At 66.5% G+C, this 230686-nt stretch carries 199 protein-coding genes, 1 tRNA gene and 1 riboswitch (1 of these 201 cut by a window edge); of the genes, 111 read left to right on the top strand and 89 right to left on the bottom strand.

Annotated elements, in window-relative coordinates; translation table 11 throughout:
* From EGT50_RS08455 to EGT50_RS08425, 7 genes are all read left to right on the top strand, one after another.
* On the top strand, window positions 1–284 hold the 3' end of the coding sequence (locus EGT50_RS08455; RefSeq protein WP_127952909.1) for an HpcH/HpaI aldolase/citrate lyase family protein. It extends 679 nt beyond the left edge of the window; only the last 284 of its 963 coding nucleotides appear in the window; the start codon falls outside the window, past its left edge; the stop codon is at window positions 282–284.
* A 94-nt stretch (window positions 285–378) separates the two neighbouring features.
* On the top strand, window positions 379–867 hold the full coding sequence (locus EGT50_RS08450; protein ID WP_127952904.1) for a general stress protein: 489 nt from the start codon (window positions 379–381) through the stop codon (window positions 865–867).
* 142 nt (window positions 868–1009) lie between these two features.
* Window positions 1010–1597, top strand: coding sequence for a suppressor of fused domain protein (locus tag EGT50_RS08445; RefSeq protein ID WP_127952901.1), 588 nt, complete (start codon window positions 1010–1012; stop codon window positions 1595–1597).
* Between the two features lie 42 nt (window positions 1598–1639).
* The gene (locus EGT50_RS08440) at window positions 1640–2596 is read left to right on the top strand and encodes a PHP domain-containing protein (protein WP_127952898.1); all 957 of its coding nucleotides are present in this window, start codon (window positions 1640–1642) and stop codon (window positions 2594–2596) included.
* Entirely contained in the window at window positions 2574–2894 is a 321-nt protein-coding gene (locus tag EGT50_RS08435; protein ID WP_127952895.1) for a hypothetical protein, read from the top strand. The genes EGT50_RS08440 and EGT50_RS08435 overlap by 23 nt, the downstream gene beginning before the upstream one ends.
* Window positions 2895–3276: 382 nt before the next feature.
* Window positions 3277–4473, top strand: coding sequence for an NAD(P)-dependent malic enzyme (locus tag EGT50_RS08430; protein WP_127952890.1), 1197 nt, complete (start codon window positions 3277–3279; stop codon window positions 4471–4473).
* A 96-nt stretch (window positions 4474–4569) separates the two neighbouring features.
* The gene (locus tag EGT50_RS08425; RefSeq protein WP_235870654.1) at window positions 4570–5484 is read left to right on the top strand and encodes an ABC transporter substrate-binding protein; all 915 of its coding nucleotides are present in this window, start codon (window positions 4570–4572) and stop codon (window positions 5482–5484) included.
* Here the strand turns inward: EGT50_RS08425 and EGT50_RS08420 are convergent.
* The 3 genes from EGT50_RS08420 to EGT50_RS08410 are packed head-to-tail and all read right to left on the bottom strand — an operon-like array spanning window position 5479 to window position 8827.
* A complete protein-coding gene (locus EGT50_RS08420; protein WP_127952887.1) occupies window positions 5479–6378 on the bottom strand; it encodes an alpha/beta hydrolase in 900 nt (299 codons plus the stop codon). The genes EGT50_RS08425 and EGT50_RS08420 overlap by 6 nt on opposite strands.
* Entirely contained in the window at window positions 6375–7220 is an 846-nt protein-coding gene (locus tag EGT50_RS08415; RefSeq protein WP_127952885.1) for an SDR family NAD(P)-dependent oxidoreductase, read from the bottom strand. Before EGT50_RS08415 ends, EGT50_RS08420 begins: the two co-directional genes overlap by 4 nt.
* Window positions 7217–8827 (bottom strand): flavin-containing monooxygenase, encoded by a 1611-nt coding sequence (locus tag EGT50_RS08410; RefSeq protein ID WP_127952882.1) that lies wholly within the window; start codon window positions 8825–8827, stop codon window positions 7217–7219. Before EGT50_RS08410 ends, EGT50_RS08415 begins: the two co-directional genes overlap by 4 nt.
* 66 nt (window positions 8828–8893) lie before the next feature.
* Here EGT50_RS08410 and EGT50_RS08405 point away from each other — a divergent pair, with 66 nt between their 5' ends.
* Window positions 8894–9502: a TetR/AcrR family transcriptional regulator gene (locus EGT50_RS08405; protein WP_127952879.1), complete on the top strand. Its 609-nt coding sequence runs from the start codon at window positions 8894–8896 to the stop codon at window positions 9500–9502.
* 112 nt (window positions 9503–9614) lie between these two features.
* Here EGT50_RS08405 and EGT50_RS08400 read toward each other — a convergent pair whose 3' ends face one another.
* The 10 genes from EGT50_RS08400 to EGT50_RS08355 form a co-directional block, all read right to left on the bottom strand.
* Window positions 9615–13367, bottom strand: coding sequence for a multifunctional oxoglutarate decarboxylase/oxoglutarate dehydrogenase thiamine pyrophosphate-binding subunit/dihydrolipoyllysine-residue succinyltransferase subunit (locus EGT50_RS08400; protein ID WP_127952876.1), 3753 nt, complete (start codon window positions 13365–13367; stop codon window positions 9615–9617).
* Window positions 13368–13479: 112 nt separating this feature from the next.
* A complete protein-coding gene (locus tag EGT50_RS08395) occupies window positions 13480–17334 on the bottom strand; it encodes an ABC transporter ATP-binding protein (RefSeq protein ID WP_127952873.1) in 3855 nt (1284 codons plus the stop codon).
* A gap of 48 nt (window positions 17335–17382) precedes the next feature.
* The gene (locus EGT50_RS08390) at window positions 17383–18165 is read right to left on the bottom strand and encodes an ABC transporter permease (protein ID WP_235870653.1); all 783 of its coding nucleotides are present in this window, start codon (window positions 18163–18165) and stop codon (window positions 17383–17385) included.
* Complete coding sequence (locus EGT50_RS08385; protein WP_408014617.1) at window positions 18162–19031, bottom strand: ABC transporter ATP-binding protein; 870 nt, start codon at window positions 19029–19031, stop codon at window positions 18162–18164. Before EGT50_RS08385 ends, EGT50_RS08390 begins: the two co-directional genes overlap by 4 nt.
* A 133-nt stretch (window positions 19032–19164) precedes the next feature.
* Entirely contained in the window at window positions 19165–19794 is a 630-nt protein-coding gene (locus EGT50_RS08380) for a DUF305 domain-containing protein (RefSeq protein ID WP_127952867.1), read from the bottom strand.
* 143 nt (window positions 19795–19937) lie between these two features.
* Window positions 19938–20756, bottom strand: coding sequence for an alpha/beta fold hydrolase (locus EGT50_RS08375; RefSeq protein ID WP_235870652.1), 819 nt, complete (start codon window positions 20754–20756; stop codon window positions 19938–19940).
* 27 nt (window positions 20757–20783) lie between these two features.
* Window positions 20784–21524 carry a hypothetical protein gene (locus EGT50_RS08370; RefSeq protein ID WP_127952864.1) on the bottom strand — a complete coding sequence of 247 codons (741 nt, stop codon included), beginning with the start codon at window positions 21522–21524 and terminating at the stop codon, window positions 20784–20786.
* A 113-nt stretch (window positions 21525–21637) separates the two neighbouring features.
* Window positions 21638–22039 carry an AMIN-like domain-containing (lipo)protein gene (locus tag EGT50_RS08365; RefSeq protein WP_127952861.1) on the bottom strand — a complete coding sequence of 134 codons (402 nt, stop codon included), beginning with the start codon at window positions 22037–22039 and terminating at the stop codon, window positions 21638–21640.
* A gap of 253 nt (window positions 22040–22292) precedes the next feature.
* Window positions 22293–23354 carry a glutathione S-transferase family protein gene (locus EGT50_RS08360; RefSeq protein WP_127952858.1) on the bottom strand — a complete coding sequence of 354 codons (1062 nt, stop codon included), beginning with the start codon at window positions 23352–23354 and terminating at the stop codon, window positions 22293–22295.
* A gap of 28 nt (window positions 23355–23382) precedes the next feature.
* A complete protein-coding gene (locus tag EGT50_RS08355; RefSeq protein ID WP_235870651.1) occupies window positions 23383–24087 on the bottom strand; it encodes a GNAT family N-acetyltransferase in 705 nt (234 codons plus the stop codon).
* Between the two features lie 140 nt (window positions 24088–24227).
* Between EGT50_RS08355 and EGT50_RS08350 the strand changes: the two genes are divergently transcribed.
* The 7 genes from EGT50_RS08350 (at window position 24228) to EGT50_RS08320 (ending at window position 36001) form a co-directional block, all read left to right on the top strand.
* On the top strand, window positions 24228–26609 hold the full coding sequence (locus EGT50_RS08350; protein WP_127952852.1) for an ATP-binding protein: 2382 nt from the start codon (window positions 24228–24230) through the stop codon (window positions 26607–26609).
* A 105-nt stretch (window positions 26610–26714) separates the two neighbouring features.
* Window positions 26715–29081, top strand: a complete 2367-nt coding sequence (locus EGT50_RS08345) for an ATP-binding protein (RefSeq protein ID WP_127952849.1) — start codon at window positions 26715–26717, stop codon at window positions 29079–29081.
* A gap of 144 nt (window positions 29082–29225) precedes the next feature.
* A complete protein-coding gene (locus EGT50_RS08340) occupies window positions 29226–31592 on the top strand; it encodes an ATP-binding protein (protein WP_127952845.1) in 2367 nt (788 codons plus the stop codon).
* Between the two features lie 152 nt (window positions 31593–31744).
* Window positions 31745–32608, top strand: coding sequence for an alpha/beta fold hydrolase (locus EGT50_RS08335; RefSeq protein WP_127952842.1), 864 nt, complete (start codon window positions 31745–31747; stop codon window positions 32606–32608).
* 132 nt (window positions 32609–32740) lie between these two features.
* Entirely contained in the window at window positions 32741–34276 is a 1536-nt protein-coding gene (locus EGT50_RS08330) for a class I adenylate-forming enzyme family protein (protein ID WP_235870650.1), read from the top strand.
* Window positions 34266–35027, top strand: coding sequence for a crotonase/enoyl-CoA hydratase family protein (locus EGT50_RS08325; protein WP_127952839.1), 762 nt, complete (start codon window positions 34266–34268; stop codon window positions 35025–35027). The genes EGT50_RS08330 and EGT50_RS08325 overlap by 11 nt, the downstream gene beginning before the upstream one ends.
* A gap of 5 nt (window positions 35028–35032) precedes the next feature.
* Window positions 35033–36001 carry an adenosine deaminase gene (locus EGT50_RS08320; protein WP_127952836.1) on the top strand — a complete coding sequence of 323 codons (969 nt, stop codon included), beginning with the start codon at window positions 35033–35035 and terminating at the stop codon, window positions 35999–36001.
* Window positions 36002–36088: 87 nt separating this feature from the next.
* Here EGT50_RS08320 and EGT50_RS08315 read toward each other — a convergent pair whose 3' ends face one another.
* The 5 genes from EGT50_RS08315 to EGT50_RS08295 form a co-directional block, all read right to left on the bottom strand.
* Window positions 36089–37096 (bottom strand): zinc-dependent alcohol dehydrogenase family protein, encoded by a 1008-nt coding sequence (locus EGT50_RS08315; RefSeq protein ID WP_127952833.1) that lies wholly within the window; start codon window positions 37094–37096, stop codon window positions 36089–36091.
* Entirely contained in the window at window positions 37096–37866 is a 771-nt protein-coding gene (locus EGT50_RS08310; protein WP_127952829.1) for a glucose 1-dehydrogenase, read from the bottom strand. Before EGT50_RS08310 ends, EGT50_RS08315 begins: the two co-directional genes overlap by 1 nt.
* Before the next feature lie 39 nt (window positions 37867–37905).
* Entirely contained in the window at window positions 37906–39387 is a 1482-nt protein-coding gene (locus EGT50_RS08305; protein WP_127952827.1) for a class I adenylate-forming enzyme family protein, read from the bottom strand.
* 193 nt (window positions 39388–39580) lie between these two features.
* Window positions 39581–40702, bottom strand: a complete 1122-nt coding sequence (locus EGT50_RS08300; RefSeq protein WP_127952824.1) for a DUF5938 domain-containing protein — start codon at window positions 40700–40702, stop codon at window positions 39581–39583.
* A gap of 83 nt (window positions 40703–40785) precedes the next feature.
* Window positions 40786–41589, bottom strand: coding sequence for an SDR family NAD(P)-dependent oxidoreductase (locus EGT50_RS08295; RefSeq protein ID WP_127952822.1), 804 nt, complete (start codon window positions 41587–41589; stop codon window positions 40786–40788).
* Window positions 41590–41788: 199 nt separating this feature from the next.
* Between EGT50_RS08295 and EGT50_RS08290 the strand changes: the two genes are divergently transcribed.
* A complete protein-coding gene (locus tag EGT50_RS08290) occupies window positions 41789–42421 on the top strand; it encodes a TetR/AcrR family transcriptional regulator (RefSeq protein ID WP_206615782.1) in 633 nt (210 codons plus the stop codon).
* 193 nt (window positions 42422–42614) lie between these two features.
* Here EGT50_RS08290 and EGT50_RS08285 read toward each other — a convergent pair whose 3' ends face one another.
* The gene (locus tag EGT50_RS08285) at window positions 42615–43925 is read right to left on the bottom strand and encodes a D-arabinono-1,4-lactone oxidase (protein ID WP_127952815.1); all 1311 of its coding nucleotides are present in this window, start codon (window positions 43923–43925) and stop codon (window positions 42615–42617) included.
* Window positions 43926–44001: 76 nt separating this feature from the next.
* Between EGT50_RS08285 and EGT50_RS08280 the strand changes: the two genes are divergently transcribed.
* From EGT50_RS08280 to EGT50_RS08270, 3 genes are all read left to right on the top strand, one after another.
* Window positions 44002–44646 (top strand): TetR/AcrR family transcriptional regulator, encoded by a 645-nt coding sequence (locus tag EGT50_RS08280; protein WP_127952811.1) that lies wholly within the window; start codon window positions 44002–44004, stop codon window positions 44644–44646.
* Window positions 44647–44721: 75 nt separating this feature from the next.
* Window positions 44722–45900 (top strand): amino acid deaminase/aldolase, encoded by a 1179-nt coding sequence (locus tag EGT50_RS08275; protein ID WP_127952808.1) that lies wholly within the window; start codon window positions 44722–44724, stop codon window positions 45898–45900.
* 147 nt (window positions 45901–46047) lie between these two features.
* A complete protein-coding gene (locus EGT50_RS08270; protein WP_127952805.1) occupies window positions 46048–46803 on the top strand; it encodes a maleylpyruvate isomerase N-terminal domain-containing protein in 756 nt (251 codons plus the stop codon).
* Between the two features lie 153 nt (window positions 46804–46956).
* Here the strand turns inward: EGT50_RS08270 and EGT50_RS08265 are convergent, their stop codons facing one another.
* From EGT50_RS08265 to EGT50_RS08250, 4 genes are all read right to left on the bottom strand, one after another.
* Complete coding sequence (locus tag EGT50_RS08265; RefSeq protein ID WP_127952802.1) at window positions 46957–48744, bottom strand: AMP-dependent synthetase/ligase; 1788 nt, start codon at window positions 48742–48744, stop codon at window positions 46957–46959.
* A gap of 159 nt (window positions 48745–48903) precedes the next feature.
* Entirely contained in the window at window positions 48904–49620 is a 717-nt protein-coding gene (locus EGT50_RS08260) for a heme peroxidase (protein WP_127952799.1), read from the bottom strand.
* A gap of 67 nt (window positions 49621–49687) precedes the next feature.
* A complete protein-coding gene (locus EGT50_RS08255) occupies window positions 49688–50332 on the bottom strand; it encodes a phosphoribosyltransferase (protein ID WP_127952796.1) in 645 nt (214 codons plus the stop codon).
* A gap of 127 nt (window positions 50333–50459) precedes the next feature.
* Complete coding sequence (locus tag EGT50_RS08250) at window positions 50460–51779, bottom strand: TrpB-like pyridoxal phosphate-dependent enzyme (RefSeq protein ID WP_206615781.1); 1320 nt, start codon at window positions 51777–51779, stop codon at window positions 50460–50462.
* Window positions 51780–52421: 642 nt separating this feature from the next.
* On the opposite strand from EGT50_RS08250, the gene EGT50_RS08245 reads away from it, so the two are divergent.
* The gene (locus EGT50_RS08245; RefSeq protein ID WP_127952789.1) at window positions 52422–52802 is read left to right on the top strand and encodes an RNHCP domain-containing protein; all 381 of its coding nucleotides are present in this window, start codon (window positions 52422–52424) and stop codon (window positions 52800–52802) included.
* Window positions 52803–52858: 56 nt separating this feature from the next.
* Window positions 52859–53257 (top strand): RNHCP domain-containing protein, encoded by a 399-nt coding sequence (locus EGT50_RS08240; RefSeq protein ID WP_127953881.1) that lies wholly within the window; start codon window positions 52859–52861, stop codon window positions 53255–53257.
* Window positions 53258–53508: 251 nt separating this feature from the next.
* Here the strand turns inward: EGT50_RS08240 and EGT50_RS08235 are convergent, their stop codons facing one another.
* The 5 genes from EGT50_RS08235 to EGT50_RS08215 form a co-directional block, all read right to left on the bottom strand.
* Window positions 53509–54165, bottom strand: a complete 657-nt coding sequence (locus EGT50_RS08235; RefSeq protein ID WP_127952786.1) for a class I SAM-dependent methyltransferase — start codon at window positions 54163–54165, stop codon at window positions 53509–53511.
* A 259-nt stretch (window positions 54166–54424) separates the two neighbouring features.
* On the bottom strand, window positions 54425–55642 hold the full coding sequence (locus EGT50_RS08230) for a serine hydrolase domain-containing protein (protein ID WP_127952783.1): 1218 nt from the start codon (window positions 55640–55642) through the stop codon (window positions 54425–54427).
* A gap of 74 nt (window positions 55643–55716) precedes the next feature.
* Window positions 55717–57273, bottom strand: a complete 1557-nt coding sequence (locus EGT50_RS08225; RefSeq protein WP_127952780.1) for an MFS transporter — start codon at window positions 57271–57273, stop codon at window positions 55717–55719.
* Window positions 57274–57276: 3 nt separating this feature from the next.
* Window positions 57277–57774, bottom strand: a complete 498-nt coding sequence (locus EGT50_RS17230) for a hypothetical protein (protein ID WP_235870649.1) — start codon at window positions 57772–57774, stop codon at window positions 57277–57279.
* Between the two features lie 156 nt (window positions 57775–57930).
* On the bottom strand, window positions 57931–58110 hold the full coding sequence (locus tag EGT50_RS08215; RefSeq protein WP_127952777.1) for a hypothetical protein: 180 nt from the start codon (window positions 58108–58110) through the stop codon (window positions 57931–57933).
* Between the two features lie 110 nt (window positions 58111–58220).
* Between EGT50_RS08215 and EGT50_RS08210 the strand changes: the two genes are divergently transcribed.
* On the top strand, window positions 58221–59987 hold the full coding sequence (locus tag EGT50_RS08210) for a DEAD/DEAH box helicase (protein WP_127952775.1): 1767 nt from the start codon (window positions 58221–58223) through the stop codon (window positions 59985–59987).
* 251 nt (window positions 59988–60238) lie between these two features.
* Here EGT50_RS08210 and EGT50_RS08205 read toward each other — a convergent pair whose 3' ends face one another.
* Window positions 60239–60871 (bottom strand): AMIN-like domain-containing (lipo)protein, encoded by a 633-nt coding sequence (locus EGT50_RS08205; protein WP_127952771.1) that lies wholly within the window; start codon window positions 60869–60871, stop codon window positions 60239–60241.
* Window positions 60872–60954: 83 nt separating this feature from the next.
* Window positions 60955–61731 (bottom strand): deoxyribonuclease IV, encoded by a 777-nt coding sequence (locus EGT50_RS08200; protein ID WP_127952768.1) that lies wholly within the window; start codon window positions 61729–61731, stop codon window positions 60955–60957.
* A 127-nt stretch (window positions 61732–61858) separates the two neighbouring features.
* Between EGT50_RS08200 and EGT50_RS08195 the strand changes: the two genes are divergently transcribed.
* From EGT50_RS08195 to EGT50_RS08170, 6 genes are all read left to right on the top strand, one after another.
* Complete coding sequence (locus EGT50_RS08195) at window positions 61859–64210, top strand: arylsulfatase (RefSeq protein ID WP_127953878.1); 2352 nt, start codon at window positions 61859–61861, stop codon at window positions 64208–64210.
* 69 nt (window positions 64211–64279) lie between these two features.
* A complete protein-coding gene (locus EGT50_RS08190; RefSeq protein ID WP_127953874.1) occupies window positions 64280–65047 on the top strand; it encodes an ABC transporter ATP-binding protein in 768 nt (255 codons plus the stop codon).
* Window positions 65048–65057: 10 nt separating this feature from the next.
* Entirely contained in the window at window positions 65058–67595 is a 2538-nt protein-coding gene (locus tag EGT50_RS08185; protein ID WP_206615792.1) for an ABC transporter permease, read from the top strand.
* Window positions 67596–67782: 187 nt separating this feature from the next.
* Window positions 67783–68958, top strand: coding sequence for an acyl-CoA dehydrogenase family protein (locus EGT50_RS08180; RefSeq protein WP_127952762.1), 1176 nt, complete (start codon window positions 67783–67785; stop codon window positions 68956–68958).
* A gap of 8 nt (window positions 68959–68966) precedes the next feature.
* Complete coding sequence (locus EGT50_RS08175; RefSeq protein ID WP_127953871.1) at window positions 68967–70100, top strand: acyl-CoA dehydrogenase family protein; 1134 nt, start codon at window positions 68967–68969, stop codon at window positions 70098–70100.
* A 34-nt stretch (window positions 70101–70134) separates the two neighbouring features.
* A complete protein-coding gene (locus EGT50_RS08170) occupies window positions 70135–72999 on the top strand; it encodes an ATP-binding protein (protein ID WP_127952759.1) in 2865 nt (954 codons plus the stop codon).
* Between the two features lie 7 nt (window positions 73000–73006).
* Here EGT50_RS08170 and EGT50_RS08165 read toward each other — a convergent pair whose 3' ends face one another.
* Window positions 73007–73954, bottom strand: coding sequence for a hydroxymethylglutaryl-CoA lyase (locus tag EGT50_RS08165; RefSeq protein ID WP_127952756.1), 948 nt, complete (start codon window positions 73952–73954; stop codon window positions 73007–73009).
* Complete coding sequence (locus EGT50_RS08160; protein ID WP_127952753.1) at window positions 73954–75189, bottom strand: CaiB/BaiF CoA transferase family protein; 1236 nt, start codon at window positions 75187–75189, stop codon at window positions 73954–73956. Before EGT50_RS08160 ends, EGT50_RS08165 begins: the two co-directional genes overlap by 1 nt.
* Before the next feature lie 130 nt (window positions 75190–75319).
* On the opposite strand from EGT50_RS08160, the gene EGT50_RS08155 reads away from it, so the two are divergent.
* Window positions 75320–76195, top strand: coding sequence for an SDR family NAD(P)-dependent oxidoreductase (locus EGT50_RS08155; RefSeq protein ID WP_127952750.1), 876 nt, complete (start codon window positions 75320–75322; stop codon window positions 76193–76195).
* Window positions 76196–76271: 76 nt separating this feature from the next.
* The gene (locus tag EGT50_RS08150) at window positions 76272–77450 is read left to right on the top strand and encodes a hypothetical protein (protein ID WP_127952747.1); all 1179 of its coding nucleotides are present in this window, start codon (window positions 76272–76274) and stop codon (window positions 77448–77450) included.
* 56 nt (window positions 77451–77506) lie between these two features.
* Here EGT50_RS08150 and EGT50_RS08145 read toward each other — a convergent pair whose 3' ends face one another.
* Window positions 77507–78193, bottom strand: a complete 687-nt coding sequence (locus EGT50_RS08145) for an SDR family NAD(P)-dependent oxidoreductase (RefSeq protein ID WP_127952744.1) — start codon at window positions 78191–78193, stop codon at window positions 77507–77509.
* A gap of 315 nt (window positions 78194–78508) precedes the next feature.
* Between EGT50_RS08145 and atzF the strand changes: the two genes are divergently transcribed.
* Together atzF and EGT50_RS08135 are read left to right on the top strand one after the other, a co-directional pair.
* Complete coding sequence (gene atzF, locus EGT50_RS08140; RefSeq protein ID WP_235870648.1) at window positions 78509–80257, top strand: allophanate hydrolase; 1749 nt, start codon at window positions 78509–78511, stop codon at window positions 80255–80257.
* A gap of 102 nt (window positions 80258–80359) precedes the next feature.
* Complete coding sequence (locus tag EGT50_RS08135; RefSeq protein ID WP_127952738.1) at window positions 80360–81058, top strand: GntR family transcriptional regulator; 699 nt, start codon at window positions 80360–80362, stop codon at window positions 81056–81058.
* Between the two features lie 13 nt (window positions 81059–81071).
* On the opposite strand, the gene EGT50_RS08130 is transcribed toward EGT50_RS08135, so the two are convergent.
* A complete protein-coding gene (locus EGT50_RS08130) occupies window positions 81072–81344 on the bottom strand; it encodes a chorismate mutase family protein (RefSeq protein ID WP_127952735.1) in 273 nt (90 codons plus the stop codon).
* Window positions 81345–81587: 243 nt separating this feature from the next.
* The gene (locus tag EGT50_RS08125; RefSeq protein ID WP_127952730.1) at window positions 81588–82352 is read right to left on the bottom strand and encodes an SIR2 family NAD-dependent protein deacylase; all 765 of its coding nucleotides are present in this window, start codon (window positions 82350–82352) and stop codon (window positions 81588–81590) included.
* 103 nt (window positions 82353–82455) lie between these two features.
* On the opposite strand from EGT50_RS08125, the gene EGT50_RS08120 reads away from it, so the two are divergent.
* The 5 genes from EGT50_RS08120 (at window position 82456) to EGT50_RS08100 (ending at window position 87503) form a co-directional block, all read left to right on the top strand.
* Window positions 82456–83328, top strand: coding sequence for a uracil-DNA glycosylase (locus EGT50_RS08120; protein WP_127952727.1), 873 nt, complete (start codon window positions 82456–82458; stop codon window positions 83326–83328).
* Window positions 83329–83377: 49 nt separating this feature from the next.
* Window positions 83378–83896: a VOC family protein gene (locus EGT50_RS08115; RefSeq protein ID WP_127952723.1), complete on the top strand. Its 519-nt coding sequence runs from the start codon at window positions 83378–83380 to the stop codon at window positions 83894–83896.
* A gap of 282 nt (window positions 83897–84178) precedes the next feature.
* A complete protein-coding gene (locus EGT50_RS08110) occupies window positions 84179–85243 on the top strand; it encodes an alpha/beta hydrolase (RefSeq protein WP_127952720.1) in 1065 nt (354 codons plus the stop codon).
* 223 nt (window positions 85244–85466) lie between these two features.
* Complete coding sequence (locus EGT50_RS08105) at window positions 85467–86261, top strand: hypothetical protein (RefSeq protein ID WP_127952717.1); 795 nt, start codon at window positions 85467–85469, stop codon at window positions 86259–86261.
* Window positions 86262–86672: 411 nt separating this feature from the next.
* Window positions 86673–87503: a hypothetical protein gene (locus EGT50_RS08100; protein WP_127952714.1), complete on the top strand. Its 831-nt coding sequence runs from the start codon at window positions 86673–86675 to the stop codon at window positions 87501–87503.
* A gap of 98 nt (window positions 87504–87601) precedes the next feature.
* Here EGT50_RS08100 and EGT50_RS08095 read toward each other — a convergent pair whose 3' ends face one another.
* From EGT50_RS08095 to EGT50_RS08080, 4 genes are all read right to left on the bottom strand, one after another.
* The gene (locus EGT50_RS08095; protein ID WP_127952711.1) at window positions 87602–88375 is read right to left on the bottom strand and encodes an ABC transporter ATP-binding protein; all 774 of its coding nucleotides are present in this window, start codon (window positions 88373–88375) and stop codon (window positions 87602–87604) included.
* Window positions 88368–89183: an ABC transporter permease gene (locus EGT50_RS08090; RefSeq protein ID WP_127952706.1), complete on the bottom strand. Its 816-nt coding sequence runs from the start codon at window positions 89181–89183 to the stop codon at window positions 88368–88370. The genes EGT50_RS08095 and EGT50_RS08090 overlap by 8 nt, the downstream gene beginning before the upstream one ends.
* Window positions 89161–90180, bottom strand: a complete 1020-nt coding sequence (locus EGT50_RS08085; protein WP_164873364.1) for an ABC transporter substrate-binding protein — start codon at window positions 90178–90180, stop codon at window positions 89161–89163. Before EGT50_RS08085 ends, EGT50_RS08090 begins: the two co-directional genes overlap by 23 nt.
* Before the next feature lie 5 nt (window positions 90181–90185).
* Entirely contained in the window at window positions 90186–90914 is a 729-nt protein-coding gene (locus EGT50_RS08080) for a TenA family protein (RefSeq protein WP_127952701.1), read from the bottom strand.
* Window positions 90908–91004: riboswitch (TPP riboswitch) on the bottom strand. (Overlaps the previous gene by 7 nt.)
* A gap of 126 nt (window positions 91005–91130) precedes the next feature.
* On the opposite strand from EGT50_RS08080, the gene EGT50_RS08075 reads away from it, so the two are divergent.
* Window positions 91131–92684, top strand: a complete 1554-nt coding sequence (locus tag EGT50_RS08075; protein WP_408014628.1) for a carboxylesterase/lipase family protein — start codon at window positions 91131–91133, stop codon at window positions 92682–92684.
* Here EGT50_RS08075 and EGT50_RS08070 read toward each other — a convergent pair.
* From EGT50_RS08070 to EGT50_RS08060, 3 genes are all read right to left on the bottom strand, one after another.
* On the bottom strand, window positions 92677–93915 hold the full coding sequence (locus EGT50_RS08070) for an MFS transporter (protein WP_127952695.1): 1239 nt from the start codon (window positions 93913–93915) through the stop codon (window positions 92677–92679). The two genes, EGT50_RS08075 and EGT50_RS08070, sit on opposite strands and share 8 nt — an antisense overlap.
* 66 nt (window positions 93916–93981) lie before the next feature.
* Window positions 93982–96489, bottom strand: a complete 2508-nt coding sequence (locus EGT50_RS08065) for an ABC transporter permease (protein ID WP_235870646.1) — start codon at window positions 96487–96489, stop codon at window positions 93982–93984.
* A 2-nt stretch (window positions 96490–96491) separates the two neighbouring features.
* Complete coding sequence (locus EGT50_RS08060) at window positions 96492–97262, bottom strand: ABC transporter ATP-binding protein (protein WP_127952689.1); 771 nt, start codon at window positions 97260–97262, stop codon at window positions 96492–96494.
* 111 nt (window positions 97263–97373) lie between these two features.
* Between EGT50_RS08060 and EGT50_RS08055 the strand changes: the two genes are divergently transcribed.
* Window positions 97374–98648 (top strand): sensor histidine kinase, encoded by a 1275-nt coding sequence (locus EGT50_RS08055; protein WP_127952686.1) that lies wholly within the window; start codon window positions 97374–97376, stop codon window positions 98646–98648.
* Entirely contained in the window at window positions 98636–99280 is a 645-nt protein-coding gene (locus EGT50_RS08050; RefSeq protein WP_127952684.1) for a response regulator transcription factor, read from the top strand. The genes EGT50_RS08055 and EGT50_RS08050 overlap by 13 nt, the downstream gene beginning before the upstream one ends.
* Before the next feature lie 29 nt (window positions 99281–99309).
* On the opposite strand, the gene EGT50_RS08045 is transcribed toward EGT50_RS08050, so the two are convergent.
* The 4 genes from EGT50_RS08045 to EGT50_RS17430 form a co-directional block, all read right to left on the bottom strand.
* Window positions 99310–100137, bottom strand: a complete 828-nt coding sequence (locus EGT50_RS08045) for a class I SAM-dependent methyltransferase (protein WP_127952681.1) — start codon at window positions 100135–100137, stop codon at window positions 99310–99312.
* An 83-nt stretch (window positions 100138–100220) separates the two neighbouring features.
* Window positions 100221–100796 carry a dihydrofolate reductase family protein gene (locus EGT50_RS08040; RefSeq protein ID WP_127952678.1) on the bottom strand — a complete coding sequence of 192 codons (576 nt, stop codon included), beginning with the start codon at window positions 100794–100796 and terminating at the stop codon, window positions 100221–100223.
* A 122-nt stretch (window positions 100797–100918) separates the two neighbouring features.
* Window positions 100919–101203 carry a hypothetical protein gene (locus tag EGT50_RS08035; protein WP_127952674.1) on the bottom strand — a complete coding sequence of 95 codons (285 nt, stop codon included), beginning with the start codon at window positions 101201–101203 and terminating at the stop codon, window positions 100919–100921.
* Window positions 101200–105516 carry a cation-translocating P-type ATPase gene (locus EGT50_RS17430; protein ID WP_127952671.1) on the bottom strand — a complete coding sequence of 1439 codons (4317 nt, stop codon included), beginning with the start codon at window positions 105514–105516 and terminating at the stop codon, window positions 101200–101202. The genes EGT50_RS08035 and EGT50_RS17430 overlap by 4 nt, the downstream gene beginning before the upstream one ends.
* A 152-nt stretch (window positions 105517–105668) precedes the next feature.
* Here EGT50_RS17430 and EGT50_RS17145 point away from each other — a divergent pair, with 152 nt between their 5' ends.
* Window positions 105669–105893, top strand: a complete 225-nt coding sequence (locus tag EGT50_RS17145; protein ID WP_206615780.1) for a hypothetical protein — start codon at window positions 105669–105671, stop codon at window positions 105891–105893.
* Between the two features lie 562 nt (window positions 105894–106455).
* On the opposite strand, the gene EGT50_RS08020 is transcribed toward EGT50_RS17145, so the two are convergent.
* The 4 genes from EGT50_RS08020 to EGT50_RS08005 all read right to left on the bottom strand — a co-directional run bounded on the left by EGT50_RS08020 (window position 106456) and on the right by EGT50_RS08005 (window position 110728).
* A complete protein-coding gene (locus EGT50_RS08020; protein WP_127952665.1) occupies window positions 106456–106734 on the bottom strand; it encodes a GNAT family N-acetyltransferase in 279 nt (92 codons plus the stop codon).
* Window positions 106735–106900: 166 nt separating this feature from the next.
* Window positions 106901–108289, bottom strand: coding sequence for a hypothetical protein (locus EGT50_RS08015; protein ID WP_127952663.1), 1389 nt, complete (start codon window positions 108287–108289; stop codon window positions 106901–106903).
* A gap of 187 nt (window positions 108290–108476) precedes the next feature.
* Window positions 108477–110033, bottom strand: coding sequence for a T3SS (YopN, CesT) and YbjN peptide-binding chaperone 1 (locus EGT50_RS08010; protein ID WP_206615779.1), 1557 nt, complete (start codon window positions 110031–110033; stop codon window positions 108477–108479).
* Window positions 110030–110728, bottom strand: a complete 699-nt coding sequence (locus EGT50_RS08005; RefSeq protein ID WP_127952657.1) for an NUDIX hydrolase — start codon at window positions 110726–110728, stop codon at window positions 110030–110032. The genes EGT50_RS08010 and EGT50_RS08005 overlap by 4 nt, the downstream gene beginning before the upstream one ends.
* A gap of 63 nt (window positions 110729–110791) precedes the next feature.
* Between EGT50_RS08005 and EGT50_RS08000 the strand changes: the two genes are divergently transcribed.
* Together EGT50_RS08000 and EGT50_RS07995 are read left to right on the top strand one after the other, a co-directional pair.
* On the top strand, window positions 110792–111769 hold the full coding sequence (locus EGT50_RS08000; RefSeq protein ID WP_127952654.1) for an ADP-ribosylglycohydrolase family protein: 978 nt from the start codon (window positions 110792–110794) through the stop codon (window positions 111767–111769).
* A gap of 177 nt (window positions 111770–111946) precedes the next feature.
* On the top strand, window positions 111947–112456 hold the full coding sequence (locus EGT50_RS07995) for an O-acetyl-ADP-ribose deacetylase (protein ID WP_127952650.1): 510 nt from the start codon (window positions 111947–111949) through the stop codon (window positions 112454–112456).
* 135 nt (window positions 112457–112591) lie between these two features.
* On the opposite strand, the gene EGT50_RS07990 is transcribed toward EGT50_RS07995, so the two are convergent.
* Window positions 112592–113086, bottom strand: a complete 495-nt coding sequence (locus tag EGT50_RS07990; protein WP_127952646.1) for a pyridoxamine 5'-phosphate oxidase family protein — start codon at window positions 113084–113086, stop codon at window positions 112592–112594.
* Between the two features lie 64 nt (window positions 113087–113150).
* Between EGT50_RS07990 and EGT50_RS07985 the strand changes: the two genes are divergently transcribed.
* Window positions 113151–114107, top strand: a complete 957-nt coding sequence (locus tag EGT50_RS07985; protein WP_127952643.1) for a helix-turn-helix transcriptional regulator — start codon at window positions 113151–113153, stop codon at window positions 114105–114107.
* 19 nt (window positions 114108–114126) lie between these two features.
* On the opposite strand, the gene EGT50_RS07980 is transcribed toward EGT50_RS07985, so the two are convergent.
* The 3 genes from EGT50_RS07980 to EGT50_RS07970 are packed head-to-tail and all read right to left on the bottom strand — an operon-like array spanning window position 114127 to window position 116327.
* A complete protein-coding gene (locus tag EGT50_RS07980) occupies window positions 114127–115311 on the bottom strand; it encodes a thiolase family protein (RefSeq protein WP_127952640.1) in 1185 nt (394 codons plus the stop codon).
* Window positions 115312–115338: 27 nt separating this feature from the next.
* A complete protein-coding gene (locus EGT50_RS07975) occupies window positions 115339–116100 on the bottom strand; it encodes a thioesterase family protein (protein WP_127952636.1) in 762 nt (253 codons plus the stop codon).
* Complete coding sequence (locus tag EGT50_RS07970; protein WP_127952634.1) at window positions 116097–116327, bottom strand: hypothetical protein; 231 nt, start codon at window positions 116325–116327, stop codon at window positions 116097–116099. The genes EGT50_RS07975 and EGT50_RS07970 overlap by 4 nt, the downstream gene beginning before the upstream one ends.
* 285 nt (window positions 116328–116612) lie before the next feature.
* Here EGT50_RS07970 and EGT50_RS07965 point away from each other — a divergent pair, with 285 nt between their 5' ends.
* Entirely contained in the window at window positions 116613–117128 is a 516-nt protein-coding gene (locus EGT50_RS07965; protein WP_127952630.1) for a winged helix-turn-helix transcriptional regulator, read from the top strand.
* A gap of 222 nt (window positions 117129–117350) precedes the next feature.
* On the opposite strand, the gene EGT50_RS07960 is transcribed toward EGT50_RS07965, so the two are convergent.
* A complete protein-coding gene (locus EGT50_RS07960) occupies window positions 117351–117857 on the bottom strand; it encodes a GNAT family N-acetyltransferase (protein ID WP_127952628.1) in 507 nt (168 codons plus the stop codon).
* A 448-nt stretch (window positions 117858–118305) separates the two neighbouring features.
* Here EGT50_RS07960 and recC point away from each other — a divergent pair, with 448 nt between their 5' ends.
* From recC to EGT50_RS07920, 8 genes are all read left to right on the top strand, one after another.
* On the top strand, window positions 118306–121593 hold the full coding sequence (gene recC, locus EGT50_RS07955) for an exodeoxyribonuclease V subunit gamma (RefSeq protein ID WP_127952625.1): 3288 nt from the start codon (window positions 118306–118308) through the stop codon (window positions 121591–121593).
* On the top strand, window positions 121590–124922 hold the full coding sequence (locus EGT50_RS07950) for a UvrD-helicase domain-containing protein (RefSeq protein WP_127952623.1): 3333 nt from the start codon (window positions 121590–121592) through the stop codon (window positions 124920–124922). The genes recC and EGT50_RS07950 overlap by 4 nt, the downstream gene beginning before the upstream one ends.
* Window positions 124919–126772 carry an exodeoxyribonuclease V subunit alpha gene (gene recD / locus EGT50_RS07945; RefSeq protein ID WP_127952620.1) on the top strand — a complete coding sequence of 618 codons (1854 nt, stop codon included), beginning with the start codon at window positions 124919–124921 and terminating at the stop codon, window positions 126770–126772. Before EGT50_RS07950 ends, recD begins: the two co-directional genes overlap by 4 nt.
* Before the next feature lie 167 nt (window positions 126773–126939).
* Entirely contained in the window at window positions 126940–127989 is a 1050-nt protein-coding gene (locus EGT50_RS07940; protein WP_127952617.1) for a LacI family DNA-binding transcriptional regulator, read from the top strand.
* Between the two features lie 74 nt (window positions 127990–128063).
* Window positions 128064–129701 carry an acyl CoA:acetate/3-ketoacid CoA transferase gene (locus tag EGT50_RS07935; RefSeq protein WP_127952614.1) on the top strand — a complete coding sequence of 546 codons (1638 nt, stop codon included), beginning with the start codon at window positions 128064–128066 and terminating at the stop codon, window positions 129699–129701.
* A gap of 10 nt (window positions 129702–129711) precedes the next feature.
* On the top strand, window positions 129712–130515 hold the full coding sequence (locus EGT50_RS07930; RefSeq protein ID WP_127952611.1) for an enoyl-CoA hydratase/isomerase family protein: 804 nt from the start codon (window positions 129712–129714) through the stop codon (window positions 130513–130515).
* A gap of 44 nt (window positions 130516–130559) precedes the next feature.
* A complete protein-coding gene (locus EGT50_RS07925; protein WP_127952608.1) occupies window positions 130560–132008 on the top strand; it encodes an MFS transporter in 1449 nt (482 codons plus the stop codon).
* A 183-nt stretch (window positions 132009–132191) separates the two neighbouring features.
* Window positions 132192–133172 (top strand): LacI family DNA-binding transcriptional regulator, encoded by a 981-nt coding sequence (locus EGT50_RS07920; RefSeq protein WP_127952605.1) that lies wholly within the window; start codon window positions 132192–132194, stop codon window positions 133170–133172.
* A gap of 6 nt (window positions 133173–133178) precedes the next feature.
* Here EGT50_RS07920 and EGT50_RS07915 read toward each other — a convergent pair whose 3' ends face one another.
* Window positions 133179–133946, bottom strand: a complete 768-nt coding sequence (locus tag EGT50_RS07915; RefSeq protein WP_235870645.1) for a sugar phosphate isomerase/epimerase family protein — start codon at window positions 133944–133946, stop codon at window positions 133179–133181.
* Between the two features lie 37 nt (window positions 133947–133983).
* On the bottom strand, window positions 133984–135141 hold the full coding sequence (locus EGT50_RS07910) for a dihydrodipicolinate synthase family protein (RefSeq protein ID WP_127952599.1): 1158 nt from the start codon (window positions 135139–135141) through the stop codon (window positions 133984–133986).
* A 167-nt stretch (window positions 135142–135308) separates the two neighbouring features.
* On the opposite strand from EGT50_RS07910, the gene EGT50_RS07905 reads away from it, so the two are divergent.
* From EGT50_RS07905 to EGT50_RS07880, 6 genes are all read left to right on the top strand, one after another.
* Window positions 135309–136067, top strand: a complete 759-nt coding sequence (locus tag EGT50_RS07905) for an SDR family NAD(P)-dependent oxidoreductase (protein ID WP_127952596.1) — start codon at window positions 135309–135311, stop codon at window positions 136065–136067.
* A gap of 399 nt (window positions 136068–136466) precedes the next feature.
* Entirely contained in the window at window positions 136467–136934 is a 468-nt protein-coding gene (locus EGT50_RS07900; protein WP_127952593.1) for an NfeD family protein, read from the top strand.
* Complete coding sequence (locus EGT50_RS07895; protein ID WP_127952590.1) at window positions 136928–137812, top strand: slipin family protein; 885 nt, start codon at window positions 136928–136930, stop codon at window positions 137810–137812. The genes EGT50_RS07900 and EGT50_RS07895 overlap by 7 nt, the downstream gene beginning before the upstream one ends.
* 97 nt (window positions 137813–137909) lie before the next feature.
* On the top strand, window positions 137910–138401 hold the full coding sequence (locus EGT50_RS07890) for a DUF3558 domain-containing protein (protein ID WP_127953868.1): 492 nt from the start codon (window positions 137910–137912) through the stop codon (window positions 138399–138401).
* Window positions 138402–138421: 20 nt separating this feature from the next.
* Complete coding sequence (locus EGT50_RS07885; protein ID WP_235870644.1) at window positions 138422–138787, top strand: hypothetical protein; 366 nt, start codon at window positions 138422–138424, stop codon at window positions 138785–138787.
* 434 nt (window positions 138788–139221) lie between these two features.
* A complete protein-coding gene (locus EGT50_RS07880; protein ID WP_235870643.1) occupies window positions 139222–140142 on the top strand; it encodes an HNH endonuclease in 921 nt (306 codons plus the stop codon).
* Between the two features lie 193 nt (window positions 140143–140335).
* Here EGT50_RS07880 and EGT50_RS07875 read toward each other — a convergent pair whose 3' ends face one another.
* The gene (locus EGT50_RS07875) at window positions 140336–142426 is read right to left on the bottom strand and encodes a UvrD-helicase domain-containing protein (protein ID WP_127952587.1); all 2091 of its coding nucleotides are present in this window, start codon (window positions 142424–142426) and stop codon (window positions 140336–140338) included.
* A 249-nt stretch (window positions 142427–142675) separates the two neighbouring features.
* Here EGT50_RS07875 and EGT50_RS07870 point away from each other — a divergent pair, with 249 nt between their 5' ends.
* The 4 genes from EGT50_RS07870 to EGT50_RS07855 are packed head-to-tail and all read left to right on the top strand — an operon-like array spanning window position 142676 to window position 145230.
* Complete coding sequence (locus tag EGT50_RS07870) at window positions 142676–142966, top strand: SAV_915 family protein (RefSeq protein WP_235870642.1); 291 nt, start codon at window positions 142676–142678, stop codon at window positions 142964–142966.
* Complete coding sequence (locus EGT50_RS07865) at window positions 142963–143244, top strand: hypothetical protein (RefSeq protein WP_127952584.1); 282 nt, start codon at window positions 142963–142965, stop codon at window positions 143242–143244. Before EGT50_RS07870 ends, EGT50_RS07865 begins: the two co-directional genes overlap by 4 nt.
* Before the next feature lie 2 nt (window positions 143245–143246).
* The gene (locus tag EGT50_RS07860) at window positions 143247–144413 is read left to right on the top strand and encodes a WXG100 family type VII secretion target (RefSeq protein WP_127952581.1); all 1167 of its coding nucleotides are present in this window, start codon (window positions 143247–143249) and stop codon (window positions 144411–144413) included.
* A complete protein-coding gene (locus tag EGT50_RS07855; RefSeq protein ID WP_127952578.1) occupies window positions 144400–145230 on the top strand; it encodes a hypothetical protein in 831 nt (276 codons plus the stop codon). The genes EGT50_RS07860 and EGT50_RS07855 overlap by 14 nt, the downstream gene beginning before the upstream one ends.
* A 165-nt stretch (window positions 145231–145395) precedes the next feature.
* Here EGT50_RS07855 and EGT50_RS07850 read toward each other — a convergent pair whose 3' ends face one another.
* The gene (locus EGT50_RS07850; RefSeq protein ID WP_127952575.1) at window positions 145396–146850 is read right to left on the bottom strand and encodes an Ig-like domain-containing protein; all 1455 of its coding nucleotides are present in this window, start codon (window positions 146848–146850) and stop codon (window positions 145396–145398) included.
* 425 nt (window positions 146851–147275) lie between these two features.
* Here EGT50_RS07850 and EGT50_RS07845 point away from each other — a divergent pair, with 425 nt between their 5' ends.
* The gene (locus EGT50_RS07845; RefSeq protein ID WP_127952572.1) at window positions 147276–147992 is read left to right on the top strand and encodes a hypothetical protein; all 717 of its coding nucleotides are present in this window, start codon (window positions 147276–147278) and stop codon (window positions 147990–147992) included.
* Window positions 147993–148150: 158 nt separating this feature from the next.
* Here the strand turns inward: EGT50_RS07845 and EGT50_RS07840 are convergent, their stop codons facing one another.
* Window positions 148151–149530, bottom strand: a complete 1380-nt coding sequence (locus tag EGT50_RS07840) for an FAD-binding oxidoreductase (protein WP_127952569.1) — start codon at window positions 149528–149530, stop codon at window positions 148151–148153.
* 111 nt (window positions 149531–149641) lie between these two features.
* On the opposite strand from EGT50_RS07840, the gene EGT50_RS07835 reads away from it, so the two are divergent.
* Entirely contained in the window at window positions 149642–150382 is a 741-nt protein-coding gene (locus EGT50_RS07835; protein WP_127952566.1) for a DUF429 domain-containing protein, read from the top strand.
* A 217-nt stretch (window positions 150383–150599) separates the two neighbouring features.
* On the top strand, window positions 150600–151970 hold the full coding sequence (locus tag EGT50_RS07830; RefSeq protein ID WP_127952563.1) for a PPE domain-containing protein: 1371 nt from the start codon (window positions 150600–150602) through the stop codon (window positions 151968–151970).
* A gap of 4 nt (window positions 151971–151974) precedes the next feature.
* On the opposite strand, the gene EGT50_RS07825 is transcribed toward EGT50_RS07830, so the two are convergent.
* The 3 genes from EGT50_RS07825 to EGT50_RS07815 are packed head-to-tail and all read right to left on the bottom strand — an operon-like array spanning window position 151975 to window position 157207.
* On the bottom strand, window positions 151975–153414 hold the full coding sequence (locus EGT50_RS07825; RefSeq protein ID WP_127952560.1) for an HAD-IB family hydrolase: 1440 nt from the start codon (window positions 153412–153414) through the stop codon (window positions 151975–151977).
* The gene (locus EGT50_RS07820; protein WP_127952556.1) at window positions 153411–155720 is read right to left on the bottom strand and encodes a glycerol-3-phosphate 1-O-acyltransferase; all 2310 of its coding nucleotides are present in this window, start codon (window positions 155718–155720) and stop codon (window positions 153411–153413) included. The genes EGT50_RS07825 and EGT50_RS07820 overlap by 4 nt, the downstream gene beginning before the upstream one ends.
* On the bottom strand, window positions 155717–157207 hold the full coding sequence (locus EGT50_RS07815; RefSeq protein ID WP_127952553.1) for a wax ester/triacylglycerol synthase domain-containing protein: 1491 nt from the start codon (window positions 157205–157207) through the stop codon (window positions 155717–155719). Before EGT50_RS07815 ends, EGT50_RS07820 begins: the two co-directional genes overlap by 4 nt.
* 441 nt (window positions 157208–157648) lie before the next feature.
* Here EGT50_RS07815 and EGT50_RS07810 point away from each other — a divergent pair, with 441 nt between their 5' ends.
* The gene (locus EGT50_RS07810; RefSeq protein ID WP_206615778.1) at window positions 157649–158011 is read left to right on the top strand and encodes a hypothetical protein; all 363 of its coding nucleotides are present in this window, start codon (window positions 157649–157651) and stop codon (window positions 158009–158011) included.
* On the opposite strand, the gene EGT50_RS07805 is transcribed toward EGT50_RS07810, so the two are convergent.
* The 4 genes from EGT50_RS07805 to EGT50_RS07790 form a co-directional block, all read right to left on the bottom strand.
* A complete protein-coding gene (locus EGT50_RS07805) occupies window positions 157969–158628 on the bottom strand; it encodes a Type 1 glutamine amidotransferase-like domain-containing protein (protein ID WP_127952550.1) in 660 nt (219 codons plus the stop codon). The two genes, EGT50_RS07810 and EGT50_RS07805, sit on opposite strands and share 43 nt — an antisense overlap.
* 4 nt (window positions 158629–158632) lie before the next feature.
* Window positions 158633–159454, bottom strand: coding sequence for a maleylpyruvate isomerase family mycothiol-dependent enzyme (locus EGT50_RS07800; protein WP_127952547.1), 822 nt, complete (start codon window positions 159452–159454; stop codon window positions 158633–158635).
* A complete protein-coding gene (locus tag EGT50_RS07795; RefSeq protein WP_235870678.1) occupies window positions 159451–160149 on the bottom strand; it encodes a mycothiol-dependent nitroreductase Rv2466c family protein in 699 nt (232 codons plus the stop codon). Before EGT50_RS07795 ends, EGT50_RS07800 begins: the two co-directional genes overlap by 4 nt.
* 121 nt (window positions 160150–160270) lie before the next feature.
* Window positions 160271–160636, bottom strand: coding sequence for a DUF488 domain-containing protein (locus tag EGT50_RS07790; protein ID WP_127952542.1), 366 nt, complete (start codon window positions 160634–160636; stop codon window positions 160271–160273).
* A gap of 323 nt (window positions 160637–160959) precedes the next feature.
* On the opposite strand from EGT50_RS07790, the gene EGT50_RS07785 reads away from it, so the two are divergent.
* Genes EGT50_RS07785 through EGT50_RS07775 form a run of 3 tightly spaced genes read left to right on the top strand, consistent with a single transcriptional unit; the run spans window position 160960 to window position 163850 of the window.
* Window positions 160960–162075, top strand: a complete 1116-nt coding sequence (locus EGT50_RS07785) for a Re/Si-specific NAD(P)(+) transhydrogenase subunit alpha (protein ID WP_127952539.1) — start codon at window positions 160960–160962, stop codon at window positions 162073–162075.
* Entirely contained in the window at window positions 162076–162420 is a 345-nt protein-coding gene (locus EGT50_RS07780) for an NAD(P) transhydrogenase subunit alpha (protein WP_127952536.1), read from the top strand.
* A complete protein-coding gene (locus EGT50_RS07775) occupies window positions 162420–163850 on the top strand; it encodes an NAD(P)(+) transhydrogenase (Re/Si-specific) subunit beta (protein ID WP_127952534.1) in 1431 nt (476 codons plus the stop codon). Before EGT50_RS07780 ends, EGT50_RS07775 begins: the two co-directional genes overlap by 1 nt.
* Before the next feature lie 40 nt (window positions 163851–163890).
* Here EGT50_RS07775 and EGT50_RS07770 read toward each other — a convergent pair whose 3' ends face one another.
* From EGT50_RS07770 to pdhA, 3 genes are read right to left on the bottom strand one after another with little or no spacing between them, the layout of a single operon-like run.
* Entirely contained in the window at window positions 163891–165195 is a 1305-nt protein-coding gene (locus tag EGT50_RS07770) for a dihydrolipoamide acetyltransferase family protein (RefSeq protein WP_127952531.1), read from the bottom strand.
* 19 nt (window positions 165196–165214) lie between these two features.
* Complete coding sequence (locus tag EGT50_RS07765; protein ID WP_127952528.1) at window positions 165215–166225, bottom strand: alpha-ketoacid dehydrogenase subunit beta; 1011 nt, start codon at window positions 166223–166225, stop codon at window positions 165215–165217.
* Window positions 166222–167349: a pyruvate dehydrogenase (acetyl-transferring) E1 component subunit alpha gene (gene pdhA / locus EGT50_RS07760; RefSeq protein WP_127952525.1), complete on the bottom strand. Its 1128-nt coding sequence runs from the start codon at window positions 167347–167349 to the stop codon at window positions 166222–166224. The genes EGT50_RS07765 and pdhA overlap by 4 nt, the downstream gene beginning before the upstream one ends.
* A 164-nt stretch (window positions 167350–167513) precedes the next feature.
* Here pdhA and EGT50_RS07755 point away from each other — a divergent pair, with 164 nt between their 5' ends.
* A complete protein-coding gene (locus EGT50_RS07755; protein ID WP_127952522.1) occupies window positions 167514–167984 on the top strand; it encodes an Lrp/AsnC family transcriptional regulator in 471 nt (156 codons plus the stop codon).
* 152 nt (window positions 167985–168136) lie between these two features.
* A complete protein-coding gene (locus EGT50_RS07750) occupies window positions 168137–169165 on the top strand; it encodes a phosphotransferase family protein (protein WP_127952519.1) in 1029 nt (342 codons plus the stop codon).
* 11 nt (window positions 169166–169176) lie between these two features.
* Here the strand turns inward: EGT50_RS07750 and EGT50_RS07745 are convergent, their stop codons facing one another.
* On the bottom strand, window positions 169177–169635 hold the full coding sequence (locus EGT50_RS07745) for an acyl-CoA thioesterase (RefSeq protein WP_127952516.1): 459 nt from the start codon (window positions 169633–169635) through the stop codon (window positions 169177–169179).
* A 130-nt stretch (window positions 169636–169765) separates the two neighbouring features.
* Here EGT50_RS07745 and EGT50_RS07740 point away from each other — a divergent pair, with 130 nt between their 5' ends.
* The gene (locus EGT50_RS07740) at window positions 169766–170890 is read left to right on the top strand and encodes a lipase family protein (RefSeq protein WP_127952512.1); all 1125 of its coding nucleotides are present in this window, start codon (window positions 169766–169768) and stop codon (window positions 170888–170890) included.
* Window positions 170891–170972: 82 nt separating this feature from the next.
* Here EGT50_RS07740 and EGT50_RS07735 read toward each other — a convergent pair whose 3' ends face one another.
* The 4 genes from EGT50_RS07735 to EGT50_RS07720 all read right to left on the bottom strand — a co-directional run bounded on the left by EGT50_RS07735 (window position 170973) and on the right by EGT50_RS07720 (window position 173473).
* Window positions 170973–171485, bottom strand: a complete 513-nt coding sequence (locus EGT50_RS07735; protein WP_206615777.1) for a DUF6328 family protein — start codon at window positions 171483–171485, stop codon at window positions 170973–170975.
* Window positions 171486–172325, bottom strand: coding sequence for a shikimate 5-dehydrogenase (locus tag EGT50_RS07730; RefSeq protein ID WP_127952509.1), 840 nt, complete (start codon window positions 172323–172325; stop codon window positions 171486–171488). It lies immediately after the preceding gene.
* A gap of 44 nt (window positions 172326–172369) precedes the next feature.
* Entirely contained in the window at window positions 172370–173077 is a 708-nt protein-coding gene (locus EGT50_RS07725) for an HNH endonuclease family protein (protein WP_127952504.1), read from the bottom strand.
* Window positions 173078–173155: 78 nt separating this feature from the next.
* Window positions 173156–173473, bottom strand: coding sequence for a hypothetical protein (locus EGT50_RS07720; protein WP_127952500.1), 318 nt, complete (start codon window positions 173471–173473; stop codon window positions 173156–173158).
* Window positions 173474–173564: 91 nt separating this feature from the next.
* Between EGT50_RS07720 and EGT50_RS07715 the strand changes: the two genes are divergently transcribed.
* The 3 genes from EGT50_RS07715 (at window position 173565) to EGT50_RS07705 (ending at window position 178291) form a co-directional block, all read left to right on the top strand.
* A complete protein-coding gene (locus EGT50_RS07715) occupies window positions 173565–176357 on the top strand; it encodes a DEAD/DEAH box helicase (RefSeq protein WP_206615776.1) in 2793 nt (930 codons plus the stop codon).
* The gene (locus EGT50_RS07710) at window positions 176354–177166 is read left to right on the top strand and encodes an SWIM zinc finger family protein (RefSeq protein WP_127952493.1); all 813 of its coding nucleotides are present in this window, start codon (window positions 176354–176356) and stop codon (window positions 177164–177166) included. The genes EGT50_RS07715 and EGT50_RS07710 overlap by 4 nt, the downstream gene beginning before the upstream one ends.
* Window positions 177167–177352: 186 nt before the next feature.
* The gene (locus tag EGT50_RS07705; protein ID WP_164873363.1) at window positions 177353–178291 is read left to right on the top strand and encodes an SMI1/KNR4 family protein; all 939 of its coding nucleotides are present in this window, start codon (window positions 177353–177355) and stop codon (window positions 178289–178291) included.
* Window positions 178292–178307: 16 nt separating this feature from the next.
* Here EGT50_RS07705 and EGT50_RS17225 read toward each other — a convergent pair whose 3' ends face one another.
* The 3 genes from EGT50_RS17225 to EGT50_RS07690 form a co-directional block, all read right to left on the bottom strand.
* Window positions 178308–178679: an AMIN domain-containing protein gene (locus tag EGT50_RS17225; protein WP_235870641.1), complete on the bottom strand. Its 372-nt coding sequence runs from the start codon at window positions 178677–178679 to the stop codon at window positions 178308–178310.
* A gap of 380 nt (window positions 178680–179059) precedes the next feature.
* Window positions 179060–179434 (bottom strand): hypothetical protein, encoded by a 375-nt coding sequence (locus EGT50_RS07695; protein ID WP_127952484.1) that lies wholly within the window; start codon window positions 179432–179434, stop codon window positions 179060–179062.
* 390 nt (window positions 179435–179824) lie between these two features.
* Window positions 179825–180514 (bottom strand): cysteine hydrolase family protein, encoded by a 690-nt coding sequence (locus EGT50_RS07690; RefSeq protein WP_127952480.1) that lies wholly within the window; start codon window positions 180512–180514, stop codon window positions 179825–179827.
* Window positions 180515–180621: 107 nt separating this feature from the next.
* Between EGT50_RS07690 and EGT50_RS07685 the strand changes: the two genes are divergently transcribed.
* A complete protein-coding gene (locus EGT50_RS07685) occupies window positions 180622–180852 on the top strand; it encodes a hypothetical protein (RefSeq protein ID WP_127952477.1) in 231 nt (76 codons plus the stop codon).
* Window positions 180853–180917: 65 nt separating this feature from the next.
* On the opposite strand, the gene EGT50_RS07680 is transcribed toward EGT50_RS07685, so the two are convergent.
* Entirely contained in the window at window positions 180918–182585 is a 1668-nt protein-coding gene (locus EGT50_RS07680) for a sulfatase-like hydrolase/transferase (protein ID WP_127952474.1), read from the bottom strand.
* Window positions 182586–182826: 241 nt separating this feature from the next.
* Between EGT50_RS07680 and EGT50_RS07675 the strand changes: the two genes are divergently transcribed.
* The 5 genes from EGT50_RS07675 to EGT50_RS07655 are packed head-to-tail and all read left to right on the top strand — an operon-like array spanning window position 182827 to window position 188288.
* Entirely contained in the window at window positions 182827–184332 is a 1506-nt protein-coding gene (locus tag EGT50_RS07675) for a CoA-acylating methylmalonate-semialdehyde dehydrogenase (RefSeq protein ID WP_127952471.1), read from the top strand.
* 11 nt (window positions 184333–184343) lie between these two features.
* Window positions 184344–185492 (top strand): acyl-CoA dehydrogenase family protein, encoded by a 1149-nt coding sequence (locus EGT50_RS07670; RefSeq protein WP_127952468.1) that lies wholly within the window; start codon window positions 184344–184346, stop codon window positions 185490–185492.
* Window positions 185489–186601 carry an enoyl-CoA hydratase/isomerase family protein gene (locus tag EGT50_RS07665; RefSeq protein ID WP_127952465.1) on the top strand — a complete coding sequence of 371 codons (1113 nt, stop codon included), beginning with the start codon at window positions 185489–185491 and terminating at the stop codon, window positions 186599–186601. Before EGT50_RS07670 ends, EGT50_RS07665 begins: the two co-directional genes overlap by 4 nt.
* A gap of 2 nt (window positions 186602–186603) precedes the next feature.
* Window positions 186604–187515 (top strand): 3-hydroxyisobutyrate dehydrogenase, encoded by a 912-nt coding sequence (gene mmsB / locus EGT50_RS07660; RefSeq protein WP_127952462.1) that lies wholly within the window; start codon window positions 186604–186606, stop codon window positions 187513–187515.
* Window positions 187512–188288 carry an enoyl-CoA hydratase gene (locus EGT50_RS07655; protein WP_127952459.1) on the top strand — a complete coding sequence of 259 codons (777 nt, stop codon included), beginning with the start codon at window positions 187512–187514 and terminating at the stop codon, window positions 188286–188288. The genes mmsB and EGT50_RS07655 overlap by 4 nt, the downstream gene beginning before the upstream one ends.
* A 71-nt stretch (window positions 188289–188359) precedes the next feature.
* Here the strand turns inward: EGT50_RS07655 and EGT50_RS07650 are convergent, their stop codons facing one another.
* Window positions 188360–188896, bottom strand: a complete 537-nt coding sequence (locus EGT50_RS07650; RefSeq protein ID WP_127952456.1) for a MarR family winged helix-turn-helix transcriptional regulator — start codon at window positions 188894–188896, stop codon at window positions 188360–188362.
* 382 nt (window positions 188897–189278) lie between these two features.
* Here EGT50_RS07650 and EGT50_RS07645 point away from each other — a divergent pair, with 382 nt between their 5' ends.
* Window positions 189279–190124: an alpha/beta fold hydrolase gene (locus EGT50_RS07645; RefSeq protein WP_127952453.1), complete on the top strand. Its 846-nt coding sequence runs from the start codon at window positions 189279–189281 to the stop codon at window positions 190122–190124.
* A gap of 3 nt (window positions 190125–190127) precedes the next feature.
* On the opposite strand, the gene EGT50_RS07640 is transcribed toward EGT50_RS07645, so the two are convergent.
* Genes EGT50_RS07640 through EGT50_RS07630 form a run of 3 tightly spaced genes read right to left on the bottom strand, consistent with a single transcriptional unit; the run spans window position 190128 to window position 193266 of the window.
* Entirely contained in the window at window positions 190128–191291 is a 1164-nt protein-coding gene (locus tag EGT50_RS07640; protein ID WP_127952450.1) for a sulfotransferase family protein, read from the bottom strand.
* Window positions 191292–191312: 21 nt separating this feature from the next.
* Complete coding sequence (locus tag EGT50_RS07635; RefSeq protein WP_127952448.1) at window positions 191313–192095, bottom strand: SDR family oxidoreductase; 783 nt, start codon at window positions 192093–192095, stop codon at window positions 191313–191315.
* A 4-nt stretch (window positions 192096–192099) separates the two neighbouring features.
* Window positions 192100–193266: a hypothetical protein gene (locus EGT50_RS07630; protein ID WP_127952445.1), complete on the bottom strand. Its 1167-nt coding sequence runs from the start codon at window positions 193264–193266 to the stop codon at window positions 192100–192102.
* A 91-nt stretch (window positions 193267–193357) separates the two neighbouring features.
* Between EGT50_RS07630 and EGT50_RS07625 the strand changes: the two genes are divergently transcribed.
* The 4 genes from EGT50_RS07625 (at window position 193358) to EGT50_RS07610 (ending at window position 198334) form a co-directional block, all read left to right on the top strand.
* Window positions 193358–194293, top strand: a complete 936-nt coding sequence (locus EGT50_RS07625; RefSeq protein WP_127952442.1) for an IclR family transcriptional regulator — start codon at window positions 193358–193360, stop codon at window positions 194291–194293.
* 116 nt (window positions 194294–194409) lie between these two features.
* Window positions 194410–195366: a sulfate adenylyltransferase subunit CysD gene (cysD, locus tag EGT50_RS07620; RefSeq protein ID WP_127952439.1), complete on the top strand. Its 957-nt coding sequence runs from the start codon at window positions 194410–194412 to the stop codon at window positions 195364–195366.
* A complete protein-coding gene (gene cysC / locus EGT50_RS07615; protein WP_127952436.1) occupies window positions 195366–197219 on the top strand; it encodes an adenylyl-sulfate kinase in 1854 nt (617 codons plus the stop codon). Before cysD ends, cysC begins: the two co-directional genes overlap by 1 nt.
* Window positions 197216–198334 (top strand): 3'(2'),5'-bisphosphate nucleotidase CysQ, encoded by a 1119-nt coding sequence (locus EGT50_RS07610; protein WP_127952433.1) that lies wholly within the window; start codon window positions 197216–197218, stop codon window positions 198332–198334. The genes cysC and EGT50_RS07610 overlap by 4 nt, the downstream gene beginning before the upstream one ends.
* Before the next feature lie 23 nt (window positions 198335–198357).
* On the opposite strand, the gene EGT50_RS07605 is transcribed toward EGT50_RS07610, so the two are convergent.
* Window positions 198358–201651 carry an arabinosyltransferase domain-containing protein gene (locus EGT50_RS07605; RefSeq protein WP_127953846.1) on the bottom strand — a complete coding sequence of 1098 codons (3294 nt, stop codon included), beginning with the start codon at window positions 201649–201651 and terminating at the stop codon, window positions 198358–198360.
* Window positions 201652–201753: 102 nt separating this feature from the next.
* Between EGT50_RS07605 and EGT50_RS07600 the strand changes: the two genes are divergently transcribed.
* Together EGT50_RS07600 and EGT50_RS07595 are read left to right on the top strand one after the other, a co-directional pair.
* The gene (locus EGT50_RS07600; RefSeq protein ID WP_127952430.1) at window positions 201754–202779 is read left to right on the top strand and encodes a TIGR03617 family F420-dependent LLM class oxidoreductase; all 1026 of its coding nucleotides are present in this window, start codon (window positions 201754–201756) and stop codon (window positions 202777–202779) included.
* Between the two features lie 40 nt (window positions 202780–202819).
* The gene (locus EGT50_RS07595) at window positions 202820–204085 is read left to right on the top strand and encodes a hypothetical protein (protein WP_127952427.1); all 1266 of its coding nucleotides are present in this window, start codon (window positions 202820–202822) and stop codon (window positions 204083–204085) included.
* A gap of 70 nt (window positions 204086–204155) precedes the next feature.
* Here the strand turns inward: EGT50_RS07595 and EGT50_RS07590 are convergent.
* From EGT50_RS07590 to EGT50_RS07580, 3 genes are all read right to left on the bottom strand, one after another.
* Window positions 204156–204228, bottom strand: a tRNA-Arg gene (locus EGT50_RS07590).
* Window positions 204229–204490: 262 nt separating this feature from the next.
* Window positions 204491–205225: a DUF305 domain-containing protein gene (locus EGT50_RS07585; RefSeq protein WP_127952425.1), complete on the bottom strand. Its 735-nt coding sequence runs from the start codon at window positions 205223–205225 to the stop codon at window positions 204491–204493.
* Window positions 205226–205233: 8 nt separating this feature from the next.
* The gene (locus EGT50_RS07580) at window positions 205234–206106 is read right to left on the bottom strand and encodes a DUF3105 domain-containing protein (RefSeq protein ID WP_127952422.1); all 873 of its coding nucleotides are present in this window, start codon (window positions 206104–206106) and stop codon (window positions 205234–205236) included.
* Between the two features lie 179 nt (window positions 206107–206285).
* Here EGT50_RS07580 and argS point away from each other — a divergent pair, with 179 nt between their 5' ends.
* The 8 genes from argS (at window position 206286) to prfA (ending at window position 216716) form a co-directional block, all read left to right on the top strand.
* On the top strand, window positions 206286–207938 hold the full coding sequence (gene argS, locus EGT50_RS07575; RefSeq protein ID WP_127952419.1) for an arginine--tRNA ligase: 1653 nt from the start codon (window positions 206286–206288) through the stop codon (window positions 207936–207938).
* Entirely contained in the window at window positions 207935–209356 is a 1422-nt protein-coding gene (lysA, locus tag EGT50_RS07570; RefSeq protein WP_127952417.1) for a diaminopimelate decarboxylase, read from the top strand. Before argS ends, lysA begins: the two co-directional genes overlap by 4 nt.
* Window positions 209353–210666 (top strand): homoserine dehydrogenase, encoded by a 1314-nt coding sequence (locus EGT50_RS07565; protein WP_127952414.1) that lies wholly within the window; start codon window positions 209353–209355, stop codon window positions 210664–210666. Before lysA ends, EGT50_RS07565 begins: the two co-directional genes overlap by 4 nt.
* Entirely contained in the window at window positions 210663–211766 is a 1104-nt protein-coding gene (gene thrC, locus EGT50_RS07560) for a threonine synthase (protein WP_127952411.1), read from the top strand. The genes EGT50_RS07565 and thrC overlap by 4 nt, the downstream gene beginning before the upstream one ends.
* A 35-nt stretch (window positions 211767–211801) precedes the next feature.
* A complete protein-coding gene (gene thrB / locus EGT50_RS07555; RefSeq protein ID WP_127952408.1) occupies window positions 211802–212734 on the top strand; it encodes a homoserine kinase in 933 nt (310 codons plus the stop codon).
* A gap of 316 nt (window positions 212735–213050) precedes the next feature.
* Window positions 213051–215066, top strand: a complete 2016-nt coding sequence (gene rho, locus EGT50_RS07550; RefSeq protein ID WP_127952404.1) for a transcription termination factor Rho — start codon at window positions 213051–213053, stop codon at window positions 215064–215066.
* Window positions 215067–215243: 177 nt separating this feature from the next.
* The gene (rpmE, locus tag EGT50_RS07545) at window positions 215244–215474 is read left to right on the top strand and encodes a 50S ribosomal protein L31 (protein ID WP_127944216.1); all 231 of its coding nucleotides are present in this window, start codon (window positions 215244–215246) and stop codon (window positions 215472–215474) included.
* A gap of 162 nt (window positions 215475–215636) precedes the next feature.
* Window positions 215637–216716 carry a peptide chain release factor 1 gene (prfA, locus tag EGT50_RS07540; protein ID WP_127952401.1) on the top strand — a complete coding sequence of 360 codons (1080 nt, stop codon included), beginning with the start codon at window positions 215637–215639 and terminating at the stop codon, window positions 216714–216716.
* A 3-nt stretch (window positions 216717–216719) separates the two neighbouring features.
* Here prfA and EGT50_RS07535 read toward each other — a convergent pair whose 3' ends face one another.
* Complete coding sequence (locus EGT50_RS07535; RefSeq protein ID WP_127952398.1) at window positions 216720–217127, bottom strand: amidohydrolase; 408 nt, start codon at window positions 217125–217127, stop codon at window positions 216720–216722.
* A 145-nt stretch (window positions 217128–217272) separates the two neighbouring features.
* On the opposite strand from EGT50_RS07535, the gene prmC reads away from it, so the two are divergent.
* The 13 genes from prmC to EGT50_RS07470 all read left to right on the top strand — a co-directional run bounded on the left by prmC (window position 217273) and on the right by EGT50_RS07470 (window position 228536).
* On the top strand, window positions 217273–218166 hold the full coding sequence (gene prmC, locus EGT50_RS07530; protein ID WP_127952395.1) for a peptide chain release factor N(5)-glutamine methyltransferase: 894 nt from the start codon (window positions 217273–217275) through the stop codon (window positions 218164–218166).
* A gap of 50 nt (window positions 218167–218216) precedes the next feature.
* Window positions 218217–218879: an L-threonylcarbamoyladenylate synthase gene (locus tag EGT50_RS07525; RefSeq protein ID WP_127952392.1), complete on the top strand. Its 663-nt coding sequence runs from the start codon at window positions 218217–218219 to the stop codon at window positions 218877–218879.
* A 64-nt stretch (window positions 218880–218943) separates the two neighbouring features.
* Window positions 218944–220122, top strand: coding sequence for a glycosyltransferase family 4 protein (locus EGT50_RS07520; protein ID WP_127952389.1), 1179 nt, complete (start codon window positions 218944–218946; stop codon window positions 220120–220122).
* A gap of 37 nt (window positions 220123–220159) precedes the next feature.
* Window positions 220160–220618, top strand: coding sequence for a hypothetical protein (locus EGT50_RS07515; RefSeq protein ID WP_164873361.1), 459 nt, complete (start codon window positions 220160–220162; stop codon window positions 220616–220618).
* Window positions 220619–220932: 314 nt separating this feature from the next.
* Entirely contained in the window at window positions 220933–221781 is an 849-nt protein-coding gene (gene atpB, locus EGT50_RS07510) for a F0F1 ATP synthase subunit A (protein ID WP_127952387.1), read from the top strand.
* 74 nt (window positions 221782–221855) lie between these two features.
* Window positions 221856–222107: an ATP synthase F0 subunit C gene (locus EGT50_RS07505; protein ID WP_127952384.1), complete on the top strand. Its 252-nt coding sequence runs from the start codon at window positions 221856–221858 to the stop codon at window positions 222105–222107.
* 9 nt (window positions 222108–222116) lie between these two features.
* Window positions 222117–222674 (top strand): F0F1 ATP synthase subunit B, encoded by a 558-nt coding sequence (locus EGT50_RS07500; protein WP_127952381.1) that lies wholly within the window; start codon window positions 222117–222119, stop codon window positions 222672–222674.
* Between the two features lie 5 nt (window positions 222675–222679).
* Window positions 222680–223504 (top strand): F0F1 ATP synthase subunit delta, encoded by an 825-nt coding sequence (locus tag EGT50_RS07495; protein WP_127952378.1) that lies wholly within the window; start codon window positions 222680–222682, stop codon window positions 223502–223504.
* A 61-nt stretch (window positions 223505–223565) separates the two neighbouring features.
* Window positions 223566–225209, top strand: coding sequence for a F0F1 ATP synthase subunit alpha (gene atpA, locus EGT50_RS07490; protein ID WP_127952375.1), 1644 nt, complete (start codon window positions 223566–223568; stop codon window positions 225207–225209).
* A 48-nt stretch (window positions 225210–225257) separates the two neighbouring features.
* On the top strand, window positions 225258–226238 hold the full coding sequence (locus EGT50_RS07485; RefSeq protein ID WP_127952372.1) for a F0F1 ATP synthase subunit gamma: 981 nt from the start codon (window positions 225258–225260) through the stop codon (window positions 226236–226238).
* A 6-nt stretch (window positions 226239–226244) separates the two neighbouring features.
* Complete coding sequence (atpD, locus tag EGT50_RS07480) at window positions 226245–227693, top strand: F0F1 ATP synthase subunit beta (protein WP_127952369.1); 1449 nt, start codon at window positions 226245–226247, stop codon at window positions 227691–227693.
* Between the two features lie 6 nt (window positions 227694–227699).
* Window positions 227700–228068: a F0F1 ATP synthase subunit epsilon gene (locus tag EGT50_RS07475; protein ID WP_127952366.1), complete on the top strand. Its 369-nt coding sequence runs from the start codon at window positions 227700–227702 to the stop codon at window positions 228066–228068.
* Between the two features lie 48 nt (window positions 228069–228116).
* Window positions 228117–228536: a DUF2550 domain-containing protein gene (locus EGT50_RS07470; RefSeq protein WP_127953840.1), complete on the top strand. Its 420-nt coding sequence runs from the start codon at window positions 228117–228119 to the stop codon at window positions 228534–228536.
* Window positions 228537–228595: 59 nt separating this feature from the next.
* On the opposite strand, the gene EGT50_RS07465 is transcribed toward EGT50_RS07470, so the two are convergent.
* Window positions 228596–229174 (bottom strand): cob(I)yrinic acid a,c-diamide adenosyltransferase, encoded by a 579-nt coding sequence (locus EGT50_RS07465; protein ID WP_127952363.1) that lies wholly within the window; start codon window positions 229172–229174, stop codon window positions 228596–228598.
* 55 nt (window positions 229175–229229) lie between these two features.
* On the opposite strand from EGT50_RS07465, the gene murA reads away from it, so the two are divergent.
* Window positions 229230–230489, top strand: coding sequence for a UDP-N-acetylglucosamine 1-carboxyvinyltransferase (gene murA, locus EGT50_RS07460; protein ID WP_127952360.1), 1260 nt, complete (start codon window positions 229230–229232; stop codon window positions 230487–230489).
* The last annotated feature ends 197 nt before the right edge of the window (window positions 230490–230686 follow it).

Below are 230686 nucleotides of genomic sequence, written 5' to 3'. Positions count from 1 at the left end.
CCGCAGCGCTCGGGTTCGACGGCAAGTGGGTGCTCCATCCCACCCAGATCGATGCTGCCAATGAGGTATTCAGCCCTCGACAGGAGGACTTCGACCAGGCCGAGTTGATCCTCGACGCCTATGAGTTCCACACGTCCGCGGCCGGCGGCGCCCGCGGTGCCGTGATGCTCGGCGACGAGATGATCGACGAGGCGAGCCGCAAGATGGCCCTGGTCATCTCGGCGAAGGGTCGGGCTGCGGGAATGAGTCGAACCTCTCGTTTCACTCCTCCATCGAACGGGTAGGCGGGCACGACCAGGGGCGGGCACAATTGATAGCAGGACCGACGATCGATAGAACCGGACACATCACGCGCCGCGAGGAGGAGAGACGAAGACGATGACGAACCCACTCTCACAGCCGAATCGTGCCGGTCGGGGGCTTCCCACGCCGCCCACCGGCTGGCCCATCGGTTCGTACTCGACCTACGCCGAGGCCCAGCGGGCTGTCGACTACTTGTCCGACCAGGAGTTCTCGGTCCAGGATGTGACGATCGTCGGCGTCGACCTCATGCAGGTCGAACGCGTACTGGGGCGCTTGACTTGGGCCAAAGTCATTGGTGGCGGGATTGTTTCGGGCGCGTGGTTGGGCGTGTTCTTCGGTCTGCTGCTCGGCATCTTCACGGGCGGACTCCTTGGGCCGCTGCTCGTCGGCATCGTGGGCGGAATCGTCTTCGGGCTGATTTCTACGACGATCCCGTACGCGGCAACCCGTGGTACGCGGGACTTCTCGTCCACCATGCAACTGGTCGCCACCCGCTACGACGTGCTCTGCGATCCCAAGACGGCGGAGTCCGGCCGCGACATGCTGGCCCGACTCGCGCTCTGACGGGGACGGGGTCCGTGGAATTGCTTCGGGCGCTTGGTCGTTCGTTGGATCGTCAGCGGAGGCGTTTGGTCCGTCCGGGGTGGGTGGGTGTCCGCTCGGCCACCCCGAGGACCCGTCGCCGCGCCGGGTGTTAGATGGATGCGTGACTGACAGTGTTGTCCCCGCCGTACGCGCACACCTCGACCGGCATATCGGTGGGCCCGAGCCGACCGCGGCCTCGGTGACCTTCCTCGGCGTCGAACCTATCGACATCCTTCACTACCCCGGGGCAGGTGACACACCGGTGCGCTACGCGACCCTGGGCTGCTCGCGGAACCCGATGGGTGACCCGAGCGAGATGGTCGCCGACCCCACGCGCGGGCCCCGGGCCGAGCTGGTTCTGACCCTCACCGGGGGTGCGGGAGTCGCTTCCGGTGTGCACAAGACGCTCGCCGTTCTTGCGGCCGCGCCGTCGGTCGAGGGCGTGGTCCTGAAGCCGGACGGGTTGATGGACCTGGGTGAGCCGCTGTGGAAGGGGGTGCCGTTCACTGCGGTGCTGCTGGGCCCGAGCGAGATCCCCGACCTGGCCCTGCCCGAGCCGCTCGAGCCGGTGCAGTTCCTGGAGGTGGCGCCGTTGACCGGCACCGAGGCGGCCTGGGTGCGCCTGCGTGGCGCTGAAGCCCTCCGTGAGGCGTGGGCTGAGGCCGGGATCGACATCCGGGATCCGAACCGCGGCGCGGCGGCGCTCTGACAAGGCACGGCGCACCTCGCCGGGACCTGCCACACTGGACCGGTGCGTATCGATCTCCACACCCACTCGACCGCATCGGATGGCACCGATAGCCCCGCGGAGCTGGTGCGGGCAGCGGTCAGAGCCGGTATGGACGTGCTCGCGATCACCGACCACGACACCACCGCCGGCTGGGCGGAGGCGGCCGCCGCATTGCCCGGCGGCCTCCGGTTGGTCCGGGGCATGGAGATGTCGTGCGAGGGCAGGGATGAGGACGGACGCCCCGTCGCCGTGCACCTGCTGGCCTACCTGTTCGACCCGACCGCGCGCGAGTTCGCAAACGAGCGGGAGCGGTTGCGCGGTGAACGGGTGGTGCGGCTCCGTGCGATGGCGACGAAGATGGCCGCGGACGGGTTGCCCATCGACCTTGACGCGGTGATGGCCGACGCCGGGCAGGTGGTCGGGCGCCCGCATCTGGCGCGAGCGCTCGTGGAGGCCGGGGTCGTCTCGAGCGTGGACGAGGCATTCGCCGATCTGCTCTCCACGCGCAGCCCCTACTACGTCGAGAAAGAGGACACCCCCATCGAACGAGCGGTTGAGATGGTCACCGCGGCCGGCGGGGTCAGCGTCATCGCCCACGCCCGGGCGCGGTCACGCGGGCGACTCCTGGCACTCGACAACATTCGCGAACTCGCTGACCGTGGGCTCGCCGGTCTCGAGGTCGACCATCCGGACCACGACGGGCGCGACGTCGCGCTGCTGAGGTCGCTCGCGAGCGAGCTGGATCTGATCGTCACCGGGTCGTCGGACTACCACGGGACGAACAAGACGATCGAGCTCGGCCAGTACACCACGACTCCGGAGTCGTTCGACGCGATCGTGGCGCGCGCATCGGGCGTGCCCGTTCTGTCGGTCCCGCCAGGTGATGGGCCGCCAGGGCGCACGGCGACAGTGGGCGAGCCGACAGTCGAGGACGGGACGACACGGGAGGCGACCGGTGACCTACGACGGATACGGTGACGAGCCCCGTAATTGGCTGGACCCGTGGACAGTGCGCGCGCTTCGTGGACTGTCCGGGATCGCGGCCGGTGGAGTCCTGGCCGCGACAATCGCCGCCGTCTTCGTCGCGTATCTGGCGACCAGTCGGGACTTCCCGGGCCCGGGCGGCGACTTGATCACCGCTCACGTCGTCGCAAGCACCGTCGCGGTGGGTCTCCAGGTCGCTGCCGATCGCCTGCGCGGGGGTGCGTCCGTGCTCGCATCGATGGCTGTTCTCCTGGTTGCCGGCTTGCTGCTTTGGACGCAGTGGTGGACGTGACCAGCGGGTGTAACGGATCCAGCTCGATGGGGCGAGCCGCGCTGGGCATGCAGAGTGCATCCTCACAGGTAGGTAAGGGTTTTCGGTGAGGTCGAGACCGATCTGACGGATTTGATTCCGGTCCCCGGATGATGCAGAATTACTGCACTCTCGCGTGGGTGCTACCGCCCTTCGCGGGGGTTCCAGGTGGCAGAACCTGTGCCAGGGCCCACCCTGCCCGGCGCCGTCACACGCTCCGGCAGTAGTGCAGCCAATCGCGCGCCCCGGTAGCTGCAACCGAAGCAGTCCTGTGTTGGAAGTACCTGTCGATTTCACCCCGTCGACACGGTTACTTCTCAGTAACCAGGACCCGAGTGAGTCTGGCATCTAGAGGAGTGTCATCGTGTCCACTGTGTCTGAAGCTTCCGTTACGCCTAAGGTCGATATAACCGACGACGAGATTTTCGCGGGTCATATCGGTGGCAAGCTCTCTGTAGAGACCACCGCTCCCCTCGATTCCCAGCGTGCGTTGTCGATCGCGTACACCCCCGGCGTCGCGCAAGTCAGCCGAGCGATTCATGCGGACGACGCGCTCGCCGATCGCTACACGTGGACCAACCGCCTGGTCGTCGTCGTCAGTGACGGCTCGGCCGTCCTCGGGCTCGGCGACATCGGTGCCCGTGCCTCGCTGCCGGTGATGGAGGGCAAGTCGGCGCTGTTCAAGAACTTCGCTGACCTCAACTCCATCCCGCTCGTACTCGACACCAAGGATCCGGACGAGATCGTCGAGACGCTGGTGCGGCTGCGTCCGAGTTTCGGCGCAGTCAACCTCGAGGACATCTCGGCGCCGCGTTGCTTCGAGATCGAGCAGCGCGTCATCGAAGCGCTGGACTGCCCGGTCATGCACGACGACCAGCACGGCACCGCAATCGTCGCGCTCGCCGCATTGCGTGGTGCCGCCAAGGTTCGGGGGCGTGACATCGAGGGTCTGCGGGTGGTGATCTCCGGCGCCGGCGCCGCTGGCGTCGCATGCGCCAACATCCTGCTCGCTGCCGGGGTCTACGACGTGACCGTGCTCGACTCGAAGGGCATTCTGTCGTCGGATCGCAGCGACCTCAACGAGATCAAGGCGGACCTCGCTGCCCGGACCAACCCCGCAGCCCGCACGGGCGGGATCGTCGAGGCACTCGATGGCGCTGATGTGTTCCTGGGTGTGTCCGCAGGCACGGTGCCCGAAGAGATCATTGCAACCATGGCCTCCGACGCGATCATCTTCGCGATGTCCAACCCGGATCCGGAGATCCACCCGGACATCGCTCGCAAGTACGCGTCGATCGTCGCCACCGGCCGCAGTGACTTCCCGAACCAGATCAACAACGTGCTGGCGTTCCCGGGGGTCTTCAAGGGCGCACTGGACGCCGGTGCCCGCCGCATCACCGAAGGCATGAAGCTCGCGGCCGCCGACGCGATCCTGTCGGTCCTCGGCGACGAACTCGCAGCCGACAAGATCGTCCCGAGCCCGCTCGACCCGCGGGTCGCCCCAGCGGTCGCCGCGGCCGTTGCGCAGGCCGCGAAGGATGAGGGTGTCACCACGCCGTAGTGGGTAGTCCTCAGTCCTTGGGAAGTCAGTCCTTGGGTATTCAGAGCCCTTGGTAAGTTCCCTGGGACCGTTCGCGGGAAGATCGGAGGCGGGGGCGTGGCACCGAAGCGGGCTCGGTACGTAGGTGGGCTCGCGACACGCCTCACCGTCCTTCCGGTTCTGGCGATGCTCGCTGGGTGCGGTGTCGACACCAGCAGCAGCGTCAGCGAACCCGTGCAGCCGCCGCCCGTCGTGGTCGGTGCCTCCGCCACCGTCGAGAGCGAGCTCGTCGCCCGGCTCTACGCCGGCGCGCTCGAAGCGTCCGGGCGTAGTACCGAACTCGTTCTGGGGTTGGGGGACCGAGCCGACCGGCTGGCGGCGCTCGATTCGAACCGGGTGTCGCTGGTGCCGGACTACACCGGGCGGCTGCTGCATTGGTTCGATCCCGACGCCGACGTCACCGCTGCCGAGGACGTGTTCGAGATGCTCAACAGGGCGTTGCCCGGTGAACTCGCGGTCTCCGAGTACGCGCCCGCCGACGACCGGGCAGTGCTCGTGCTGCCCGGCGCAGAGGCCGACCGGCTCGGAGCCCGCGCGATCGGCGACATTGAGCCGGAATGCACGCGCCTGACGCTCTATGCCTCCGAAGGATTCGACGAGGACGAACTGGCGCTTTCGCGCCTGCGCTCGGAATACGGTTGCACATTCCGGGCGGTGGTCCCGGTGGGATCGACCGATGATGTTGTGCGGGAACTGATCGTCAGCCCGTCGCCGATCGGCGGTGCCACAGCCGCCGCACCGGGCGTGCAGGATGACGGCGTGGTCGTTCTCGATGCCCCCGAGGACACATTCACCGCGCAAAACGTCGTGCCGCTGTATCGCAGCAATGTGCTGCGCGCCGACGACGTCAACGGGCTGAGCGTGGTCCAGCAGCTCACCACTGCGGATTTGACCGACTTGGTGGTGCGAATCCGCAGTGGCGAGATCTCCTCAGCCGACGCCGCGAGTGGGTGGCTCGACGAGCACCTATGACGGGAATGCCGACCGCAGGAACGAGCCAAGGTCGGCCACCGCGTCGGCGGCCTCCCGCAACAGCGACGCCTGTAGGTGAGCGACATGCCACAGTCGCGGGTACTCCACGAAGTGCAGACGGTTTCCGCTGGCTTCGAGCTTCGTCACCAGGTCGACGATCTGGGGATACAGAACCTCACTGGTGCCCACGTGGACCACCGTCGCCGGCAGTCCGTCCAGACGGCCATGGAGTGGTGCGTAGCCGGGATCCGATGGATCACCGGTACCGAGGTACGCGGCCGCCGAGGCGAACGCCCACGCGGTGTTGACGACCAGATCACGGTCGAACGGGACAACACGGGAGCCGGGATCGGCCCACGGCGAGATCAACGCCATTGCCGCAGGCGACAGTTCATAGGTGTCGATCAGTCGTCGAGTGGTCGCGAGTGCCAGACCGCCGCCTGCCGAGTCGCCGGCGACCGCGACGCGTTCGGCCGTGTAACCGTGGTCGGTGGCGAGTTCGATGAACGCCGTGACGGCGTCCTCGAGTCCGGCCGGATACGGGTGCTCCGGCGCCAGCCGATAGTCGAGTGTGTAGACGACGCTGCCGGATTCGCGAGCCAGGTGGGCCGCGAGGGAGCGGTGCGTCGCCAGAGACCCGATCGTGAAGGCACCGCCGTGCAAGTACAGGACCGCGTTGGGCCGCTCGGTGGCACCGACGGTGATGCGCTCGGCGGGACGACCCGCGAGCGTGGTCTTGCGCACGACGGCCCCGTCGGGCAACCACTGGGTAGGCGCGGCCATGTCGAGCAGCGCGCGCTGCACCCGGAAAGGCAACCGGGCGTTGAGCGCGAGCCGGTAGAACGGCTTCAGGCTCGCTTCTACCAGTGGCAGCGGGAGCGATACCGCCCTCATCGGGTTACCTCCGTCGTCGGCTTGGGAAATGTACGCGCTGCGACTGCAGCGACCACCCGCTGGTAGCTCGGGCCGAGGATCCGCACGAACGCGTCGATGAGCTTTGCGTCGGCGCCGACCAGCACCCGCGCCTTGCCCTTACGTACCCCGTTCACGATGGTCCGTGCGGCGTCCTCGGGCGTCGTCCGCGCGAGTCGTTTGTCGAAGAACTCCGCGTACGCCGCCCGATCGTCACCCTCGGGTGCACCGGCGTTGCGCGCGATCGCGGTCTTGATACCACCCGGATGGACACACGTGACCTTGACCGGATGCTTCGCGACGAGCATCTCCTGTCGCAGTGCCTCGGTGAATCCACGCACCGCGAACTTCGCTGCGTTGTAGGCGCTCTGGCCCGGGACAGACCCCAGGCCGAAGACACTGGAGACGTTGACGACGTGCCCATCGCCCGATGCGATCAAATGCGGAAGAAAAGCCTTGGTGCCGTTCACCACACCCCAGAAGTCGACGTCGATGATGCGCTCGATATCAGCGAACTGCGAGCGTTCCACCTCGCCCTGGAAGCCGATGCCGGCGTTGTTGTAGACCTGGTGCACCTTGCCGAAGTGGGTGGCCACCGCGTCCGCGTACGAAAGAACCGCCTCGCGTTGGGCGACGTCGAGGTGGTCGGACTTGACCTCGGCGCCGAGCGCTTCGACCTGACGCACGGTGCTCGCTAGGCCCACCGAATCCTTGTCGGAGAGGGCAAGTTTCGCTCCTCGCCGGGCAAGATCGAGGGCCAGCGCCCGGCCGATGCCGGATGCAGCGCCCGTGACGACGCAGACCTTGCCCGCGAATTCACTCACTGTGCCGCGACCTTGTCATCGTCAAGATCTGTCGGCTCGGCGTCGGTGGTGCCCGAGGTGGCGGCCACCTGTCCCTGCGCAACGACTGCGGGGACGGGAAGGTCGCTCGTGGAGACGCTACGGTATGCGTCGAGGTCGAACTTCCTGGTGATGTCCCGGAACTGGAACGTGAAGCCCGGCCACTGCGTCGGGTTGTTGCCGTGCTTGTCGAGATACCAGCTGGCGCATCCGCCGGTGTTCCACACGCTCGCTGACAACTTGGCCTGCAGATCGCGGTTGTAGGCTTGCTGCACGTCCTTGCGGACCTCGATGGTGCCGATGTCGTAGCGTTCGATCGTCTCGAGCGCGTCGACGATGTAGTTGAGTTGGGACTCGATCATGTACACCATCGAGGAGTGGCCGAGTCCGGTGTTGGGCCCGAGCAGGAAGAACATGTTGGGGAAGTTGGCGACCGCAGCACCCTTGTAGCCCTGCATGCCGACCGCTTCGAACGTCTCGGCCAGCGAATTCCCGTCCTTTCCGAAAATGCTTGCGAAAGTGGGGGAGTCGGTGACGTGGAATCCTGTCGCGACGACGATCGCGTCGATCTCGCGTTCAGTGCCGTTGCGATCGACGATCGAGTCCTTACGGATCTCGGCGATGCCCTCGGTGACGAGGTCGACGTTGGGCTGCGTCAGCGTCGGATAGTAGTTGTTGGAGATCAGCATGCGCTTGCATCCGATCTGGAAGTTCGGGGTGACCTTGCGGCGCAGGTTCTCGTCCTTGATCTGCAGGCGCAGATGCTGCGCGGCCAGGAATTTCAGCGGCTCCATGAAGACAGGCGCCTTGGTGAGTCCGAAGACCTGCGCCTCGCGTGCCCAGTAGATGCCTGTGCGGCACAGCTTCTGGAATCCGGGAACGTACTTGAACGCGAGACGCTCGACGGTTGTGTACTCGCGGTCGAAGCGAGGCAGGACCCAGGGTGCCGTGCGCTGGTACACGTCGAGCTGTGCGGCAGTCTTCCCCAGCTCCGGCACGATCTGAATGGCAGACGCACCCGTTCCGATGACCGCAATTCGCTTGCCGTCCAGATCGACGTCGTGATTCCACTGGGCGGAGTGGAAGATCTCGCCCTCGAACTCCTCGATGCCCTTGATGTCGGGCAACGACGGCTCGCACAGCACGCCGACCGCCGAGATCACGATCTTCGCGACGAAGTCGCCCTTGGAGGTCTTCAGCTCCCATCGAGCGGTCTCATTGTTCCACCGCGCGGAATGAACCTCGCAGCCGAATATGTGCTTGTCAAGCACCTTGTATTTGCGAGCGACCGACGAGATGTACTTCCGGATCTCGGGCTGAGGCGAGAACGACCGAGTCCAGTCGGGGTTGAGAGCAAACGAGTACGAGTACAGATGGGAAGGCACGTCGCATGCGGCGCCGGGGTAGGTGTTGTCGCGCCAGGTGCCACCCACGTCATCGCCGCGGTCGAGCACGACGAAGTCGTGCTTACCCTCCTGGACCAGCTTGATAGCAGCGCCGAGACCCGAGAAGCCGCCGCCGATGATCAGTGTGCCGACCTGGCGCGGGGACGTGACCCGAGCGGAAGTATCTGTGACCGGAAGACTCATGTACGGGAGCGTAGAAGCTTATTGATCGACAGTCAATAGCTGGCCGCCGTTGAGTATGGTGGACCCATGGATGGCGTGAAACGCACGCGTCTGAGCCCCGAGGAGAGGCGGGCGCAGCTGATCGGCCTGGGCGTTCGCATGCTCGCCGATCGGCCGCTCGAGCAGATCTCGGTCGAGGACATAGCCGATCAGGCCGGTGTATCCGCCGGCCTGCTGTTCCACTACTTCGCGTCCAAACACGACTTCCACCTTGCCATCGTTCGCTACACGAGCGCGGAGATGCTCGCGCACACGGCTCCTAACCCCGACCTCGAACCCCTCGAGATCGTGCGCGATGCCATGGCGTCGTACGTGGACTATGTCTCGGAGAACCGCGGCACCTACCTCCCGCTGCTGCGAGGGACCACCAGCAGCGACCCCGACATGCGGGAGGTGTGCGAGGAGACTCGCGCAGAGATGGTCCGGCGGGTGGTCGAGCATCTCCCGTCGCTCGGTATCGAGCCCACGGCCCGCACGGAGCTGTCCGTCCGCGGTTGGATCGCGTTCGTCGAAGAGGCCACCATCTCGTGGCTGCGTCGCCCTCAGATCTCCCGGGACGACCTGATCGACCTGCAAGTTTCGGCCCTCACAGCGGTGACGCTCGGCGTCGAAGCCGCGGCAGTGTTGCCGGGATAGAGCGCCTGGGCAGTGCCGGCCGACAGTGGTCTCGGTCCGTCGATACGACAGCGGCCCGCCCACTCGTGTGAGTGGACGGGCCGGTGTTGTCGCTCAGTCGATCGGAGACCGACTACTTCCTCGGCGCGAACGCGGCGTCGATGATCTCCTGCTGCTCGACAGCGTGGACCTTGCTCGAGCCCGACGACGGCGCCGACATCGCACGCCGCGAGATGCGCTTGATGCCCGCGTACTTCTCGGGAAGCAGTTCCGGGAGCGCGAGACCGAGGAATGGCCACGCACCCTGGTTCGCCGGTTCCTCCTGGACCCAGAAGAACTCTGAGGCATTCGGGTAGCGGTCCAGCGTCTGCGCGATGCGGCGCCGCGGGATCGGGTACAGCTGCTCGATCCGAACGATCGCGACGTCGTCGCGGTTCTCCTTCTGCTTCTTCGCCAGCAACTCCCAGTAGAGCTTGCCGGACGTGAGTAGCACACGTTCGACCGTGGTGCGGGCACCGTCACCGCCAGGGGCCTCGTACGTGGGCTCCTCGAACACCGAGCGGAACTTGCCGGTCGTGAAGTCCTCGAGTTTGCTGACCGCAGCCTTGTTGCGCAGCATCGACTTCGGCGTGAACACCACGAGCGGGCGACGGATGCCGTCCAGGTGGTGACGACGCAGCAGGTGGAAGTAGCTCGCCGGCGTCGACGGCATCGCGACCGTCATCGAGCCCTCAGCACACAGCTGCAGGAAACGCTCGATGCGACCCGAGGTGTGGTCCGGGCCCTGGCCTTCGTGGCCGTGCGGCAGTAGAAGCACGACGTCGGACAGCTGGCCCCACTTGGCCTCACCGGAGCTGATGAACTCGTCGATGATGGTCTGCGCGCCGTTGACGAAGTCACCGAACTGCGCTTCCCACAGGACCAGCGCGTCCGGGTTGCCGACCGAGTAACCGTACTCGAATCCGAGGCCGGCGAACTCGGTGAGCGCCGAGTCGTAGACCATGAACTTGCCGCCGGAGCCGGAGGTCGCGGCCAACTCGGCGAGCGGGTTGTACTCGTCGCCGTTCTTGCGGTCGATCAGCACCGCGTGGCGCTGCGTGAACGTGCCGCGGCGCGAGTCCTGGCCGGCCAAACGCACCAGGGCGCCCTGCTCGGCAAGTGAACCGAACGCGAGGAGCTCGGCGAATGCCCAGTCGATATGGCCCTCGCGGGACATCTCCTTGCGCTTCTCGATGACCGGCTTGACGCGCGGGTGGACCGTGAAGCCTTCGGGGACGTTGACGAATGCGTCGCCGATACGCTCGAGCGCCGCTGTATCGACGGCCGTGGTCAGGCGCGCAGGTGGCGTCTGGTCGAGTTCCACGGACTCCGACGGCTCGGGGGTGAACTTCTCGAGCTCGCGGACCTCGTTGAACACCCGCTCCAGCTGGCCCTGGTAGTCGCGCAAGGCGTCTTCGGCTTCCTTGAGCGAGATGTCGCCGCGGCCGATCAGCGCCTCGGTGTAGCTCTTGCGGACGCTGCGCTTGGTGTCGATCAGGTCGTACATCGCCGGCTGCGTCATGGACGGGTCGTCGCCCTCGTTGTGGCCGCGGCGGCGGTAGCAGATCATGTCGATGACGACGTCCTTGCCGAACTTCTCACGGAAGTCGACGGCGAGCTGCGCGACCCAGACGCCGGCCTCCGGATCGTCGCCGTTCACGTGCAAGACCGGTGCGCCGATCATCTTGGCGATGTCGGTGCAGTACTCGGACGAGCGCGAATGCTCCGGCGCCGTGGTGAAGCCGACCTGGTTGTTGACGACCACGTGCACGGTGCCGCCGGTGCGGTAGCCGCGCAGCAGCGCCAGGTTGAGCGTCTCGGCGACGACACCCTGGCCCGCGAACGCCGCGTCGCCGTGGAGCATCAGCGGCATGACGGTGAACCCGCTCTCGCCCTTGTCCAGGATGTCCTGCTTTGCGCGGACCAGACCCTCGAGGACCGGGTCGACCGCTTCGAGGTGCGACGGGTTCGCCGTCAGCGACACCTTGATGTCGTTCTCGCCGAACATCTGGATGTAGGTGCCCTCGGCGCCGAGGTGGTACTTCACGTCGCCGGAGCCGTGCGCCGCCGCCGGGTTCATGTTGCCTTCGAACTCGGTGAAGATCTTCGAGTACGGCTTACCGACGATGTTCGCGAGCACGTTGAGGCGACCGCGGTGCGGCATCCCGATCACGACCTCGTCGAGCTGGTGCTCGGCCGCCTGATCGATGATCGCGTCCATCATCGGGATGACCGACTCGGCGCCCTCGAGCGAGAAGCGCTTCTGACCGACGTACTTGGTCTGCAGGAAGGTCTCGAACGCCTCGGCGGCGTTGAGCTTGCTCAAAATGTACTTCTGCTCGGCGACGGTCGGCTTGACGTGCTTGGCCTCGACCCGCTCCTGCAGCCATTCCTGCTGCTCGGGCTCGAGAATGTGCGTGTACTCGACGCCGATGTGACGGCAGTAGGCGTCCCGCAGGATCGACAGGACGTCGCGCAGCTTCATCCGGGTCTTGCCGTGGAAACCGCCGACGTTGAACTCGCGGTCGAGATCCCACAGGGTCAGGCCGTGAGTCGTGACGTCGAGGTCCGGGTGGCTGCGGAACTTGTCCTTGACGAACTGCAGCGGGTCGGTGTCGGCCATGAGGTGGCCGCGGTTGCGGTACGCCGCGATCAGTTCGAGCACGCGGGTGTTCTTGTCGACCGCACCCTCCGGCACGTCCTGGCGCCACCGGACCGGCTCGTAGGGAATGTGCAGCGAGAGAAAGACCTCGTCGTAGAACTCGTCGCTGATCAGCAGGTTGTGGATTGTGCGGAGGAAGTCGCCGGACTCGGCGCCCTGGATGATCCGGTGATCGTAGGTGGAGGTCAGCGTCATCAGCTTGCCGACGCCCATCTCTGCGATGCGCGCGTCGCTGGCACCCTGGAACTCGGCGGGGTACTCCATCGCGCCGGCGCCGATGATGGCGCCCTGGCCCTGCATCAGACGCGGCACCGAGTGCACGGTGCCGATGCCTCCCGGGTTGGTCAGCGAGATCGTGACACCCGAGAAGTCCTCGGTGGTGAGCTTGCCGTCGCGCGCACGTCGGACAATATCTTCGTATGCGCTGTGGAACTGGACGAAGTTCATCGACTCGCAGCCCTTGATCGCGGCGACGACCAGTGAGCGGCTTCCGTTGCGGCCCGGCAGGTCGATTGCCAGGCCCAGGTTGGTGTTCGCCGGGGTGACGACGTTCGGCTTGCCGTCGATCTCGGCGAAGTGCCGGTTCATGTTCGGGAACGACTTGACCGCCTGTACGATCGCGTAGCCGAGGATGTGGGTGAACGAGACCTTGCCGCCGCGGGTACGGGCGAGGTGGTTGTTGATGACGATTCGGTTGTCGAACATCAACTTTGCCGGGACGGCGCGAACACTGGTCGCCGTCGGGATCGTGAGCGAGGCCGACATGTTGCGGGCCACCGCGGCGGCAGCGCCACGCAGCACCTGGTTGGTGTCCTCGGTAGCGGTCGGGGTCGCTTCCGCCTTGGGGGCTTCCGCCTTGGGGGCGGCGGCTGGAGCGGGCGCAGGTGCGGGGGCCGGAGGTGCGGTCTCCGCCTTGGTTGTCGGTGCCGGGGCTGGTGCGGTTTCTTGTGCCGGTGCCGGGGCGGCCGCAGGAGCCTGAGCTGCTGCGTGGTTCACTGTCTTGGTGGCGACATCGCCGCCCAGCGCTTTACCGTTTCCGCCCGCATTCGCTGCGTCGGGCGAGTAATCCGTCAGAAATTCGTGCCAACTGGGGTCCACAGATGAGGGATCATCCTGGAAGCGTTGGTACATCTCGTCGACTAGCCACTGGTTCTGTCCGAACTGGGAAGTAGAGCTGCTGCTCACGGCAGGTGTTCGCCTCGTTTCTTTCTTCGGTACCCGATCAGAGCGCCTATACACATGAGGCTAGCTTCCATGCGTCGAACGCGGGTGTCCGGTCCGCAGCGTGTTGGCTGTCTCACATTGTTGCGATGGAGTCGATGGGGTCACCATCGACGACGGTTCTCGCGGACGAATTATTCCCCTGTCCTTTTTCCGCCACATCACAGAGTCGTGAATAATGGCCGCCGGCATGTCGAAGTGTGATGTGATCTCCGGTTTCGACGATTCGGCCGTTGTCGACAACCACTACGAGATCCGCTCTCGCGGCGGTCGCCAACCTGTGCGCGACCACTACGGACGTGCGCCGTCGAGTGACCATCCGGCTCGAGTCGAGAACCAGCCGCTCCGTGGCAGGGTCGAGTGTCGCGGTCGCCTCGTCGAGTAGCAGCAGATCAGGGTCCACCATCTCCGCACGTGCGAGTGCGATCAGTTGGCGCTGACCCGCGGACAGACCCTGGCCGCGTTCGCCGATCGGCTGATTCATGCCGCCACGGAGTGCGGCGATGACGGGCAGGGCTCCTACCGCCCGGGCCGCCGCCTCGATCTCCGACCTGGTCGCGTCGGGTCGCCCGTAGGCGATGTTGCTCGCGACGGTCCCGGTGAACAGGTGAGCTTCCTGCGGGACGACTCCGAGGCGTCGCCGGTACCGGTGGAGCGGATACCGGCGCAGGTTCTCGTCGTCGACAGCGACCGCTCCGGACGTCGGGTCATAGAAGCGGGCGAGAAGTTTGACGATCGTCGACTTGCCTGCACCTGTCCGTCCCACCAGCGCGACCGTGGAACCGGACGGGATGTGCAGGTCGACCTCACTGAGGGCGTCGGATTCGGCGCCCTGGTACCGGAAGCTCACGTCGTCGAACCGGACTCGACCGTGCAGGCGGCCCTCGATCGGGACGGTGTCCCTGGGCTCCGTGGTCTCGATCGAGCTGGTGGTCGCGAGTAGCTCGGCGATTCGGCGAAGGCCGACGTTGGCCTGCTGGTAACCGTCGAACACCTGTGACAGCTGCTGGATCGGCCCGAACAGCAGCCCCAGGTAGAGAACGAACGCGACGAGGGTGCCTGGGGTGGCCACACCGTCGGCGACGCGCTGAGCACCGGCGAACACGACGGCGGCGAGCGCTAGGTCGGAGAGGAACGTGATGAACGGGAAGTACACCGAGATTGCGCGCTGGGACCGCATGCGGCTGCGGCGGTATCGGTCCGCGCCCTCAGCGAACCGTTGCGCGGCGAACTCCTCGCGTCGGTACGCCTGGGCGGCGCGCAGACCCGCAATGTTCTCCTGGAAATCGGCGTTCACCAGCGAGATCCGTTCTCTGGACACGCTGTACGCGACGCTGGAGATACGCCGGAACACCAGCGTGGCGACAGTGAGCGGGATGAGCGCGGTCAGCGTGACGAGAGCGAGCGCCGCGTCGGTAACCAGCAATGCCACCGAGATGCCCAGCAATGTCAGCAGCGCGACGATCGAGGTCGACAGGCCGGTCTGGATGAACGACGACAACGCGTCGACGTCGGTCGTCATGCGGGTCATGATCCGGCCGGACAGTTCACGTTCGTAGTAGTCGAGTCCGAGTCGTTGCAGGTGAGCGTAGCTGCGGACCCGCAGCCCGAAGAGCACTCGCTCGCCCGCCCGTGCCGTGATGACCGTGAGGATCGCGACGACGAGCCACCCGACGAGGGCGAGCGTCGCGCCCACCGCGGTGGCCGCCCAGAGCGGACCGTAATCGCCGGGGACCACACCACGGTCGATCGCGAACCGGACGATTGACGGGAACGCTATGCCGATCAGTGAGTCCAGCGCCAGGCACAGCACGACGCCGGCCAGTAGCCAACGCACCGGGTGCAGGAGCCGGCTGAGCCGGAACTCCGACTCGTCCGCGCGCAATCGGTCGGTGTCGGTGTGCGGGTCCTCGTCCGCGGGCGGCAGAGCGTCGACGGCGCGTCGCAGTTCGGGAGTCGCGACCACGCCACCGAGGGCGCCGGCCACCCCGCCGCCACCGCCGTGGCCACCCGGAAGCCCCCGGTCGGCTCGGGTCCCGTCGCCGTCCTCCGGAACGATCTCCGGCCACAGTTGCGCCGCGGTCGGATCGTCCGCTGAGTCGACGACTGCGTCGATTCCGTCGCGCTTCGCCACGGTGTCGACTTCGTCGGATGACGTCTGCGACGGATCCGGCGTGGCTAGTAGGGTCCTGAACAGCGGGCAACGCTCATCGAGTTCGTCAACAGTCCCGATGTCGACGATCCGGCCACCGTCGAGCACGGCCACACGATCGGCGAGCGTGAGCGTCGAGCGGCGGTGGGCCAGGATCAGGGTCGTCCGGCGGCGGCCGGTCTTCAACGCCGCAAAGATCGCCGCCTCGGTGCCCGCGTCCACTGCGGACGTTGCATCGTCGAGGATCAACACACGCGGATCCACCAGCAGTGCCCGGGCCAGAGCCACGCGCTGACGCTGGCCACCCGACAGTGTCAGCCCGCGCTCTCCGACAACGGTGTCGTAGCCGTCGGACAGTGCGGAGATGAACTCATCGGCCTGCGCGAGCTGGGCGGCGGCGCGGATCTGCTCGTCGCTGGCGTGGGGCCGGCCGAGGGCGATGTTCGCGGCAATCGTGTCGGAGAACAGGAAGGGCTCGTCGAACACCAGGCCGACAGCCTCGCGCAGTTGTTCGGCTCGCAGGGCGGAGACGTCGTAGCTGTGGCCGCCACTGGTCAGGGACAGCGTTCCGGCATTGGGCGCGTAGAAGCGGGGCAGGAGCAACGACAGTGCGGTCTTGCCTGAACCGGCCGGCCCCACGACGGCCACCGACTCACCAGGCGCGATAGTCAGGTCGAGACCGTTGAGAACAGTGCTGCCTTCGTCGAACCCGAAGATGACGTCGTGCAGGTCCACCCCGAGCGGCCCGTCGGGTAGATCGGTCGGGTGTGGCGGGTCGGAGACGTCCGGCTTCGTGTCGATGACCTCGTAGACGCGTTCGACGGCGGCCCGTGAGAGTTGGGCCATGATCACGACCTGCGACATGGTGCGCGTGGCTGTGGTCATGGTGGCGATGTACGCCGCGAACGCCAGGAACGTGCCGACGGTGATGGACCCGTTCAGTGCGAGGTAGCCGCCGAGCGCGACCACACCGACCAGGCCGAGTTGGGGGAGGGTCGCCATTGACGGTGCGAACCGTGCGTTGATCCGGGCCGCACGGAGGCGCTCGGCGTAGAGCGTGCGGCCACGATCCTCGAGTTGGTCTACCGCGCGGGACTCCTGCCCGAACCCCTTGACGACCCGGACACCCGTGACGGTTTCCTCGACGTGCTGGGCCAGGTCGGCGGCGCGTTGCTGCGCCGACCACGTGGCCGCGAACAGCGTGGGCCGTATCAGGTACACCACGAAGGCCACCGCCGGCACCACCATCAGCGCGACGACCGTGAGCAGCGGAGACAGCCAGGTCATGATCGCCAGCGCCAGGACGAACTGAAGCACCACACCCGCCGACATCGGAACCATGGACAGCAGACTCTGGACGAGTTGTAGGTCGGTGATCGAGCGGGACACCACTTGGCCGGTCCGGATCTGGTCCTGGCCCCGGCCGTCGAGGCGTTGCAGCGAGCCGAGCAGACCCAGGCGCAGGTCGTGCTGGACGTCCAGCGAGAGCCGTCCGGCAAGCATCCGGCGCCCGTACTGGCAGGCGAAGCGGACGCAGGCGAGAACCGCGATGGTTGCGGTGATGTAGGCGATGACACTGGTTGCGCTCGCCTCGCCGCCCGTCGCCGCGTCCAGCGCGAACTTCGTCAGCAGCGGGAACAGGATGTCGATGACCGCTGCGATCACCGTCACGGAAAGTGCTCCGACGGCGGTGCGTCGGTGGTTCCAGCACTCCGCTCCGAGTCGTCGAATCCAGCCTTGCCGGCCCTCGGCCACCGTTGTCGCATCCTGTCCAGCCATCGTGATCAACCGTAGTCCGATGGGCAGACAACACCCGCCGCAGGAGACTCAGGTGAGGTCGCGGGCGCGGGTGGCCCACCAACCGAGCCCGCACGACAGCGTCGCCCACAGTGCCAGGGCTACGAGCGACAACGAGGTCGTGGGCTCCGAGGCGTCACCACCGAGGTCGCCTTGGACGATGCCGCGGAACGCCGAGACGGTGACCGAACCGGGAAGCCACCGGCCCGCGGCCTCCAGGTGGATGCCGTCGAGAATGGTTCCGACAACTCCTGGCTCGAGTACCAACCAGGCGATGATTCCGACTGCGCTCGCGGTCGAAGACGTGGTCAGCAATGCCAATCCGGCGCCGATCAGCGCCCACAGCGTGGATGCCACCACTGCGACGAAGAGAATCGCCGCCAGTGTCCCGTCGAAGCGGACACCGTCGGACCCGACGAGTAGGACCGTCGAGACCCCGACAATCGCGATGACCAGGCAGGAGAGGAATCCGAACGCGGCACTGACCAGAAGCTTGGCGGCCGCGACCGCGTCCCGGCTGCGCGCGATGAGCACCGTGGTCGTCATCGTGTCGTGCTGGTACTCGGTGCCGGCGTGGAGGGCGCCGAACAGGGCCGAGCACACGATCACGAGCGGGAGAGTGACCAGCAATCCGATGCTGTCCACCAAGGACGCCAACTCGTGGGCACTCGCGTCTCCGGTCAGTCCGGCGACCACTGGCACGCTGATCAGGCCCGAGAGCACACCGGCAAGCAGCGGTGCCAGACCCAAGGCCCACCAGAATCGCAATGTCGCGAACTTGCGGAACTCCGACAACAGCAGGTTCGTCGTCACTGTTCGACTCCGGACGGTCCGGGGTCGGCGCACTGTCCCGATGTCATCGCGACGAATACCCGCTCGAGATCCGTTTGTTCGGTTGCGGCTCCGAACACGGTGACGTCGGAGCTCGAGGCGATCCTGCCGACCGTCGTGGTATCCGATCCGGCGATGGCGACCTTGCCGTCGGCCTGATGCCGGACGTCGGTGATGCCGGCGGCAGCGAGCGCGGTCGCGAGTCGGACCGGGTCGGAACACGCGACAACGAGTCGGGCGCGATGGCGGGCGCGGAAGTGCTCCATGGAGCCTTGGTGGACGAGCACACCTTGGTTGACGACCACGAGGCGATCGATGATCGGCTCCACCTCGCGAAGCAGGTGACTCGAGATCAGCACCGTCCGGCCCGCTCGGGTGAAACCGGCGAGGAACTCGCGCAACCACGCGATGCCCGCGGGGTCGAGTCCGTCGAAGGGCTCGTCGAGTACGAGGACTCGCGGGTCGCCGAGTAGCGCCGTCGCGAGAACCAGGCGCCGGCGCATGCCCAGTGACAATGTGCCGGCTCTACGGTCTGCCGTGTCGGTGAGCCCCACGCGGTGCAGTACCTGCCGAGCCCGGTCGTCCGGCACTCCAATGGCAGACGCATACACCCGCAGATGGCTGCTTGCGGTTCGGTTGGGGTGGAGCCCGCGGGAGCCGAGCATCGCGCCGACGGCGCGCGCCGGGTCCGCAATCGCACCGAACGGGAGCCCGAGCACTGCAGACGTGCCCGCGTCCGGACGAACGAGGCCCAGCAGCATCCGCAGCGCTGTCGTCTTCCCGGAACCGTTGGGTCCCAGCAAGCCGGTGATCGAACCGTGAGGAACGCTGAAGCTCAGATTCGACACGGCCCGAACGGATTTGAATTGCTTCGACAGCCCGTGCGTCTCGATGGCCGCACGTGAAGTGGGGTGTGTGCCCGGGGCTCGCGTGGAAGGCATTCCCGAGATCACCGATCCCCTCGAGGCCGGCCGAGTCGACCTACCTGTTCAGAAGTTGCCGCATCTGAGCGATCTCGGCCTGTTGGCTTGCGATGATGTTCTGAGCCAGTTCCCGCACCTGCTCACTTTCACCGTCGCGCAGAATCTCTTCCGAGCTGGTGACGGCGCCCTCATGGTGTTCGATCATCATCTCCAGCCACATGCGATCGAACTCCATGCCGCTCGCACTCTCGAGTGCCCGCATCTGTTCCGGCGTCATCATGCCGTGCATGCCGTTTTCCATCTCGGGCATATTCGTCATCGGTTGGTGCTCCGGCTCGGGAACTCCCCACGCGGTCAACCACCCCTCCATCTGCTCGATCTCGGGCTCCTGGGCGTGTTCGATTTGCGTGGCGAGGGAGTTGACTTCGGGGCTGTCGGAGCGGCTCGGAACCAGTTCCGCCATCTCGATGGCTTGCTCGTGGTGCGGAATCATCATCCGCACGTAGGCGACATCGGCGTCATTGTGGGCGCCGGTCGGTTCGTTGGTACCGGGAGCACCAGCCGACGTCGTGGCCTCGGCGCCGGTTGGCGTGGCGTTGTTCGCGGCTTCGTTGTTCGAGCATCCGGCGACGAGGATGACGGCGGCCGCGGCGGCGCCGATCCCGACGAGCAGTCGTTTGGTATTCATGATCTGCGCCTTCTTCGCAAGTGGACTTGGTAGTGGTGGGAACGAAGGGGCTGCGTGATTTGCGCGTCGCGGCGGGCTGACTCCCGCCGTAATCGAGCTGGTGCTCGCGCATGGCTACAACACTACCGACCCGGACGCCGTTCTCATCGGCGCAGGAACGGGAGTACTTCCCCCAGGAACTCACTCGGGCAGTCGAGCTGCGGACAATGACCGCAGCTCGGTATGACCGCCACCTGACGATCCGCCGTGACTGCGATTCGCCGAGCCGCCCGGGCAGGTGTGAGCAGGTCGTTCGCACCCCACAGCAGCAGCGCGGGCACCTCGAGGTCGGCGATCATCCTCGGGATCGGCAGCTCTGCGATCTCCCGGATCACGACTCGGCCGAGAGCAAGGAGGTCGGCAACCTGACGCTTGGTCGCGTAGTGCTCGGTGTAGCCGGACCGCACCTTCGCGTCCGCGCGGCTCGGATGCCGAAGCGCCGCAAGCGCATACACCGCACCCATCATCCGTTGGACGTACCGGTCCGGCATCGGGCCTGCGAGGGCGCCCGCGAGCCCATCCATGCGTAGTTGGGCACCTCGGGTCCACGAGCGCGGGATCCGGACGACCCCGGGCATGTCGGACAGGACGACGTCGGCGATGAGGTCGGGCCGAGCGGAGGCCCACACGAGGGCGATCACGGCGCCGAGCGAGTTTCCGACGACGCTGACCTGGTCGGACTCATCATTGACCAGGTCACTGAGGATCTCGACGTATCCGTCGATGACCGGTTCTCGCCAGGTTCCCGCACTACGACCGAAACCGGGCAGATCGACGACGAGCACCCGATACTGCTCGGCGAGGGTGGGCACCACCTTCTGCCAGGTTCCGCCGTGGTCCGAGTAGCCGTGCAAGAGAACCACTGTCCGCTCGCCAGCCCCAGCGGTGAGGACGTGGAGACCGTCGGAACGCTCGGCGCGCACGATGTCGTCCTCTCGTCGGGATCGGCGTCAGGAGCAGACCTTGCGCTCCTGGTTCGGTGCCGGGCTGACCGGCAGTCGCGCGTCGGAATCGCGTGCGTCGACTCGATCACGCCAGGCCCGCGGGGCTGGCCCGAATGCCTCGCGGGCATTGTCGATGACACCCCGGCCGATCGCACGGTTTCCGGCCCCGCCGACTACCGCGCCGACGCCGGCCGGAAGCAGCTTGCCGAGGATGAGCGCGCTGCGCCTGGCCGCATACTTCGTCACGAACCTGCGCACCAGCGAACTGTTCATCGCCTTCATGGTCTGGGGCGGTATCCGTCCGGTGACCAGGTGCGCCCAGTTCGTGGCCGTCAGTCCGGTGGCCCGTTCGACGATCTCCATGCCGGACTCACCGAGTGCGACGGCAAGGACGAGGGTGCGACGTTGTTGATGGTCGTGTGGGGAGATTCCGTGCACCGAAGCGATTGCCAGCGTCAGTAGCGCGGAGGCCTCCAGAAAGAACGCAGTCTCGGCGCCCACGGCGGCGATGGACGCGGCTGTTCCGACCGCGGGGACAGCGGCGGTGGCGCCGACCGCACTCCCGCTGCTCGTCACCGCGGTCAGGAACATCTTCTCCATCCGCTCGACGATCTGCGCGGGCGTCTCATCGGGATGGGCGCGGCGCACTCGCTCGACGTACCTTGCCACAGCTGGCGCCTGCAGTCGGCTCGCATTGTCCAGCACTGTGGTGATGGTCGATTCGACTCGTCCCTGCCTGTCGGCCATCCCACTCCTCAATTCGTTCTCCCGGTCCGGCATTCCGGGTGGCGTGGTCACTCCCAATACGACTATACGGAATGGGGGGGTGGGTGCCGTCGAGCTCCTGGCCCGGTGCAGCCCTATGTGTGTTCTCCTTCTATCGTGACCACGAGCTGCGCGTGCTCTCCGTCCGTCCGGTGGTGTACCTCCACGTTGGAAGCGTTCTGGCGCAACCCGATAAAGGACTGCGCAACCGAACCGGACAATGGCATCTCGACGACCTCGACGACGTTCCCGAGCCCGGCATTCGCCAGACGCCGCGGCTCGTCGGCTTCGCGGTTTTCCGGAGACGGTCCGACTCCAGCCAGATCAACTTGAATGATGGTGCTTCCAGCTACATGTTGAACGCCGAGGCCGCCGTGTGCGATCGCCTCCGCCACCGGGCGCAGGGACCATGAGACCGCGCCCTGTCCCTGAAACGTGTACACGATCTCATCGCCACCGTTCACCTCCTCGAGCGTCACCTCGATCAGGGTCGGCATCTGTCTCTCCTCGGCGGACGGCTCGGATGTCGTGGATGGCTCGGATGTCGTGGATGGCGCTGTAGGTGGCAGTGGTGCACCAACCTCGAGGCTGCCGGTCTGCCAAAGGCCTGTGCAGCATTCGGCAGGAGCGGCGTACGACGTTGCTACGGGATTCGCGTCCGAGTTCTGTCCGCACGCGGCCAGCGCCATCGCCAAGACCAGGCATGCCACTATCGTCCGAAGTTTCACATTGGGAAGCTATCAGCCGACTTCAGTCCCGCTCGGTAGTCGCCCAATGTGAGAGCGGTACAACCTCTTCTGGAAGTGGCGGGTGCGGTGGAGTGCCGTCCCCGAATGGACGGCCACCGAGCGTTTCCCGGTTGTGTGGTTCGAGCCAATGCGACAGATCCGGCCCCTTCGGCACGATCTGTGTCGGGTTGATGTCCTTGTGAACGATGTAGTAGTGCTCCTTGATCTGGGCGAAATCGATCGTGTCCCCGAACCCAGGGGTTTGGAACAGATCCCGCGCGTAGTTCCACAGCACCGGCATCTCCGACAGTTTGCTCCGATTGCACTTGAAGTGCCCGTGGTACACCGCATCGAACCGGGCGAGGGTGGTGAACAGGCGCACGTCGGCCTCGGTGATGGTGTCGCCCACCAGGAATCGCTGGTCAGACAGTCGCTCGGTCAGCCAGTCGAGGCGCTCGAACAGTCGGTCGTACGCGCTCTCGTACGATTCTTGCGAACCGGCGAAGCCGCATCGGTACACGCCGTTGTTGACATCCCGGAACACGAGTTCGGCGACCTCGTCGATCTCGCTCCGCAGATCCTCGGGATACAGATCCGGCGCACCGTCGCGGTGGAACTCCTTCCACTCGGTGGACAGGTCCAGGGTGATGTTCGGGAAGTCGTTGGTGACCACCTGGCCAGTCGAAATCTCGACGATGGCCGGCACCGTGATGCCTCGTGGGTAGTCCGGGAAGCGGGCGAAGTACGCGTCCTGGAGTCGCGGGATCTTCAGGACCGGGTCGACGCCCTCGGGGTCGAGATCGAATGTCCAACTGCGTTCGTCGTGCGTGGGGCCGCAGATCCCCATGGACAGAACGTTTTCCAGTCCGAGCAGTCGGCGGACGATCATCGCCCGATTGGCCCACGGGCAGGCGCGCGCGACGATGAGCCGATATCTACCCGGTTCGACGGGGTAGCCGTCGCGGCCGTCGGCGGTGATGCGCGTCGTGATGTACCGCATGTCCCGGGTGAACTCCTTGCCCGGGTCCACGAAGCTGGCACCGCTCTCGGTGCCGGGCGAGCGCTGCGTACCGTCGTCGCTCATCGTGATCAACTCCATGTGTCGCGTTGATTCACACGGTACTGGGCGCCACGACGATCGACACGAATGTTCCCAGTTCCTCGTAGCCGAGGTTCGTGGCCAGCCGGCGCGAGGCGATGTTGTCCCGGTGTGCACGCCATTGCGGGATCAGGCCGGCATCGAGAGCGTCGTTGGTGGCGAGTTGTGTCGCGGTAGCACCGTACCCGCGCCGCCGGGCCGCCGGCGCCGTCAGTGTGCCCATGTCGGCGATGATGCCCTGCCATTCCAGGTATCCGGCTGATGCGAGCGGGTCGTGGTCGTCGTCCACGACGGTGAACCAGTTCGCCTTGGCGGTCAGCCTGGCCTCGGCGACATCGTCGGGCGGGCATACCGCCTCGAGGGCCAGAACATGTTCGAACTCATGCGAGACCAGGGGTTCCTCGACCGCGACAGCGCTCCCGAAGTCGGCAGCCCAACCCAGTTCTACGGGTCCGGATCCACGGCCCGAGTGGTCCTTCGCGAGCGCAAGCAGGCCACCGGAACGCGCGAGTTCGTCGTTGGAGCACGAACGCGAGCGTTCGACGGCCCACGTGGGCCCGACGAGTGCTGCGGCGCCGGCGATCGTCACGAAGCGGATCCGGTCCTCCAGGTCGTCAACCCTTACGTGGCGGGCGCCAGAGTCGTCCAGGGCGCGGTCGGGAAGGCCGAGTTCGCGCGCCCACGCGAGCCGGATGATGTCGATCTGATGGCCGTCCACGACGTCAACGGTAGTGCGGTGCCCGGACGGTTGTAGTAGGGATCTTCGTTCGTGGCTCTCGACTCGTCCACTCCTGGTATGGCGTTGTAGGGCGGTGGGCGTACCGTCGAATCTGCAGGGGCGAGGAAGAGAGACGGTCCATGTCGACGGTCCCCCAGAGGACGGCCCCCAATAGAAAGGTCGGGAATCTCCCGGCCACATTGACGACATTCGTAGGACGCCGTCGTGAGGTCTCTGCGTCCAAGCGTTTGCTCACCGAATCTCGCCTGGTGACGTTGACGGGTATAGGGGGCGTCGGGAAGACGCGGCTCGCTTTGCAGGTCGCGGGCGACGTGCAACGCGACTTCCGTGACGGCGCATGGCTGGTGGAACTCGCGGAGCTACGCGATCCGGAGTTGGTCCCGAACGCAGTTGCCGCGCGTTTCAGGCTGCAGGATCGGGGTGCGCGGTCGCCGACCGATCTCGTCGTGGACTTCCTCCATAGCAGGGATCTGCTCATCCTGCTCGACAACTGCGAGCATCTGGTCGGGGCGGCCTCCAAGCTGGTCGACCTGCTGCTGCGAAACTGTCCACGCCTTCGTGTGCTCGCCACGAGCCGGGAGCCCCTCGACGTCGGTGGCGAGGCCGTCCTACGAGTGCCGCCGCTGCCGGTTCCCGACCCGGACTCGCCGCCGACATTGCAGGCGATGCCGAGTTACGAGTCCGCGACCCTCTTCGTCGAGCGTGCCCAAGCCGCTGTCCCGGGTTTCGCCGTCACGGAGGGCAACCGGGCTGCGATCGCCCGAATATGTCATCGCCTGGAAGGCCTGCCTCTGGCGATCGAGCTGGCGGCCGCTCGTGTGCGGGTGCTGTCGCCGGAGCAGATTCTGCAACGGCTCACCGACCGGTACCGGCTGCTGACCGCCGGCAGCCGCGTGGCTCCGTCCCGACTGCAGACGCTGCGGCTGAGTGTCGATTGGAGCTACGAGCTGTGTACACCGGAGGAGCGCAGGCTGTGGAGTTGGTTGTCGGTCTTCGCGGGCGGATTCGAGCTGGACGCCGTCGAAGGCGTGTGCTCTGACGCTGTACCAGGGGACGTGCAGGCCCTGGTCGAGTCTTTGGTCGACAAGTCGATCCTGATCGCGGAGCGGTCCGGTTCGGTGGTTCGCTACCGGATGCTCGAGACGTTGCGGGACTACGGGCAGGACAACCTCGTCCAGGCAGCAGAATGGACGGAGTGCCGGCGCCGGCACCTGGACTGGTACGGCGCTCTCGCCGAGCGGGCCGAGGCGGACTGGGTCAGCCCGCGCCAGGTGGAGATCATTGTCCGGCTCACCCGGGAGACCGCGAATCTGCGTGAAGCCCTCGACTTCTGCGCGACGGGGTCCGGCGAGGCGGCGACCGGGGTGCAGATGGCGAAGTCGCTGTACTCGTTCTGGGACTGCAAGGGGATGCTCGACGAGGGGCGGCGCTGGTACAGCCGTGTCCTCGATGCCTCCGACGAGGTTCCCGATCCGATCCGCGTCGCCGCCCTCTGCTCTGCCAGCTCATTCGCGGGCTTTCAGGAAGACTTCGTCGCCGCATCCGGCCTGATTGCTCGGGCGCGATCCCTCGCCCGGGTTCTCGGGGATCCGTACGTCGATGCTCTCGTCCTGCACGCGGTCGGCCGGCAGGCGGTCTACCAGGGCAACTGCGCTCTTGCCATCGAGTCGTTCGAGCCTGCGCTGGGGCCGCTCCGAGCACGCCCGGACCTGCCACAGCTCATCCGGACTCTGTTGGGGCTGGGATTGGTGGAAGGTACGAGCGGGAACGCCGAACGTGGGACGGCCTACCACGAGGAAGCACTGTCGATCGCGCGGGCCCACGGCGCGAGTACCTATCAAGCCAGGGCAATGTTCATGCTCGGCCTCGCGTTGTGGCGGCGAGGCGAACGCGATCGCGGGTGCCGACTGTTCACCGAAGCGCTGCCACTCACGCGGGCGGTCGACGATCACTTCGCCTGCCAAGGGTGCCTCGAGGGAATGGCGTGGGCCGCCGCCGATGCGCGGCAGGGCGAACGGGGCACAATCCTGTCGGGTGCGGCCGAGGCGATGCGCCGGGAAATGGGCTTGCCGCCGGTGGCGATTCCGACGATGCTCGAGTACCACGAAAATTGCCTCAGACAGTGTCGGCGACTCGTCGGGGACCGGTCTTTCGAGGCGGCCTTCTCTCGGGGTGCGGCCCTGAGGGTTGGCGACGCCGTCGAGTTCGCGCTGGCGGCGGGAGAGGGTACCGGGCCGATGCGGGCCGAGAAGGAAGCGCCCACCACATCGACGCGGATCACGGACCCGATCGCTGCGCAAGCTGCGCTCACCCGTCGCGAACGTCAGGTCGCGGATCTCGTGGCACGCGGCCTGACCAACCGGGAGATCGCCGAGACGCTGGTGATCGCCCAGCGAACGGCAGAGGGTCACGTCGAGCGGGTTCTCAGCAAACTCGGGTTCGGATCGCGCACCCAGATTGCAGCGTGGGTCGCCGAACAGCACGACGACGCAACACACTGAACTGGGGTATCGGGCCTGGCGGACGAAGTCGTCCGGTCTCGCCTGGTCCCTCGATGGGGTTCGCGTACCGTCGAATCCGCAGGGGTGGAGGAAGAGAGACGGTCCATGGCTACGGCCACCCAGAGAAGGGTCGGAAATCTCCCAGCTGCGCTGACGACATTCGTCGGACGAAGGCGCGAATCCTCGGCGACAAAACGTCTGCTCAACAAGTCTCGCCTGGTGACGTTGTCGGGCATCGGGGGCGTCGGGAAGACGCGGCTCGCGTTGCAGGTCGCAGGTGAGGTGCAGCGCGACTTCCGTGACGGCGCATGGCTCGTCGAACTCGGGGCGCTACATGATCCGGACTTGGTCCCGAACGCGGTCGCCGAAGCGTTCAGGCTGCACGATCTTGCCTCGCGTTCGCCGACCGATCTGCTGGTGGACTTCCTCGGCAGCAGGGATCTGCTTGTCCTGCTGGACAACTGTGAGCACCTGCTGGGGGCTGCCTCCAAGTTGGTCGACTTGCTTCTGCGCAGCTGCCCAGGTCTGCGTGTTCTCGCGACGAGCCGGGAGTCTCTCGACGTGGGTGGTGAGGCGGTTCTGCGGGTGCCGCCGCTTCCGGTTCCCGACCCGGATTCGCCGCCGACCCTGCAGGCGATGCCGAGCTACGAGTCCGCGACGCTGTTCGTCAAGCGCGCCGAGGCCGCTGTCCCGGGTTTCGCCGTCACGGAGGGCAACCGGGCTGCGATCGCCCGGATCTGTCATCGCCTGCACGGTTTGCCTCTGGCGATCGAACTCGCGGCCGCTCGTGTGCGGGTGCTGTCGCCGGAGCAGATCCTCGAGCGGCTCACCGACCGGTACCGGTTGCTGACCGCGGGCAGCCGGGTGGCTCCGTCGCGATTGCAGACACTGCGGATGAGTGTCGATTGGAGCTACGAGCTGTGTACTCCGGACGAGCGCCGGCTGTGGAGTTGGTTGTCGGTCTTCTCGGGCGAGTTCGAGCTGGACGCCGTCGAAGGGGTGTCCGCCGACGTGGTGTCGGGGGACGTGCAAACTCTGGTGGGGTCTCTGGTCGACAAGTCGATCCTGGTTGCGGAGCGGTCCGATGCGGTGGTCCGCTATCGGATGCTCGAGATGTTGCGGGAGTACGGGCAGGAAAGGCTCGTCGAGGCGGGTGAGCGGACGGAGTGCGGTCGCCGACACCGCGACTGGTACGGCGCTCTGGTCCAGCGTGCGGAGGCAGACTGGGTCGGTCCACGTCAGGTGGAGATCATCGCCCGGCTCACCCGGGAGACCGCGAATCTGCGTGAAGCTTTCGACTTCTGTGTGACCGGGTCCGGGGAGGCGGCGATCGGGGTGCAGATGGCGAAGGCGCTGTTCCCGTTCTGGTTCTGCAAGGGGATGCTCGACGAGGGCAGACGCTGGTACGGACGTGTCCTCGATGCCTCCGATGAGGTTCCCGATCCGATCCGCGTCGCCGCCCTCTGCAATGCCAGCCTGCTCGCGAGCATGCAGGAAGACTTCGCCGCCGCGTCCGAGCTGATCGCACGGGGGCGGTCCCTCGCCCGGGTCCTCGGGGACCCGTACGTCGATGCTCTCGTCCTGCACGCGGCCGGCGCGCAGGCGCTGTATCAGGGTGAGTGCGCTCGTGCAGCCGAGTTGTTCGAGCCCACGCTCGGGCCGTTCCGAGCGCGTCCGGAGCTATCACTAGTCATCTGGACCCTCGGGGCGCTGGGCATGGTGGCCGGGATGTGCGGGGATCCCGAACGCGGGACGGCTTACTTCGAGGAACTGCTGTCGATTGCGCGGGCCCACGGCGCGACTTTCTATCAGGCCGGGGCAATGTTCGTGCTCGGGTTGACGTTGTGGCGGCAAGGTGAACGCGAGCGTGCCGCCCGGCTGTTCGCCGAAGCGCTGCCACTCACACCGGAGGTCGACGATCACTTCGCCGGCGCGGGGTGCCTCGAGGCGATGGCGTGGGCTGCTGCCGACGCGCGCCAGGGCCAACGGGGCGCAATCCTGTCGGGTGCGGCGGAAGCAATGCGCCGGGAGATGGGGGTGCCGCCGGTGGCGGTTCCGGGAATGCTCGAGTACCACGAGCAGTGCCGCAGACAGTGCCGGCAGATCCTCGGTGACCGGGCTTTCGAGACGGCCTTTTCTCGGGGTGAGGCCCTGGGGTTCGCCGACGCCGTCGAGTTCGCGCTCTCGCCGGGAGACGGCTCCGAGCCGATGCGGGCCGAGAAGGAAGCGCCCACCACATCGACGCGGATCGCGGACCCGATCGCTGTGACGGCTGCGCTCACCCGTCGCGAGCGTCAGGTCGCGGATCTCGTGGCACGTGGCTTGACGAACCGGGAGATCGCAGAGACGCTGGTGATCGCGCAGCGCACCGCTGAGGGCCACGTCGAGCGGGTCCTCACCAAACTCGGGTTCGGGTCGCGCACCCAGATCGCGGCGTGGGTCGCCGAACAACGCCACGAGTCGACGCCCTGAACTGGAATATCGACCTAGCGGAGGCACTCGCCCAGGAGGATCCTGTGGCGCAGAACACGTACGGGGATAGGTAGTTCTACCGTCGTGCCGATCGGGTGCGGACGACGAAGCTATTTGTCAGCGGGGGAGGAAGCGAGCCGGTTCATGTCGCCCGCCCCCGAGAGAAAGGTCGGGAATCTTCCAGCCCCGCTGACGACATTCGTCGGACGACGTCGCGAGGTCTCGGCGGCCAAGCGTTTGCTCGCCGAGTCTCGTCTGGTGACGTTGACGGGCATCGGGGGCGTCGGGAAGACACGGCTCGCGTTGCAGGCTGCCGGTGAGGTGCAACGGAACTTCCGCGACGGCGCATGGCTCGTCGAACTCTCGGCGCTGCACGATCCGGACTTGGTCCCGAACGCGGTTGCCACGTCGTTCAGGCTGCACGATCTTGCCGCGCGTTCGCCGACCGATCTGCTGGTGGACTTCCTCGGCGACGCGGATCTACTCGTCCTACTCGACAACTGTGAGCACCTGGTCGGGGCAGCCTCCGAGATGGTCGACCTGCTCCTGCGAAAGTGCCCGGGTCTTCGCGTGCTCGCGACGAGCCGGGAGTCTCTCGACGTGGGTGGTGAGGCGGTTCTGCGGGTGCCGCCGCTTCCGGTTCCCGACCCGGATTCGCCCCCGACTCTTCGGGCGATGCCAAGTTACGAGTCCGCGACGCTGTTCGTCGAGCGCGCCGAGGCCGCTGTTCCGGGTTTCGCCGTCACGGAGGGCAACCGGGCTGCGATCGCCCGGATCTGTCATCGTCTGGACGGTTTGCCTCTGGCGATCGAGCTGGCGGCTGCTCGTGTGCGGGTGTTGTCGCCGGAGCAGATCCTCGAGCGGCTCACCGACCGGTACCGGTTGCTGACCGCGGGCAGCCGGGTGGCTCCGTCCCGTCTGCAGACGCTGCGATTGAGTGTCGATTGGAGCTACGAGCTGTGTACTCCGGACGAGCGCCGGCTGTGGAGTTGGTTGTCGGTTTTCGCAGGCGAATTCGAGCTGGACGCCGTCGAAGGCGTATGCGTCCAAGCTGAATCGGGGGACACGCTGGGTTTGGTGGGGTCTCTGGTCGACAAGTCGATCCTGATCGCGGAGCGGTCCGGTTCGGTGGTTCGCTACCGGATGCTCGAGATGTTGCGTGAGTACGGGCAGGAGAAGCTCGAAGAGGCGGGAGAGCGGGCGCAGTGCCAGCGCCGGCACCTGAACTGGTACCACGCTCTCATCACGAACTCAGAGGCCGACTGGGTCGGACCTCGCCAGGTGGAGATCATTGCACGGCTCACCCGGGAGACCGCGAATCTGCGCGAGGTCCTGGACTTCTGCGCGACCGGGTCCGGGGAGGCAGCGACCGGGGTGCAGATGGCCAAGGCGCTGTTCCCGTTCTGGTTCTGCAAAGGGATGCTCGACGAGGGGCGGCGCTGGTTTGCGCGCGTCTTCGATGCCTCCGACGAGGTTCCCGATCCGATCCGCGTCGCGGCGCTCTGCGATGCCAGCCTGCTCGCGGGCATGCAGGAAGACTTCGCCGCGGCGTCTGGCCTGATTGCTCGAGCGCAACCCCTCGCCCGGGTCCTCGACGACCCGTACGTCGATGCCCTCGTCCTGCACGCGGCCGGCCGGCAGGCGCTCTACCAGGGCGAGTGCGTCCGTGCCGTCGAGTTGCTCGAGGGTGCGCTCGGGCCGTTCCGGGCGCATCCCGACCCGCAGCGACTCGTCTGCACCCTGGTGTCGCTGGGTCTGGCGGCCGGGATGGGCGGGGACACCGACCTCGGGACGGCTTACCACGAGGAAGTGCTGTCGATCACACGGTCCAACGGCGAGAGCAAGTACCAGGCCCAGGCCATTTACATACTCGGACTCGCGCTGTGGCGGCGAGGTGAACGCGAGCGTGGGGCCGGGCTGTTCGCCGAGGCGCTGTCACTCACGCGGCCTGTCGCCGATCATTTCGCCGGCGAAGGGTGCCTCGAAGGAATGGCGTGGGCCGCCGCTGATGCGCAGCAGGGCGAACGAAGCGCGATCCTCGCGGGCGCGGCGGAGGGGATGCGTCGCGCTATGGGCGTGCCGCTGGTGGCGATTCCAACGATGCTCGAATACCACGAGGAGTGCCGCAGTCAGTGCCGTCGGATCCTCGGTGACCGGGCTTTCGAGGCGGCCTTCTCTCGGGGTGCCGCCCTGGGGTTCGCCGAGGCCGTCGAGTTCGCGCTCGCGCGGCAAGACGGCACCGAACCCACCCGGGCCCAGAGTGATGTGCCCACCGCATCGATGCGAGTCGCGATTCCGACCGCTCCGACGTCTGTGCTTACCCCGCGCCAACGTGAGGTCGCGGAACTCGTCGCTCGTGGCCTGACCGATCGGGAGATCGCCGAGACGCTGATGATCGCGCTGCGCACCGCAGAGGGCCACGTCGAGCGGGTCCTCACCAAACTCGGGTTCGGGTCGCGCACCCAGATCGCGGCATGGGTCACCGAACAGCGCGACGAATCAACACCTTGAACTGGGGTATCGGCCTCGCGGACGAACGTGACCGTGAGGACCCTGTGGCGCGGAACACGTATATAAATACGTAATTCTACCGTGGTGCAAATGGGGTGCGGATAACGAAGCTATTACCAACCGACACCGATTGCACGAAGTGAGGCATCCCAATGCGCCGACAGCCGGAGTTCCATCCGACGATCGACCCCCGCGCCGACCTCGGACCGTCGTGGCGCGAAGTCGACGTCGACGGCTGCACGGTCCCCTACGGGGTTGCCGGGCGCGGGCGACCGGTGATCTTCCTTCACGGCTTCGGTCTCACCCACCGGACCTATGCGGGGGCGATCGACCGGCTCGCCGCTACGGGCGTGCGCGTGTACGCGCCGGCGTTACCGGGCTTCGGCGGTAATGCCGCACTGTCGGCGCAGCACCACGGTTTCGGTGGGTACGCCAAGTGGGTTGGGAGATTCCTCGATTCGCTCGGCATCGACGAACCCGTCACCGTCGTGGGGCACTCCTTCGGCGGCGGGGTGGCCCTCGCAACGGCGGATGACCTCGGCGATCGCGTATCGCGACTCGTGCTCGTGAACTCGGTCGGCGGTGGCGCATGGGCGCCGAACGGGAAGGTCCGCGACATCAGGCACCGGCCGTTGTGGCGGTGGGGGGTTTCCGCTGCTGTCGACGCGGTCCTGTCGGGTACACCCGTTTCGGCAATCGCGACGATCACCGGGGACGCGGTGCGCAACATGGTCCACAGCCCGTCTGCGTTGTGGCAGGTCGGGGAGCTGGCGCGAACCGCGGACCTGCGCGCCGAGGCCACCCGGATCGCCGACCGCGGTTTGAAGACCACGCTTCTGTGGAGCCGGGGCGACACCTTCATTCCGCAGGCCAGCTTCGAGTCCCTGCGCAGTGCGCTTCGCAACCCGCGCGTACACCGGGTGGCGGGCTGTCACGGTTGGCTGATCGGCGACCCCGACACCTTCGGTCGGGTGCTCACCGAGATCCTCGGCGCGGACGCCGAGCGAGCCGCCTGAGGGCCGGAGAGCACGCCTCGTCGGCGCCAGGCATCGGCCCCGAACCGCGCGATTACGTCACGCCGACCGTGCGGTTCGTCCGACACATCTGTGACCGGGGTCATATAGTCGTGGCCAACCCGACTCGTGGAGGTGGCTGTGGCGTCGCTGCTCGCGTATCCCGTCGAGACCGGTCGGTTGCATGATGACCGGATGGTGCGCTGCGCCGATGGTTTGCTGCACTTCACCGGCCTCACATCGTGCTTGACCGAACTACTCGACGTTGCCGCGCACCGGTACGCGGGGCGCGAGGCCGTCGTCGAGGCCGGTGGGGGTCCGCGGCTGACCTACGCGCAACTGTGGACCTCGGCGTCCCGGATCGCGGGTGGGATGCTCGAGCGGGGAGTCGGTATCGGCGATCGGGTCGCGATCAGGATGCCGAATGGGGTTCGGTGGGTGCAGGCCTTCCTCGGCGTGCTGCTCGCCGGCGGCGTGCCGGTGCCCGTGCATCCTGGCCTCACAGACGCGCAGTTACGTCGCATTCTCGCGGACAGCGGAAGCCTCCTCGTCCTCGACTCGGAACTGCCGACCGGAACACCCTTCATCGACGACGGTGCGGCGCTGGGCGATTCGGCGCTGCTGTTCTACACCAGCGGCACCACGGGCCAGCCCAAAGGGGTCGAGCTGAGCCACGAGAACGTGCTCTCCACAATCGAGGCGGTGATCCGATCCTGGGGTGGGCCGGAGAGTGTTGCCCCGGACGGCATGTGGCACGCCGTGGCACTGCCGCTCAGTTCCGCCACGGTGTGCGTGTCTCAACTTCTGCCCACCCTGGCCTCTGGTGGCACCGTGGTCCTGGCGCCCGAGTTCGATGCCCACAGTCTGCGCCACGCCTTCGACGTCGAAGGGATCGAACGCCTTTCGGCTCCCACCTATCTGTGTCGGCAGGCCCTGCGCACCTCGGGTGCTGCATTCGGATCATTGCGGGTTCTCACGCTCGACGACGAGATCGTGTCGCCTGCGCTGATGGAGCAGTTGTGCGATCGCTTTCCGGCAGCGCAGATCGTCTCGGGCTGGGGAATGACGGAAACCGGTGGTGCCGGGATGATCCTGCCGATGACCGCGGTCACCAGGCGGACCGAACTGCCTCATAGTGGAATGGAGTTCGCAGTCAAGGGATCTGCAGACGATGCCAGTGTCGGAGAGTTGTGGTGCCGCGGGCCGAGCGTGATGCGGGGGTACTGGGGTAACCCCGAGGGCACCGCGCGGACGACAGCGCGTGGGTGGCTGCGCACCGGCGACGTCGCGCGGATCGGGCATGGCGGTGGGTTCCGAATCGTAGGGCGCGTAACGGACGCGATCGAGGTGTCTCGCGGCGTGGTCTACAGCAGGGAGGTCGAAGACTCGCTGCTCGAGTGCCCCGGTGTGGACGAGGCTGTTGCGGTCGACGTGATGACGGCTGGCGGGCGGGACCTCGCCGTCATCGTGGTCCCGAAGGCAGGTGCGGACCTCGAACTCGACGCTGTCCGTGAGTTCCTCGACGCGGTTCTCGGCCACCGGCTTCCGCGACGGCTGTGCGCGAAAATCGATGTACTACCACGTAGTTCCATGGGACGAATCGACCGGCGCTCGGTGCGTGCGTGGTTCGAGGATCGTTCCACGACGAAGGGATGTGCCGATGTCGGATGAGGTTCTGGTCGAGCGCCGCGACCGTGTCTTGCTGATCACGATCAACCGCCCGGATGCACGTAACGCGATCAACGGTGCCGTGAGCCGCGGACTGGCGGCGGCTGTCGATGAGTTGGACAGCGACGATGGGCTCTCACTCGGAATCCTCACCGGTGCCGGCGGAAACTTCTGTGCGGGTATGGATCTCAAGGCGTTCGTGGCCGGCGAGAACATCGTGGCGCCGGGTAGGGGACTGGGATTCACCGAGGCGCTGCCGCGCAAGCCCCTCATAGCTGCGGTGGAGGGGTACGCGCTGGCCGGGGGCACCGAACTCGTGCTCGCCACGGACCTGGTAGTCGCGTCACGCGAGGCGAAGTTCGGGATCCCCGAGGTCAAGCGAGGCCTGGTCGCCGGCGCGGGCGGGCTGCTGCGCCTGCCCCAGCGAATCCCGTACCAGAAGGCGATGGAGTATGCGCTTACCGGTGATTCGTTCACGGCGGAGGAGGCCGCCGCATACGGGCTCGTCAACACGTTGACCCAGCCGGGCGCCGCGCTCGAGGGAGCGTTCGCACTCGCCGAACGTGTCACCGCCAACGGCCCGCTTGCGGTGGCCAAGACGAAGGAAGTGATCATCCGGTCCGGGGACTGGTCCTCCGATGAAGCTTTCGCACGCCAGCTCGAGACCATCGCCCCCGTGTTCGTCTCCGAGGATGCACGTGAGGGTGCCACCGCCTTCGCCGAGAAGCGGGCACCGATCTGGAAGGGGCGCTGACCGGCATGGCCGCGACGCCATATGCGGAACTGCACATGCACATCGAGGGTGCGCTCGGGCCGGAGTTGATCTTCGCGCTGGCCGAGCGCAATCGAATGCACCTTCCGTACAGCGGGCTCGCGGACCTGGAAGCCCGCTACGAGTTCGCCGACCTGCAGTCGTTCCTCGATCTGTACTTCGCGAACATGGCTGTGCTACGTACGGCCGAGGATTTCGCCGACCTCACACGCGACTACCTGCAGCGTGCCGCCGCAGCGGGGGTACGCCACGCGGAGATCTTCTTCGATCCGCAGGCGCACATCTCGCGTGGTGTGCCGTTGCAGGTGGTGCTTGACGGAATCTTCGACGCGCTCGCCGCAAGTGAGCGGGAGTTCGGCGTGAGCAGCGGACTGATCGCGGCGTTCCTGCGGGACGAGCCGGTGCACGACGCAGAGGAGGTGCTGGCGGAGCTACTACGGTTGCGGGCGCCGATCATCGGCGTCGGGCTCGATTCCGCGGAGGTCGGATACCCGCCGACTCTGTTCGAGGACGTCTTCGCCCGTGCCCGGGCGGAAGGCCTGCACGTCGTTGCACACGCCGGTGAGGAGGGGCCACCCGAGTACATCTGGCAGGCACTGGATCTGCTCGGTGCAGAACGGATCGACCATGGTGTCCGCTGCCTCGAGGACCCGGCGCTGGTCCAGCGACTGGTGGACGAAGAGATCCCGTTGACGGTGTGTCCACTTTCGAATGTATGCCTGCGGGTGGTGGATTCCCTCGAGGACCATCCGCTGCGGACCATGCTGCAGGCCGGTCTACGGGTAACCGTGAACTCCGACGACCCCGCCTACTTCGGTGGCGACATCGGCGCGAACTTCGCGCAGCTGCGCGACCGGCTGGGGCTGACCGAGGACGAGGAGAATCTGCTCGCCCGCAACTCGATCGAGGCTTCATTCGCATCCCCAGGCCGCAAGGCGGAGCTGCTCCGGTCCTGACGGCCGTCTCACGACCGGGCACAGGGCTGACTGGTATCCCACCCCGGGCTGTGCGGCACCCGTTGTGTCGCAGGCGAATCGCGATCGCTACGACGTGACCACGATCTTGCCGAAATGCCGGCCCGACCCCTGGTGGCGGAGCGCGTCGCTCAGGCTTTCGAGGGGGTACGTGGAGTCGATGACGGGATGGACCGCGAGGCCCTCGAGCCCAGCGACCATCTCCTCCTGGTGTTCCCTGCTTCCGACCAGCAGACCCTCGATCGTGATCTGCTTGGTCAGCAGCGGCGTGAAATCGACCGTCGACGACGCACCCGCCATGATGCCCAGCGCGCTGATCCGGCCGCCGACCTTCACCGCGGCGAGGGACTGATCCAACGTGGCCGGCCCTCCGATGTCGAGCACATGATCGACCCCGTGACCGGCCAGATCGAAAGCTTCTCGCCCCCACTGCGGGTTGTCGCGATAGTTGACCGCGGCGTCGACACCCAGATCGAGAAGCCTCGACATCTTCTCTGTCGACGAGGACGTGCCGATCACCCGGGCCCCGACCGCCTTGGCAAGTTGAATCGCGAACAGTGACACCGTGCTCGAACCGGGAACGAGCACGGTCTGTCCCGGTTCGAGCGGCGACGACGAGAACAGCGCCCGCCAGGCGGAAAGCCCCGCCGTCGGCAGGGTCGCGGCCTCGGCGTACGAGTAGTTCCACGGGATCGCGGTCAGCGCGGCGGCTTGGATCGTGACAAACCGGCGGGCGTATCCGTCGACGCCGTCGCCCGGCGAGTTCGCAAATCCATCGAAGGTGGGTCGCCCGCGGTGCCAGTGCGGCAGGTAGGTCGTCATCACCCGGTCGCCCAGGCCGAAACGCGACTCTCCCTCGCCCACCGCGACAACCTCACCCGCCGCGTCGGAGAGCAGGATTCGTGGTTCACCGGTCTCGATCGCGCCGCTCGCGACGAGAACGTCGTGGTGGTTCAGTGAGTTCGCATGCACCTCGATCGTGACTTCGCCCGGTTGCGGCTCGGGTGTGGCCACGTCCCGGGTGACGAGGTGGTCGAGGCCGCCGGGCGGTACAACGTATACGGCTGGGGAGAGCATCAGAGCAGGGAAGCTTTGAAGCCGCCGTCGAGGATCAGGCTACTGCCGTTGCACCAGGACGACTGGTCACTCGCGAAGAACACCGCCGCCGCAGCCACCTCTTCGGTTCGGCCGTAGCGCGTCTGTTTGGCCGCGATCAGATTGTCGAATCCTCCGGCTTCGAGACCGAGTGCCCGCTCGAGGTCCGGCTGGTGCGACTTGACCAGGTCGGTAGCGATGAATCCGGGCAGAAGCGCATTGGCGCGGATGTTTTGGAACCGGAGTTCGGCCGAGAGCGTCTCCGTCAGGTTCCGCACCGCGGCCTTCGCTGCGGAATAGCTGCCTATGAGGGCCGAACCGGTGGTGGACGCGATCGAGGAGATGTTCACGATCGACCCGCCCCCGGAGTCGAGCATCGCCGGTAGGCAATGACGGATGGTCAGGAACACCCCGTCGAGATTGACCGACATCACCTTTCGCCAGTCCTCTAGGGAAGTCTCCAGCAAGGGCTTGGTCGTGGCGATACCCGCGTTCGGAACCACCACGTGGAGGCCACCGAACTCGGCGACCGTTCGACGGACAAGTTCTACTACCTGTTCTTCGTCGGCGACGTCGGCTGTGACCGCGATGGACCCCTCGATGGACGAGGACACCTCCCTCGCCGCCTCACCGTTGATGTCGGAGACGACGACTCGCGCTCCCTCTGCGCCGTACGCGCGAGCGATCGCCGCGCCGATTCCGGCACCGGCCCCCGTGACGATCGCTACCTTGTCAGCAAGCAGACCAACCATCAGCTCCTCCTGCGGTGTGTGTGGACGTCAAAGCGCGCGTCAAGAATTCGCGGCCTGGCCATTCGCCCGCATTTGCGCCCTCAGTGCGGGCTTGTCGAGCTTGCCGACGGCGTTCTTCGGCAGGTTCTCCCGGGTAACGATCTCGACAGGAAGCTTGAACTTGGACAAGGACTTCCGGCAGACATCGAAGAGATCGTCGGTGTTGAGCGTGGATCCCGGTCGTAGGGCCACATACGCAACCGGGACCTCGCCGTAGATCGGGTCCGGTTGCCCGATCACAGCTGCTTCGAGCACGTCCGCGTGGCTGTAGAGGGCCGTCTCGATCTCCTTGGGGTAGAGGTTCTCCCCTCCGCGGATGATCATGTCCTTGATGCGGTCGACCAACACGAGGTACCCGTCCTCGTCGAGGTACCCGACGTCACCAGTGTGGAGGCGCCGGTTCGCCAACGTCTTTGCCGTTTCCTCGGGTTTTCCGAAGTAGCCGGCCATCACATTCGGACCACTGATGACCACCTCGCCGGTCTCTCCCTGTGGCCGCAGCGATCCGTCGGGCGCGACGATCTCGATGAGCTGGCCGGGCAGTGGAATCCCCACGGTGCCCGGCTTACGAGCTCCGCGCAGCGGGTTGATGGTCGATGCGCAGGTGCCTTCAGACAGGCCGTAGCCCTCGATGAGTGGGAAGCCGTACCGGGTCTCGATTCGTTCGATGAGTTCGGCCGGCATCGGGGCGGCGCCTCCGATGGCCAGTCGGATGGAAGACGTGTCGGGCTGGACCTCCTTTCCGAGCGCATCCAGCATTGCGTAGATGGTTGGAACCGCGGAGAAGTATGTGGGGCGATGCTTCTCGACCAGCTCGAAGAAGGTATCGATGGTGAACTTGACCGCGATGGTGGCGTGCGCTCCGACAAGTAGCGGTGTCAGCGTGCTCAGCACGATGGCGTTGGCGTGAAACAGCGGCAGCACCAGCAAGCAATGGTCGTCCGCGGTCATTTCGAGCGCTTCGATCACGCTCTCACACATGACCTGAAGATTGGCATGGGTGAGCATGACACCCTTCGGCGAGCCCGTCGTTCCGCTGGTGTATATCAGCAGCGCCAGGTCTCCGGGCGCCGGAAGGTATGTGTCGTCGCCGGTGTCCGCGTCAACATTCACGCCCAACTGCGCCACGTCGAGATACGCGCCGTCGAAAGCTGGCGCCGGCCGATCGTCGCCGATCAGTACTGCTGCACCGGCGTCCCTGAGTTGGTGGGCGGTCTCGAAATCGGTCAGATTCGGATTGACCGGGGTCGCGGCGGCGCCGACCCGCCATGCCGCGAAGAGGGCCACGATCAGCTCGACTCGATTCTGAAGTTGGACGGCCACCACCGATCCTGGCTTCACCCCGAGATCACTCAATTGTACTGCGGTGGAACGTACTCGCTCCGCAAACTCGCCGTTGGACAAAGCGATCCGCTGGTCGGCAATACATGCGCCTTCGCGATCGATCCGTGCGCGTTCGTCCGGCAATGCAGACCAGTTCATAGTGGAGACCTTCGATTCGAGCTCAACAGGAGTACAGGAGAACAGTAGGAAGCACGTACGACTTGCGCCATGTGCGGCGAGGACAGACTTTCGGACTTCACTTGCGTTCAGAGCACAAGGGCGACAATCGATATGTGCGCGATGCCGAGTGCTGAACTTCCGGCATTGCACGGGAGTCGACATCGGCTGCCCGTCAGGAATGAACTTCGACGATCGGATTGAGGACGAGCCCGAAGCTGCGCAGGACACCGAGGAGTTCACGGTGACCGAACGCCTGGCAGGCCGATGCCAAGCCGGCGCGGCGTGGTGGCTGCTGAAGCAACGAGTAGGCGGCGTATGCCTGCAGCAGACCGGTCTGCTTGTAGTTGCAGTTGCCGTGAATGATGCAGTGCGCCCGCGCGAGCGGGCCGGAGGCGTGGACCGAATCGATCGACTTGTTGATCCGCGGGTTCTCTCGCGGTGGCATCCCTGCCTGTACGGATCCGGCGATCGCGGACAGGGCCGCTTCCTGCTGTTCGGCTGGCAGCGGCTTGATCTTCTCTTCGATCATCTTCAGCGTCTCGATGACGCCTTCCATCACGGTCCGGTCGTAAACCCCGCCAATCGACCGGACGTTGGCGACACGCGGGTCGTCCTTGAACCAGACCGGGTGGGACATCCCGCCCCACGGCAGGGCCAGGCCGCGATCGTGCTGGCCAGGAACGTTTATCTCGAACTTCGAAGTCCGATCCCATTGGACGTACTGATTCTGCTGCAGCTGGTACCAGTCGGATTTGAGACTGTGGAAGATCGTCTGCGTCGACGCATAGGTCGGGAAGCCGTTGAACATCGACACGATGTCGAGTGAGTCGAGCCCGGGGGTTTCGAGACAGATGTTCGCCGCGATCTCGCTGGTGGTGTACATGTGAGCGATTCCCGGCGAGAGCAGCAAGCCCTTCTCCTTGTACTGCTCACCCCAGTTGGCCTGCGCATACATGACCCAGTCCTGCTCGCCGGTGGTGTCCATGTAGTGACAGCCGGCGGCGAGAGCGGCCTCGGCGGCCACCGGGCCGTACTTGATGAACGGACCAACCAAGTTGCAGACCACACTTGCCCCGGCGAACAATTCGGTCAGGGCCTCAACCTTGTGCTCGACCTCGACCACCTCATGCTCGACAGTCCCGACTCCGGGGACGGTCGCGAGTCCTTCCTCGATGCGTTTGCGGTCGCGACCAGCTGCGATGAACGGAACGTTGTACTCGCGCAGGTATTCACATGCGAGGCGCCCCGTATACCCGGAGGCACCATAGACAACAACAGGCTTCGTGTCGGTCATGTCATGTCCTTCTGTGTGTGTTGTCAGTGGAGAGGGGGAAGGGGTGGAAGGGAAGGCGCGCATCGTGCCAGCGTCCGGCACAGCTACATGCCCATACCGCCGTCGACGGGAATGCCCGCGCCGTTGATGAATTGGGCGTCGTCCGAGGCAAGGAACACGACGGCACTGGCCATATCGGAAACCTCACCGAGGCGTCCTGACGGCGTCTGTTCGACAACGGCACCGATCGCCTCGCCGAGATCGCTCACAAGTCCCAGGCTGACCAGGTCACCGGCTAGCTGGTTGCCCATGTCGGTTGCGACCAGGCCCGGGTAGAGGCAGTTCACCCGCACGCCGTACCCGAGCTTGCCGGACTCCTGCGCTGCAACCCGGGTGATCCGATCCACCGCCGACTTCGACGCCGAGTAGCCGGCGATACCGGGAAACGCAATGGTCGCGGCGACGGAGGCCACATTGATGACGACACCTCCCCGGCCTGCTGTGCCGCCCGGTGCCATCGCGGCAAAGGCGTACTTGAGACCCAGACCGGTGCCAATCACGTTGACGTCGAACATCCGTCGCCAGCCGTCCGGGTCGAAAGACGAGAGCAGGCCGGTGACCTCGATACCGGCGTTGTTCACCAGGATGTCGAGACCGCCGAGCAAGTCGACGGTGGCGGCGACCGCTGCGCGCCAGTCGCCTTCGGCAGTGACGTCGTGATGGACGAAGCCGACTCGGCGTCCGGTCTCGGCGAGGCGATCGGCGGCCTGCTTGCCCAGATCGTCCTGGATGTCGCTGATGACGACATCGGCACCTGCCTTGGCGAGGGCGAGGGCGAAGCCTTCGCCTAGACCTCGTGCACCGCCTGTGACCAGTGCCTTCTTGCCTGAGAGGTCGAACGTGCCCACTTCAGTGCTCCCTTGCCGAGGAGGTGGCGGAGACCGCCGCCCTTGCGACGCGCATCACACTACTTGTCGTTGGGCAACTGTCAAGAAAACACTAGACAACTGTCCAAACTTTGACGCGCGGGACGTGGTTTGCGCAGGTAGAGTCAAGTTCCCGTATAGTGCGTTGCGCTGTGAAGGCGCACGTGAGATGGAGGAGTTGATGACGAAGACGCTCGGGCGTTCGGCTGTCCGAACGCGCAAGCGACCCGCTGACAAGTTCGAAGATCGCCGTGAGCAGCTTGCCGCTGCAGCGCTGGCGACGCTTGCCGAGCAGGGGTACGCCCGTACCAGTCTTCGGGACATCGCCGACAAGTCCCAGTTCACGCACGGCGTCCTGCACTACTATTTTCAGGACAAGACGGAACTGATCACCTACTGTGTCCAGCACTACAAGACCCGCTGTATCGCGCGCTACGACAGCGTCGTCGGCGCCGCTACGTCCGCGGACGAGGTCCGCCAACGGTTCTGCGACGCGATGGTCGTGTCACTTGTCGATGACGCTCCGGTGCAACGACTCTGGTACGACTTGCGTAGTCAATCGATGTTCGATGTCGAGCTCGCTCAGAAGGTCGCCGAACTCGATCGTAACCTCGAGGCGATGATCTTCCGTGTCGTGGAACACTTCGCGGAACTCGACGGCCGGAAGGTCACGATGGCGTCCGCGATGATCTATGCGCTGTTCGACGGAATCTTCCAGCACGCCGTGCTCAATGAGCGCTCGGCTCCGACCGATGGTTCCGAACTACGAACTGCGATAGTCGAATTGCTCGAGTGCGTGGCTGTCGCGCGCTGATTCCCTCGGCTCCGGTGGTCACACCGGTTCGCGCGATCTGCGCGGTGACCGGGACCGGTACGGCCCCACCCAGCGCTGTGTCCAGAGGTGCCCCTGTAGGAGCGGAAGTTCGTCGTCGCGTGGGTGATTCGACCCGGTCGGCACATCGCACGTTGGCGATGTGCCGACCGGTATGAGGTCGGTTCCGCGTATATCAGGCGAGAACCTGTCGGAGGTAGTCGTTGTCGAAGACTCGTGACGGGTCGTACTTGTCGCGGACGGCGCAAAAGTCGTCGAACCGCGCGTACGTCGGCCGTAGATCGGCGGCGGTGCGACCGTGCATCTTGCCCCAGTGGGGCCGGCCGTCGACGGCTCGGGCGATCGCTTCGACAGCGTCGAAGTACTCGCGGTGGTCGCGACGGTAGTACTGGTGGACAGCGATGTAGGCGCTGTCCCTGCCGGTCGCGGTCGACAACCACAGATCATCGGCTGGGGCGAAACGCACCTCGACCGGAAACGCGATCCGGCAGTCGGATCGGTCGAGCCAGGCCGAGATCTCCCGCAGGGTGTCCTTGACCGTCTCCTGCGGCACCGCGTACTCCATCTCCCGGAAGCGAACCCGGCGCGGCGAGGCGAACACGCGATAGCTGCGGTCGGTGAACTCGCGGGCCGAGAGCGCACGGGCCGAAATCTGGTTGATCTGCGGAATGACCGATGGGAAAGCGGCGCTCACCCGGTTGACTCCGTCGAACACGGTGTTCGATAGCAGTTCGTCGTCGATGAAGCCGCGCACCCGGCTGACCCGTTGCAGCGGCGAATCGCCCGGAAGCCGGGTGTTGCGCTTCGTCAGTACCCGATTGGTGTGGGGGAACCAGTAGAACTCGAAGTGATCGACGTTCGCGAGGTCTTGCTCGAGCCCCTCGAGCGTCTCGTCGAGTCGGGCCGGGCTCTCGACCGCCCGCAGCGTGAAGGCCGGCTGCACTGCAAGGTCGAGCTTGGAGATGATTCCGATTGCGCCGAGGCCGATCTTCGCGGCCTGGTAGAGGTCGGGGTTCTCGGAGTCGGAGCAGTCGACGACCGAACCGTCGGCCAGGACGATCTGCAGCCCACGGATCACCGTCGCCAACCCACCGAACCGTGCTCCGGTCCCGTGGGTGCCTGTCGACAGCGCCCCGGCGATCGACTGCACGTCGATGTCGCCGAGGTTGATCATCGCGAGTCCTCGGTCCCAGAGTTGGTCGTTCAGGCTCCGTAGACGTGTACCCGCGAGCACGGTCGCGACCGGACCCTCGGGCGTGTTGCGTACGGACTCGATACCGGCGATGTTGTCGAGGCTCACCAACACGCCGTCGGTGACGGCGACTCCGGTGAACGAGTGGCCCGCCCCCACGGGCTTGACGTGCAATCCTTGCTCGGTCGCCTTCGCGACGAGCGTGCTGAGTTCTGCCACCGATCGGGGCGTCTCGAATCGGTGTGGTGTCGACGAGTGGGTACCCGCCCAGTTTCGCCACGTGTGCTGTGCCATGCCGTAACTATTCACTTGGACGAGTGTCCAAGCAAATAAGACACGCAAATAGGGCCTTTGGTCTTACGATCAGGGGATGTTGAATCGGCTCCCCGCGGAAGAACGCCGTGCCCAGCTCGTCGAGGCCGCTCTGTCCATCGCCGAACACGGCGGTATCGCTGCGGTGACGATCCGCGCTGTCGCCGAGGAAGCGGGTGTGTCTCTCGGCGTCGTCCATTACTGCTTCGAGAACAAGGAAGCCCTGGTCGCAGCCATGGCCGAGAGCCTGGTGTTGCAACTCAGTGGCGGTATCCACGAGGCATTCACGTCGGTGCTGGATTCCCAGGAACCGGTCGGGCTGCCAGGTCTGCGCGAAGTCCTGCACACGGGTCTTACCGGGATGTGGCAGGTAATCGAGGCCACCGCCGATCGTCAGTTGCTCACGTACGAGATCACCGCCTATGCGCTGCGGCACCGTGCAGCCGGCGCGTCCCTCGCCGGAAGTGTCGCCGACGAGCAGTACCAGGTCATGGACGTACAGGCCAGCGCGTTTCTCGAAGAGTGTGCTCGCCGTACGGGGTGCTCGTGGACCGAGCCGGTTGACGCGATCGCCCGCTTCGCGCTCGCCATCATCGATGGGATCGTGCTGCGCTGGCTCGTCGACCGCGACAGCAACGCCATCCTCACTGAGCTGGACGATCTGGCGCGAATTGTCGCGGGTAAGGCGGTCGAGGCGGATTAGGACCTGGACAATCGTTCAGGAGAGTGATCGACTAGTCCGGACGCCGGCCACTTTGGACTGACGAACGGAACTGATGTGACTGCCACGATCGACCGACTGACCGCTGCCACGGCCCAGCTCGACCCGCCGTTGGCCGCCCTGGACCTGACGACGCTGCGCACGAATGCGTCCGATCTGGTCCGGCGGGCGAACGGAACGCCGGTCCGGGTGGCCAGCAAGTCGGTGCGCTGCCGAGCCGTCCTCGAACAGGCGTTGGGGTCGTCACTCACCGCGTCGGGCGGCTTCCGCGGCATCATGTCCTACTCGCTGCGGGAGGCGATCTGGCTCGCGCAACAGGGCGCCGAGGATGTCTTGATGGGCTATCCCACCGTGGACCGCGCCGCTCTAGCCGAACTCGGCGCAGATCCCGCGCTGCTCGACCGGGTCACGCTGATGGTCGACGATGTCGCCCAGCTCGACGCTGCCCGCGCGGCGATGGGAACCGACCGTGTGCGCCCGCGCGTGTGCCTCGACGTAGATGCGTCTCTGCGGATCGGTCCGGCACACCTGGGCGTGCGACGCTCGCCGTTGCGCGAGCCCGGTGAGGTCGCCCGGCTCGCCAAGCTCGCGGCCGACCGAGGATTCGACGTCGTCGGCGTGATGTTCTACGAGGCCCAGATCGCGGGTCTGCAGGACACGAGTCTCGCGGTGCGGATGGTCAAGAAGGCGTCCGCGGCGGAGTTGTCCAAGCGCCGAACCGCTGTTGTCGACGCCGTCACCGCAGAGGTGGGCAAGCTCGAGATCGTCAACAGCGGCGGTACCGGCTCGCTCGAGTTGAGCTCGGCCGACTCCTCCGTCACCGAGGTCACCGCCGGTTCGGGCCTGTATGTGCCCACATTGTTCGACCGCTACCACTCGTTCACGCCGCGACCGGCGATGTTCTTCGCGCTGCCCGCGGTACGTAAGCCGACCACGCGGGTCACGACCTTGTTCGGCGGTGGCTACATAGCGTCGGGTCCGGCCGCCAAGAGCCGGATCCCGTCGCCGGTGTGGCCGTCAGGGTTGAAGCTGCTCCGCAACGAGGGCGCGGGCGAAGTGCAGACCCCGGTGACGGGAGCAGCGGCCGCGACGCTCGCGGTGGGCGACCGCGTCTGGTTCCGGCACGCGAAGGCCGGCGAGTTGTGCGAGCGCTTTTCCGACCTGTACCTGGTCGATGGCGACGGTAGGGCGACCGCCACACCCACCTACCGGGGCGAGGGGAAGTGCTTCGGCTGATCGCCGGCCCGCGTTCTTTCACAGATTCGTTCGCCCGCTGAATGAGCCTGCCCGATGTGGGCCGTTTCTCGACACGATGGAGTCGTGACGCTCTTTGGCGGTGACGAACGACCTCGCGGACTTCATGCTCGGCGTTACCGTTGGCTGATGGATCCCGCGAGTCTTCAGTCCGCGCTACGCGAGCAAGGCGAGATGCTTGCCGCGACCCCCGTTGCGGCTCTGTCCGAACCGGTGCCGATGGTCCCCGGGTGGACCGTCGAACATGTGGTGCGCCACACCGGCAAGGTGCATCAGTGGGTTGTCGCCGCGTTGGAGGCTTCCGCCGAGACCCCGCTATCGGCTATCCGTCGTAACGGAGACATGCCGCGAGGCGCGGATTGTCTTGCCGCCTACCGGGTGGCACTCGATTCGCTCCTCGATGCCTTCACTCGTATCGACATCGGAAAGCCCGCACCCACGATGGCTGGACCGGGCACGGTCGCATGGTGGTTGCGGAGGCAGACCCATGAGGTAGCGGTCCACCGGATAGATGTGGCCGACGCCTTGCGGGCCGCGGGCGGCCCGCCAGTTGCCGAACTTGATCCGCAGGTCGCGGCAGATGGCATCGACGAGTGGGCGCACGTGTTTCTGGTACGCCTCGCGCGAGGCGGACGGCTCCCGGACTCGCTCGAGGGGCACGCCATCCACTTGCACGGCACCGATACCGAGTCGGCAGAGTGGTACATCGCGTTCGGATCCGGTGCCGTCGAGGTCACTCGCGAACACCGAAAAGGCGACGTAGCGCTGCGCGGACCTGCGCAAGATCTGCTGCTGACGCTCTGGCGTCGGCGCCCCCTGGTCAACCTGGACGCCATCGGCGAGGTGGCTCTAGCCCGGGCGCTGTTCGGAGCGGCCGCGATTTAGATCTTCGCGCTAGAACTCGCTCTCGGCCGCTCTCCACAAGGCTGCGCAGGGCTCCGCAGGCCTCTGTAGTGCTCCGCAGGGCAGTGTGAATGTAAATCGGGCCCGGATGCCAGCGGCATCCGGGCCCGATTCTGCTTGTTGCGTTGTCGCGGCTCAGGCGTAGATCCGAGCGATGGTGTCGGCGTGTCGCTCGTGGATGACGTTGCGCTTGAGCTTCAGCGTGGGCGTCAGCTCACCCGTGTCGATGGTGAAGTCGACGTCGAGGATCCGGTACTTCTTGATCTGCTCCGGGTTGGACACCTTCTTGTTGCCCTCGGAGACAGCGGCGTCGATCTCGGCGACGAGGTCGGGATGCTTGACGATCTCCGAGATCGGGGTGTCGGCCGACACGCCGTGCCGCTCCTTCCAACCCGGCAGAGCCTCGGGATCGAGGGTGATGAGGGCGCCGATGAACGGCTTTGCGTCACCGACGACCAGGCACTGGCTGATCAGTGCATGTGCGCGTAGCGCGTCTTCGAGCACTGCAGGGGCGACGTTCTTGCCCCCGGCCGTCACGATGATCTCCTTCTTGCGGCCGGTGATCTTGACATAACCCTCGGTGTCGATCGTCCCCAGGTCGCCGGTGTGGAACCATCCGTCGCGGATCGAGTCGGCCGTGGCCGCCTCGTTGTGCCAATAGCCACCGAACACGACCGGGCCACGGACGAGGAGCTCGCCGTCCTCGGCGATCTGTGCGGCGTGGCCGTCGATCGGCTTGCCGACCGAACCGATCTTGATGTCCTTCGTGGTGTTGACGGTGATGGCCGCGCTGGTCTCGGTGAGGCCGTAGCCCTCGTAGACCGGGACGCCGATACCGCGGAAGAAGTGGCCGAGGCGGGCGCCGAGGGGTGCACCGCCCGACACGGCGCGCTCGCACTCGCCGCCAAGGGCCTCACGCAGCTTGCCGTAGACCAGCTTGTCGAAGACGAAATGACGCAGGCGCAGGCCCAGCCCGGGCCCGCCCTTGTCCTGTGCCTCGCTCCACGCGATGGCGGTCTCGGCGGCCTTGGCGAAGATCTTGCCCTTGCCACCGTCCTCGGCCTTCTGCTTCGCAGAGTTGTAGACCTTCTCGAATACGCGGGGGACCGAGAGGATGAAGTTCGGCTTCAACACGGCGAACTGATCGAGCAAGGTGGTCAGGTCGGCGGTGTGCGCAACCGTGACCTTCGCGTCGAACGCGCCGAACGAGATGGCCCGGGCGAACACGTGCGCGAGCGGCAAGAACAGGAGGGTGCGCTTGCCTTCCTTCATCGCATCGCTGATCGCGATCCGGACGGAAGCCGACTCGGCGAAGAAGTTCCCGTGCGTGAGCTGAACGCCCTTCGGGCGGCCCGTGGTGCCGGACGTGTAGATGAGGGTGGCCGGCGACGACGCGCTTACCTGCCGTCGGCGCTCGTGCACTTCGTCGTCGCTGATGCCGGCACCGCGAGTGACGAGTTCATCGATCGCGCCGGCATCGATCTGCAGCACCTCGCGCAATGCGGGCGCAGCCTCCGCGACGTCCTTGACCCGCTCGGCATGCGCGGACGTCTCCACGACGAGCAAGGATGTGGCCGAGTCCTCGAGGATCCACTTCGACTGATCGGCGGACGAGGTCTCGTAGATCGCAACCGTGCAGCCGCCCGCGGTCCAGATCGCGTAATCCAGGAGGACCCACTCGTAGCGCGTGGCCGCCAGGATCGCGACGCGGTCACCGAGCTCGATGCCGGATGCCATCAAGCCCTTCGCGACAGCCTTGACCTCTTTGGCGAACTGGGCCGCGGTTACATCGACCCAGTCGCCGCCGACAGGCTTCTTGAACGGGATGTGATTCGGGCATTCCTCTTCGTACCGGAAGACAGTGTCGGCCATCGACGCGCCGTCCGGGATGGTGAACGACTGTGGAACCGAATACTCACGCACTTTGACCCCTCCAAGAAATGTCATGTTGGATGTGCATTGCATCACATTCGAGGAGTCTTTGCACGGAGCTGGTCGCCCGATTTGCGTCGATCGGGTCCCGACCTGTGAAAACGACAGCGTCGCGAGTTCTGACGAACTCTTGCGCAGGGGTTCGATCCGTCAGGCGACGGGCAGGAAGTGTTCGTCGCAGGTGCATCGCCACCGCAGCACCGCGTATTCCAGCGCGGCTGGTGTGACGCCGAGCTCCTCGGCCGCTGCAGCGAGAACTTCCGATGCGGGCGCGCTCGCTGCGCTGGGTTCCGACGATCCGGTCAGCGCCTCTCGCACGAACTCCTCGACGGCGGCCGTATCGTCGGCGTTGGCTGCGCCGGCAAGCAGAAGTAGGTGTAGCCAGGTGGTGTTGTCGTGAGTTCCGCTGGACTCGTGCCATGCGGTGCGCACTTCGCTCGCGGTGTGGGAGTCATGGGTTGCGTCGACCAGATCTGCGACGGAGTCGATGTGCAGTGCGTGGAGGCGTTCGGCGGCTCGTTGGATCTCGCGAGCCCGCAGCGGAGCCGCTGACTCGGAGTAGCGGCGCTTGTAGTTGCCGATCTTGCCGGCCCATTGATCGGCACTGCCGACCTGTTCGAACGTGCTCAGCAGGGTGCGTGCGCCATCAGTGACCGGACCGGGGTCGTGGGCTCGTCGGTACGCGAGGTACCTGTCGACCACCGATCCGGCGTCGGCGAACCGGGCCCCGGCAGCCTGGACCGACTCGATGATGCATAGGGCCAGACTGCGCCGGTACGCGTCGGGCGACACCCATCCGGCCGGGTCGCCGAGGCGTGTGCGGCAAGCATCGACGACTTTGTGAATCTGTTTTTCCGAGACGGTCACGGATCCTCCCAGGCTTCGCTCTTCCCTGGTCCGTATATCGACGCGGGCATGGGGAGTGTTTCCTCGGTCACGTACTTTTTTCGTGGGAGCGTGCGAGCAAGTCTGTCACCTCGACGTCGTCGAGTTGATGGAAGTCGATGTACGCGCCACCGACGCCGCCGAGGTCCGCCGGAACGAATGGGCAAACGACCTCGTCGGCACACACCCTCATGCGGGACATGGCCTCCGGGGACGCCACGGGTACCGCGACCACGACACGACTCGCGCCCGCCGCCCGCGCGACCTGGCAGGCGACCGCGGCTGTCGCCCCGGTCGCCATCCCATCGTCGACGAGAATGGCGGTTCGGCCGGCCAATGGCGCGTGCGGATGGCGTCCGCGCAGCGCCTCGGCCCGCCGTTTCAGTTCCTGTCGTTCCTTTGTGCGAACCTCGTCCACCGCCTCACGCGGCAGGTTCGCGTGGCGTACAACGTCCTCGTTCAACACCTCGACGTCGCCCTCACCGATCGCCCCCATCGCCAGTTCGGGTTGCCATGGCACGCCGAGCTTGCGAACGAGGATGACGTCGAGAGGCGCGTCGAGTGCCTTCGCGACCTCGAATGCGACCGGGACGCCGCCGCGGGGAAGTCCGAGCACCACGGGGTCGGACCCGCGAAGGTGGCTCAGCGACTTGGCCAGCGTGCGACCTGCTCTCTCGCGCGTCGCATAGTGCATGCGCGTGCTCCGTTTCGCTCTCTACTCCGACGATACGCCCGAGCACCCGGCACCGGACGAGTGCCGGGATCACCCGATCGAGTGGTTGCCGCGGCGGAGCCTCTGCGCAGCTAGGTTGTCGAGGCAGCTAGGTCGTCGAGATCAGGGCCCCGTCGATGTGCGCCTGGTAGGCGGGGAGGTCGAGCATCCCGTGGCCGGAAAGGCCGATCACGAGGACCTCGGGCTCGGTCAGCTCGCGGGCGTACTCGGCGGCCGCGGCGATCGCGTGCGCCGACTCCGGCGCGGGGACGATGCCCTGCGTGCGCGCGAACAGCACACCTGCGGCGAAGGAGTCGGTCTGGTCGATGGCTTGGCCCGTGACGTAGCCGAGGTCGACGGTGTGGCTGAGCAGCGGCGCCATGCCGTGGTAGCGCAAGCCGCCGGCATGGATCGGATCCGGCACGAACTCCTGGCCGAGCGTGTGCATCTTCAGTAGCGGCGTCAGGCCGGCGACGTCACCGTGGTCGTAGCGGTACTCGCCCTGGGTGATCGACGGGCACGCGGCCGGTTCGGCGGCCACGATCCGGGTCTGCGCCCTGCCGTGCAGCACCTCTCGGATGAACGGGAAAGCCAGGCCGGCGAGGTTGGAGCCACCACCGGCGCAACCGAACACGACGTCGGCATCGGTCTCGCCGGTGGCCCGTAACTGCTCGACGGCCTCGAGACCGATCACGGTCTGGTGCAACACCACATGGTTGAGGACGCTGCCCAGCGCGTACCGTGCGTCGGGATCGTTCGCGGCGACCTCGACGGCCTCTGTGACCGCCATGCCCAGCGATCCTGGGGTGTCGGGGAACTCGGCCAGCATCTTGCGGCCCGACTCGGTCAGCTCGGACGGGCTCGGCCGTACGGTGCCGCCGTAGGTTTCCATCAGGTGTCGGCGATACGGCTTCGACTCGTATGACGCGCGCACCTGCCACACTTCGAGCGCGATAGCGAACTTGGCGCACGCGAACGACAGTGCGCTGCCCCACTGGCCGGCGCCGGTCTCGGTGGTGATCTTCTTTACGCCGTCCTCGGCGTTGTAGTACGCCTGCGCGACCGCGGTGTTGGTCTTGTGGCTGCCGACCGGGCTGACACCCTCGTATTTGACGTAGATCCGTGCCGGGGTGTCGAGGGCCTTCTCGAACTCACGCGCACGGATCAGCGGAGCGGGACGCCACGTCCGGTACGCCTCGCGGATGGGCTCGGGGATCTCGACGTACTGCTCGGTGGTGACTTCCTGCTCGATGAGGGCGCTCGGGAAGAGTGGAGCCAGGTCCTCGGCCGTGACGGGTTCCCGTGTGCCCGGGTGCAGGTGAGGCGGCGGGGCGACCGGCAGGTCCGCGACGATGTTGTACCAGTGGGTGGGGATGGGTGTCGTATCAGACACGGCTGGTTCCTTTCCAGGCGACGGGGTCGTCCACATTGTGATCCCTGTCATTCCGGGGGTGTGGGCCGGGTCGTCCCTGGGCAGGGTCCTTGGCGACGCATTGCACCGGTTCCTGTCGAGCCAGGCAACTCGGCCTTGTCGAGATCCGAGGTACTTTCCTCGCCGGCGTTGAAGAGCGCCGCACCCCAGAAGGTTTTCTTGTCGTCCAATCGGCGTACGTGGACAGGCGCCGGCCTCGGGCTTCGGGTGTCGATCATCGGCTTCCCGCCGATCGTGACGCACCGTCTTTCGATCGTGAGGGTGGAGTACTCATGGTCGACGTCGTCCACTGCACGGCGCACACTTCCCGATGAAGACAATATTTGCTTGCAGCACGACAAGCCTGTTGATAGGTTCGCGCAGCCACTGAAGACCTCGTCCGGGCCTGCCGCGCCCAAGAAATGAGCTTTATGCCCCAGCCCGCGCCGAGTGCGCCTCGCTGCATCGCCTAATCAGCCGTTGGAAACACGACACTGTCCTCGATGGGGACGGTGCCAGGACGTGCTGTAGCCGGTGCCTTGATTCAGCCACACCCTTGGATCGGCCGTCTTCTTGTGGCCTACGGGGTGGGCCAATTCGGCGAGGCCACTCGGCCCGCTCTTGCTGTCATCGCAGACCTCGTAGCAAGGAGCACATCGGGTGTCCAGCAACAAGTCTCATTCGAGCACACCTAGCAACGCCCTGAAGATCGGTACGTTCACCTGCACATGGTGCGGGCTGGCCGTGTCCACGGTCACCAGAGATGGCGTCCGACGAAACCACTGTCCTTCATGCCTGTACTCCCAGCATGTTCTCGACCACGTCGAGGGTGGCGGCAGCGACTGCCACGGCCGAATGCCACCCATCGCCATCGCCATGGATCGCACCGGTGCGTGGATGGTGATCCATCGATGTATGCGTTGCGATGAACTGACCTCGAACCACGTTTGTGCCGATGACAATCAGCTCATCTTGATGCGTACGGCGGTGCGGCCCTTGGCACAGCCACCGTTTCCGCTCGAATCCTTCAGCGACCTCTGAATAGCCAGGAAGGAGGTGACCTCGTGTCGAAACGCAACAAGAATTCACACGTCCGAATGAAGGCCAACCGGCGGCCGCAGCGGCACAAGGATGTCCTGCATGGTCAGGGTGGGCACCGAGCAAACGACTTCCGATGCGTCGGCTGCCGGCTTGACGTGTCCCTGGACGCGCCAGGCACCGCGCACCGCAATCACTGTCCGAACTGCCTGACCAGTCTGCATGTTGACCGCCGCGTCCCGGGCGACCGCGCAGCCACTTGCCGTGGCCGCATGGAGGCGCTGGGAATTTCGGTCCGGGACGCTGGTGAATGGACGATCATCCACCAGTGCTTGTCCTGCGGGGAGCTCAGCTCCAACCGCATCGCTGGGGACGACAACGCATTGGTGCTAGCGCGGTTGGCACTAAGGCCGCTGCGAGACAACAACATCGCCCATCGGATGCTGATCGTGTTGTGACCGATAACCCTGCCTGGTGCAGAGGGAGTAGGTGCCATGGCTCGTTCCGATCGAAACCTGAACGAGCCATAGCTATCTACGGGGTTCCCCTGCTGCCGATCTCGGGGTGAGATGTGAAGCTTCCTTGGATCGTCTCGAGGCGGGCGTTCAGGAATCAGGCTCGTGTGCATCGCAGACTCTTCACCAGTCCCCACAAGCTGGCCGGCTTGCGGGCGTACCGAGCCAGGCAGCCGTACCGAAGCAGGTGGTCGTCAGCGCCGACGAATGGCGTGCACCACTGTGTCACGGATTGTGGCCGGCTTCCCTTCGGGATTGAGCGCCTCGCGCGCCGGTTCCGCGCACATGACGATTTCCCAGTCGTCCGGATCTAGCTCGGCAGCAACCTGATCCGCCGTGAACAGTAGGTCTGGGAAATCGAATCTGCCGACGGAGGTTTGCAAGTCGGACGGATGGTGACCCACGATTAGGAGTCGCCCGCCGGGCCGCACGGCCGCTGCCATTCGACGGTGTAGCACTCGGCGGTCTGAAGCGGGCACATGAATGAAGTGTGCCGACACGAGATCGAACCGGTTGGCGGGGGGCTCCCAGGTTCGGAGGTCGGCCTGTTTCCACGACGTACGGTCCGCGATCTCGGAGCCCGCCTCCAGGGCCCGCGCGGCTGCACGGGCCAACGCGACCGGCGACACGTCCAGCCCGGTGACATCCCACCCGCGGGAGGCCAGCCAGATAGCATCGGCACCCTCTCCGCAGCCGACGTCGAGGGCGTTTCCGGGTGCGACATCGGTCACCTGTTCCACGAGGTGCGGATTGGGGTTCCCGCTCCACACCGCGGCAGTCGAGTCGTAGCGCGCGTCCCAGAACTCCTGGGTGCAGAGATCGGTCGCGTCCAGTGCATGATCGTGCGTCATGGCACCACTTTGAGTGACCAGCCCGATAATCCGATAGTCCTATTGCCGAAACGGCAAGAACCCGGGGGCTGTGGAATGTCACCGGATTGGACGTGTCGCCTGTCGCCCTGACCCGTGCGGCCGCCCGGGCCGACGACGCTGACGACGCTGACGACGCCGACCTGCCGTGGCTGGCCGCCTGGCTCGTTTAGCGTTTCATGTCAGTCGGTTAGCTCACGGGGCCCGGTGAGGGAGTCCGCGACACGGACGAGTCCGCCTCCTACGCGCCGGCACCGAGACGGAAGACGTTGTCCGGCGAGATGATCTCCGTGATCGCCTGGGCGAGCATCGCGCTGGGATCGTTTCCCTCGTAGGGGATGTCGCTGTTGACCATGATCACGAGAGTCGTCTCCCTCTCCGGGAGATACATAGATACGGTCTGGTAGCCGGGGATGCTGCCGTTGTGCCCGAGCCAGCCCCCGACGTCGAAGATCCCCAGCCCGTAGCTGATCTCGGACGGCGCACCCTCCACAGCCACCATCTCGAGCCGCTGCGCCTGAGTCTCCGGCTGCAGCAACGCTCCGGTAGCCAGGGCAGGAGTCCAGATGCGAAGGTCGTCGAGGGTCGAAATCATCGCTCCCGCCGCCCCTCCCCATGACGGATTCCAGTCCGTAGATACCGCTTCCTCGCCGTCAGCGGTCTGGTGGGTGTAGCCAGTCGGATGTGGTTCCGGAAACGCATTGGTGACAGGCAGACTCGTGTGGTCCATGTTCATCGGTTGGGTGATCTTCTGACTCAGATACTCTGGCAACGACATCCCACTGACCTTCTCGACGACAAGCCCGAGAAGAATCGTGTTCGTATTGGAATACTGCAATCCCTGTCCAGGCGGAAAAGCCGCGGGCTCGGCGAAAGCGTAATCAAGGAGTTGCTGCGGAGTGAAGGCTGCATGCGGATCCTTGAACAGCGCGTTTTGGAACTCCGCATTCGCTGTGTAATTGGGGAGCCCACTTTGCATCCCGGCAAGCTGCCGCAGGGTGATCTCATCGCCTGACGGCACGCCCTCGACGTACATCGAGATGGGATCGTCGAGAGCGACAAGCCCCTCGTCGACAAGCTGTAGAACCCCGGTTACGACAAATGTTTTGGTGACACTTCCGATTCTGCTGTAGAAATCGGTCTTCATCGGAGTGCTCAACGTCTTGTCGGCTACTCCCAACGCCCGTACGTAGTTGCCGTCCGGTCCCCAGACGCCAACGATCGCGCCGGGAATCGATGCTGTCGTCATCGTGTTCTCGATAGCCGCGTCGATGCGGTCGGCCATAGCGGAGTCAAGCTGTGTTCCCGCGTCAAGGCTCGTTTGCACCTCGGTGGCGGTTGCGGAGCCGTCCGTCGATGACGAGCCGCCCGAGCACGCCGCCCCGAGAACCAGCAGCAACGCGGTTGCGACCGCGGCCAGAGTTCGTCGTCGATTCGTCTTGATCACGGAAGGTGCCATTCTTGAAAAATTACTCCATGGTGTTTGGGTCGATCCGCCTCGGTACGTCAGGCGCCACAAGGCGCATCCGCCCATCACTTTGCGTATTCGGCCAACATCCGCTTCTCCTCGTCGCGATGCGGGAAGCAGAAGAACACCAACGTCGCTCCCGCACACACCACCAGGATCGCGGCAAGGTATGCGCGGTTGTCACCGGCGAGAAAAGCAGTACGTGCAGCAGCAATGATCTGGTCGGCGTACTGCGGATAACGTTCCGCGAGCACAACCGCGCTCGAGAACGACTTCGTCAGCGCGGCTTGAGTTTCCGGTGTTGTCTGACTCGCCTCCGGCGAAGCGGCAATCGCCGCCGACAACGACTTGGCGTAGCCGGCGGTGAGCACCGCGCCGAGGATCGATTGCATGATCGCACCACCGAGGTCGCGCTGTAGGTCGGACGTACCGGACGCCATACCCACCCGCGACACGGGCACCGAACCGGTGAGCGAGCGTGACGCCGGAGTCCCCGCGAACCCCACGCCGATGCCGACCAAGGTGTAGGCCGCAGCGACCTCGAGGTAGCTCGAATTCTCCTTCCACCAAAGCAACGCGACCAGCAATCCGAGGACGACGAACAGGTACCCGAGCAACAGGGTGAACCGGGAACCGTGCGACTCGACGAGTGTCGCTGACCGGGGCGCGACGAAGATCATCGCTACGGCAGCCGGGATGATCGCCGACCCAGCCGCGAGTGTCGAATAGCCGAGTACGTTCTGGAGGAACTGCTGCCCGATGAACATGGCGCCCATGAGCGAGCCGAACACCACCAAACCGGCAACCGCGGCCACCCAGAACGTCGGACGGGAGGCGACGTGTAGGTCGAACAGTGGGTGCTTCGCCCGGCGTTGCCGCAGAAAAAACGCTGCGCCCGCAGCCAGCGCAATTACGCCCAGCCCGATGGCGGTAGCCCCGGCACCGTCCACGGGTGCGAAATTGATCGCCAGAACGAGGGCGGCGATGAAGATCACCGAGATGATGCCGCCCAGGTTGTCGACGGGATCTGACGTCTCGTTGACGTGGGCGGGCACCCAGACGAGGGCACATACGAGCGCAAGGGCGGCGAGGGGAAGGGTCACGAGGAAGACCGAACCCCATGGGAACTGCTCGAGCAGCGCACCCGAGACGATCGGTCCGAGTGCGGAGATCGCCCCGCCCAGTGCCGACCACAGGGCGATCGCCTTAGTACGAGGCGGCCCCGACCACAGCGCGGTAATGAGCGCCAACGTCGTCGGGAAGGCCAATCCTGCTGCGACCCCGCCGAGAACGCGCCCGAGGAAGAGGATTTCGACGGTACCCGCGAAACCCGCGATCGCCGACGCCGGTAGCGACAGCGCCATGCCGAACACCAGCATTTGCTTGCGACCGTAGCGGTCGCCCAGGGCACCCAAATAGAGGACGGATGCCGCGAGCCCCAGCGAGTACCCCACAGCGACGAGGTTGAGCTGCGTCTGACTCGCGTCGAATGCTCGGCCGATGTCGGGCAGCGCGACGTTCGCGACCGCAAGGTTCAGGTTGGCGACGGCTGCGACGAGAATGAGAGTCGCCAGGACCACCACTGCCCTGGCCGGCGCTCGAGTGGGGTCGGTTCGGGTCACGTGTCAGCTCCTCGGTTTCTCCTTGTTGGCGGAATGGCTTTCCACCGCATCCGATTCCAGATTGAGAAGGCGATTCCCTGCCGAACCGATCGGCGATGCGCGGAGTGGGAACAGGAGAACCGTGATCGCCCCTGCCGCCACGAGGGCGGAGGCGTGCGCGGTCGTCATAGTTCCCGCACCGACCGCCACTCCCGCGACAGCCACGATTACCGGCAACCCCGTTCCCGCATACAAGGCCAACTGGGTGCGTTCTCGAACGGTGAAGGAAGGATCGGTGCCATTCGATCCGCGATCGAATCGCGCCGAGATGAAGACCGGGCCGGAACGCACCAGCAAGATCAGCAGCACGAACGCAACCAGCAGGCCCGGGTTTTCCGATCCGGCGATATCGAGGACGTGCGGACCGATGATGATCCCAGCGAGTAGAAGCAGTACGACCCCGGGCACCAACTTGCGGGGAAACAGGCCCGCGATCAGGGGCGCGACAACAGCGGACGCCACGATCCAAGAAAGCGAGGCGCCAATTGACGGCATGCGTCACCCCATCTCGAATGGCCGGACGAGCACTGGGCACGAGCCTCACAGAGACGCGGTCCGGGGTCATCATCCGTGACTCTTTATCCTTCTCCAGTGCTTCCGCAAGGCTTTGGCTGAAATTCAGAAGCCGATTCTGCCGAGCCAACTCGAGCGCAGTGTGGAACGCGCAGATGCGGCCTCGTGCTTGCTCACATCCTCGGCCGCGAACTCGTCGGTCGCGACCTCGGTGGCGCGTGCGAGAACCGTAGGAGACAGGGGAGCCGAATCCGTACTCGAACGCGTGTACGGACTCGACGACACGCACATTCCACGCATCCGAGCGTGCGTTCGGTGCAGGTCGCAGCGTTGGTGCACGTCGAGGGCGGTCGGGGCAAGGCCCCTACCACGCATCGACTAAACTCACTGGTCAAATGAGTGACACCGAGCGTGACCCGCAGTCCGACAGCAATCCCGCCACCTTCGCCGAACTCGACATCGACGAACGTGTGCTCCAAGCCCTCTCCGACGTCGGATATGAGTCGCCCTCACCGATCCAGGCCGCGACCATTCCTCCGCTGCTCGCCGGCAACGACGTCGTCGGTCTCGCGCAGACCGGCACCGGTAAGACCGCCGCGTTCGCGATCCCGATCCTCTCCCGCCTCGACGTCGACCGGAAGGTCCCGCAGGCCCTCATCCTGGCGCCGACGCGTGAGTTGGCGCTGCAGGTCGCGGAGGCGTTCGGGAAGTACTCCGCCCACATACCGGGCGTGCGTGTGCTGCCGATCTATGGCGGTCAGGCCTATGGGGTGCAACTGTCGGGTCTGCGCCGCGGCGCGCAGATCATTGTCGGCACCCCCGGTCGGGTGATCGACCACCTGGAGAAGGGCACACTCGACCTGTCGAACCTCGACTACCTCGTTCTGGACGAGGCCGACGAGATGCTCAAGATGGGCTTCCAGGACGACGTCGAGCGCATCCTCGAGGACACTCCCGAGTACAAGCAGGTCGCCCTGTTCTCGGCGACGATGCCGCCCGCGATCCGCAAGATTTCCAAGCAGTACCTGCACGATCCGATCGAGATCACAGTCAAGGCGAAGACCCAGACCGCCGCGAACATCTCCCAGCGGTGGGTGCAGGTGGCGCACCAGCGCAAGCTCGACGCGCTCACCCGGATCCTCGAGGTCGAACCGTTCGAGGCGATGATCATCTTCGTCCGAACCAAGCAGGCCACCGAGGACCTCGCGGAGCGCCTGCGGGCCCGCGGCTTCTCCGCCGCCGCGATCAACGGTGACATCGTGCAGGCCCAACGCGAGCGCACGATCGGCCAGCTCAAGGCCGGTGCTCTCGACATCCTCATCGCCACCGACGTCGCGGCTCGCGGCCTCGACGTCGACCGCATCTCGCACGTCGTCAACTACGACATACCGCACGACACCGAGTCGTACGTGCACCGCATCGGCCGTACCGGTCGCGCCGGACGCGCTGGCGACGCGTTGCTGTTCGTCGCACCGCGCGAACGCCACCTGCTCCGGGCTATCGAGCGGACCACCCGGCAGTCGCTCACCGAGATCCAGTTGCCGACGGTGGAGGACGTCAATACGCAGCGGGTCGCGAAGTTCGGTGATTCGATCACCGCCAGCCTGGCTTCGCCGAACCTGGCTCTGTTCCGCAGGCTGATCGAGGACTACGAGCGCGAGCACGACGTCCCGCTCGCCGATATCGCCGCGGCGCTGGCGGTGCAGTCCCGTGACGGTGAATCGTTCCTCATGGAGCCGGAGCCGCCGGCCCCGCCGCGCCGCGAGCCGCGTGAGCGCCCGGCCCGCCGGTTTGACGACGGTCCGCGGTTCGGCCGCGAGGGCCAGGAGTTCGCCACCTATCGCATCGCGGTCGGCAAGCGGCACAGGGTTGTGCCGGGGGCGATCGTCGGGGCCATCGCGAACGAGGGCGGTCTGCGCCGCAGCGACTTCGGGCACATCAGCATCCGGCCCGACCACAGCCTGGTCGAGCTGCCGGCGAATTTGTCCGGAGAGGCGGTGGAGGCGCTGCGCGCCACGCGAATCTCCGGAGTGCTGATCCAGCTACAGCTCGATCAGGGTCCCCCATCTGGGCGTCCTTCTCGCGGCGGTCGCAACGACAGGGCTGGCGGGAAGTTCGGCCGCAAGAGCGACAAGTTTGCCAGGCGTCGCCCACGCGACTGACCACTACAGTCACTACCTGGTCGAACGGCGACGGATTGGTCGCCATGCGGCTCGAATCCGGCCACGCTCCCCGCTGTTCGTTCAACTCGAACCTGTGACGGGAGTGATTTCTGCTCTGTAAGGCGTTCAACGCACACAGCGCCGGAGTCCCGATCGGGCTGACGCCGCTGTCCGATTTCCAGGTTCACAACATCCGTCGCTACTTCTGATCCACTCCCTCCACCTCAGGCTTGGGAAGGGGGAGTCGGACGTCAGTGCGCTACATCGACGACGAGTCGTGTCGGATCGCTGAGGCTATAGACATGGAACGATACGTCCGGCTTCGAAAGGCCTATCAGTGTCTGGGTGGTGCCCTCGAAGACACCGGCCTCTTGTACCTCTGTGACGACACCTGGGTTCTCGACCTCGAGAGGATTCGGGCCGGAGTACGGCTCGATACCAATCGTGGACGGAATCGACGAGCCGTCGATCAGGACCTGCAGTATTCCCTGGCCGTTCACTGTGATCGTGTGGCCGCTGCCCTGCTGAACGGCGGTTTCGACGATGTCGGCTCGCCACCCCGGCGTCCCGGTGCCGCCCAGTTCGTAGATCACACGGTCGAACCCGTCGTGGCTGGTCACGAGCATGTCCGTGACGGCGAGCGCGGCGTCCGGAGATGGAGCCTCGGACTGTGGTGCCGTTCCGGTCGGCACCGCAGTCATCGCGCCGTCGGACGCCTTGAATGCCTTCGCGTCGCTGTTCCTGTCTTCGGAGTCGGAAGCAGACGAAGTGAGCGGGGCCGATGCGGTTGGCTCGGACTCCGCGTTCGTACACCCGGCGAGGGCGAGGGCCGCGGCAGCGACGGAGGACATGGCGAGCTTGCGGTGGGACCGGAAATTCGTCATATCTCGGGATGGTAAGTGTCGATTCCGGATCGGTCCGGATTTGACGCGCCTCGTGTCCGATTCGGTATCTGGCGTTCGGCGTGTCAGCCAGCCGTGAGCGCATCGCGCAGGTAGGCGAGGTCGTCGGCGATCCCCTCGGCGGGTGTTTCGAGGATCAGCGGGGCCCCGGCCGCGGACGCGATGTCGGTGAGCATCGCAGGGTCGATCGTGCCCGTGGCCAAGTTCGCGTGGCGGTCACGGGCAGAGTTGAATTCGTCGCGTGAGTTGTTCAGATGAACCAGGTCGATCCGGCCGGTGATCCCCTTGATCCGCTCGACGATGCCGGGCAATTCCTCCCCTCCGGCCCACGCGTGGCACGTATCGAGGCAGAACCCAGCGCCGAATTCGCCCACCGCATCCCACAGACGGGCGATCGCGTCGAGATGCCGGGCCATCGCGAAGTCTCCGCCGGCAGTGTTCTCGATGAGAATCGGAACCGCGAAGCCGCCCTTGTCCTGTTGTCGTTCGAAAAGCTTGCGCCAGTTCGTGACTCCCGCAGCGGGGTCTTCGCCGTCTCGGACGTGGCCGCCGTGGACGACGAGTCCGAGCGCACCGATTTCGGCAGCGGCCGCGGCCTGATCGGCGACGGCCTTGCGGGACGGCATGCGGAGTCGGTTGTTGAGGCTGGCGACATTGATGACGTACGAGGAGTGCACTACGACGTCGATCGGGCTCCGCAGGATGCGCTCGGTCTGCGGGTGCGGTTCCGGCTTGTCCCATTTCTGCGGGTCGGTGAGGAAGAGTTGGACAATGTCGGCACCGAGACTCTCACCGATCCCGATAGGGTCGTCGTCCTGCCGTAGGTGGGCTCCGATCCGCATGGGTTCGAGAGTAGTGGGTTCAACGGTGGGTATCGCGGTGACGGCCGCGGATGTCGACGTCGAATCGGCCCGTGTCCTTCCCGTGCGTGTGATGATGGAGTTGCAGTCGCATGGGGAGGGCCCAGCCATGGCTGAGGAATTCACCGGCAAGGTATCGGTCGACATCCGGGAATCGACGCCCGACTGGGCGCCGTTCACCGAGTCCCGGGCGCCGGAGGGGGCGCCCAACATTCTGTATCTGGTGTGGGACGACATCGGCATAGGTACGTGGGACACGTACGGCGGATTGGTCGACATGCCCAATATGCGTCGTATCGCCGATCGTGGAATCACGTTGAGCCAGTTTCACACGACCGCACTGTGTTCACCGACGAGGGCGTCGCTGCTGACGGGCCGCAACGCGACGTCGGTGGGCATGGCGACGATCGTGGAGTTCACCGAAGGATTCACGAACTCGAGCGGGCGGATTCCTGCGGACTGTGCGCTCGTCTCCGAGGTCCTCGGTGAGCAGGGGTGGAACACGTACGCGGTTGGCAAGTGGCACATGACACCGCTCGAGGAGATGAATCTTGCTGCCACCAAACGCAATTGGCCACTCTCTCGGGGATTCGAGAGGTTCTACGGGTTCTTGGGCGGCGAGACCGACCAGTGGTACCCGAATCTCGTCTACGACAACCACCCCGTCGACCCGTCGTATGCGCCTGAAGACGGATACCACCTGTCGAAGGACTTGGCGGACAAGTCGATCGAGTTCATTCGGGACTCGAAGGTCATCGCGCCCGACAAGCCGTGGTTCCTCTACCTGTGTCCGGGTTGCGGTCATGCACCGCATCACGTAGCGAAGGAATGGGCCGACCGATACAAAGGTCGGTTCGACATGGGGTACGAGAAGTATCGGGAAATCGTCCTCGAGAACCAGAAGCGTCTCGGACTCGTTCCGGAGGACACGGAACTGTCGCCGATGAACCCATATGTGGACGAGGTCAGTGCGGACGGCACTCCGTGGCCGGAGCTCGACACCGTCCGCCCGTGGGATTCGCTCGGCGACGACGAGAAGCGGTTGTTCTGCCGGATGGCCGAGGTGTTCGCCGGCTACCTGAGCTACACCGATGCGCAGATCGGCCGTCTGCTCGACTATCTCGACGAGTCCGGACAACTCGACAACACGATCATCGTGGTGTTGTCGGACAACGGTGCGAGTGGGGAAGGCGGCCCCCACGGCTCGTTCAACGAGCACAGGTTCTTCAACGGCTACGCGGATCGGATCGAAGGCAATCTCGAGAAGATCGACGATTTGGGCGGTCCGGAGACATACAACCATTACTGCATCGGTTGGGCGATGGCGTTCAACACTCCATACAAGCTCTTCAAGCGGTACGCCTCACACGAGGGCGGTATCGCCGATCCGTGTCTGATCTCGTGGCCGGACGGCATCTCGGCGCGCAGCGAGGTTCGGGATCACTACATCAACGTCTGCGATATCACGCCTACGGTCTACGAGTTGCTCGGCCTCGACCCGCCGCTGACCGTCAAGGGGATCCCGCAAAGACCGCTCGAGGGGACCAGCTTCCGAACGATCCTCGAGGACGCGGACGCGGTGACCGGCAAGACGACACAGTTCTACTCGATGCTCGGGACCCGCGGGATCTGGCATCAGGGCTGGTTCGCCGACACCGTCCACGCAGCGACTCCGTCGGACTGGTCGCACTTCGACGAGGACCGGTGGGAACTGTTCCACATCGAGCAAGACCGCAGCCAGGTGGACGACCTCGCCACAGCACACCCTGACAAACTCGACGAGATGCGCGAGCTGTGGTTCGACGAGGCCGCCAAGTACGACGGGCTACCGCTCAACGATTTGGGCATGCTGTCGATCGCGGGGCGGAAGCGTCCCTACCTGACGGGCGACCGCACTTCGTCGGTCTACTACCCCGATGCCGCCGAGGTGGGCCCGGGCGCAGCGCTCGAGATCCGGGGCCGCACGTTCTCGTTGCTGGCGGAGGTCACCATCGAGTCCGACGACGCCGAAGGCGTGTTGTACGTGCATGGGGGCAGGCTCGGCGGGCACACGCTGTTCGTGCAGGACGGCCACCTGAAGTACGTGAACAACTTCCTCGGGGAAGAGGAGCAGATAGTCGTCTCCGCGGACCGCATCCCCCGGGACGCCCACGTTCTCGGGGTACGTTTCGAACGCACCGGTACCGCCGACGACGACTTCACCCCGGTGGGAAACACCACGCTGTACATCGACGAGCACGAGATGGGGACGCTCGAGGGGATGCGGCTCCAGCCGGCGACATTCTCCGCCGTGGGGGAGGGCATCCGGGTCGGCCGCGATACCGGCCAGTCCGTCACCCGCCTCTACAGCGCACCGTTCCGATTCAGCGGCGGCACTGTCGCAAGGGTCACAGCCGACGTCTCCGGTGAGCCGTACCTCGACATCGAGCGGGAAATCGCACGCGCTTTCTCCCACGACTGACCCGCTTCGGCTTCGGGGTCCAAGATCAGGGATGTCCCCGATGGTTTCCGGCACGGCCCGCGGGTGAAGATGTTGGGCATGCCAACGGAAACCGAGATGCCCACCGACACCACACTTGCCGCGCGAGCGGTCAACCTGACGAAGGTCTACGGCACGGGGGACACCCAGGTCCACGCACTCGCGGGGGTGTCCGCGGAGTTCGCGCGGGGGGAGTTCACCGCCATCATGGGGCCTTCCGGCTCCGGCAAGTCGACGTTCATGCACTGCCTCGCCGGCCTGGACGCAGCGACGTCGGGTTCGGTGCTGATCGGTGCGACCGATCTGACCGCACTGTCGGACAAGAAGATGACGCAGCTGCGCCGGGACCGGATCGGGTTCGTTTTCCAGGCGTTCAACCTGGTGCCGACCCTCACGGCGCTCGAGAACATCACGTTGCCGCTCGACATCGCCGGCCGGAAGGGCGACCAGCACTGGCTCGACACCGTGATCGACCGGTTGGGTCTGCGCGATCGCCTCGACCACCGTCCGGGGGAACTTTCCGGCGGCCAGCAACAGCGCGTCGCGTGCGCACGCGCCCTCGCCGGGCGGCCGGAAATCATCTTCGGTGACGAGCCGACCGGAAATCTCGATTCACGATCGTCGGGTGAGGTGCTGTCGATCCTGCGGGCCGCAGTCGACGAGTTCGACCAGACCGTCGTGATCGTCACGCACGATCCGCGGGCCGCGAGTTTCGCCGATCGCGTCGTGTTTCTCGCCGACGGGCAGATCGTCGACGAGCTGCGCGAACCCACGGCGGAGTCGGTCCTGGACCGCATGAAGAACCTCGAGACGGTCTGACGCCATGGCCATGTCCAGTTCCCCGATGCGCAAGGTGTCGTTGCGCAACCTCGCCGCGCACAAGGTGCGGCTCGCCCTGACCGTGTTGTCGGTGGTGCTCGGTACCGCGTTCGTCGCCGGATCCTTCGTGTTCACCGACACCTTGCAGAAGACGTTCGACAGCATCGTCGACAGCGAGGCCACGGGCGTCGACGTGCGTGTCAGCTCCGTCGAGCAGCACTCGAGCGGTGTCCCGGTCGCCGCCGTCGAGACGATCCGCGGCGTCGACGGGGTACGCGCCGTCGCACCTTACGCGGGCGGCCCGATCGTGGTCCTCAACTCGGCGGGCAAGCCGATGCAGAACGGCGGCGCACCGAGTTTCGGTTCTTCGTACTTGCCGCCGGACCAACAGCTCGGTGAACCGGCGGAGTTCGTGGTGGGCACACCGCCCGAGCAGGCCGGCCAGATAGCACTCAACGACGGTGCCGCGAACCGGGCGGGTCTCGCGGTGGGCGACCAGACGCAGGTGCTGACGAGGGACGGGCCGAACGACGTCACCGTCTCGGGCATCTACGCGCTCGAGAACGACGCCGGCGGCTACGTGGAAGCGCTGTTCACCGATGCACAGGCCCGCCAGCTGTTCACCGACGGCAACCATGTCGCATACATCGACGTCGCCGCCAGTGGGATCTCACCGAACGAGCTCCGCGACCGGGTCGCCCAAGCGCTACCCGACACCAAGGTGCAGACCGGCGCCGAGGTTCGCGAGGAGGCCAAGGACGAAATCACCGAGGCCCTCAGCTTCATCAACTACTTCCTGCTCGCGTTCGGCGCGATCGCGCTGCTGGTCGGCACCTTCATCATCTACAACACCTTCTCGATGATCGTTGCGCAGCGCCTGCGCGAGCTCGCGCTGCTGCGTGCGATCGGCGCCGGCCGTACCCAGATCGGCCGGTCTGTGGCCTTCGAGGCGCTCGTCATCGGCGTGATCGGCAGTGCACTGGGTCTCGCCGCCGGTGTCGGGCTCGCATACGGCCTGCGCAGCCTGCTCAACGCGTTCGATATCGGTCTGCCCGGCGGGGCGCTGCAGGTCGCGCCGCGAACGACCGTCGTCGCGCTCGTGCTGGGTGTGCTCGTCACCGTGGTCAGCGCCTACGCGCCGGCCCGCCGGGCTGCCAAGGTTCCGCCGGTCGCTGCGATGCGCGAGGAGTCCGTGTCCGCGGGTGACACCCTGAAGGTGCGCACCCTGATCGGTGTCGTCGCCGCCGCCGGCGGTGTGATCGCACTGGTCGCCGGGTCCAGGTCCACTGGTGGTGGCGCGGCGGCGACCGTCGGGCTGGGCGCCTTCGCGCTCGTTCTCGCTGTGCTCCTCGCCGCGCCCGCGCTGTCTCGCCCGGTCGTCGGCGCTCTCGGTGCGGTGTTCGCCAGGCCGTTCGGACCGGTGGGGCGACTGGCCCGCACCAACGCGATCCGCAACCCCAAGCGCACGGCAGCGACTGCATTCGCGCTGACGCTCGGCCTGATGCTGGTGTCGCTGATCGGCGTGCTCGGCGCGTCGGCGAAGTCGAGTGTCAACGCACTTGTGGACACGGGGGTCGAGGCCGACTTCGTGCTCACGCCATTTGAGGTGTCCGACCCTCACTGGGGGCTCGGCGTTCAAACCAAGGCTGCCGAAGCGGCGGAGGGGGTGGACGGCGTCGAGGAGGCGGTCCGGCTGCACCCGGTGATGGTGGCGATCGATGACGAGGACGCGACGGGCACCGCATTCAGCGGACCACCCGATGCCGTGCTCGAGTACGAGATGAAGGAGGGCTCGGCCTCCGTCACCGGTAGCAACATGCTCGTCGCTGAGTCCGAGGCCGCAAAACGCGGCTGGAACTTGGGTACCCCTGTCACCCTGGTCAGTCGGGACGGAGAGCCGGTGATGACCACGGTGACCGGGATCTACGCCGACAACCAGCTGCTCGGTTCGTGGGTCGTATCCGGCGATGTCTACCACGAGGTGACGCCGCAGAATATGGCCTTCATCGTGGGTGTGCTGATCAAGGCGACGCCCGGCGCAGATTTGGCCACGATGGCTGCCGATCTGGCGGCCGCGACAGACCCCTTCGGGGCGGTGCAGGTCCAGGACCGAGAGCAGTTCAAGGGCACCCAGGCGCAGCAGATCGACACTCTCCTCGCCGTGCTGTACGGGCTGCTGGCGCTCGCAGTGGTCATCGCGATCCTGGGCATCGTCAACACCCTGGCGCTCTCTGTGGTCGAACGACGACGTGAGATCGGGATGCTGCGGGCGGTCGGCATGCAGCGGGTCCAGGTCCGCCGCACCATCTATATCGAGTCGGTCCTGATCGCGGTGTTCGGGGCACTCGTGGGTGTGGTTCTCGGCGTGGTGTTCGGCTGGGGTTTCGTGAGGACGCTCGCTGACCAGGGTCTTGATCAGATCGCGGTCCCGTGGGGCCAGGTGCTGGCGATGCTGATCGGGTCCGGTGTGGTCGGTGTCCTCGCGGCATTGTGGCCGGCAGCCCGGGCGGCACGAACCAAGCCGCTCGAGGCCATCGCCGACGTGTAGGTAGGTATGACCGGCGGCGGTGCCTTCACGGTCTTCGGCCGTGAAGGCACCGCCGCTGTGTCCGATCTGTGGGTGGGGCAGCTACTCGGGACATGCTCGTCACCGGTGCAAAGCCTCCGTTCCACGCGCCCGAGAAGAGTAGCGTTCGCATCGAGGACCCGACCGATCCACGCGGAGGATATCGTCGATGAATTTGGCTTTGACCACCGAAGAACGAGCGTTCCGGGACGAGATGCGAACCTTCTTTCGGACCAAGATCCCCGAGGAGATCCGCGAGAAGGTGGCGTCAGGGGCGCCAATCGGTCGCGACGACTTCGTCACGTCACAACGAACGCTCAACGCGGCGGGTCTGGCGGTGCCGCACTGGCCGGTCCGGTGGGGTGGCCGCGACTGGTCGGAGGTACAACGTCACATCTGGCGCGATGAGATGCAGTTGGCCGCGGTTCCCGAACCGCTCGCGTTCAACGTGAACATGGTCGGCCCGGTGATCGCCAACTTCGGCTCCGAGGAACAAAAGGCGCGGTTCCTCCCGCCGACAGCGAATCTCGACATCTGGTGGTGTCAGGGGTTTTCCGAGCCCGGCGCCGGGTCCGACCTGGCGTCGCTGCAGACGCGTGCAGTCCGCGACGGCGAGCACTATGTCGTAAATGGGCAGAAGATGTGGACGACGCTGGCCCAGCACGCGGACTGGATCTTCTGCCTGGTCCGCACCGACCCGAACGCCCCGAAGAAGCAGGCCGGCATTTCGTTCCTGCTGATCGACCTCACCTCACCCGGCGTCACGGTGCGCCCGATCCAGTTGATCGATGGCAGCTACGAGGTCAACGAGGTCTTCTTCGACGAGGTCCGGGTTCCGGTCGAGAACCTGGTCGGCGAGGAGAACGCCGGTTGGAGCTATGCGAAGTTCCTGCTCGGCAACGAGCGGACCGGGGTCACGGGGGTGGGCCGCGCCAGGGTCAAGCTGGCGCGGGCGAAGGCGCACGCGGCCCGCACGCCGGCCGGGTCGGGCAGTCTGCTCGACGACCCGCTGTTCGCGGCCCGGGTGGCCGAGCTCGAGAACGAACTGCTCGCACTGGAGTTGACGCAGCTGCGGGTGGTCGCGAGCTCGGCACACGGCAAGCCGGATCCGGCGTCGTCGCTATTGAAACTGCGGGGCTCGGAGCTCCAGCAGGCGGCGACCGAACTCCTCGTCGACGTTGCCGGACCGGACTCGCTGCCTTTCGACGCCGGAACCGACATCGCAAGCCCGCTGTGGGCCCAACGAGCTGCCCCGGCGTACTTGAACTATCGCAAAATGTCGATCTACAGCGGGTCGAGCGAGGTGCAGCGCAGCATCATCGCCTCCTCGATCCTGGGATTGTGAGGCGGGGGATGGACTTCGAACTCGACGACGAACAGAAGCTGCTGCGGGACACCACGAAGGAGCTTCTCGACCGTAGCTACGACGCCGAGGCACTGGCCACGGTCAAGGCGACCCCGCGAGGGTGGAGCCTGGACGTGTGGCGGCGGCTGGCCGATACCGGACTCCTGGGGCTCGGGTTTGCCGAGGAGGACGGTGGATCGGGCGCCGGTGCGGTGGAGATCGGACTCGTGATGACGGAGCTGGGACGACGTCTTGCACCGGAGCCCGTCCTCGACGCGGTGACGTTGCCTGGCGGGTTGATCGCTGATGTGGGCAGTGAGGCGCAACGGCGGAAGATTCTGCCCGACGTGACGGGGGGCGGCACTCTGCTCGCGTTCGCTCACGCCGAGCCGGGATCCCGGTGGCCCGCCGTCGAAGTCGTCACCAGTGCTGTCCGGCAGGGGGATTCGTGGACGTTGTCGGGGACGAAGAACCCGGTGCTTCACGGCGACTGCTCGGACACGTTCGTCGTCTCGGCGGCACTGCCGGACGATGGAGTCGGGTTGTTCCTCGTGAACGCGGACGCGCCAGGCCTGGAACGGAAAACGTACGCAACCCACGACGGATTGCGCGCAGCACAAGTCGACTTCCGCAACGTCTACGCAGAACCGCTCGGTAGCGGTGGGGACGCCGTTGCCGCTATTCGGGCCGCGCACGTGCGGGCGCAGGCGGCGCTGTGCGCCGAGGCCGTCGGGGCGATGGAGGAGGTGCTGCGCCTCACCACCGAATACCTCCGGACCCGTCGGCAGTTCGGAGTGCCACTGGCCAAATTCCAGGCACTCACGCACCGTGCGGCGGACATGTACGTGTCGCTGGAACTGGCCCGCAGCATGAGCCTGTACGCCATGATGGCGCTCGCGGACGGCGTCGTAGACCCCGAAGTGGCCTCGCGCACCAAGCTGCGGATCGGACGGTCGGCCCGGCACATCGGGCAGGAAGCGATCCAAATGCACGGCGGAATCGGCATGACCGCCGAATACGCCGTGGGGCACTACGTGTCACGGCTGACGGCGATCGAACACACTCTCGGTGCAACAGAGGATCACTTGCGGGTGCTGGCCGCGGACGTCGCGGGGCACAGCATGGTGGACGCCACGGACTAACGGCGGGCGTGACGGGCGGTGAAGGGAGCGACTGGTGGCGAACAGAATCGAGTTCGCGGTGCTGGGTCCCGTCACGGCCCGGCGGGGGGGCAACCCGATCGGCCTCGATCAGCAGGAGCGGGCGCTGCTGGCCGCGCTTCTCGTGGCATTTCCGCATTCGGTGGACATCGAGCGCTTGCGCGCCCTGGTGCGGTCTACGCGGGCTGCGGAGGGGAACGGGCAGGTCGCTGACGGCCCGGACGCCCTGGAGCAGGCTCTCGAGCGACTCCGAAGCCGACTCGGCGCCGGCCCGGGTGGAGACGACGACGCTTTGGTCCGGGAGGGCACGCGCTACCAACTCGTCGTGCCTCGTGACGCCGTCGATTCGGCCCGATTCGTCGATGAGGTGCGTCGCGGTGACGCGATGCTCGAGCGGGCGCCGGACGCCGCGGCCGACGCCTATCGTGAGGGACTGCGACTGTGGCACGGCTCCGCGTTCGATGGCATTCCGACGTCGGCGTTCCTGGAGACCGAGTTCATCGAATCCGCGGTGGCGCGGCTGACCGCGCGCCGGTTCGAGGCCCGGATCGCGCTGGCCCGAGCGCAACTCGCCGCGGGCGAGCCGGCGTCGGCGGCGGTCGAGGGCGAGGCGCTGGTGGTGGATCACCCGCTCGACGAGCGCGCTTGGGAACTCCTGGTGCTCGGGCTGGCCCGATCCGGTCAGGAAGCGCACGCGCTCGCCGCGCTACGGCGCTGTCGCGCCGTCTACGACGATGGTCTCGGGTCCGAGATCGGCGTCGGGCTTCGTCGGATCGAGAAGGCGATCCTGGAGAAGGACGTCATCTACCTGGAGACCGCCGAGGTGTCGCCACCGCCGATTCTTCCCGGATCGAACCTGGTCCTGCCGGGGACCAGGTTGGTCGATCGCGAACGGGACGTAGCGCGTCTCGTGGAGTTACTGGAGGAGAGTCGACTCGTCACGCTGGTGGGGCCACCCGGGGTTGGAAAAACACGACTTGCTGTCGAGGTTTGCCGCCGCAACGAGATGCCGGACGGGCCTTGGATCGTCGACCTCGCAAAGGTCAGCGACGGGGCACTGATCCCTTCGACCATCGCGACGGTGCTCTCCTTACCGGGCGTCGGATCCGCAACACACTTGGCCGAAGTGATGGCCGCGAAGTCGAGCGTCCTCGTCCTCGACAACTGCGACCATGTCGTCGGCTACACGGCGGACACCGTGCGGGCAATCATCGAGCATTGCGAGGGCGTCCACGTGATCGTCACCGGCCAGAGTGCGCTCGGGGTCGCGGGCGAGGCCGTGCACGAGGTGACATCCCTGCCGGTGGACGGCAAGGCGCTCGAACTGTTCGCCGAGCGCGCGGCCGGTGTCGACGTCACATGGCGACTGGACGACAAGAACGAGCGGTCGGTGCGGACGGTCTGTACCCAGGTCGTGGGCATTCCGCTTGGCATCGAGTTGGCGGCGGCGCAGTTGCGCTACATGAACGAAGCCGAGATCGCCGACGGTCTCGCGAAACACATGACGCTGCTGCACGGAGTTCCGGACCCCCAGATCGGTCCACGTGGACGGATGTGGGACGTCGTGGACTGGGTCAACAGCTTGTTGTCGGACGCGGAGGCGATGCTACTGCGTCGGACCTCGGTGTTCGCGGGTTCGTTCGATGCCGACGGCGCAGCCGCGATGTACGAATTCGCCTCCGAGACCGACGTGTCGGCCGTGCTGACCGTGCTCGTACGCAGAGGCTTGCTGCGGGTGGTGCCGGGAACGTCACCTACTCGCTATCGGATGCTTGCATCAATCCGCCAGTTCGCGCGCGAACAGGCCGACGATGCCGAGTCGATTGCAATCCGGGCTGCTCACCGCACGTTCGTGATGGCGCGGGTCGAGAGCGCCGCCGGCATGCTGCGAAGTGCGCGCGCCGGGCATGCCCTCACAAGGCTCACCGAGGACCAAGCTGAACATCGGGCTGCCCTCGAGTCGGCGTTCGCGGCGGACGATGCTCACTACGCACTCGAACTGGCCGGCTACCTCTCGTGGTTCTGGTACCGGACCGGGAATGTCGGTGAGGGCCTGAAGTTCCTGCGGACCGCGCTCGACATGGTCGCGGGGGACTGGCGGCCGCCCGAGCCTCGTGTGATGGCGCGTGCTCTCGACGGTCTGTCGTCGTTGACCTACCTGACGGGTGACGCAGCGATAGCAGAGGACGCGGCCCGCCGGGCCGCACACCTGTGGTCGTCGATCGGCGACATCGGCGAGATGGCCCGGGACGAGGCGTGGCGAGCACTGTTCGTGGCGATGCAGGGGCAGCCGGAGGCGGCGGTCGAACCCGCCCGGAATGCCGTGAAAGTCGCGGCCGAACACGATTCTGTGTGGACGGAGACCGAGGCGCGGACCGTGTTGGGCCTGCTGTTGCGCACGATTGGATCGGTCGACGAAGCCCGCAAAGAACTGCGTGCGGCGATACGAGTCGGTGAGCGTTGCGGGCACCGATGGGCGGTGACGGCGTCGACGTGGGGGCTGATGAAGGCCGCGGCCGATGCCGGTGACGTCGAAGGCGCGCTCGCTACGATGCGGGTGCTTCGGGCGGAACTCGAGGAAGACGACGTTATCTCGTGGTTGGTGATGGTCCACTCGACAGCAGCGGTGCTGGCGTCCGCGGGGCGCCCCACGGATGGCGCCGTGCTGATGGGGGCGGCGGACGCGCTCGGTGCGCAGTCCGGATTCCTGCCGACATGGATCGACGTGGTGGACGGCCCAATCGAGGCAGCCGCCGTCCACGACGCACTCGACGACGAGGAGTACGAACAGTACGCCACGATGGGCGCCCACCTCACACGCGAGCAGGTCGATCGACTGGTCGGCGAATTGGTGGAGGGGCCGGTGACCGAACCGCGCTAGGGCCACGCTAGGACACTGGGCGCACCCACTCGAAAGCGTGTGCCTCGGAGCGGCTTCCCTCAGCAGTCCGGGACCGGTTGGGCTCGCCGAGTTCGGTGAGCATCGGCGTCGCGATGTCCACGAGGCCCGTCAAAGTCCGAGGCGTGAGCCACTCGGGGCGGGTCGCGAAAGCGATGTCTTCGGTCGAGGTGTTCCCACTCGCGCCCGGCGCGAACGGGCAGCCGCCGAGTCCGCCGAGGGAGCCGTCGACGACGGTCGCGCCCGACGCGATCGCAGCCAGGGTGTTCGCCACTCCGAGCCCCCACGTGTCGTGGCCGTGGAAGACGATGCGACGTTGGGGAGATTCGGTCCTCACTCGGGCGATGAGGGCTGCCACCTGTGCGGGGACGGCCTGTCCGAGGGTGTCGGCGAGCACGATGTCGTCGGCGCCGTCGGCTCGCGGGTCGTTCGCTATCGAGAGCACCCGGTCGGCCGGGACCTCGCCCTCGAACGGGCACGTGAACGACGTTGCGACACACAGTTGAATTCGCCCGCCGACCTCGCGGGTCAGCTCGATCGCGGCCGGCATCGCGGCGAGGCTGTCGTCCGTCGACCGGCCGATGTTGGCCCGGTTGTGCGACTCCGAGGCGGAGAAGCAGTACTGGAAGTTGCGGGCGCCCGCGGCCGCTGCCTTGTCGACGTGCCGTGGGGTCGCCACCCACACCCAACAGCGGTCCAGTTCCGCGGCGGTCAGCTCGGAAATCACCTCGAGCGTGTTCGCCATCGGCGGCACGAGGTCCGGTCGCGCCATCGAGCCGATCTCGAGTTCAGGAACCCCGAGGGCCAGCAGCCCGCGCGCGATCTCGACCTTGCGCTCGGTCGAGAGCGGTATTCCGGTCAGCTGCAGCCCGTCTCGTAGCGTGACGTCCCGCAGGATCGCCTGCGGGGTAAAGGAGTAGGTGTTGTCCGTGGTCATCACGCCTCCGTCTCCGCGATGATCCGGTCGATCTCGGCGCCGGACTTGCCGAGCACCGAAGCGAGGACCTCGCGGGTGTGCTCGCCCAGATCCGGTCCGACGTGGTTGATCGGCAGCGACTTCTCGCCGATCACCGGGACGATCCCCGGAAAGCCCACCGGCTGCGGCTTGCCGCCGCCGGTATCGACGTGGACCGTCTGAATCATGTTGCGTGCGTTGTATTGCTCGTCTTCGACGATGTCGGCGGCGGTGTAGATCGGACCGGACGGGACATTCGCCTCGTCGAGGATGCGCAGCGCCTCGTCGCGGGTGTGTCGAGACGTCCATGCGCCGATCGCGGCGTCGAGTTCGTCGCGGCGTGCCCAGCGCCCGGCGTTGGTCTGCAGTTCCCCGTCCGCTGCGAGATCGGGGCGTCCGATGGTCTCCATGTAGCGGTGGAAGATCGCGTCCCCGTTACCTGAGATGATGATGCTCGTGCCGTCGCTGCACGGGTACGCGTTGGACGGCGCGATGCCCTCCATGCGACCCCCCACCCGTTCACGTTTGACGCCGTATGCGAGGTAGTCGGGGACGAGCGATTCCATCATCGACATGATCGACTCGTTGAGAGCGACGTCGATGATCCTCTGCGGCAACGGGATCTGCTCGCCCGCGTTGGCGCCACGCCGATACAGGGCCATCACGGAACCGAATGCGGCGTACAGGCCCGCGATCGAGTCGCCGATCGACACACCCACCCGGACCGGGGGGCGGTCGGGGTCCCCGACGAGTTCCCGGAATCCACCGACTGCCTCGGCAACGGCGGCGAATCCCGGCCGCTGCGCGAGGGGGCCGGTCTGTCCGAACGCGGAGATCCGAGTGATCACCAGGTCCGGATTGGCCACGTTCAGTTGCTCTGGGCCGATGCCCCACTTCTCCAGCGTGCCGGGACGAAAGTTCTCGAGCAGGATGTCGCACTCGGCGGCGAGATCGAGCACGAGCGCTCGGCCCTCGTCGGAACGTAGATCCAGCACGATCGACTTCTTGTTCCGGTTGATCGTGCGGTACAACATCGACGTAGAGCCCGAATAGAGGCGCCAATTTCGCAGTTCGTCACCGGTGCGCGGCCGTTCGACCTTGATGACCTCGGCGCCGAAGTCTGCAAGCAGTCGGCCCGCGGTGGGGGCGGCGATGTAATTGCCGAGCTCGAGCACGCGGACGCCGTCGAGCGGCCGCGTCGGGATGTCGTGTGTCATTCCGCGATTCAAGCAGCTTCCGGCTCATCCTGTTTCAGGATCGCCGGGAGACGGCTTGTGCCACCTGTGCCACCTACGGTGTGCTCGGTGGGAAGCGGACCACACACCCTGTGGGGTCGCCCGACGACGGATGGAGTGCATGGTGGGGCTGAGATCGGATCGGATCGTTGTGGTCACCGGAGCGAGCCGCGGAGCCGGCAAGGGCATCGCGCTCGCCCTCGGCGCAACCGGCGCGAAGGTGTATGTGACGGGGCGGACCAAATGCGAGGGCGACGCGCCCCTGCCCGGCACCGTGTTCGCGACAGCCGAAGAGATCACGAGACGGGGGGGCGTCGGTGTGCCCGTGGTACTCGACCATAGCGACGACACCCAGGTCGAGGCGTTCTTCACCAGGCTGCGGGAGGAACACGGACGTTTGGACATCCTGGTCAACAACGCACTGGCCGTTCCGGACGCGCTGACGATGAAAGGACCGTTCTGGGAAAAGCCGCTGTCGCTGCTCGACCTGTTCGACGTCGGAATGCGTTCGAGCTATGTCTCGAGCTACTACGCCGCCCCGCTGCTCGTCGCCAACGGCGAGGGCCTCGTGGTGAACACGTCCTCGTTCGGTGGCACGTGCTACATGCACGGCCCCGCATACGGCGCGGGGAAGGCGGCGGTGGACAAGATGGCGCACGACATGGCTGTCGATTTCCGCCCGTTCGGCGTTGCTGTGGTCTCGATCTGGATGGGCCTGCTCAAGACCGAGCGCACGCTGGCCGCATTCGCCGCGAACCCCGGTGCGTACGACGGCCTGGCCGCGACCGCCGAGTCGCCGGACTTCACCGGCCGTGTCATCGACGCCCTCGCGAGGGACCCGGGGCTGATGAACCGCACTGGCCAGGTCCTCGTGGGCGCCGAGATCGCCCAGGAACTCGGCGTCACGGACATCGAAGGACAGCAGCCCCCATCGCACCGCCCGTTCCTCGGTAGCCCGCCTGTGTACAGCGACGCGGTCATCGACTGACGCTGCCGTAGAGGTCGCGACGGCTCCGCGAGATTTCTGGAACAGTGGTGAGCAGTAGGCCCCTCGAGGAGGCACCATGCCCGCACCCGATCCGTCCGACGACGCGACCCTGCGTCGGGAGCGCATCAACGAACAGGTTCGATGCTGGTGCGAGCGGGCACGTCTCGGCGGTCGGCATTCGCCGCTCTCGGACGCCGCGAGCGTCCTGATCGCGGCTGGACGTGTCGACGAATCCACACGCCAGATCCTTGCTGCCCGACGACGTGCCGGGCGCGCTCTCCCGTCGATCGGAGGATTCGGCGACCTGCGCCTGCTCGTCGACGAACATCGGCACATCGTGCGCAAGGTCGCCTCGCTGCGCTCGGGCCCCGTGCAGCTCGCCTACCGTTATCGGGCTGCGGATCTCCGCAAGCGACTCGACGGCCTGAAGTCCGCGATGACGATGTCCGGCATGCACTATGCAAGTGGTGTGCGGGCGATCCGCCGTGAGCGTCGCGACGGGCTACACCTCGACCCCGGTCAGCGCGACGCGCTGTTCGCTGCGTTGACGCGGACTCCGGCTCCGATGCCCGTACACCGCCGGCAGCTGCACGATCTGCGCAACGCGGTGCTCGAGGGAACGGCGTCACGGGTGGTGCGCGTGTCCGACAACACGCGGGTGCGAGAGGTGGGTCGCAGGGCCGCCGAGGTGCTCGAACGCGCGGTGGAATCAGACGATGACCGGTTCGTGGACCAATACGACACCCTGCTGTTCCTCGCCGGCACGTTGTACGACGGGATCGAGGGATCAGCGGCATGGCATTCGGAGCACTTTGCGGTGCAACGAGCTCAACTCGACCTCGCGGACGAGCTGACCCAGATCGCTGTCGACACCGTCGCGTTGCGGGGAATCTACGGCGAACTCGACGATGCGCTCGTCTCCACACCAGAGGCCCGGGAGCACGTGGCGTCCCGCCGTGACTCCCTCGTACCGGTGTGGGACCAGTTGGTCGAACGGGTCGCTGCCCTCGCACGGATCGGAGATCTGTTGTCACATGCCGAGACCCAGCTTCGAGCTGTGGCGTCCATGCGCTGGGCGACGAGTCTGGACACCCGGATCGACGAGCTGATCGCGCGCTCGGGCAGCCGGGAGTTGTCGGTGGAGAACACCCACCAGGTGGGTGACCAGCTCGGTGAAGTCGAGGGGCTGCTCCGCACCTTCCGGCACACACTGGGTGGTGACATCGCGGCACTGACGGCCCGCGGGCCACGGTAGCTCAGCGCACGGTAGCCCGGCCCCGGCTCAACGCTTCGAAGCCCTCCTCGGCGCCGTCACAATCCCAGCGGGATCGCGGCGCCCGTGATGGGTGCCGAGTCGTCCGAGAGAAAGAACGCGATCACCTTGGCGATTGCCGTTGGGTCGACCCAGCCCGACCTGTCGGACTTCGGCATGGCGGCACGGTTCGCGGGTGTGTCGATCACCCCGGGCAACAGGGCATTCGACCGGATGTGGTCCTTCTTGTACTCGACGGCGATCGACTCGGCCAGGGCGAGGACGGCGGCCTTGGATGTGCTGTAGGCGGTACCACCGGGGAACGGCTTGACGGCCGCGCCGGACGACATCGAGACCACCGAGCCGCCGCCGTTCGCGATGAGGTGCGGCAGTGTCGCGCGCAGCACAGCGTAGGTGGTGCGCACGTTCAGATTCAGTTGGCGGTCGATGGCCTCCAAATCAGCGTCGTGCGTGCGCGGCCCCGACTCGAAACCGCCGATGAGATTCACCAGTGCCGTCAGCGGAGCATCCGGATCGCCCGCGGCGACGTCGACGGCCGCGGTGAGTTCGGTGGGGGCGGCGACGTCGCACTGGACGAGCTCTAGTCGATCGTGGGTTTCGAGCCGGGCAGCCTTCGACGGCTCGGTGAACGGGGCTACTATTCGCCATCCAACCGACAGCAGATGATTGGTGACGTGAACGCCGAGTGCGCCCGTGCCCCCTGTGACAAATGCGGTTTCAGTCATCCTGAGCGTCCTCCACAGGTTTTGGCGCCGGCCGAGGGCCGGCGAGCGTTCCGAGGGAGCAGGTCACTTGCTGGGGTGGGGATCCGCGCGTGGTCGTAGGACGAGATCTCTTGTGGGTGCGGGTGTGTGGAGTCTAGAACACGGCTGACTCGGACGTATTGTGTGGAAGACCGCATGCGCGTCGGCGGGTTGCAGGTGGGCGCGCCGCCTCCCACCCGCCGACACGAGATCGTCACGTCGTGTAGCCCGCACGTAACACCAGGACACCTAGCGTATACGGCGACGTATACACGGTCGGGCCGACGTGCGGCCCGTATGAGAAAGCGGCCAACGATGACGACGACGCTCGACGCTACCCCTACCGAACGTGTGCGAACTGCCTTCGCCCGCGTCGCCGAGTGCGCTCGCCCAGAAGTGTGGATTCATCTGCGCCCGGAGTCCGACGTCCTTTCCGACGCGATGTCGGCAGAAGGCCGTGTCGCGGCAGGCGAGGAGTTGCCGCTGGCCGGGACCGTGTTCGCGGTCAAGGACAACATCGACGTCGCCGGGCTTCCGACCACCGCCGCCTGCCCGGAATTTGCCTACATCGCCGAGGCGACGTCGCCGGCTGTGACACGACTGCTGGACGCGGGCGCGGTCCTGCTCGGCAAGACGAACCTCGACCAGTTCGCCACGGGGCTCGTCGGCGCCCGCAGTCCCTACGGAATCGTTCGTGCCGCAGAGCATCCCGAGCGGGTCTCGGGAGGCTCGAGCTCCGGCTCGGCGGTGGCGGTCAGCCTGGGGTTGGTCGACTTCGCGCTCGGCACCGACACCGCCGGATCCGGCCGGGTACCTGCGGCGTTCAACCGCGTGGTCGGCATCAAGCCGACGCTCGGCCTGGTGCCGACGAGGGGCGTCGTTCCGGCGTGTGCCGACTTCGACAGCGTCACGGTCATGGCGCCGACTCTCGACCTGGCCGCGCATGCGATGTCGATCATGGTTGGACCGGACGCTGCCGACCCTCGGAGCCGGGTGTGGCCCAGGGATGTAGTGCTTGCCGCGCCGGGGCAGCCTCGTGTCGGGGTTCCGGTCGACGCACAGCTCGAGGTGCTCTCCGACAGCTACCGCCGTAGTTTCGCGGCGACCGTCGCATGCGTAGAGCAGGTTGGTATCGAAGTCGTGCGCGTGGACATCGCGCCACTCCTTGCGGCGGCGCGGCTGCTCTACGACGGCGCGCTCGTCGCCGAACGGTTCGACGCGGTAGGGGAGTTCGTGGTCGCGAACCCGTCCGCGGCTCTCGACCCCACCGTCGCCGACATCATTCGCCGCGCGGCAGACAAGCCGGCCCACGAATTCGTCCGTGACACTGGCTCCCTCATCGCCGCCAAGCACTACGCAGCTGAGCTGTTCGCCGACGTCGACGCGCTACTCCTGCCCACCACGACCGAGCATCCCTTCGTCGATGATGTCGTTGCCGACCCGCTCGAGATCAACCGCAGACTCGGCACCTTCACGAACTTCTGCAATCTGCTCGACATGGCGTCAGTTGCCGTGCCGGCGGCCGGTGAACCCGGGGAGTCGTTCGGTGTCATGACCGTTGCCCCCGCGTTCGGCGATCAGGTCGCGCTCGATGTCGCGGCTCGCGTCGCCGGAACCGACACTGCCGTCGTCGCACCGGACGAGGGAGTCCTGCTCGCGGTGTTCGGGGCGCACCTGCGTGGCCAACCGCTCCATCACCAACTGGAGGCGTTGGGAGCCCGGTTCGAGCGGGCCGCGGCGACAACGGACGACTACCTCATGGTCCGTCTGGACTCGGTGCCGCCCAAGCCGGGCCTGGTGCGGGTGCCCGAAGGTGGGGGACGGTCGCTGCCGGGGGAGTTGTACCGCATCTCGCAAGCGGGCCTGGGCGCCTTCCTGGCGGCGTTGCCGGAGCCTATGGCGCTCACCGCGATGACGCTCGCGGACGGCACGACCGCCGTCGGGTTCACGTGCACGCCGGCGGCGGCCGCGGCCGGCGTCGACATCACCGAGTTCGGGGGATGGCGTGCGTTCCTGGCCGGGGCCCCTGCGGGGACGGACGGGTAGCGTCGAATCATCAGGCGAGGGCATTCGGCAGCACCACGAACAGGAGACTCCCATGCCGCCTCTCTCGAACGCCGCGGCGCACCGAAGGACGGAGACCATGCGATGACCAGTCCAGGCGGACGCGCGGGGATCGGTCTGCGAGAGCAGGTCTATTTGGAACTGCGGGAGCAGATCATGACCGGACGGGTGGATCCGCACGCCCGGCTGGTGGAGGGACGGCTGTGTGAGTCGCTCGGGGTGTCGCGTACACCGCTACGAGAGGCGCTCGTGCGGCTGCATTCGGACGGCATCGTCATCCGGCGTGACGACGGGTATTACCCGATGTTTCCTGACCTCGACAGCATTCGGGACTTGTACGAGCTGCGGATCACGCTGGAGTTGCGGGGTATCGCGCGGCATATCGAGAACCCGGATCTCGAACTCGACCGGGCTCTGCTCGAGTCAGTTCGGCGACGGTGGCTCGACCTGAAGGCTGCCCCGCCGGAACCTTCCCCCGACATCGTCCAGCTGGACCAGCAGTATCACCTGGACCTGTCGACCGCGACCGGCAATCCGGCCCTGGCTCGCGCGCTGGCGAACGTCAACAGTCAGATCCGGCTCGTGAGGATGTACGACTACCAGACCCCGGAGCGGGTTGATGCGACGGTGACCGAACACCTCACCATCGTCGAACAGATCCTCGACGGTGAGTTGACGGCTGCGCTCGCGTCCCTGCGCGAGCACGTGGGTGAATCCCTGGAGGTCGTGGAGCAGCGAGCGGTTCAGGCGGTCACCGCGCACGCCCTCCACGGTCGACGCTGAGGCCGTCACGGCCTTACTGGGGGTCTTGCGTACCCAACCGGGCCAGCATGCGGTCCAGGGCGGACCCGTCGGTCCCGAGGTCCTCGAAGCGTGACGAGGCGTTCTCGGGCGCTTCCACTTCCACTTTCGCCAGGCTGCGGGCGATGTCGCTACGCCGGCGCACGGCAGCCAGGATCAAGGCATCAAGCTCGGCGATCTCCTGCTCGAGGCGGTCGAGCGTGGTCTCGTCGACGTCCCCCGAGGAGCCAGTGGCACGGACGGCGAGCGAATCGGTCTCAACGGACACAACGTCTCCTTAAGTCTCGGGCGGGCACGGCCAGCTGTGACCCAACTGTGACACTGTCTCACGGTTCGTCGCAGCGGTGGGCGATACGTTACAAATGTGTGCAATCCGCCAACTATTCATCGGTGGCGCCAGGCGCCCGATCCGATGGCCGTAGTGCACGTTCAGGTCACTCCGCGCGACCGCGAGTGACGCTACTCACGAGTACTCGCCGGTCGCGATTCACCTGTACTCGCCGGTAGCGACTCACCAGTACTCGCTGGTAGCGGCGACGAGGGCGGGAAGCCCGACGGCGGCCGTGGTGTGCCACGAGTGGTGGACGTGAGGGCTCAGGTTCGTCGCCTGCGGGTTGATCTCGACGACGGTGGCGCCCGACTCGATCGCGCGCAGCGGCAGAGTCGCCGCCGGATACACCACTCCGGACGTTCCGACAACGATCATCAGGTCGCACTCGTCGATCGCGTTCTCGGCCCGCTGCCAGTCCTCCTGCGGCATCGCCTCGCCGAACCAGACCGCGCCCGGGCGCACCTGTCCGCCGCAACTCGCACACTTCGGCGGCGGCACCGGGCCGGTGGGTTCGACGTCGAGACCGCCGTCCGACGGGTGCGCTGCGCCACACCTGCTGCAGCGTGGGGCGAACAGGCTGCCGTGCAGGTGCGCGGCAACCTCGCTGCCGGCGCGCTCGTGCAGGTCGTCGACGTTCTGGGTGACGATCGTCATCGGTACGTGCCGCGCCCACGCCGCCAGCGCGCGGTGGCCGTCGTTGGGTTGCACACGGCGCACCAAGCCCGTCCGCCACTGGTACCACGCCCACACCAGTCCGCTGTCGCGCCTCCACCCGTCCGGGCTGGCGAGTTGCTCCGCCTCGAACTTCTCCCAAAGGCCGGTCTGGGCGTCCCGGAAGGTCGGAATACCGCTCTCGGCGGACATCCCGGCGCCACTGAACACGACCACCCGGCGAGCGAGGCGGGCCGCCTCGACGAGTGCTGGATCGACGGTGTGCTGGTTCATGCCGTCGATTGTGCGGTCACGGCTCCTGTCATCGGCATCGGGGTGAACGGTGCGGAGAGCCGATCGGGTTGAATTGGCGCATGCCGACGCCAGTGTGGACCCGATGACCGGCGAGCTGCTGCCGCATCCCGGCACGGGTGAGCTGTTCGGATCCCCGGTACAGCCCGGTACCGGCTGGCCAGCCGATCCCGCGACCGCGGACACGCCCGTCGCGCGATGCGCCGAGGACGTGGTCGCTCAGGCTGCCGCCGCTGCAGACCTGGACGAGCTCGACGCCCGCGTGAGCGTGTGCCGGGCGTGTCCGCGGCTGGTGGACTGGCGCGAGCACGTCGCCGGCGTCAAACGCCGCGCGTTCGCCGACCAGCCCTATTGGGGGCGTCCACTCCCGGGTTTCGGTGACCCGCTGCCCAAATTGTTGATCATGGGCCTGGCACCCGCGGCGCACGGCGGGAACCGCACCGGACGGATGTTCACCGGTGATCAGTCCGGCGACTGGTTGTTCCGGGCCCTGCACCGCGCGGGCATCGCGAACAGCTCGATCGCCGAGCACGCCGCGGACGGACAGAAGCTGTTCGGCGCGCGGATGATCTCGGCCGTCCGCTGCGCGCCGCCGGACAACAAGCCGACCGTCGACGAACGGGACTGCTGCGCGGGTTGGTTGGACGCCGAACTCGCCGACCTGCTGCCGTGGGTGCGCGCCGTCCTCGCTCTGGGCTCCTTCGGCTGGGATGCGACGTTGAACGCAGTGCGTCGCGCCGGGGGGACCGTGCCCGCGCCCAAGCCGAAGTTCGGGCACGGGGAGATCGCCGTGCTGCACACCCCGGCCGGTAAGCCGCTCACCGTGATCGGTTGCTTTCACCCGAGTCAGCAGAACACCTTCACCGGCAAGCTCACGGAGGAGATGCTCGACGACGTGATGGGCCGCGCCAGGGATCTCGCCGGGCTCAGTTGGGGTTGCGGCGGCTCGGGACGATGACCGGACGCGGGTACCATCCCATCCACGTCGATCGTCGTTGGAGGTGCGCATGAGCCACGAGGTTCCGGAACCCGCAGTTCAGATGGGGTATGTCGTGGCGGACCTCGACGCAGCCGTCGACCACTGGATTACCGGCGCCCGCGTCGGTCCGTGGACCGTGTTCCGTGACGTGACCTTGCATGGGCGCTATGCCGGAGCCGACACCGTCGTGACCATGGACGTCGCGATGGGGTACACCGGCGCGCTTCAGATCGAACTCATGCAGATCACCTCGTCCACCCCTTCGCCGTACACGGACGGCGCGGGCGAACCGCTGCTCGGACCCCACCACATGGCGTGGATCACAGACGATCTCGACGAATCGCTCGCTTCCGCTCGCAGTCGCGGCCTCGAGGAACTGTTCGTTGCCGAGAGCCCCTTCACCCGGGTCGCGTATGTGTACTCACCGGCCCAGCCGGGGCTCGTCTTCGAGTACATCCAGAGCGCCGGGATGCGGGCGATGCTCGAATACGGGATCGAGCAGGCCCGCACCTGGGACGGGTCTGATCCCGTTCGAACGATCGGCTGAGGCCGTTGACCGGAAGAGGACACTCCGAGGCGAGCGGCTCGACCGCCCCGTAGCGCTGCGCTCGCCGCGCGATTCGGCGGTGGTTATGAGGCAAAGGGTTTGGGTGAACGAGAGCGTATCCGCTCGCATCACTCCACACCTGAACCTGAACTGGCGATGAACCTCGCTCAGGTGTCAAGGATCTGGACATCTACCGCCACGGGTCAGTATTGTGCTGTTCTGAAGTCGGTTGCGGGGGTTCCGATGCACGTATGGACGCGTGGGATCTTCATTGCGCGCAGCATGTTTCGAGGTTCAGGGGAGGACGTTCAAGTGACGAATTCGAAGGTTGGGCGCGCCCGCGCTCTGGCGGCTGCGGCGGTTCTGACTGCCGCGGCGCTGCTCGCAGCGCCGACGACGGCATTGGCACAAGTCGGTGCAGCCGCTGCGCCAAACGAGTCCGGGTCTTACCTGGCGAGATACACCCAGAGCTCCGACCGCAAAGTCAATATCTCGGTGTACTCGCCGTCGATGGACCGCAACATCCCTCTCGAGGTGATCCTGCCTGCGGACGCGAGTCAGCCACGGCCGACGCTGTATCTCCTCAACGGTGCCGGCGGGGGCGAGGACTCCGCGACATGGCAGCGAAAGTCCGACGTGATGGACTTCTTCAAGAACGAGAACGTCAACGTCGTGACTCCACTCGAGGGGGCATTCAGCTATTACACCGACTGGGAGAAGGACGACCCGAAGCTCGGCCGCCAGAAGTGGCAGACCTTCCTGCTCGAGGAACTACCGCCAGTAATCGACGAGCGGTTCGGCACCAACGGCATTCAGTCCATTGCCGCGATCTCGATGACCGCCACGTCGGTACTCAACCTCGCAATCGCCAAGCCCGGCTTCTACAAGAGCGTCGGCTCCTACAGTGGCTGTGCCGAGACGAGCACATGGGCAGGCCAGAGCGCGATCCAAACGGTCCTCGGCGTGCGTGGCGGTGTAGACGTCACCAACATGTGGGGTCCACTCGATGGCCCAGGTTGGGTGGCGAACGATCCGGTCATCAACGCTGAAAGACTGCGCGGAACCGAGCTGTACATCACGAGCGGCTCCGGTCTGCCCGGCCCCCACGAAACGCTGGACGGCCCCGGGATCAACGGCCAGGTTGGGACACTTGCCAACCAGGTCATCGTCGGCGGCGTCATCGAGGCCGCGACCAACTATTGCACCCACAATCTCGCCAGACGGCTCGCAGAGTTGAACATCCCTGCCGTCGTCGATTTCCGGCCCGGTGGCACCCATTCGTGGGGCTACTGGCAGGACGACCTACACAACTCCTGGCCGATGATCGCACGCTCGATGGGAATCTGAGGTCCTGAGCCCGCTTCACGAGGCGTCGTTCCCGTGGACCTAGGGAGGGGAGAACACGTTTCCCTGCTGGCGATTTCGGACAGGGTGCGGTCGGCTGTTGGTGACTTGCGACGGTCGAGAACTCGACGCAGGATTTCAGGCTCCCCCACTGTTGTGGTTTGTTGCAATACCGTGATCCCCGCCAGGCGCCCGTTCCGGGGGCCGTGATTGCGAGGAGGTATGCATGCGTGCTGCAAGAATCGGGATCGCAGGACTAGCTTCTTTGGCAATGTTGACGGGCGGTATCGCCCAGGCCAATCCGTTCGGTTCGGTCGGTGCGGCGGGTGGGTTCGGCGCGGTGGGTTCGTTCGGTTCGTCCGGAGGCGGGAGCTTGGGTGGGCCGACCATCCCCGGCACCGGCACCTTCGACGTCGGCGACGGGGAAGGCGAAGTCAAGCCCGGCATCTACCAGAACCCCGGCGTCGAGAACCAGATCTGTGGTTGGAACCGCCTTGCCCCCATCCTAATCGCCGCGGGCGGCACCGACCCAGGCAACGATCCCGATGAGATCGTGGCGTCCGCGGTGAGCATCGAGGAAACGGACACCGCGTTCGTCACGGACGGCTGCGCGGAGTGGAAGTGGGTGGCCCCGCTCGAGAACAGCACCGGATCGTTGGGTTCGACCGGGTCCCTGGGCTCGTCGGGGAGCCTGGGCAAGCCAACCATTCCCGGCACCGGCACCTTCGACGTCGGCGACGGGGAAGGCGAGGTCAAGCCCGGCATCTACCAGAACCCCGGCCTCGAGACTGATGTCTGTTTCTGGGCACGAACTGCCCCCGGCGTGATCGCCAATGGTGGCGCCAACACCAGCGTGGCGTCCGCGGTGATCATCGAGAAGTCAGACATGACCTTCGAAACCGACGGCTGCGCGGAGTGGAAGTGGGTGGCTCCCCTGCCGAACGACTCCGGGTCCTCCGGGTCCTCCGGGTCCGCCGGGGCTGCCGGGGCTGGTGGGCTCGTAGGGTCCGTCGGGTTGTAGGCCCGAATGACGTTGCCCCTGGACGGTTCCGGTGGTGAGGATGCCAACGTCCACCGCACGGGCCGTCCAGGGGCGCCGTGTTCCCTCAGCAATTGGGCGGTCTCGAGCCAGCAACCGCGATCTCGATGACCGCGGCCTCGGTCCCAGGATCAACGGCCAGGTCGGGGCACTGGCTGGCCAGAGCATCATCGGTGGGGCCATCGAGGCGGCGACCAACGTCCCTGGGGTACGTAGGGGGGAACGAACACGTTTCCGTGCAGGCGATTTCGGAGAGGGTGCGGGTGCGGCTATTGGTGGCTTGCAACGGTCGCGAACTTGACGCCGGATTTCCACCTCTGCGGTGGTTTGTTTCCAATACCGTGATCCGCGCCAGGCGTCCGCCCCGGGGGCCGTGATTGCGAGGAGGTATGCATGCGTGCTGCAAGAATCGGGATCGCAGGACTAGCTTCTTTGGCGATGTTGACGGGCGGTATCGCCCAGGCCAATCCGTTCGGATCGGTCGGTGCGGCGGGCGCGTTCGGTGCGGTGGGGTCGTTCGGTTCGTCCGGAAGCGGGAGCGTGGGTGGGCCGACCATCCCGGGCACCGGCGTCTTCGACGTCGGTGACGGGGAAGGCGAGGTCGCACCCGGCATCTACCAGAACCCCGGCGTCGAGAACCAGATCTGTACTTGGGCGCGCCTTGCCCCCTTCGCAATCGCCGCGGGCGGCACCGACCCAGGCAACGATCCCGATGACGATGTGGCGTCCGCGGTGATCGTCGAGGAAACGGACACCGGGTTCGTCACGGACGGCTGCGCGGAGTGGACGTGGGTGGCCCCGCTCGAGAACAGCACTGGGTCGTTGGGTTCGACCGGGTCGCTTGGCTCGTCGGGGAGCCTGGGTCAGCCGACCATCCCCGGCAGCGGCACCTTCGTTGTCGGTGACGGGGAAGGCGAGGTCAAGCCCGGCATCTACCGGAACCCGGGCCCCGAGCTAGGGAGTGATTTCTGTGTTTGGGAACGCACTGCCCCCGCCGGCCTGATCGCCGAAGGTGCCGCCGTGGACACCGTGGCATCCGCGGTGATCATCGAGAAGTCAGACACGACCTTCTTGACGAGCGACTGTACGGAGTGGAAGTGGGTGGCTCCCCTGCCGAACGACTCCGGGTCCACGGGGTCGGGCGCGGCTGCCGGGGCCGGCGGGTTCGTGGGATCCGTCGGGTCGTCGTCCCGAATGATGTTGCCCCTGAACGGATTCCGATAGCGAACACGCCGACGTGCACCGCACCGGCCGTCCGGGGGCGCTGTATTCCCTAGCAACCAGGCGGTCTCGAGCCAGCATCTGTGCCACCTGGGTCTTTGCTAGCGGGCAGACTCTTGCTCGGCCAGCGCCCGACGGGACTCCTCGTGCAGCACCTCGATGAGCTCGCGTTCGATCGCCACGAACTCGGGGGACGTGACCACCGAGAGTTCCCGTGGACGCGGCAGATCGACGACTACGTCGCGCCGTACGGTCGCCGGCCTGGCCGACAGGACGACCACGCGGTCGGACAGGAACACCGCCTCGCGGACGTCGTGGGTGATCATCAGTACCGTCCAACGGTACTGCTGCCACACGTCCTGCAACCACGTCTGCATCTCGGTGCGAGTCAGCGAGTCCAAGGCACCGAACGGCTCGTCGAGTAGCAGAACCGAGCGGTTCTGCACAACCGTGCGCAGCAAGGCTGCCCGCTGGCGCATTCCGCCCGAGAGTTGGTGGGGTCGAGCATTCTCGAAGCCTGCGAGCCCGAACCGTGGGAAGAGTTCGGCGGCGCGGGCGCGCGCCTGCTTACGGGGGACGCGCTGAACCTCGAGTCCGAGGGTGGTGTTGTCGAGGACCGTACGCCACGGGAACAGCAGATCCTTCTGGGGCATGTGGGCGCACGTAGGCGCAGACACGGTGCCGGAGTCTGGATCATCGAGACCCGCAACGATCCCGAAGATGGTGCTCTTGCCGCAACCACTCGGCCCGATCACGGACACGAACTCACCGGGTCGGACGCCGAGATCGACACCGTCGAGAACCCGTCGGTTACCGAAGGTCTTGGTGACGGAGAACAGGTCGACGATGGGCGTATCGGTCTGGATGTCAGTCATGGTGTCGGTCCCGGCTCGGTCGCATGGCCCAGGGTGCCACGACCCGTTCGATCGCGAAGGTACACAGATACAGTGCGACGCTGACCACCGCAGTGACCAGGACGGCCGCGAGCACCAGGTCGGTGCGGAACGAGTTCTTCTGGACGCTCATGTAGATGCCCAGTCCGGCACTCGCGCCGACGTACTCGGCGAACACCGCACCCACGACGGCATATGTCACGCCGATCCGCAGGGCGGTGAAGAACCGGGGGAGAGCCGACGGCAGTCGCACGTACCGGAACTGTTGCCAGCGCGTCGCGCCCATGCTGCGCAGCAGCGCGCCGGCATCCCGATCGGCTGCCGCGAAGCCCTCGATCAGGCCGATGGTCATCGGGAAGAAGGTCGCGAGGGCGATCACGAGGACCTTCGGCAGCAGACCGAAGCCGAACCAGATGATCATCAGCGGCGCGATCGCGATGATCGGTAGCGTCTGTGAGACGACGAACAGCGGGACGAAGGCGCGTCGGAGCCTGGGGGAGAAGTCGACGAGGATCGCGAGCGCCCAGGCTACGACGAGGGAGACCGCGAACCCCACGAGCGTGACCTGCACAGTGGCCCAAGCGTTGACGGCGATGTCGTCGCGGTGCATCCATCCCTGCTCGACCACCCGGGCGGGTGACGGCAGGACCTGTGGTCGGATCCCGCTCACCACGACATAGATCTGCCATGCCGCGACGAGCGCTATCACGACGACCGCGGCCGGCAGGAACCGGCGCACCGGTCCGTGTGCCGGTAGCGTTCCGCGACTAGGACGCTGCGAGGTACTCATCGGTGAAGTACGTCGACCAGTCCGGTTCGGTGGTCAGGGGATTGCCGTCGGGCCCGGCGAGCAGTCCGTTCTCGTACAGGAACCCGGAGTAGCCGGCCCACCGGTCCCGCGTCTGCGTGCCGACGCGGCCCGAGGTGTCCTTCATGTAGTCCGCGGCCAACATTCGCTGGCTTTCGTAGACCAGTGCCTCGTCGCTGAAGACACCTGGGTTGGCGTCGATCAAAGCTCGTGCGCCGCGGTCCGGATCGTCCGCCGCCACCTGGTAGCCGCGCTGAAGAGCTTCGACGAACTTGCGTGCCTGCTCGGGATGTTCGGCGAGCCAGGTCTCGTTCCCGTTGACCACGATCGCGTACGCGTCCGGGAAACCGAAGTCCGTGTAGTGGAAGTAGCGCATCGGGGTGCCACGGTGTTCCGCCTCGATGCCCTCCCACGCGAAGAACGACACCGTGAAGTCCGCCTGCCCGTCGTACACCGCCTCGTAGGCGGACGTCCCGAGCACGACGGTCTCGAAATCACCTGTACCGCCGTCATTCCGGATGACCTGGCGGAGAATCGCCTCCTCGCCGGGATCGCCGAAACCGGCGTAGATCTTGCCGTCGAGGTCCCTCGGCCGAGTGATGTCGGCCCGATCCGCCTTGACCCCGATACCGGTCGCCCAGTGTTGCAGCGGTGCGAGCACCGAGACGGTCTGTGCGCCCGCGGCCCGCGAGAACGTGGCCGCACCCTGGAAGCTGATCCCGAACTCGGCCCGCCCGGCGTCGACCAGGGTGTCCGGCGACGACTGGTTGTACGGCAGCACCTCGACGTCCAGCCCGGCGTCGCGGAAGAAGCCCTCCTCGAGCGCGAGGTACAACCCCGTGTGGTTCGTGTTCGGTGTCCAGTCCAGGGCGAACCTGATGGTGTCGGGCGAGTTGTCGGAACTGCCGCATGCGGTGAGGACGCCCAGCACCGACACCACGATCGCCGAAGTCGCCAGAGCGCGGCGCAGCCGCGACATGGTCCTCACGACGCCGGCCAGGACTGCTGGTTCAGGGAGGTGTCCCAGAACATGAACTCGTAGCGCGTCGCGATCACGAACGCGCGGATCATGGCCTCGCGCTGCTCGGCGGTTGCGGCGTCCGCGGCGGCGTCGACGAGGCTACGTGCCGACTCGACGGACTCGTGGAAGGCAGGATCGTCGTAGGTGGTCACCCACTGCGCGTACGGGTGCGACGGGTCGGCCGCGAGCACTTCGTGGGCGGTGGCGGCGAGGCGTCGCCCCACCACGGCGTAGATCCAGAAGCACGGCAGAACCGCGGCAGCCCCAACCGGGTACGGCTCAGTGGATGCGGTCGCGGTCAAGTACGACACGTACCCGAGGCACGCCGGTGAGTGCTCCGGAGCCTTCGTACTCTCGGGGAGCGCACCGCCGGCCAGGAGTTCGCCGTGCAGTTGACTTTCGACGACGGCGGCCGTCGCGGCCGACGTCGCCCAGAACGCCGCGGTCTGGGGATCCGGCGACTTGGTGGCCAACAGTGCGAGGGCTTTCGTGTACTCGGCCAAATACAGCGAGTCCTGCTCGATGTAGTGACGGAACACGTCGAGCGGAAGTGTGCCGTCACCGAGTCGGCGCAGGAACTCCATGTCGTCGATCAGGGCACGCAAATCGGCCGTGCGTTCCCACAGCAGATCGGTGAATCGAGCGCCTTCGGTGGCGGAATGGTCAGACGAGTCTTGGACAGGCGTTGCCATCGCCATGACATCCCTTCGTCAGCATTACCTGATGCAGGTTCCCGGGTGTGATCTCAGCCCCGCCCTTGCGGAGCACCCCGTGTCAGTGAACGTGCCGACCTTAGCACTGGAGGATTGGTACGTTTGAGGCGACGGTCCGTCGCGCAACGGACCCACCGGCAGTCGGCACCATCCCGTTCGGGAGGTCAGGAGGGTCGGGCTGTGGAGGTTGTCGAGGTGGGGGCGCTCAGGCAGCCCGATGCACTAGTTGTCGAGACACGGCTGGGCCCGGTCCGCGGGTATCCGGACGGCCCGGTCTTCTCGTGGAAGGGCATCCCCTACGCGATGCCGCCGACGGGAAAGTTGCGCTTCCGCAGCCCGGTAACGCCCGAGCCATGGAGCTTGGTGCTCGACGCCGGCGCATTCGGCGCGATGGCGCCACAGGGCCAGGACACCTCAGTCCCGCTCGATCCGTCGCTGCGGATCGATGAAGACTGCCTGACCATCAACGTGTGGGGCCCGCGTCCCGACGGCACGCCACGCCCGGTCATGGTCTGGGTCCACGGCGGCGCCTACTGCCTGGGGTCTTCCGCGCAGGCCGTTTACGACGGTCGACTGCTTGCCGAACGCGGCGATGTCGTGGTGGTCACCTTCAACTACCGGCTCGGGGCCCTGGGTTTCCTGGACTTGTCGTCGTTCTCGACAGCGGACCGTACGTTCGAGTCGAACCTGGGCCTGCGGGATCAGATCGCCGCCCTCGAGTGGGTGCGCGACAACATCGCCGCGTTCGGTGGTGATCCGACCGAAGTGACGCTGTTCGGTGAATCGTCGGGTGCCGGATCGATCACCACACTGATGACGGTGCCCAAGGCCGCCGGACTGTTCCATCGTGCGATCGCGCAGAGCCCGCCGGCTACGTCGGTGTACGGCGCCGAACGGGCTGCGACAGTTGCGCGACGGTTCCTGGAGATTCTGGAGCTGCCTGTGGGACGCGTGGCCGATCTCTTCGACATGCCTGCTGGGCAACTCGTCGAGGCCTGCGACATTCTCGTCAATGAGGTGCCGACACGGGTACCGGGAACGTTGGCCGTGGCCCCGGTCGTCGACCGTGACCTGGTCCCGAGGTACCCGGTCACTGCGTTCCAGCAGGGATATTCGCACCGGATCCCGCTGATCATCGGCTCCAACAAGGACGAGGCGTCGATTTTCAAGTTCACCGGCTCGTCGCTGATGCCGGTGAGTTCCGAGGCGGTCCAGCAGATGTTCGCGGGCCTGGCCGAGGACAATCCCGAGTTGTCTGCCGTACGCCTCGCCGAGATCGTCGCCGCGTATCCGGACTCGACCACATCACGAGGAGTACTGGCGATTTCGACCGATGCGGCCTTCCGGATGCCGGCCCTTTGGGTGGCCGACGCGCACAGTCGGCACTCGCCGACGTGGATGTATCGCTTCGACCACGCCACACCGATGCTCAAGGCAGCACGCATCGGAGCTGCACATGCAACCGAATTGCCCTATGTGTTCGGAACTTTCGGGACACTGAATCCGGATCCTACCTTCTGGCTCGGGGGTCGCAGGAGCGCGATCGAGGTAGCCGGGCGGGTGCAGCGGCGATGGCTCGCCTTCGCGCAGCACGCTGTCCCGGCCGCGCTCGATGGTTCCAAGCACTGGGCACCGTACACCCCGGAGACCCGGTTGACGCTCCTGATCGACCACCGCGACAGCCTCGTCGCCGACCCGGATCGCGAGATGCGCGTCGCGTGGGGGGACAAGGCGATGGGGTTCAGCTAGTTCTGTCCGTGTCGAGTTCGCGCAGCACCGGAAGCAACAGGCACAGTGCCGCGACAGCCACCACCGGAATCGCGAGCGTGAAGAACGTAGCGCCGATTCCGATTTGGTCTATGAGGGGACCTGCCAGCGCGAAGCCGAGCGGTCCTGCTGCATATGCGGTGGACGTCATGACGCCGACGACGCGCCCGCGCATGTGTTCGGAGCTGCGAGTCTGTATGGCCCAGTTGGTAATCGGCCCTACCGGTCCATACACGAGACCGATCACCACCCCCAGCCCGAGAAGCACCCACAGGGGCGGCAGGAACGCCATGCCGAGCATCGACAGGCCCAGGCCCGTCACTGCGACCAGCATCAAGGTCCGACGCCGCACGTGCGGGGCGAGTGCGCCGTAGGCCAGGGCGCCGATGAGTCCGCCGAGACTCATCGCCATCAGTACCCAGCCGAGCTGGGCGGGCTCGCCGAGGTCGGTGAAGTACTTGGGGAACAGCACCGACTCGATCGGCATGTACAACGCGACGATCACCATGTCCACCAGCGCCAGCGTGCGCAGCAGTCGATCCCGCCAGACGAACCGTAAACCGTCGAGCGTGCCCGACCAGATCGATCGCGGTCGAGTCGCGCGGTCGGGGCGGCCGGCGTGTTCGAGTCGTAGGAAGGCGATGGTCACGATCGAGAGCACGAAACACACCGCGGTGAGCCACAGCGTGCTCTCCGGACCGACAAGGGCAATCAGGACGCCCCCGGCCCCAGGGCCGATCAGGTACGCGACGTTGTAGTTGGCCTCGTAAAGGCTGTTGACGCGGTCGAGTCGCCACCCGGCGGCCTTCGTGGCCGCGGGCAGCATCGACTCTCGCGCCGAGATCCCGGCTGGATCGAACGTAGCGCCGAGTGCGGCGAGCACGGCGAGAATCGGCACCGACAGCCCCAGCGTGCCGCCGACGATGGGAATCGCGGACACCGACAGCGCCGAGAACCCGTCCGACACCAGCGAGGTGGCCCGGCGCCCGAACCGGTCGACGACCGTGCCCGAGAACAAGCTCGCGAACAACAGCGGGAGGGTCGCAGCGCCCGCGACGATGGCGGCATCAGTCGCTCGTCCAGTCTGTTCCAGCACCAGCCACGGCAGGGCGACGATCACGATGCCGTTGCCGGTCGCCGAGAACAGGGTGGCGACGTTGAGCAGGACCAGCGGCCCGAGGCGCCGGGCCGCGGTCACTTCGGGTGCGGTCACGGCACCTGCCTTCGGTCTGTACGGGCGTCGAAGCCGAAGCTAGCAGGGCGGCCACGTCGGTCGGGTCTATTCGCCGGTGCCGATAGCGGCCGCCGGGTCTCGGCGCAGCACGGTTCGTGTGCCGATCGCGATCGCGCCGGCTCCCAGAGCCGCGGCGACACCGAGGATGAGGCCGTAGACGTCGGGCGAGATGCTCGGGATCGGGCGCCCTGAGACCGCGGCCGCTATTCCGGCGAGCGGCGGGAGGGCGACCACCGAGCCGATGACCGCTGCGACGAGGACAACGATCGCCGACTCGGCACCCATCATGCGGCGGACCTGACCTTTGCTCGAGCCCACCAGTTGCAGCAGCGCGAACTCCCGGCTGCGTTCGACGGTGGCGAGCACGAGTGTGTTCACCACCGCGATCGCGAGATAGGCGAGCAGCACCGCGAGCGCGACGACGTTCACCCAAGCCTGCTCGCGGCGCTGCTCCTGTCCGGCGACGGCGAACTCCGTACGGTCCGAGACCGTGACCCCGCCCATCGCGGTGATCGCGGCGCGGGCGTCGTCGATCCGACCGGGCTGCGCCGACACGAGGACCATGTCGGCCAGCCCGGTCGTGGTGTGCGCCCGGACCTGCGATGCCGGGAGCGTGACATCGCCGAAGGCGAGGCCGCGGCTGTACGTCGCTACCACCGTCGGGGTGACGAGTGTCCCGTCCCCGAGCCGGAGCGGGACTGTGTCGCCGATGTCGGCGCCCATCGCGTACGCGGCGTCCGTGCTGAGCGCGACGGTGCCGTCGCCGAGCTGCCCGAGGCTGCCGTCTCGGACGTCGAGATTCATGGTCGACTCCGTCGCCGCGGGGTCGACGCCCTGCGCCGGGTACGGCTCGGTGTACGGAGCCTCTCCGCCAACCTCGTAGAGGACCTGCGTACGGGTGACCGGGTTGGCCTCGCGTACAGCGGGATTGGCTGCGATGGCGTCGACCAGCGCGGGCGCCAGCCCGGAGGGAGCGGTGACGACGAGGTCCGCGGTGGTGCCGTTGCGGGACTGCTGGTCGGCCGCGGCGGCGACGGTGTCCTGCCCGAAGAGCTGCACGGCACCGATGGCGACGACGAGCGCCAGCGGGGTGATCGCCGCCGCGAGACGCCGCGCCCCGGCCCCAGAGTTCGTGGCCGCGAGGACGAGCGTCGGGGACGAGCTGCGGCGCAGGGGACCGCCGAACCATCGGATCGCGCCGGAGACCAGGATAGGACCCAACAGCGCCGCCGCAATGACCAGCAGCACAGCGGAGGATCCCGCACCCGCGAGCGCCGCCTGCCCCGGCAGCATGGCCGGCAGGAGCGACAGGAAGAGGCCGCCGGCAGCGACGACGAGACCGCTGAGCAGACGGACAGGTCCGATCGACCCGGGTTCGACGGCGGATTCGCATAGGGCCTCAGTGGGATCGAGTCGGGCCGGGCGTCCAGCCGCAACTGCCGCGGCGATCCGAGCGGTGACGACTGCAAGAAGCGCCCCGACTAGGGCAGGCAGCGGACCGTACGCGAGCGTGAAGTCCGTCGGTAGCACACCGGCTGCTGCGAACTGGGCCCGAAGCAACTGTGCGAGCGCGTACCCGGGACCCACGCCGACAAGTGCAGCGGCGCCGGCAACCCGAAGAACTTCGCCGCCGACCAGCCGGTGCACCTGACCGGGAGTGGCACCCGTGGCCCGCAACAACGCGAACTCACGCCGACGCTGCTGAATTGACAGCGACAGCGTGCTCGCGACCACGAACATCGCGATCGCCACCGCCAGTCCGGCGAACGATCCGGACAGCAGGATCAGGTTGTTGCGCGCCGCACCAGCGTCGAGGTATTCCGCGTCGCCGCGGGCGTCGCCCGTGTAGGTGTGGACGTCGAGTCCGGTGAGTTCATCGCGGGCCGTGGCGGCCAGTGATGCCGCGTCGAATCCTTCGTCAGCGAACAACCCCACCACCGACACTGCATCACCGTGCGGCCACATCTCGCGGGCGTCGAGGTCGGACAGAAAGATGGATGCGGGGCGGTGCGACGGCTCGGGCGTAGGAGCCGTGGCAATCCCGACTACCGTGTAGTCGCTGCCGATCCCACCGTGCCGCAAGGTGATTCGATCTCCTACGCTGCCGGTTCCGGTCACGACGACCTCGCCGGGCGCCGCCGGTGCGCGGCCGGACGTGAGCCGGTAGGGCGCAAGGGCCGCCGACGCCCAGCCGTGCCCGTCGAACACGGTGCCGTCGTCGGTGGTCAACGGCACGCTGATGTCACCCACCGCGGCGCGAACACCCGGAAGACTGGACAGCTCGCCGACGACGGCGTCCGGCAGCAACGCGCGCTCGACGTACGGGGGGTCGATGTCCTCGCGGACGTCGAGCGACTGCGCCGCGCCGACCACGACGTCGGCTCCCGCATAGCGGTGCGGGGGGACGCCGCCGCGGATACCCGACTCGAACAGCACACCGAGCGCGCAGGTGAGCAGGGCGGCGCAGAAGACCGCGACGAACACCGCCGCGAACCCGCCCGGGCGTCTACGGATGTTGGCACGTGCGAGCACGCGCAGACGAGGCCGGCGCACGCTCACCACTCCCCGAGATGGGTCATGTGGTTGGTGACAGCCGCGACGGTGGGTGAATCCATGTGGCCGACGAGACGCCCGTCCGCGAGGAACAGGACCCTGTCAGCGTGCGCGGCTGCGACCGGATCGTGCGTGACCATGACGACGGTTTGCCCGAGTTCGGTGGTGGCGCGCCGCAGCAGGTCGAGGACCTGGCGCGCGGAGCGGCTGTCGAGGGCGCCGGTCGGCTCGTCGGCGAACACCGCATGGGGCTTCGTGATGAGCGCCCGCGCGATCGCCACCCGCTGCTGCTGACCGCCGGACAACTCGGCGGGACGACGGTCCCGCTTGTCAGCGAGGCCGACGGCGGCGAGGACGTACTCGAGACGAGTGCGGTCGGTGCGCCGTCGGGCCAGCAGGAGGGGGAGGGTCACGTTCTGCTCGACGGTCAGCGCCGCCATGAGGTTGTAGGCCTGGAAGACGAACCCGACATTGTCGCGCCGGAACACGCTGCGGGCCTTGGGCTTCAACGCGGTGATCTCGGTCTCGCCAAGCCATACCGAGCCACGTGTCGGCTGGTCGAGACCGGCGGCGCAGTGCAGGAGGGTGCTCTTGCCGCAGCCCGACGGTCCCATGATCGCGGTGAAGCTACCAGGAGTGAGCGTGACGCTGATGTGGTCGAGTGCGGTGACCCGAGTGCGCCCGGAACGGTACGTCTTGCGGACGTCGGTGAGGCGGACCGCCGAGCGCGGCGGACTCTGCACGATCGGTGATGCGGAGATGAAGGAGGACATGGTCCGAAACGCTATGGAGCGCGGGCAGCACCGAACATCCGGCGCACTACCCGATCGATGGTGTAGCCAGCTGTACCGACATCCTCCCGGCCGGTGGGGCATGCTGGGTCGATGGATCGGAACGAACGGCTTGCGGTGCGCCGACGCGCCCTCGGGTTCCTCGCGGTCGAGTCCGTGGCCGGTCTCGTATCCCTCGGCCTGTTCGTGGTCGGGATCGTCATCGCGTCATTGCTGATCCTCATCGTGGGCTGGCTCGCGGTTCCCGTGTACGTCCGGGTGCTGCGATGGTGGGCGGGGCAAGCGAGGGCCCGGGCCGGACGGTTCACAGGTACGCCCATCGTCGGACGGTACCCGCCGATTCCGCAGCGCCCCGGCCTCGACGACCTGCTCAGGCTGTTGACCGCGCCAACGACCCGGCGCGACTTCGCCTGGTTGGCGATTCATGCGATCGCGGCGCCTACAGCCGGGTTGTTCCTGGTCGCCCTGCCGGTGGGTGCGCTCAACTCCCTTGCGATCCCGTTCTACTGGTGGATGCTGCCGGCGGACGAGCCGGTGAGCAGCATCTACCCTGTGACGTCGTGGTGGGGCGCGGCACCGATGCCGCTGGTCGCGATCGGGTACGTGGTGCTGGGCTGGTGGTCGATCCCGCTCATCGCGCGCGGGGTGGCGGCGCTGGCGACGCGCCTCCTCGCGCCGCGGCGGGAAGTCGAACTGTCCGAACGAGTCTCGGCACTGACCGCGAGCCGGGCCGCGGCGCTCGACGCGCACGCGGCGGAGCTGCGCCGCATCGAACGCGACCTCCACGACGGCGCCCAGAACCGGTTGGTGGCAGTCGTGATGATGCTCGGGCTCGCCGAGCGCTCCCTCCGAGTGGCTCCCGAACAGGCCCTCCCGCAACTGCTCCGGGCGCAGGACGCCGCATCGGACGCACTCTCCGAACTGCGGACCCTCGTGCACGACATCTATCCACCGGTGCTCGACGAACTCGGACTCGGCGGTGCCGTCTCCGCGCTCGCCGGTCGCAGCCCGGTACCGTGCGTACTCGACGTCGAACGGCTACGGAGAGCCCCGGCGGCGGTCGAGGCCGCGGCCTACTTCGTCGTCGCCGAGGCGTTGACCAACGTCGCCAAGCACAGCGGCGCCAAGCACGTGCGGGTGACCATCGCGACGCGCGACGACGACACTATCGCGACGCGCGATGGCGACCAAGCGGCGTGGCTGGTGATCGACGTCCTCGACGACGGCATCGGTGGCGCGGTCGAGACCGCGGGGAGCGGTTTGGCGGGGATTCGCCGCAGGGTCTCGGCGTTCGAAGGAAGTTTGACGGTCGACAGCCCGGTCGACGGGCCGACACGACTCGAGGTGGAGTTGCCGTGCGGATTCTGATCGCGGAGGACGATGCGCTGCTGCGGGAGGGGCTCGCGCTCTTGCTCCGCAGCGTCGGGATCGAGGTGACAGCCGCCGTCGACGACGCCGAGAAGTTCCTGGAATCGTTCGCGCTGGATCCGCCCGACGGCGCCGTCCTGGACGTCCGGATGCCGCCGACGTTCACGAACGAGGGATTGAAGGCGGCGATCGAGGCCCGTCGTCGGCGCCCCGGCTTCCCAGTGCTCGTGTTGTCCGCATACGTCGAGGACCGGTATGCGAGTGAACTGTTGTCCGGCGGCGCGGGCGGTGTGGGCTACCTCCTCAAGGAGCGGGTCGGCAAGGTCGAGGAGTTCGTCGACGCGCTGCGCAGAGTGGTCGAGGGCGGAACCGTGATGGACCCCGAGGTGATCTCACAGCTGATGAGTCGGCGCCGCGCCGACGATCCGGTCCGCACGCTCACCCCGCGAGAATCCGAGGTGCTAGGGCTGATGGCCGAGGGCCTCGGCAACGGTGACATCGCCCGCAGACTGGTGGTCAGCGACACCGCGGTCAGCAAACACATCGGCAACATCTTCGCGAAGCTGGGACTGTCGGCGTCGGACAGCGGGCACCGGCGAGTGCTTGCGGTTCTCGCGCACCTGCGATCCTGACCCAGCTCAGGCGCCCGCTGCCGGAGACTTCAGCCCGCGAATCCGCACAGCGTGATCGTGGGCCGGACGTTGCGCAGCGGCGGCGCGTCAGCCAGCTTCCGTAGCAGTCGCGACCCCCACAGACCGCGCCCGAAGGGTAAGGAAACCTCACGGGCAGAGGAGATCTCGGGGATCCGCTCGGGCAGCGCCGCCGCCTCGGCGGCCGACAGGTGGAAGGGCATCGACGGAACGGTGTAGTTCTTGGAGAGCCGCAACCCCTTCATGGTTTTCCGACTCACCCACTTGGGGATCGAGTCGAAAATGAGCCGTCCGCCCGGGAACCGTCGCACACAGTCGGTGATCAGCTTCAGCGATTCCCCCGCCGGCAGGTACATCAGCAGACCCTCCGCAGTGACCATCACTCCGCGGCTCGGGTCCACGTGGTCCATCCACGCCCGATCGAGCGCAGACATGGCCAACGTCGTGACGTTCGGCTCGGCTGGCAGCAGCCGCTTGCGCAGCGCGGCGACGTCGGGAAGATCGACCGACAGCCACCGCACGTCAGGGTCACCGATGCGCCAGAAACTGGTCTGAAGTCCTTCACCGAGGGCGACGACGGTCCCGCCGGGGTGCTCTGCGAGGAAGGAGCGGACTTCGTCGTCGAAGGCACGGGCCCTCAGCGCGTGCGACTGATCCGGTCTCCCGAAGTTCTCGTAGGGATAGTCGATCGTCTCGTAGAGCTGCACGCTCAGCGGATCGTCAAACGTCCCGTCCGGACGGGACGCCTCGATGGCACGGTTACGCAGCGTCCACATCATCGTTGCGGACACGCCGCCGATGGCGGTGCCATCAACCTGCTTCCTCGCGTTGCCGGCCATGAAAAAATGGTAGCCAAGTTTGATGACGCTGGTCGAAAGCAGCAAGCCCGCCCGGCAGTGATGGCGACCGACGGGCCAGTCGATCACCTCGAACGTCTGAAGCTCGTGATGGATGCGCCGTCGTCGAGTGAGGTGTATTCGGTTCGGGTGAAGGCGGTCGGCTGGAAGGCACCATCGAACACCGGTCGTCCGGAACCGGCGACCACCGGATAGCTCTTGATGATCAACTCATCGATCTCCGGGAGGAGCGAGGCCGCCAGCTTTCCACCGCCGGCCAGCCAGATGTCGAGGCCGTCCACGGACTTGAGCTTGCGCACTGCGGTCAGGGGATCGTCCGCGATCGATTCGATTGCCGGGTCTGAGCTGGGTCCCAGCGTCGTGGACACCACGAGTTGCCGAAGGTGGGCATACGGGCTCGTGATACCAGCCGCGAGGGCGGGTTCGTACGTCCCGCGGCCCATCACGACCGTGTCGAACGATCGGTTGGGGGTATCGCCCAGTCCCAGTGACGGTCGCATGTGCGTCGGGATGGTCTCGGGGTAGCGATCGGTGATCCAGGCCGCGAGCGTGTCGGTGAATGGGAAGAAGTCGATCTCGTCGTCGGGCCCGGCGATGCAGCCGTCCAAGGTGACACCGACGTAGTACACGAGCTTTCGCATATGGCCACTCCGTTTGTCGGACTTTGGATGAAGTGGCCTGAAACCTAGCGTTGGGATGGAATGGTGTCACCTGGATTTCAACATCTCCAGGCGGTTGTCATGCATCACGATCTTGACCGAGGTCAGATGCTCTCGAGCGCCTCACCGACCTCCCGCAGGGTGCGGTGGCGGTGGTCCTCGGCGAGGACGTGCCCGGCAGCGATCGCGACCGCGACGGGCCAGTCGATCACCTCGAATGCCGCGAGCAGCCCCAGCGCCGCGAAGTAGGCCAACTGGTCGGGGTGCGGAACACCGACGTCACCGACGATCGGGAGTCGTATCGCGAACCTCGAGCCCTCCGCGATTCGTGCGAGTGCGGCGTCGTGCGAGTCCAGGGGAACCTGTCGGTCGAGCGTTGCTTCGGTCATCGTTCGCCTTGCCCATCCCAGTTGTTCACCCGGTGTACACCTAAGGTGGCCATCCTGTGACCTGTGACCGTCTCGTTATCGGCGCTCCCAGCGCTCTCCGCGTTCACGTCGTCCGTCCGCTCGCCTGGACCGGACCCGTTGACCGGTGTCGTGACGTCGGTGCTCGCCCCGCCGTTGCGCCACGCGTACGCCTTGCTGCTGAGGGCCGGGGTGCTGGTAGTCGACTGATCGGACTGCGCCCGGCGGTCGCCCCACCACGCGAGCGCTCGAGGGGCCACCGCCGCCACCGCCGTCGCGCCCGTCGCGGATCCGAGGGCCTGTGCCCAAGCCAGTGGTCCCAGCGGTGTGCAACCCAGGAACTGGCTGACCCCGGGGGTGGTGACGACGGCTCCGAGCACGCCGAGGGACCCAAGGGCGGTGGCCACGACCAGTGGGCTGTGCGAATCGATCAACGTCTGTCCTAACTGCGTTCCGACCAGAGCGACCAGGCCGACAGTCGAGGCGCGACGCGGGCGTCCTGTGACGCTCGCCAGTCCCCAGGCCACGCTGGCGCCGGCCGCGGTGGTGGCTCCACGGATCGCGACGGTCCGCCACAGCGCCGCCTTGTCGGGACCGCGTCCGTGGTGAGCGCGGTCCTGGTGAAGTGGGCTGACGGCGAGTGCGGCGGCGGGTAGGGCGTCGGTCAGCAGGTTCACGAGTAGCAACTGGCGTGCGCCCAGCGGGGCTCGCCCGCTGATCGCGCTCCCGATCAGCGCGAATGCCACTTCGCCGGCGTTGCCGCCGAGCAGCACCGATACTGCCGCCTGCACTCGCTGCCACAGCTGTCGTCCCTCGTCGATTGCATCGAGAATCGCGTCCACGTGCCCGTCGAGGAGCAGAAGGTCGGCAGCGCTGCGGGCCGGGTGGCTGCCGCGGGACGCGACGCCGATTCCGATGCTTGCGGCCCGGATCGCTGCGGCATCGTTTGCGCCGTCCCCGACCATCGCGCACACGTGCCCGGTGCGTTCGAGTGTCTGAACTATCTGCACCTTCTGCTCGGGCGTCATCCTGGCGAACACGGAGCTTTCTCGCACTGCGATCTCCTGCCCGCGGTGCGAGAGTGCCTCCCACTCCGAGCCGCTCACCACGTCGTCGGCCTCGAGTTCGAGTCCGAGGTTGCGCGCGATCGCTGCGGCGGTCACAGGATGGTCGCCGGTGATCAGCCGGACCGAGACGCCACGCTCCTCGAGTGACGGAAGCAGGTCAGCGGCTTCCGGGCGGATCGTGTCGGAAAGTCCCAGCAGCCCCAACGGTTCGAGGCCGTGTCCGCACAGCACCTCGACCTCGTCGGGATCGGCGACGGCGCGGGCGGCCTGTGCGGGAGTGACCACCCGGCGCGCCACCGCGATCACGCGCATCCCATGCTCCGCCATCGACGGGACTTCCGAAACGACCCCCTCGAGCTTGGACGGCGCAGCGCCGGTGCAGGCCGCGAGCACAACCTCGGGGGCGCCCTTGACCACGAGTTCAGTCCCTTTCAGCGCCGCAGCATAGGGGCGTCCCGAGCGGAACGGGAGGACCACGTCGTCGGGCTCGAGTGGACGGTCGCCGAGTGTCGCAGCCTCCGCGGCCTCGACGACGGCGCGATCGGTCGCGTGTGGGGCCGCGACGCCGTCGACGGTGACGGACGTGCGGGCGGCGGCGCGCAGGACCGTGTCGGGATGGTGGGAAGCAGCCGCGCGGACGGCCCTCACCCGCAGCCGGTCCTCGCTCAGCGTGCCGGTCTTGTCGAAGCACGCCACGTCGACACGGCCGAGTGCCTCCACCGAGCGGGGCGAACGGACCAGCGCGGACGCCCTGGTCAGCCGTTGCGCGGCCGCCTGCTGGGCGAGCGTGGCGACGAGGGGAAGCCCCTCGGGCACCGCCGCGACGGCGACCGCGACACCGCTGGTGATCGCCGACTGCAGGCCTCCGCCGCGAAGCATCGAGGTGAGGGTGACCAGCGCCCCGCTGGCGACGCTGACCGGCAGGACCTGGCCGGTCAGTTCGCGTAGTTGAGCCTGCAGGCCGACCCGGCCTACCCGTCTCGGTGAGAGCGCCGCCGCGCGTCCGGTCTCGGTGGCCGCGCCGACCGTCGTCACCACCGCGGTCGCGGTACCGGTCAGAACGGTGGTTCCGGCGTAGAGCATGCAGGTGCGGTCGGCGAGGGGGACGCCCGGCGTCGCCGCGATCTGCTTGTCGACCGGCAGTGACTCGCCCGTGAGCGATGACTCGTCGACCTCGACGGCGTCGGCGGTGAGTAGACGGCCGTCGGCGGGCACCACTTCGCCGGGGCGCACCTCGATCACCTCGCCGGGGTGGAGCAGTGCCGACGGGATGGACCGGTACCCGCCGTCGGCACTCAGGATCCGTGCCGGCGGATCCTGGACCGCGAGGAGCCGCCGCAGTAGACGCTCGGCGTGCAGGCGCTGTGCCGCCGACAACGCGGCATTTCCCACCAGTACCGACCCGACCAACACCGCGTCGACCGGCGAGCCGAGGACTGCGCTCGCCGCCGAGCCGGTTGCGAGAATGGGGGTCAGCGGGTCCGACAATTCGGTGCGCAACGACTGGCCGAAATCCCACAGGAACCCGGCAGGACGCTGCACCCACGACTTCAGCGACTCGAGCCGTCCCGGTCCTGACGGCGGCCCCTGTGGGGCGGGCGTAGCCAGCATGCGCCGGACCTGATCCGCCGGCATCGCGTGCCAGTCGTGCTGGGGGAGCGGAGTCGGGGCATCGGCGCGCAGCACTCCGTGGGCGAGGCTGTGCCCGGTCCACAGCGCGGCACCGGACCCCGCGCTGATCGGACCGGGGCCGCGTCCGTGAGTGCCTGGAAGCATCAGCAGCGAGCCGAGGAGTGAAGCACCAGTCGCGATCTCGATCCCTCGTCTGCTCGCGGTCCGGGCCGCGGGTAGCGCGCGAAGGACACGCCAGGCAGCCTCGAGGTCCGGTACCAGGAGGTCGCACTCGACCGGAGCCTCATCCGAGATTCCGATGCCGAGGTCGGCCTCGGTGAGGGCGTCCGGGCAGTGTGTGGCCAGAACGGCGACGGTGGCCCCGCCGTCGCGCAGCTCTCGCACGATGGCGGCCAGGTCGGAATCGGTGGTGGTCGAAGGCGTTCGAAGAACATCGAATGCCGACCGCAGCGACCCGAGGGCTTCGTCGTCGAGCGAATGCACCGTCACCTCGGCATGGCGGGTCTGCTCGAGGACGGCGGTGGCGAGCGGGTCGTGAACGCGGGAAACCAACACGGCGGGCTCCGCAGCGTCCGACGCGTCGGGGTCGGGTAGCTCGGCGAGGGCGTGCCAGCCTTCGGTGAGCTCGCCGGCTTCGACAGCGCTGCGCGCCGACTCCCACACCTCGGCCCGGCGCGCGTCGGAGACGCCGCGGATCCGGCTCACCCGCAGTTCAGCCGTCAGGAGTGCTCGTGGCTCGACGACGAGCGCGGTGATGGAGTCGAGCCGGCGGAGGGTGTGCGGTCCGCGAATGAGAATGTCGTTCGCGGCGAGGCCACGCCCGAGCGTGGCGGCGAACGACTCGCGGGCCGTGCGGGCCGCCTTGGGGGCGGCGACCAGCGCCGCAGTTCCCGCGGTGCGGACGCTGCCGGTGGCCACCCCGACGGCGGCGGCAGCTCCTAGTTGTGCCCATGCGGCACGCTCGAGATGACGCTCGACCGGACCGTGGTTGGGCCGGGGGTCGTCTCCGGCAAAGGGCGGAAGGGCACTGCGGTGCCACGCGGCCCGGTTGGCGATCACCTCACCGACGGTGGACGCGCGCAGCAGGGCCTCCACCGCGAGCGGAGTCGGGGCCTGCGCCGCCGCGTACGTCGCGGCGTTGGCCAGCGAGAGCATAGCGTCGGTACGTTGAGGTCCGATTGCCGATTCGAGGAGGCCCCGTAGCCGCGGCTGATAGTCGATGATCGTGGCCGGGGCTGCCGCCGCGAGCGGAAGCCTGGGAAGTCTGAGGACTCGACCGGCGAGCGCGAGCCCGAATCCGGCGGACTGCGCGGCAAGAGCCGCCGCCCGTGCCGCCAGGACCGCGTCCGACCATGCGGGAGGTTGGGGGAGGGTCGTCGACTCGCGGCGCGTCGCCTCGAGGTGCGTCGACTCGAGGTGCGCTCGCTCGGCGTGTGCCGCGTCGGCGTGTGTCGGGCGCCCGGACGTGAGGAGCGCGGTGAGCACGCCGGCAGTTGTCGCCGTACTCACGGTCACCGTCGTCACGGCAGCGGTCACGCCTCGCCCGGACAGGGTGCGTGCCTGCCCGAACAATGCCCCGACAACCGCGATCCTCACTTAGCGGTACGCCCCCGTGGGCGTGACACTGCGCTCTTGGCGGAGGCCTTCCTCTTCGTCTTCGCCGCCGTGGACGATCCGCTGCGGCGTGCCCTCGGAGTGGGCTCCTCCTTCGCCGGCTTTGCGTCTGCTTCGGGGGTTGCGCCGCGATCGTGGAGTTGCCTCAGTACGAGCGCGGCGCCCCCGACGGTGAGGACCACGGGCCATTCGACAATGCCGGCAGCCCCCGCAGCAGCCATCGTGAGGATTGCGGCCGGAGTGGAGCGGCTACCCACCTCGAGACCCCGTCGGGTGCCGTCGGCGACTCCGCCCACCGCTCCCCGGACCCCGCCGACGACGCTTCCAACGGCCGCGCCGCCGAGGGCTCCGATAGATGACGTGGTTACGTCTGCAATCCCCGATACGGTCCGCACCGCGCCGTCAGTGATCGATACTCGGCCGTTGCCGGATCTATGACCGTTGTGCGAGGTTTTCCCTGTTTGTTCCATCGAACGCCTATCCGTCCGGTCCGCGGTTGGGTCTCGCGTGTTTGCGCGGGATCGGGTGACCACTCATGGTTCTGACCGCTCACCAGCGAGTCTAAACCCGACCGCTTGTGATGTGAACCTTCTTGCGCTGGAATCACATGAGATGTCCTGTGTGTCAAGCGTTGTGTCTACCGCGGGTTCGAGGAATAACGGTTCGAGCGCGTGGGTTGGGTCCTATGGATCAACGGCCAGTCGGGTTCGCGTCCTTGGGACGGATCCGCTGGCATTTACATTCGATCCAGCTCGGTGGACGAGCGCGCACACTGGAACATGTTTGTGCCCAATGGGATTCGCCGTAGGGGAGGCCTGGCTTCGTCGGATTCATGCGACTATCAGGCGCCGCCGAGCAGCGATTGTCCCGCCGCGACCCGAGCTAGCGACGCCGTGAGGCCTGGATAGGTGGCGCTGCGAGTCAGGCAACCAGATCGGCGTAGTCGGGGTGGGACTCGACGTACTTCGCGACGTAGGAGCACGACGGCACGATCTTGAAGCCCTGTTCGCGGGATGTGTCGAGGGCAGCCTTGACCACCTGGCCGGCAAGTCCCCGGCCTCGGAAGTCCGGGTCGGTCACGGTGTGCCCGAAGTCCCGTACGCCGTTCGACTCGATGTACTCGGCGTAGCCGGCGAGCGCGCCGTCGACATAGATCTCGAAGCGGTTCTGGTCCGCGTTGTGCTCGATCCTGTTCGCCACGGTGGGTCTTCCTTTCGAGGTGCCTGCGGTCGGAACGCTACCGAGTACAGCGTCGGCGCCCACCGCGAGTATTCCGCTGGGAGCGCGCCGTCGGTGAACTCGCGCGCTCGCCGGGCGGCGGTGACGGGGGCCCGACGGTGGGCGCAACGCCGAAATCGGGTGCCGTTCAATCCTGCTCGACGCTAGGGGTCGCCTGCGTGGGCGTGCCAACCGCCGGCCGGATGATCACCTCCAGCGCCAGCAGGGCGAGCAGGGCCCCGAGAACGATCCACAAGACGACCATTCCGGTGGGGTAGCGCCAGAAGATCAGCAGCAGTGCCGCGGCGCCGACGATCGCACTTCGGAGCGGTATCCGCGCCTGCGCTGCCCACCGTTCCGCGGTGCTCGGCGGGCGGTCACTGGTGGGCCGTCGCACGAAATCGAGTGCCTGGCCGAATCCGCGGCGAATGACCCGCGCCGACGACGAGCCACCTGTCAGGTAGGCGCCGACCGCGACCACCACGCCGGCCACCGCAACTGCACGCAGACTCGTACGCAGGGGCACGAGCACGGTGTCGACGACCGCTGCCGCGGCGTCCGGAGACAGGACGTCGGGGGGTATGTCGGTGAGGTAGACCGCACGCGTGACGAGGATTCCGATCGCAAGAATGAGCATTCCGACCGCGATCGACAACCCGGCCAGGGACAGGGTGTGCTGGCGACGGCCGCCTGGGGACACCGCTACCGCGGCGGCCGCGCACGCAAGTGCCAACCACGGCAGCACGGCCGACGCCTTGTCGAGGGCGTTGACCACGCGCTGTGCCTGCACCAGGCCGGGGGACTGGAACAGGACGAACTGTCTGTCCACGCTCGGAATCGTCTCGGCGATGGTGAAGCCGCGGTCGACCAGTGCCGTTCGCACGTTGTCGATGATTGTCTCCAGCGAGATGCTGACCGTACCGCTCTGATCGACCTCTACAGCGCTCACCCCGTAGTTGCCTGTCACCACCGAGACAAGCGCGTTGTGGGCCCGGCGGTTCGCCTGTATCCACAGGTCCTTGAACTGCTGCGACTGAACGAACGCGGATACGGTGTCGCGGACGAAGCTCTTGGCCTGGCCGGCGAGCACGGGCGACAGTCCGACCACGAGTTGGTTTACACGGGGCGCTTCCTCGGCAAGGTTCGATACATCGGTGAGCGCAGTGAGCGCCTCTGTGGTGAGCGAGTCCAGATCGATCCGGGCGAGGATCTCGTCGGTGACGCGGTTGGTGATCTCGGCCTGGATCGCCGGATCATCTGCCAGCGGCGCGACGGTCGTGACGTAGCGTTCGGTGTCGAGTATCTGGCTCCGCACGAACCGCGACGTCACCGACACGATCGCCAGTGCGGCGACGAGCACGAGCAGAATCGTGACACCGGTCCACCGCAGCGTGTGCCGTGACGGCCCGGCAGCGGCTGCAGCGGCCGGACCGGATTCCGCGAGTCCGGCGCGGAGAGTCGCGACCTCGTCGCGCAACCGCTCGAGTTCGGCACGTTCGTCGCTGTCGAGCGGTTCCTTGCCGGTGCCATTCGTCATCGCTGGCGCCTCCGCGGGATTTCCCGAGATCCCTGACCGAGATCCCGAACGGTCGGTGCGAATCATTCTGCTCCGGCCGGACGGTTCGTGGTGCGGACTTCGCCGCCAAGGTCACGTCAGGGCGCCTGCGGCGTGCCTTGGGCGCCGCGGATGTCGTACTTGTCGAGGTTGCGCCTTCCCCACGCCCCTATTGCTGGGCGCCTTTCGCGGTGTGGTCCGGCGGTTCGGTGATGTTCGCTTCGAAGACTGTCTGTTCGGCCGCCTGTTCGGTCGGTTCGCCGAAGACTTCCGTCTGATCCGGCTTGGCCCCGGCCGACGTCGGACGCGTGGCGTCCGGAAGCGCGATCACCCGCAGCGCCGACCGCAGCGATTCGTGTGTCCGCGCCCAAGCTCGCGCCTCGCGGTCGCATGCGTCGGCTTCCCCCGAATCGCCTTCGCCACGAGCTGTTTCCGCGGACTCTCGCCAGCTGATCTCTTGTTCCTGCGTGATCTTCAGGTAATCGAGGACGGCGTCGCGGTCGTCGCCGCACACCGACGCGACCTCTTGCGCGCTGAGCGATCCGGACCCGCCCGGATCGAGGTGGATCAGTGTCATCAGGGCCGGCGGGAGGCCCCTGTCGTCCCCGTCGTCCTCGGTGCCGTCGTCGGTCGGTGCGCTCGATGCATCCCTCTCGCGGGGCAGGCCGTCGGCGAACCGGGAGCCGCCGAAACGCGCGGCGAACCGGGCGTCGACAGAGGGGGTGAAGGCGCTGAACTGGTCGAGCGCGTCGACCAGGTGGCGGGGAACGAACGGATTTCCGGAGACGTCGATCGACGCGTTGAGGCGGTCCTCGTCGAGGGTGAACCGGATGCCGGGCCAGCGCTTGGTGAGGTCGCAGGCGTTTTCGGCGGCGCGGGTGCGTCCGACGACTCCGTGGAGAAGCGGGACCCACACCCGTACGAGCGGTTGGTCGGGATGCGTGATTACCAGCACCGGCTGGTCGTCCATCTTCAGGACGACATCCCCGTCGTCGTCGATCTCGGGTTGAAAACCGAGAGCCTTTTCGACGGTGCAGGCGACGAGGTTCCTGAGCTGATCCGGGTCGCGCGGGGTCACGGCGGTGTCGTCGTCGATATGGGTGGGGTCGGGTGTTGATTCGGACTCGACGGTGTCGGCAGCGAGGTCGGAGCCTTCGAGCGTGCCGATGATCTCCGCGCGGATGAAGCTGGGGTGTGGAACGCTCCAAATTTCACGCAGCGTGCTCACGGTCATCGCCGCTAGCTGGTCGGCCCACCGCTGCTCCTTGTCGAGGAAGAACGCGGGCGATCCGTCGTCGGGTTCCCCTCGGGGGAGGCGTGTCGGACGGCTCCACCCCAACTCGCACAATCGCTTCTCGGTCTCCGGCGCCAGTGCGTACCGGGGTGCGAGGTACGAGTTCGACGACACCTCGCCGCGCACGTACTCGTCGTCCCACAGTAGGAACTGGACCCATGGGGTGAACCCGTCAACGGTGGTCTCCTCGATCCACTCGAGGATCAGGATGTCGTCGTTGCGCATCGCGGAAAGGTGGTCGGCGAGTTTGCGCTGGAACAGGCTCCACGAGCGGTCGACGGCGTCGTCGAAACTGGTGATCTCGAACATGCTGCCCCCTGTCTGTCGGGCCTCTGCGTCACGGTCGAGCGCTGCTGCACCAGTCGACCATGTCGGGTTCAACGTAGCTTGCCGGAGCGACAACTCCCGGCATGGCAGGCCGGTGTCGGTCAATCCGTGAGCATGCCCGCGGCTCCGGCGGGCAGGTAGGCGTCGCTCCTGCGCCGGAACAACTCGGCCGGACGCCCGGTTCCGCTGCTCGACGTCCGCCCGGTCGCCTCGATCGCGTCGATGACGAGTCGCCGGAACGAATCCTTGGGCAGTGACCGGCCGAAGACGGTCTCGTAGAGGCGCCGGAGTTCGAGGACGGTAAAGGCGTCGGCGAGCAATCCGGACGGGTCGACCCGGCGGGCGTAGCGGGCACGGAGGTCGTCGACGGCGCGCGACACCATCGCGGCGTGGTCGAAGGCCAATGACGCGGTCACCGTCCGACCGTCGATGCGTACCAGCGTGGCCTCGGGCGGCAGCTCGTCGCGGCGCAGGGTCGCGCCGTGCGCCATCGACAGCACCCAGCCGCGGCCGTCGCGGTCCGGTGCGTCGAACATCGCGAGTTGATGGAAGTCGGCGCCGACCAGTCCGGCCTTGCTGCCTAGCGCGCGTTCGGCCGCGTCGGCCAGCCGTTCGCCCGACCTCAGGAATGAACCAGGAAGTGCCAGCGCGCCATCGGGTCTTTCGACGACCAGGACGTGGAGTTGGCCGGTCTGCACGGTGAGGACCGCGACGTCGACGGCGACGGACGGCCGGGGGTAGTCGCTGAGCGCCTTGCCGTCAGCATCGCGCCACTCGGGTCGGCCTGTGTCCGGGGTCACCCTTGCAGATTAGCGCAATCATGCGCTAATGTTTAGCGCAAAAGTGCTCCAAGAGGGGTTGTGTTGAGGCTGTCCGAGGAACGTACCGACCGCGCCGCCGGCGTGCTCCTCGCGACCGCGACCGGTGATGCGCTCGGCGCGGGGTACGAGTTCACGACGCCGGGGCCCGACGTGGTGATCGACATGATCGGTGGCGGACTCGGCTCGTTCGCCCCGGGCGAGTGGACCGACGACACCTCGATGGCGCTCGCGATCGCCGAGGTCGCAGCGACCGGGGTCGACATTGCTGCTGGTCCGGGACTGGATGCCGTTGCGGCGCAGTTCGTCCGGTGGTACGAGTCCGGGCCGACCGGTATAGGGGTCCAAACGTCGGCGGTGTTGTCGAAGCGGCCCGCGTCGGCCGACGAGATGCGGCGGATCGCGGCGGTGATATCGGGGCGAAGGAGCGGTAACGGGTCGCTGATGCGGACTGCGCCGGTCGCGCTTGCCTATCTGGGCGACGCCGATGGATGTCTGCGGGCAGCGCGTGCGATCGGCCTTCTCACCCACCACGACGAGCGCGCCGTCGAGGCGTGCGAGATGTGGACCTACGCCATTCGTCACGCCGTTCTGAACGGCACGTTCGATGGCCTTCTGGAGTACCTCGAGGGGGCCTCGACGGGGGCGCGCGACTACTGGGCGCCGCTACTCGACCGGGCCGAGCGGGGCACGCCGGCGGACTTCCCGAACAACGGGTGGGTCGTCGATGCGCTGCTGACCGCATGGTGGGCGATCACCACCACGGACGCGACCGGTCCTGAGCATCTGCAGCGGGCGCTCGAGCAGGCGGTGCGTGCCGGTCATGACACCGATACCACCGCGGCGATCGCCGGGGGACTCCTCGGGGCGCGATGGGGTGCGTCCGCAGTCCCGGCCCGGTGGACTCGGATGCTGCACGGCTGGCCCGGCTACCGCGCGGCTGATCTGGAGCGACTGGCCGTGCGGACGGCGAGGGGAGGCGACGACCTCGAGGGGTGGTCGTCGTCTCCCATCGTCGATTAGGCGCACTACGACATCGCGCGCCCGGCGGCGCACCCGGACGACTGTTCGATTCGGGGTGGTCGTCATCCGGGGTGGCTGTGATTCGGGATGGTGCTGGACGACGCCGCCCGAACCGTGCTGCGATTGCGGCAGCAATAGATGGCGGTCGCGCTGTGCCACCACACCGAAGGAGTCCGCATGACTGGCATCGACATCGTTCATGGTGACATCACCACGCAGCGGGTGGACGCCATCGTCAACGCCGCCAATTCGTCGCTGCTCGGCGGCGGTGGGGTGGACGGCGCGATCCACCGGCGCGGGGGGCCGGCGATTCTCGAAGAGTGCCGGGTCCTTCGGGCCACGACATTGCCGGATGGGCTCGCCGAGGGAGCGGCCGTCGCTACGACGGCGGGAGAACTGCCCGCGGACTGGGTGATCCATACCGTCGGGCCAAGGTACTCGCGGCAGGAGGACCGCAGCGAGGTGCTGCAGTCGTGCTACCGACGTAGTCTCGCCGTCGCCGACGAACTCGGCGTCGAGACGGTCGCCTTCCCGCTCATCTCGTCGGGCGCGTACGGGTGGCCGCGGGGCGACGCCGTGACGCAGGCCGTCGCCGCCGTCCGAGCCACGCGCACGAACGTCCGGGTCGTGACGTTCGTCGCTTTCGATCCCGAGGTCGCCGACCTCCTCCGCCGAGCGGTCGGTTGAGGGTTTGTCCTTCGCCGCAATTCGCCTGGGCCGTAATCCGACTGGGCCGCTGTTTCGTTTACGAGAAAGTACGGCAGTGCTTGCAGTAGGCCCGCCGGAGCCGAGCAGGTGTTGGGCGCTGGCGGGCCATGTCGTTCATCTGGTGAACCGGGTGACACCGTTGCCGGGTCGCCAGAGGTCGATGTTCAGGTGCTCGCCCTCGACGGTGGTCAAAACGACTTCTTCGAGGTCGAGTTCGAATGCCTCGGCCTCGGCAGGTACCTCAGCCTCGGCAGGCTCGCTCGGGCTGCGATCGACGATCCAGTGATCGACGATCCGCCTCTTCCGCTCGCCGAGAATCTCCTGAGCGCGCCCGGTGATCTTGGCGTCACCGCCGTCCATCGAGTGGTGGCCCGGGTTGCTGTGGAGCGAGTACCGCGGATCCCGTTGCAGATCTTGCACTTTCCGGGCCCCCACCATCGACCCGAGCAGGAGTGAGCCGTCGTAGATCTCCACCTCCGTGCCGCTGACGCGTGGCGAGCCATCCCTTCGCAGCGTCGCCAGGACGTGATGTTTGTGGGCCTCGAGGCGGGCCTCGACAGCGCGGGCGAGGTCGGGGGCCTCCGTAGCGAACGTAGTCCAGTTGCTCATGGCGATCAGTGTGCATAGGTATTCCTGACAAAGTGTGTCAGTAATTTCTGACTAGGCTTCGGGTATGCGGTCGAGCCGGCTCGTGGAGATCATGCTGCGCCTCGAGGGCAGCCGGGGTATCACCGCGCAGCGCCTCGCAGACGAACTCGGTGTGTCGGTACGCACCGTGTACCGCGATGTCGCGGCGCTGTCGGCGGCGGGCGTCCCGGTGTGGACCGAGAGTGGCCCCGGTGGCGGGGTGCGCCTACTCGACGGCTGGCAGTCGAAGCTTGGCGCAATGACCGGAGACGAAACGTCGGCGCTGATGCTGCTCGGGGTGCCGTCGATTGCCGAGGATCTCGGGCTTCGCGATGTCGCTACCGCTGCGGAATCGAAGTTGTTGAGGGCGCTGCCCATCCCGTTGCGGGCGGGGGCACAGGTGTGGCGCGACCGCCTGTACGTGGACGCGCCCGGATGGTTCGACCGGCCTCGCGATGTCGGTCGTCTCCCTGACATCGCCGCCGCAGTGCTCGAGGGGCGGCGGCTGCGCGTGTCGTACCGCAAAGGAAGACGCACTGCGACGCGAACGGTCGATCCCCTCGGCCTGGTTGCGAAGGCCGGCGTGTGGTATCTCGTCGCGCGGCATCGCGGCCGCACGCTGTCGTACCGGGTGTCGAGGATCGCGGAGGCGGCCGTTCTGGACGCGCCGGCGACGCGGCCCGACACGTTCGATCTTCCGACATGGTGGGCGGACTCGGTCGCCGAGTTCGACCGCGCGCTGCTGCGATTCGACTGCCGCGTGCGCCTGTCCGCCGCGGCGTGGCGGCGGCTCCCACATGTGATCGGCGTCGAGGCGGCCCGCGTCGAACCCGGACCGCCCGACGACGACGGATGGTTCACCGTCCACCTCCGGCTCGAGGCGGAGGACGTCGCGCTCGATCAACTCACCTCGCTCGGATCCGACGTGGAGGTGCTCGAGCCGCAGTCGTTGCGGGACGCGTTGCGCGCCGTCGGCGCGGCGATGATGCACCGCAACCGCTGACGGGCCGCACTCTCGAGGGTCAGGCCAGCCGCTCGAGCACGGTCGCATTGGCGAGGCCGCCGGCCTCGCACATCGTTTGCAGACCGAACCGGGCGCCGCGCTGCTGCATCGCGTTGACCAGCGTGGTCATCAACCGCGCGCCGCTCGCTCCCAGCGGATGTCCGAGTGCGATCGCACCGCCGTGCACGTTGACGCGGTCCAGGTCGGCACCGGTGTCGGCCGCCCACGCCAGGACCACGGGCGCGAACGCCTCGTTCACCTCGAACAGGTCGATGTCCGAGATACCGAGGCCGCTGCGTTCGAGCACCTTTCGGGTGGCCGGGATGACCGCCGTCAACATGTACAGCGGGTCGTCGCCGACGACCGCGAAACTGTGCAGCCGGGCGAGGGGTCGCAATCCGAGGCGTGCCGCGATTTCACTGGTGGTGATCAGGAGGGCAGCGCTGCCGTCCGACAACGGGCTGCTGTTGCCCGCGGTGATCGACCAGTCGATCTGCGGAAACCGCCGCGCGTACTCGTCGCTACGAAATGCGGGACGCAGGCCCGCCAGTGCGTCGAGAGTCGTTCCGGGGCGGATGGCCTCGTCGACGCTCAACTCGGGGAGTGCCGCGAGTTCCTTCGCGAACCGGCCGCTGCTCGTCGCGGCCGCCGCCTTCTGGTGGCTGTGCAGGGAGAACTCGTCCAGTTGGGTCCTCGACAGTCCCCACCGGGCGGCGATGAGTTCGGCGCTGATGCCCTGTGGAACGAGACCGTCGGGATACCGACGCTCGAAGTGTTCGCCCAGGGTCTCCCGCCCGATGATGTTGGACCCCATGGGTACTCGGCCCATCGACTCGACGCCGACGGCGGCGACGATGTCGTAGGCGCCGGAGATCACGCCCTGCGCGGCGAAGTGGACCGCCTGCTGGCTGCTGCCGCATTGTCGGTCGACCGTGGTGCCGGGTACCGACTCGGGAAACCCCGCCGCCAGCAGTGCGCTCCGGGTGATGTTCTGGCCCTGCTCACCCACCTGGGTGACGGTGCCGCCGATGACGTCGTCGATGAGCGCCGGATCGAGACCGGCACGTTCGACGAGAGCGGACAGGCTGTGGGCGAGGAGGTCGACAGGGTGCATTCCGTGCAGGGCTCCACTGGACTTGGCTGCAGCGGACTTACCCCTGCCGATGGGTGTGCGCACGGCTTCGACGATCACTGCGTCTCTCATGATGATTCCTCTCGGGTCCGTTGGAGATCAGGGTGCGAGGATTCGGCGGAGTTGGCGCGCCTGTCCTGCGAGGCGGCCTGCCGAAGTGCGAAGTTCGGCTTCGTCAACACAGAGGTCATCGTTGGCCCAGGCCGTGCGGTGGCGAAGATGGTGCCACTGGTCGTCCATCGGTATGTGCATGTCCTCGGCGGGTGGGAAGTACGCACTGAGCTCGACGGTGGGGATGGCCACCACCGAGTCGAGTGTGGCCAACAACCCCGGCGGTGAGGCGTCGAGCAACACGGCCGCTCGTTCCTGCGTGCTGAACTCGATCGGCGAGAGAATCCGTATCCACATCTCGAATTCCGGGTCGGGGCCGCCAGCGAAGGGCCGCGCTGCGTTGATCGGTCGGATGTCGAGGTACCGGGAGAATGGTGCGACTTCGACCGGGAGTTCCAGCGGGGGAAGCTGTTCCGGATCCACGCTGCCGACGGGTGACGCGCCGACCGGCCATGAGCGTGTGTCGCCGCCGGTGTCTCGGGTGAGGCGTACCAGCGCACTGGCGGAGTCAGCGATCGACGCGCGGACGCTGGGTGTTCTCCCACCGCGCTCGACGTCAATCCGCACGTCCACTGGACCTGGCTCGACAGGCTTGTTGAGGTGAGCTGCCAGCGCGACCGGTGTCGCGGTGGTCTCAGCCGAGGCCGCGTGCAGCATCGAGGCGATGACGAGCCCACCGTGTAGGCCGCCGAATCCCAGCCAGCTGGAATCGAACTCGGAAGGGAAGATGGTTGTGGCAGAGGAAGTCATCGGAGTACCTCCGCGTTGTAAGGGTTGGGGGAACTCATTCCGAGGAACGTGACGGCCGCGGCGACCGCCACTGGGGCGATCAGCCACCAGACGATTACGAAGGCGGAAAGGGTGCCCTCGTAGCCAGCAGCTGTGCCGACCACCGCGACGAGCACGTTGGCGCCGAACAAGACAGCGAGGAGAGGGGCGAGTCGAACGGGGCGACTGACCTGACTTTGTAGTGCCATAGTCAGCAATCTACGTAGCTGACTATGGTTATGACAAGTCAGCATGCTGTGTGAGCCGCGCCACTTCTTTCGGTCAGGAATCGGCCGTGCTGCGGGGCGCCGCAGGCCGGCTTGCTCTGGGAAGTGCCCGTCTACCGCTCGCTCAGATAGTCGGGGGCGAGGCGATGAACCCTTTGGGGAGCAAGGGATTCGAGGGCGAACTACTCGACTTCAGCGGGCTCTCGTGCGTCTGCGGGGTTTGGCCAACCCTGGCTATGGATTGCTCAAGTCAAGTACTCTGACCTCATGAACACGGCACGACTGGAGGGCATCCTCGCGGACCGGGACGCCTGGCGTCCCACCCACTGCTCGATCGCCAAGGCGATGGACATCATCGGAACACGATCCGCGGTGCTGATTCTCCGGGAGGCGTACTGCGGGACCACCCGATTCGACGACTTCGCGCGTCGAGTCGGCATTACCGAGGCAGTCGCGGCCTCCAGGCTGCGGGAGTTGACCGCTGAGGGACTGTTCGAGCGACGGCCGTACAAGGAGCCGGGTCAGCGGACGCGGTACGAGTACGTGCTCACCGACAAGGGACGCGACCTACATCCCGCGGTGCTGGCCCTCATGCAGTGGGGCGACAAGTATCTGCAAGGCAAGCGAGGCGCGCCGATCGGGATGTCCGACGCCGCATCGGGTGAACCCGTGCGTGTGGAGGTGCGCAGCCCGGACCGGGAGGTCCCGCTGTCGGAACTGCGGCTCACCGCCAACTTCACCGCGGAGGATGTGCGGCGCCAGCGGGGCGAGGCGAGTCGCTAGCCCGGTACTCCACAGCGTCACAGGGCAACGCGTTCAAACGTTTACACCCTTCCATACGGCCCAGTCACGCGGCGGTTGAGACGTGGGTCGGGGACACAGACGTGAGATTCGTTCGAACGGGAGCACGACTGTCGTGGTGACGACCATGCTGTAGGGGGCGGTGACCGCGAGTTTCCAGAGGGGCCCGTAGCGCCGTGGGAACCGGCAGCCCTCTCAGGCGGGTCAGATGCCGAATGGGGCGGCGTAGCGGATGGTGCCGGTCGGGAGGGGGGCGTTGCTGTCTAGGGTTATGGCCATGAGTGCTTCGTCGGGGACGTCGATACTCAGTCCGATGCCGTGGGTGGAGGCGCGGGTGAACCCGAACCTGGAGTAGTAGGCGGGGTGTCCGATTACGGTGACGTAGTACTCGCCCATGTCCCTGGCGGCCGTCAAGGCGGCGCGGATGGCGGCCGAGCCTGCGCCGCTGCGCTGGTGGTCCGGCAGGACGGCGCACGGTGCCAGGCACAGAGCCGGGGTATCGCCGATGTGACAGCGGGTAAGCAGCGCGTGGGCGACGATGGCGCCGTTCTGGTCGGTGGTGACGAGGGACAGGCCCTCGATCCACGAAGAGTCGGCGCGCAGGGCGTCGACGAGGTTGGCCTCGTCCGCGGTGCCGAAGGCGGCGAGGTTGACGTCGTGGATGGCAGCGATGTCGTCGCTGGTCTCGGGGCGTGTGTTCCAGGCGGTCATGGTGTTTCCGTTCGTCGGTGTGGGGTGTTGTTTCGGGGCGGCTGACGTCTTGTCCACCAGATCGGCCAATCACACTATGAACAACCCGAGGGAAGGGTCAGCTCGCTTCGATGGGGCCTCGCTCGGCCTGGGAGTAGATTCTCCCCTGGTAGATAGCGTGCGACGTGCCAACGGCTTCCTCGATTCCGACGCGCACCCCTTCCTTCGTCAGATTCTGGTCGCATCGAGTGCGGTGGAAGACACGAGAAACAAGCAGCACGCCGTAGCTCGTTTCTATACTTACAGCGCAGCTGTGCTGGTTTCAGGGCTTCACTGATGCAGCGCGCGACGTCCCCCGATCTGGATCGACGTCGAGTAATGCTGCTTCGCCTCATCGGATAGCCTCCGATGTCCGAGAGATGTGATACTCCGGATGGCACGCGGACGAGAACCATGGAGGGGCACGGACTTGCTGACTCTGCACCGAGCCGAGAGTGCCGGCACGCTGGCGTCCGCGCTCGCTGATGTGCTGGTCAAACCGCTCTCAGACCCGTTGCAACGCGAGGTGGTCGCCGTTCCCGCCAAGGGGGTCGAGCGATGGCTGACGCAGCGTCTGTCGCACGTGCTGGGTGCGGGGGATGGCGGCCATGGTGACGGCGTTGCGGCCAACATCGACTTCCCCTCGCCGACGCGACTAGTCGACCAGGCGCTTGCGTCCGCCACTGGATACGACGTCGACGAGGACCCCTGGCATCCGTCGCGGGTGCTGTGGACGCTGCTGCGAGTCGTCGATGACTGTGTGGAAGAGCCGTGGTGCGGCGTGCTGGCCCGCCACCTCGGGCGCGGCGCCGACGACCACCGCGCGGGTCGTCGGTATGGCACCGCCGCGCACCTGGCCGAACTCTTCCGGTCCTACGCCTCGCAGCGGCCGGCCATGCTCGTCGACTGGGTCGACGGGCGCGACACCGACGGCGCCGAACCACTCGACTCGGATCTGCGGTGGCAGGCCGAGCTGTGGCGCCGCCTGCGGGAACGGATCGGCAGTCCGAGCCCCGCCGAACGGCTCGAGGGCGCCTGTGCGGGTCTCCGCGACGAGCCCGGCCTCCTCGACCTGCCGGAGCGGCTGTCTCTGTTCGGCCCCACCCGGCTGGGGACCGACCAGATTCAGGTGCTGTCTGCGATCGGCGTCAATCGTGATGTGCACCTGTGGATTCCGCATCCGAGTATCGAGATGTGGGGTGCCATGGCCGACACAGCCCCGCCTCGGCGGCGAGCCGAGGATCTTCGCGCACTCGATGTCGCCCATCCGTTGCTTGCCAGCCTCGCCCGAGACGTTCGCGAACTGCAATCACGACTGCGGGCTGTCGAGATGGTAGACGTGCACCATCCATGCAAGTCGCGGCCGACGTCACTGCTGGGTCGTCTTCAGTCCGATATTGCGGCCGACCGCGCGCCGGCCGCCTGCCGGGCGGACGGCACTGTCGAGATCCACGCCTGTCACGGCCCGGCCCGTCAGGTCGAGACCCTGCGCGAGCTGCTGCTGCACCTGTTCCAGGACGACCCGACCCTCGAGCCGCGCGACGTGGTCATAATGTGCCCCGACGTCGAGACGTACGCGCCGCTGGTGCGGGCCGCGTTCGGGCAGGGCCTGCAGGGGGAAGGCAGCCACCCCGGACACCAGCTACGGGTGCGATTGGCGGATCGCGCTCTGCACCAGACCAATCCGGTTCTCGGCGTCGTGGCCACACTGCTGGATCTCGCCGACTCGCGCGTCACGATCAGCGAGGTGCTCGATCTGGCGGCGACCGGCCCGGTGCGCCGCTGCTTCGGGTTCGACGACGATGCCCTTGAACGCGTGCGGGAGTGGACCACGGCGGCGGGAGCGCGCTGGGGCATCGGACCTCGCGAGCGGCGCGCCTTCGGACTCGACGGCTTCGAGCAAAACACCCTCAAGGCGGCACTCGACCGGATCCTGCTCGGCGCTGCCGCCGATGATGCGAACGGCGAATGGCTCTCCCTCGCACTGCCACTCGACGACGTAGAGAGCAACGACATCGAACTCACCGGACGTCTCGCCGAGTACGTCGACCGTCTCGACGTCTCCCTGCGCGGACTCACCGGACGGCAGACTGCCGAGGAATGGTCGGCCGCGTTGTCCCGCGCGTTGGACCTGCTAGTGGACGTGGCCGACGCCGACGCGTGGCAACTAGCGCAGGCGCGCCGCGAGCTGGCCGCCGCCGTCGAGCACGGCGGAGACGCTCAGTTGCGTCTCGCCGACGTGCGCGCGATGCTCCGGTCCCGGCTCGCCGGCCGACCCACTCGCGCCAACTTCCGCACCGGCGAACTCACCGTGTGCACGATGGTTCCGATGCGCTCGGTCCCGCACCGTGTGGTCGCGCTTCTCGGGCTCGATGACGACGTCTTCCCCCGTGGCACCAACATCGACGGCGATGACGTTCTCGCCCGCGATCCGTCTCTCGGGGAACGTGATCCGCGCAGCGAGGACCGGCAGCTGCTGCTCGACGCCATCATGTCCGCCACCGAACGGCTGCTGCTGTTCTACACCGGCGCCGACCCGACCAACGGCACTGTGCGGCCACCTGCGGTACCCCTCAGCGAGGTGCGTGACGTTCTCGAGGCGATGGCAGGACCGCGTGGAGTCGTAACCCGACATCCGTTGCAGCCCTTTGATTCCCGCAACTTCGATCCGGACGGTCCACTCAGCTTCGACAGAGCGGCATTGGCGGGTGCACAGTCGGCCCAGCGGCCGACGGCCGGTGAGTCGCCGTTCTTGCCGGAACCGTTGCCCGCTGTCGAACTTGGCGATGGCGTCGTCGACCTCGCCGAGCTCATCTCCTTCCTCGAACATCCCATCCAGGGGTTCCTGCGGCAACGCCTCGGGTTCCGGGTGTCGGAGCTGGACGAGGAAGCCGCCGACGCGCTCGACCTCGAACTCGATCCTCTCGCGCGGTGGGGGATCGGTGACCGCATGCTCACAGCCCGGCTCTTGGGCACCGATCAGGCCGCGTTCCGCGCGGCAGAGTGGCGCCGGGGCACCCTACCGCCCGCGAAACTTGGTGAGACAGCGCTCGCCGAGATCGAGTGGGCCGTCGACTCGCTGGCGCGTGCCGCCGCACCGGTGCATGCAGGACGCCCCGAGACAGTCGACATCGACGTCGACCTCGGTGGTGGTCGTCGCCTGGCCGGCACGGTCGACGGGGTGCACGACGGCTCCCCGGGACACGCTGTAGTCGCACGCACTACCTTCTCGCGGCTCGCCGCCAAGCATCGGATCGCGGCCTGGGTGCGTCTGCTCGCCATCGCCGCCACCGGACGATTCGACGGCCCCACCGCTGTCACCACTGGCCGAGGCCGGGGCCGGTCGCCTGTCGCGCGGTCGACGCTCGCCGCACCCGAGGATCCGGCCGAGATCCTGCGGCGGCTCGTCGACCTCCGTGAGCGCGGCTTACAGCGTCCGCTTCCGGTTGCGCCGACGGCCTCGGCCGCCTACGCGGACATGCGGTTCCGCGGTCGCTCCGTCGAACTCGCGCTGGTCGCCGCCGAGAAGGAGTGGGACGGCGACTTCGGAGATGGCAAGGACCGGCACATCGAGTACGTGCACGGTGCCGGCGCGAGCCTGTCGGTGCTCACCGCCGAGCAGGCCCAGCCCGGAGCTCACGAGCCGAGCGCGTTCGGCTTCGAGGCCGACATTCTGTGGGGTCCCCTCCTCGCTGCTGAGACCTTGGGAGAACCGTGACCACAGAAACCGTTCCGACGCTGAGTGAGAACGGCTTCGGCCTGTTTGCTCCACTCCCGACGGGCACCACGGTCCTCGAGGCCAGCGCCGGTACCGGCAAGACCTACGCGATCGTCGGCCTCGCGGCCCGGTTCGTGGCGGAGGAGGACATCGACCTATCACAGCTGCTGCTCGTGACGTTCAGCCGGGCCGCGACGAAGGAACTACGCGAGCGCACCCGCGAGCGGTTCACAACGGCTGCCGCGGGTTTGGCGGACCCGACAGCGGCGCGCACCAGTGACGACCCGCTGGTCGCGCACCTGGCGAACGCGGACGCCGAAGAGGTGGCGCGCCGGCGCCGGCGGCTCATGCAGGCGCTGTCGGATTTCGACGCCGGCACCATCGTCACCACCCACAGCTTCTGTCAGCGCATGCTCGACGGACTCGGCATCGCCGGGGAACGCGACCCCGATGCGGTCCTTGTGGAGGAGGCCGAAGATCTCGTCGAGGACGTGATCGCCGACCTGTACGTCCGGCACTTCGGGCGGGCCGACACCCGTGCCCTCCGCCCCACTGAGGCCCGGGCCGCGGCCCGCGCCGCGATCTTCGATCCCCAAGCCGCGCTCGCACCCGAGGACGCCGACGGGGGTCGCGCCGGTGATGCGGTCGCGTTCGCAAGTGCCGTTCGCGAGGAGACCCAACGCCGCAAACGGTTGGCCGGCATCCGCGACTTCGACGACCTACCCGCCCTGCTGCACGGCGTGCTCACCGATGCTGAGCACGGCGAAGCCGCCTGTCGCCGCGTCCGCGAGCGCTACCGTGTGGTGCTCGTCGATGAGTTCCAGGACACCGATCCACAGCAGTGGGGCATCCTGCGCGCGGCATTCCACGGTCACTCGACGCTCGTGCTGGTCGGCGACCCCAAACAGGCCATCTACGCGTTCCGCGGCGCCGAGGTGCTCAGCTACCTCGACGCGGTCCACGCCGCCGACCACCGTCAGGAACTAGCGTGCAACTGGCGCAGTGACGCAGATCTGGTTGCGGCACTGCACTATCTGCACGGGGGCGCCACACTCGGGCACCGCGACATCGTCGTGCACGCCGTCGATGCCGCCAACTCGGGTTCGCGGCTGCATGGCGCGCCGCCGCTGCGGGTGCGGCATCTGCCCCGTGCGGGAGCGGGACGGCTGAACAACTCCGGTTTCCCTGCCGTCGGTCGGCTGCGGGAACGGGTCGCCGACGACGTCGCCGCCGACATCGTCAGGTTGCTCGACGGTGGCGCACTGCTCGAGTTGGACGGCGCTCGTCGCCCCGTGGAACCCGGGGACATCGCGATCCTCGCCGGTACCAACGCGCAGATCGCCCTGGTCCAGCAGTCCCTCGACGGTGCCGGTGTGCCGTCGGTGCTGGCCGGAGGGAGCAGCGTGTTCGAGACTCCCGCCGCGCACCACTGGCTGCGGGTGCTGCAGGCGCTCGAACAGCCACACCGGCCCGACCGGGTACGGCTCGCCGCTCTCACCCCCCTGTTCGGGTGGACGGCGGAGCGGATCGACTCTGCCAGAGACGATCTGGTCGCGACGGTGGGCGGACGGCTGAGGGACCTTTCGGCGCTGTTCGCGCAGTCCGGGTTCGCGGCCCTGTTCGAACAACTCGCCACGCAAACCGAACTCGAGAAGCGCCTGCTCGCTGCCGCCTCTGGTGAGCGGATCCTCACCGACCTGCGGCACATCGCGCAGCTGCTCGGGGCCGTCGCGGTGGACGAATCCCTCGGCCTGGCCGCGCTCACCGGCTGGCTCAGCGACCGCATCGAGGACCCCAAGTCCGGTGGGGGCGACCGCAGCCGCCGCCTGGACAGTGACGCCGCTGCCGTCCAGCTGGCCACCGTGCACGCCAGCAAGGGCCTCGAGTACCCCATCGTCTATGTGCCGTTCGCATGGAGCACGGGCCGCTACTCCGACAAGAACCGGCTGCTGCTGCACGACGAGAGCGGCCGGAGGATCCTCGACATCGGCGGCGAGGGCAGCCCCGGCTACGGCGACCGGCGCCGTCGCCGCGACGCCGAGGCCGCGGGCGAGGACCTGCGGCTGCTGTATGTGGCCCTCACCCGGGCCCAGTGCCAACTGGTGTTGTGGTGGGCTCCCGCCTACGGGACCAGCGAGGGCCCGCTGCACCGGATCATGTTCGGCCGCAGCGCCGGCGAGGCCGAGGTGCCGCAGAAGGCGGGCGTGCCGGAGGATCCCGATGTCGCGCGGCATCTGTCGCAATGGGCCGCCGCAGCGCCGATCCCGGTCACGGCCGAGGCCGTCGGCGCCGAGCCCGCTCCACAGCTGTCGTGGACGCCGCCGCAGCACGGGTCAGGAGAGCTGGCCGCGGCAGTGTTCGACCGTGCGCTCGACGACGGATGGCGGCGCACGTCGTACACGGCGCTCACCGCTTCGGCGCACGAGCATCCCGGCGCCGTCAGCGAGGCGGAGGATCCGGGGAAGGACGATGAACCGGAGGAGCCCGCATTGGTCTCGCCGGTGGCCGCCGGCGGGATTCCCTCGACGATGAACGACATGCCCTACGGTGCGATGTTCGGCACCCTCGTCCACGAGATCCTCGAGCACGTCGACACGGCCGCCGACGACCTGGAGACCGAGCTGCTGCGGCACTGCCGCGAGTCGGTCGAGGCGCGGATGGCGCAGGTGGATCCGCAGGCGCTGGCGGAGGCGTTGCTGCCGGTGCTGCGCACCCCGCTCGCCGGCGGTGGCACCCTCGCGGGCGTGATGCCGCGAGACCGGTTGCCGGAATTGGATTTCGAGTTCCCGCTCGCCGGGGGCGAAGATCCGGCCGCGCTCGAGGTGACCCTGCACCGGATCGTCGAGTTGCTGCGCAGGCATCTGCCGCCCGATGACGTCCTAGCGCCGTACGCGGACAAGCTCGAGGCCCTGGATCCGGCGCCGCTGCGGGGCTATCTCACCGGCAGCATCGACGCGGTACTGCGCGTTTCCGGGCCGGAGGGTCCCCAGTTCGTGGTCGTCGACTACAAGACCAACCGGCTCGCGCCCGGCGAACTGTCCACCGCCGACTTCACCCGTGACGCGATGGCGAAGGAGATGATGCGCTCGCACTACCCGCTGCAGGCGATGCTGTACGCCGTTGCACTGCATCGCTACTTGCGATGGCGGCTGCCCGGGTACCACCCGGCGACGCACCTCGGCGGGGTGCAGTACCTGTTCGTGCGCGGCATGGTCGGCCCCGAGACACCCGACGGTGCGGGCGTGTTCGACTGGGATCCGCCTGCGCAGTTGGTGGTGGAGCTGTCGGATCTGCTGGCGGCGTCCGGCGAGCTCGAGGGGGACGAGTGATCGAGGCACGCGTTGCGCAGCGTGGCAAGGGCGTGCTGCGTGAGTTCAACGAGGCCGGGGTACTCGAGGCCGCAGACGTGCACGTCGCGCTGCGGCTCGCGACGCTCGGCGGGGAGACCCGCGAGCCGGTGCACCTGGCGACCGCGCTTGCGGTGCGGGCCGTGCGGTTGGGCTCGGTGTGCCTGGACCTGAACCGGATTCGTGAGGTACATGTCGACGAGAGGCCCGACCGCCCTGCAGTAGATCCGGCGACGCTGCCGTGGCCCGACGAGGCCGCCGTCGCCGAGGCGCTGCGGTCGAGCCCGCTGGTGGTCGGCGGCGACCGGGGGCCGTTGCGGCCCCTGCGGCTGGTGGACAACCAGCTGTATCTGGACCGGTACTACCGGCAGGAGCAGACGGTGCGGCGGATCCTCGACGCACGCGCGAACGCGCACCCCGCGGTCGATGAGGATTTGCTGCGCGCCGGGCTGGACGAGCTGTTCCGTGACCACCAGGACCCCTCCCAGCCGTCGGCAGCCCCGGACCGTCAGCGCATCGCGGCGGCCGTTGCGGCCACCCACTGGACGTCGGTGATCGCAGGTGGCCCAGGCACCGGCAAGACTCACACCATCGCGCGGGTGCTCGCGTTGCTCGAGCGTCATCATCCGGGACTGCGGATCGGCTTGGCCGCACCCACCGGCAAGGCGGCCGCCCGGCTCGAGGAATCGGTGAACGAGCAGGTCGGCGCTGTAGGACTGCAGTCCCAGCTGTCGGCCATGACGTTGCACCGGATGCTCGGCTGGCAGCGGGGGACCAGCCGGTTCCGCTACAACGAGACCAATCACCTGCCCTACGACGTGATCGTGGTGGACGAGACGTCGATGGTGTCGCTGACGATGATGTGCCGGCTGCTCGAGGCGGTCCGGCCCGAGGCGCGACTGATCCTCGTCGGCGACCCCGACCAGTTGGCGTCGGTGGACGCCGGGGCGGTTTTGGCTGATCTCGTCGCCCGCCCGGCGGCCGGTGCCGAGAACCCGGTGCTGGCGAACGTGGTGGGTGCGGACCTGTCGGCGACGGACGATCCCGCCGAGGCGGCGTTGAGCGCTGCCGAGCGGGACCGGTTGCGAAAGGGCATGATTCGCCTCAGCCGCGGTCGGCGTTTCGGTGGACAGATCGCCCAGTTGGCGACGGCGGTGCGCGACTGCGATCCGGACCGGGTGCTCGACATCCTCCGCAGCGAAGCGCCGGATGTGTCCTTCGTCGACATCGAGGACCTGGCCGGGGTGCGCGCCGACGTGGTGTCGACCTCGACGGAGGTAACGGCGGCCGCTCTTGCCGGTGACGCGGCGGGTGCGCTGCGAGCGTCGGAGAAACACCGCCTGCTGTGTGCGCACCGGGACGGCCCGTTCGGAGCGTCGTGGTGGGCACGCAACGCGATGGACTGGATCGGCGACGCCGTCGGCAGCCGCCTCGACCCCGACCACTGGTACGCCGGGCAGCCGCTGCTGGTGACGGCGAACGACCACGAGACCCGGATCTACAACGGCGACACCGGAGTTGTCGTTTCCGGTGGTGACGGCGAACTGATCGCCGCCTTCGCTCGGGGCAAGGAACCGTACCTGCTTCGTCTGGGCCACCTGGCCTCGGTGCAGACCGTGTACGCAATGACGATTCACCGCAGCCAGGGCAGCCAGTACGACCGGGTTTCGGTGATCCTGCCGGACGCCGGGTCGTCACTGCTCACCCGCGAGTTGCTGTACACCGCGATCACCCGGGCGCGCACGCACGTGCGGATCGTCGGAACGGAAGACGCCGTGCGGGAAGGTGTGGGGCGACAGGTCTCGCGAGCAAGTGGGCTGCGGCGCGGATAGTAGCCACTTGGATCGATCCAGCAAGAACCACCGGTCAGGTTCGCCGGACGGGCGTCCGTTGTCTCTAGTGCATATTCAACAGGCAATTTAGGGGTTGGATCGATCCAATATCTGCGCTATCGTGTGCATGTTGCTGCTCACATCGTCACCGGAAGCGGGCACACGTCATGAAGCGAGTCACCCTGAGTGATGTCAGCCGGCATGCCGGCGTGTCTCGCTCGACAGCCTCGCTCGTGCTCAACGGCAGTCCGAGTGTCGCCCGGGAAACCAGTCGGCGAGTCCGTGAATCGATGAAGGCGCTCGGCTACGTCTACAACCGCCATGCGGCGATGCTGCGCAATCCGAGGTCGATGACCCTGGGTCTGGTCGTCACCGAAGTGCAGAACCCCTACTTCGCTGAACTTGCGATGACGCTCGAAGACGTCGCCGACCGCAGCAATTACGCGGTGTTCGTCGGTTACAGTCGGGACGACCCAGCGCGGCAGCGTCGACTGCTCGACCGGTTCGTCGAGCGCAGCATCGACGGACTTATTCTCCTGCCGGCGGGCGATACCGAAGCCGTCGAGATCGACAACCTGCTCGCCACATCGGGAATTCCTCTGGTACTTCTGGCGCGCCACTTCAACCTCAGTCACGACTACGTCGGTGCCGACAACGTCGAAGCGGGCCGCCTTCTGGGCGAGCATCTTGGAGCGATGGGTGTTCATACGGTGGCCATGGTCGGCGGGCCACAGCACACATCGGCCCGCCGCGAACGTGAAGAAGGGTTCCGCGCCGCGATCGCCGGCGGGGAGATGTCCATGGTTCCTGCGGACGGCCTGTTCGGGGAAGCGACTCCCGCCGGCGGCGCCGAAGCCACACGGCGGCTACTCGATCGAGGAACGGTCCCGGACGCGATCGTGGCCTACAGCGACATCGTCGCGGTCGGAGTCTATGCGGAGTTGAGCCGTCGAGGGCTCGAGCCGGGCCGAGACATCGCGGTCGGCGGATTCGACGACATAGCGGGTTCCGCTCACCGGACGCCACCGCTGACAACAGTCGCAACGTTCCCGACGGCAATCGGGGAAAAGTGCGGGGAGCTCATTCTCGAGCGCATCCGCCAGTCGTTGGACAGCAATGGCCGTCCTGCCCACGACTCGAATCTGTACACCCACGACCTCGTCGCGCCCGCGTTGCGGGTCCGTGGCTCCACAGCCGCATGGCGGCCTCGTCGCTGACGTCTGTCCGTCCGGCTGATGCGACGAAAGTCGAACAGTGCCAATAGAGTAAGCGCTTACAGTTTGGAGTTGACGTGCATACCCCACGAGTTCTCACCCCGCGTCAGGCAGCCGACCTCGTGCATGACGGCGACGTCATCACCGTCAGCTCTTCATCAGGTTTGGGATGCCCCGATGCGGTACTCGCCGGTCTCGGGCAGCGGTACGAGGAATCGAACTCCCCCGCGGGTCTGACCAGCGTGCATCCAATCGCTGCGGGGGATATGTGGGGCATCAAGGGCATCGATCACCTCGCCCGACCGGGCCTGCTCGCACGTGTTGTTGCCGGCTCGTATCCGTCCGGCCCGTCGTCTGCAGAGCCGCCCAGAATCTGGCAGATGATCGAGAACAACGAGGTCGAGGCGTACAACCTCCCGTCCGGCATCCTGTACCAACTCCACCGCGCCGCAGCCGCCAAGCAGCCCGGCGTCCTGTCCAAGGTCGGGCTGGACACCTTCGTCGACCCACGGATCGGGGCTGGTCGGATGAACGCGATCACCCCCGATGCCATTGTTCGAGTTCACGAGCTCGATGGCCAGGAGTGGCTGTTCTACGAGACGCTGGTGCCGAACGTCGCGATCATCCGAGCCACCACCGCCGACACTCACGGCAACCTGACCTTCGAAGAGGAGGCGTCTCCGCTCGGAGCACTCGATCTCGCTTATGCCGCACACAACAACGACGGTGTGGTCGTCGCGCAGGTGAAGTACCTCGCCGAGGGCGGAAGCCTGGACCCGAGGTCAGTCCGCGTCCCCGGTGTCCTGGTCGACGCTCTCGTCCTCGCCCCGGAACAGCTGCAGACCACGCAGACGCAGTACGACCCAGCCCTTTCCGGTGAACTACGGCGACCGCTCAGCACCATCGAGCCCGTCCCGTTCACGCTGGAGAAGATCATGGCGCGCCGCGCTGCAGCCGAACTGCAGGCAGGCGAGATCGCGAATCTCGGCTTCGGTGTATCGGCGTTGGTGCCGCACGTCCTCGTCGAAGAGGGGCTGGCCGATGCCGTGACCTGGGTGATCGAGCAGGGCCCGGTGGGTGGTGTCCCATTGCTCGATTTCGTCTTCGGAGTCGCGCAGAATCCCGACGCGATCATGCAGAGCCCGGATCAGTTCACCCTGCTCCAAGGCGGCGGGTTCGAGCACTCGCTGCTCTCGTTCCTCGAGATCGACCAACACGGCAATGTCAACGTTCACAGCCTGCCCAAGCGTCGGCACGTCACTGCGGGAGTCGGCGGGTTCGTCGACATTACGTCCTCGGCACCGTCGATCGTGTTCGTCGGTTCCTTCACAGCCGGGCGCCGCGACATCGCGATCGAGGGCGGCCGCCTCGACATCCGTGCCGACGGTCCTCACACCAAGTTCGTGAAGGAGGTCGACTCTCCGACCTTCTCCGGCCAGCGCGCTCTCGCCAACGGTCAGAAGGTCCTCTACGTCACCGAACGCGCGGTTCTCGAGCTGCGGCCCGAAGGTTTGACAGTCACCGAGATCGCCCCCGGCGTCGACTTGCGGCGCGACGTTCTGAACAAGTCCGAGTTCGAGCTTCTCGTTGACCCGAACCTGAAAACGATGTCCGGCGAGCTGTTCTCGCCGCAGCTGCAGAACCTGCAGCTCCTGCCACTGCCCGAGCACCCGCGGGTGCAGGCACTGCACACACGAAGAACCCGCCAGGACTGAGGGCCCTCACATGAACACCTCTGAACCATCCAGTGATGCCGGGCAGATCACCGTCACTCATACTCGTGGCGGCCGTGTCGCGACCGTTCTGATCGATCGCCCCCGAAAACTCAACGCACTGACACTCGAACTGCTCGACGCTCTCTACTGCGAGCTGCGGACCATCGATCACTCTGATGCTCAGATCGTCCTGATCACCACAGCAGGCGAGAAGTCGTTCTGCGTCGGCGCGGACATCGCCCAGTTCTCGCGTTTCAGCCCCGCGCAAATGTGGAGGCGCTGGATCAGGGAGGGACACAGGGTCTTCAACTACCTTGCACAACTGCGGCAGCCCACGATCGCAGTCGTCGACGGCATCGCGGTCGGTGGCGGTTTCGAACTCGCGCTCGCCTGTGACCTGCGGATCGGTGCGAGTACCGCCCGTCTGGGCCTGCCGGAGACCGGCCTCGGCACAACCCCGGGCTGGGGAGGCACAGAACGCCTCACGCAGATTGTCGGGGCCGCCCGCGCCAAGGAGATCATATTTGCCCGCCGCCAGGTGCCTTCCGATACGGCGCTCGACTGGGGGCTACTCAACGCCGTTTCCGAGCGCAGCATGCTCGCCGACACAGTCACAGAGTTGATCGATCGGATTCTCGAGGGCGCCCCCACCGCAGTACAGGTCAGCAAACAACTCGTCGACGCTGCAGCCGCTGGCGCCCCCTCCACGGTCCTCGAGGCACTCGGCAGCGGATTCACTACAGGAACAGACGATTTCACTGCAGGAGTTGCCGCCTTCAGCAACAAGACCACACCGACATTCACCGGCTCCTGAACTGAGATCTGATCCCCCCGGATCCTCCATCGGATTGGCAGACCATGACTCTCGACTCTCCCCATCTGGGCGACGGCGTCAATGACACCCGGGCGACGGCCTCCGACCATCCCGAAGTAACGACCGCTGACCTTCGCAGGGCCGCATGGGGAGCCTCCGCAGGCAGCGCCCTCGAGTATTACGACTTCGCGCTCTACAGCCTCGCGTCGGCGTTGGTATTCGGCCCACTGTTCTTCCCCAGCGACAACCCGTCAACCGGATTGGTCCTCAGTTTCGCCACCTACTTCATAGGCTTCGCGGTCCGACCGTTGGGTGGCATCTTCTTCGGCCGGCTCGGTGACCGGCTGGGGCGCAAGTTCGTGCTGCTGGCCACCATCATTCTGATGGGTGTTGCCAGCACGGGAATCGGCCTCCTGCCCACGTACCACGGCAGCGAAGGCGACTGGTACTCCGGTGGAGTAGGCATGCTGGCGCCGCTCTTGTTGGTCGCACTGCGCATCTGCCAGGGTCTCGGCGCCGGCGCCGAGATGGCTGGAGCTTCGATCCTGATGACCGAATACGCCCCGAAGAACAGGCGTGGGTTCTTTGCCTCGCTGCCCTTCCTCGGAGTGCAGGTCGGAACCGTCGTTGCGGCCTTGGTCTACTTCCTCGTCTACTTCGGGGAGGGCCAGATCACCGACACCTGGCTCTGGCGGGTTCCCTTCCTGGCCAGCGTCATCATTCTTGCCGTGGCGATGTACCTGCGCATCAATCTGAAGGAGTCGCCCACCTTCAGGAAGCTCGAAGCCAAGGATCAGATCGACCATCGTCCCTTGCAGAACCTGCTCGAGCATTCACGCCCCTCGCTGCTGCGCGGAATCGGCTTGCGGGTCGCCGAGAACGGCTCCTCGTCGATGTATCAGGCACTTGCGGTTGCCTACGTCACCAGCGCCGCGGTCGGTGTCACAGGCCCCATCGGCGCACTCTCGTTGGTCTTCGCAGCCTCGCTGGGTGCCATCGTCGTTCCGATCGCAGGCCAACTCTCCGACCGGTTCGGACGAGTCAAGACATACCGCGCCTTCGCGTACTTCCAGTTGGTGTCAGCGTTCCCGATCTGGTGGGCGCTCTCGCAGGGCAGTGTCGTGCTGACAATTGTCGTGATCTCACTCGCCCTCGGAATCGGGACGTGGGGCATGTTCGGCGCCCAAAGCGCTTTCCTCAGTGAACTCTTCGGATCCCGGCAACGCTATCTCGGCGTGTCTGTGGCCAGAGAGGTGTCCGCTGTTCTGTCCGGCGGCCTTGCCCCACTGATCGGGGCCTGGATCATCGCAATGGTTGTCGCCGCGGACGGCGGCGCGAGTGTTCCGGGTGCCGGCCTTGGCGCATGGGTTTTCATCGCGGGCTACCTGTGCATCCTCACCTTGATCACGATCGGAACCACCTACGTCACACCGGATCCGATCGACAGAGACCTCAACGATCCGCGAGATGCGTTCACCGCGGCGAAGGTCTGACACGAAGGGGTGTCCGGAACGTTCCGTGATCATCTTCCAGGTGGTTGGTCCGCCAGAGCGGGAAGCAGGGGATACGCTGTAAGCGGTTGCAGTGTGATTTCAGGTTTCAGGCGGGGAGTCGACGGGAGGCGTAGGTTGAGCGAAGCGCGAACAACCTCCGGCACCCGCCGGCCAACGATTTCCATGGTTGCCAAGGCGGCCGGCGTGTCGACCGCAACTGTGTCGCGCGTGATGAGCGGGAATCCCGCCGTGACCCCAGAGTTGGCTGCACGGGTTCATGCAGCTGCCGAGGAGATGGCGTACCGGCCAAGCGGAGCCGCTCGAGGTCTGGCTCTGGGGTCCCTCCGCAACGTGGGGGTCATACTTCCCGACCTGGCGAACGCCTACTTCTTCGACGTGGTGAAGCAGATGCACCATGGCGCACGTGCCGATGGCTACAGGATGCTCGTTGCCGACTACTCGGGGACTGCGGATGACGAGTACGCGACCGCTGTCGACTTACTCGGTCAGGTCGACGGGTTGATTCTGCTGTCATCGCGGATTCCGGTCTCCGGTCTGAAGGATCTAGCGACGCAGTCGACTCCGGTCGTTCTGGTGAACAGGGTTGAGCTCGGGATCGATCTGCCCATGGTTGCGGTCGACAACTTCACGGCGATGATGGAACTGTGTGGGCATCTGGCGCAGTTGGGGCATCGTCGGGTTGTCTACATTGCAGGCTCGGACCTGTCGTGGCAGAACCGCGAGCGATGGCGAGCCGTTGAAATGTCCAAAGTGCTTGGCATCGAAGCATTCAAGGTTGAAGCGGATGGGACCATCGAGGGTGGCTTCAGTGCCACCGAAAGCGCGCTGGTCCACGAGCCGACCGCTATGATCTGCTTCAACGATCTGACAGCAGTCGGGGTGATCTCGAAGCTGCGCGAACTCGGGGTCCGGGTGCCCGAAGATGTCTCGGTGACGGGATTCGATGACGTCGAGATCGCACGCCACATCGCTCCACGCTTGACCACCGTGCAGAGTCCGAAAGCGCAGCTCGGCGAGCAAGCGTGGAGGCTGCTGCAGGAGGCGCTGCGGAACGAACCCGGCACTTCTGTGCCGGTGCTGCACGCGAAGGTCGTCATCCGGGATTCGACGGGCGCTGTCTCGACGGGCACTGTCCGAAACTGATCCCGTTCAAATCGAAAGCAGGCCCTTGACTGCGCCGCGGATCGCGTTGTCCGGAGTCTCGGACCACCACTTGCTGCTGAGCACCTCGACCTCCACTAGGCCGCGATAGCCTGCGTCATTGCAGGCAGTGACGAATCCCTGTAGGTCGATGCTTCCTTCCCCGGGCATGCCCCGGCTGCTCAATTCGCCCTCGATGGGGGTGATCCAATCGGCGAGTTGTACCGAAAACAGATGGCTCGCTGCACGTCTGATCTCTTCGTGCATCCGTACATCCCACCAGACATGGTAGGAATCGACGGCGATACCTACCCCGTCCGAGGCGATCTTCTCGACGAGGTCGTTCGCCTCGCCCAACGAGGTGATCGCTGAGCGGGTTGACGCCATCATCGGATGGAAGGGCTCGACGGCGAGGCGGACTCCGGCCTGTCGGGCGTAAGGCTCCAGCTCAACGATGCCGTCGTGGATCTGTTGCCGGGCGTCGGCCAGATCCGCGTCCGGGGGCCCGCACACAAGGTAGAGACAGTCCGCATCGAGGATATGCGCCTGGTCGACGGCGGCACGATTGTCGTCGAACCGTCGGCGACGAGACTGCTCGTCGGGCTGAGGAAACATCCCCCCACGGCACACGCTGCTCACACGCAGACCCGAGTGCTGCAAACGGCGGCTCGCCGCGGCCAGATCCAGGTCTTCGAGGACGTCGCGCCACAGGCCGACGCCGCGGAATCCCCACTTCTCGGCAAGGCCGGCCAACTCGTTGAAGCCCGTTCCTTTCACCGTGGCGGAGTTGAGGCTGCACCTCGTGAGATCCATGTCAGTTGACGCCGTGCACCGCGAAGTACGCCGACGCGCGATCGGCAGTGAGGTCAGGGTCGGGGAACAGACCGATTGCATCGGCTGCGCGGACGAGATCCGCAAGGTGAAGCAGGCTTCGCCCGGTTTCGAAGCCGCCGATCATCCGAAAATGGTTCTGCTTGCCGGTGAGGTAGGCGAGCCACGCGACACCGACCTTGTAGTACTGGGTAGGCGAGGCGAAGATCAGACGACTCAGGGACTCGGTGGGTCCCAAGACGGTCTTGAACCCATGAAGGTCGTCGGCGTCGAGGCGTGCGAAGGCCGCGGATGCGAACGGCCCGATAGCGGCGAATGCGCCCAGGAGGGCATCGCTGCTGTGGGTTCCATCTCCGGCGATGAGGTCGACGTAGTTGTAGTCGTCACCCGTGAATACACGGACTCCGGCCGGCATGCGCAGCCGTAGCGCAATCTCCAGAGACTGATCGAGAAGTGACACTTTGATTCCGCGGACGTTGTCTCCATGAGCGGCAATGATCTCCACCACGGTGTCCATTGCTACAGAAGGATCTTCGGCACCCCAATACCCGTCGAGGGCTGGATCGAACACAGTACCGAGCCAGTGCAGAATCACCGGGCGTCGTGCAGCCGACAGGACCGCGTCATACACCGTTCGATAGTCGTCCGGTCCCTCCGCAGCTCGTGCGAGGTGCCGGCTGGCCATCATGACGACGTCACCCCCGCTGGATTCGATCGCGTCGATCTGCTCGATATACGCGTCGCGGATCTCTGCGAGAGACGGCCGCTCGGACTCGAGCTGATCTGTACCGACACCAACGACGACCCTGCCACCGACGGACTTGGCGTCGGCAACGGTGCGGACCGCGAGTTCCTTGGCGGCGCTCCAGTCCAGGCCCATGCCTCGCTGAGCGGTGTCCATGGACTCAGCCACGCCGAGTCCGAGTGACCACAGGTCCCGGCGCAACCGCAGCGTCGCCTCCCAGTCGATCTGATCCGAGGCGTTCTCAGCCGAGGCCCGCAACGGGTCAGCCACGACATGAGAAGCCGCGTAGACCGCGCGACTGGTCGGCGGGGTCGCCCGGACGTCGAGCTTCGCCGGCTCTCCGAGAACCAGGTGTGTGACCGTACGGTCCGCGGCCGGAAGGGATACGGATGACATATGACTTCCTGTAAGCTGACTGCCTGTAAGCGCTTTCTTGCTCCTGGTTCTTCAGCCTATACTGTGACGGTCAGTAGAGCTATGCCTCATTTCGGTGATCAATCTTCTTGAGAAAGCAGTTACAGAGCCGGTCGCGGCGTAGCTCGTCCGAGGCCGAAGGGAGTCCAGTGAGTGCAACAGCACAGACCTCGGTGTCCGGCCAGTTGGCGGAGAAGGTCGCTCTGGTTACGGGTGCGGCCGGCGGGATCGGGTCATCAATCGCTCGAACGCTAGCTGCACACGACGCGACCGTCATCGGAGTTGATGCTGATCGGAAAGTGACCGAGGTGATGAGCCGGCTCGGTGGCGTGGGCCTGGCTGGGGACCTGACCGATCCAGACCTGAGTGCCTCCGCGGTCGACTACGCGCTCGCGACCGCCGGCCGCCTGGACATCCTCGTCAATGCCGCAGGAATTCAATTGCGGACGGCAGCTGTCGATGTTGAAGACGATGGATGGCAGCGTTTGGTGGACGTAAATCTCTCAGCCGTGTACCGGCTGATCCGACAGGCGACGAAGTCGCTCATCGCAACACGGGGGAGCGTCGTCAACATCGCCTCGCTCTCGGCGGATCGAGCGGTACCAGGGATCGTTCCCTACGGTGCAACCAAGGCCGCGCTGACCCAACTGGGTAAGGGGCTTGCCGTTGAGCTCGGGCCGCAAGGGGTCCGAGTGAACACGATCGCGCCGGGCTACGTCGAAACGCCGATGACGGCTGAACTCCTCGGCCAGCCGGAGATCCGAGCCGAGAAGCTGAGCCGAATCCCGCTGCAGCGCTTTGCAGACGGTGACGACGTAGCCGACGCCGTACTCTTCCTTGTCTCGAACGCTGCCCGCTATGTGACCGGTGTCGTGCTGCCTGTCGATGGGGGCTACTCGATCACGTGAGCGCCGCGGCGCCCATCACGGTAGTCCGGCCAACCGGTGGCACTCGCCTCGGTCACGCGTCGCAGATTCCGGAATCGAACACTCCGAACCGTTCGCTGCAATCAACGTGTCGAACGAAGACCAAAGGGCTACAAATCGACCATTGAGGCTGTCGAGGCCAGTGTCGGGCAGGTCGTACACCTGGGCTTCCCTCGCTGGAGGTCGCTTGGCGAACTATGCCGCTGTTATATGACTCGCCGACGTGGCCGATGCAGTCGATGTCCGGCCGTGTGGCGTGGGCGCAGACAACTTGGAATAGGAGTGGTGGCATCGCGATGGCGCGGCCATTACCTTTGAGGTGAGGGCTCGATCGCGGGTGGCTACGCGAAGCGACCGGGCCCTCGCCGCAGGTGAGTGCAGATGACCGCATTGGGCGTATTGGCGCTGGCAGTGGGCGTGCTACTGATCGTGATCGAGGCGCACGCTCCGACGTACGGTGCGCTCGGTGTGTTGGGGACGGGCCTCGCCGGCACCGGGGTGTGGCTGCTGTTCACGTCGGGCGGACTGGGGGTCGAGGTCGCGCTTCCGGTGACGTTGGGTGTCGCCGCGGCCGGGCTGGGCGTGGTCGCAGTGACCGGCAGGAAAGTGCTGAGCGCGCACCGAGAGCCCGTGCATACCGGCCTGCAGTCGCTAGTCGGATCCGAGGCCACCGTCCGCCAGTGGGACGGTGACGAAGGCCAGGTCGAACTCGATGGCGAATTGTGGCGCGCTCAAATGGAATTCGGCTACACCGACATTCCGGGGGCGGGGGACTCCGTCGTCGTCGAGCACGTTCATGGACTCACCCTGAGCGTGCGCCGTCGTGAACCGTGGGAGTTGCCATGCTGACCACCATCGTTCTCGCGATCATCGTCGTCGCGCTGCTCGCGGTAGTCGTGGGATCGTCCGCGATCCGCGTGCTGCGCGAATACGAGCGGGGTGTGCTGTTCCGGCTCGGGCGGCTTGTCGACCTGAAGGGTCCCGGCCTAGTACTGATGATCCCGGCAATCGACCGCATGGTGCGGGTGAGCCTACGCACCGTGACGTTGAAAGTCCCGGTACAAGAGGTGATCACCCGGGACAACGTGCCGGTGAAGGTCACCGCCGTCGCATACTTCCGAGTCGTGGACGCGAATCGCGCAATCGTCAGCGTCGAGGACTATCACGCGGCGACGTCACAGATCGCGCAGACAACTCTGCGGTCGGTACTCGGCAAGGCCGAGCTGGATGCGCTGCTCGCCGAGCGCGAGCGCCTCAACGAGGACCTGCAGAAGGTGATCGACCAGCAGACCGAGCCGTGGGGCGTGAAGGTTTCCACCGTCGAGATCAAGGACGTGGAGATCCCGAGAGACATGCAGCGGGCCATCGCGCGGCAGGCCGAAGCCGAGCGGGAGCGTCGCGCCAAGATCATCAACGCGGAGGCCGAGTTCCAGGCGTCGGCGCGGCTCGCCGAGGCGGCGGACGTGATCAGCCGCAACCCCACGACGCTGCAGCTGCGATACCTGCAGACGCTGGGCGACCTGGGCGGGGAAAGCACGTCGACGGTGGTCTTCCCCGTACCGATCGACTTGATGCGCCCGTTCCTGACCGGTGGTGCGGAATCGGAGCCGGCCACGGCAACGGACGCGGAGTCAGATACGCCCGCACTAAAGGGGCGAAGTGATATGCAGGCGCTCATCGCCAGCTGGATGTCGGCGCAGGCCGAGGCTGAGCGCGCCGGCAAGTAGCGGCTGTCCGGAGGGGGAACCGGCGTCCGGTTCGGTGCGTCGAACTAGTGTGGGCGTCGTGAGGGGGAGACTTCAGGTGCGAGCTGCGCTGGGTGCGATGTGTTCGGCGGTGCTGTTAGTAGGGTGCGGCGGCGCAGCGTCGGGGGAGTCCGCTCCCGCGGGTCCGGCGGGGGATCCGGCGTTCAGCCCGTGTGACGATATTCCGGATGAGGCGATTCTTGCGGTCGGGATGGATCCGGCGACCGAAGAGCGCGACATCATGGGCGTGCATCAGCCGGGATGGAACATCTGCGGGTGGAACAATTCGACGCACTTCTTGTCTATCTTCTCGTCAACCAAGACGATGGACGAGGTACGACGAAATGAGGACTTCGAAGACTTCGCTCCGGTCGATCTCGCAGGAAGGGAAGCCGTCTCATTTCGTGACGTGGCGGACCGGGAACGGACGCGGTGCGATGTGGCTATGACATCGGGCGGGTTCGCCGTGATGGTGTCCATCTCCGAGTCAGGTCCTGAACCTGCTAGTGAGGAGCCCTGTGTTGCTGCCCTACGCGTCGCCAGAACCCTCGCCGAATACATCCCTGTGTGACGGGTGAGGGGAGCCTTCTGGTGGAAGGGCAAGGATGGGGCGCTCTAGGCGGGGCGGTCGATGCAGGAGATCTCTACCTCGAACCTGGCGTGGCTCGGCGTTGTGCGCAGCGATGCGCTGATCTTGCTGCAGAACTGCGGGCACTAAGAGAACGCGCATATCGGCTGCGCCGAGTAGATGGTTTCGGAACACAGCCGAGTGGGCTGGCACTCAAGGCGAAGTTCGAGGGCAAAGCGGATGGTGGTGAGTACTCGCTCGTCCAAGCCCTATCCGATCACATCGACGAGGTGGAGCGAATGCAAGCCCTGTTGGAGAAGATCGACGCCCGCTACTCCGCCACGGAAGGCGGCACTTCATCGAAATTCGGGGCCATCGAGCAAGGATGATCGCACCCGCCGGAGTAGGAGTCACGTCGGCGTCGCAGGCCACCGAAATTGACGGTGATGTTGTCGAGTTCGTGAATCTCGTCGACCAGTTGATCAGGTGCTGCTGGGCTAGCAGGTCCGCGTCGACGAGTGACGACAGCAGCGGATGACCATCCTCGATCGGGAGCCACAGCCGAAGCCACTCGGTCGGTCATCATTCCACTGTCTGGCGCTGGTCCAAGAGATGGGGGCGAGCGCTAGTTGGTAGGCCGTGCGCGGTCGACGGTAACGCGAACCGCATCGGAAGATCCTCCAAGGTGCTCGATCTGGCCTCGACGGGAAGGGATGGATCGACTCGAGATTGTGGGACGCGCCGACGTTGGCGGCCTGCTGGAAGGGCTGTCGTCGCAGTTGTATAGCCTTCGATTCGCTTGTACGAGATGAGAGGACAGTGCGTGGCTGTGGTGATGGGAGCGAGCGATGACGCTCGACTGAGGCGCGAAGCGATGCGGTTTCTCACCATCCGCACCAACGATGGACTCGATTCGATCACTCGCAAAGAACTGCTCGATTTCACCTTCGACGGCAACATGTTCCGCCTGGTCGACCCAACGCGCGGGATCCGCAAGCCCGAAGAGCTGAGCTCCGCGCTGTCGATCATGACTACTTATCGCGCCAAGGGCTCTAAGCGTCCGTACGAGGACGAGCTCGGTGGCGACGGATTCCTTAGGTACAAATGGTCCGGGACAAAGCCCGAGGCCACGGACAACAAGGGACTACGGGCGGCAATGGCCCAGCAGGTCCCGCTGATCTGGTTCTACGGGGTGGGCGCCAGCCGTTTTCATCCGATCTACCCGGTATACGTTGTCGACGAGGAACCCGACAAGCACCAGTTCGTCGTCGCGATCGACGCAGCACGCGATCTCCTCCGCCCAGATTCGCCGGTCGAAGAGACACTGCGGCGGTATCGCGTGGCTGAGACCAAACGACGCCTCCACCAGCCCGTCTTCCGCGCGACGGTGATGCGCGCATACGAGACCCGGTGCGCGGTCTGCGCGCTTGGACATGGTTCGCTCCTCGATGCTGCACACATCATTCCTGACGGGCACGAATCAGGAATCGCGTCGGTACGGAACGGTCTGGCACTGTGCAAGATTCACCACGCTGCTTACGACGTGAGGATCCTCGGGATCAGGCCGGACTATGTAGTCGAGATCCGTGAGGATCTCCTAGCCGAGATCGACGGCCCGATGCTCGAACATGGACTCAAGGAGCGGCATGGTGAGCGGCTGATGGTGGTGCCTCAGAAGTCATCGGAGCAACCTGATCAAGAGTTGTTGGAGATCAGCTATCGCGAGTTCCGATCCGCGGGATGAGCAGGCGTCGGCACACGTTTGATGAATCGCCGTTGCCGGGTGACTGTGTGACTTCGGTCCCAGGGCGTAATGGGCGGCCGAGGTGAGCTGTGAGTCTGTAGCAGCAGTGTCCCCGAACCGATCTCGTCAAGCGCTGCGGAGCCCTTGGGTACTCGAGCGCTTCGGGTCGAGCAGTGGTGTCGCCAGATGCCTCTTAGACGAGGGGGACAAGGAAGGGGCTCGGCTCCTCACTCCACGTGACGAGCAGGTCCTCACGGGCGCGAGTACACGCGACGAAGAGCACACAACGCTCGCGCTGCATGTCCCGATCGTGCGTCTGCACATCCTCCTCGACCGGCGTGATCGTCCCAGCAGCCGGAACCTGCTTGGCGCCGACACCCGCGACGGCCATGCATCGGAACTCCAGTCCCTTCATTGCATGCATCGAGCCGACCGACACCGAATCGGTGGCGCCCTTGGCCTTCTCTAACGAGCGGACCGGCACACCACGCTTGAACAGCTCGTCTTGCATCTTGGTGCCGAGCCGCTTCGCGCGGGTTGCGATCCCGATCTCGCCAGGTGCGATCCCGCTTTCGAGCCACGCTTGCACGGTGTCGGCGACGTAGCCGACCTCGTCGCTCTGCGTTCCGAATCCCTTTGTGGTCGGCGGCATTCCGTGTACATCGGAGCGATAGCCGGCGATCGAGTCGAGCTGGCCGTCCATGTCGTCGATGCGTTCGCCGCGCAGCAGTTGGAGACTCCAGCCGAGGATCTCGGCGGTGGTGCGGTAGTTCAGGTTCAACCGGCTGGACCGGCCGGTGACCTTGATCCCGACCTCACGAAGACTGACATGGCTGCGGTAGATGCGCTGGTGGGTGTCGCCGGCGATGAACATGTCGTCGGGGCCGTCGGGTACGGCGGCGCGGAGAAGCCGCCACTGTTCGGGGCTGAGATCCTGCGCCTCGTCCACGACGATGTGCCCGTATGGTTTGTCGGTTCGCTCCTCTAGCAGCCGAGTGGCTTCCCGGCACACCGTCTCGTTCGTCCAGTGGTCTCGCTCACGCAGCGCGTTCTCGAACTCCCACAGCGCTCGCCACACTTGCGCCTTCTGGTTGGCGCCGAGCCGGCGGCCACGTCCGGTGCGTTTCGCCGACAGGTATTCGGCGGCGCTCGACACGCGTTGGGCAAGTGCCACGTGGCGCCACTCCGCTGCCAGGAAGGCCTTGGTGAAGGGTAGTTCGAGCCGCTCGATGATCGAGGACCACAGCTGCGTCTCGTCAGCGGCACTGAGCAGCTTTGGAACACCATGCCGGTCCCGGAAGACTTGATGTGTCAGCTTGTCGAGGTGCTGAACATCGATCCGGTCGAGCACCTCAGGGGATGTCGCGAGCAGTTTGATGCCGGCGTGTAGCGAGTCCGTGAGGGTGGAAGTGAAGGTCGTCACCAGCACCGGGTCCGTCGTCTGCTGCGCCAAGCGGTGGGCGCGGTGCAGCGCGACGACGGTCTTACCGGTACCCGGCCCTCCGGTGACTCGGGCAGGACCGCGGAAGGTTGCGTCGACCACCGCTTGCTGCGTTGGGTGCAGGTAGATCCGCCACAGCGCAAAGGGGTGCGCGAAGATGGCCATCAGGTCGTCGGGGCCGTCGACCAGGACGATCCGATCGGTGCTGCGCGCAACCGCGGCGTCGAGATCGTCTGTGTCGTAGGGCTCGTCGACAATGTCGGCGCCCAGCTCGGACCACACCTGTTCCGGAGACAGACCGGACGCCAGTCCCGCCAGGGCGTCCCACTGCGTCTCCGGCAGGACAGGCTTCAACGCATCCAGTTGGACGGTGTCGGTCAGAGTGCGGGCGATCGGTAGGGTCGACTCGTCGATGCCCAGACGGGTGAGGTCGGCGTCGTTGACGTGGGCGAACAGGCGGTCCGGGGTAGCTTCCGCAGCCTTTACGAGCTCGGGCAAGGTTTCGTAGATGGTGGTGACATCCCGAACCTCGATGGCGCCGGTCGCGCGGTTGACGGTCAGGTGCCGGCGGCGGGCCCACATGTAGGCGTCGTCGTGGGGCAGGACGGTCAGGAGAGTGTAGGCGTCGCCGGTCTCCGGGGCGAGCACGATTCCGCGATAGAACTGGTTGATGCGGATCGAACGGTAGCGCGTGTTGAGTGCATCCGCGATCTTCTCCATGTGGATGCCGGTGTGCGTCGCAGCCTCGAACTTCGCCAGGGTCTCGGTGATCTTGTCCCGAAGGGGCTTGTCCAGCCCGCCGAACTGTTGGAGGCACTCCTTTGCTATGGCGAGCTTCGGCATCGGCAGTTCCCCCGGATCACATCGACTGTTCCGGATATCTCTACCACTTGATGCTGAGAGAGGGATCTGTGGCGGCTCCGTCGGGTCCCGTCGCAACGTTGGCAGCGTTTGGGCCCCACACCCACCGAGATTCGATGGGTTGCTTTGCGCTACCTCGGGATTCTGGTGGCGAAGCGCGTCTGGGGTAACCTCGGGCGGCTGAACGAGGGGGCATCGAGACCTTTCGGTGCTCAGAGGGGGTAGATCTTGGTGACAAGCCCGATTCCGGCGGAGTTTCCGCCCGTTGTATATCTGCCGTGTGCGAAGGATGTAGCAGATCCGGAGCATGCCGAGATCGAGTTGCGGCGCACACGGGACGGCCGTATGGCGCTGCTCGCATACTCGGCGCTCGACCGGCTCCATGCGTGCTGTGGAGCCCACCAACCATGGATCGTGGTCGGAACACCGGCACTCGATCTCGTCATGAAGTCACAGCCGTTCGATCTGCTGCTGCTTGATGTTGTCATTCCGGAAGCGGAGAGAAGAGGGCCCGTGCTGTGACTCTCTTCGTTGACAACGAAGCCCTCGATGGTATTGCCAGCGATTTGGCTGCGGTCGGGTCGAGGATCGATAGCGTCGCCGCGTCGGTTCCGGTAACTGTCGATGCGGGTGACGCCACACCTGTCGTCCTTGGGATTCTCGCGCGATTGACCGAAAATGCGGCGCAGTTGGTCGAGGCACTGATGGCTGCAAGTGCTGCGGTCGCACAGGCCAATGCCAGCTACCGCGAGCAAGACGTCGCATCCGCGGACGCGACGATCTCCACGTGGGCGGAGTAGCGATGTCGATCGACACACGCGTGGAAGGTAACCCGGACAGCATCCGAATCGCCGCATCGTGGCTGCGCGACACCCTCGCTCCCGCGCTATCCGAGGGTGTCGACGAGCTGTACCGGGCCCGAAACACAGCCCAAGCCGGGTGGGAGGGCGCAGCGGGAGACGGCTTTGCCTCCCGCGCCGGCTCTTCGGCCGCGAAGGCCGAAGATCTGGCCGAGGCAGTAACCAGGTACGCACAGGAATTTGAGGACAACGCGGCAGAACTGCAGCAGACACACGACCGGATGCGCGAGATCCGCGAAACCGCGTCGGCAGCGGGACTGCGCATCTCGGGGAATGTGATCGAAGAGCCCGGACCTGCACCGGCTGACCCCGGAGCGCCGCCGGCCGGAACGGCCGCGACTGCGGTCGCAATCGAGTCGTACAACCTGGCAGTCGTCGCGTTTGATCGATATGCGGAACTCGTGAGGGCCTACGAAGCCGCCGAGCGGGATGCAGATGCCGAGCGAGAGGACTGGGCCTTCGCGCTGCAGACGCTGACCAATGTCTGGTCGACCATCACGGGAAAATGGTTCTTCATCGCGGCCGATCTCGTGAACGGTGCAGCTGGCTACCTGGCTGGGCGTCATGTCGTAGCGCTCACGGAACAAGCGAAGTTCCTGTCCAATGAGGCCGACAAGTTTCTCGAGCTTGCGCGCACGGCCCCGGAGGGATCGCCCGCATCGGTGGTCTATCGAGATCTCGACCTGTCCCGTGCTTTGAAGGAAGGCGCTGAAGAGGCTGCTGCCTCGGCGCTGAAGTCTGAGGCGAGTTCGGGTCGGATCGGCCTCAGGGTGGGCGGAGCGCTGAGCGTTGCAAGTGTCGCGTACGACATCTACGACGGCAAGCCTGTCGAACAGGCAGTCGTTTCGGGTGCGGCAGGGTTCGGGGCATCACTCGCGGCCGGCGCGGCAGCCGGGGCGGTGGTCGGATCCGCTGTCCCGGGCCTCGGCACAGCAGTGGGAGCCGTTGTCGGACTGGGTGCTGGGTTGTTCGCTTCGGGAGCGATCGACTCGCTCTATCAGAACAGTGGTGACGTCAGCGATGCGATCGGCGCGGGGTTCGATGCCGTCGGCGATGCCGGTACGGCAGTCGGCGGACTGGCGAAGGATGCGTGGGATGCGGTTTTCTGATCAGCTCCAACTACCAGTGGAGTGGCCGGATAGCGGATTCTCCCTGCGGGAGAAGATGTCGACAGCATTGCTCTCGGCAATCGGTTGTGGTGGGGTGCTTGTCGGAATCGCCGGCGGGCTCGGCGGCCAGCCCGCCGCACTTCGATACGGTCTCGCCTACGGGTTCCTTGTCCTCCTCGTCGCCGTGTTCGGGGTACTACTCAAACGCTCGGGCGCCCATGAAACGGTTCGAAGCGCTCCCATCGGGTCGGGTCAACGATCCGCAACCGAGATCCGTCAGTCGAGACGTCTGTGGTCGGTGCTGGTTGCGTTGACGGCGTGCTGTACCGCAGTCACCGCGGGTCCGGCCATTGAGATCTACCTCAACGCACCGACTTCCGGCATCCCCGGGGCGTCAGTCGTCCTCGGTGTGCTCGGTTCCGTGTTCGCGTCCTTCCTTGTGCTCGTCGTGTCTGGATTGATTCGGCCCGGCTCTGTGGAGTTCACGCCCGACGGCATTCGGCACCGGGGTTGGAGCTTCGAGTCCTTCCTTCCGTGGGAGTCGGTCGCGGGGGTCAAGCCCGCCTACAACGGGCATCGGATGATCTTGTTGATCGGGTTCGCGAACGCCCAGTGGACAAGCCGATATACAACGCCGGTCTGGCGGATCGACAAGCTGCCGCCGGTACCGATGATCGAGCTCGACTGTCGCAAGTTCGCGATGCAGGATGTGCTTCTATTCCACTTCGTGAGCTTCTACGCGAGCAATCCCGCGATGCGGGTCGAGTTGGGCACGGATGCGGCACGAGCCCGATTCGAAGCTCGCGACTTCTCGTAAGGCCCGATCAGGACAGAACGTGGTCTGTGTCGGTATCTACCGGGTCGATTGAGTGTGGTCGCCGACATCCTCGATGCCGACGCCCAATCCTTATGACTCCCATATGCCGACAACACTGTGTGACCCGTGCGAAGAACTCGCACGGGTCACACAGTGTTGGCTATCTCAGGATCCGAACAAGGAGCCGGTGCCACCGGACAAGGATCCGGCGCTTCCGGTTCCGCCGCCGTTGTCACCGCCGCCCGGGACAGTCCCGACGACCACGGTGATCTCGTCGGCGGACCCGTTCACATTGCCTGCGCCGGAGTATTGCGCGGTGATGTTCCGTTGGCCTTCATGAGCGGGCGTCCACTCGAGGGTGGCCCGACCGCTCGAATCGACCGAGGAGATTCCGATGACGGCGTCGCCGTCCTTGAAGGTGACGGTGCCGCCCGCATCGCCGGGTGTCACGTCGGCTGTGATGGTCTGCGCCACACCGACTGTGGGGATGGGACCGATGGTGAGGACTGTCCTCGAGTCGATGTTGTCGACGGGCGCCGCCGCCACATTCACGGTGGCGCTGTCCGACGACCCGGTGACACCGGCGCTCCCGGAGAACGTCGCGGCGATCGTGTGATCGCCCGCGGTGGACGGTACCCACGTGTAGGTGGCTACACCGTCGGCGCCGACCGGTACGTTGGCGAGCGCCTCACCCCCGTCCGTGAACTCGACTGTGCCACCGCTACCGGCCGGCGCGACGGTCGCCCTGAGAACGCTGGCCTGACCGACCTGTGCACCGACGACGGGGGCGAGCACGGTCGACGACACGGTATCGGCCGGCGAGACGGTAACGTCCACCACGGTCGAAAACGAAGCCAAAGCCCTTGGGGTCGCAGGGAATCTCGCGTTCATGCTGTACCTCCCGAACGCGCCGGGTGTCCAGTGGAACTTCGCGACACCCTTGTCGTTGAGCTGGGCCGTCCCGATCTTCACGCCGCCGTCATAGAAATCGACGTTGTCTCCCTGGGCACCACCGGTCACAGTAGCCTCCAGCACCGCCGAGTCCCCGACCTGCATATTGGCCGGCGCGGTGAGGGTGGTGGAGGTGCTGTTGTACGGGACGTTGATCTTCGGGCCCTTGGTGCTCCAGGTGTTGCCGCCGATCGAGGCGTTGTAGCCCATTCCCGTGTTCATGGCGATGTCGCGCTCACAGTCGGCACCTACCTTGTAGGTGAACTCGAAGGTGCGCGATCTTGGATTCGCGATGGGTCTGATCGGCCACTGGATGATGCTGCCGTCGACCTGCGCGTAGTCGGCTCCCGTGCTGGCGCCGTAGCTCTTCCCGTCCACCTTTGCCGACTGGAATTTCAGGCAGGGCGGGTGTATGTCCCTGACCCAGTAGATGTAGGTCACTACGCCACCGAACTGCTGATAGAGCTTGTTGGTCACGGTGACCGTGTCCCCCTCGACTGGGGTGGTGTTGCTGATCGTCCGGGTGATCTTGGTCTTGTTGGTGGTCTCCCACGTCGTCGATTCGGGGGCCGCTCCCGCGACGCCAGAACCGGCCACCACAGTGAACCCCGCAGCCACTGCTAGGGCGCTGACGCCGCTGACTACACGACGAACTTTCCTGTCAGACATGAACTTCCTCTCGATGGCGATCTGGCACAGCCGTCCCAATCGGGAAATCTGATACACCCGTCCCAATTGGGGGAATGGCGAAGACGATAACGTAGTTTTTCCAAGCCGAGACGACTTTTTTACCGCAGCATTTGCACGCTGAGACGATTACATTTGGGCCAGGATTGTCAATCAGGGGCGATTGTCTTTAGCCCCGGCTAGAAGGCCCACGAAGTTGCCCTGGACCTGGATCCGCAGCGGGTCCGGCGGCGTGGTGATTCGCTGATTCAGTCGTGGTGCTGTAGTCTCACCGCGGCCAAACGGTACCTCTACGAAATCGATACATACCCTTGACAATTCTGTGGCCACTCTCGAAGAATCACGGGTCTAGGCCGCAAACGTCGGGGTAGTGCGGTTCGCCCTCAAATTCGGACGGGAGATTTGCCATGTCTCACACCTCGATGCGCCGTGCCGCCGTCGTGGCGTTCTCTGCCATGCTCGTAGCGACCGGTTTGACAATCGGAGTCGGCCCCGGTGTGGCCGGCGCAGCCGAGTGCTCGCCGTCGAGCCACGCCACGAAGAGGGACTTCTCCACGGTGTGGATCACCCACAACTACACCAAGACTGTCACCCCCACGGAGGTCGCGGCCGGCGGGTTGGTGACCTACAAGTCCGTCGTCGGCACTACTTCCATCGGCAACCCGTATCTCAATACCTTCATCGACTATCCGCCCGCCGGGTTCGGGGCGCCGGTCAAGGCGACCGTCAAGAGGTACACCTTCCCGGGTGGCCAGCAGACCGCGGAGTTCACCCCGGTGCCGAACGGCGCTGGCTACCAGGTGACCAGCCCCGGATGGTTCATCAACGCCAGCAACCCGGTCGTGGTGGAGATGACCTACCAGGTTCCCGAAGATACGACTCCCGGCAGTACCGTCACCAGCGGCGGCATCAAGACCAAGGGCACGGTCGGCATCGCAAACACTCTGCCCAACCTCACCGCATGTTTCACTGTTCGGCACCAGAATCCCGGAGAGGTTGTTGACGGCAGCCTGGACGACTCCGGTTTCGGCTCCGGGGAAGGCCAGCTCAGCGCCACAGGCTCCCTCGAAGAGTCCCTCGCGAGAATCCTCGGCGACGTGCTCGATGGGCTGATCTCGAGCTGACCTGGGGAGCGAGCGCATCAGTCAACGCGATTCGGTTACTGCGACCGTCTACCTGACGGGAGTCACCGAATCCTGATAGGAGCCTCCGGCCGCCGGCGGTGTTGGTGCCGGCGGCCGGGTCCGCCAACACGGTGAGGCGCCGTTGGGCATCGTCCGGATCAGGGAAACACGGCCCCTGGATTCAGGATGCCCAACGGGTCCAACGCCGTCTTGACCCGTCGGTTCAGCTCCATCACGTCGTCACCGAGTTGCCCCGGCAGAAAGTCCCGCTTTAGCCGTCCAACCCCATGTTCACCGGTGATGGTGCCGCCCAACGTGATTGCGAGGTCTATGACGCGACTGAATGCGGCGTGGGCGCGTTCGGTCATGTCAGGATCGGTGGGGTCGAAGACGATGAGCGGGTGAGTGTTGCCGTCGCCGGCGTGGGCCACGGTGCAGATTTGGACGTCGCAGTCCTCGGCGATCGACTCGACACCGGTGATGAGCGCGGGCAGCTGTTGCATCGGGACGCCGACGTCCTCGAGGAGTAGGCTGCCGATCGCCTGCACAGCGGGGAAGACGGCGCGGCGGGCGACGGTGAAAGCTTCGCCCTCGGCGGGGTCGTCGGTGGCGAACACCTCTTTCGCGCCATTCTTTTCGCAGGCGCCAACGATGTTCTCGATCTCCCTCGCCCCAGCGGCGCCGGGAGTGTCGGACTGGGCGAGCAGCAGAGCACGGGCGTTGCGGTCCAAGCCCATGTGGATGGCGTCCTCGACGGCGTTGATGCTCGCGTGGTCCATGAACTCGAGCATCGCCGGCCGGATCTGCCCGCTGATAGCCAGGACGGCGTCGGCGGCGGACTCCACCGACGGGAACGATGCAACCACCGTCGATGCCGGCAGCTGCGCGGGGATCAGCCGCAGCGTGAGTTCGGTGATGATGCCGAGTGTGCCTTCGCTGCCGACGAACAACTTCGTCAGCGAGAGCCCCGCGACGTCCTTGAGTAGCGGGCCACCCAGGCGGATGGCGGTACCGTCAGCGAGTACGACCTGCATGCCGAGGACGTAGTCCGTGGTCACCCCGTACTTGACGCAGCACAGTCCGCCGGCGTTGGTGGCGGCGTTACCGCCGATCGAGCAGATCTCGTACGACGAGGGGTCCGGCGGATACCACAGCCCGTGCTCGGCGGCGGCCTTCTTGACCTCCACGTTGAGCAGCCCGGGTTCGGTGACGGCGACCCGGGCAATTGGGTCGACGGTGATCGCACGCATCCGTTCGGTGCTCAGCACGATCCCGCCGTCAACGGCGCTCGACCCTCCCGATAGTCCCGAGCCCGCCCCGCGCGGAACGACCGGCACCCGATGCTGCGACGCCCACCGCATCACTGCTTGCACGTCTTCGGTGCAGGTGGCACGGACCACCGCGATCGGGGTGCCGGCGTCAGGGTCGGCGGCCCAGTCCTGACGGTAGCCAGCGATCAGGTCCGGATCGGTGAGGACCGCGCCGTCGGGCAGCGCGTCGACGAGCCGTTCCAGAGCACCCGGGTCCACCTTGGTCATACGTCCATCATGCCCCGGGGTGCCGGATTCGCGGGCAAGGGCGAACGGATACCCGCGCGGTTCAGGCGACACGCAGTTCCAGTGCGCTGGCGAGGCCGATAGCGTCGAGGCGTGAGAACAGTCGGCGTCGATCTCGCGGCCGAGCCTGCGAAAACGGCTGTCGCGACCATCGGGTGGGGAGCGGGGTCAGCGGGCGTGCTCGACCTGAGCGTCGGTGCCACGGACGACGACCTGGTCGAGGCGGTGGCGGGCGCCGACAAGTGCGGGATCGATGCGCCGTTCGGGTGGCCGGACGCGTTTGTCGACTTCGTGCTCGCGCACCGTTCCCGGCAGCCGCTTGCGAAGCTCGATCTCGGCGGTCGCGCGGGTCGGCTGCCGCTGGTACGTCGACGAACCGATCGCGTCGTGCACGAGGTGACGGGCATCGTGCCACTGAGCGTGTCTGCGGATCTGATCGCGCACGTCGCGCTGCGGTGCGCAGGGTTGTTGGCGCGGCTCGACATAGCGGGCACTGATGTCGATCGCATCGATGGCGCGGTGGTGGAGGTGTATCCGGCGGGTGCGCTGCAACGGTGGGGGTTGCCGTTTCGCGGGTACAAGGGTTCGGCGAATCGAGCGACTCGCGTATTGGTGCTCGAGAGATTCCGCGAGCAGTTTCCGCAGTTGCAGCTGGGCGATCTCCAAGAGACGTGCGAAGAGTCGGACGACGCGTTCGACGCGGTCGTGGCGGCTGTCGTCGCGCGGGCGGCGGCGCTCGGCCGGACGCGGCTGCCGGACACGGCGGACCGGGACGTGGCCGCTCGTGAAGGCTGGATTCACCTTCCGGACGCAGCGCTCGCGAATCTGCTCTGAGGCTGCCCGTGCTGTGCAATCCGGTCCAGGCTGGGCGGCCGGGAGTCGAGCGGAACCGAATCAGGTGGGCGAGCGTCTGTTTAAGGTGAGGGGACCTAAGCTTCCGGGGCCGTGGTACTGAGGGGATACCGCGGCCTCGGATCCGGCCCAGGCCAACGACACCGAGCCGCGGGTGGCGCATCGAGATACGGGCCATGAGATACGGAGGGAACTGAGGATGGGACTGCCGAGCTTTGGCGAATTCGTCGAGGGCATCGGTCGGGACGTCGCTGAATTCGTCAAGAATCCGGCGAACGCTGTGGTGGACCTGGTCACCGGGTTCGACCTGAACGAGGAAGAGCGCGTCCGCGACGAACAGGCCGCCGGTAATGCCGCACGCGACGACATCTATGCCCGCCAAGCCGGCCTGTACGCCAATGCGGACGGCTTCGACGACCCCGTCCTCACGGCGCCCGAGGCGTTCGAAGCGATGTCGCACGAGCAGATCAAAGCAGCCGTCGATGCGATGAACGGTGAGAGTCTGAGCGCTAGCGCGGAAGGTTGGAAGAAGATCGGCGACTCTCTCGAGCTGGCCCTCAGCGACTTCCGCGACTTCATCGCGACCACGATCGGCGAGAACTGGGGCGGCATCTCTGCCGACAGCGCCAGGCGGGCAACCGCGGACTACGCGAGGGAGTCGGTGAGACTCGCGGAGGCGGGCAAGCTCGTAGGCAGCAAGATCGAAGAGGCCGCCACCGGCGTCAACCAGGTGAAAGCAACAGTGCCGCCCGTCGAGGGGTTTTCCGTCCTCGGGACTGTATTCGACACAGTCCTCCCCAGCGTCGGGCTTGTGAAGAGTCTGCTCCACGAACGCGACGAAGCACACCAGGAAGCCATCCAGATCATGCGGACGGTCTACGCCCCGGTCATGCAGCAGGCAGACACCCATGTGCCAAGGCTTCCTGAGCCGCCCCAGGTCACGAGCGACAGTGGGCCACTCCGACCGGGAGACATCCGCGGACCCTCGACCGTGACGCCGCCGTCCACGTATCAGGTACCAACGAACACACCAGGTATCGACACCACCGGAACCACGGCGCAGGGCAACCCGAACGATCAGGAACCTTCACCCTTCGGCGACCCCACCAACGGCGTTGGGTCCGAGATGCCTGCTGCTCAAACGAACCCGGCCTCCGCGTGGACAGCGCCGGCCGCGGCGTCCGCCGTCGACAGCGCACGACTCGGGCAGCCCGGCGTTGGAGCAGCTGGCACTGGAAACTTCCCGAGCGCCCAAGGGGCGAACGGAGGATTCGGCGGCGGGGCCGGCGGATTCTTGAGCGGCGCACTCGGCGGCAGCGCAGCAAACCCAGGCACCGGCGCGAGTGCGGCTGCGGCAGCAGGGACAACCGCGGGTACTGCGGGTGCAGGGTCAGCGAGTGCGCGACCCGTCGCTCCCGGCGCTGCGGGCATGGTTCCCGGCGCCGGTGCCCGCGGCCGCGGCGAGGACGACAACGAACACAAGACCCCCGGCTATCTGGTGGACGTCGACAACGGCAACGAACTGATCGGGCGGCTCCCGTTGGCCGCGCCCCCCGTTCTCGGCACGTAGCCCCCTACGCCTTCCCCGGACCCGCGGCGAGCACGTCCTCGAACGCCGCCCGCACTTCGGCGATGTGCTTGTCGAGGTTCTTGACCTTCCACCCCTTGGTGTCGATGGGCTCCAACACGTCGACATGGACGGTGCCTGGGTGGGCTACGAACGAGTTGCGCCACATCAGATCCCCTGCGTCGTGGATGACGATCGGCACGATCGGCACCTTCGCCTGCATCGCCAGGTGGAATCCGCCCTTCTTGAATCGGCCCATCCGCGGTGTGGGGGAGCGGGTGCCCTCGGGGGCGATCAGGATCGACGTTCCGCCCTTCAGCTTGTCGACAGCGGGCCTCAGGGCGGCGCGCGCCTGCGCGCTGTCCGCCCGGTCCACGTACGCCACGTCGAGCAACGTCCCCACAACGGCGAACCGAGGATCGAGCGCCGCCTCCTTCTTCGCCACCCCCGTCACATCACGGCGAATCACCTTGCCCGCGACCACCATGTCCAGCGAGCTCTGGTGGTTGAACATGAACACCGCCGGCCGGTGCTTCCACGCGTTGTCCTCCCCGGTGATCTTCACGTCGATCCCGCAGATCGCCAGTGCCAGATCCGGGCCGAATGTGCCCACCAGGTTCGCCGCGAGCCGCCGATTACGGCCCAACAGCCCGGCCCCCACCCCCGCCAGCGCTGTCGTCGTCAACGCCCCCAACGCGAATCCGGTGCGGGCAGTCGCGATGGGCGTCGCCCCCCGCTCCGGCTTCGGCAGGTTCACCGATAGCCAGCCCTCGGCCCGCGCGATGTCCGCCAACCTCCGCTCCGGATTGAGCGCCACCGGGCGGCCGACCGAATCGAGCATCGGAACATCCTCGACGCCGTTGGAATACGCGAACGCCTCCGAAAGCGGAGCCTCGACCTCGTCGGCGAACTCCCGCAGCGCCTTCGCCTTCTCCGAGCCCCACAGCGCTGGGCCGGTCAGCGCGCCGGTGAGGATTCCGTCAATCACCTCCGGGCGGCTGCACAGCACTTCGTCGATACCGAGATCGTCTGCGACGCACTGCGCCTGGTATGTCGTCGCCGACGTGGCCATCAGGACCCGATGCCCAGCCCGGCGATGTGCGGCGACCAGCCCCCGCACCGCCGGGTAAATCATCGAGCCGACCTCTTGGCGGAACAGTCGCTGGCTCCATTCATGCAGCTCGTCCTCGCTGCGACCGGCGAGACCGCGGACCGCGATCTCCATCAACCGCCCGACGTCGGCACCCCGGAACTGGGTGTCGAACGCCGCGCCGGTGGTCCTCAGCAGCTCGGCGATGCTGATGTCGAAGCGTCGCAACCGATCCCGGTAGACCACACTCGCGGTATAGCCGGTGATGAGCGTGCCGTCCAGATCGAACGCGGCCAGCGTCCGCGGGCCTGCCGGGGCGGCAGCGATCGCGGCGTACAGGTCCTCGAGCCGGTTCATCGCTCCGACTCCGTTGCAGGCACGTCGACCAGGTCGGCCGCCGGATCCGGGCTCTGCAATCGGTCGAGCTGGGCATGGGACCTCGCCCGGATCTCGCGGACCCTGCGGACCAGGGTCCGGACCTCGGCGGCGAACTCGCGTCGTCGCTCGACGACCGACTCGTCTTCCGTCTCGACCAGGTTGCGATTGCGCGCCAACCGCAGGGCAGTTGCGAACAACTCCGACGAGATCGACTCGGTGCATGCGATCTGCTGACGTAGCCGGCGCTGCCGGGCCAGGGCGAGACACTCTGTGAGAAAGGTCTTCTCGTCGAACACCCGCGACACTGGGGCGTCGCACAGATGATCGGCCACCACCTGATACGCCTCGAGGAACGGCTGCAGGACCCGGTGGGCCAGGTAGGGACGCACCCCGGACAGGATGTGCCCGGCATGGTCGGGATTGGTCAGGTCGTCCTGCCACGCTGGATCGACCATGCTCAGCTCGGACCGGAGCTCCTCACGGAAGGTGTCCTTGTCGCTGAAGAAGAACTCGAACTTCAGCAGGTCTCGCAGGCGAAGCGCCTCCTCCCATCCGTCCGTCAGCGGGTCGGTGAACTTCTCCTCTACGGCGGCCACCAGCACCATCTCCGCGATCGCACGGACCACCAGGAAATGGATGGTGTTGTTGCGGAAGAAGGCCGCCACCAGGCCCTGATCTTTGCCGAGGTAGTAGACGCGTTCGTCGCCCTCGTCGAACCGCTCGAGCACACCCGAATCCAGGTGGGTGAACAGGGCCTTGCGGATCACCTGTGGGTTCGTCAGGTCGACGTCACCGGCGGTCGGGAGTTTGCGTGCGGTGATGTACTCGACCAGCGGCCCCAGGATGAACCCGATGTCGGGCACCGTCAGCGCCCGGTCCTCGATCCCGAGGAACGCGAGCATCACGAGCGACGACGCCGTGATCGGGGTGACCTCGTTGATCCGATGACAGACCTCGATACCGGTTTTCTGGATCGCCAGCCGCGAATCCTCCTCCTGCTCGAGCGAACTCCGCAGCGACAGCGGCCGGCCGATCGTCACGTGTGCGACGCCGCGGCGCTGCCCCTGCGCGCGGACGTAGCCGATCATCCAACCGAAGCTCTCCTTGCGTTTCTCGGCGCCGTGCGCTTCCGCGGCCATCGCACTCACCTCGTACAACTGGTCGTACACCAGTGACACGGGAACGAGGTAGACGTCGGAGGCGTCGCTGTCCTGGAACGCCTTCGCCAGGTAGGTCAGCAGCCCGTACCGCGGCGGACGCAGTTTCCCGGTGCGCGACCGGCCACCCTCGATGTACCACTCGAGGTTGAATCGCTTGTTCAGCAGGAATCGCATGTACTCGCGGAGCGTCCACTTGTAGATCTCGTCCCCGCCGAACTTGCGGCGGATGAATACCGTTCCCGACCGTTTGCTGATCGGGCCGACGGGCCAGAAGCTGACGTTGAGTCCACCCATCACATGGTTGAGCGGAAGGTCGTTCATGAGCAACGCCGGGCGCAGCACGAGCGGGTCCAGGTACGAACGGTGACTGGGCAGGAACACCAGGGAGTGCTCCCGGTTGAGCTCCCGCAACTCCTCGAACCGTGTGGTGTCGACGTCGAGCCGGTAGGCGCGGGAGAAGAAGCGGCCCAGTTGGTCCCACAGCGCGATCGCCCGTCGGCTCTGCGCGGCGACCATCTCGTCGAGGTCCGCGCGGGCGTGCCTTTCGACCTCGGCCGCGGTCAGGTTCAGTTTGGCGGCCAACTGCTTGACACCGGCCGTGAACCGGCTGGTGTCGGTGATCTCCTCGACCACGAACCGCGACACCTTGTATTGAGTCCCGAGGAGCTTGCGTTCGGCACGTTCGAGTGCGAGCGCGGCCTGACGTCGGATGAACTCGGGTAGCGAGCCGCCGCCCCGCTCGGCCAGGCGGTCCCGTAACTCACTGAGTGGGGCGCCATCTCCTTCGAGGACAAGGCAGCGGCGGGGATCCTTACGCAGGACCCGGCGCTGCGACTTCGGGCTCAGATGCAGCGGGTCGCGCGCGGACAGGATCTCGCGCAGACGCTGGCCCCGGTGCCCGTTCGCGATGTCCGGCAGCCACACCACTCGTACCGGGGTGACCACCGGATCGTCCTCGCGGCGGGTGAGCGCGGTCAGCTGCTGATCGCTCGTGGAGACGGTGACGGTGCGCTGGCCGGACTCGGCCTCGCGCCGTTGCAGCCAGGTCCGCAACACCCGGTCCTCGGTCTCACTCATCGGTTCGGTGAGATAGATGCTCTGTGATTGGGTCTTCGACCCGGTCATCGTCGTGCTCCCTCCGACCCCGTGGATCCGGTGACGGCGTCGCCGAGAGCCACCACCTCGTCCAACCCCTCCTGCAGACACCGCATGAACAGCGCGGGCTCGGTGACCGCGGCGGTGTCGAGATTGACCCCGATGCAACAGATCCCGACGTGGGAGACCATCGTCGCCATGACAGCGCACCCAGGAGCTGGCGCGAACGGAAACACCCGCTCGATCCGCGCCCCGGCCAGATACACCGGGATGGGAACCCCGGCGACGTTCGAGGCTTGTAGATCCAGCCCCTTCGCCTGCGACAGGTACCACTCGGCCAGTACCCGTGTCGGCAGCCGCACCAACAGCGGGGAAGCGGCCTCGACGATGTCGAGTGCGGGTTCCTCGCGCAGGGCGAGAACCATCGCGCGCACCTTCCGGATGCGGATCGCCGGGTTGAGCTCGGTGGCCGGGCCGGCGAAGCGCACAGCGGCAAACCGGTTGCCGCCGGTCGGATCAGACGCGGCTCGCATGTTGATCGGCATACCCATCGGGACCTTGCCGACCGCGACCCCCATCTTCTCGTGGTAGCGCCGGTACCCACCGAGGAGGGCGGCAACGTAGGCGTCGTTGACCGAGCCGCCCGCTGCGTGCGCCGCGATCCGCAACTGGTGTAATCCCACTTCGAGGACCCCGAACCACCGCCCGAGGCCACGGTCGCGGAGCAAGGGAGAGCCACTAGCCGATGGCGGTTGGACCACCCGAAGCAGCGAGTTCGCGTAGTCGAGCACCTGACCTGCGGCGTCGAAGGGGCGGGTGAGCGCGGTGAGCGTGGTGCGTGCCGACGCGGACACCAGACCGGCGATCCGACTCGGTGTCCGGCGGGCCTCCGTCATCACCTCCTCGCCGAGCGCCTCGAGATCGTTCAGGTGCTCGGGTGGTGCGGGCTCGCGATCCGGCTTGTCGGGTGTCGGCTCGGGACGCCGGCTGTGCAGCAGGGCCATCATCTGGATTCCGCCCATGCCGTCGGTCATGCTGTGATGCGTCTTGACGACGTACACCGCGCGCCCGTCGTCGAGGCCCTCGATCAGCATCGCCATCCAGGGGGGCCGGGCCTTGTCGAACGGCTCGGTCGCCAGGTGCCGACACACCCGCAGCGCGTGATCGAGGCCCGCGGGCTCGGGCAGGCGCACCCGCCGCAAGTGGTAGTCCAGATCGAACTCCGGATCCACCGACCAGATCGGGTCGCCGAGTCCGAAAGCCGGTTGCACTGCGCGCATCCGGATCCGCGGGACGATGTGTGAGGCCCACTCGTGGGCGCGGACCAACCGTTTCCAGTCGGGAGTTCGGTCGAGGACGTCAACGGCGACGATCGGAGCCCGCAGTTCGGGTCGGACCTCCTCCATCCGCCACAGCATGGTTTCGAAGTCCGACATCGTCCGGCTCATATTCCAACCGACTGCGGACAGGTCGACGTCCACCGCGCTCGGTGGGATGAACGGCTGACCGTCGGGCATGCGCACACTCCTCGCAACCATGTGTCGGGGTGTTGCCTCAAGTGTGGACCTGTGCGAGTGAGCGCGTCATGGAATTCGGCGCTTCGCGGGGTCGGACAATGCGGGCACCCCGCGATCGAGTGCTGGAGGAGGTTCGGGCACCGCCCGGAAAGAATGAATGCCCGTCCACCCGATTCGCCAGGTCAACGTTTGTCCGGTTCGTCTGAACCTGCGGTTACTAACCATACGAACGCGTTAACAGCAAGTTTCGTTACCGAACCGTTATGATCAAAAAGTAACTCCCTGCTCTTTCACAGGTCTACGGTCGAAACCAGTCGCCCAAATGCAATCGAAGCGTTACGCGACACCACCACTATCAATAACCTTGTTGCTCGCAGCGTGATGTCACCCTTACGAGGAAAGGGCGTCGGGTAGGAGTCGGGCAGAAAGGGGCGCGGAGTCGTGAGTGCTTCGTCGAACTGCATCGAGAACTATGTCGCGGCCATGTTCGCGGACGAATTCATGGACGGGGTCGACCACGACTCGCTCGAACGCCTCCACCGCGGTGAGGTGCAGGACTGGGTCGACTCCGTCGCCCGCTCGGGGCTGTTCATGAGAGGTCAGGTCGAGCGCGCCGACGCCGCGTGGCGGCACGACCCGAAGTCCCTTCTCGACGCACTGCTATCCGGGGCCGACGAGATGACCGTCAAGCGCTGCGAGATGATCTGGTCCGACCTGGACCGCATCGAGGGGCGGCCGCAGGAACTGGCCACCGTGGGTGGCTACAGCAACGTGGTCGCGTCGCTCGCCACCACGATCGCCTGATCGTCCGTCAGCATCCGATACGGGACCCCGGTCGAGCGACAGACCTCGATCATCCGGGCCGCCTCGATGCCGGGGTTCGCCGCATCCGGCTCACCGTCAGCCGTCGGTGAGCAGTGCGGAACGATCGCGAAGTCGACGAATCCCAGGCCGTCCCACCGCGGGTCGATCCCACAGGTCGGCGCGACCTCGCCCGGGTCGTCGCTAGCGTCGAGCCCGGTCAAGGAACGTGCCATCACGCAAGCGCCTGCACTGTAGCCGGCGTACATCAGGGCGTTGCGTCGGATCAGTTCCGCCAGCACCTCATCGGCGCCGCTGCGCGCCATCTGCGCCCGCAACACGAACGTGTTGCCGCCGCGCACCCACACCGAGGAGAACTTCGACAGCGCCCCGGCCAGCCGATCCGGCCGTCCCACGTAGTCACGCAGATCCACCTCGGACACCGTGAACCCGAGCCGGCGCAGCGGTCCGACGTCACTGACCACTGCCGATTCTCGGGCCCGCGGCGGCCAGGCGTCGGCGGCGTTCGCGATCACCGCTATCGGACCCGGACCGCCCGCCAGATCGACGAAGCGATCCACGTGCGCACCGAACCGATACGACGACAGGAACAGTCGCACGCGCTCAGATCGTGAACGCGAGATTGTCGACGATCCGCCGCCCCACCTCGACGTCCCCGTCGAGTTCGAACTCCGACACGTGCTCGGCAGCCGTGGTGCGCCCGCCCGCCAGCCGCACGAACAGGCGTGAGTCCATCGCGATCTTCACCGTCGCCGGCCCGGACAGTTGCGGCACCACCGCGGCCCGGCCGTCCACCTCGACGTGGATCGTGCGGGCCAGCGGCCCCGACAGCTCGATCGTCACCCGCGCACCCTCCGGTGCTCGGCCGAGCTTGCCGACGATGAAGCCAAGTGCCCCCTCGATCTCGGCGAACGCGACGTTTCCTCGCTTGCCGCCCTCGTCACCGGCGGGGGCACCGAGTGCGTCGCGGATGTCGTGCTCGTGCATCCAGCAGTCGAACATCCGAATGCGCATGAAGCGGCCGTACGTGGATGGCCCGACCGGTGTCGCGGCCGGAGCGTCGAAATCTTCCTGCGTCATCGTGCCGAGAGCAGCACGCCGGCTTTGAGTGATCTCGCGGAACATTGCCAGGATCTGCTCTCCGGTGTGTGCGCGCAGACCCTCGACCCACTGCTCGTTCAGCGCGCCGATCTCGTTGCGTACGTGGGGGAGTGTGTGTACGTCGATCGCAGTCCCCGGAGGCGTCTCGCCCGACAGCAGCGTTTCGGTCCCGACGATGTGCGAGACGATGTCGCGCACCGTCCAGCCCGGCAGCGCGGTGGGGGTGATCCAGGCGTCGCCTTCGACCGTGGACAGCAACTCGTCGAGCGCGGTCCACTGTTCAGACAGGGCCTCGACCAGCACATCGTGGGGGAACTCGCTCATGTATCGCTCTCCGTTTCCAGTATCGAAAGGTCCACGACCTCTCCTCGGTTGACGCTCTGCCAGTCCCGGCCCCGCACATAGGGCTCGAGTGCCTGCCCGATCGCCGCGGTATCCGCGGCCCCCTTGACTCGCTGGATCTCGTATACGTGGGGGAACTCGAGCAGTTCGGTCAGTGTGTTCCACAAGCGCACAGCGGATTCGCCCTCGGGTGGATCGACCAACACCGGACCGAAGAACGGGGTGCCCTGGACGAACAGCGTCGGGACCCCGAACCCACCCGCCGCCACCACGCGGTCGTGGTCGGCGCGAACGTCGTCGTGCGTTGTGGGATCGGCAAGTGCGGCGTCGAGTATCGCCGGGTCGAGTCCGAGTCGCTCGAGCAGTCCGCGGGCGACGTTCGGATCGTGCGGTTTACCGCCGTCGGTGTGCAGCAGGTGCCCGGTCGCCGCGTACCAGCGATCGAGCAGGTCCATGCTCTCGCGGCGTAGGAGCGCCCCGATCCGCATCAGCGACCACCCGTACGACCACTCGCGCTCCCACGGGTGCTTCTGGTCGTCACGGCGGTTGATCTCCTCGAGGCTGAAGAAGCGCCACGCGATGTCGATCGCGGTCTCCGCGCGTACGTGTCGGATCCATCGCGACGCGTGGAACGCGAACGGGCACATCGGGTCGAAGTGGAAATCGACTGATGTGATCGCTTCTTCGCTCGCTGCATCGGTGGTCACCCTGTCACTCTATGACCATCGCCACAGCGGTGCGACGACCGGTGCCCGGCAGGGTCGACGGCCGGTGCCCGGCAAGGTCACCGCGAAGCGGTCAGGTCGACTCCTCGAGGAACTGGCGGAGCACGGACGCGTGGCTGTGCTCGACGTCTTGTGTCGCAGTGAGCAAGACGAGAGGACGGTTCTGGGCGAGGGCCAGAACCCGCTCGACGGCGCTACGCCCGTCCGCGGACTCCAACTCGGCGAGGTAGCGGGAGCGAAACTCGGCGAACTCGGCGATGTCGTGGCTGTACCACCGGCGCAGTTCCGTCGACGGCGCCAGGTCCTTCGCCCACTCGTCATAGTGGAACGAATCCTTGCGCAGCCCGCGCGGCCACAGCCTGTCGACGAACACCCGGAACCCCGGCTCGGCCCCCGGATGGTCGTACACACGTTCGACATCGACGACTCTCGAGGGCATCTCCCCACCTCCGCGTCATGGGCCGGCTTGGGCGCCAGGTTGCATCCATGGGAGGTCGTGAACCGATCCACCGAACGCCGCCTGGAAATTCCCCCGGCGTCAGCCGTGGGAACCGTTGAAACAAGTGTGACTCAGGGTGGGGGTGGTATACCTCAGTTCGGACTCGATTCAGACAACTTCGGCGACATGCGAGGGTTCCCTCGCCGACGGTAGTTCTGGCTAACATCGTGGACCACTTGCACCGGTCGGTCGGTATCCGCCGATCGCTCGACAGTTGCTGCCGATCGCGGCAGGCACACCATCTACCGCAGGAAGTCGAAACATTGGAAACATCGAAGAGCGCGGACCAGGTGCACCCGTCGGTCGGTGTCGTTCGGGAGACCGGTGCCGACGAGCGACGGGTCGCGCTGGTGCCCAAGGTTGTAGCGTCCCTGTCCAACAAGGGTGTCGGCGTCGTCGTCGAAGCCGGGGCCGGGCTAGGCGCGCTGATACCGGACGAGTTGTACAGGGAGGCCGGTGCCACCGTCGGTGACGCGTGGGCGTGCGACGTTGTCGTCAAGGTCGCGCCGCCGTCGGATGCGGAAGTCGCGAAGCTCAGAGCGGGGCAGATGTTGATCGGCTTCCTCGCCCCACGCAACGCCGACAACCAGATCGGTGCGCTCGCCGCGGCCGGTGTCACAGCGTTCGCCGTCGAGGCGATCCCGCGCATCTCACGCGCGCAGGTGATGGATGCGTTGTCGTCGCAGGCGAACGTCGCCGGATACAAGGCCGTGCTGGTCGCCGCGTCCGAGTCCACCCGCTTCTTTCCGATGCTCACCACCGCGGCCGGAACCGTGAAACCCGCGTCGGTGCTCGTTCTCGGGGTGGGGGTGGCCGGTCTGCAGGCGCTCGCCACCGCGAAGCGACTCGGCGGCCGTACCACCGGCTACGACGTGCGCCCCGAGGTCGCCGAACAGGTGCGGTCGGTCGGCGCACAATGGCTCGACCTGGGCATCGACGCAGCCGGGGAAGGTGGCTACGCCCGTGAGCTGACCGACGCCGAGCGAGCCGAGCAGCAGCAGGCCCTCGAAGATGCCATCAAGGGCTTCGACGTGGTCATCACCACCGCGCTGGTGCCGGGCCGTCCTGCGCCCCGCCTGGTGACCGCCGCTGCCGTGGAAGGTATGAAACCGGGCAGCGTCATCGTCGACCTGGCCGGTGAGACCGGCGGCAACTGCGAGCTGACCGAGCCCGGTCAGACCATCGTGGAGCACGGTGTGACGATCTGCAGCCCACTCAACCTGCCGGCCACGATGCCCGAACACGCGTCCGAGCTGTATTCCAAGAACGTCGCCGCGCTGCTCGAGTTGATGCTCGACGAGAACGGCGCACTGGAGCCGGATTTCTCGGACGAGATCCTCAGCGGCGCGCGCGTGACTCGCTCGAAGGAGAACTCCTAGATGTACACCGAATTGCTGGCGAACATCGCGATCCTCGTCCTCGCCGGGTTCGTGGGCTTCGCCGTGATCTCAAAGGTGCCGAACACGTTGCACACCCCGCTGATGTCGGGCACCAACGCAATCCACGGCATCGTCGTGCTCGGCGCGCTGATCGTGCTAGGCCATCTGCCTTCCGACGCCCCGTGGTCGATCAAGATCATCCTGTTCGTCGCGCTGGTGTTCGGAACGCTGAACGTCGTTGGTGGCTTCGTCGTCACCGACCGCATGCTGGGGATGTTCAAGTCCAGGAAGGACGCCGCAGGAGCTCGTAACAGCGCGGCCGCGAAGAAGGGGAGTGACGCCTGATGAGCTACTTCGTCTCCACCCTGTACATCGCGGCGTTCGCGATGTTCATCTACGGCCTGATGGGTCTGACCGGACCGCGCACTGCGGTGCGCGGCAACTACATTGCCGCGGCGGGCATGTTCGTCGCGGTCGTCGCGGTCCTGATCGACATCCGCGACACCGACAACTGGGCGCTGATCATCGCCGGTCTGCTGGTCGGCGTCGTGCTCGGTGTTCCCCCGGCGTTGCGAACGAGGATGACGGCGATGCCGCAGCTCGTCGCGCTCTTCAACGGCGTCGGTGGCGGCACTGTGGCGCTGATCGCGTGGGCCGAGTTCCTGGGCTCGGACGGGTTCACCGACGTGGACACGGTCCCGTCGGCGCCGTTCGTCGTGGGCTCGTTGTTCGCCGCGATCGTCGGTTCGATCTCGTTCTGGGGTTCGCTGGTCGCGTTCGCGAAACTGCAGGAGTTGCTGAACAAGAACCTCGAGAAGAGGGTCGTGGCGGCGGCGAAGGCCTTCCAGCTGGCCAACATCGTGCTCGCGCTGGCTGCGGTCGGCGTCGCCATCTTCATCGGTGTCAATGCCGACCCGGCCAACGCGCCGACCTCGACGATCTGGATCGGTGCTCTGCTCGTCGCCGCCGGTGTGATGGGCCTGTTCGTAGTGCTGCCGATCGGCGGCGCCGATATGCCCGTCGTCATTTCGCTGCTCAATGCCATGACCGGTCTGTCCGCCGCCGCGATGGGTCTGGCGTTGAACAATCAGGCGATGATCGTGGCAGGCATGATCGTCGGCGCCTCGGGCTCGATCCTGACCAACCTCATGGCCAAGGCCATGAACCGCTCGATCCCCGCGATCGTCTTCGGTGCGTTCGGTGGCGGCGAAGCCGGCGGTGCGGTGGGCGCAACCGCCGGTGGAACCGTGAAGGCCACGTCCGCGTCCGATGCGGCCATCCAGATGGCGTATGCCAACCAGGTCATCGTCGTCCCGGGATACGGTCTCGCGGTGGCCCAGGCCCAGCACGCGGTCAAGGAGATGGCCGACCTCCTCGACGAGCGTGGGGTCGAGGTCAAGTACGCGATCCACCCGGTCGCCGGACGGATGCCCGGTCACATGAATGTCCTTCTGGCTGAGGCAGATGTCGAATACGACGCGATGAAGGAGATGGACGACATCAACGGCGAATTCGGACGCACCGATGTCACCGTCGTCATCGGCGCCAACGACGTCACCAACCCGTCCGCGCGCGAGGACGCGGGCTCGCCGATCTACGGCATGCCGATCCTCAATGTCGACCAGTCCAAGTCCGTCATCGTGCTCAAGCGTTCGATGTCGTCCGGCTACGCCGGCATCGACAACCCATTGTTCACCGCGGATCAGACGTCGATGTTGTTCGGCGATGCCAAGAAGATGGTTTCCGAGGTCACCGAGGAGCTCAAGGCCCTGTAGCCCAGAGTTGGCCGCCGTAGGTCGGAGTGGGCCCCGTACGTCAGAGTTGAGCGAGCAGGGCGGGTACCGGGTCGGCGAGCATCGCGCCTAGGTCGGACAGAAATTCCGACGCCTGCTCGCCGTCGACCAGGCGGTGGTCGACGGTCACGCTGAGCGTCGTCACGTCCCGGGCGACGATGTCGTCACCCACCACCCACGGTCGCCGGTTGATCGCGCCGAGCGCGAGGATCGCGGCCTCGCCCGGGTTCAGGATCGGTGTGCCCGTGTCGACGCCGTACATCCCGACGTTCGTGATCGTGATCGTCCCGCCGGTCAGATCCGTGGGTGTCGCGTTGCCGGCCCGGGCGGTGTCGACAAGTTCGCCGATCGCCCGGCACAGGTCGGGCAGCGTCAACTGGTCGGCGTCCTTGATATTCGGCACCATCAGGCCGCGGTCGGTGGCGGTCGCGATGCCGAGATTGACGTAGTGCTTGGTGACGATCTCCTGGGTGTCCTCCGCCCACGTCGAGTTCAGACTGGGATGTTCGCGCAGCGTGAGCAGCAGCGCCTTGGCCACCAGTGTCAGAGGTGTCAGGTGCAGCCCGTTGAACAACGGGGATGCCCGCAGGCGGTGCAGCACCTGCACGGTCTCGGTGGCATCCACGGTCAGGAACTCGGTGACGTGCGGAGCGGTGAAGGCGCTGGCGACCGTCGCCGACGCGGTCTGCCGGCGCACGCTGCGGATCGGTGTGCGGGTCTCACGCTCGCCCTCGGCGGGGGCCGCGACCGGTTCGGGACCGCCCCGCGCACGGGTGACGTCGTCGACGGTGATCGCCCCGTCGCGGCCGGTGCCGTTGACCGTGGACAGGTCGACGCCCAGCTCCCGAGCGAGACGGCGAGCGGCGGGGACGGCCAGGGCTGGTCGCGCTCTCGATGGTTGCTGCCTGCTCTGCTTTGGGGGGCTCTGCTTTGGAGGGCTCTGCGTGCGACGGCGACGTCGGCTTGTCGCGGAACCGGACGGGCCATATCCGACGAGAACCGCACTGGTCTTCTGCTCGCCGTCGCTTTCGGTGGCCTCGACCTCACCGTCGGCTGCGGTGCCCTCGATCTCGCCGTCGGTTGCGGTGGCCTCGATCCGGATCAGCCCGGCGCCTACGGGCACAGTGTCGCCGGGCTGCGCCAGCAACTCCCGGACCACACCGGCGAACGGGGACGGCAGCTCCACCACGGCTTTCGCCGTCTCGACCTCGCCGATCACCTGGTTGAGTTCGACGGTGTCGCCGACGGCGACCGCCCAAGAGAGCACCTCCGCCTCGGTCAGACCCTCGCCGAGGTCGGGAAGTCGGTACTCCTCGACCCGGGTCATTGTGCCGGTTCCTCGCCGGTCACGCGGCCAGAGCCTCGTCGACAGCGCCGAGAATGCGGTCGGCGTCGGGGACATGATGGCGTTCGAGCCGCGATGGCGGATACGGGATGTCGAATCCCCCGACCCGTTGGACTGGCGCCTCGAGTTGGTAGAAGCAGCGCTGGGAGATGCGGGCGGCGATCTCGGCACCGAGACCGGCGAAGATCGGTGCCTCCTGCGCGACTACCAGGCGGCCGGTGCGCCGCACCGACCCCTCGACGGTTTCGAAGTCGATCGGGGACAGCGAGCGCAGGTCCACGACCTCGAGAGACATGCCCTCGGCGCCCGCGATCTCGGCGGCCTCCAACGCAGTCGGCATCATGGACCCGTAGGCGACCAGGGTGACATCAGTGCCGGGCCGGGCGATGCGGGCCTGGTCGAGCGGCAGTGCCGGCGGAGCGCTCACCCCGACCTCCAGGTCGACCTCGCCGCGATCCCAGTACCGCCGCTTGGGCTCGAAGAACACGACCGGATCGTCGAGGGCGATCGCCTGCCGGATCATGGTGTACGCATCGGCCGGGTTGCCCGGCGTAACCACACGCAGTCCGGCGGTGTGCGCGAAGTACGCCTCCGGTGACTCCGAGTGGTGCTCGGCCGCACCGATACCGCCGCCGTACGGGATGCGAATCGTCAGAGGGACTTTCACATGTCCGCGCGTCCGGTAGTGGATCTTGGCGACCTGAGACACGATCTGGTCGAACGCGGGGTAGACGAACCCGTCGAACTGGATCTCGCACACAGGCCGGTAGCCGCGTAACGCCAGCCCGAACGCCGTTCCCACGATTCCGGATTCGGCGAGTGGGGTGTCGATCACGCGCGCCGGGCCGAAGTTCTTCTGCAGGCCGTCGGTGATACGGAAGACGCCGCCGAGCTTGCCGATGTCCTCGCCCATCAGCACCACCTTCGGGTCGTCCTCGAGGGCCCTGCGCAGGCCGGTGTTGAGGGCGTCGCCGAGCGTCATCGTGGTCGCGGAACTGACGACGGCGGTCATGACAAGGTCTCCTCGGTGGCGTTCAGGGTGTCGGCATTCACGGAGTCGGGATTCAGGGTGTCCAGGTACGCCCGGTAGGCCGCGCGCTCCTCGTTGATCAGGGGGTGATCGGTGGAATAGACGTGCGCGAACAGTTCGTCCGGCTCAGGATCGGGTGTCTCGAGGGTGCCACTGCGCAGGCGCGCCGCGACCTCGTCGGCGTGAGCCTGTACTCGGTCGGCGAAGGTGTCGTCGAACAGCCCCTCGCGCTCGAGTAGACGGCGCATCCTGTCGATCGGGTCGCGCGCCTTCCACACCTCGAGCTCCGCTGACGTCCTGTAGCGGGTGGGGTCGTCGGCGGTGGTGTGCGCGCCCATCCGGTACGTGATGGCCTCGACGAAGGACGGCCCGGCGCCCTCGCGGGCACGACGGGCGGCCTGCCGGGTGACCGCGAGCACCGCGAGCACGTCGTTGCCGTCCACCTGGACGGCGGGCATGCCGTACCCGGCGGGCCGGGACACTATCGGGCTGGGGCTCTGCAGTTGCACTGGTTCGCTGATGGCCCATTGGTTGTTCTCGCAGAAGAACACGACCGGCGCATTGAAACTCGACGCGAAGCCGAGCGCCTCGGACAGGTCGCCCCCGCTGACGGCGCCGTCGCCGAAGTACACGACGGTGGCGATCTCCGCGCCGTCGAGATGCACGCCCATCGCGTAACCCGTCGCGTGCAGGCCATGTGCCCCCACCACGAGCGCCGGATTGGTCATGTTCACCGTTTCCGGATCCCAGCCTGAATGGGCGCATCCCCGCCACATGCGGGTCAGGACCGCCGGGTCGACACCCCGACAGTAGGCCACCGCATGCTCGCGGTAGCTGATGAAGATGTAATCCTCGGGATCGAGCGCTCGTACCGAGCCGACCTGCGCGGCTTCCTGCCCGATCAGCGGCGCCCAGATGCCGAGCTGGCCCTGCCGCTGCAAGGCGGTCGCCTCGGTGTCGATGCGCCGCGCGACCACCATGTCCTCGTACAGGCTTCGCAGTTGTTCCGAGCCCACGTCGGACACGAGCGCCGCGTAGTCGGGGCGGTGCACGCGTCGTCCGTCAGGTTGGACAAGCTGCACCGGGAGGTCGATCTTGTCGGCCATCGGATCACCTCGGGCTCCGGCCCGGTGGCCGCTTCGTGGGCAGCGACCGGGTGTTTGTGCTCTACCTCACAGCATCCGTGATACCGCGATCTGCGCAAGTGATACGGTCACAGTTCAGCACAATGCGCAGAATCATGGGCCAAAAGCCTGGCACACTGCGTAATATGACCAATCTCGATGCGACCGATGCCCGACTTCTGTTGGAGCTGTCCCGCAATCCACGTGCGCCCGGGGTGGATCTCGCTCATCGGCTCGGGCTCTCGCGCAATACGGTGCAGGCGCGGCTTGCTCGATGGGAGGGGTCAGGCGTGCTGGCGGGCTTCGATCGCCTCGTCGATCCGCGGGCTCTGGGCTACCCGCTCGCCGCCTTCGTCGCCACCCAGCTGGACCAGCACCGACTCGACGAAGTCGTCGACGCCCTCGCCGACATCCCGGAGGTCGTCGAGGTGTACGGGATGACTGGATTGACCGATCTGTCGGTGAAGGTGGTGGCCACCGACACAGACGATCTGTATCGGCTGGCGGGGCAGATTCTCAAGATTCCCGGTGTTGAACGAACCAACATGGCCCTGGTGATGCGCGAGTTGGTGGTTCCGCGGACCGCGCCGCTGCTCGAGCGTACTGCGCGTCAGTGATCGCTCCGCAGCGTCCGCGATACCCGTCTGATGGCACGCGGACGGTAGCATCTTCGGACAAGCGGTGAGGGGCGTCGATCGAAAGATTCGCCAAGTAGTCGGTTTTCGCTGTCCGGACGAACGCACGAGACGCGGCAGGGGAGTGATGCGAAATGGGCGTTGTCGGCCTGAACGAGGATGCCGTCTCGATGTGGATCGCCGAACTCGGAGTCGGCGCGCTCATGCCGCTGTCGTTCGAGCGGATCGGGAGTGGCCAGTCGAATCTCACTTTCGCGGTGCGTGATTCGGGAGGCGGCCGCTGGGTACTGCGCAGGCCGCCGTTCGGGCGGCTGCTCATATCGGCGCACGATGTCGAACGCGAGTACCGAATTGTGTCAGCGGTCCAGGGGACCGATGTGCCTGTCCCGAAAATGATCAGTCTCACAACGGATCCGGCGGTCACGGACACACCGCTGGTCCTGATGAGCTATGTCTACGGAATCGTGATCGACGACGAGGCGGCGGCGCAACAGCTCACGCCCGATCAGCGCCGCGCGATAGGGCTGTCGCTACCCACGACGCTCGCGCGCATCCACCGCGTAGATCTCGAACTCGCCGGTCTGCTCGACCTCGCCAGCACCAAACCCTATGCCACGCGCCAGCTCCGACGGTGGTCCACGCAGTGGGAACAGTCCAAGACACGGGATCTACCCGACGTCGACTCGCTCGCCGAGGTGCTGTCGCGCAACATCCCGCGGCAGACGGAAACCACCCTGGTACACGGTGATTTCCACCTCAACAACGTCATCATCTCGCCCGAGGACTGCCACGTCGTCGCGGTGCTCGACTGGGAGTTGTGCACGCTGGGCGACCCGATTGCCGACCTCGGCTGCCTGCTCGCGTTCTGGCCGCAACGCGGCGACCGGACACCCGGACCGTTCACCGTTTCGACTCTCGAGGGCTTCCCGACACCGGAGGAACTGGTGGACGTCTACGTCCGTGAAACCGAGCGGGACGTGTCGGCCGTGGGCTTCTGGCAAGTCCTCGCATTGTGGAAGCTTGCAATCATCGCCGAAGGAGCGCTGCGCCGTACCATCGACGACCCCCGGAACCTGGCCTCGAGTGGTGGGCCGTCGGTCGAGATGATCGACGGGATCGTCCGCCGCGCGGTTGCCACCGCCGACGAGGTCGGGCTCGCCTGAACCGGACCGGTCTAGTCTTCCGATACCACGATCAGGCTTGCGGCACTGCGAATCTCGGGGGGAATCGGGACCGGTCGACGGGTATCGGGGTCGACGTAGACGTAAACGAACCGCGCGGTGGCCGCTAGCTCGAGGATTCCGTCGGACTCTTCCCGGAAGATCGCGAGCGCATACACGATGCTGCTCGTCCCGAGGTGTTCGACGGAGAGTCCGACGTGCAGTTGATCTGGGAACGAGAGTTCGCGCACGAACCGGCACGACGTCTCTGCGACGATCCCGATTGCCGCCAGTTCTCGGATGTCGAGGCCGGTGCTGGCCATGAGCCACCCGTTGACTGCGGTATCGAAGTAGGAGTAGTAGGCGATGCTGTCGACGTGACCGTAGTGGTCGTTGTCGGCCCAGCGCGTAGGTACCGGCCACAACGCGGGATAGGCCTCGGCGCGAGGCTCGGGCTCGGCGGGGGCTGCCATGAAATCAGACGATAGCGCCTCGAGTCTGGCTGGGCAGTCAGCCGCACCGTCTAGCAGGCACACTGGAGGGATCCACGCCGTGTCGGCCAATCGGTCGGAGGGGCGGTCGTGGTGGCCCAGGGACTGCGCGATGAGATCACCACTCGGTCGGTTGGCAGGCATCACCGTCGCGCTGGTGCTCGGCCTGTCGTTGCTGGTGGCCCCGGTCCGGGCGCAGACCGCATTGGACGCCCCAGGCACGGTCGTCACCTCCTCGCCGATGCCGCCCGGTGCGTTGCCCCAAGGTGTCGCCGCGGGCTCGTACGTGACCTACTGGACCATCGGCCCCGAGGGTCGGCCGGCGCTGAGCACCGGGGCAGTCCTGCTGCCGCCGGGCGATCCCCCACCCGGCGGCTGGCCGGTGGTCTCGTGGGCGCACGGCACCGTCGGCGTCGCCGACGCCTGCGCGCCGACTGTCACAGGGCAGATCGCCGGCCCGTATCTGGAATCCTGGCTCCAGGAGGGGTATGCGATCGTCGCAACGGACTACGTCGGGCTGGGGACGCCGGGGATCCATCCGTACCTGGACGGACCGTCGGAGGCACACAGTGTGATCGACATGGTCCGTGCGGGCCGGGCCGTGACACCGTCCCTGTCGGACCGGTGGGTGGCGCTCGGGCAGTCGCAGGGCGGTCACGCGGTCCTGGCCACCGCGTCGATCGCCACCCGGTATGCGCCCGAACTCGACTTTCGCGGCACCGTCGCAACCGGGGCTCCGTCGAACCTCGAGAAGCTGGCGCCGGTGACGGGCCCGGACTTTCCACCGCTGCCGCTCACCGGGAGCACGGTGTTCGTGGGATACGGGCTCGTCGGCCTCCGTGCCGCGCATCCCGAGCTGAACGTCGACAGCTACCTGAGCCCGGTCGGCCTCGACGTTCTCGGTCGCCTCGAGTCGCTCTGCTACGAGGATGCACAGGCCCAATTCGGGAACGTGACCATCGGCCAATTGTTGTCACGGCCGCTGGCAGATCCCGCAATGCAGGCGGCGCTGCAGCACTCGGTGGCCGTGCCCGTCACCGGCTACGACCGCCCACTGTTCATCGGACAGGGGCTCTTCGACGATGTCGTCCCCGCGGGGTTCACGTTCGTGCTGGTCTCGGAGCTGACGGCCGCCGGCCAGGACTTCGTATTCCGCACGTACCCGGACGGTCACCTCACGACGATGCCTGCCTCCCTGCCCGACACCACAGAGTTCGTCCGATCGGCCTTCCAGTAGCAGACGATCGCTTTCCACGACCACCGGCCGCTGAGGCCCCGGCGGGCCATCTCCGACTCGACGTCAGCGGCCCCGGAGCCGTCTACCGAAGCTCGTCGTCGTGCCGGAGGAACGCGGGCACGATGAACCACAACCCGGCGAACACGACCGCCGTGATCGACCCGATGAGCTTCGCACCCCAGCCGCCGACCGCGAGCTCGGCGACAATCAGCACCGTCCCGATCATTGTCGCCGCGAGGAAGATCGAGCCGGCGAGCGAGCACCGGTTCGCCTGTCGCAGGATGTCCTCGCGTCGTTGTTGCCGGAACAGGATGCGATGCCACACCGCCGGGGCGATCAGCAGCACCGAGGACGCAGCCGCGCACAGCATCGTCACCAGGTGCAGGCCCCGCACGTACAGAGACTGTTCCGGGTACTGCTCGGTGAACACGATGGCCAGCAGGAACGCGAACAGGATCTGCACGCCTGCCTGTTGAACGCGGAGTTCTTGCAAGAGTTCAGCGAAGTTGCGTGCCAGACGGGCGCTCGGTGACTCGTCCGATTCACTCGGTGACTCGTCCGGTTCGCTCGGCGGCAGCTGCGACTTCTCCGACATCTAGGACCTCGAGAATTCGGACGCTCGCCGGATCTGGTCGGAGGTCGGCCGTACCCCGGTGTAGAGCGCGAACTGTTCGGCCGCTTGCAGCGCGATCACCTCAGCGCCCGTGATCACGGTCTTGTGGTGCGAGGTGGCCATTCGGACCAGCGGGGTGTCCGGTGGGGTCGCGACCACGTCGAACACCGACCTCGCCGCGAGGACCGCGGCCTCGGGGAACGGCAGTCCGTGCGCGGTCTCGCGGTCGGGTCCGTCGGCCATGCCGATCGGGGTGGCGTTGACGAGTAGTTGAGGGCGCGCCTCGCCGAGGTCGGGCCGCCATTCGAAGCCGTATGTCTGCGCCAACGCAGACCCAGTTTGCTGATTGCGTGCGACCACGGTGACCGAGTGGAATCCGCTGTCCCGCAAAGCTGCTACGACAGCCTTTGCCATTCCGCCGCTGCCCGCGACAGCGACTGCAAGGTCGGGACTCAGTTCCGCCCGGCGGAGGAGATCGGTGACGGCTTGGTAGTCGGTATTGTACGCGTGAAGTTCGCCGTCCTCGTTGACGATCGTGTTCACCGAGTCGATCGCGGACGCCGACGGATGAACCACGTCGACGTGCTCGATGCACGCCTCCTTGAACGGCATCGACACCCCACATCCGCGGATCCCGAGGGCGCGGATGCCGCCGATCGCGGAAGCCAGGTCGGTTGTCGTCATCGCCTTGTAGACGAAGTCGAGGCCGAGTTCGTCGTAGAGGTAGTTGTGGAAGCGGGTACCAATGTTGCTCGGCCGACCCGACAGCGACATGCACAGCCGGGTGTCCTTCGTGACTGCTTCGGTGATCGTGCGGCTCACCTCGTCCACGCTAATCGGCGGTACGCGCTCATGTGGCTGACTCGTCACGGGCACCTCGTCGCGACAGTCTCGATCGTGTCGCGATCTGCGGCGGTGATCGGCAGCTCGTAGCGCACCGCGACGCTCAGATACTTGCCGACGTAGAAGCAGTGGTTAGCGGGCTCGGGTGGCAGCCACTCCGACGGTGTGCTGTCGCGTTTGGCCTGGTTCTCGGGCCCACCGACCGCAAGCAGGTTGTAGGTGGTGTCGTTCGCGAAGTCGCGGCGTCGCTCCGGTGACCACGCGGCAGCTCCCAAGTCCCACGCCGCGGCGAGCGGATACACGTGGTCGATCTGCACGGAATTCGCGTCCTGTTTGGTGAAATCGATCCGATGGCCCGAGTACGGGTCGGCGAGCGTTCCGGACACCACGACGCAGTCGTGGCTGCCTTGGCGGAAGGCGACGTCGGTGAGGTCGACCGAGAGCACGTTGTTGCGAGTATCGCAGCCGTCGTGGCCGCCGCGGCCCGAGTGGTCGTCGGACCAGGACGGCCCGAACACGCATGCCTGACCGGCCCGGCAACCACGCTCGTAGCCCGGAACATCGGGCCGCACCGGCACGACCGCGACCCGGGCGAGCAGGTCGTCGACGGCCGCTCGGGAGGGGCTGCCCGGGGCCGGTCCCGGCGCGTCCGGACCGAGGGCACACGATGAAAACCCGAATGCGAGCGCGGCTGCCGCGACGCACAGCGCGACCCTCGTCAATACCCCCATCGACTGAATCCCCCCATGACTGCCCCTCCCGATCACACCAGTCGGTGGCAGTGTGCCGGACGGCACCGACAGCGCATGTCAGGAAAGCGGGAACTTTGCGGCATGGATCGTGGCGGCGTCGAAGCCGTCGTGCCCGATGATCCACGATCCGCCCTTCTGTTGGCATTCGGCGATCTTGCCGAAGACGCTCAGCAGGAAGTAGCAGGCCTCCGCCGCGGACCGTGTGGTGGCCAACCGGTGCGATTCGCCCTGCTTGGTGACGTCGAGCCACACTCCGGACTGGCCGTCGAGTCGCATTGCGACGATGTGGTCGGCATCGATGAACGCAATCTTGCGGTGCTGCCAGGGTGTCGTGGGCGAGTACACCTGTTCGAAGACCTGAAGCATGATCGTCATGTCCAGCACCCCGCCTTCCACCTGCGCCTAGTATGGCCTGGTGGCGGGGTGAACTCCAGGTATGTCGGCGGCGGCTGGTTGGATGGACCGCATGCTGCACGGGCTCTGGTCGCCGGGGGCGGGTCTCCTGCTGTGGCGAGGTCCTGGGTCCGATCTGCTCGATCTGCCCGAACCGCTCGGGCACGTCCTGCGCCGCCGCTTCCGCAGGCACCACACGATCCACTTTCCCGACGCGGTCGGGGTGCGTGCGGAACGGGTACCTGTACTTGCGCTCGCGCCGGCCGAGGCCGCCGATGTCCTGCTAGCGGTCCCCGACGACGCCCGTGACGTCTCGGGGGACCTGCGCTACCTCACGCATGTGGCGCGCGGTGTCGAAACGTGGGCGCGGGCCGGACGTGTGGTACCCGAACTGTGCCGGACGGAGGGGCACTGGTGGCCCAGGTGGCGACTGCTCGGCGGCGAGCGCCAGCGTGCGTGGCTGGCCGAGATGGCGGCCGCGATGCCGCCGGTGCAGCGGTTCGAGGGCACTCCGCGCGAGATCCTCGACGACTTCGTCGGCGAACTCGCCGATGCGGTGGTGCGGCATCTGCTGGGGGACCGGGACTCCGAGCACCCGCTGCTGCGGGCGTTGCTTCGCGGCGAACCGTACGACGATGGCAACCACCGGATGGCGACCGGGCTCGATGCCTGGCGGGAGAGTCTCACCGTCGACGAGCCTGAACTGGTGCTGCGGCTAGTCGAGCCCGACCCCGAGACCGACCCCGACGACGACGCCCTGTGGCGGCTGCAGGTCTGCCTGCGACCCGAGGGAGAGGCGCCGTCGCCGATCCTGCTGCACCGCACCGAAGCCCGGCTGCTCGAGGTCGGGGTCCGCAAGCTCGCCGCCGCCGTCGCGGCCTATCCGAGGCTCCGGGACCTGCCCTCCGACCCGGACGGCCTCGATCTGTTGCTGCCGACGGCCGTCGTCACCGACCTCGTGTTGCACGGAGCACGGGCGCTGCAGCACTCCGGCATCACTCTGCTCCTACCCCGGGCGTGGGCGGTGGTCTCGCCGTCGTTGCGTGTTCGGGTGTCGTCGCCACCGGCACCCGCCGCAGAGGAACGCGCGGTCGGCATGAACGAGATCATCGGGTACGACTGGGAACTCGCGCTTGGTGACATGGTTCTCACCGCGGACGAGCTGACCCGGCTCGCGAACACCCAGAGCGATCTGGTGCGGCTGCGGGGCCAGTGGGTGCAGGCGGACGCAGCCGTGCTCGCGCAGGCGGCCCGCTACGTGACGCAACGGAATTCGGGTGCCGAGGGTACGCTGGGCGGCTTGCTGGGTCAGTTGACCGAGGCGGAACGGCCACCGGTCCCGGTGCAGGAGGTAGAGGCCACCGGGTGGGTCGGCACCCTGCTCGACGGCACCCTCGAACCGTCGCCGGTCCCGAAACCGCCCGGCCTCCAGGCCGGCTTGCGCCCCTACCAGCAGCGAGGCCTGGACTGGCTCGCGTTCATGAGCGAGGCCGGACTCGGCGCCGTCCTCGCCGACGACATGGGTCTCGGCAAGACGCTGCAGCTGCTCGCTCTGCTCGCCCACGAGCGGTCCGGTAAGTCGACCCTGTTGGTGTGCCCGATGTCGGTGGTGGGCAACTGGCAGCGCGAGGCCGCCAGGTTCGTCCCGGACTTGCGGGTGCACGTGCACCACGGCGCCGACCGCAACCGCGGTGAGGAGATGGCCGCCGCGGTACGAACCAGCGATCTGGTGATCACCACGTACTCGCTGCTCGCCCGCGATGCCGCAGTGCTGGGGGAGCAAACGTGGCGCCGGGTGGTGCTCGACGAGGCGCAGCACATCAAGAACTCGGCAACCGCACAGGCACGTGCGGCCCGTGCGATCCCGGCAGAGCACCGCGTCGCGCTCACCGGAACCCCGGTAGAGAACCGGCTCGACGAGCTGCGGTCGATCCTCGACTTCGTCAACCGCGGGATGCTCGGCAGCCCACAGGCCTTCCGGGCCCGGTTCGCTGTACCGATCGAACGCGAGCACGATGAGGCCGCCGTCTCACGGCTGCGGGCAGTGACGGCGCCGTTCATCCTGCGGCGCGTCAAGACCGATCCCGCCGTGATCTCAGATCTGCCGGACAAGCAGGAGATGACGGTGCGGGCGAACCTCACTGTCGAGCAGGCCGCGCTGTACCGGGCGGTCGTCGACGACATGCTCAAGAAGATCAAGGACACCGAGGGCATGCAGCGCAAGGGTGCGGTTCTCTCCGCGCTCACCCGGCTCAAGCAGGTGTGCAACCATCCGGCGCATTTCCTGGGCGACGGGTCCGGGGTGTTGCGCCGCGGTCGGCACAGGTCCGGCAAGCTTGGTCTCGTCGAGGACATACTCGACGCGGTGACCGCAGACGGTGAGCGAGCCCTGCTGTTCACGCAGTTCCGGGAGTTCGGGGATCTCGTGGAGCCCTACCTGTCGGAGCGGTTCGGTGTCGATGTGCCGTTCCTGCACGGCGGCGTCCCGAAGGCACGCCGCGACCGGATGGTCGAACGGTTCCAGGGCACGGGCGGACCGCCGATCATGCTGCTCTCACTCAAGGCCGGCGGAACGGGCCTCAATCTGACTGCAGCTAATCACGTTGTGCACCTGGATCGCTGGTGGAATCCAGCGGTGGAGAACCAGGCCACCGATCGAGCCTTCAGGATTGGTCAGCGCCGCGACGTCCAGGTCCGCAAGCTGGTGTGCGTCGGCACACTCGAGGAGCGGATCGACGCGATGATTTCGAACAAGCAGGAGCTCGCGGATCTTGCTATCGGGACCGGTGAGCGATGGATCACGGAGATGAGCACCGATCAGCTCCACGACCTGTTGACGCTCGGCGATGAAGCGGTCGGCGAATGAGCCCGCAGCGGGGACGCCCTGATTTCTCAGAGTTCGGCAAACGCCGGCCCGTGGTCGGCGGCGTCGAGGCCGCGTCCAAGCGCGGTGCGTTCGCGCGCGGATGGTGGGGGCGCGCCCTGATCGACGTGCTCGAACAGGTCGGTGACAGCGGCCGGCTCAGCCGCGGACGCACCTACGCTCGCGGGGGCCAGGTCGTCGCCCTCGACATCGCGGCCGGACGGGTCACAGGCGAGGTGCAGGGTAGCCAGATCGCACCGTTCACTGCGGTGTTGACGCTGGGGACCCTCGACGACGAGCACACCGCCGAGCTGGTCGACACGGTCCGGTCGACACCCGGACTGCTCGCCGCGCTCGCCGCCGGGGCAGTGCCGCAGGAACTTGCACCCATGCTGGCGCCGGACGGCGGGCGTGAGCTCGATTTCGACTGCACCTGCCCCGACCTTGAGTGGCCCTGCAAGCATGTCGCCGCGGTCGCGTACCTACTCGCCGAACGCGTCGACCGCGATCCCATCACGATGCTCGCGGTGCGCGGACTCGACCTCGACACACTCATCCGTGCCGTCGGCGGCGAGGATGAGTCACCAGCGGGCGGCGCCCGCCAGTTCGGCGACGACCACTTCGGAGACGACGTCAGCTACGCGGACCTGCCTGAGGTCGAGTTCGCTTCGGCCCCGGATGATCTCGACACGATGTTGTTGCGAAAGGTGCTTCGTGAGGGTGTCGAAGACCAGGCGGCGGTGGCTAAGGCCCTGCGCGACCTCGACGAGTGCTACCGCGCTTTGGGGAGCGCGGTCCGGCGTCGGCGCTGAGCCGCATCAGGCCCTATGCATACGCCCGCCGAGTGTGCTCCGTCTTGTAGGGACAAGAGTCATGTAGGAACCAGAGTCCGACCACGCCCGGCAGCGCAGATAGGGTCGACGCACTCGAATTGGCTGGAGGGAAACTCGACGATGGAGTGGTGGGTGTCGTGCTGGAATCTCGCGAACCAAAACACGGTGAGCCGTAGCGGGACTGCCGTCGACCGCGAGTCGGCACTGGCCCAAGCCATTGGCGCCGGACGAGAAGTGATCCGGGACGAGAACGGGCAGACGATCAACCCGGTGGCGTATGTAAAACTCGGAGATGACCTCGGTCTGGTGAGTGGGTTCGACGACCCGAATCTGTCTGACGAGGTCTTGCGTGCGCGTATCGAAGAGGCCATCGAACTGCGGAAGCGACGCGACCAAGAGCGGAAGCAACTGGACCGAGAGCGGGAGCAGGCGTCGCTTTCAGTCGCCCCGGCAACGACAGCCTCCGTTCTGTCATCGACCCCAGCCCTGTCATCGACCCCAGCCCTGTCATCGACGCCAGCCGGATCGATCACCGAGCAGTGGACCCGGATCGCGGACTGGATGCGCAGCCACCTGGCTTCCGTCCGTATCAGCGGTGCTCAGCCGACACGCATTGCCGAAGCAGCCAAGTCCACCGGTGCCACCTGGCCCGCGGAACTGGTCAAGTTCTTCGAGCACGTCGACGGAATCGGGAGCGAGAACTGGTGTTTGCTGTTGCCCGCGCACGAGCTGTTCGATCTCGACCGACTCGTCGACGAACGCAAGATGGAGCTCGAGGTGTGGGGCGAGATCGACGAGGAGATGGGTGCCGAATCCGCGGAGGAGAGTTCGGCGGGTGAGCCCGCCGGAACCTTCCTACCCGCGTTCATTCCCTTCGCGGGCAGGGACGGCAACCTGCTCTTCGTCGACACCCGCCCCGGACCCCTGCATGGCTGCGTCACCGAGTTCGACAAGGTCGGTGCCGACGACGCCGGTCCGCGCTGGGTATCGCTGAGTGCCATGCTCACTGACCTGGCCGACAGTCTCGAGGCCGGTAGCACCTTTCACGGAGGATGGGCGCCGGACATCGTCGACGGTCGACTGGATTGGCAATACCAGCCCTAGTTGAATCCAGACTGGTTCACGCGGCGATGTCGACGACGACCCGGGTAGGCTCGCTGAGCGTGAAGACCGTGAACGGGCGTTCGGGACGAGCAGTACCAATGAACGACTGCATGTCACCCTCGGACCAGCTGACTCCTTCCCGCACCTCGGTCACTACGCCCCCCGGTGTTCCTGGGACCAAGGGAAACGAACCGGTTTCGGTGTCGCCGGAGGGGAACGCAATTCGGTTGATGTAGATCTGCAGAATTCCGTCTCCTGCCACAGAGATCGGCTTGCCACTGTTGTCCTGAAAGGCGCCGTCGACGTAGCGTGCACGCCAACCCGGCGTCCCCGTACCGGCGAACTCATAGACCACGCGATCGAAGCCCGGATGCTGACCGACCCGCACGTCGGTCAGCAGCAGGTCTGCCGATGTCGAGGCTTGCGACGATTGCGGGGCCGCATCGGTAGGGATTGTCGGGTTCGAATTCGGCGCTGGTTCAGTTGCGTCTGCGGGAATTGTTGCGGTAGGGGCGGCTACAGAGGTGGTGGTCGAACTCTGCGGCGCTGCGGTCGTGGTCGAGGTTACCGGCGCACTCGCAGTGGCCTCAGCCGACTGAGCATCGGTGCTCCCGCATCCAGTGGCAGTGAATACCACTGTTGCACAGGTCAGCCCGGTGGCCATCGTAGTGAGTCGCTTTCGCAAGGTGGAACCTTCCAAGTGGGTAGTTGGGCAGATCGAGTGGTTGGTGTGTGGTCCGCGGCAGGGTTGTCCGCGTGAAACCCCGGTCAGAGGGTTGTGAGATCCCACACGTAGAACGGCAGAGGCAGCAGGGCCAGCAGGGGCACGCTGCTCACGCTGGCGGCAGCGCTCCCCAAGTAGCCCATGCCACTCGCGAGGCGGTGCTTGTTACCCCACGGGTCAAGCTGATACACCCCGGTGAAGCCGCCCGCATACCAGCAGTAGATGTCGGCTGTGCCGAACGGACTGAGTACGGGAGTGGTCGTCGGCGTGGCCGGCTCCCACGGGAGGCGGAACTCGTCACTGTAGGGTCGTTCCTCTGACGAGGTATTGGAACCCAGAGCGGTTGCTGTCGGCGTGGCGACACCGCCCAATCCGACAGCCAGCAGCACACCAGCGACAACGAACCCCGAACGCTTCATCTGATCATCCCCGAAGATGTGTCGTAGACGTCCGAGTTGTCGGGGTAGGGATCGACGGCGTTACAGACGGCCAATGTGCCTCGGATCACCTTCAGCGCCTGTTCGCCGACGAGAAACGCGGCGCGCCCGCTTCCGACGAGGAAACCTACGCTGGGGGCATGGTGCGGCATGCGGTGTTCCATCCGACCGACCGGGTGTTGTTCGACGAGCAGCGACAACGGTGCGGTCTCGGGCTTCTACCCGGCCGGAAGCAGCGAACAGGAACAAGCACTTAGCAGGTATCCGAGGCTTCGCGATCAGCCCCGACGTTGACAGCCGCGACACGCGGCGCGTCCCCCGCTGCCGATCGGCCCATCGAATGTCGCCGGCATGAGCGTGATGTCCATTCTCTCAGGGAGATTCGGCGACCAGCCTTGGTTCGACCCACCGACAGATTTCGTCGCTCGACATGACCCGGACACCGATACCCCGGCACTCTTCCAGACCTCGGGTGTAGGTCCCCGAGATGCCGTCACTCGCCATCGCCACTCGAAAATCGCGCTCCGTTGCCTCATAGATGCTCGTGCGCGGGCAGTTCGGAAAGTTCGCGCCGATGAACACCAGCGAGTCCACGCCCAACTGGTGGAGATGTGCGCGAAGGTTCGTCTCGTAGAACGCCCCCCACCGTGGCTTGAACATCAGCCACTCGTTGTCCGCGATCTTCTGGAACTCGCCCCGCAGCAGCAACTCCGGATCCAGTGCGACGTCCGGGCTGGGGCGGAGCGCGACGTCCAGCTGGCTCCCCTCGGAGCCGGGAGCGGCGATCCCGGAACTGTCGGCGACGAGGTTGCGCCGGCACAGTTCGGCGTTACTACCGTCCCGCTCGTACAGACGGACCACGTGCACGATCGGCCTACCCGCGCGACGGAACGCCGTCACGATCTTCGCCATGGTCTGAAGAAGGGGTTCCGTCCCCTCGACATAGGCCGCGCCCTGGTCGCGGGAGAAGTCTGTTTGCACATCGATCGTGATCAGCGCACAGGACTCGATGTTCGGTTCGGAATATGTGTCGACCACACTCCCCGTCGTCTGGGTGGACATGGCCGAACTGTATACGGCGCTGGGGGACTCCCGCCTCCAACTCGGGGTCGAATTCGCCACGTGGCGTTGGCAGTAACGCGCAGACTCTCCGGTCGGATGTATCCGGCATGAACAAGATCAGAGCCGCTGCAGCTGCCGTGTCCCTGGGTGTCCTTCTCCTCGTTGGCGGCCTGTTTGTTGGCGGCGGAGTCGCGAAGGCCAGCCCGCCGGGGGGGACGAATCCCTTTGTCGGGTGGCCGGAGCCGGCGCGTGCCCTCGTAGGGGTGATCTCCCAGAGCCTGGCCGATGTATGGAACTTCTTCGTCGGCATCGCGAACCTGATCATGTTCGGGGTCTAACCGTTCTCCGCTTCCCGGCGCGGCCACCTCGGTGGCGCGGTGCGGGTGGTGGCCGCGTTGGCGATCTACGACCCTACCGGCACCGTCGCGAGACCAACGGCGGGCGTCGTCCCGCACCGCTCCATGACCTCGAACAGCTTGGCGTGCATCCGTTCCGCCTGGGCCGGGTCGAAGTAGGCGACGTTCAGAGGGTTGGCGCGGTTGTGCAGCTCGAGCGGATCTGTCTCCAGGTCGTACATCTCGAACTGTGGCGCCGTGACGCCGGCCGGATCGAAGTACACCGAATACTTCCAGCGGTGGTCCCGGATGGTGCGCATGTGGTTGGGCTGGGTGACGATGTTCTGCCCGTTCGGGACGCCGCAGTTCTGGTCGTCGTAGGTGAAGTGCACGACGTCCTGTACCTCGGTGCTGGGGGAACCAGGGTTCGCGGCTGCGTCGGCGACGATCGGCATGAGGTCGACGCCGCGGAAGTCCCACGCAGAGCGGTCCGGCACGTCCGCGAGCGTAGCGAGTGTCGGCATGACGTCGATAAGCGAGGCGAGGGCGCCGGTGCGCACGGGCTGCGGGAACAGCACCGGGTTGCTGATCACCAGGGGTACCCGCAATGTTTCCTCGTACGCGTTGAAGATCTTCTGCCGCAGTCCACCGTGCGACAGGCCCAGTTCGCCGTGGTCGGACATCCGGACGACGACCGTCGAATCCCGCATCCCGGGGCGGGATTCGAGGGCGTCGAGGACCGCGCCGATGTGCTCGTCGACCACCTTGTGCATGTACGCGTAGAAGTTGATGTAATTGCGGGCCGCCTGCTCTCCCGCCAGCGGGCCCAGTCCGGCGGCGAGCAGTACCTGCGACTGCATCTGGGGTGTGGGCTTGAAGTTCAGGGCGAGGGTCTCGCCGTACGTCGGCGGCAGGTCGATGCCCTGCTCGAAGACGCCGGGGGCCGAACCGTAGTTGTCGCAGTCGCCGTTGATCGCGTCCCACGTCCGCGGGTACGCGAGCACGTCGTGCGGGTTGACCAGGGAGACGATGAGCGCGAACGGGCGGTCGTCGGCGGGGTCGACGCCACGTAGGAAGTCGACGGCCTGGTCCGCGTAGCCGCTGTCGAGGTCGGCGCATCCGCCGCCGAAGTGGTCGGGGTTGGTGTCCTGGCCTCCTTCGGGCGGAACCCATCCGTGGAATCCGTAGGCGGCAAGGTCCGCGCTCGACGGGTCACCGCCTTCGGCGCCCTTGCTCATGTGCCACTTTCCGCGGTACTGCACGTTGTAGCCGGCGGAGTCGAGCAGTTTGGCCATGTTCTGGATATCCAGCGGCAGAGTCGGTTCGGTCGGGGAGAGCGTTCCTCCCTCGGTCAGGGTCGCAGTCACGCCGTGCTGCGCCGGGTAGAGGCCGGTGAAGAACGTGCTTCGGCTGGGCGAGCACATTGCACTGTTGCAGATCGCGTTGTCGAAGGACAGGCCGGTGTCGGCGAGGCGCTTGCGGTTGGGCAGGTTGTCCTCGGACCACCCCTGCGGCCAGTACATGGGCTCGCGTTCCTGATCGGTGATCAATACGACGATGTTGGGACGGTGAGGGAGGCTGCCCGACGCCGAGCGCGCGAGTCGGGGGCCCGCCGCGGCCTCGGTGGCCGCACCGGCCATGCCAGCGATCAGTAGCGCTCCAGCGCCACCGAGGAGGCCTCGTCGCGAGAAGGGGTGGTCGATCGTGTCCAGAATAGGTTCGCCCAGGTCGTCCATCGCTGATCTCCATCCGGAAGTGACTGCTGAAAACCAGGCGTTCGGATGGTCATTCTCCCCGAGGACTCGGGCTCTGATCTGGGCTTCGGGCGATTGTCGGGTTCACACCTGGACGTGCCTGGACGTCCAACTATAGGATGAACGAAGAATATGAGGGTGATGCGTCCCCATCGCGCCGATTGAGATCGACGCGGGCGCTGACCAAAGCAATTACCGACCCGACAGAAGGGTGGATTCGCACATGGGTGTTCGAGAACTCTCCCACTTCATCGGCGGCAAGCGCATTCCAGGAGCTTCCGGTCGATTCGCCGACGTCTACGACCCCAACACCGGTCAGGTGCAGGCTCGGGTTCCGTTGGCCGACCGACCCGAGACCGAGGCCGCAATCGCGAGCGCTGCGGAGGCGCAGCAGGAATGGGCGTCGTGGAATCCGCAGCGCCGCGCACGAGTGCTGATGCGATTCCTGCAGCTGATCCAGGACGAGATGGAACCGCTCGCTCGGCTGCTCTCGTCCGAGCACGGCAAGACCATCCCGGACGCGAAAGGTGACATCCAGCGCGGACTCGAGGTCGTCGAGTTCGCCACCGGCATCCCGCACCTCCTCAAGGGGGAGTACACGGAGTCGGCGGGCGCCGGGATCGATGTGTTCTCGATGCGTCAGCCGCTCGGCGTGGTCACTGGCATCACCCCGTTCAACTTCCCGGCGATGATCCCGTTGTGGAAGGCCGCGCCTGCCCTCGCGTGCGGAAATGCGTTCGTGCTCAAGCCTTCTGAGCGGGATCCATCGGTGCCGCTGCGCCTGGCCGAGCTGTTCCTCGAGGCCGGTCTGCCGCCGGGCGTGTTCAACGTCGTCAACGGCGACAAGGATGCGGTCGATGTGCTGCTGACCGATCCGCGGGTCAAAGCCGTCGGGTTCGTCGGCTCGACCCCCATCGCACAGTACATCTACGAGACCGCGACCGCGCACGGCAAGCGTGCCCAGTGCTTCGGTGGCGCGAAGAACCACGCGATCGTCATGCCCGACGCCGACCTCGACCAGGTCGCCGACGCGCTCGTCGGCGCCGGGTACGGCTCGGCGGGCGAACGGTGCATGGCCATTTCGGTTGCGGTGCCGGTCGGGGAGCAGACTGCGGATGCACTGGTCGAAAAGCTTGCCGAGCGAGTGGCGAAGCTGAAGATCGGGCGCTCCGACGACGAGGCCGCCGACTTCGGTCCGCTCGTCGGAGCCGACGCCCTGGCTCGGGTAAACGGCTATGTTCAGACCGGAGTCGACGAGGGCGCCGAACTCGTCGTGGATGGTCGCGGCTTCAAGCTCGACGGGTACGAGGACGGATTCTTCACCGGTGCAACACTGTTCGATCGTGTCACGTCGGACATGCGGATATACAAGGAAGAGATCTTCGGTCCCGTGCTGCAGGTCGTCCGCGCGCATGACTACGAGGAGGCGCTTCGGCTGCCGTCCGAGCACGAGTACGGCAATGGTGTCGCGATCTTCACCCGCGACGGCGACACCGCCCGCGACTTCTGCTCACGCGTCGACACCGGCATGGTCGGTGTGAACGTGCCGATCCCGGTCCCGATCGCCTACCACACGTTCGGGGGATGGAAGCGCTCCGGTTTCGGCGATCTCGGCCAGCACGGCCCGGACTCGGTCCGGTTCTACACCAAGACCAAGACGGTCACTCAGCGCTGGCCCTCCGGGGTCAAAGAGCATGTAGATCACTTCGTCATCCCGACGATGAAGTAGGGGAGCGGCCGGTGTTCATCCTGACCGACGACGAACGCGCGATCAGCGACACCGCGCGTGACTTCGCCGCGGAGTGCCTGGGTCCCAACGCGATCGAATGGGACCAGACCAAACACTTCCCGGTGGACGTGCTGCGTAAGGCCGGGGCGCTCGGCATGGGCGGCATCTACATCAGGGAGGACGTGGGAGGCTCGGGCCTGAGCCGACTCGACGGCGTCCGCATCTTCGAGCAGCTCGCCACCGGATGCCCGTCGATCGCCGCATACATCTCGATCCACAACATGGTCACGTGGATGATCGACGAGTTCGGCACCGACGAGCAGCGCCGGCGCTGGGTGCCCGCGCTCGCATCGATGGAACATCTCGGCAGCTACTGCCTCACCGAACCGGGCGCGGGATCCGACGCGGCAGCGTTGTCCACGAAGGCCGTTCGTGACGGTGACGAATACCTCCTCACCGGTGTCAAGCAGTTCATCTCCGGCGCGGGGACCTCAGACGTCTACATCGTCATGGCCCGCACCGGCGAAGCCGGCGCCCGCGGCATCTCGGCATTCATCGTGCCCAAGGACTCGCCCGGGCTGTCGTTCGGCGCCAACGAGAAGAAGATGGGCTGGAACGCGCAGCCCACCCGACAGGTGATCCTCGACGCGGTGCGGGTGCCGGCCGAGAACCTGCTCGGTGGTGAAGGTGAGGGCTTCCCCATCGCGATGAAGGGCCTCAACGGTGGACGCCTCGGCATCGCCGCGTGCTCGGTCGGCGGTGCACAGGTCGCCCTCGACAAGGCCGTCGCCTACCTCGCGGGGCGCAAGGCGTTCGGGTCGGCGCTCGTCGAGTCGCAGGCGCTGCAGTTCCGGCTCGCCGATATGCGGATCGAACTCGAAGCCGCGCGCACCCTCTTGTGGCGGGCGGCGGCAGCTCTGGACGCGGATACTGCGGACAAGGTGGAGTTGTGCGCGATGGCCAAGCGTTTCGCCACCGACACAGGTTTCAAGGTCGCGAACGAGGCGCTGCAGATGCATGGCGGCTACGGCTACCTGGCCGAATACGGATTGGAGAAGATCGTGCGAGACCTCAGGGTGCATCAGATCCTCGAGGGCACCAACGAGATCATGCGAGTTGTCGTCGCCCGCGCGGTCGTTGGACCGGCGGGGGCGGCGTGAGCGCGACGAGCGGAGACGACCGACAGCGCGGGGAGGGTACGGCGTCGAGCCACCATGCCGAGGTGATCATCGAGCGGGTGGGCGGTCTCGGTCGCATCACCCTCAACCGGCCCAAGGCGATCAATGCGCTCACCCACACGATGGTGCGGACGGTGGCGTCGACGCTGCACGAATGGGCCACCGACGACTGGGTCCACGCCGTACTGATCACCGGCGCCGGCGAGCGGGGTCTGTGTGCGGGTGGCGACATCGTCTCGATCTACCACGACGCCCGCTCAGGTGGGCAAGGGTCGAAGGATTTCTGGCGGGACGAGTACGTGCTCAATGCCGCAATCGCGCGCTACAGCAAGCCGTACGTCGCGATCATGGACGGCATCGTGATGGGCGGAGGTGTCGGGATCTCGGCCCATGGCAATGTGCGGATCGTCACCGAGCGATCGAAGATCGGAATGCCCGAGGTCGGGATCGGATTCGTCCCCGACATCGGCGGAACCTACCTGCTGTCGCATGCGCCCGGGGAACTCGGTACCCACGTCGCGCTCACGACGTCTCGACTGGGGGCCGGCGACGCGATCTACTGCGGTTTCGCCGACCACTTCGTTCCGTCGGGCCGACTCGCGGAATTCGAACAGGTGCTCGCGACCGGCCCGGTCGAGGACGCGCTCGCGCTGTTCGCGCAGCCGCCCCCCGCGTCGGAGCTGGCCGAGCAGCGCGGCTGGATCGACGCGACCTACGCCGCCGACACGGTCGAGGAGATCATCGCCAACCTTCGCTCGAGCGACGTGCCGGAGGCCAGGACGGCCGCCGAGCAGATTCTCACGAAATCGCCTACTGCTGTGAAGGTGACGTTGCGGGCGCTGCGACAGGCGCGTGAATTCGACAGTCTCGAGGACGCGCTCGACCAGGAGTACCGGGTGTCGTCGGCGTGCCTGGATTCTCATGATCTGGTGGAGGGCATTCGAGCGCAGGTGGTAGAGAAGGACCGGGACCCCGGATGGTCGCCGTCGACCCTCGAGGCGGTCACCGATGAACACGTGGATCGATTCTTCGAGCCTCTCGGCGAGTCCGAACTCGGTTTGGCCGCGGCGCTCGCGAGTGGGGAGGAGTAGGAATGACCCAGAAAGACACCATCATCGGATTCGTCGGCCTCGGCCACATGGGTGGACCGATGGCCGCGAACCTGGTGAAGGCCGGACACCACGTGCGTGGTTTCGATCTCGTCCCGGCCGCGCTGGAAGTGGCTGCGCGGGCCGGCGTCGCCGTCGTCGGGTCGGCCGCGGAGGCCGCCGCCGACGTCGATGTGGTCATCACGATGCTGCCCGGCGGCAAGCACGTGCTCGACCTCTACCGCGGAGGTCTGCTCGCCGCCGCGCGTCCGGGCACGCTGTTCGTCGACTGCTCGACGATCGACGTCGCCGATGCCCGCACCGCCCACGAACTCGTCGAGCAAGCGGGTCATCGCGGTGTCGATGCACCGGTCTCCGGTGGTGTGATGGGTGCGTCCGCCGGCACGCTGGCGTTCATGGTCGGCGGTGCCGACGAGGACTTCGAGGCGGTGAGTCCGGTGCTCGAGGCGATGGGACGCAAGGTCGTGCACTGCGGTGGGGCAGGTGTCGGACAGGCCGCGAAGATCTGCAACAACATGATCCTCGGAGTGTCGATGATCGCCATAAGCGAGGCGTTCGTGCTCGGGGAGAAGCTGGGACTGAGCAACCAGGCCCTGTTCGACGTCGCCTCCAACGCGTCAGGGCAGTGCTGGGCGCTGACCACCAACTGCCCGGTGCCGGGGCCGGTTCCTGCGAGCCCAGCGAACAACGACTACGAGCCGGGCTTCGCGGCCGCGCTCATGGACAAGGACCTCGGTCTGGCTGCGAACGCGTTGCGTGCCAACGGCGTTGACGGCGAACTCGGCATACGGGCCGCCGAGCTGTATCGGAGGTTCCACGAGACCGGGCACGGCGGCGAGGACTTCTCGGCGATCATCAGGGACATCAGGGACAGGTCGAACGGGGACACTCGATGACGGACTACGAGACCATCCGGGTCGGACGGACCGGCCGCGTGGGCATGATCACACTCAACCGGCCAGAGGCACTGAACGCCCTCAACGCCCAGCTGATGTCGGAGGTGGTCGCCGCCGTCGAGGACTTCGAGAAGGACCGGAACATCGGCGCGATCTTGCTCACCGGCAGCGAGCGCGCGTTCGCGGCCGGCGCCGACATCAAGGAGATGCAGAGCAAGTCGTTCATGGACATGTACCTCGACGACTGGTTCTCGGCGTGGGATCGGCTCGCCGCGGCGCGCAAGCCGATCGTCGCCGCCGTCGCCGGCTACGCGCTCGGTGGTGGATGTGAACTCGCGATGATGTGTGACGTGCTGATCGCCGCAGACTCGGCCAAGTTCGGTCAGCCCGAGATCAAGCTCGGCGTACTTCCTGGCATCGGCGGTTCGCAGCGGCTGACCCGTGCAATCGGCAAGGCCAAGGCGATGGACCTCTGTCTGACCGGCCGCACCATGAGCGCCGAGGAGGCCGAGAGCGCCGGGCTGGTCTCCCGGGTCGTACCGGCCATCGACCTGATGGACGACGCCATCGCTACCGCGTCGACAATCGCCGACATGTCCCTGCCGATCGCGATGATGGTCAAGGAGTCGGTCAACCGGGCGTTCGAGTCGACACTGTCCGAGGGTGTGCGGTTCGAACGGCGAGTGTTCCACTCTGCGTTTGCGACCCAGGACCAGAAGGAGGGCATGGCCGCCTTCAACGAGAAGCGAAGTCCGAACTTCGGTCACCACTAGTAACGGCTCAGCCCGGTCCCATGCTTCAGTGCGGGGCCGGGCTGTGTTGTGAGCTCGTCAGTGACAGTTGGTCACTGCCACTTTCCGGGCCTGTCGCCGGTGTCGAAATCACCAGCCTGATGGCGCAGTTCGGTGAGGATGCGGATCAGTGCGTCGAGCTTGTCGGGTGCCAGGCCGGGCTCGGCGAACACCTGCCCGTTGAGTGCCTCGGTGGCGCGTACCGACAGTTCACGTCCCTCGTCGGTGATCTCGACGAGGGTTGCGCGCCGATCCGTCGGATGCGGCACGCGGCGCACCAGACCGGCGGCCTCGAGCCGGTCGACCGCGTTGGTCACGCTCGTCGGGTGTACCTGAAGTCGGGCGCTGGCCTTGGCCATCGGTAGCGCCCCCTTCCGGGTGAAGGTGAGCAGTGTCAGCAGTTCGTAGCGTGAGAACGTCAGCCCGAAGGGTTTGAGGACCTCTTCGACCCGAGCCATCATGATCTGCTGGACGCGCACCACCGACGTCACCGCGGCCATGCCGTCGGCCACCGCCCCCCACCCGTGCTCAGTCCACTGTCGGTGCGCTTCCTCGATCGGGTCCAGGGGCAACGGTGACGGTGTCGGCATGTTCCGATCCTCCCACGTGCGAGTGCCCGGTTCGCGTACCCACCGTGCATGAACGACGTGCGGGCCGGATCCCAGGGGGGATCCGGCCCGCACGAGTGCCTGGAGGTCAGCTTCCCGTGGGCAGCCCCAGCTCGCCCAGGGTGTCGACCAGCGAGTTGGTCAGGTAGACGAGCTCGATGACGGCACTGACCGTGTTGATGTTCATTCGTCACTCCTTTGAGATGATCCTGAGTGTGGCCTAATGCCACTGGCGGTCAAAGCTAGCAGTAACCGGGTGGTTTGTCTCAACTATGCAACGGAGGACGGTTTGTCCGGTACGGGTAGTTGACTCGGGCCGCTGAGATGTCTAATGTGCCCGGCTCGCGTTGGGAGAGGAACTTGTATGGACTCCGGCACCGGCGAGCGCATCACCACGTACACCCGCAACGGTCTGACGTTCGACGTGCGCGACGAGGGACCCGTCGCGGGCGCCCCAGTCGTCCTGCTTCACGGTTTTCCGCAGGATTCTCGCTCCTGGAGTCGCCTTGCTCCGCTCCTGCACGCCCGGGGATTCCGTACCTTCGCGGTCGATCAACGAGGATGCTCGGTGGACGCGCGGCCCCGCTCGCGGTGGGCGTACCGGTCGTCGGAGTTGGTCGCGGACGTGGAGGCGCTGATCGACCGGATCGGGCGCGGCCCGGTGCACGTGGTCGGCCACGACTGGGGAGCGGCAGTCGCGTGGTGGCTCGGGGCACGGCGACCTGATCTCGTGCGGACCCTCACCGCGCTCTCGGTGCCGCACCCCGCGGCCTTCGTCCGGGCTTTGCTCACCCGTCGGCAGATCCGGATGTCGTGGTACATCCTCGCCTTCCAGCTGCCAGTGATCCCCGAGAAGCTTCTTGCGGCAGGCGGATCCGTGCGGCGGTATCTGATCTCCAGTGGAATGAGCGACGCCGCTGCTGATCGCGACCTCGGCGCGATGCGGGATCGGAGCCGTGCCCGCGGCGGGTTGAACTGGTACCGCGCGATGATGATGACCGCACCCCACTCCCTGCCGAACCGCGTACGCGTGCCCACCCTGTACGTGTGGAGCGACGCGGACGCGATGCTCGGCGAGGCCGGCGCACGGCTTGCCGGCCAGTACGTGGACGGCCCCTACACGTTCGAGGTACTGCCCGGGGTCAGTCACTGGATCCCGGAGGAAGCGCCCGAGGCCCTCGACGCCCTACTGGGCGCTCACCTCCGGTAGACGTCAGGCGCCGGCGTAGTCCCCGAACCGTTCGTCGACCTCTTCGGGGGTGAGCCCGTAGTCCTCGAGCGTGTAGCGGTGCGCCGGTTTGCGGTTGCCGGAGCGACTCTCGGCATGCATGTCCTCCATCGCGCTGTGTGCCTGCTCCGACAGGGGGATCGAAAAGTGCGAGTAAATCCCCTCGACGGTGCCGAGCGGGTCCGCGACGAAGCTGCTGTAGTCGACATCGATGAACTGGGCGGGGTCGTACTTGGCCCGCGCGGATGTGAAGTCCTCGAGGCCGCGTGCCCACAGATCGAGTTGGCTGCGGCCGATCACCTCGCCGCGGAACTTGTTCGACCACCCCTCGGTGGCCTGCTCGGCGAGGCTGCACATCGACGGCACTATTGTCCGCGGCGGACGATGGGTCTGGATGACCAGCGCATCGGGGTACACCGACATCAGTTCGTCGAGCGCGAACAGGTGGCTCGGGTTCTTGAGCACCCAACGTCGGTCCTGATCGGGCAGGCCGATCAGCTGAAGGTTCTTCTTGTGCCTCGCGTATGCGTTGGTCCAGTCCTGCCCCTCGAGCCACTTGGAATAGGTGGGCAGGTTCGCGAGGCACTCGTATGACACCGATTTGAAGGTCTGCCGCAGCAGCTGCCAGCACTCCTCGACCTCACCGGCGGACATGTAGTGCACGCCCATGAACTCGGGGCGCTCCACGTGGTGCTGGCTGAACTGGTTTTCGAGTGCCTGGAACACCGGGTTGGACTCCCACGTGTCCCGGGGTGGGCGCGGCTGCGGCATCTCCGTCAGCCACATCTCGAGGCCTTGGTGCGTCGGGTCCACCGTGAGCAAGCGGTGCAGCGCGGTGGTACCGGTGCGGGGTAGGCCCGTGACGAAGATCGGTCGCTCGATGCGCACGTCGGCGTGTTCGGGGAACTGCGCCCAGGCGGACTCGCTGAGCAGACGGGCGACGAGGGCACCGCGCAGGAACACCCGGGAGATCTTGCTGCCGAACGGCGTCAGATCCTCGTCCCGCGCGTAGGACTCGAGCAGGACGCCGAGCGCCTCGGTGTAGTCGTCGACGCCGAAGTCGGTGAGCCCGGTCATCCGGGTCGCGGACGCGTGCAGGTCCTCGATGGTGCCGACCGTCGTGCGATCGGAACTGGTGCTTTCGGTCATGGTGTTCTTTCGGTCCCCGTTCTAGTGGTGGAACTCGCCGCAGTTGACGTCGAGGCACTGGCCGGTGATCGCGCTCGCCATCGGCGACGCGAGGAAGATCACCGCGTCGGCGATCTCCTCGGTGGTCGGCAGGCGTTTCAGGTCGCTGTTCGCGGCGGTGTGCTCGTAGATCTGCTCGACGGTGATGCCGAACTTCTTCGCCTGGTGCTCGAAGTACTTCTTCAACGTGTCACCCCAGATGTACCCGGGGGCAACGGAGTTGACGCGGATGCCCTGCGGTCCGAGTTCGGTAGCCAGAGACTGTGACATCGCGAGCAGTGCCGACTTGGCCAGCTTGTAGCTGCCGTACCGTTCCTGGGAGTGCCGCAGCACCATCGAGTTGACGTTCACGACCACACCCTTGGATTCCGCGAGGACCGGGGTGAACAGTTGGGTCAGCCGCAGCGCCCCGAGCACGGTCAGTTCGATCGCGTCCCGGATGTGCTGGAAGTCGGTGCGGGCGAACGGCTTCATGGACGGCACCGTGAACGCGTTGTTGATCAGTCCGTCGACCCGGCCGTAGGCGTCCGTGGTCGCGGCCAGCAGGTGCGCGGCCGAGGCATCGTCGGTGATGTCGGTCGACACCGTCACCGCGCGCCGGCCGAGATCGGTGACCTCCTTGGCGACCTCGTCCAGGCGGGCCTGCGTACGGGCCGCCAGCACCAGGTCGGCGCCGGCCTCGGCGCACCGCAGCGCCAGGGTCCGGCCGAGCGCCGGACCCACACCAGAAATGACGATTACTTTGTCCTGCAGCAAGTTTGTCATGGTTCTACCCCATCATCCGGTCGGCGACGGCGGCCTGGCGTTCCGCGATGCGGGCGGCGAAGTCCTCCGGCGTGATCTTGTTGTGTTCGTGGAACGGGAGCTTCCCGGGGATCTCGTCGAACTTCACCACCTCGACACGCGGGCCGTCCTCCGGGGTGAACTCCCGGGACGTCCGCTGCCACCGGAACTGCAGGTATCCACGCGGGTGGCCGAGGGCTTCGAGCCAGTTGGTCACGCCCGGGTTCCGCTCACTGAGGACCATCCGGATCATCCCGTCAGGATCGACCTGAGCCTGCGCGTTGTTCAGCGACGTCTGATGGTTGATGTAGTCGAGCGAGATGTACCACAGGCTGCCGAGTTGGAAACCCTGATACGGCGCATCGGATTTCGGGACGGTGATGATCATCGCCTCGTCATCGGCGAGTTCGTAGTGGCCCACGGACGAGTATTGCGTGGCCAGGCCGCCCGGGGTCAGTCGCGGCGCGGTCATCGTGTTGACCGGCAGGTTGTCGTAGAACCACTGCGGGAACTGCAGCCAGGTCTTCACGCGACTGACCAGAGCCTTGCCGGCTCGGGCGAATCGCTTTTGCGTCTCCTCCTGCGTGAGCGGTGGCACCGGCACGCCGATCCTGTCGGCACGCTCGATCCGGATGGTGCCGCGCTTCTGGCTCCAGTCGCTGTAGACCTCGCGGACCACGAGTTGGGTCGACCCCGGCGCGAGCGTGAAGTGGTTCCGGCGTCCGTCCGCCGGCCCGGGGCCGAAGGTTGCGACGAACGTGCCGTCGTCCTCGATGTGGAGTTCTCGGTCGTCGAAGGCGATCTCGCTGCCGGGCACGTTCGCGTTCGTGTAGTTGCCGCTGAGTACCTGGAAGCTCAGGTCGGCCGTGGTGCCCCGGGTGCCGGTCACGATGTACTCCGCGTCATCGTTGATCCGTGCGCCGAAGTACAGGGTGTCGGGGTTGTCGAGACCCATCTTCATGAACGGGCCGGTGCCCTGGATGAAGCTCGGATGGGTCTTCTCTGTGGCCCAGGCACCGTGGACGGTCGCGAGGATGCCGCCCGCGAGGTACTGCATTCCCTCGAGGAGGTCCTGCTCCGACCTGATGTGGGGGGCCTCTTTGACGAGTGTCTCGGCCTCGGCGATGGCCTCGGCGAGTGGATCCGTCAGCACACCTTGCTCCTTCGGTCCAAGGGTACAAATATGTACCTGAGTGGTAGATCTGGTGTTGTCCGACGATAGAACGTGTTTCAAGGAGTGGTCAATGACTTCAGGGGTTGCCGAGCCTGCCGAGCCCAGCGGGCGCCGATCTCCGCCGACCGAGCGAGTGGTGCAGGTCCTCGACTTCCTCGTCGCGCGCGAGGACCAACGGTTCGGACTGTCGGAACTCGCGCGTGCGTTGTCGATCAGCAAGCCGACCTGTCTCGGCATCCTGACGGAGTTGGTGGCCGGCGGATATCTCACCCGCGACCCGGGTTCGAAGACCTACGGACTCGGGCCGGCGCTCATCGCGGCGGGTCGGGCCGCGCAGCGCGGGTTCGCTGTCGGTCCGATCGCTCGAGTCCAACTCGATCGGCTCGCCGCCGAGTTCGACGCGGTCTGCACTGCGTCGGCGGTCGTGGGTGACCAGGTCATGATTCTCGAGACCGTTGCCCCGCAGGGGATGAGGCTGGGGCGCACCACGGCCCGCGTCGGCCAGGCCTACCCGTTCGCTCCGCCGGTTGGTCTCATGTATGTCATCTGGGACGGTGACGAAGAGCTCGAGGCGTGGTTGCGCCGCGAGCCGGCCCTGCCTGTCGTGCTCGATCGGGAACTGCTCGGGCGGGTCGTCGACGACTGTCGGCGCGTCGGGTACCTCGTCGAGCGGCTCACACCTGTCGGGCGAAAACTCTTTTCCCTCATGGCGGGCGTCGCCGGGCGAGAGCTGCCGCCAGAACTCCGCGAGCTGATCGGCGAGATGGTCTCGAGCCTCGGCGAACGCGTTTACCTCGGCAGTGAGACGGAGGCCGACGTCGAGTACCCGGTAAGTCTGATCGCCGCCCCTTGCTACGACGCGGACGGTCATCAATCACTGGTACTGACCCTCGATGTCGGCTCGTCGATCAGTGGCGCCGAGATCGCCCGGCGCGGTGAGGCGCTCGTGGCGGCCGCGAACGCGGTGACCGCGGAGGTCGGCGGGCGACGTCCCGTCCGCGCTTAGACCGAACGGTGCCCAGCCCGGACGGCAGCGGACCGGACGGGTGGGCCATTGACCGGAGGGACAGACCGGCTCTATCCTCGCCCCATAGCTGGTCTGTGAACCGGACCGGTACAAAAATGTACCGGCATATCCGCGAGGAGCCACGAGTGACCCCGTTGACATCCCCGCCGGGCTACGAGCTGTCCCATCTGCAGGCGCTCGAAGCCGAGGCGGTCCACATCTTCCGAGAGGTCGCCGCGACCTTCGAGCGTCCCGTCCTGCTGTTCTCGGGCGGCAAGGATTCGGTGGTGATGCTGCACGTCGCCGCCAAGGCCTTTTGGCCGGCGCCGCTGCCGTTCCCGGTGATGCACGTCGATACGGGACACAACTTCGACGAGGTGATCGAGTTTCGCGACCGGACCGTGGGACGCCTCGGCCTGAGGCTGGTTGTGGCGAGCGTCGAGGACGACATCGCCGCCGGGCGAGTGGTCGACGAGACCGGACCGCGAGCCAGCCGCAACCGTCTGCAGACGCACGCGCTGCTGCGTGGCATCCGCGAGAATCGGTTCGACGCCGTATTCGGCGGAGCCCGCCGCGACGAGGAGAAGGCTCGCGCGAAGGAGCGGGTCTTCAGTTTCCGTGACGAGTTCGGTCAGTGGGACCCACGCGCGCAGCGCCCCGAACTGTGGAACCTCTACAACGGCCGGCATCGCAAGGGGGAGCACATCCGGGTGTTCCCGCTGTCGAACTGGACCGAGCTCGACATCTGGCAGTACATCCTCGAGGAAGACATCGACCTGCCGCCGATCTATTACGCACACCGCCGTCCGGTCGTCGAACGCGACGGAATGCTGCTGGCGCACACGAGGTTCCTGACGCTGCTACCGGGTGAGGAACCGCGCGACGAACTCGTCCGGTTCCGTACGGTCGGAGACGCGACGTGCACGGGCTGTGTCGAGTCCTCGGCCTCGACCGCGGCGCAGGTCGTGACCGAGGTCGCGGCCAGCCGCATCACCGAGCGCGGTGCGACCCGCGCGGACGACCGGATCTCCGAGGCCGGCATGGAAGATCGCAAGAAGGAGGGGTACTTCTGATGGTGCACACCCGGCAACTCCTGCGCGTCGCGACCGCGGGCAGCGTCGACGACGGCAAGTCCACGCTGATCGGGCGCCTGCTGTACGACTCGAAGTCGATCTTCGAGGACCAGCTCGAGGCCGTCGAACGCAGCAGCCGCGAACGCGGAGCCGAGCACACCGATCTTGCGCTCCTCACTGACGGGCTCCGGGCCGAGCGGGAGCAGGGCATCACGATCGACGTGGCGCACCGCTACTTCGCGACCCCGCAGCGAAAGTTCATCATCGCCGATACCCCCGGCCACGAGCAGTACACGCGCAACATGGTCACCGGCGCCTCCACCGCGGATCTTGCGCTGATCCTGGTCGACGCCCGCAAGGGGGTGCTCGAGCAGACCCGGCGACACGCGTTCTTGTCCACCCTTCTCGGCATTCCGCACCTCGTGCTGTGTGTAAACAAGATGGACCTCGTCGACTGGTCGCAGGAACGCTTCGAGGAGATCAAGGACGAGTTCGGTCAGTTCGCGACCAAACTAGATGTGCACGACCTGACGTTCATTCCGGTGTCGGCGCTCGAGGGCGACAACATCGTCAGCCGTACCGAGAACATGCCGTGGTACGAGGGGTCGTCGCTGCTGCACCACCTCGAGGAGGTGCACATCGCCTCCGACCGCAATCTCATCGATGCGCGGCTTCCGGTCCAGTACGTCGTCCGCCCGCAGCAGCAAACGGACGCCGACCTCCACGATTTCCGCGGCTACGCCGGCACCGTCGCCAGTGGTGTTTTCAAGCCCGGAGACGAGGTCGTCGCGCTGCCGTCGGGATTCACCTCGACGATCTCCGCGATCTGGGGGCCGGGCGGCGAGCCGATCGGGGAGGCATTCGCACCGTCGGCGGTGTGCCTGCAACTCGCCGACGACCTCGACGTCGGACGCGGTGACACGCTGTGCCGGCCCAACAATCGGCCGCTCGTCGGCCAAGAGGTCGACGCGATGATCTGCTGGCTTGCCGAGCAGTCGAGTCTGAGCGAGGACGCGCGCTACACCGTGCTGCACACCACGAGGGCCACCAAGGCGCGGGTGGTGCGGCTCGACTACCGCCTCGACGTCAACACCCTGCACCGCGACGAGTCCGCACAGTCGTTGAAGCTCAACGAGATCGGACGCATTCAGCTGCGCACCCAACAGCCCCTGCTGTTCGACCCGTACCGGCGTAACCGTGTCACCGGCAGCTTCATTCTGGTCGACGACACCACGGGCAACACCGTTGCCGCCGGCATGATCACCGGCCCCACCCTCAAGGAATCGAAGGTGGTGTGGCACTCGGCCGCGCTGTCCCGCGACGAGCGCGCCACGCGTGGAGCGACGGTGTGGCTCACTGGCCTGTCGGCCTCCGGAAAGTCCACCGTCGCCGTCGAATTGGAGCGGCGGCTGGTCGCGGCGGGAGTACCGGCCTACCGGCTCGACGGCGACAACCTGCGGCACGGGCTCAACGCGGACCTGGGATTCAGTGCGGCCGATCGCGCCGAGAACGTCCGGCGTGTCGGCGCCGTCGCGCAACTGTTGGCGGACGCCGGCCTCGTTGCGGTCGCCTCGCTCATCAGCCCCTATCGAGCGGACCGCGAGCGGGTACGAAGTCTGCACCGGGAGGCTGGGCTGCCGTTCGTCGAGGTGTTCGTCGACACCCCGATCGAGCAGTGCGAGGCCCGGGACCCCAAGGGCATGTACGCCAAGGCCCGCGCGGGGGAGATCACCGGGTTCACCGGGGTCGACGACCCGTACGAGGTGCCCGAGAACGCCGAGATCGTCTTGCGGCCCGAGGACGGCGACCCCGTCGCGCAGGCCGCCAGGATCATGGAGTATCTGGGGCTGTGACCAACGACGTTGAACTCGCCGCCGACCTCGCCGCCCGCGCGGGGAACCTGCTACTCGATCTCCGGTCCCGTGAACTGGGGGCGACCCCGTTGGACAAGGCCGCCGCGAAGGAACTGGGCCGACGCGGTGACAAGGCGGCCAACACCCTTCTACTCGAGGGGCTGGCTGCCGTCCGCCCCGGTGACGCGGTGCTGTCCGAGGAGTCCGCCGACGACCGTGCACGTCTGGACAATCCCCGTGTGTGGATCATCGACCCGCTCGACGGTTCCCGAGAGTACGGTCTTGCCGGACGTGTCGACTGGGCCGTGCACGTCGCGTTGTGGGAGAGGGACCGCGGCATCACCGCCGCCGCGGTCGCGCAGCCGGCGCTCGGCGTGGTGTACGTCAGCGGAAGCACGCGGGCGGTGGCGTCGGATCGGCTGCGCCCTCGAATCCTGGTCAGCGACAGCAGGCCTCCGGAGTTCGTCGACGCCCTCGCGGAGCGGGTCGGCGGCGACGTCGCGCCCATGGGGTCCGCCGGCGCGAAGGCGATGGCCGTCGTCCGCGGTGACGCGGACGCCTATGTGCACGCCGGTGGGCAGTGGGAGTGGGACTCGGCCGCCCCGGTCGGGGTGGCACTCGCGGCGGGTCTGCACTGCTCGCGGATCGACGGCACCCCGCTGCGGTACAACGAGGAGCACCCGTACCTGCCGGACCTGCTGATCTGTCGGCGTGACTTGGCAGTTTCCATGCTGACCGGAATCGCCGACCTGACCGACGCGGCCCCGCAGGACAGCCCGCGCGTGGCGATGGCGCGTGAGTACATCGACTCGCTCGTCACTCACGACGCGAGCAAGGTCCGCCTCGCCCGACATTGTCATCGCTACGAGAACGGGAAGCGTACGGGCGATTCCGGTGACGAGATTCGTTCGATGCTCGAAACAGGCGAACAGTATCGGCCGATCAGCGGCATCCGGGACCTCGTGTTCCGCGAGTGGGGTGCCGACGTCGTCGCCCGTTTCCTGCTCGACATGACTGTCGGGCGCGACACCATCACTGTCGCTATCACAGAACACTTCTCGATCCCCAGCGCCGAGATCGATGCGATCACGGCGATCATCGAGCCGCGCCCGTAGGGACGAGCGCACTTCGGGACCCGTCAGAACTGCAGCGCCATCGGGCCCGGATTCCACAGGCCCGATCGGCGCTCGGTCACCGTGGCGATCTGCGCCGGCACGGCGGTCTCGTCTCGCGGGGTGAACTGTTCGATCTGTCCCCAGTCGCGTCGCCAGTCGTGATTCAGATACGACGGGATCGTTCGTGCGGACAGCAGTTGGTCGGTCCACCCGAGCGGGCCACCGCCGAAATGGTCCTGCCACTTGTTCGTCGAGACGGCGCCGCCACGGTCAGGGAGGATGCGGTACTGCGGCACCTCCGCGACACCGTCGAGGTGGGAGAACGGCTGCTGGCACGGGAACTGGAGCCCCACTGCCCAGTCCGCGAGCACCGGGGTGCCCGACCCGACGACGTCATTCAACGTCTGTGTGCGCGGGACCCGTGGGGGAGTGACCGCCAGCCACTGGTCGGGGTCGCGGTCGTCGTCGGATGCCACCAGGCGAACAGCGTCGGCCTCGACCGGCAACTGGTCGAGCGGAACCCGCAAATTACGCCATGAGGGCGCTGGGCCGATGTCGAGCGGGGTTGCCCGGCCGAGCACCGCCGCCGATCCGTCCGGCTGGCGTTCGCCGTATTCGATGTCGAGGTTCTGTCCGGGCGTGACGACGCCGTCGGAATCGACCGATCGGATGCGGCCGGCTACCGCGATCGAGATGAGGTCGCCGCGCGTGCCGTCCGAGCCGACAGGGGGCAGGCCGTACCACCCGCTCGTCAACGTCGATGCGATCTGTTCGCCGCGGCGGTAGGAGCCGAGCACCGGGGTGGTCGCCGGATCGAGCCCGTACGGCAGCGCGACCGTGCTGCCGTTGACACCGATCGCACCTTCCCCGCCACCCGTACCGGCGGGGGCGTCGGCCGGGGTTGCTTCCGCGTCGGAGTCGACGAGATTGGCCGCGGCGGTCGTCGTCGCGTCTGCGTCGGCACTGAGATCGGACGCGACACCGTTCGGTGTGAAGCCCGTCGATGTTTCCCCCGCGAGTGCCGTCGCGGCATTCCCCGAAGTCGGTCGCAGCATGGACAGATTGGGATCCACCTCGAGCAGAACGTCGTTGGCGAGTCCGCAGTTCTGGCCGCGCAGTGCGTCGATGTTCGATCGCGCCAGCGAGAACGCCGGATACTGCGTGACCGCGCCCTTCGCGAGCGAGAGCACTTGAAACAGCACCATCGCGGCGGCGGCGATCGCGAGGGGTGGCATGGCCCAGATCCACCGGGCACGTGAACCCGGTCGGGGAACGGCGGACTCCCGGAGATGGCACCACGCCGCGACCGCGAGCATCGCCAGGGTGGCACCGAAGAACATGGTGCCCAACCCTGTGCCGGCGATCGACGGCGGTTTGTCGAACCACGGCACGCTGAAATGCGACACGTACCACCAGCCGTTGGTCCCGGTGAAGGACATGGCCAGGACGAACGACACGGCCGCCGCGAACAGTGCGCGGTTGCGCGGGGAACGCAGGACGGCGGTGCCCACGGCGAGGGCGGCGAGCACCGCGAGCGCGCCGGCGAGCCCGGCGAAGACGCCGAGATGATGCGTCCACTTGGTCGGCGTGAACATCATCAGGGCGACGGCGCCGAGCGTGATACCAACGATCCGCCGCGACGGACCGGCTGCGGCTCCCGGGATCCGCCCGCCCTTACGGAGGATTGCGAGCGTCGCGACCGCGATGCCGAGGAACATCGTGAAGATGCCGAATCGGCGAGCCAGGGAGCCGTCGGGCGAGTAGTTGAGCAGCCACTGGTATCTCAGAAACTCGGTGAACCACTTCTCGTTCGGCAGGGCAACGGCATGCGCCTCCTGCATGACGGGGACGACCGCAAGTGGTTGATCGGCGAACACCGCGACGAGAATCGCGGTCCCGGACGCGACCAGCGGTAGAAACAGTGCTGCGTACCCTATGGCCTTCGCGCGGGCGACCACGATGCGCAACAGGGGCCGCGCTCCGGCGAGTAAGGCCGCGAAACAGATGATGCCGGACGGGCCCACCGAGAGCGTCGCGGCTGCGACGAGGATGGCGACGGCGGCCGGCAGAAGGCGGCGGGTTGCAATCGCCCGTTCGATCGAGCACCACGTGAGCAACACGCCCGCGGCGACAATGGGTTCGGGGCGCAGGCCGTTGTTGTACGGCAGCCACACGGCGAGGAACCCGAAGGCGCCCGTCCACAGCGCCACTCGACTGGTTCGCGCCGCGATCCCCAGGCGAGGGACTACCTCCCGGCTGAGCACCATCCATGTGAGGACACCCGCAAGGAGGGCCGGTAGCCGCACCCACGGGCTGGCGTTCCAGATGTCGTCGAGAAGGCCGAAGATGTAGTAGTACGGCGTGCCGAACGGAGTTTCGGGAACCCCGAAGTAGCGGAAGTAGTTCGACATGTAGCCGGACGACTGTGCCGACCGCGCCATCGTGTACTGGTACCCGTCGTCGGCGGTGGTCGCGCCGATGAAGTGCCACAATACGAGCGTGCCGATGACGACGGCGTCGGTGACCCCGAAACGCCACCAGCGGGCCGGCAAGAAACGTCGGGCACGGCGGCCGTCGGTGCAGTCGAGACGGTGCAGAGCAACGAGACTCGCGAGCGTCGCCAGCACCGCGATGATCATCGCGACCACTTTGACGAGTGTCGGCGAGGACGAGAACCGCGAATCCAGCTCGGCGGCCACTTGCAGGCCGGGTGGGGCCGCACCGCCGAGATCGCTGAAGACACCGACCATCTGCGGACGGAAGTCACCGTCCAGTGTCTTCGTCGGAATCGACTCAGCCATCGGAGAGCCGGTGACGGCCGCGGTGGTGCGCGTCGCGTCGGATGTGATCGTCACTGCGCACCCCGGCCCCGCCAGCTCCGACAGCGGAACGGACAGCAGCGCGGTGTCGCGGAGGATCACGTCGAGGCGAGCGGGCGAATCCCCTGACCCCGCGAGGGTCTTCGCGACGAACCCGTACCGCTCGGCGCCCGGTGCGCCCGAAGGCATGGTGGCGGCGACAAAACCACCCGCCTCGAGCTCTCGCGCCGTCGCGCAGGGGATCCGGGCATCGAACGTCAGCGGTGCATACGACACCAGCGGCGCCTCGACACTCGTCGTGACACCGTTCTGCGGCCACGACAGGGACGCCTGCTGCTGGTTGACCGGCAGCAACGGAATGGCCAGCGCCGAAAGGACACCGATCAGTGCCGCGACTATCGCGATCAGGCGTGCCTGACGAAGGTCCCACCAAGTGGCACGTGGAGTTCTCGGGCGTCTCGGCGACACCTTTGCGGATGCTTGCTCCGTCCCCACCATGCTGTCGACCACGGGAAGCGATGGTATCGACAGTCACATGTCGTACGACCGTGCCCCCCGTGCCGTCACGCGATCTGGCCATTCGCCGGGTAGAACGGACGGATGCAGGTCTACACCGGAACCGATCCCGCCATCGATCCCGCCGCGGTCGCTGATTTCGCGCGTCGGGCCGAGGCCGCCGGATACGACGGGTTGCATGTGTCCGAAACCGTCCATGATCCGTTCCTTCTCGCCTTGCTTGCGCTGCAGGCGACCGACCGGATCGTCGTACGTACCTCGGTGGCATTGGCATTCGTCCGCAGTCCCTTGCTGACCGCCTACGCGGCATGGGACCTGTCGAAGATGTCGGGCGGACGGTTCCACCTCGGGCTCGGCAGTCAGATCCGACAGAACATCGAGGAGCGGTATGCGATGGAGTGGTCCGCGCCCGCAGCGCGTATGCGCGAGTACGTCGGCGTGGTCCGCTCGGCGTTCGCAACTTTCCGCACCGGTGAACTCGTTGCATACGAGGGGAATCGATACCGGTTCACCCGGATGCAGCCATACTTCAACCCCGGACCCGATGCCGACACCGTGATCCCACCGATCTACCTCGGCGCGGTGGGACAGCGCATGCTCCGCGTTGCCGGGGAGGTGGCCGACGGCCTGATCACACACCCCACCAACTCCGATCCGCGCTACCTCGTCGACGAATGCCTACCCACACTGGCGGAGGGAGCTTCGACGATGGGGCGCTCGCTCGCGCAATTCGACATCGTCGCGGGACTGCAGGTGATCACCGGAGCGACCGACGCGGACGTCGCCGCGGAGCGTGAACGTCGCCGCCGACTCTTCGCCTTTCTGTATTCGACCCCGGCGTACCGAGGGGCGTTGGAAAGGAACGGATTCACAGGATTGCAGGAGAAGTTGGCCGAGCTGGTCCGCCGTGACGAGTGGGATCGGTTGCGTGACGTCGTCACTGACGAGGTGCTCGGCGAGATCGTCCCGACGGCGCGCTACGACACCCTCGCAGATGTGATTCGGCGCAGGCTCGACGGAAAAGCCCGGACGGTTACTTTGACGTTGCCCGACAATCCCGAATTGGACCGGGGGATGGCCGACGTCGTCGCGCAGTTGCAGGCGTCGTAGAAGGAAGAAGAGGTAGATCGAAGTAGGAGAGGAAAGAAGCGTGGTCCGTCTTGCTCGCGTCGTGGGTGTCGTCGTCGCGCTGCTCAGCGGTGTGCTCGCCGGCTGGGTGCTGTGGTCGCCGTTGGGGCCGGCCGCTCGGGACGCCACCAGTGAGCTGCCCGCGATCCTCGCCGCCGAAGGTGCCGGTGTAGCGAGCGCCGCAGTGGTGGCCGTCGGCGTGACGTCCGCGCTCGCTCGCCGGCGGTCGATCGCGCTGACAACCGTGGTCGCGGCCGCGGGTCTGATACTTCTCGCGCTGCCCGAGCTGATTCGCTACCCAGCCGATTCTTCGGTGCTCATGTACTCCAATGCCGTTGCCGCCGGTGTGCTCCTGGGTGCTGCGGCACTGCTGGCCACCCGGCAGCTGAGCGCGCAGGCGTCCCTTGCCGCGGGAATGATCGGCGCCTTCATGCTGGCCGAGGCCGTCGAAGGACAGCAGTACTTTTCTGGGGCCAGGGGATGGGCCGCTTACACCCCGCTGGCGGACTGGGATCCGGCTGCCGTCCTGCCGTCGTGGATCCCGATCACGACCGCTGTGCTGGTGATTCTCGGATCGCTCCTCGATCGTCGGACGTCGTGGACGACGAGACTCGACCGGCGTCTTCTCCTTCTGGTCGCTGCGCTTCCAGTGGTGGCCTTCGTAGCGAAGTGGGTACTGGTCGACGGGGGCGCGCCGCTGGTGGCGTGGTGTGTCTACGCCGTGGTGGTCGTCGCGATCGTCGCCTGGAGCGCGTGGCAGCTGCCCGGCCCAGACGGTCGAGTCCTCTTCGCTGGCACCGCGGTTGTTGCCGCGGCACTCGGAGGAGCGCCATCGTCTGGCACCGATCCATGGATCCTCGCCGTCTCGGCGACGCTGATCGCAGTGGGAACCGCACTGGGCCTGAGATTTCCGATGCCCACGCTCGGTTTCGGTCTGCTGGCTCTGGTCGCCACGGCGGTTCTACTCACCCAGGAGCCTTGGGACGCCGTTCCCGCAGTCGGATTCACGTTCGCGCTTCCGGCTGCGGGAGCATTCGTCATGAGCTCGTGTCTTCCGACGTCGGCACCGGCCTCGACCGTCGGGCTGTCGCTGCCGTTCACGATCGGGATCCCGGCGGCCGTATCCGCCGCCTGGTCGACCGGATCGAGCTACGCGGACTACGCGCCTGCGCCGCTGTTCCACTGGCCGGAGGCTGTTCCGACAGGGGCCGTGGTCGTCTCCCTCGCGATCATCGTCGTGTGCGGTGTTGGGGCGTGGGGGCTGGATCTGCGCTCAGGGTTGCGCTGAGGGCGACTCGGCATGGAAGGCGCTGAAACGGGCGAAGGCCCCACTCCCGAGTGAGAGGGGGCCTTTCGTGTGCCCTCGGCAGGATTCGAACCTGCGACTTCTTGCTCCGGAGGCAAGCGCTCTATCCCCTGAGCTACGAGGGCGGGGCGGAGAAAACAGTAACACACGGAGGAGGGGAACCTTGCCACCCGCCACCGTACGGCGCCTGGTCCGCGGTGGTTATCGATTCAGTTCACCGCTGTCTTCCGCGCCGTTGGCGGGAGATGGTTCAGAGCGATACCGGTGATCACCCACATCTCTTGGTAGATAGGGCTTTTCGTGTCGGCTCTCACCAGCGAGGAGACGAGATCGGGCGGCCCACCTCGACGGTGGGCCGCCCGGTATGACCCTCGGCGAACGGAACGATCAGTTCATCGGCAGTGGTTCCGCATTCCGCTCCGCGAGCATGCTCGTCATCAGATTTGCCTCACCGGTTTGCATGTCCACCATCTTCGTCGCCAGATTACGGACGACCGGAGCGTTGGCATACTGCTCGGCATACTCGCCCATCGGCAGTCCGCCCTGGTGGTGGCGCAACATGAGCTGGAGGAACATCACGTCCAGTTCCGGGCCGGACGCCTGACCCAGCGCCGTCATCTCGGCCGGGGTCGCCATGCCCGGCATCGCACGGTCGCCGTTCGTCGCCGGCTCGGCGGAACTGTCCGATGCCGTCTGGCCGTGACCACCATGCATGCTCTCGGCGCCACCCTCGGACATCCACGTCATGAATTCACCGCTCGGTCGCGGCGCCATATCCCACAGCGCCAGCCAACCCTGCATCTGTCCGATTTGGTCGGACTGGCTGGTCAGGATGTCGTAGGCGAGGGTCTTCACAGCCGCGTCGTCCGACTTTGTCAGGGCGATCGTCGCCATCTCGACAGCCTGCTCGTGGTGGACGGTCATGTCCTGCGAGAACCCGACATCCACCGAGTCCGCGGCCGGCGTCGGCGTCGAGGAGTCGTCGAACGGAAGACGCACGAGAAACCCCAGCGCGAAACCGATGGCCAGAACCCCGACGAGTCCGACGATCATGAGGGCTGTGCGCTGGCTGCGCTTGTTCGGCGCCTCCTCGACGCCGGTTTCGTTCTCGATGTCCGCCATGGCGCCGGTCACTCGTTTGCGCCGACGCCGGGCTGGTCGGCCCCAGCCGGGACTTGCATGTCGGTGCTGTTGTCCGGCGCGATCCCGCTGTCGTTCATCGGGACAGCATCGGGTCCGGGCGCACTCGGATCGAACGGGGGCGGGTTCTGAGGATCGAACGATTCCGGAATGGTCGCGCAGGTCGCTCCCGGCTCGGGATACATGTACCGGTTCAGGCGCAACGCGGTGATGAACTGGTCGATGCGCTCGTCGTCGGCGTTGTCGAGTTTGAGCTGGTGGCCCCACGACTGCAGCGAGATTGGCGTGTCGAGGCCCGGGTATGGCGACATCATCATGTAGCCACCCTTGCTTTCGACCCGGTCGGCGAGCTTCTCGCGCTGCTCGTCACCGATGTCGTCCGGGTTGTAGGTGATCCAGACCGCGCCGTGCTCGAGTGAGTGAACGGCGTTCTCGGACCGGATCGCGTCGGCGTAGACCGTGCCGGTGCAGGTGGCCCAGACGGCATCGTGCGTCCCGCCGAACGGAGGGGACTGGTCGTACGCGACTCGCTGGGTGGGCCCGACGTGCTGGCCGGCCGGGTAGTCGATCTTGACGACACCGTCGATCGCCATCGACGGATCCTGGTTGGACGCCGTCGGGGCGAACTTGTCGGCCTCCTTCTTGGCCAGGTACTTCGGCCACAGGCCGACGGCGAGGACGGCGATGAGTGCGACAACCGCGCCGACGGCGCCGATCGTCATCCATGGAATCTGGCGGGGTACGCCACCTCCACGCTTGCCGTTGGGCACGCCGCCTTGCTTCCGGGCTGCCTTGATCGCTTTCGCTGACTTGGCCCCGGATTTCTTGGCGCCGGAACCGCGATTTTCCGAACCGCTAGGCATCGATGAGTGCTCTTTCGGTGATTGGACAGGGCGTCCCCGAGGGGATGAGGAGCCTCCGAAGCTCCCTCGGGATCCATCACACTGTACGTTTCGACCCTGAAAGGAACCTTTGAGAGGCCCATACCAGTTATTGACACTGGTTATCCGCCCCTGCGGTACACGCAATAAGATGGACTCCTGTGACTCCAGCCGACCTTGCCGAACTGCTCCGAGGGACCGCCGCGAAGGTGCTCGCCGAGCGGGGACTCGACGTCTCCGTACTGCCTGCGACTCTCACGGTCGAGCGTCCCCGCAACCCTGAGCACGGCGACTACGCCACCAATGTGGCGATGCAGGTCGCCAAGAAGGCCGGTACGAATCCGCGTGATCTCGCCACCTGGCTCGCCGAGGCCCTGAGCGCTGCCGACGGTGTCACGTCGGCCGAGGTCGCCGGGCCCGGCTTCCTCAACATTCGCCTCGACGCCGATGCCCAGGGTGTGATCGTCGCCAGGGTACTCGAGGCCGGCGCGGCCTACGGCTCGGGCGATGCGCTCGCCGACAAGCGCATCAACCTCGAGTTCGTCTCCGCTAACCCCACCGGCCCGATCCACCTCGGTGGCACCCGCTGGGCCGCCGTAGGTGATGCTCTCGGCCGGATCCTGACCACGCAGGGCGCAGCCGTCACCCGCGAGTACTACTTCAACGACCACGGCGCCCAGATCGACCGGTTCACACGCTCGCTCATCGCCGCGGCCAAGGGCGAGTCGGCGCCCGAGGACGGCTACGCAGGTGCGTACATCGTCGATATCGCAGCCGAGGTGCTGAAGCAGGCCCCCGGTGCGCTCGAGCTGCCCGACGCCGAGCGTCACGAGACCTTCCGATCCATCGGTGTCGAGCTGATGTTCGCGCACATCAAGCGCACGCTGCACGAGTTCGGTGTCGATTTCGACGTCTACTTCCACGAGTATTCGCTGTTCGAATCGGGCGCCGTCACCAAGGCTGTCGAGACTCTCAAGGACTCGGGCAGCTTGTATCACGAGGACGGTGCGTGGTGGCTCAGGAGCACCGATTTCGGCGACGACAAGGACCGCGTCGTCATCAAGTCCGACGGCAACGCCGCGTACATCGCCGGTGACATCGCGTACTTCCAGGACAAGCGCGCCCGCGGCTTCGACCTGTGCATCTACATGCTCGGCGCCGACCACCACGGCTACATCGGCCGGCTCAAGGCCGCTGCCGCCGCGTTCGGCGACGATCCCGACACCGTCGAGGTCATGATCGGTCAGATGGTCAACCTCGTGCGCGCGGGCGAGGCCGTGAAGATGAGCAAGCGAGCCGGCACCGTCATCACTCTCGACGACCTCGTCGAGGCGATCGGCATCGACGCCGCCCGATACTCACTGGTGCGCTCGTCGGTGGACCAGAGCCTCGACATCGACCTCGAGCTGTGGGCCGCCGCAACCAACGAAAACCCGGTGTACTACGTGCAGTACGCGCACGCGCGCCTGTGCTCGGTCGGGCGCAACGCGGCCGAGATGGGCCTCAGCTCGCAGAACCCGAACTTGAGTCTGCTGACCCACGACCGCGAAGGTGACCTGATCCGCACCATCGGCGAGTACCCGCGCGTCGTCGCCAAGGCGGCCGAGTTGCGTGAGCCGCATCGCGTCGCTCGGTACCTCGAGGAACTCGCTGGGACGTATCACCGCTTCTATGACGTGTGCCGCATCCTCCCGCAGGGCGACGAACAGGTCACCGAGTTGCACATCGCACGTCTGGCACTGTGTGACGCGTCGCGTCAGGTTCTGGCGAACGGCCTCGAGCTGCTCGGCGTGAGCGCACCGGAGCGGATGTGAACGCGCACCCTGCCGGACCCCGGCACGCCGAGATCCAGCACGCCCCCGGGTTGCCGCCGCGCCCGGCGACACCGTCGAGTATGACGATGTTGCCGCCGCACGTGTGGCCGCGCGGGGCCGAGCGCGGCGACGACGGTGAAGTCCGGCTCGCCGGTGTCCCTGTCACCGAGCTCGCCGAGAAGTACGGAACCCCGCTGTTCGTAGTCGACGAGGACGACTTCCGCTCCCGGTGCCGGGACATGGCAAATGCGTTCGGCGGCGCCGAGCGAGTGCACTACGCGTCCAAGGCATTCCTGTGCACGGAGATCGCCCGCTGGGTACGCGACGAGGGCCTGTCGATGGACGTCTCGTCGGGCGGCGAGCTCGAGGTGGCGTTGCATGCAGGCTTCCCGGCCGAGCGGATCACCATGCACGGCAACAACAAGTCGGTCGCCGAACTCGAGACTGCGATCACCGCCGGCGTCGGCCACATCGTGCTCGACTCGCTGGTCGAGATCGAACGCCTGGACGAGCTCGCAGCGCGCCAGGGTGTCGTGCAGGACGTCCTGGTTCGCGTCACCGTCGGTGTCGAGGCCCACACCCACGAGTTCATCGCGACCGCGCATGAGGATCAGAAGTTCGGATTCTCGCTCTCCGGCGGCAAGGCTATGGACGCCGTCGAGCGAGTCTTCGCGTCCGACAATCTGCGTCTGGTCGGTTTGCACAGCCACATCGGGTCACAGATCTTCGAGGTCGACGGATTCGAATTGGCCGCGCATCGTGTGATAGGCCTCATGCGCCAGATCGTCGACCGGTTCGGTGTCGAGAAGACGTCACAGCTGTCGATCGTCGACCTCGGCGGCGGACTCGGCATCTCGTACGTGCCGAGCGACGACCCACCGCCGGTCGACGCGCTCGCCGGCAAGCTCGCCCACATCGTCGCTTCCGAGTCGAAGGCCGCGGGGCTGCCGGTGCCGACGCTGACGGTCGAGCCGGGGCGAGCCATCGCCGGCCCGGGTACCGTCACGCTCTACGAGGTCGGAACCACCAAGGACGTCACGCTCGACGGCGGGGCAACCCGCCGCTACGTCAGCGTCGACGGCGGGATGAGCGACAATATCCGCACGTCGCTGTACCAGGCGGACTACGATGCTCGTCTGGTCTCGCGCGATAGCGTGGGCGAGCCGGTGGTCGCGCGTGTGGTGGGCAAGCACTGCGAGAGTGGTGACATCGTCATCCGGGACACGTGGCTGCCGGACGACCTCGGTCCGGGAGACTTGCTCGCCGTTGCGGCGACCGGCGCATACTGCTACTCGATGTCGAGCCGGTACAACCTGCTCCCGCGCCCGGCAGTGGTCGCGGTGCGAGGCGGTACCGCACGCCTAATCTTGCGTAGGGAAACTGTGAAAGATCTGCTCAGCTTGGAGGTTGCGGAGTGACCAACGAATCGGCGCAGCGCGCCATCGGGGTGGCCGTTCTAGGCCTCGGGACCGTGGGCAGCGAGGTGGCCCGGATCATCCGGGACCATTCAGCGGACCTCGAGGCCCGAGTCGGCGCGCGCCTGGAACTGCGGGGCGTCGCGGTGCGCCGCATCGACGGCGATCGCGGTGTGCCGGAGGAGCTGCTGACAACGGACGCCGAGTCGTTGGTGACCCACGATGACGTCGATGTCGTTGTAGAGGTCATCGGCGGCATCGAGTTGCCCCGCAAGCTGGTGCTCGCCGCACTCAATGCCGGCAAGTCGGTCGTCACCGCCAACAAGGCTCTGCTCGCCGAGTACACCGGTGAGCTCGCCGAGGCTGCCGAGCGGCAGAGCGTGGACCTGTACTTCGAGGCTGCCGTCGCCGGAGCGATTCCGGTGATCCGTCCGCTGACGCAGTCGCTCGCTGGTGACCGGGTCGACCGTGTGCTCGGCATCGTGAACGGCACCACCAACTTCATCCTGTCCGCAATGGACGAGACCGGTGCCGACTACGCCGATACGCTCGCCGAGGCCGGACGCCTGGGCTATGCCGAAGCCGACCCCACCGCCGATGTCGAAGGGTTCGATGCCGCGTCGAAGGCTGCGATCCTCGCCTCGATCGCCTTCCACACCCGCGTCACCGCCGCCGACGTGTATCGCGAGGGCATCTCGAAGATCTCGGCCGCGGACCTCGACGCCGCCAGAGCTCTCGACTGCACGATCAAGCTGCTGTCGATCTGCGAGCGCGTCGTCGAAGCGGATGGCAGCGAGCGCGTCTCGGCACGGGTGTACCCGGCTCTCGTACCGCGCGAGCACCCACTCGCCGGCGTGAACGGCGCGTACAACGCCGTCGTCGTCGAATCGGCCAATGCCGGTCGGCTGATGTTCTACGGTCAGGGCGCCGGCGGGGCTCCCACCGCTTCCGCGGTCATGGGTGACTTGGTCATGGCCGCGCGCAACCGAGTACACGGCGGCCGCGGTCCGCGAGAGTCGAAGTATGCGGATCTGCGCATCGCGCCGATGGGCGACATCCCGACCCGCTACTACGTCAACATGCAGGTGGCCGACCGAGCCGGTGTGCTCTCCGCGGTCGCCGCCGAGTTCGCCAAGCGCGGGATCAGCATCTCGACGGTCCGTCAGGAGGGTGCCGGTGACGGCGCGCGTCTGGTGGTCGTCACCCACCTCGCGAACGACGCAGCATTGGCGGAAACGGTTGCCGCTCTTGCCGAACTCGAATCCGTAACCGCTGTGACCAGCGTGCTCCGACTGGAAGGTACCTCCGAATGACCGGCGTCCACCCCAAGGCTGAGGAGAAGGCCACCCCCGTCCACAGGCCGTGGCCGGGGCTGATCGAGGCCTACCGCGACCGGCTTGCGATCGGACCGGACTGGAAGACCATCACGCTTCGTGAGGGCGGGACGCCCCTGCTGCCTGCCGGGCATCTGTCGGAGCTGACCGGGTGCGACGTCTACCTCAAGGTCGAGGGCCTCAACCCCACCGGCTCGTTCAAGGACCGCGGGATGACCATGGCCGTCACCGATGCGCTCGCCCGGGGGCAGCGTGCGGTGCTGTGCGCGTCGACTGGCAACACCTCGGCTTCCGCCGCCGCATACGCCGCGAAGGCAGGTATGGGCTGCGCAGTGCTGGTGCCGCAGGGCAAGATCGCGATGGGCAAGCTTGCGCAGGCCGTCATGCATGGTGCGCGAATCATCCAGGTGCAGGGTAACTTCGACGAGTGTCTCGAACTGGCCCGCAAGACAACCGCGGAGTTCCCGACGATCGGTCTGGTCAACTCGGTGAACCCGGTGCGCATCGAGGGCCAGAAGACGGCCGCGTTCGAGATCTGTGACGCGCTCGGCAGGGCGCCCGACGTGCACGCGCTGCCGGTTGGCAACGCGGGCAACATCACCGCCTACTGGCGCGGCTACTCCGAGTACTTCGCGGACGGCATCACCTCGGTGCGCCCAAGGATGCTCGGTGTCCAGGCTGCGGGTGCGGCGCCGCTGGTTCTGGGTGCGCCGGTCAAGAATCCGGAGACCATCGCGACAGCGATCCGCATCGGCGCGCCGGCGTCGTGGGATGGCGCCGTCGCCGCCAAGGAGGAGTCGAACGGAGCGTTCCGGGCCGCCACCGACGAAGAGATTCTCGAGGCGTACCGCCTGATCGCCGCGACAGAGGGTGTGTTCGTCGAGCCCGCGTCGGCCGCGAGCGTCGCGGGCCTTCTCGCAGCGCGGAAGGAGAACTGGCTGGACCCCGGTTTGACTGTCGTCTGCACCGTCACCGGCAACGGACTCAAGGACCCGGATGCAGCGCTCGCGGGTATGCCTGCGGTGCAGCCGATTCCGGTCGATCCCGTTGCCGTGGCATCCGCCCTCGAGCTCGCGTAGTGACCGCGGCTCCGGACACGGCAGTGAAGCAGGCGATGACACGGACCCTTCCCGCCGGGCTGACGGTGACTGCGCGCGTACCCGCGTCGAGCGCGAACCTCGGTCCCGGATTCGACACACTAGGTCTCGCGCTCGGGCTGTACGACGAGATTACCGTCACGACCACGGATTCGGGACTGACCATCCGGGTGGAGGGCGAGGGCGCGGACGACGTCCCGTGGGGTCCCTCCCACCTTGTCGTCCGTGCGATCGAGCGTGGCCTCGAGGCGGCTGGGCTGTGGGCGGATGGTTTGGACGTGCTGTGCCGGAACACCATTCCTCACTCCCGAGGACTCGGTTCGTCGGCGTCGGCCGCGGTGGGTGGCCTCGCTGCCGGCAATGGCCTGGCCCGCAAGGCCGCGCCCGAGTTGGCATTGACCGATGAGCAGATGGTGCAGCTGTCGTCGGAGTTCGAGGGGCATCCCGACAACGCGGCGGCGAGCGTGCTCGGCGGGGCTGTCGTCTCGTGGAGCGAAATTGATGCCGATGACGAGTCGCAGCGTCTCTACGCCGCGGTGCGACTCCCCGTGCACCCGGACATCCGAGTCGTGGCCCTCGTGCCCTCCGAGCGGTCGTCGACCGCGTTGACTCGCGGTCTGCTGCCGGAGATGGTGCCCCACCGCGACGCAGCGTTCAATGTCAGCCGCGGTGCGCTCGCTGTGGTTGCGCTCACCCAGCGTCCGGACCTGTTGATGACTGCCACCGAGGACAAGCTGCACCAGACGCAGCGCGCTCCGGCGCTACCGGTCACGAGCAAATGGATCGCGAAGCTGCGGGCGGTCGGGATCGCGGCCACCGTGTCGGGGGCCGGCCCTACCGTGCTGGCCCTGTCCGATCGGCCGTTCCCGCACGAACTCCGCAGCGAAGCCGAGCGGGAAGGCATTCGGGTTCTCGAACTCGAGATCGCGGATGGCGTGCAAGTGAATTAGCCGGACTCGCTCAGGATCAGTTCTTGCCGAACGAAGCGTTCGCCGCTATTCTGAGCGTGTCCGTACATCGTGCGCTTCAGACGCCGGTGCTTCACCAGGGCAATTACTCCATTTCCCCGGGGGATACCTGGCATGATCCTCACGCGATTTCTTATGCGTTGATCGATCGACAGCACCCGCCTTCTCGGGTGATGTGATGGGGGACAGGCCGATTTTCCATCCACCGGATACGGCATATCCGAGTTCAGTTGTCGGCTGAACTGCGGGACGAACCCTCAGCTCAGCGCTGCGCGAGCGAGGGAAGGAAAGGACCTCCGTGACCGATACGGACCTGATTGCGACGCCCGTTCGAGAATCCCTGGCAGAGGCCGCGGGTGCTGGGGCAGGTAATCCTCCGAAGATATCCGACGCTGCACCGCACGAGGGTGCGGTTGCCGCGTCGACCAAACGCGCCGAGGCCCGACGGGGCGCCGGGCTTTCCGGAATGGTGCTCGCCGAGCTTCGTTCGCTTGCGGGTGAACTCGGTATCAAGGGCACTTCGGGAATGCGAAAGGGCGACTTGATAGCCGCCATCAAGGAGCGGCAGGGAGAAGCCGCCGCCAAGCCAGCGAACAGTTCGTCTGGTTCGGCCGTCGCGGCGCCTGCCGCGGACAAGGCGGACTCGCGTGGTGAGCAGGCGTCGTCGGGACCTGCCCCCACCGACACGCAAGACTCCGATGCCGAGCAGGCGCCACGCCGTGGTCGTCAACGCCGTGGGGCAACCCGCCGGGCCGGTGCCGCCGAGCAGTCGGGTGCCGACAGCGAGAGCGGCGCCACTGCCGCGACGGCCCCTGCCGAGGCTGGCAACGTCGAAGCCCGCCCCGCCGAAGACAAGGAAGGCGTCAAGGAGACCGACGCCAAGGGCGAGACGCGCGAGCAGGGCACGCGCGAGCAGGGCACACGTGAACAGGGCAAGGGCCAGCAGGGTGGCGACCGTGGTGGCCGCAGAGACCGCGGCGACCGTGGTGAACGCGGTGACCGCAACCAGGGCGGCGGTGGTCCGCGTGGCGAGGGCCGCGGCGAACGCCGTGACGGAGATGACGAAGAGACAGGCCGCGGACGTCGTGGTCGTCGTTTCCGGGAGCGTCGTCGCGGACGTGACCGCGGCGAGGCAGGCGAGGGCCGCGAGCCCGAGATCCGTGAGGACGACGTCCTTCAGCCAGTCGCCGGCATTCTCGACGTCCTCGACAACTACGCGTTCGTCCGGACGTCGGGCTATCTGGCCGGCCCGAACGACGTCTATGTCTCGATGAACCTCGTTCGCAAGAACGGCTTGCGCCGCGGCGATGCCATCACCGGCGCGGTCCGTGCCCCGCGCGAGGGTGAGCAGGGCAACCAGCGGCAGAAGTTCAACCCGCTGGTGCGGCTCGACACCGTCAACGGGCACGAGCCCGAGGCGGCACGCAAGCGGCCGGAATTCAACAAGCTCACACCGCTGTACCCGAACCAGCGCCTGCGTCTCGAGACCACGCCGAACATCCTCACGACCCGCGTGATCGATCTGGTCATGCCGATCGGCAAGGGGCAACGCGCGCTGATCGTGTCGCCGCCGAAGGCCGGTAAGACCACCGTCCTCCAGGACATCGCGAACGCGATCTCGGTCAACAATCCCGAGTGCTACCTGATGGTCGTCCTCGTCGACGAGCGGCCGGAAGAGGTCACCGACATGCAGCGATCGGTCAACGGCGAGGTCATCGCCTCGACCTTCGATCGCCCGCCGTCAGACCACACTTCGGTTGCCGAACTCGCCATCGAGCGCGCGAAGCGGCTCGTCGAGCAGGGCCGTGACGTCGTGGTGCTGCTCGACTCGATCACTCGCCTCGGCCGTGCCTACAACAACTCGTCGCCGGCGTCCGGGCGCATCCTGTCCGGTGGTGTCGACTCGACGGCGCTCTACCCGCCGAAGCGCTTCCTCGGCGCGGCCCGCAACATCGAGAACGGTGGATCGCTGACGATCATCGCGACCGCGATGGTCGAGACCGGTTCCACCGGTGACACTGTGATTTTCGAGGAGTTCAAGGGCACCGGCAACGCCGAGCTCAAGCTCGATCGCAAGATCGCCGAGCGTCGTGTGTTCCCGGCGGTCGACGTCAACCCGTCGGGTACTCGTAAGGACGAGCTTCTCATGAGCCCCGACGAGTTCGCCGTCGTGCACAAGCTGCGGCGCGTGCTGTCCAGTCTGGATTCGCACCAGGCGATCGACTTGCTGATCGATCGACTCAAGAAGAGCAAGAGCAACGTCGAGTTCCTGATGAACGTCTCGAAGACTGCACCCAGCGCGCTGGAGGACTGACGTCGAGCGACGCCGGGTGGGAATCATCCTGCCCGGTGTTGCGTTGAAGATCACGCTCGTGTTTAGGAGTAAACGTCGGCGATCTGGCAGAATGATCGCCCGCGTGACAACTATGTCCGGTTCCGGTTCACGGCTTCGAACGGCGAAGTCGACCCGGCGGCCATTGAAAGGGACACCATGAAGGCTGGAATCCACCCCGAATACGTTGCGACGACCGTCGTGTGTGGTTGTGGCAACACGTTCGAGACCCGTAGCACCGCGCAGAGTGGACGAATCAACGTCGAAGTCTGCTCGCAGTGCCACCCGTTCTACACCGGCAAGCAGAAGATCCTCGACACCGGTGGACGTGTCGCTCGCTTCGAGGCGCGCTACGGCAAGCGTGCTCCCAAGAAGGCCGCCGACAAGTAGCTGCCCCGCCGACGCCCGTCCTGCGATTCCTGCAGGCCGGGCGTCGGCGTTTTTGTATCGTCCTCCCCCCGCGTTGGCGCACTTGCCGCGGTTCGGAGAGGTCTCGACGAACATCCGACACAAACACCGACAAGTGCGCCGAACGTGAAACAGGAGCCAACCATGGCAGGGACGACTCAGCCGTCGGCGATCGACGACATCCTGGCCGAGCACGCGGCCCTCGAGCAGCAACTCGCTGACCCGGCGTTGCACAACGACCCGGCGGTGGCGCGAAAAGTGGGCAAGCGCTTCGCCGAACTCGCTCCCGTCATGGCGACCTACACAAGGCTCAAGGCGGCGCAAGAGGATCTCGAGGCGGCCCGCGAGCTGGCCGCCGACGATTCCGCGTTCGCCGCCGAAGTTCCCGCCCTCGAGGAGGCGGTGGCAAAGCTCGACGAGACACTCACCGACCTGCTCGCCCCGCGGGACCCGCACGACGGCGACGACGTCGTGCTCGAGCTCAAGTCCGGTGAGGGTGGCGAGGAATCCGCCCTGTTCGCATCGGACCTTGCCCGCATGTACGTCCGCTACGCCGAGCGAGCCGGGTGGCGTGTTGAGATCCTCGACGCCACGGCATCCGACCTGGGCGGATACAAGGACGCGACGATCTCGATCAAGTCGAAGGGCGACGTCCGTGACGGCGTCTGGTCGCGTCTGAAGTTCGAGGGCGGCGTGCACCGCGTGCAGCGCATCCCGGTAACGGAGTCGCAGGGACGCGTCCACACGTCCGCGGCGGGAGTCCTCGTCTACCCCGAGCCGGAGGAGGTCGAGGAGGTCCAGATCGACGAATCGGACCTACGTATCGACGTGTACCGGTCGTCGGGCAAGGGAGGCCAGGGCGTCAACACCACCGACTCCGCGGTCCGTATCACCCACTTGCCGACCGGCATCGTCGTGACCTGCCAGAACGAGCGTTCCCAACTTCAGAACAAGGCCCGTGCCATGCAGGTTCTCGCTGCTCGTCTCCAGGCCGCGGCCGAGGAAGCCGCGGACGCGGAAGCATCCGCCGGCCGACAGAGCCAAATCCGTACCGTCGACCGCTCCGAGCGCATCCGCACCTACAACTTCCCCGAGAACCGCATCACCGACCACCGAATCGGGTTCAAGGCACACAACCTCGACGCCGTGCTCGAGGGTGACATGGGCGCTCTGCTCGACGCCCTCGGGCAGGCGGACCGTGAGGCGCGACTGGCTGCCGAGTAGCGGTCAGGGAACGACCGTCGTCCCGACGCCCCCTTGCGCCAGAACGCACGGTTGACCCGCGCCGTTGGTGTAGACCCCGTCGATCGTTGTGATGACCGTGCCCGGCCCGGTGTCGGCGACGACCTCGGCACGGTTGCCGTTGTTGGTGAGTGTGGTGATCCCGGTGGCACCGGTGCTGGTGTTGACCCAGACCACCCTGCCTCCACCAGCTGGCGGAGGTTCGGGGACGCTGACCACGAGGCGGCCTCCCGGCAGGGCTGTGACGTCCACCGGGCCCATGCCGCCCGGGCAGATCGTCGGTGTCGGTTGTACGTTGAACGGCGCAGCGAGCGCGACCGCCGATCCAACGTACATGGTGGCTGTGGCGAGAACTGCGGTCGCGAGAATGCGGGCCGCGCTGGCGGAGAACATAGGAACGGTCCTTACTTCATCCGGCCCCCGTCTGACGATATTCAGACCGGTCGCATTCTATCGCCGTGCGGACCCCTCAAACCGGACGCAAGCTGTCCGCCACCTATCCGTGCTGGGTCTGTGACCGACATGGCAGTCTGTACCCGTGAGTCGACAACCTCTCCGCATGGCCATCATCGACGCAGCCGCCGAGTTGGAACGGGCCGGAGTTCCTTCAGCCCGGGTGGACGCTGAACTGCTCGCTGCCCACGTGCTGGGGGTAGAACGCACCCGGCTCGGGTTGGTGCCGCTGGTGGACGCCACCATCGTCGACGAGTACCGGGAACTGGTCGCCCGTCGTGCCCAACGAATACCGCTGCAGCACGTCACCGGATCGACGGCGATGGGCGATGTCACGCTCGAAGTGGGACCCGGCGTCTTCGTGCCGCGACCCGAAACGGAGCTACTCCTCGCCTGGGCTCTTGCGCATCTCGAGGCGTCTGGCCGGCGTGCGCCCGTTGTGCTCGACCTGTGCACCGGATCGGGTGCGCTCGCGCTGGCGATCGCACACGCGCGCCCGGACGCCATCGTGCACGCGGTCGAACTCGACTCCGACGCCCTCGGGTGGGCGCGTCGCAATGCGGATCGTCGGCGCGAGGCCGGAGACACGCCGATCCGTCTCGTCCAAGGCGATGTGACCGACCGTGGGCTGCTCACCGGACTGGAGGGCGGCGTTGATCTGATTGTTTCCAATCCTCCGTACATTCCCGAGAACGCAACGCTCGATCCCGAGGTTGCCGACCACGACCCTCACCCCGCGCTGTTCGGCGGATCCGACGGGCTGTCCATCATCAAGCCGATGATCAACAACATCGCCCGGTGGTTGCGCATCGGGGGCGTCGTGGGTGTTGAGCACGACGACACCAATGGCGCACAGGTCGCGGAGCTGTTCCGGGTCCGTCGCGTGTTCGACCACGTCGAGGAGCACCCGGACCTCGCCGGCCGGCCTCGATTCGTCGTCGCGCAGCGAATTGCCACCAACCTCGAGGCAGCGCGATGAAAGAGGCACGGCGATGACGGCGGACCCGCAGTGAATGGAAGGATGACAGCGTGAGCACTGTCTACGACTGCAAGGATCCCGACAATCGTGAAGCAGGACTGACCGCGGCGAAGAACGCGCTCAAGGCCGGCCGACTCGTCGTCCTCCCAACCGACACCGTCTACGGTCTCGGTGCTGACGCATTCGACGGCGACGCCGTTGCCAGCCTTCTGCGGGCGAAGGGCCGCGGTCGGGACATGCCGGTTCCAGTACTGGTCGGCTCTTGGAACACGATCGATGGCCTCGTGTACTCGGTGCGCCCGCAGGCTCGTGACCTGATCAAGGCCTTCTGGCCCGGTGGGCTGAGCGTCGTAGTGCAGCAGGCTCCTTCGCTGGCCTGGGATCTCGGCGACAGTCGCGGCACCGTGATGCTCAGGATGCCGTTGCACCCGGTGGCGCTCGAACTGCTGCGTGACGTCGGACCCATGGCCGTATCGAGCGCAAATATCTCGGGCCGGCCGCCGGCCACCACCGTCGAAGAGGCCCGCGACCAATTGGGTGGGGCGGCGAGCGTCTACCTGGACGGCGGCACCGCGACACACGCCCTGGCGTCCACGATCGTCGATATCACCTCGGACGAGCCGCGCATCCTTCGCGAGGGCGCTGTGCCTACCGCCGACGTCGCCGAGGCGCTCGGGGTTGCCGTCGAAACCTTGCTGCCTGAAGGAAAGTGATCCGTGATCGGACCCGTCGTGTTCAATCCCGCCCCCGCGCTGGCGGGCCGGTAGCGTCGTCGAAGTGAGTTCTGCGGATACGGCCGTGCTGGCGCTTGCCCAGGCAGGAAACGGGGCGGGCGTGCCGGTGCGCGAGTTGCTGCTGGTGCTGTTCACGGCGGCCGTGGTCACCTTCCTCGGGACCGGAGCCGTCCGGGTATTGGCCACCCGGTTCGGGGCCGTTGCGATTCCGCGTGACCGCGACGTGCATGTGCAGCCAATACCCCGTCTCGGCGGGGTCGGTATGTACGTCGGGATGCTCGTCGCGTTGCTCTTCGCGGGGCAGCTCCCGGCGCTGACCCGCGGGTTCGAGTTCTCGAGCGACATCAGTGCGGTCCTGGTGGCGGGTTTCGTGATCGTGCTGGTCGGGGTGATTGACGACCGTTGGGGTCTGGATGCACTGACCAAGTTCGTCGGTCAGGTCACCGCCGCCGGAATCCTCGCAGTCATGGGGGTCAGCTGGTACATCATCTACCAGCCGTTCGGTGACACCACGGTGATTCTCGACCAGCTGCAGGCGGGGCTCGTCACGGTCGCTGTGACCGTCGTGATGATCAATGCGATGAACTTCGTGGACGGTCTCGACGGGCTCGCCGCGGGACTCGGTTTGATTGCGTCGCTCGCGATCTGTGCGTTCTCGGTGGGGTTGTTGCATGACCAGGGTGGTGCAGCGAGCGCCTACCCGCCGGCCATGATCGCCGCGGCCCTTGCCGGAGCCTGCCTCGGCTTCCTGCCACACAATTTCCAGCCGGCGCGAATCTTCATGGGCGATTCGGGATCGATGCTGATCGGCCTGACGTTGGCGGCGGTGTCGACCAGCGCTTCCGGCCGGATCAGCTTGAGCGCGTACGGATCACGTGATCTGCTCGGTCTGCTGTCGCCGCTTCTGCTCGTGGGTGCCGTGATGTTCATCCCGATCCTGGATCTGTTGCTTGCGATCGTCCGACGGACCCGCGCGGGCGTGAGTCCGTTCAGTCCTGACAAGATGCACCTGCACCATCGGCTGCTGCAGATCGGGCACTCGCACCGCCGGGTCGTCCTGCTGATCTATCTGTGGGTCGCGATCCTCGCGTTCGGCGCCGTCGGGTCCGCGCTGATCGACCGACGCGTGGTCGTCCTGCTGGTGGCGGGAGGTCTGGTGTTCGCGCTTGTGGTGACGGCCGTGCCTTCATGGCGTGGGCTGCAGCTGGATCGCCGCCGGTAGGGGCGGGGCGGGCGGACGTCCTCTACCCTTGGGTCCCGTGACTTCGACCTCTGCGCCGTATTCTGCCGATCCGACCGCAGCCCTCCGCCGGGGACTTCGCTACGGACTTTTCGGGCTGCTCGTTCTCACCGTCGGCGGTGCGGCCGTCGCGAGCTTGGTCGACGGTCTGGCCGGGCTGTGGGGTGCCCTGCTCGGTGCCTCGGTCGGCGGAGGGTTCATCCTGTGCACGGCGGTAGCCGTGCTGTTGACGGCCAGGCTGCCGGCGATGACCGCAGGCGCGGTCCTGCTCGGAAGCTGGTTGTTGAAGATGATCCTGGCGATCACGGTGCTCGCGATCCTCGATCCGCTCGACTTCTACAACCGCCAGGCGATGGTGATCGTCATTGTCCTGTCGCTGGTGATCGTGCTGGGCGCGGAGACCTACGGGGTACTGAAGACAAAGGTTCCGTATGTGTCGCCGACCGAGTCCGACGAGGACTCGGGAACTGCGCAGTAGGTCCAGGCAATCGGTTTGCGGAACGTGTTCCAAAGCCCTAGGGGACCCCGTCTACACAATGTCGTAGATGTCTTGGTAGTCTCTGGGCCAGGCAAGCGCGCTGACGACGGGAAAGTCCATAAAACCCGGCGTCTCGGTGTTTGCTGGCGACAGGGGTCGTCGGAATTGTCCGAAGCAAAGGTTCGGATGGAACCGCCTTCTCGTTGCCGAGTCGACGACAGTCGCCGACACCGACAGACGCCAGGACCGGTTCGCCCGAGTCTCGAGCTGCTGACGAATACGCGAGCCGACCTGGTCGACTTGTTAGATCGTCAATGTCCGATCGAACCGCAGACAGCAATGCCTGCGGCCGACTACGGGAGAGACCGCTGAGCGTCACCTTCATGGCCGCGAGTGAATATACGCCGCCGTCACTCGATGATTTCTACCCGCCAGCGTTGTTGTTCGAGGGTACTCCCTTCGAGCTCGACCGACTGATGTTGATCCGTCTGCTGATGTCGGCAGTGGTCGCGCTGTTCTTCATCATCGCGATGCGGAGCCCGAAGATCGTTCCGCGTGGCGTCCAGAACGTCGCCGAGTTCTTCCTCGATTTCGTTCGGATCAACATCGCCGAAGAGATCCTCGGCAAGGAGCAGGGCAAGCGCTTCCTGCCGATCATCACGACGATCTTCTTCATTGTGCTGGCAAGTAACCTCGCGAGTATCACCCCATTCCTGAATATCTCGCCAAACGCGAGAATCGGTATGCCGCTGGTGCTCGCGGTAGTGGCCTACGTCACATTCAACTACGTCGGTATCAAGAAGTACGGCTTCTTCAAGTACGTCAAATCGAGCGTCGTGGTGCCAAATGTGCCGATTTTTCTGCACTTCCTGCTGATCCCGATCGAGTTCCTCTCGACGTTCGTGCTCCGGCCGTTCACGCTGACGGTCCGACTCATGGCCAACATGCTTGCCGGGCACATCCTGCTGGTGCTGTTCTTCAGCGCCACCCAGTACTTCTTCTTCACCGCCGGAGGGTTCGAGGCGATCTTCGGTATCCCGTCGATCATCGCCGGCGTCGCCATGACGTTCTTCGAACTCCTGGTTATCGCCCTGCAGGCCTACGTCTTCGCACTGCTCACCGCGGTGTACATCGACCTGGCCCTACACGCAGACTCGCACTGACCACTCATACATATCGACAGACCTGACCCACCCGCCGACCGGCGGTGGGAAACAGAAAGGGAACGGAACACCACATGAGCGTTGCGCTTCAGGCAGTTGAGGTCCTCGCGCAGGAAGAGACCACTTTCAGCGGTCTCGGTGCAGTCGGCTACGGCCTCGCCGCCATCGGCCCCGGCATCGGCGTCGGTATTGTCGTCGGTAAGGCGATCGAGGGCATGGTCCGCCAGCCCGAGATGGCCGGCCAGGTGCGTACCATGATGTTCCTCGGTATCGCGTTCACCGAGGCCCTGGCACTGATCGGCCTTGTCGCCGGCTTCATCTTCTAAGAACACACCATGTCAACCACCATTGCATTGCTCGCGGCCGAGGGGGAGTACAACCCCCTCCTGCCCGCGACGTATGACATCACTTGGTCGATCGTTGCCCTGGTGGTCGTCGGGTTCGTCTTCTGGAAGTTTGTCCTTCCGATGTTCCAGAAGGTTCTCGCCGAGCGCACCGAGCAGATCGACGGCGGCATCAAACGTGCCGAAGAGGCTCAGGCCGAGGCCAAGGCTGCACTGGAGCAGTACCATGCCCAGCTCGCTGAGGCTCGGAGCGCCGCCGCCCAGATCCGTGAGGAAGCACGTACCCAGGGCCAGCAGATCATCGCCGAGATGAAGGCACAGGCCCAGGAGGAGAGCGACCGCATCGTCGCTGCCGGTCACAGCCAGTTGGTCGCGCAGCGCCAGCAAATCGTGACCGAGCTGCGGGCCGAGCTCGGCAGGACCGCTGTCGACTTGGCCGAGAAGGTCATCGGGGAGTCTCTCGCCGACGACGTGCGGCGTACTCAAACGGTCGATCGTTTCCTCGACGAGCTGGACGCTGTCGGCGCCGATTCCGCAGCAGGAAAGTGAGCACCATGTACGCAGCGAGCCGTGAAGCCCTGACGCAGACTCGTTCTGCGCTCACCGCGGCGTTGGATTCCGTTTCCGCCGGCGCGGCCACCGCGGCCGCGGCGCAGGCCGGATCCGAGCTGTTCTCGGTGGTCGAGGTTCTCGACGGTCAGCGCGGTCTCCGGAGCGCGCTCGCCGACGCGTCCGCGCCTGCTACGGGTCGGCGAGGCCTGGCCCGCCAGGTGTTCTCCGGGAAGGTCGGCGCCGAGGCGCTGGCAGCCCTCGAGACCGCCGTGGGCCAGGACTGGTCGTCCTCGGCAGATCTGCTGAACTCCCTGGTCACGCTCGGGCGTGAGTCCCTGCTTCGGGCTGCGGCCGACCAGAACCAGAGCGATGCCGTCGAGGACGAGCTCTTCCGCCTCGGCCGCATCGTTGCGGGGAACCCGCAGTTCGAGCAGGTCCTTTCGGATCTTTCGACACCGGTCGCCGGCAAGCGCGAACTGCTGTCGAGGCTGCTGTACGGCAAGGTCACCGCGATCACCGAGGCCCTGGCCATCCAGGCCGTCGGTCGGCTGCGGTCCGCTCCCGCGGACGCGTTCGACGAGTTGTCGGCACTGGCCGCCGCCCAGCGGAACAGGGCCGTTGCGCACGTGCGCAGCGCCTCGGCGTTGTCGAGTGCACAGCTCGATCGGCTTGCGGCGACGCTGACCCGCACCTACGGCAAGCCCGTCACCGTGCACGTGGAGGTCGATCCAGACCTTCTGGCCGGCATGGTCGTCCGGGTCGATCACGAGGTCATCGACGGGAGCGCGGCCGGCCGCCTCGCTGCCCTGCGAAAGACCTTCAAGTAGCCGACGACCGAACACATAGTCCCGATCTTTTCGAAGACCAGATACCGAGAGCAGGAAAAACATGGCGGAGCTGACGATCTCCTCCGACGAGATCCGTAGCGCGATTGAGACCTACACCGCGAGCTACTCACCGGAGGCCTCCCGTGAGGAGGTCGGCGTGGTGTCCGACACCAGCGACGGCATCGCACACATCACCGGCCTGCCGTCGGCGATGGCGAACGAGCTGCTGGAGTTCCCGGGTGGTGTGCTCGGCGTGGCCCTGAACTTGGATGCGACCGAGATCGGTGCCGTCATCCTGGGTGACTATGAGCACATCGAAGAAGGTCAGGAAGTCCGGCGGACCGGCGACGTTCTGTCGGTGCCGGTCGGCGACAGCTTCCTGGGCCGCGTCGTCGACCCGCTGGGCCGCCCGATCGACGGGCTCGGCGACATCGCGACCACCGAGAGCCGCGCACTCGAGCTGCAGGCCGCTTCCGTGCTCGAGCGTCAGCCCGTCGAGGAGCCCCTGCAGACCGGCATCAAGGCCATCGACGCCATGACCCCGATCGGCCGTGGCCAGCGTCAGCTCGTCATCGGTGACCGCAAGACCGGTAAGACCGCGGTCTGCGTCGACGCGATCCTGAACCAGAAGGCCAACTGGGCGACCGGCGACCCGAAGCAGCAGGTCCGCTGCATCTACGTCGCAATCGGACAGAAGGGCTCCACCATCGCGGGCGTCAAGGCGGCCCTCGAGGAGCAGGGTGCGATGGAGTACACCACCATCGTCGCCGCTCCGGCCTCCGACTCCGCCGGCTTCAAGTGGCTCGCACCGTACACCGGTTCGGCCATCGGACAGCACTGGATGTACCAGGGCAAGCACGTCCTGATCGTGTTCGACGACCTGACCAAGCAGGCCGAGGCGTACCGTGCCATCTCGCTGCTGCTGCGTCGCCCGCCGGGACGCGAGGCCTACCCCGGTGACGTGTTCTACCTGCACTCGCGTCTGCTCGAGCGTTCGGCGAAGCTGTCCGACGAGCTCGGTGGCGGCTCGCTCACGGCCCTGCCGATCATCGAGACCAAGGCCAACGACGTCTCGGCGTACATCCCGACCAACGTCATCTCCATCACCGATGGTCAGGTCTTCCTCGAGTCCGACCTGTTCAACAAGGGCATCCGCCCGGCGATCAACGTCGGTATCTCGGTTTCCCGAGTCGGCGGTGCCGCGCAGACCAAGGGCATGAAGAAGGTCTCCGGTTCGCTGCGTCTGGAGCTGGCTCAGTTCCGCGAGCTCGAGGCCTTCTCGGCCTTCGCCTCCGACCTCGACGCCGCCTCGAAGGCTCAGCTCGAGCGCGGCCAGCGCCTCGTCGAGCTGCTCAAGCAGGACCAGTACTCGCCGATCCCCGTCGAGGACCAGATCGTGTCGATCTACCTCGCCGGCGAGGGTGTGTTCGACTCCGTTCCGGTCGCCGACGTCCGTCGTTTCGAGGCCGAACTGCTCGAGGACTTGCGCCGCAACGCCAGCAGCGTCTACGAGCAGATCAAGGGTGGCAAGGCTCTCGATGAGGATTCGATCGCGGCGCTGAAGGTCGCGACGGAGAAGTTCAAGGCCGGCTTCCTCACCACCGACGGAAAGCGCGTCGTGAACGAGGCCGAGGCCGAGGCACTCGACGCGTCCGAGGTCGGCCAGGAGACGGTCACCGTCAAGCGCACCACGGTCAGCAAGTGAGCGTGATCCCCATGATCCAGCGACATCTGAAGGGAGAGTGACCGCTAGATGGCTAGCATTCGCGAACTGCGTTCTCGCATCAAGTCGGTCAACTCGACCAAGAAGATCACCAAGGCTCAGGAACTGATCGCGACGTCGCGCATCACCAAGGCGCAGGCGCGTGTCGCGGCCTCGAAGCCGTACGCCGAGGAGATCACCAAGGTCCTGTCCGAGCTTGCGAGCGCGTCGGCTTCGCTCGACCACCCGCTGCTCAACGAACGCCCCAACCCGAAGCGTGCCGCAGTCCTGGTCGTGACCAGTGACCGCGGAATGTGTGGTGGGTACAACGCCAACGTCCTCAGGGAAGCCGAAGAGTTGCTTCAGCTCCTGCGTTCCGAGGGCAAGGAGCCGATTGTCTACGTGCTCGGTGCCAAGGGCCTTGCCTACTACACCTTCCGGGGCCGGACGACCGGGGGCGCGTGGACCGGATTCTCGCAGGAGCCCGGCTACGCGGACGCCGCGCGGGCGAGCCGTCATCTCGTCGAGTTGTTCATGGCGGGCTCCGGCTCGGACGTCGAGGCGCCGAACGGCGAAGGCACGATCGAGGGCGTCGACGAGCTCCATATCGTCTACACCCGATTCGTGTCGATGCTGACCCAGACCCCGGAAGTTCGCCGCATGGCGCCACTCGAGGTCGCTTACACCGAGGACCACATCGAGCTGGGCGAGGACATGCTGTCCAACGGCCAGCACGATGGCAGGGACGGTCCGACGCCGGTGTACAACTTCGAGCCGGAGGCCTCGACGCTGCTCGCGGCTCTGCTGCCGAAGTACATCAGCACGCGTATTTTCGCGGCGCTGCTGGACTCAGCCGCCTCGGAGTCTGCCGCTCGTCGGACCGCGATGAAGGCGGCCACCGACAACGCGACGGAGTTGGCCAACACCCTGAGCCGTCAGGCGAACCAGGCTCGCCAGGCCCAGATCACCCAGGAAATCAGCGAGATCGTCGGCGGCGTTGACGCACTCGCCTCGAGTGCAGGAAGTGACTAGAAGCACATGACCGCAGCAGTTACCGATACCAACGCCAGCGCGGCGTCGGCACTTGCCGGCCGCGTCGTGCGCGTCATCGGCCCCGTCGTGGACGTCGAGTTCCCACGCGGTGCCGTGCCTGATCTGTTCAACGCCCTGCACTCGGAGGTCACCCTCCCGTCGGTGGCGAAGACGCTGACCTTCGAGGTTGCGCAGCACCTGGGCGACAACCTGGTCCGCACCATCTCGATGCAGCCGACCGACGGTCTGGTCCGTGGTGCCGCCGTGCATGACACCGGCAAGCCGATCTCGGTTCCTGTCGGTGATGTCGTCAAGGGCCACGTGTTCAACGCCCTCGGCGACTGCCTCGACGCGCCGGGCACCGGTCGTAACGGCGAGCAGTGGGGTATCCACCGCAAGCCCCCGGCGTTCGATCAGCTCGAGGGCAAGACCGAAATCCTCGAGACCGGTATCAAGGTCATCGACCTGCTGACCCCGTACGTGAAGGGCGGCAAGATCGGTCTGTTCGGCGGCGCCGGTGTCGGCAAGACCGTTCTGATCCAGGAGATGATCACCCGTATCGCGCGTGAGTTCTCCGGTACGTCGGTGTTCGCCGGCGTCGGTGAGCGCACCCGTGAGGGCACCGACCTGAAGCTGGAGATGGAGGAGATGGGCGTCCTCCAGGACACCGCTCTCGTCTTCGGTCAGATGGACGAGCCGCCGGGAACCCGTATGCGCGTCGCGCTGTCCGCGCTGACCATGGCGGAGTACTTCCGCGATGTCCAGGGGCAGGACGTTCTGCTGTTCATCGACAACATCTTCCGGTTCACCCAGGCCGGTTCCGAGGTCTCGACCCTGCTGGGTCGTATGCCGTCCGCCGTGGGTTACCAGCCGACTCTGGCTGACGAGATGGGTGAGCTTCAGGAGCGCATCACCTCGACCCGTGGCCGTTCGATCACCTCGCTGCAGGCGATCTACGTTCCCGCCGACGACTACACCGACCCGGCGCCGGCCACGACCTTCGCGCACCTCGATGCGACCACCGAGCTCTCACGTCCGATCTCGCAGATGGGTATCTACCCCGCTGTCGATCCGCTGACGTCGACCTCGCGCATCCTCGAGCCCGGCATCGTCGGTGCCGAGCACTTCCGCGTCGCGAACGAGGTCAAGCGAATCCTGCAGAAGTACAAGGAACTGCAGGACATCATCGCGATTCTCGGTATGGACGAGCTCTCCGAGGAGGACAAGGTCCTCGTCGGTCGCGCCCGTCGCATCCAGAAGTTCCTCGGCCAGAACTTCATCGTCGCCGAGAAGTTCACCGGTGAGGTCGGTTCGGTTGTGCCGCTGCGCGACACCATCGAGGCGTTCGACCGCGTCTGCAAGGGCGAGTTCGACCACCTGCCGGAGCAGGCCTTCAACAGCTGCGGTGGGCTCGACGACGTCGAGGCCGCTGCCAAGAAGATCACCGGAAAGTAGACCGACATGGCTGAGATGACCGTTGAACTCGTTGCCGTCGAGCAGCGACTCTGGTCTGGATCGGCGAAGCTGGTCACCGCCCAGACGACCGAGGGAGAAATCGGCGTCATGCCCGGACACGAGCCGGTCCTCGGCCAGCTCGTCGAGGCCGGCGTGGTTGCGATCACGACCGTCGACGGCGATCGCGTGGTCGCGGCCGTGCACGGTGGTTTCCTCTCGGTGACCGCCACGACGGTGACGATCCTCGCCGAGGCAGCCGACCTGGCCGAGGACATCGATGTCGAGGCGGCCAGGGCCGTCCTGGCGGAGACGAACGAGGACCAGGAGGCGCTTGCTGCCGCCAAGGGCCAGCTGCGAGCAGTCGAGCGCGCCTGATCCCTTTACGAAGAGCCGCGACGGAGCCGACGAGCAGTGACAATCGGGATGGTTGTTCTCATCATTCTGGTAGTCCTGCTCGCGGCGTGCGTCGCGGCTTTCGTGTACCGGCTGACGGTGTTGCGTCGCGGTGGTACTGCGGCGATTCTGCGGATCACCCCGGCCCTTGGTGGGAGCGGCTGGCGGCACGGGGTGGTGCGCTACGGCGACGGCGTTCTCGTGTTCTACAAGCTGTCGAGTCTGCGTCCGGGTCCGGATTCCCGAATGTCCCGCCAGGGCATCGAGATCCGGGCCCGGCGCGGTCCGGTCGGAGACGAGTACGACATCATGACCGACGAGATCGTGATTCTCGAGGTCATTGACAGTGACCGCACCTACGAGATCGCGCTTGATCGTGGTGCGTTGACCGCGTTCTTGTCCTGGGTCGAATCGAGGCCTTCGGGGCGTTCGATGCGCGGCCGTCAATAGGTTGTGCCGAGGGAAGGCCGTCAGGCCTTCCTTTCGTCATATGTAGGTGGGTCGACGGTTCAGGCGCCGCCGCCAGCACCAGGTTTCCAGAGGACGTCGCCACCGGGATTGGCGAGGCGGCTGACGATGAACAGCAGGTCCGACAGCCGGTTCAGGTACTTCGCCGGTAGCACACTCGTATCGTCCGGACTTGCCTCGACAGCGGCCCACGCCGAGCGCTCGGCCCGCCGCGCAACGGTGCGTGCGGAGTGCAGGAGCGCTCCCAGCGGAGTCCCACCCGGAAGGATGAAGGAGTTCAGGGGCTCGAGTCGTTCGTTGAACTTGTCGCACCAAGCTTCGACGCGGTCGATGTAGGACTGTGTCACTCGCAGCGGCGGGTACTTCGGTTCGGCGACGATCGGCGTGGAGAGATCGGCGCCGGCATCGAACAAATCGTTCTGGATCTGTCGGAGAACTTCGACAATCTCCTCGGGCGGCTCGCCCAGCGCCAACGCGACACCGATGCTTGCATTGGTCTCGTCGCAGTCCGCGTACGCGACAAGGCGTGGATCGTTCTTCGACACGCGGGAGAAATCACTCAAGCCAGTCGTCCCGTCGTCGCCGGTGCGGGTATAGATCCGTGTCAGATGCACAGCCATGGGCTAACGGTACCGCTCACCATGAATCGCATTTCCCTGGCTAGGCTGTGCGACTGTGAGTGAACGCTTTCTGGTCACCGGCGGAAACCGACTCGTCGGTGAGGTTTCAGTGGGTGGGGCGAAGAACAGCGTCCTGAAGTTGATGGCTGCCGCACTGCTGGCCGAGGGTACGACCGTCATCAGCAACTGCCCGGCCATTCTCGACGTCCCGTTGATGGCGGATGTGCTGCGCGGTCTGGGGTGCGAGGTCGTGCTCGAGGGCGACGTTGCAACGATCACGACGCCGGCGCAGCCTAAATATCACGCGGATTTCGCCGCAGTCCGGCAGTTTCGGGCATCGGTCTGTGTGCTCGGTCCCCTCGTCGCACGGTGCCGTAGGGCAGTCGTCGCGCTTCCCGGCGGTGACGCCATTGGGTCGCGTCCCCTCGACATGCACCAGTCCGGCCTTCGACTGCTCGGTGCGCACAGCGAGATCGAGCACGGATGCGTCGTCGCCGAGGCCGACGACCTTCACGGCGCCAATATCAGGTTGGCATTCCCGTCCGTCGGCGCAACCGAGAACATCTTGATGGCGGCTGTCCTGGCGAAGGGCGACACGGTCATCGACAACGCTGCACGCGAACCGGAGATCGTGGATCTGTGCAACATGCTGACGCGTATGGGCGCCAAGATCAGCGGTGCGGGCTCGACCACGCTCACGATTCGGGGGGTCGAGCGGCTCGAGCCGACGTCGCATCGCGTGATCGGAGACCGGATTGTCGCGGCCACGTGGGGAATTGCGGCAGCCATGTCGCGCGGGGACGTCTTCGTCCGCGGTGTGAACCCCAACCACGTGTCACTGGTCCTCGACAAACTCCGGGTAGCAGGCTCTCAGATCACAGTGGAGGCAACCGGCTTCCGCGTCGTTCAGGCCAACCGTCCCCAGGCAGTGAACTTCGCGACGCTTCCCTACCCGGGGTTTCCGACGGACCTGCAGCCTATGGCTATCGGTCTGGCTGCCATCGCCGAGGGCACCTCGATGATCACCGAGAACGTCTTCGAGGCACGGTTCCGGTTCGTGGAGGAGATGATTCGACTCGGTGCCGACGCACGAACGGACGGACACCATGCGGTTGTTCGTGGTGTTCCTGAGTTGTCGAGTGCACCTGTGTGGTCCTCTGACATTCGCGCGGGGGCCGGTCTTGTGTTGGCAGGTTTGGTTGCTGATGGCGTGACCGAAGTGCACGACGTCTATCACATCGATCGGGGATACCCGAGGTTCGTCGAGGATCTCTCGGATCTCGGGGGCGACATTCGCCGAGTCGGCACAGAGTGAGTGGCGCGCGAGATTCTGTGCTCGGCGTCACAAAGTCGTCTTCTGTCTACTATCGGCCGGCTTCCAGCGGGTGACCTGGGTGAATGTGGTGTATTCGGTTGGCGACCTGGTGGTTTGACGGTGGGGAAACGCAGGCGTAACTTGGTTCGGGTCAGAGCGGCTCGGACACCGACCCGGACGCGATCGTTTGTTTGATC

The sequence above is a fragment of the Rhodococcus xishaensis genome, assembly GCF_004011825.1.
GTDB lineage: Bacteria > Actinomycetota > Actinomycetes > Mycobacteriales > Mycobacteriaceae > Prescottella > Prescottella xishaensis.
Note: the sequence above shows the minus strand (reverse complement) of the source record. Positions and strands in the feature narration are given on the sequence as shown.

Excerpts from the sequence above, each read along its gene's own strand:
- EGT50_RS08235 (WP_127952786.1), bottom strand. The coding sequence starts at position 54,165 with ATGACGCACGATCATGCACTGGACGCGACCGATCTCTGCACCCAGGAG.
- EGT50_RS07485 (WP_127952372.1), top strand. The coding sequence starts at position 225,258 with ATGGCTAGCATTCGCGAACTGCGTTCTCGCATCAAGTCGGTCAACTCG.
- EGT50_RS07465 (WP_127952363.1), bottom strand. The coding sequence starts at position 229,174 with ATGGCTGTGCATCTGACACGGATCTATACCCGCACCGGCGACGACGGG.
- EGT50_RS07960 (WP_127952628.1), bottom strand. The coding sequence starts at position 117,857 with ATGACCGCCTGGAACACACGCCCCGAGACCAGCGACGACATCGCTGCC.
- pdhA (WP_127952525.1), bottom strand. The coding sequence starts at position 167,349 with ATGGCCGACAAGATCGACCTCCCGGTGCAGCTTGTCCAACCTGACGGA.
- EGT50_RS08310 (WP_127952829.1), bottom strand. The coding sequence starts at position 37,866 with ATGGTTGGTCTGCTTGCTGACAAGGTAGCGATCGTCACGGGGGCCGGT.
- EGT50_RS08040 (WP_127952678.1), bottom strand. The coding sequence starts at position 100,796 with ATGCGAAAGCTCGTGTACTACGTCGGTGTCACCTTGGACGGCTGCATC.
- EGT50_RS08405 (WP_127952879.1), top strand. The coding sequence starts at position 8,894 with ATGGATGGCGTGAAACGCACGCGTCTGAGCCCCGAGGAGAGGCGGGCG.
- EGT50_RS08205 (WP_127952771.1), bottom strand. The coding sequence starts at position 60,871 with ATGACGAATTTCCGGTCCCACCGCAAGCTCGCCATGTCCTCCGTCGCT.
- EGT50_RS07600 (WP_127952430.1), top strand. The coding sequence starts at position 201,754 with ATGCAGGTCTACACCGGAACCGATCCCGCCATCGATCCCGCCGCGGTC.
- EGT50_RS08175 (WP_127953871.1), top strand. The coding sequence starts at position 68,967 with ATGGACTTCGAACTCGACGACGAACAGAAGCTGCTGCGGGACACCACG.
- EGT50_RS07715 (WP_206615776.1), top strand. The coding sequence starts at position 173,565 with ATGCTGCACGGGCTCTGGTCGCCGGGGGCGGGTCTCCTGCTGTGGCGA.
- EGT50_RS07740 (WP_127952512.1), top strand. The coding sequence starts at position 169,766 with ATGAGATCACCACTCGGTCGGTTGGCAGGCATCACCGTCGCGCTGGTG.
- EGT50_RS07495 (WP_127952378.1), top strand. The coding sequence starts at position 222,680 with ATGTACGCAGCGAGCCGTGAAGCCCTGACGCAGACTCGTTCTGCGCTC.
- EGT50_RS08190 (WP_127953874.1), top strand. The coding sequence starts at position 64,280 with ATGTTGGGCATGCCAACGGAAACCGAGATGCCCACCGACACCACACTT.
- EGT50_RS08450 (WP_127952904.1), top strand. The coding sequence starts at position 379 with ATGACGAACCCACTCTCACAGCCGAATCGTGCCGGTCGGGGGCTTCCC.
- prfA (WP_127952401.1), top strand. The coding sequence starts at position 215,637 with ATGGCAGGGACGACTCAGCCGTCGGCGATCGACGACATCCTGGCCGAG.
- EGT50_RS07475 (WP_127952366.1), top strand. The coding sequence starts at position 227,700 with ATGGCTGAGATGACCGTTGAACTCGTTGCCGTCGAGCAGCGACTCTGG.
- EGT50_RS07640 (WP_127952450.1), bottom strand. The coding sequence starts at position 191,291 with ATGACCGAAAGCACCAGTTCCGATCGCACGACGGTCGGCACCATCGAG.
- EGT50_RS07675 (WP_127952471.1), top strand. The coding sequence starts at position 182,827 with ATGGGTGTTCGAGAACTCTCCCACTTCATCGGCGGCAAGCGCATTCCA.
- EGT50_RS07875 (WP_127952587.1), bottom strand. The coding sequence starts at position 142,426 with ATGCCGAAGCTCGCCATAGCAAAGGAGTGCCTCCAACAGTTCGGCGGG.
- EGT50_RS08160 (WP_127952753.1), bottom strand. The coding sequence starts at position 75,189 with ATGACACACGACATCCCGACGCGGCCGCTCGACGGCGTCCGCGTGCTC.
- EGT50_RS07845 (WP_127952572.1), top strand. The coding sequence starts at position 147,276 with ATGTCTCACACCTCGATGCGCCGTGCCGCCGTCGTGGCGTTCTCTGCC.
- thrC (WP_127952411.1), top strand. The coding sequence starts at position 210,663 with ATGACCGGCGTCCACCCCAAGGCTGAGGAGAAGGCCACCCCCGTCCAC.
- EGT50_RS07500 (WP_127952381.1), top strand. The coding sequence starts at position 222,117 with ATGTCAACCACCATTGCATTGCTCGCGGCCGAGGGGGAGTACAACCCC.
- EGT50_RS07800 (WP_127952547.1), bottom strand. The coding sequence starts at position 159,454 with ATGAGCGAGTTCCCCCACGATGTGCTGGTCGAGGCCCTGTCTGAACAG.
- EGT50_RS08270 (WP_127952805.1), top strand. The coding sequence starts at position 46,048 with ATGGATCCCGCGAGTCTTCAGTCCGCGCTACGCGAGCAAGGCGAGATG.
- EGT50_RS08110 (WP_127952720.1), top strand. The coding sequence starts at position 84,179 with ATGTTTCGAGGTTCAGGGGAGGACGTTCAAGTGACGAATTCGAAGGTT.
- EGT50_RS08185 (WP_206615792.1), top strand. The coding sequence starts at position 65,058 with ATGTCCAGTTCCCCGATGCGCAAGGTGTCGTTGCGCAACCTCGCCGCG.
- EGT50_RS07720 (WP_127952500.1), bottom strand. The coding sequence starts at position 173,473 with ATGACGATCATGCTTCAGGTCTTCGAACAGGTGTACTCGCCCACGACA.
- EGT50_RS08365 (WP_127952861.1), bottom strand. The coding sequence starts at position 22,039 with ATGCCGACCCTGATCGAGGTGACGCTCGAGGAGGTGAACGGTGGCGAT.
- EGT50_RS07975 (WP_127952636.1), bottom strand. The coding sequence starts at position 116,100 with ATGACTTCCTCTGCCACAACCATCTTCCCTTCCGAGTTCGATTCCAGC.
- EGT50_RS07815 (WP_127952553.1), bottom strand. The coding sequence starts at position 157,207 with ATGCCCGACGGTCAGCCGTTCATCCCACCGAGCGCGGTGGACGTCGAC.
- EGT50_RS08395 (WP_127952873.1), bottom strand. The coding sequence starts at position 17,334 with ATGGCTGGACAGGATGCGACAACGGTGGCCGAGGGCCGGCAAGGCTGG.
- atpA (WP_127952375.1), top strand. The coding sequence starts at position 223,566 with ATGGCGGAGCTGACGATCTCCTCCGACGAGATCCGTAGCGCGATTGAG.
- thrB (WP_127952408.1), top strand. The coding sequence starts at position 211,802 with ATGACACGGACCCTTCCCGCCGGGCTGACGGTGACTGCGCGCGTACCC.
- EGT50_RS08230 (WP_127952783.1), bottom strand. The coding sequence starts at position 55,642 with ATGGCACCTTCCGTGATCAAGACGAATCGACGACGAACTCTGGCCGCG.
- EGT50_RS08055 (WP_127952686.1), top strand. The coding sequence starts at position 97,374 with ATGGATCGGAACGAACGGCTTGCGGTGCGCCGACGCGCCCTCGGGTTC.
- EGT50_RS08335 (WP_127952842.1), top strand. The coding sequence starts at position 31,745 with ATGCGCCGACAGCCGGAGTTCCATCCGACGATCGACCCCCGCGCCGAC.
- EGT50_RS08340 (WP_127952845.1), top strand. The coding sequence starts at position 29,226 with ATGTCGCCCGCCCCCGAGAGAAAGGTCGGGAATCTTCCAGCCCCGCTG.
- EGT50_RS08285 (WP_127952815.1), bottom strand. The coding sequence starts at position 43,925 with ATGGCACAGCACACGTGGCGAAACTGGGCGGGTACCCACTCGTCGACA.
- EGT50_RS07650 (WP_127952456.1), bottom strand. The coding sequence starts at position 188,896 with ATGCCGACACCGTCACCGTTGCCCCTGGACCCGATCGAGGAAGCGCAC.
- EGT50_RS07680 (WP_127952474.1), bottom strand. The coding sequence starts at position 182,585 with ATGGACGACCTGGGCGAACCTATTCTGGACACGATCGACCACCCCTTC.
- EGT50_RS07985 (WP_127952643.1), top strand. The coding sequence starts at position 113,151 with ATGCGGTCGAGCCGGCTCGTGGAGATCATGCTGCGCCTCGAGGGCAGC.
- EGT50_RS08180 (WP_127952762.1), top strand. The coding sequence starts at position 67,783 with ATGAATTTGGCTTTGACCACCGAAGAACGAGCGTTCCGGGACGAGATG.
- EGT50_RS07995 (WP_127952650.1), top strand. The coding sequence starts at position 111,947 with ATGACTGGCATCGACATCGTTCATGGTGACATCACCACGCAGCGGGTG.
- EGT50_RS07775 (WP_127952534.1), top strand. The coding sequence starts at position 162,420 with ATGAGCTACTTCGTCTCCACCCTGTACATCGCGGCGTTCGCGATGTTC.
- atzF (WP_235870648.1), top strand. The coding sequence starts at position 78,509 with ATGAGAAAGCGGCCAACGATGACGACGACGCTCGACGCTACCCCTACC.
- EGT50_RS08200 (WP_127952768.1), bottom strand. The coding sequence starts at position 61,731 with ATGCGGATCGGAGCCCACCTACGGCAGGACGACGACCCTATCGGGATC.
- EGT50_RS07580 (WP_127952422.1), bottom strand. The coding sequence starts at position 206,106 with ATGCCTAGCGGTTCGGAAAATCGCGGTTCCGGCGCCAAGAAATCCGGG.
- EGT50_RS07970 (WP_127952634.1), bottom strand. The coding sequence starts at position 116,327 with ATGGCACTACAAAGTCAGGTCAGTCGCCCCGTTCGACTCGCCCCTCTC.
- EGT50_RS08240 (WP_127953881.1), top strand. The coding sequence starts at position 52,859 with ATGAAGGCCAACCGGCGGCCGCAGCGGCACAAGGATGTCCTGCATGGT.
- EGT50_RS08410 (WP_127952882.1), bottom strand. The coding sequence starts at position 8,827 with ATGAGTCTTCCGGTCACAGATACTTCCGCTCGGGTCACGTCCCCGCGC.
- EGT50_RS08080 (WP_127952701.1), bottom strand. The coding sequence starts at position 90,914 with ATGGCAACGCCTGTCCAAGACTCGTCTGACCATTCCGCCACCGAAGGC.
- EGT50_RS08105 (WP_127952717.1), top strand. The coding sequence starts at position 85,467 with ATGCGTGCTGCAAGAATCGGGATCGCAGGACTAGCTTCTTTGGCAATG.
- EGT50_RS08145 (WP_127952744.1), bottom strand. The coding sequence starts at position 78,193 with ATGACTGAAACCGCATTTGTCACAGGGGGCACGGGCGCACTCGGCGTT.
- EGT50_RS07755 (WP_127952522.1), top strand. The coding sequence starts at position 167,514 with ATGACCAATCTCGATGCGACCGATGCCCGACTTCTGTTGGAGCTGTCC.
- cysD (WP_127952439.1), top strand. The coding sequence starts at position 194,410 with ATGTACCGGCATATCCGCGAGGAGCCACGAGTGACCCCGTTGACATCC.
- EGT50_RS07895 (WP_127952590.1), top strand. The coding sequence starts at position 136,928 with ATGCTGACCACCATCGTTCTCGCGATCATCGTCGTCGCGCTGCTCGCG.
- EGT50_RS07645 (WP_127952453.1), top strand. The coding sequence starts at position 189,279 with ATGGACTCCGGCACCGGCGAGCGCATCACCACGTACACCCGCAACGGT.
- EGT50_RS07625 (WP_127952442.1), top strand. The coding sequence starts at position 193,358 with ATGACTTCAGGGGTTGCCGAGCCTGCCGAGCCCAGCGGGCGCCGATCT.
- EGT50_RS08305 (WP_127952827.1), bottom strand. The coding sequence starts at position 39,387 with ATGAACTGGTCTGCATTGCCGGACGAACGCGCACGGATCGATCGCGAA.
- EGT50_RS08280 (WP_127952811.1), top strand. The coding sequence starts at position 44,002 with ATGTTGAATCGGCTCCCCGCGGAAGAACGCCGTGCCCAGCTCGTCGAG.
- EGT50_RS07900 (WP_127952593.1), top strand. The coding sequence starts at position 136,467 with ATGACCGCATTGGGCGTATTGGCGCTGGCAGTGGGCGTGCTACTGATC.
- EGT50_RS08045 (WP_127952681.1), bottom strand. The coding sequence starts at position 100,137 with ATGGCCGGCAACGCGAGGAAGCAGGTTGATGGCACCGCCATCGGCGGC.
- EGT50_RS08325 (WP_127952839.1), top strand. The coding sequence starts at position 34,266 with ATGTCGGATGAGGTTCTGGTCGAGCGCCGCGACCGTGTCTTGCTGATC.
- EGT50_RS07710 (WP_127952493.1), top strand. The coding sequence starts at position 176,354 with ATGAGCCCGCAGCGGGGACGCCCTGATTTCTCAGAGTTCGGCAAACGC.
- EGT50_RS07930 (WP_127952611.1), top strand. The coding sequence starts at position 129,712 with ATGAACACCTCTGAACCATCCAGTGATGCCGGGCAGATCACCGTCACT.
- EGT50_RS07925 (WP_127952608.1), top strand. The coding sequence starts at position 130,560 with ATGACTCTCGACTCTCCCCATCTGGGCGACGGCGTCAATGACACCCGG.
- EGT50_RS07535 (WP_127952398.1), bottom strand. The coding sequence starts at position 217,127 with ATGTTCTCCGCCAGCGCGGCCCGCATTCTCGCGACCGCAGTTCTCGCC.
- EGT50_RS07690 (WP_127952480.1), bottom strand. The coding sequence starts at position 180,514 with ATGTCCACCCAGACGACGGGGAGTGTGGTCGACACATATTCCGAACCG.
- EGT50_RS08100 (WP_127952714.1), top strand. The coding sequence starts at position 86,673 with ATGCGTGCTGCAAGAATCGGGATCGCAGGACTAGCTTCTTTGGCGATG.
- EGT50_RS08035 (WP_127952674.1), bottom strand. The coding sequence starts at position 101,203 with ATGACCGAAGCAACGCTCGACCGACAGGTTCCCCTGGACTCGCACGAC.
- EGT50_RS08085 (WP_164873364.1), bottom strand. The coding sequence starts at position 90,180 with ATGTCGCGGCTGCGCCGCGCTCTGGCGACTTCGGCGATCGTGGTGTCG.
- EGT50_RS08255 (WP_127952796.1), bottom strand. The coding sequence starts at position 50,332 with ATGCACTATGCGACGCGCGAGAGAGCAGGTCGCACGCTGGCCAAGTCG.
- EGT50_RS07830 (WP_127952563.1), top strand. The coding sequence starts at position 150,600 with ATGGGACTGCCGAGCTTTGGCGAATTCGTCGAGGGCATCGGTCGGGAC.
- EGT50_RS07990 (WP_127952646.1), bottom strand. The coding sequence starts at position 113,086 with ATGAGCAACTGGACTACGTTCGCTACGGAGGCCCCCGACCTCGCCCGC.
- EGT50_RS08015 (WP_127952663.1), bottom strand. The coding sequence starts at position 108,289 with ATGACGAATGGCACCGGCAAGGAACCGCTCGACAGCGACGAACGTGCC.
- atpB (WP_127952387.1), top strand. The coding sequence starts at position 220,933 with ATGTCCGATCGAACCGCAGACAGCAATGCCTGCGGCCGACTACGGGAG.
- EGT50_RS08095 (WP_127952711.1), bottom strand. The coding sequence starts at position 88,375 with ATGACTGACATCCAGACCGATACGCCCATCGTCGACCTGTTCTCCGTC.
- EGT50_RS08290 (WP_206615782.1), top strand. The coding sequence starts at position 41,789 with ATGACGAAGACGCTCGGGCGTTCGGCTGTCCGAACGCGCAAGCGACCC.
- EGT50_RS08320 (WP_127952836.1), top strand. The coding sequence starts at position 35,033 with ATGGCCGCGACGCCATATGCGGAACTGCACATGCACATCGAGGGTGCG.
- EGT50_RS07470 (WP_127953840.1), top strand. The coding sequence starts at position 228,117 with ATGGTTGTTCTCATCATTCTGGTAGTCCTGCTCGCGGCGTGCGTCGCG.
- EGT50_RS08370 (WP_127952864.1), bottom strand. The coding sequence starts at position 21,524 with ATGGCCGACAGGCAGGGACGAGTCGAATCGACCATCACCACAGTGCTG.
- EGT50_RS07940 (WP_127952617.1), top strand. The coding sequence starts at position 126,940 with ATGAAGCGAGTCACCCTGAGTGATGTCAGCCGGCATGCCGGCGTGTCT.
- EGT50_RS07920 (WP_127952605.1), top strand. The coding sequence starts at position 132,192 with ATGGTTGCCAAGGCGGCCGGCGTGTCGACCGCAACTGTGTCGCGCGTG.
- EGT50_RS07855 (WP_127952578.1), top strand. The coding sequence starts at position 144,400 with ATGCGGTTTTCTGATCAGCTCCAACTACCAGTGGAGTGGCCGGATAGC.
- EGT50_RS07505 (WP_127952384.1), top strand. The coding sequence starts at position 221,856 with ATGAGCGTTGCGCTTCAGGCAGTTGAGGTCCTCGCGCAGGAAGAGACC.
- EGT50_RS07770 (WP_127952531.1), bottom strand. The coding sequence starts at position 165,195 with ATGACCCGGGTCGAGGAGTACCGACTTCCCGACCTCGGCGAGGGTCTG.
- EGT50_RS07980 (WP_127952640.1), bottom strand. The coding sequence starts at position 115,311 with ATGAGAGACGCAGTGATCGTCGAAGCCGTGCGCACACCCATCGGCAGG.
- mmsB (WP_127952462.1), top strand. The coding sequence starts at position 186,604 with ATGACCCAGAAAGACACCATCATCGGATTCGTCGGCCTCGGCCACATG.
- EGT50_RS07635 (WP_127952448.1), bottom strand. The coding sequence starts at position 192,095 with ATGACAAACTTGCTGCAGGACAAAGTAATCGTCATTTCTGGTGTGGGT.
- EGT50_RS08380 (WP_127952867.1), bottom strand. The coding sequence starts at position 19,794 with ATGAATACCAAACGACTGCTCGTCGGGATCGGCGCCGCCGCGGCCGCC.
- EGT50_RS08300 (WP_127952824.1), bottom strand. The coding sequence starts at position 40,702 with ATGACCGACACGAAGCCTGTTGTTGTCTATGGTGCCTCCGGGTATACG.
- EGT50_RS08195 (WP_127953878.1), top strand. The coding sequence starts at position 61,859 with ATGGCTGAGGAATTCACCGGCAAGGTATCGGTCGACATCCGGGAATCG.
- EGT50_RS07780 (WP_127952536.1), top strand. The coding sequence starts at position 162,076 with ATGTACACCGAATTGCTGGCGAACATCGCGATCCTCGTCCTCGCCGGG.
- cysC (WP_127952436.1), top strand. The coding sequence starts at position 195,366 with ATGGTGCACACCCGGCAACTCCTGCGCGTCGCGACCGCGGGCAGCGTC.
- EGT50_RS08155 (WP_127952750.1), top strand. The coding sequence starts at position 75,320 with ATGGAGTGCATGGTGGGGCTGAGATCGGATCGGATCGTTGTGGTCACC.
- EGT50_RS08350 (WP_127952852.1), top strand. The coding sequence starts at position 24,228 with ATGTCGACGGTCCCCCAGAGGACGGCCCCCAATAGAAAGGTCGGGAAT.
- EGT50_RS07750 (WP_127952519.1), top strand. The coding sequence starts at position 168,137 with ATGGGCGTTGTCGGCCTGAACGAGGATGCCGTCTCGATGTGGATCGCC.
- EGT50_RS07745 (WP_127952516.1), bottom strand. The coding sequence starts at position 169,635 with ATGGCAGCCCCCGCCGAGCCCGAGCCTCGCGCCGAGGCCTATCCCGCG.
- EGT50_RS07605 (WP_127953846.1), bottom strand. The coding sequence starts at position 201,651 with ATGGTGGGGACGGAGCAAGCATCCGCAAAGGTGTCGCCGAGACGCCCG.
- EGT50_RS08135 (WP_127952738.1), top strand. The coding sequence starts at position 80,360 with ATGACCAGTCCAGGCGGACGCGCGGGGATCGGTCTGCGAGAGCAGGTC.
- EGT50_RS08210 (WP_127952775.1), top strand. The coding sequence starts at position 58,221 with ATGAGTGACACCGAGCGTGACCCGCAGTCCGACAGCAATCCCGCCACC.
- EGT50_RS07695 (WP_127952484.1), bottom strand. The coding sequence starts at position 179,434 with ATGAAGCGTTCGGGGTTCGTTGTCGCTGGTGTGCTGCTGGCTGTCGGA.
- EGT50_RS07655 (WP_127952459.1), top strand. The coding sequence starts at position 187,512 with ATGACGGACTACGAGACCATCCGGGTCGGACGGACCGGCCGCGTGGGC.
- EGT50_RS07820 (WP_127952556.1), bottom strand. The coding sequence starts at position 155,720 with ATGACCGGGTCGAAGACCCAATCACAGAGCATCTATCTCACCGAACCG.
- EGT50_RS07790 (WP_127952542.1), bottom strand. The coding sequence starts at position 160,636 with ATGCCCTCGAGAGTCGTCGATGTCGAACGTGTGTACGACCATCCGGGG.
- EGT50_RS07840 (WP_127952569.1), bottom strand. The coding sequence starts at position 149,530 with ATGACCAAGGTGGACCCGGGTGCTCTGGAACGGCTCGTCGACGCGCTG.
- EGT50_RS07765 (WP_127952528.1), bottom strand. The coding sequence starts at position 166,225 with ATGACCGCCGTCGTCAGTTCCGCGACCACGATGACGCTCGGCGACGCC.
- EGT50_RS07910 (WP_127952599.1), bottom strand. The coding sequence starts at position 135,141 with ATGTCATCCGTATCCCTTCCGGCCGCGGACCGTACGGTCACACACCTG.
- EGT50_RS07860 (WP_127952581.1), top strand. The coding sequence starts at position 143,247 with ATGTCGATCGACACACGCGTGGAAGGTAACCCGGACAGCATCCGAATC.
- EGT50_RS07850 (WP_127952575.1), bottom strand. The coding sequence starts at position 146,850 with ATGTCTGACAGGAAAGTTCGTCGTGTAGTCAGCGGCGTCAGCGCCCTA.
- EGT50_RS08315 (WP_127952833.1), bottom strand. The coding sequence starts at position 37,096 with ATGCTCTCCCCAGCCGTATACGTTGTACCGCCCGGCGGCCTCGACCAC.
- atpD (WP_127952369.1), top strand. The coding sequence starts at position 226,245 with ATGACCGCAGCAGTTACCGATACCAACGCCAGCGCGGCGTCGGCACTT.
- EGT50_RS07825 (WP_127952560.1), bottom strand. The coding sequence starts at position 153,414 with ATGAACCGGCTCGAGGACCTGTACGCCGCGATCGCTGCCGCCCCGGCA.
- EGT50_RS08345 (WP_127952849.1), top strand. The coding sequence starts at position 26,715 with ATGGCTACGGCCACCCAGAGAAGGGTCGGAAATCTCCCAGCTGCGCTG.
- EGT50_RS08165 (WP_127952756.1), bottom strand. The coding sequence starts at position 73,954 with ATGACCACGGACAACACCTACTCCTTTACCCCGCAGGCGATCCTGCGG.
- EGT50_RS08120 (WP_127952727.1), top strand. The coding sequence starts at position 82,456 with ATGACCGGCGAGCTGCTGCCGCATCCCGGCACGGGTGAGCTGTTCGGA.
- EGT50_RS07725 (WP_127952504.1), bottom strand. The coding sequence starts at position 173,077 with ATGGGGGTATTGACGAGGGTCGCGCTGTGCGTCGCGGCAGCCGCGCTC.
- EGT50_RS08150 (WP_127952747.1), top strand. The coding sequence starts at position 76,272 with ATGCCCGCACCCGATCCGTCCGACGACGCGACCCTGCGTCGGGAGCGC.
- EGT50_RS07735 (WP_206615777.1), bottom strand. The coding sequence starts at position 171,485 with ATGTCGGAGAAGTCGCAGCTGCCGCCGAGCGAACCGGACGAGTCACCG.
- EGT50_RS07685 (WP_127952477.1), top strand. The coding sequence starts at position 180,622 with ATGAACAAGATCAGAGCCGCTGCAGCTGCCGTGTCCCTGGGTGTCCTT.
- EGT50_RS08060 (WP_127952689.1), bottom strand. The coding sequence starts at position 97,262 with ATGTCCTCCTTCATCTCCGCATCACCGATCGTGCAGAGTCCGCCGCGC.
- EGT50_RS07890 (WP_127953868.1), top strand. The coding sequence starts at position 137,910 with ATGTGTTCGGCGGTGCTGTTAGTAGGGTGCGGCGGCGCAGCGTCGGGG.
- EGT50_RS08090 (WP_127952706.1), bottom strand. The coding sequence starts at position 89,183 with ATGAGTACCTCGCAGCGTCCTAGTCGCGGAACGCTACCGGCACACGGA.
- EGT50_RS08360 (WP_127952858.1), bottom strand. The coding sequence starts at position 23,354 with ATGAGCGACGACGGTACGCAGCGCTCGCCCGGCACCGAGAGCGGTGCC.
- EGT50_RS07585 (WP_127952425.1), bottom strand. The coding sequence starts at position 205,225 with ATGGCGGACATCGAGAACGAAACCGGCGTCGAGGAGGCGCCGAACAAG.
- EGT50_RS08420 (WP_127952887.1), bottom strand. The coding sequence starts at position 6,378 with ATGAGGGCGGTATCGCTCCCGCTGCCACTGGTAGAAGCGAGCCTGAAG.
- EGT50_RS08250 (WP_206615781.1), bottom strand. The coding sequence starts at position 51,779 with ATGTGGACGACCCCGTCGCCTGGAAAGGAACCAGCCGTGTCTGATACG.
- EGT50_RS08115 (WP_127952723.1), top strand. The coding sequence starts at position 83,378 with ATGAGCCACGAGGTTCCGGAACCCGCAGTTCAGATGGGGTATGTCGTG.
- EGT50_RS08125 (WP_127952730.1), bottom strand. The coding sequence starts at position 82,352 with ATGAACCAGCACACCGTCGATCCAGCACTCGTCGAGGCGGCCCGCCTC.
- EGT50_RS07965 (WP_127952630.1), top strand. The coding sequence starts at position 116,613 with ATGAACACGGCACGACTGGAGGGCATCCTCGCGGACCGGGACGCCTGG.
- rpmE (WP_127944216.1), top strand. The coding sequence starts at position 215,244 with ATGAAGGCTGGAATCCACCCCGAATACGTTGCGACGACCGTCGTGTGT.